The organism is Bacillus sp. FSL K6-1218, from assembly GCF_038006445.1.
Taxonomy (GTDB): domain Bacteria; phylum Bacillota; class Bacilli; order Bacillales; family Bacillaceae_G; genus Bacillus_A; species Bacillus_A thuringiensis_S.
In genome coordinates this window covers 2,920,276-3,150,961 of record NZ_JBBOVE010000001.1, presented here as the reverse complement: position 1 = coordinate 3,150,961, position 230,686 = coordinate 2,920,276, and the positions used below count along the sequence as shown (strand labels likewise).

Here is a 230,686-nt window from a genome sequence, read left to right as displayed (position 1 = left end):
GCTCGGGCTATACGGTGTTGCAATAAGTACCCTTGCGATTTTGATTCATTTAACTAACATTCGTTCTTTTGGCATTCCGTATTTAAGTCCAGTTGCACCTCAGACTCCTCGTGATTTAAAGGATATTTTTCTCCGAACACCTCGTTGGAATATGACCCACCGCCCAATAATGGTATCTGGTGAAGAGAAAGTCCGTTTTCCAGGTGGACAAAAGCCAGATGAGAAACGGGGAGGGGAAACAGAATGAGCCTGCACAAGGCACTCTGTATGATACTGGTCATTTCTTTATGCTTCTTGACGGGATGTTGGGATCGGACAGAATTAAATGATTTGGCAATAGAATTAGGATGGGGACTTGATCAAGCGAAGAATAATAAGATTGAAATTAGTGCTCAGTTTATTATTCCATCAAAAATGGGAATGGGACAGAGCGGAAGAAGTAATGCAGGAAAAGCGTTTTTTACAGAATCGGGAACGGGAAGGGATACACATGAAGCTATACAAATGATGCAAACAAAAATGTCGAGAGAAATTTTTCGAGGGCACCAGCGTGTAATATTGATTGGAGAAAAAATGGCTAAAAGTGGTCTTGCTCCAGTTTTAGATGCATATAGCCGCGATCCTGATATTCGATTACGAGCAGGTGTGTTTGTCATAAAAGGGAATACTGCAAAAGATTTTCTGAAAGCATCCATCCCTTTAGAGTCTATCCCGGCACTTGGGGCACTTAAAGAGCATATGCAAATAGAGGCAGCGGGAGATATGTCTTTATTAAATTTTCTTATTGCTGGTACGAGTGATGGAATCATCCCGATTTTGCCCGTTATTAAACTAAATGTGTCTCATAAAAAAGGTAAAACCGTGGTCAAAGGGTTTCAAATTGTAGGCGGTGCTATATTTAACAACGATTTCAAATTGGTAGGATACTTAAACATGCAGGAATGGTTAACTACTCTTTGGATAGTGAATCGTTTAAGTAAACAGACAGTTACAGCAACGGCCTCTAAAGGAAATGGTAGTGCAAGTTTATATATGACAAAGATCAATAGAAAAATCATACCTACTATACAAGGGGACACAATTAAGTGTGACATTGTTTTTTCTGGTGAAGGAACAATTCAGGAGAACAATACGAATTTAGATCTTTCACAGCCAAAAAATCTTACTCTTTTAGAACATGTATTGGAAAAACAGTCCGAAAAGAAAGCTCTCCAAACTATTAAAAAGGTTCAAAAACAATACGGAACTGATATCTTTGGATTTGGAGAAGCCATTCATCAAAAATATCCATCCGAATGGAAAGGGTTAAAAAAGAATTGGAGTAAACAATTTCGAAAAGTGGAGGTTTCTGTTCGTACAAAGCTTACTATTCGGCGAGTAGGACTGACTGGACCACCGTTGCAGTTGAAGAAAAATGAAATGAAAAAATAAGGAGGAATATAGAGTGTGAGAAAATCGATGAAAATCTCTGGCAGGCAAATCTTTTGGATGATGTTCACATTTGAAGTGGGACAATCACTCCTTCTAGTTATTCCAGCGACGATTCGTACGGTCAAACAAGATGCGTGGATCTCGATTTTGATTGCAGGAGCGATAGGGGTTGCTCTTACTTTTTTGGCAACTACACTTGGTTCGCTTTATCCGAAACAAACTCTCATTGAATTTAGTCAAACTATTCTTGGTAAATGGCTAGGAAAGCTACTGATGATTCCTTACTTCTTTGGGTGGTACATGATAATTTGGATAACCGTCCGTGAATTTGGTGAGTTCATTATTATCGCTTTGTTTCATAATACACCTTTGTGGGGCATTGTCTTTACTGCGATGTTATTGCTCATTTTTATCATTTACCAAGGAGGGGTGGAAGGTATTGGACGTTTAAGTGAAATCATAGGGCCAATTGTACTTTTAATGATAACGTTTGTAATCATTTTGAATGTTGGCAATATGAATTGGGATTATATGCGGCCTATTTATCACGATTCTGGCTGGCTTCCCATCCTTAAAGGTTCCTATACCCCTGTAGCCGCATTTTTTGGAGAGGCTGTTATGATGATGATGTTCGTTTTCTTTATGGATAAACCAGAGCAAGCGTCATCAAGAGCGATGTTGGGGGTAGGATTAGCCGTTTTCATGGTAACGATCGGAACATTAGCGGTCATTTTAACATTCGGTCCGAATTTATCTTCAAGTTTTTTGTATCCGGTTTACGATTTGAGCCGATACATATCTGTCATGGAGTTCATTCAAAATGTGGATATTTTGATAGTTATTATTTGGTTTTTTAGTATTTTTGTGAAATTGGCGTTATACATGTTCATCGCTTGTTATGGAACAGCGCAAATATTTCATTTGAAGGATTGGCGAAAAGTAGCGTTAGTTCTTGCTCCTATTTCGTTCATCATAGCTGTGTCAGTTAAAAATATCCAGACATTTACCCATTATTACTACATATTTTTCGTAATTCCAATTGCATTTCCCGTTTATGAGCTAGGGATTCCTTTACTGTTATTGGTGGTTGGCAAAATTCGAAGGAAATATGCATAAACCCAATCGTTAATATGTTTGGAGGGCAGGTATACTTTTAGTTTTTTGACTAATATAAAAAGAGAAAAATCCTACTCATAAGTGTAGGATTTTTTGTTTGTATATTACGTTACAAGAGTTTCCTTATTTTCTCCGGAATGTCCTTTTTAGAAATGTATGCAACAGAGTCTTTATAGTAAGAGTATTTTGTTGGGGATAATCAAAAAAACGTATATTGCAATATAAAAATTCGCTTTAATACTAAAGGATACCTGACAACGATTCCTATAAATTCTTCTCAATAATTGAAAATAAAATCAATCCAGATTATTATAGTGTTATTGTAATTATAAATATAATTACATTTTATTGAAGGAGGATACGTAGATGAAAAACTCAAAAGGCTCTATTGAATCAGAGATAAGTAAAGCAATTACTCACTGGGAAAAGGACTACCTAGGACGCGGATCTATATCCGTTAAGACAGATATATTACGGGATATGATTATTGTAAATTTACAAGGTATTTTAACGCCAGCTGAATATACTGTTTGCGAAACGAAAGACGGTATGCTAACGATAAAGAAAAATCGTTCGGAGCTAGTTGAATCTGGAATTGAAGATTTGAAAGATATTATTCTAGAATTAACAGGAGAAAAAGTGAAAAGCTTTCATACGGATATAAGCTCCCGTACAGGCGAACGAGTAATGATTTTTAAATTGCTTCATAATCTTGAGGAGAAATTTTAAAAATACCTTAAGGTTAGTGGAAGGATTAAGAAACCTACAAGTTTTGCACTTTATTAACAGGCTAATAATTAAAAACTTGAAATTATTTAGGTATAATAAATCTTAATTCTAATAACTCTTAAAAAACGGATAAAGAAATTGACAAACTGCTTAATATGGTTTATCTTATAATTGTTTTAAAAATTAATGGATGCTCATTTTAACAGTTTGCTATAATTAAGGCTTTAGCATTTTTTTAATATGTAATATTGACTAAATGAAAAAGTTTCTTAATTAAAAGATAGCGTATAACATAAATTGATATATTGATTGCATAATCTAGGAGATCAGAAATATACATTTCTTTTTAATAGGAGTAATACATACATTATTATCCTCTATAAAATGGGAGCTCTTCAAAAAACTTTATTGAAGTTAGTTGAAGGGAAACCGACAATCTCCATAATTCAATGATGATATAAAATCATTGAATTATGGAAGTTGTCGGTTTTTTTTATGGGAAAAAACGATGCACTAAAAAGAGTGAATGGAAATGGAAATTAAAAAACTATCTTACTTAAAAGAAATTTTTATTTTCGTTTGGAAGGGAGTATTATACATGTTAATTTCGCTAAGTTCATCAACACTGTTAACATTATTTTTTATGGCACTTAGTGCTTCTTGGCTAAGTGGATTATTGTTTTTAAATGCAAGGATACCTTTACGTTTTGTTCATATCCATATTGGTATCGCCGCTTTGCCTTCATTGGTTTCTTTACTCGCACTTGTTAATAACAATGGAGATAGAGTTGTGGGGCCTTGGCATCTAGATACTTTAGCTTGGTTAATGGCTTTCTTTGTTCTTACAATTGGTTTAATCATTCAGCGTTTTTCTGTACGTTACTTAATGGGAGATCGCTCATATCGAAAATACTTTGCACTTTTTACATTTACTACAAGTGTATCTTCGGTTGCATGGTTAAGTGACGATCTTCGCTTAATGATCATTTGTTGGGGAGCAACGCTTATAGGATTGGTTCTACTCATAGGGCTAAATAAAGGGTGGAAAGTAGTTAGTGAAGCAACAAAAATCTCTGGTTATTTATTTACATTAAGTTGGATTGCCTTGCTATCAGCTATAATCTGGCTTTTTCAAATAACAGGACAGTGGCAGTTAACATCAGTTTTAATGAATGAAAATGTAGCACAATATGGAACATTGGAAAGAACAGCAATCAATTTATTAATTATATTAGCTGTGATGATTCCAGCAGCACAATGGCCTTTTCAAAGATGGTTAATTGAATCTGCTGTTGCTCCAACTCCTGTTTCAGCTATTATGCATGCGGGTTTAGTAAATGCTGGTGGTATCATGTTAACTAGATTTTCGCCTCTTTTTCATGATGATATTGCACAAATCATTTTACTTATTTTCTCTAGTATTTCTGTCTTAATCGGAACAGGAATTAGTTTAGTCCAAGTTGATTATAAACGTCAGCTAGTAGGTTCAACTATTGCACAAATGGGATTTATGCTTATTCAATGTGCATTAGGCGCTTATTTAGCGGCTATTATTCATTTAATTTTACATGGTTTGTTTAAAGCTACACTGTTTTTACAAGCTGGTTCTTCAGTAGAACGTTTTGGGGTAGTGAAGCAGTCTAATGAAAAGATGTCCAATTTATGGATTATAGTCGGGCGTGTTTTAGGATTATTTATAGCAATTACTTTCTGGTTTATCACCTCTGGAGAGGGGTATCAACTAGTTAGTGCTTTAATCTTAGGCTGGTCACTATACTTTTCATGGAAACAGCTTGTTGTTTTTGGAGAGGGAAGAATGGGACGAATTGCTGGCTTAATTGTTTTGATTGGATTTTCTCTCATTTACTTTACTGTTCATAATTCTCTTTATAAATGGTTGCATACTGATATTTATCAAAGTGTTCAACCTTCAGTTCCAGCCGTTATCTTTGTTATATGTATTTTACTATTTAGTAGTGCTATTAGTACTTTCGTTACTCGTAATCAATCTTCTACTTTATTCGCTGTACTTTATCTTTGGTTAGTTCGAGTAGGTGAGGCGAGAAGAAAGTCAGTAGAAAGTCACCCAAGCTATCTGAAACATTATGTATCAAAGGGAGGTAATTCGTGATGAGCATACCGTCAATATTAAAGAAAGATACAAACATTGATATGCAAGAAAATAATATAAATGATTTAGTTGCATCTGCTAGCCGAGTGATTGCACCACTTTGGCCTATCTCTACGTTTGCAGCTCACCACCCTTGGATGGGACTTGAAAAGCAATCATTTGAACAAGTCGCAAATTGGTTAAAAGAAGCTCGTAATGTGGATATTTATCCTAGTGCCTCCATGATTCATTTGGCAAAAGCGAAAGGTGAGATTGAGGAATCATTTTTACAAATGAGTTTGTCTCGTTGGCTGGATTCACAATCTTTTAATATTCCGCGAGAGAAAGCAGAGCGATTTTGCCAAGTAGCTTTAAAGTTAGAAAAATTACCTTCTAGTCTATTATCATCGCCAGAATTAAATAAATTGGCAGAAGAAATGAGTTATATAAATACAGCAAGTATGAAAGCCTCTGTTATGCAGCCAATAAGTTCGCTTATAGAGAATCAAAATAGTGAAAACCTATCTGATATTCTTAATTATCATATCATTAAATGGTGTAAATTATATCTTGATGACTCCGGATCAAGTTGGACGATGCCAAATCGAGAGAAAGGTTTTTATCGTGCATGGCAACACCTTATTAAATTTGATCCAGCGCTCAGTAAAAATGAGCGTAAAGTTTTAAAAGATTGGCCACAAGATGCCCAAGTAGCTTTAGCGAGAGCATTATCTGAAATAGGAATTTCTGAATCTAACATACAAGCTTACCTTGAAGGGCACTTACTTTCTTTGCCTGGGTGGGCAGGAATGATACGATGGCGCTCACAACAATCAATTCAGGAACAGGAACTCCTAATAGAATATTTAGCAGTTCGAATTTCTATGGAGCTGGCTATTGCAAAAACTTATTTACCTTTAAAAAATCAAAAGGTTGAGAAAAAAGTTGCGATCGTCCCGCTTATAGCTTCTTGGATCTATTGGGGAGATATTTCAATAGAGGAATGGTTACAAATGCCTGCAGCTGAACAAAGCGAATTATTAGCATTTGCTTATCGTTTTGATGAAAATATTTGCAGGAAACTTTGGTTGGAAGCCTGGGAACAGACGCATGCAGAGCAATTAAGGGAGAAGATTGGTTCTAAACAGCGTGTAACTAATGATAAAAAGCATGTATTAGCTCAATTAGCATTTTGTATTGATGTACGTTCAGAACCGTTTCGTCGCCACTTAGAAAAACTAGGTCCGTTTGAAACGTTTGGAATAGCTGGTTTCTTTGGGTTACCAATTGCGACTAGTGAACTAGGTAGTAATGACAGCCATCCTTCTTTGCCAGTTATACTGAAACCGAAGCATCAAATAAAAGAGCTCACAGATGAAAATGAATTTAAATCTTATGAGCAACGTAAGAGGGTAGGCAGTTCGGTGCGTTATACATTTAAAACGATGAAACAGAACGTACTGACGAGTATGGCGCTACCTGAGTTAAGTGGTCCTTTATTTGGTCTACAAATGGTGACAAGAAGCTTTGTCCCAAGAGGAGTTGGTGGTTTAATTCGTAACCTTCGTAAAACTATGTTACAAAAACCTGATACAACATTCTCGCTTAATCATGTTTATGACACAAAAGGCGGGATACCTATCGGTTTTACGAAAGAAGAAAAAGTGAATTATGTGCTTCAAGCTTTAAAAATGGTGGGACTGACAGAAAAATTTGCTCCTTTAGTTGTAATGTGTGGACATAGTAGTCAAAGTACGAATAATCCTTATGCTGCAGCACTTGAATGTGGTGCTTGTGGCGGAGCAGCAGGAGGATTCAATGCAAGAGTTTTTGCTACTTTATGTAATCTTCCAGAAGTGAGAGAAGCGTTGTTTGCTGAAGGTATTAAAATTCCTGAGGATACCATTTTTGCAGCAGCTGAACATAAAACAACAGTGGACGAATTGGAATGGATTTACGTCCCAGAACTTTCGGAAGCTGCGCAAGAAGCATTTGATTGTATCGAGTCGATTATGCCAAATGTGAGCCAACATGCAAATAGAGAGCGTTTAACGCAATTACCAAATTTTAAAACGAAAATAAAAAATGCGAGTAAAGAGGCACATCGATTTGCAGAAGATTGGAGTGAAATACGTCCAGAATGGGGATTAGCTCGTAATGCATCTTTTATTATCGGGCAACGAGAATTAACTCAGGATTGTGACTTAGAAGGTAGGGCGTTCCTCCATAATTATGATTGGAAACAGGATGAAAGTGGCGATATATTAGCTAACATTATTGCAGGACCAGGAACAGTAGCTCAGTGGATAAATTTACAATATTACGCTTCAACTGTAGCGCCTCATTATTATGGTAGTGGAAACAAAACAACCCAAACTGTAACGGCAGGTCTCGGTGTTATGCAAGGAAATGCAAGTGACCTGTTGCCAGGCTTACCTTGGCAATCGGTTATGCAGTCAGATAGTGAGACGTATCATTCACCACTTCGTTTACTAATTGTAATTCAAGCGCCTATTGAATATATAGAGCGTTTGCTAAATAATGATTTCACATTTCGAGAAAAAGTTAAAAATGGATGGGTTAGACTTACAAGTGTTGATCCAGAGGGACGTTGGAAAAACTGGTAACAACTATGTAATGAATAATCAACTATTGTTACTAGCTTAAAAGTTTCATAAATACAATAATGAAGAAGGAGTGCTTCATATGAATTCAAAGAATAAAAAAGTTTTATTGTTAACAGACATTGAACACGGAATAGAGCCTACTATCCAACAAGTAACTAACAGTCAACAAGAAAACATGTTGACTATACACAGCTACGATTCTGTAATTGTACATCCTTATGGAGATATAATGAGATCTATTATTATTGCTATTTATCAAGAAAATGTTGAAGAAATTTTTGTTGTAGGAATAGAGGATAAAGAAACTTCTCCAGTTAATCTACAAATTCAACGTGATTTCATAAAAAATAACAGGGAACTAGACTATCTCTTTGAAAATTGCATGCCTGAATTTTCAAGTGGTAGCCTCGATGAATGGCTAAGTGGAAAAGAAAATGTTAGTGAAAATATTGAGAAGAGTATAGATATGATTTGTCATCATCCACTAGTACCGTCTGATGTTAAAGTTCATGGTTTCAAGATTGATAGAATAGGGGAAAAAGAAACGGTTGTTAAAATTCCTACTAATAAAATAGTTGAAAAAGTTAACTAATTTATTAAAGACAAATAAATTCTTATGTATAAATTGCTGTTGTATAATAAATTTTATTATGTTTTAAGAATCAGAAGAGGTAGCCATGCAAAATAAAATTATCGTTATGTTTCAAAAAGATTTTCGTTTATATGATAACCCAGCGCTATTTGAGGCTGTTCAGTCTGGTGAGGTTCTTCCAGTATATGTACAAGATGAAGCTTTTTCAATGGGGGAGGCGTCAAAGTGGTGGTTGCACCATGCTGTAATAGATGTAAAGAAGCAACTTGAGGCATTGGGCTCTACTTTAATAATTCGTAAAGGACGTACGGAGGAAGCAATACTTTCTCTCATAGAAAAATTAGATATAACGGCTGTATATTGGAATATTTGCTATGATCCGGACAGGTTAAAATCTAATCAAAAAATGAAAATGATGTTAGAAGATAAAGGTATTATTTGTAAGGAATTTAATTCGCATTTATTATTAGAATCGTGGATTATAAAAAAGAAGGATAACACTGAATATAAGGTGTTTACGCCTTTTTATAATGCATTTCAAAAGCAGGTAATACCTAAGCCTGTTAGTAAAGTGCAGAGTATAAAATGGGGAAGCTCTTTGCCAGCAAGCTTATCTGTTTCAGAATTACACTTGCTACCAACGATACCGTGGACATCTCATATTGAATCAATGTGGGAGCCTACAGAGGAAGGGGCATACAAAACATTCAAGAAATTTTTCTCTAGCAAATTAGCCTCTTATAGTGAAGGAAGGGATTTTCCAAATCAAAATGCTCATTCGATGTTGGCGCCATATCTTTCATTTGGCCAAATATCAGTGAAGTTAATGTATCATTACTTAATAAATAAAAGTACCGAAAGACAATGTAGTCTTTTTGAAAAACAAGTGAATAGCTTTATACGCCAATTAATTTGGCGAGAGTTTTCTTATTATTTGCTATATCACTATCCGTTTGCAGTATATAAACCTCTTAATAAGAACTTTGAACATTTTCCGTGGAATAAGGAAGAGGAGTTATTAAGAGTATGGCAAAAAGGTGAAACTGGTTATCCGTTTATTGATGCGGGAATGCGGGAGCTTTGGCAAACAGGTTTTATGCATAATCGGACAAGAATGGCTGTAGCCTCTTTTCTTGTAAAACATTTATTAATTCCGTGGCAGGAAGGAGCAAAATGGTTTATGGATACACTACTAGATGCGGATATTGCAAATAATACAATGGGATGGCAATGGGTTGCTGGAAGTGGAGCAGATGCATCACCGTATTTTCGTATTTTTAATCCTATCACACAAGGAGAAAAGTTTGATAAAAATGGAGAGTATATAAGAAAATGGGTACCAGAATTAAGAGATATACCGAATAAGTATATACATAAACCTTGGGAAGCACCTGAGCATATTTTACAAAAGGCCAATATTAAGCTTGGTAATGCATATCCTTTGCCAGTCGTTGATCATAAGGCAGCACGAGAGAGAGCACTGTGTGCATATAAAAGTATGAAAGAGTTCGTATAAAATAGATTAAACGATATGTATTTGAAATTTAAATATTAGAAATTTATCCATTACAAGGACATACTAATCATATAAAGTTTCTAAAACCTTCTATTGAAAAAGGAGAATGTTTATGAAAAAATCTAGTATCATAGTATTTTTACTAACATATGGTTTGTTTTATGTTTCTAGTATTTTATTTCCTATTGATCGTATTTGGTACGATGCACTAGAAAAGCCGTCTTGGACACCTACTGGTATGACAATCGGAATGATTTGGGCTGTATTATATGGACTTATTGCATTATCAGTTGCAATTATTTACAACAAATATGGATTAAAGCCAAAAACATTTTGGTTTGTATTCCTTTTAAATTATATGTGCAATCAAGCGTTCAGCTACTTTCAATTCAGTCAAAAAAATTTGTTTTTAGCAACAGTAGACTGTTTACTAGTCGCTATTATTACGTTACTTCTCATAGCGTTTTCTTCCAATTTATCTAAAGTATCGACATGGTTGCTAATTCCGTATTTTTTATGGTCTGCATTTGCTACATATTTATCTTGGACAATTTATAGTATAAATTAAAGACGTAAATGAAAACTTGAGCATAATAAAAATGCTCGAGTTTTTATGTTTATTAATGGTAATCTAAAATATAGAATATATACATCTTAGGGAGGTCATACATATGAAGAAATGGATAAAAATTGTTCTGTACTCTTTACTCGGTATTTTACTTATAGGGAGTATTACTTTTTTTACTTGGTCCCAGTTTACTTACAAACCAACGAAAGAGGCTTTGTCGTTAGTGGATGATAAAAAAGATGAAGATAATATAGTTTTTGGAGCGAAAGATGCTAAAGTAGGGGTTATTTTTTATCAAGGTGCTAAAGTAGAAGCTGAGGCTTATAGTTACTTAGGGGAAGCTCTTGCAAAAGATGGGCATTTTGTAGTAATGCCTAAGTTACCATTAAACTTAGCGATACTTGGAATTAATGCGGTAGATAGTGTAATTGAAGAGTATCCTGGGGTTCAAAAATGGTACGTTGCTGGACATTCAATGGGCGGAGCTATGATTTCTAAGTATGCCTTTCAGAATGAAGACAAGGTAGACGGGATCATTTTCTTAGGCTCTTATCCTGCAGAAGATTTCTCTACAAAATCGATTCCAATGTTATCTATTTATGGAGAAGTAGATGCTTTAGCAACTGTAGAAAAAATAGAGAACAATAAAAAGGTCATGTCAAAGAATACAACTATGCACATGATAAAAGGGGGCAATCATGCTCATTTTGGCATGTATGGTGAGCAAAAAGGTGATAATGCGAGCTTAATTACGTCAAAAGCACAACGAGATGAAACAGTTAAAGTAATTGAAGAATGGTTATTGAAACAATGATAACGAACTTAATAAATCTACCGAAAGAATTCTCCAAACGGTAGATGGGAGCGATAATAAAGAGCCAACTCGTACGAATTGGCTCTTTTATTTATTTGCTATCTCCAATTGTCCCCTTATTTTCTCCGGAATGTCCTTTTCAGAAATAACGTCGTAAGAATAGATATACTTTCCTTTTACATGAATTTTTAAGTAAGTCTTTCTTATAAAATCATTAGGGGTGTTCGTTCCTATTTTATATTCTTTCTCATTGCTTAATTCATCAACACTTTTTAGTGAGTAAATAGCCCGGCCTTTATAATGATAATCTGGAACACCATACCCCTGCGCAACGGCATATACATTTTTTTCTTCAGCAATCGGATTAAATCTGTCTAAATCTCCACGTAATATGAAAGGTAGTAAGTATATAGGGAGGCCTATTCCTAGTATGCAAATTACAAATTTCTTCATGATCGTTTCTCCTTTTGTCTATTTACATTTTTGAGTATAGAAAAAAGTTCTTATGAATATAGAGGGAAATTCTTTAAGTTTTTCTTAATAAAGTTTAACTATGTGAAAAAAACTAATTTGAGCATTAAGTTTACGAAATGAATAGCCAAATAACCTGTTTTCTTTATTTTTTGATGGTAGGTTATTAGGTTTTATATTGGTATGAGTGAATTAAGAAATAAGTGAGATTTAGGAAATAGAATGAATTTATCTTACAGTAATAAGAGAATTACCTGAATAAATGATAGTGAGAACAATTAAAGAAAGCATCTAGTGGGGTGCTTTTTTCTTTTGAAACAGAGAATCTCATGGGTCGGTTACATGTAATTTCGTGCTGTGCTTCTAGGTCATTGGAAAATCCAACAATAAAAAAAGAGGGGGAAGGCGTTTTTTATTGAAGTTTGTTAATGATAGATTTTTAACTTGAGAGGGGGATCGTAAAATAGATTATTAATCTCTTTGGTAATTTTTATTTTTCTTATAGTTGGCATATTGTATTAGAAATTTTAAATTTTGAAGGGAGAATCAATAAGTATGGGTAAGAAAAGAAGAATAAGTAATAAGTTATTACTTATCAGTGCAATTTTTACAATAGCAATTCCCTCAGTCTCATATGCGGAGGAAGTAATTTCACCTGAAAATTTTAAGAGTTCTTCAAATTTGTATAAGGCACGGAATACGGAAATTTTGAAAACAAATTTATATCCTAATACATATAATAATCCGTTTAACCACCAATTTATTTCAAAATTAAAGGAAGTAAACACAAATATAAAAAAAATAGACAATAGTGATGATGAAAATCCTATTATATCTACTACTCTTTCATTTATTCGCCATATGAATAGTGAAGATTATAAATCTGCATTTGATTTAACCTCAAGGTCATTACAGAAAATAATATCCGAAGAATGGTTGAAGAGCTATTGGGAGGGACTGCCAGTTCAATTACAAGCAGGTTCTTTTATAGAAATTGGAGAGGTTACACAAAAAGAGACAAATCCTGTTCATACAAATGTGGAGATTCAATTAGTTTTTGAAAAAATGACTGTACCTTTACTAATTAAACTAGATCCATCTGGAAAAATAGACGATTTTCAACTAAGCATGTCGTTTAGTCCTGTTGCTGAGCGTCCATCATATAGTAAGCCTGAATCATTTGTTGATAAAGAAGTAGTAGTTGGAAGTGGTGCATTTCCATTACCAGGAACATTGTCGGTTCCAAAAGGAAATGGTCCTTTTCCAGCGGTTATTCTTGTTCAAGGATCAGGAGCAACTGATCAGGATGAAACAGCGTTTGCTTTAAAACCATTTCGCGATCTAGCTGAAGGTCTTGCATCGAAGGGAATTGCTGTCCTTCGCTATAATAAACGAACGTATGAACATGGGTTGAAAACACAATTCAGTCCCTTCTATACAGTTGATAAAGAGACAACAGATGATGCTCTTCTTGTAACTCAATTTCTTAAAAATGAGCCTCTAATAAATAAGAATCAAATATATATTCTTGGTCATAGTCAAGGTGGAATGATGCTTCCGAAAATGATTGAAAAAGACCAAAATCAAAATATTGCTGGGGCAATTGTAATGGGTGGGCCAGCTCGTACGATTCAAGACGTTGTTTTAGATCAATTTGAGTATCTTTTTTCTATTGGAGCAATGAACCAGGAGCAATATAAATTCTACAAATCGCAATTTGAATTATTAAATGATCCAAATTTCTCTGGTCAGAATCCTCCAAAAGATTTTTACTTAGGATCAGCAGTATTTTGGGATTCTATTCGGAAAATTAAAGCAGCAGAAATGTCAAAAGAACAAAAGACACCACTTCTTATTATTCAAGGAGAAAGAGACTATCAAGTTCAATCAAAAATCGAAATTCCTCTTTGGAAAGAACAATTAAAAGAACGAAATAACGTTGATTATCGACTATATCCAAAGTTAAATCATTTCTTTACAGAGGGCGATGGGGAAATAAGTAAGCCGGATGAATATTATAGTCCTGCTAATATACCTGAGTATGTTATAAATGATATTGTTGCTTGGGTGCAAGGCAGATCGCAATTAAATTAGCAACCATATGTTTTAATAAAGACTTTCTTTCTGTAATCAAAATAGAAATATTTTTATTAGGTTATATGTTTTTTTAGCACTCTTTGAAAAGGAGTGCTTTTTTATTTTTCTATGATTTCTATAAAACAATGGGCTTGCCTTCCAAACAAATCGTTATTTGTAGCACTTTTATCAAAGCAAACTTCTCGTGACATCGCTGTGATATTCAAAAACATTTATAACTTATTTTATGAAATTTTTCGAAAATTTAGGTTTAACATCTTTAAAATAGGTGTATTACATATTACATAACAACTAAATAAAAAAATAAAAAATCTAAAGGAGGAAAAATACAATGCATAAGAATGAAAGAAAACCGGTGGTTCATGAATATGAAAATGAACAGGAAGTAGTTATGAAAGTAAAAGAGCTAGAATTGCAAGGGATTCACCAAGATGACATTTATGTCTTAACACATGAAAAACATCTAACAAAAAAGATTGCGGATGATACAAACACAAATACGATTGGAGTAAAAGAACAAGGATTGGGAACAAGTATTATCAACTTTTTCTCCAAAAAAGGGGACGAACTTCGAAATCAAATGGAAGAAATGGGGTTGTCGAAGGAGGAAGCTAACTTATATGAAGAAAAACTAGATCAAGGGAGGATTTTACTCCTAGTAACAGCTGAAGTACCAATGGCGAGTGATAGGCAGTCGCAAACCTATCATTCTCTCTAATAGATTGCAATAGGTAAGGTAATTATTTTAAGTTGTAGCGTTGAAGAAAATAAAAGTAGAGAAGGGTGAGAAAAATGAAACATACAATATTTAAATATGCTGTGATTGGGATTACGACCGGAGTCATGGTCTCCCTATTAAAAAAAGAAAATCGGAAAGCTATACAAACAAAAGGAAAAAGCGTAAAAGAAAAACTACAAGAAGGAAACATAAAGGAAACATTGGAGAAGGTAACTGAGACAAGTAAACAATTCTCTGCCACTGCAGCTAATGTTGCAAAACAAACATTACCACAATTGCTTACAGCCACACCAGTTGTCATTTCTACCATTAAAGACTTAACAGAAAACGAAAATAACAAAAAGAAAAAAGATGAAAAGGATTACGAAATAAATGAAAATAGTAAGAACCTAGACGGAGAAAAAACGAAAAATGAAAAGAAATATGTGAAAGAAGGGAAAGAAGAGAGTGCCTAGATTTAATTCTTAAAAGAGAAAGTGAGGAAAAAAGTATGAAATCTCTGTATGCAATTGATGTAGGAATTGGCTTTACCAAGCGGGCATATCGACAGGATATAGATTCTGAGATGACGATTAAGAGTGAAGCTTCCACACTAGCCCCTGTACCTAATCATACTGACAGTGAAGATTTAACAAAGGTAAGTTTTATAGACTTAGACTTTGCATACTACATGGGAAATGAAGCACATCAATCTGACGCTTCATTGCTACCTCCATTTGATGAAGAAATAGAAAATTATTATGAAAGCGAACGTTTTAAACAACAAATATTTGGTTGCATTGCAAAGGATTATAAAGAAAATGTCGTGTTACCTTTAGTTGTTACCGGGCTTCCAGTCACTTGTTTTGGTAGTCAGCACGAGCAATTACAACATGCACTAAAAAAAGAAACTTCCGTGCAAATTGATGGGAAATTTATTAATATTAAGGTGAAAAATGCTTTGATTCTTCAGCAACCAGTCGCTTTACATGCCTATTTCTTAAAAGAGGGAATTATTCAGGAACAAGATCGCATCTTAATTATTGATGGTGGATTTCGTACATTAGAAATGGCAGATATGAAACAGAATCTCATTTTAAATCATTATGAAACGGAACTAGGATGTAGCAAGCCTTTGAAAAATATTAAGAATATCCTGCAGAATCATGCGGGTGAAAGTAATCAATTGCATATTAACGACATGCCAAACATATTAGAAAAAGGATATGAATGTCGAGAAGAAAATCATGAGACAAGTCAGGTTCATACTTTGATTCAAAAAGAGTTGGATGCACACTTCCAAGACGTCATGCGTGTATTACAAGAACAATTTAAGTTAGAACAGTATGATACTATTATTTGGACAGGAGGAATAGTAGATCTCCACAAAAAACGAATTGAAAAAATGCAAGGTGAAATTTCTTCTTTCCGTATGGTAGACGCTTCGAAAGAGGCTGCACTTCATGGATACTACATTATTGGGAGTCAAGTATTTGACGACATCACCAATCAATCTGCATATGAATCCAAATTATAATAACGACTGAAATAGAGTTCGTTGAATAGACGTGCCAAATTATGTAGCTTCTTTTCCACATATAATAAATTCTTTATAAGAAAAGATAAAAAGTGCTTGTATAGAGGAAATGTTTAAAATTGAGAATAAAAATAACTAATATATAGGGGGTCTTCCTTGTAACAGAAGAAGACCTCCTATGCCATTTATTTTGTAATTTAGATGATCTAAAAATTTTTCCTCCAAGACATGAATACCTACATACAAATTTCATATTACGGATATTATTCGATCAAACATAAAACTATTCAGAAAGGAAGAATAATATGGAATGCATAAAAATGCCGAAATGGAATTGGTATCATGTGAAAACTAGTGAGCTTGAAAAACTTTCTTCTATAATCCCTCGTGATGTAACATCTTATTTCTCTCAATTTGTAAAGAAAATAAGTTCTCCTTGTGAAAATGGATTATATGTTTATACGTTATCACCAAGTCAAACTTGTGTATATGGTTCGTTTTTATATGATCAAGATAAAAACGATGCCAAAATTCAAAAATTTCTTCATTATTTCGTAGCTCATGGAATACTGATAACAGTCCAGGAAAAAGAGGAAGAGGATTTTCAAGAATTAATACATAATTTCCCTCTGGGTATAAAAAATTGTAATAGTTCCGCTGAAGGAGTATGTGCTATCTTATCAATATTTATATCTCACTATTTACGAAAGGTTGACTATTTTGAAAACAATTTCAGAAATGTATTATGGGATTTTTATCATCATAATAACATAGCAGTTTTAGAAAGAATTTATCATATTCGTCATGAATTATTTATGAACACACATGTGTTTCGCTTGATACAGGAAGTGTTACAAGGCTTGGAGGAAGCTTGGTTAGAAAACCTAACAAACACCCTTTGTTATAAACAAACACACGTAAAATTAGAGCGTGGATTACAACTTGTTAAAGAGTACCAAGAAGAATTAGACACGATGATTCATTTACAAGAAGTTGTTTCTTCTCATCGTGGGAATGAAATTATGAAAGCTCTTACTGTATTAACTGCTGTGAGTACGCCTTTGACAGCCTTAGGAGCATTGTGGGGGATGAATTTTAAATACATGCCTGAACTAGAATGGAAATATAGCTATTTAATCGCTCTCTTATTTATTATTTTCACAACAGGGGGGATGTATATGTATATGCGATTCAAAGGATGGACAGGTGATTTATTACGAGTAAAGAAAAAGAAATCTTTTTTTAAATCTAATTAATCCTGTTTATAAAAAATATGATAGATATATAGTTAATAATGTTTATTAATTGGGGTAGTGCCATATCCCTATCAAGTTAAAGTTTTGATGTCCCCCGCAATGATAAAAATTGTGAATATTTATATGAAAGATTAGAGCTCTCCTTCTTGTAGGAGGGCTCTAATCTTTGTTTAAAAACTATAGCATATACATGGGCAGACTCAATATGTGAACTTTGTCCGGATTCAATTTAGAATATAAAAAAGGAGAACTTGCGTTAGAATACAAGCTCTCTTTAAAAGAAATAACGTAATTGAGATACTTATATATTAACAATTTTTTTCTTCTAATTCCATATGTCTTATGTTGAGAAATAAATGATAAGGGGCTTAATAAAACTAAAATGAATTATTGACATAATATTTCGACGATAATATAATAAATCTCGAATTCAAGATAACTTGTAAAGGATTGGTAATTATGAGTGTGATTAATGATGAGAGCTTATCTTTAAAGTTATTTGTTACATTATCAAGGGCAGCACAGGCAATTACTAAGCGTATTGAAGAGGATATAAAAAGTTATGGACTTAATCCAACTGAATTTGCAGTGCTTGAGCTACTATATAGTAAAGGCGATTAGCCTATACAAAAAATTGGAGGGAAAATATTACTTGCAAGTAGTAGTATCACGTATGTAGTGGATAAGTTGGAAAAGAAGAGGTTCTTAATACGAAAACCATGTCCAAAAGACCGCCGTGTCACGTATGCGTCAATTACTTCAGATGGTATTCAGTTAATGGATAGTATTTTTCCTCAGCATAAAGAGGCGATTCGGCATATATTTGGTGGTTTGGACTATATTGAGAAAAAAATGATAATCGAAAAGTTGAAAAAATTAGGGTATTATGCACTAGAATTATAAATTTTTAGAAATATATCTCGAATTAGTAATGTCCTAATTAAATATAAGTTAAATGAATAGGAGGAAAAATTAATAAATGGTAGTAAATTTATTATAATACAAAATGAATAAAACATGTAATTTCCAGTGGTATAGTAGAAAAGATGGTTGTTATGTTAACGTATACATATCGTCCTTTAAATTATAAATCTTTCATAAAGCGGAGAGTGGGTATCAAGAATGGAATTACGTCATTTAGAGTATTTTATTCAAGTTTGTAATAATAATAGTTTTACTAAAGCTGCGGAAGTTCTAGGTATTTCACAGCCGACTTTAAGTCAACAAATCCGTGTGTTAGAAGGTGAACTTGATACACCTTTGTTTCATCGAGTTGGAAGAGGTATCAAAATGACAGAAGCGGGTAAGCTGCTATTTGATAAAGGAAAATTTATCATGCAACAATTTGATGACGTTTATAATGAAATTTTTGAATTAAAGGGTGTAAAAAGAGGTGTGATTACTATAGGAGGTTTATTAGAGGATCTCACTTATTTAACACCTAATATTATGAAGTTTCAACAACATTATCCCAACATCGTAGTAAAGATTATAGAATCCGAAGTTGCTGTAAATCAAATCGTTGACAAAAATATTGATTTCGGGATTACACGTAGTGCTCAAATTCCAGACACATTAACAAACACCCTTTTGTATAGTGAAGAGCTCGTCCTTGTCATTCCAAAAAATCATCCTTTGAATGAAAAATCATTTGTTTCTTTTCGAGAATTAGTAGGGCTGAGTAGAATAATGGTTTCATGTAGTTGTCGTGAATCTATTAAGATATATTGTGAGAGTTTAGGGTTATCTTTATCTGAAGCAAATATAGAAACAAAATCTTCTATTTCTCTATTGAGCCTTGTATACAATGGACATGGGGTTGCCATAATACCTCTTTCACTGGTTAACTTTGTTAATAATGATACTTTGAGCATAGTTCGTATTACTGATCCAACACCAAGCCAAGATATTAATCTTATTCACTTTGATGATAAATTTTTAAGTTTTGCAGCACGTATCTTTATGCAGAAGTTAAATGATTCGCAAAAAGTATCAGTGTAATAGAAATAATAATGATTCTAGTGTAACAATTGAAAAATTAAGATCTATATTAAAGTCAAAGGGCAGTGGATTTATATGTGTGGTGTAGTCGATCAAGAGGGGGATACCATTGACTTTTAATTAAGGAAAAAAGGACAGACTTTGCAAGGAGAGAAGGCTATCAAAAACAAGTTAAGTTAATCAATCAATCAATCAATTCTTCGGTCTTATCGCATAGTAACAGATTCCATGTAGGGATATACAATGCTATTTCGAATCTACATACCCTTATTGCAGAAAGAAAACCACCGGCATTATACCGGTGGTTTTGACTTAGAAAGCAAAGCAAGTACAACCGATACCCCATGTAGTTCCATCTTTTCCTATTACGGTATGAGTGTGTTGATGGAGAGGGTTACTGCAACTATGTAACTTGTTATCATGGGAATCGTGGGAAAGTATAGTGTTGGCTAGGTTAGCACCACCATAACCATAAACGCCCGTCGGTGACCAATCAGGTGATGCTGGCGGTAATTCAGGTGATAAATTTTTAAATTCATCATTTCCATAAACAACCTGTCCACCCATAATGGTGAGTAATGATTCAAGGTTTTTGATTTCTTCTTCTGGCACAGTAAAGTAGTCAGCAGACAATACAGCAATATCAGCAAACTGACCTACTGCCAGGGTTCCCTTTTTACCTTCATCATCAGAGAACCACGCACTTCCTTTTGAATATAATTCCAGGGCTACTTTTCTATCCAGTTTATTTTTTTCATCGTATATGGAAAGCCCACCAATGGTTTTTCCGGCAACCATCCAGTAAAGGGCAACCCAAGGGTTATAGCTGGAAACCCTGGTTGCATCACTACCGGCGCCAACAGGTATACCAAGGTCTAACATACGATAAATCGGAGGAGTACGCTTTGCAGCTTCCTTTCCGTATAAATCAACAAAGTATTCACCTTGAAAAGCCATGCGGTCTTGGATGGCAATACCGCCATTTAAAGCCTTAACACGTTCCATACTACGATCTGAGATTGTTTCTGCATGGTCAAACCACCATCGTAGACCATTAAAAGGAATTTCACTGTTAACTTCCTCAAATACATTTAAGAAACGTGTGATTGACTCATCATAAGTTGCATGTAAACGGAAGGGCCAACGGTTTTCCACCAATAGAGAAATTACTTTCTTTAAGTCAGCTTCCATCATCGTAGCTAGTTCAGGCCGTGGCATTTGAAATTTTTCAAAATCGGCTGCTGAGAATACTAACATCTCTCCGGCACCATTCATTTTATACTTATCAGTTCCTTGACCTGGAGAAACAATTTTTGCCCATGAAGCAAAGTCTTCATATTCATGATTTGGATTTTGCGTAAATAGATTATAAGCAATACGCAAAGTTAATTGTTCCTTCTCGGCTAAATGTTCAACAACTTTGTAATCATCAGGATAATTTTGGAATCCACCACCTGCGTCAATAGCACTTGTAATACCTAATCTATTTAATTCGCGCATAAAATGGCGAGTTGAATTAATCTGGTCGTCAAAATTAAGTGCTGGTGCTTTACCCAAACTTGAATAAAGAATAGAAGCGTTAGGATTCGCAATTAAAAGGCCCGTTGGATTACCTCGTTTATCCCGCTCAATTAAGCAGCCTGGAGGGTCTGGTGTATCTTTTGTATATCCCAGTGCATGCAGCCCAGCACGATTTACAAGTGCTCTATCGTAAAGATGTAGCACAAAGACAGGAGTGTCTTCAGAAACGGCATTAATTTCTTCCAAAGTTGGCAACCGTCTCTCTTTAAATTGAAATTCAGACCAACCTCCAACTACCCTTACCCACTGAGGAGCAGGTGTACGCCTTGCCTGTTCTTTGAGCATTTCTAGAGCAATAAAAAGTGATGGCACGCCTTCCCAACGTAATTCCATATTATAATGCAGACCACCACGAATAACGTGTATATGAGAGTCATTCAGGCCTGGAATAGCTCTCTTTCTTTTAAGGTCTATTTTCTTTGTTTTTTCCGTGGCACTATTAAGAAGCTCATCTCCACCTACTGCAGTGACTAAACCATCAGTTATGGCAATAGCAGATACCTCAGGCTGAGAAGGGTCAAGGGTAGTAATTTTTCCGTTATATAAGATCATATCCGGTAAATTCATGTTCACACCTCGTCTACTTTCTATTATTTTGTAACCATGGATGAAATAATTTACCGAAAATCGGCATGACTACCCATGATAGCAAGGACACTATACATACTGAAACAAAAAAGGCCGACATAATAGGATTTATATGTTTTATAATAGGTCCTATCACTTTAGGAACTAACATGCTAAGAGGCCATACACCCAAAAGGGTAACGATAGACATTTTCCATTTTGGCGGTGGAACTGGCGTTTTCGGAGTAACAAACCAATAAGCCAAACTACTTTCAGTTTTGTAACTCGGATTAGTAACTTGAAATTGTTCTGCCGTTTTTAACAAATCCCGGCGAATGTCTGATTCTTGCCAAGCACGTAGATGCTCATACGTATCAAAGCGAAAAATAACAGTATACTCTCTCGATTCGTTATTTGGGACTATTAGATTTACACCTAAATGCCCTGGGAATTTAGTAGCGGCAGCTTCGATTTCATGTCTCCATGTTTCAAACTGTTTTTCTTTACCTTGTTGAATTTCCCATGTAACAATCGTTGTTACTGGATCAGCAGCATCCATCGTGTTCCCTGTATAAGTCTCTTCGACAGCTACTCCTTCTTGTTTCATATTTTCCTGCTTGGAAGCGCGCCGTGCACCATAGTATATGCGTATTCTACTCCTTGACCATAAGCGCCAGTGTGCTCCTTTACAATTTCCATTACAGCATCATAAGTGTCTTTGTGTGCCCAGTCACGTTGGTATTCAAGTAAAACTTGAATTGCTGTCACTGGAATTGCACCAGCTTGTTCTACACGACGCATAGCAGCGTTATGTGCTGTCAGACTAGTACCACCTGAAGCATCATCAACTGCATACACTTCATAGCCAGCTTTAATTGCTTCAAGCACAGGGAATGCAAGGCAAACTTCAGTCCAAAGTGCTGCAAATATTAATTTCTTTCTACCTGTTGCTTTAACTGCTTCAACAAATTTTGGATCTTCCCAAGAGTTCATTGAACTGCGTTCTATAATTTCATGGTTTGGGAATATGTCAAGAATTTGTGGCCAAAAATAACCAGAAAAGCTGCGTGTCTCAACTGTAGTAAGAATAGTAGGTACGTTAAAAGTTTTTGCTGATTTAGCAAGTAGCATAACGTTATTAATCAATGTTTGTCTATCAATACTTGCAACTCCAAAAGTCATTTGAGGTTGAAAATCAATCAAAATTAATGCACTGTTCTCCGGATTTAACAATTCTAAATTACTCATAATAAAACGCTCCTTTTTTAATTGTTTAAAATAGATATTATTGAAAATAATATCTTTTCTGTTAATTTAAAATTATAATCGTAAAAATAAAATTTTTGCTATACCTTTTAAATTAAAAGAGAGTGCTGATTTAATCAGCACTAAATGTATACTATCCATTTTTTTGAAAGTGATTTAAAGCTATTTCTTTGAAATACATTTATCCCGCATTAACGGGCAGTAAGCCCCCCACCTCAAAATTCAGCGGAAGCAAAGAAGTTAGGTGGGGGATCAACTGCCTGTAAAAGCCCGATTGGTTCAACTAATAATCAGTGGGGGATGAACAAAACCCCCACTGATTAAAGTTTCACTTTATGCATTTTGTTTACTAAGATCTCGCTGAGCTCCCCTATAGCTTCCAATTATATTTTGATAGCCTGGAAGATTACTAGCAAGCAAATTGCCAAAACCTTCGACATCGTTGCGCCAATCGCGTTGTAATTCGCAAGCTACGCTAAACCAGTTCATAAGTTGCACGCCACTATGTGCCATACGAGTATTGGCAGCATCTGCAACTTGTTTACTGAAAGTTCCTGAAGCATCAGTAACAGCAAATACTTCATATCCAGCTTTTATAGCGGAAAGTGCCGGGAAAGCAACACAAACGTCCGTAACTACGCCCGCGATGATAAGTTGCTTTTTTCCAGTTTCTTCGATTGCTTTTACAAAATCATCATTATCCCATGCGTTAATTTGTCCAGGTCGAGCTATTTTTGGTGCATGAGGAAAGAGATCAACCAATTCTTGCATTAAAGGTCCGTTAGGCCCGTTTTCAAAACTTGTTGTTAAAATAACTGGTAAATCAAAAAACTTAGCAGTGTGAGCAAGAGCTAAAACATTGTTCTTGAATTCATCAACACCATAGTCACGTACTAGTCCGGACATAAGACCAGTTTGATGATCTACTAAAAGCACGACAGCATCATCTTTGTTAATACGAGAATAGAGATCAGTCATTATGTATTCCTCCTAAAAATTAAGTAATCGAAGAAAGTTTAAATAGTCGAATACTATCATAAGTTTCTTCGTTTATAACTAAGCTGACCAATAATATTGGTTATAGCAGCCTTCACAGAACATGAAGTGCTATACAAATTTATAGTATTTGAAAACTGATTCGTTAATCAATTCTAAATTATCTATAATTTCCATAGGTCGTAACTATAGTTGTTTTCACTATAAAATAGATTGGTTTTACCTATACATCCTATAGATAGAACGATATTGATAGTCACCTATTTTTGTTATTAGAATTGAATAGGAGGAATTTTCAGCAAATACTTCGTGATGAAAAAGGTAGGAGATGGGGACTTGTTCATAAACAGAAAATGAATTCATCGGAACAGTAGAGTTTCATACTTAGAGTTCACAACATAAACGTGCATGAATAGGTTATGAGATTCATCCGGATTATTGAAGACAAGGATACATATTAGAATATTTTTGGGGGGTAGAAGCATGGCTAAAATTACTGTAGGAACCGAAAATCAAGCACCAATTGAGATATATTATGAGGATCATGGCACAGGAAAACCAGTTGTACTCATTCATGGTTGGCCGTTAAGTGGTCGATCTTGGGAATACCAAGTTCCAGCTCTTGTTGAGGCTGGATACAGAGTTATAACATATGATCGTCGAGGATTTGGAAAATCATCTCAGCCGTGGGAAGGGTATGAATATGATACCTTTACTTCTGATTTACATCAACTATTAGAACATTTAGAGCTTCAAAATGTCACACTTGTTGGTTTTTCTATGGGTGGAGGCGAAGTAGCCCGGTATATTAGTACGTATGGAACAGATCGTATTGAAAAGGCTGTTTTTGCTGGGGCAGTTCCTCCATATTTATACAAATCAGAGGATCATCCTGAAGGGGCATTAGATGATGCAACAATTGAAGCATTCAAAAGTGGTGTGATAAATGACCGCCTTGCATTTCTTAATGAATTTACTAAGGGATTTTTCGCGGCTGGTAATCGAACAGATTTAGTTAGTGAGCCATTCCGTTTATATAATTGGGATATTGCAGCCAGTGCATCACCTAAAGGAACACTTGATTGTATTACCGCCTTTAGTAAGACAGATTTTAGAAAAGACTTGGAGAAGTTTAATATACCTACTCTTATTATTCATGGTGATTCAGATGCAACTGTACCATATGAATATAGTGGGAAATTAACACATGAAGCAATTCCTAATTCTAAAGTAGCATTAATAAAGGGTGGTCCACATGGGCTAAATGCAACGCATGCCAAAGAATTTAATGAAGCACTCCTATTATTTTTAAAGGACTGATTACAACTATGTAATTGTTAATTGATAAATTATAAACAAGTTAAAATAAAGCTTTATAAAAGATGCTCTTGGATAAATCCAAGAGCATCTTTTTAAATGCGGAGTAGTGTACCACTGTAATCAATTTAAAGAATCGAAATCTTCGATAACGAACTTTTTATTCATTTTTAAATGGTGATATCGAGATGTTAGGTTGATAAATTTTTATTAGCTTCGAATTGAATATTCTTCTTAACAGCTAACATGTATGGATTAGCTTTTTTTAGGTCTCTTAGGTGGATTCCTATATTACTATCAAGATAATATTTTGAATAATCCTCAAAATAAAGAAATGTTTTGTCAGAAAACAATAAAATCTTATTAATTTTTATAATTAGTTGAATTTTTATAGAAATAATTCTCTTAATATATTAAAATAACATCGTATTATGTCAGATTTTAATTAGGGGAGAGAAATTTTATGTTGAAAAAAATCATTCCAGTTGCTTTAGCTTTAAGTACAGTTACTTTTACTAGTGTATTTGCTATGCCTTCAGCCCAAGCAAGTACAGAACAAAACCGCTACATAGATGTACAAATGCTCGGTATTAACGATTTTCATGGGCAACTAGACACTGTAAAAAAAATTAACAATAAAGATGCAGGGGGAATTGAGTACTTAGGGGCGTATTTACGTGATCGTGAAAAACAAAATCCAAATACATTAAAGGTACATGCTGGCGATGTTGTTGGAGCAAGTACTCCTGTTTCAGCATTATTACAAGACGAACCTACGATTGAATTTCTAAATGATTTGAAATTCGATGTTGGAACGATAGGAAATCATGAATTTGATGAAGGTGTTGAAGAAATGAACCGCCTTATTTATGGTGGATACCATGAGAAAACAGGAAATTTTAAAGGAGCAAAATTCCCATATGTTGCTGCAAATTTCTATAATAAATCCACCGGTCGTTTATTTTTACCACCATTCACTATAAAAAAGGTACAAGGAGTTCCTGTTGGATTTATCGGAGTCGTAACAACGGATGTTCCTAACCTTGTTATGCCTACTATGCTAAAGAATGTAGAAATTACAGATGAAGTTGAAGCTATTAACAAATCCGTAAAGCAATTAAAAAAACTAGGCGTTAAATCTATCGTTGTTCTTGCACATAACGGAGGTATAACAGATGGGAACGGCGTAACAAATGGTGATATCGTCCGATTAGCAAATGAGACTGATCCAGAAGTCGATGTTATTTTTGGTGGCCATAGCCACACCTATGTAAATGGAACTGTTAATAATAAACTTGTCGTACAAGCAAATTCATATGGTATGGCTTTTGCTGATGTTGATGTAAAGATTGATCGTAAGACACAAGATATTGTTGAGAAAAAAGCAGAAATTGTTACAACTTATCATGAAGGCATAGAGCCTGATAAAAAAATAAAGAAGAAGATGGAGAAATATCAAGCAAAAATCGCACCTCTTGTTAATGAAGTTGTAGGTAAGTCTATTGCGCCACTAGATCGCAAACTCAACACGGCCGGTGAATCTACTCTTGGAAATTTAGTTGCTGATGCCCAGCGTACAACAATGCAATCCCAAATTGCACTTATGAATCCTGGTGGTATTCGTAATGACTTAGATGCTGGTGATATTACATGGGGAGAGATATATGGTATTCAACCATTCGGAAATCAATTAATAAAAGTAAATTTAACAGGTCAAGACATTCGTGATATTTTAAATCAACAATGGCAAAAAGACATAACAAGAATGCTTCAAATTTCAGGGATCCAATACACTTGGGATGCGAACAAGCCCAATGGAGAAAAAGTAACAAGTATTCGCTTAACAAATGGAGAAGAAATCATTCCTTCTAAAACTTACAGCGTCGTTGCTAACGCATTTTTAGCTTCAGGTGGAGATGGATTTGTATCTTTTAAAAACGGTAAAGATGCTGAAACAGGACCAACTGATTTTGAAGCATTAGTAGATTATATAAAAAAATCAAAAGAACCAATTCAGTCTGTTATTGATGGAAGAATTCAAAAAATAAATTAGGTTTTTATTAATCTTAAAAACAAATAGATTATCTGTGCACTATACTTTTTCGTGTGCAGGTAATCTATTTTTTTGCGTTTTCGGGCACAGATGCTACTTCAACCCTAGTGTACAAGTGATTTTGAATGTAAGGAATTTGTAAGGGATAGGTAAGGAAAAAGAGATTTTCATTGTGTAGGATAAAAATATAAGGAGGCGTGAAGGGGGGATAAGTACGGCCTATATATATAACAATCAGTAACAAGAGTGTTTTGTGAAAATAATGAGTACAATGATTGCAAATGTATTGTTGCCTTTTTATCATTGGGAGAATGGATAGCTGTGTGGTTCGTATATGACACTGCTATCAACTATCTATACAATTTTAATAGAAGAGAGGAATTTTTTATGAAAACACGCAGTAAAATTACATGTGCAAGTCTAGCACTTTTAATAGGTGGAAGTTCCCTGTTATACATAACACCAACATCAGTTGTAAAAGCAGAATCTACGCAAAATGTATCTAGTTCGTTACAAACAAGTACGCAAAGCGATCGTACTTCCGTTAAGAAAGCAATGCGAGATGAACTGCAACTTGGATACCCGGGAATACTCGCTAAAATTTCTAAGGGGGGTAAAACTTGGAGCTATAGTGCTGGGATAGCGGATTTGAGAACTAAGAAACCAATGAAAGCAGATTTTCGCTTTCGCATTGGCAGTGTGACGAAAACGTTCATTGCAACAGTTCTACTTCAATTATCTGGAGAGAATCGTTTGAATCTAGACGACTCCATTGAAAAATGGTTGCCTGGTGTCATTCAAGGAAACGGATATGATGGTAACCAGATTACGATCCGGCAAATATTGAATCATACAAGTGGTATTGCTGACTATATAAATTCAAAAGACTTTGATATTACGGATATAAAAAAATCGTATACTGCTGAAGAATTTGTAAAGATGGGGATTTCTCTTCCCCCAGACTTTGCTCCAGGGAAGGGGTGGTCTTATTCAAATACAGGATACGTAATACTAGGAATCCTTATTGAAAAAGTAACAGGAAACAGCTATGCGGAAGAGGTTGAAAATCGGATTATTGAACCGCTTGATTTGTCAAATACATTTCTACCTGGTAATTCAAGCGTGATTCCAGGCACCAAGCATGCCCGTGGCTATTTGCAACTAGACGGAGCGAGTGAGCTAAAAGACGTTACTTATATTAACCCAGGTAGCTCGGATGGAGATATGATTTCTACTGTTGACGACTTAAACAAATTCTTCTCTTACTTACTAGGTGGCAAATTACTGAAGGAACAGCAGTTAAAACAAATGCTTACTACAGTTCCTACAAATAGAGAGGGAACCGGATATGGTCTTGGAATACTTGAAATTAAGCTTCCGAACGGTATCTCGGTATGGGGACACAGGGGGGCCGTCCCAGGGTTTTCCACTTTTGCTGGTGGAACACTTGGAGGTAAACATACACTCGCTATCAATTCGAACAGTTTAAACATTAATAACCCGGAATTTTTTAAAAACATTTTACTTGCTGAATTTAGCAAGTAGGAAAAACGGATAAATTTTGTCATTTGCAATTTCCATCGGAATGGATTACCGCTTGAAATGAGTATAGAGGGATTAAGTATCTAGAAACAATCAAGCCAATCATGAAGGATGGCTAAGTAAAAGACTTTGTTTATACATTGGCCAATTTAAAAGAGCAACACATATAATGAGTGATTAGTATGTATATAGTATTGCATTTGTATTGGTATCGTCACTGCATTTTAATAAGGAAATGTAATTTTTTAGCTAAAAAAATTGAGTGCTTTTTAATTCATTAACTTTAGAAATTAAAACTTTTTATTTTGTTAGGTTGATGGACATGTGATACTATCTCAAAGCCATTAACTTAATAAATGTATTAATTACATAATAAAAAATGAACCGAACTCTATTAAATAACGTAAAAGCTAAAAGGTTTTCGCTTTGGGAACATCTCAAAATATTAAATTGATGGTAACTTTGTTGTAGCTCTTTAAACATACCTATATTAAAACCCAAATTTCTCAATTTAATGCTGAGAAATTTGGGTTTTTCTAAAGGAATCAATTTTTTAAAAAATTTTTAGAAATTTAAAGATAAAGTATTGTATACATGTAAGTATGATTAAAAATGAAAAGTTGTAAATGCTAAATTTAATTAAATACGCCTTACTCTCTTTAACATTGGCCTGAATGAATAGTTTATAGGAGATTACACTGGCTAAAGATGCGATAATTGTTCCAAGCCCTCCAATATTTACTCCTAGTAATAAAGCTTTCCAATCAGAAGTAAAGTTTGATAGAAGAATTGAAGTAGGAAAATTGCTAATCAATTGACTCAAAAATATGGAACTAAAGAAGACTGAAGTATCTCCTCTTAAATTAGCGCGAGCAAATGTCCCCAGTGCATCGGAATGGGAAATGTTTCCGATAAAAGTAAAAAAACAGACAAAGGTTATTAGAAGAAAGTAATCGATCTTAAATAGTAAGTTTCTATCTAACGTAAATGCTGCTATCAGTGTGACTATTAGCGCAATGTAATAATTAATGACACCAAAAATAGATGCAATGATAGTGATCAGTATCAAAATCCAGACAGTAGCTTTTTTTCGATTTTTCACGGTAATAACAGATAGTTCTATTTTCAAATCTGTTTTTTGAAGTTTTTGAGTAAATATAAATAACAAACTAATTCCAAGTACAGCTAAAAGCAGGATTGAACCTAAAAATGGGATGAGCTTAATTCCATAGTAAGAATATAGGTATAAATTTTGTGGGTTTCCCATAGGCATCAAGCTACTACCGATGTTTGCCGCAATTGTCTGCAGGATGATTGTATCCATCATGTTCATTTGTGTTTTTTTACTAATGACAAGTGTTATTGGTACAAAAGTGAGGAGAGCAACATCATTTGTTACAAACATGGAGCAAATAAAGCATAACAAAATTAGAATAATAGATATTGACCTGCTGTTATTGCATTTATTTAAAATCGCAACGGCAAGTTTGTCTAATATCTTTAGCTGTTCCAAGGCCTTAATGGCCACCATTAGATTAAATAAGCTAATTAACACTTCAAAGTTAATATATTCGATCTTTGGCGAATGTATTAAGCAGCTTACAATTGCTAGTATCAGTGAAATGGTAAGTACTAAATCCTTTTTTAAAAATTCGAATTTCATAAGGAGTCTTTTTTTATTTTGAACGAATACTATTTCTTTCACAATACACCACCTGTAATCTATGTTAGGAAATATACGTTTTTGGGGATAACTCGATATTGCTAGAAAAGAGGATGTCATAAGGTCCTAAATAAGAGTTTTGTAATGTTTCATCCCTTCAACAAAATCCTTTTTTTCTTAGTGTCTTTAATGTTGTAAATATGTGCAATATAGAAGAATCCAGCTAGGGGGATTAATTGAGAAAACAAATGTTTTTTGTATGATACCATAAATAAATTAAATGTTTTATTTTTTTAAATATTCTTATAATATTTCATTGATTCTTGATTTCAAATACTTTATATGAACTTCTAAAAGAGAAAAAATATGCATGTTTATATGAAGAAAATAGAGGCTTGTCAAAGGTTAGGTAGAACAGAATCCGCGACGTTTGGATACTGTATAAAATTCACAAAATCTCACTGTTTTTTAGATGAAAAATCTTAAAATATTTTTTTGTTTTTATAAAAATCTGTACTTTTTCGTAACATTCTGTACTTTTAATTATAAATTAAAGACAAGCTTCTCTTAGTTGAAGGTTGAAAGCGCTTTATAGATTTTTTGCGAAGTTTTTACCTAGCCTATTTTTGAGATTAGTAGTGAGAAAGGAGATATTTTCATGTTCTTGATAAAATTAATAAATAACCAGTTAATCACTATTGATTTTATGATTTAAATGTAAATCACCGTAAACGAAACAAACATAATAGTACAACAACATTAGTGGATAAGAATATTAGTTTTACAGAAGGGGATAGAGCAACGGGTGTATAAACGTTAAGTTCTTCAAAATTTCAGTTTTACAGTTATATGTTGTGATGTTTGCTTAACAGGTCAATCCTATTAATATAGAAAACTTTTATCCTTGTTGTATTTGAATATGAAAGAGGTATTTATACCAGGAAATATAGGTGATTTTATATAGATTATGATATATAAAATTTGGTATGGAGTGATAATATGGAAAGTTTTTTTGTAGATTTAGTCGGATCAACAAATGATTTTTTATGGTCTAAATTGTTAATTATTATGCTTGTTATTTGCGGAATTTATTTTACATTTAAATTGAATTTTGTACAGTTTCGAATGTTAAAAGAGATGGTCCGTGTATTAATGGAGGGGAAAAGTGGTTCTAAAGATCAAATCTCTCCTTTTCAAGCGTTTTGTATTGGTATGGCAGCCCGCGTTGGAACAGGGAATATCACAGGAATTGCGATTGCAATTGCATTAGGTGGTCCTGGAGCTGTATTTTGGATGTGGATTATTTCTATTATTAGCTCGGCATCTAGTTTTGTCGAAAGCACATTAGCACAGATATATAAAGTAAAAGATAAAACTGGTTTCCGCGGTGGTCCATCCTATTATATGGAAAAAGGGTTGAATAAACGTTGGATGGGAGTATTATTCTCTATTTTAATCACAATTACTTTTGGACTTGTATTCAATTCAGTACAATCAAATACAGTTACAATTGCTTTTCAAAACTCATTTGGTACAGATCGTCTAACAGTTGGGATAATCATGGCCATTGCTTTCGCTGCGATTATTTTTGGTGGTGTACAACGTATTGCAAAAATGGCTGAATACAAGGTGGTATTTTTAGCGGTATTATACATTGGAGTTGCATTATTTGTTGTAGTTACCAACATATCAAAAATGCCGGAAGTTCTTGCTCTTATTGTTCAAAACGCATTTGGTTTTAAACAAATAGCAGGCGGTTCAATTGGTGCAGCACTTATGAATGGAGTTAAACGCGGTTTATTCTCAAATGAAGCTGGTATGGGAAGTGCACCAAACGTTGCCGCAACAGCAACAACAAGTCATCCGGTGAAACAAGGACTGATTCAAGCATTTGGTGTATTAACGGATACACTGATCATTTGTACTAGCACTGCCTTTATTATTTTGCTGTCTGATGCATATAAACAACCGGGGTTAAATGGTATTGCACTTACACAAGCAGCATTAAGTGAACACATAGGTCCTTGGGCATCGGGTTGTCTTGCTATCTTTGTTTTTTTATTTGGATTTGGTGCGTTAATTGGCAACTATTATTATGGTGAAACAAATATTCGCTTCTTACATACAAGTAAAGTGTGGTTAATGATATACAGAATAAGTGTGTTGGCTATGATTGTATTTGGTTCTGTTGCAAAGATTCAAATTGTATGGGATTTAGCGGACTTATTTATGGGCTTTATGGTTATTATTAATTTAATTGCTATTACCTTACTTTCAAAAGTAGCATTTGCGGCGTTACAAGATTATATAAACCAGAAAAAAGCTGGTAAAGATCCTATTTTTTATAAAGAAAACATTAAAGGGCTTGAAAATATTGAATGTTGGGATAGTTATGAGAAAACTTCAAAAAAGAAAAGTGTGTAATAAGAAGGATATTCAGACTGCAATATGTCTGAATATTTTTCTTGGTTCTAGTGCAAATATTATTGATTATAGTAAAGAAAAAATCATTCTATATAAAGTTAATAGTACGGGGGAATATTATTAAATGATAAAGGATTCTAGCGTTCAAGTTGAGGGTCAAGAAAAAGTTTGCTTAGATCAATGGGTAGCTCATTATCGAGCGTATGCAGCTAAGGGACGAAGCGCCAGTTATATTCCCGCTCTGGGGGAAATAAATGTATCGCAGTTAGGTATTTGTATAGTAAAGCCAGATGGAACAATGATAAAATCAGGAGATTGGAAGATACCTTTCACATTACAAAGTATATCAAAAGTAATCGGTTTTATAGCCGCTTGTTTAAGTCGCGGTATTTCTTATGTATTAGAACGAGTTGACGTAGAGCCAACTGGAGATGCCTTTAATTCAATTATTCGTTTAGAGATACATAAACCAGGAAAACCTTTTAATCCTATGATCAATGCTGGAGCGATTACGATAGCTTCACTTTTGCCAGGGAGATCGGTGCAAGAAAAATTAGAATCTCTATACGTATTAATTGAAAAAATGATAGAGAAGCGTCCCGCTATTAATGAAATAGTATTTCAATCAGAATGGGAAACGGCTCATCGTAATAGAGCATTAGCATACTATTTAAAGGAGAATGGTTTTCTAGAATCAGATGTGGAGGAGACACTAGAGGTTTACCTAAAACAATGTTCGATTGAAATAAATACAGAAGATATTGCCTTAATAGGGCTTATACTAGCACATGATGGATATCATCCTATTCGCAAAGAACAAGTGCTCCCTAAAGAAGTAGCTAGGTTAACAAAAGCTTTAATGCTTACTTGTGGAATGTACAACGCTTCTGGAAAATTTGCTGCTTTCATTGGATTACCAGCTAAGAGTGGGGTATCCGGCGGAATTATGACACTTGTTCCCTCAAAATCTAGGAAGGATTTATCGTTCCAAGATGGATGTGGTATTGGTATTTACGGACCGGCCATTGATGAATATGGGAATAGTTTACCAGGAATTATGTTGTTAGAACATATTGCAAAAGAATGGGATTTAAGTATATTTTAAAAAGGAGCACAGATATTTTGGTGTTAGAGCGAGTCCAAAAGTGTTCAGACCTTATATTGTGTCTGAACATTTTTGAGTTATAAAGTATCTTTCTAAAGTAGAAGGGTGTAATGAATACTCACAATCTATAATGCTTTCGTTTATATCTTATTTATCAGTTTTTGAAAAAAATAGAGTAAGTATTGTATTAATGCAAATAGGTTTGTATACTGACTGTTAGGCGAAAGTGAGAAGTGATTATTTTGAATCTTAGTAATTTAGTAAAAAAAGACATCTATATTCTCGTTTTAATGATACTTACAGTACCCTTAGTAGGTGAAATAAAGTCATTTCCTTTAAATGAAACATTTAGAATGAGCTTTGGCGCACCAACATTTTTCTTTTTTTTGTTATTGTTTCGACGAATTCCAGCATTTTTACCGGGCTTTTTAACAGCGATAGTCGTGGTAGTATTTCGTATCTCAATGGATGTCATTATAAAGGGAAATATGGACTGGCTAGCTGCTTTTCATACTCACTATCCTAGTTTTTTCTTTTATTTTACTTACTCGTATCTCTTTCATTTAGCAAAAATCAAACGTTTTTATCATCAACCACTAATGATTGGTTTTATTGGTTGCATGATTGAAATACTGTCAGACTGTGTGGAATTAATGATTCAATATTTCGTATTAAAAACATCGATCACATCCGAGGCAATAAATGAGATCATTGTTATCGCATGTTCCCATAGTTTTATAGTTCTAAGCTTTTTCAATATGATGAAATTGTATGAAGCGCAATCAAGGGAGAGACATATAAAAAAGCAAAATGAACACATGCTCATGCTCATCTCTAATTTATATGAAGATGCTGTTCATTTAAAAAAAACATTACAAGATGCTGAGAATATAACAAAAAAATCCTATGACTTATATAAAACCTTAGACTCTTTTGAGCCCAAACAGATGGATTTTCAGTTTGGGGATTTAAGACAACAGGCATTACAAATTGCTGGTGAGGTCCATGACGTTAAAAAAGATAACCAACGTATTTTTGCGGGACTTTCAAAACTAATTTCTGATGAAAGTTTTACAGATTATATGTCTGTACATGAACTAGTAAATATCATTATACGGGCAAATACGAAATATGCACGGTTGCTAGAGAAAGACATCCAATTTGTGTATAAAATTGATGGTGTGCATCCTCATTATCATATTTACACAATCTTATCTATTATAAATAATATCGTTACAAACGCTGTAGAAGCTATCCAAGGTATGGGAACCATCACAATTGACATTAATAAAGACCACCATTTTGTTGAATTTCAAATAGGCGATAATGGTCCCGGTATTTCTTCAAAATATAAAGATTCAATTTTTGAGCCTGGGTTTACTTCTAAATATGATGATTTAGGCAATCCATCGACAGGTATCGGATTATCGTATGTTAAAGAAATGGTCGAACAACTTGAAGGTGATGTTACGCTTGAGGACAGAACCGAAGGAAAAGGATCAATTTTTATAATTAGATTAGGGATTGATCATATAATTTCGAAAGGGTGATTCTATGTATTTTTATATAGTAGATGATGAAAAAGCGGTTCGCTCAATGTTGGCTCAAATTATCGAGGATGAAGATCTTGGGGAGGTTATAGGAGAAGCTGAGGATGGTTTATCTTTAGAGCAACAAATGCTAATCCTTAAAAATATAGACATTTTATTTATCGATTTGTTAATGCCGATTCAAGATGGAATAAAAACAATCTGTCAAATAAAACCTTCGTTTAAAGGGAAAATCATCATGGTCTCTCAAGTAGAATCAAAAGAATTAATTGCTGAAGCTTATTCGCTTGGTGTTGAATACTATATTATTAAGCCAATTAACCGGATTGAAGTATTAACAGTTGTTCGGAAAGTCATTGAACGAATTCGTTTGGAAAAATCGATAAAAAACATTCAAGAATCGCTTAATATGGTACTAAAATTGGATAGTAATTCAAGTGCGCAAGAAAAATACCGTAATGAAAAACATTTAAATACTTTTAATCATTTTCAAAATTCCATTCATTTTCTTTTGTCTGAATTAGGAATAGCCAGTGAAAGTGGAAGTAAAGATTTAATGGATATGCTAGATTATTTATATAAATATGAACAAGATAACACGTTGGAACAAGGCTTTCCCTCACTAAAAGAGATTTTTATGAATTTGGCTCAAAAAAAACTTGGGGATTCAGCTGAAGATGCCGAATTAAAAAGGTTCATAGAAGCTTCCAAACAACGGATTCGGAGAGCAATTTATCAATCATTAAACCATTTAGCATCCCTTGGACTTACTGATTTTTTAAACCCGAAGTTCGAAAATTATGCTTCTAGATTTTTTGATTTTACTACCGTAAGGAGAAAGATGACAGAATTGAATAATGAACCAACATTACCTGCTCGTATTGATACGAAAAAATTTATTCAAGTTCTTTATTTTGAAGCAAAACGAATACACTTGGAGTTAAGATGATAAACTCTTGCTAAGTATTATTTTCAATTGATAGATTGATAATAGTTTTTCTTTTTATTCTCCTTTATTTCATATTAGTTTTAAAATCAGAAAATTCCGTATCGATTTGGTAGAAGTGTATGAACTTAGAACAAAAGAATATGTATTTTTTATTTTTTTAAACATTAATATTCATTAAAAAAAACGAGTATTTTCACAATAAAATATAAATACATAGTAAGTTGAATTTAAAAAAAGATGCTATCTTCTAGCATCTTTTTTTCTTTAAGAGGAAATATCATTGATCCTTATATTATTTGAAATTCAAATGCGGGCATATAAATAAGGGAAAAGGAGATAATATCTAACAAATTATAATTGGAAATGGTATTTTAGGTCAGAAATGTTTTTATACTAATTAGGTTATTGGTACTAAATAAGCATAATGTCTCGCTTTTCTGCTCTTTAATCTTATAGTTATTTTTTATTAAGTACATATCGTTTTTTAGAAATCTCAATCCTAGCAGAGTATATAAATTGGGTGATAAAAATGTGGAACATAATTACTTCTTATCTTCCAGATTGGACAGTCTTTGTACAAGCTTTTATCTTGTTTTTAATTCCGTATACTATCTCAAGATTTTTTCATTGGGTTCGTATGTCAGAGAAAGAGTGGGAAGAATGAGTTGGTGGAAGTCAAGAGACAAACAAGTGAAAAAAAATAATATTCAAAGTAAAACGAAACAAGAGCATAAACCATCTCAAAATGCAAACGTTCATTTCACAAATGATTTTGCCTCTAACTTAGAACTTATAAAGCAACAAATCGGACATAATTCTGATGTTCGCTTTCGGAAGTTTAATATTGGACGCACAGATATTCAAGCTGGGATCGTTTTTGTTGATGGTCTATCAGATAAAGAGATAATTGACAAACATATTATGAAATTACTAATGGATGATTTTTCTGATGAATATAAAAATGAATCTTCTTATGTGGAGGGGACTGTTTCAAAAGAATATATTAAAAATAAAGTTCTTACAATTAGTGAAGTAGCAGAAGTCCATTACATAAAAGATTTAATACCCAAAGTATTGATAGGTTCAACAGCTCTTTTAATTGATGGTTTAGCAGATGTGTTTATTCTTGGTACAACAAAAGCAAATAAACGAAACATTGAAGAACCAGTATCGGAGGCATTAGTCAGAGGGCCACGGGTCGGTTTTACTGAAGTATTAAGTGATAATACCTCACTTTTGCGACGACACTGTGCGGATGAGAGCTTATCATTAGTAAAGCTACCAGTAGGAGAACGTGCAAAGAAAGAGTTAGTCGTCGCATTTATTAAAGATCTTGCTAGTGCAGAATTGGTGGATGAAATAAAAAACAGAATTCAGAAAATTGACATAGACAGTGTACTCGAATCTGGTTATATAGAGCAACTTATTGAAGATAATTATCTCAGTCCTTTTCCGCAGATTCAAAATACAGAACGACCTGATCGTGTTATTAGTGCTTTGATGGAAGGTCGAGTAGCTATTTTGTTAGATGGAACACCATTTGTTTTAATTGCTCCAGTTACATTTAGTATGCTGCTGCAATCACCAGAAGATTATTATGAAAGGTGGCTTCCTGGTACGCTTCTCCGCTTATTACGCTTCATGACAGCTTTTGTTTCATTATTTGCTCCAGCACTGTATATTTCTTTTATTTCATTTCATCCAGGATTAATTCCCACTAAGCTCGCTATTTCTATTATCGGATCGCGAGAAGGAGTTCCTTTTCCCGCTTTAATAGAAGCGTTAATTATGGAAGTAGCTATCGAAGTTTTGCGAGAAGCAGGTTTACGTCTGCCTAAACCGATTGGACCTGCAATGGGAATTGTGGGCGGTTTAATAATTGGTCAGGCTGCCGTAGAAGCAGGAATTGTTAGTCCAATAATGGTTATCGTTGTTGCGGTAACAGCTATTTCTTCTTTTACTATTCCGCAATATAGTGTGGGAATTACGTTACGCATTCTTCGTTTTATAGCTATGTTTTGTGCTGCGATATTTGGTTTGTATGGAGTTATTCTCTTCTTTCTTTTACTTTGCAGTCATTTAGTGAAACTGAAAAGTTTTGGCGTTCCTTATACTAGTCCTGCTGTTCCGTATCGATTTAGTGACTGGAAAGATTTTATGGTTCGCATGCCATTAAAAATAATGAGACGTCGACCGAAAATAATGCATACTAAAAAAACTATCCGCAAAAGGTAGCTGATGACGAAAGGAAGTGGCCTTCAGTGATTACTGAACTTAAAGACCGAATAACAACTTCGCAAGCAGTTGTTATTATTGTAAATTACATACTTGGAACGGGGATCCTCACTTTGCCTAGAGCATCTGTGGAAAAAGTGAAAACACCAGATGTATGGCTAAGTGTTATATTAGGTGGGATACTGGCAATGGTTTCAGGAGTAATTATGGTCAAATTAAGTCAGCAGTTTCCAGATAAAACATTTTATCAATACAGTCAAGATATTGTAGGGAAATGGATAGGCAGGTTGCTTAGTTTTCTTATTATAGGGTATTTTCTTACAACTTCAGCATTTCAAATTCGTTCAATGGCAGAAGTAATAAGCTTTTTTTTGCTCGAAGGAACCCCCACATGGGCTATTGTTATGCCTTTTATGTGGATAGGTCTCTATTTGATTATGAGTGGTATTAATTCAATTGCACGGATGTTTGAAATAATATTTCCTATTACTGTTTTTATTTTTTTAATCATTTCCTTTATGAGCATCGGAATATTCGAGATAGATAATCTCCGTCCCGTATTAGGTTTGGGAATTAAACCGGTATTAGATGGGATAAAAACAACGTCTCTCGCATATACAGGTCCTGAAATTATGTTAATTCTTTTGGTATTTATGGAACAACGAAATAAAGCAGTAAAAGCTATTTTAGTTGGAATTTCTATTCCGTTAATCTTTTATGTAATAACTGTTGTAATGGTCATTGGTGCATTATCAATTGATGGGGTTGTAACAAGAACATGGCCGACAATTGACCTTATGCGCAGTTTTGAAATTTCTGGATTGATATTTGAACGTTTTGAATCTTTACTGCTTGTAATATGGATTATGCAAATATTTGCTACCTATACGATTAGTTATTATGCAGCTGCATTAGGATTAGCGCAACTCTTCAAAAAGAGTATTCATCCGTTTATTTTTGCTTTGATTCCAATCATTTACATCATTGCTATGACTTCGAAAAATATAAATGACTTGCTTAAATTGGGGGATATGCTCGGTAATGCTGCTTTATTTTTATTTGGTTTACTGCCACTGCTTCTTCTTATTATTACGCGATTAAAAGGAGGAGTAGTGTGAAAAATAAATTTAATTATATGCGGTTCTATTTGGCTTTGTTATGGACGCTTTTGCTTCTATTTTTAACAGGATGTTGGAGCAGTAAAGAAGTAGAAGAGTTGAGTTTAACTGCAGGTATAGCACTAGATAAAGGGAAGGATTCAACAATTGAGAAAGAGGATGAGGAAGGAGGTTATCCTAAAAGAAATCTTATAACAGCTACTTATCAAATTGTTAGTTCGCAAGCACAAAGTAAAGGAAATGGACAACAAAAACGTTATATAAATGTTTCTGAGACCGGTGATTCCATTCATCAAATTGTTCGTGAGTTTTCATTGAAAAGAGAGAGCACAATGTTCAGCCCACATTTAAAAAACATTGTTATTAGTGATAGTCTTGTACGTACATACAGTTTAGAACAATTACTTGAACAGTATCTCCGTGACAATGAAGTTCGGCTTAGCTGTATGCTCTTAATTAGCAAGGGTCTAGCGAAGGAGGTACTGGAATCAAATAAAAAAGGAGAAATCCCAGCATTTCGTTTGTCTGGAATTGCAGATAATAGAAATAGAACAACAAGGATTTTACCTCCTGTATCGCTCGCTAAATTGGAAGGAAAGATGCGGTCAGGGTCCAGTTTTCTTTTACAGAATGTAATATCGATAAAAGGGGAAACAAAATTTGCAGGAGCTGCTGTAATTAAAGGGAAGACAAAAAAGTTGATGGGGTTTTTAAATGAACAGGAATTGGAAGGAGTAGTATGGATAAACGGAAAAAGGAATGGTGGTGTGGTAAAAACTTTTGATAAAGAATCAAAGAAACTCATTATATACGAAATAAAGTCAATAAAAAGCAAAATCATACCACATGTTAACGGAAATAATATTTCCTTTGATGTAAACATTGAATCAGAAGGGCGTTTGTCTGAAAATTGGATACAATCAGGAAAAGATTTTGAAAATGAATTTTTAAAAAAGGAAGAAAAAGCTATTGAAAAAGAAGTAAAGCACTTAGTACATCATGTTACAAAAAAAATACAAAAAGAATATCAAGTCGATATTGCGGGTTTTGGCAACCAACTAAGAATTAAACACCCGAGAACATGGGAGAAAGTCAAAAAAAATTGGGATCAAACATTTAGTAAAGTACCGATTAAATATCATATAAATGTAACTATACAAGATTATGGAGCGTCAAGTTTAAAACGGTGAGATACATTAATTGAAATTATATTTGCATCAAAACAAAAAGTTATAAAAGTTTTAATTTGAAAATTTTTGTAACTTTTTGTTTTTTTATGTCCTTCTTATTATAGATTAAAGAAATGATTTTATCCCGCTATTTGCCGGGCAGTAAGACCCACACCTCAAAATTCAGCGAAAGCAAAGAAGTTATTAGAGGTATATGTAAGCTTTATATAGGAAGGAGAATTTTGAAATTCTATTGATAAACCAAGTAATTGTAATAGCCCTTATTTAGAATAATAATTTCAAAATCAATAAAATTTAGAGTAGAAGGAGCAAGAGCAAATTATTATGAATAAACAAATAGGATTCATCGGATGTGGAAACATGGGTATTGCTATGATAGGTGGGATGATAAAAAAAAATATAGTTTCTCCAGATCAAATAATTTGTTCAGATTTAAACGTCATTAATTTAAAAAATGCTAGTAATGAATATGGCATAACTATAACTACTAACAACAATGAAGTCGCTAACAGTGCTGACATTTTAATTTTATCAATCAAACCAGATTTATACTCATCGGTAATTAACCAAATAAAAGATCAAATAAAAAATGATGTAATCGTTGTAACTATTGCTGCAGGAAAAAGTATTAAGAGCACTGAGAATGAATTTGGTAGAAAGTTAAAAGTTGTTAGAGTAATGCCTAATACACCGGCACTTGTTGGAGAAGGAATGTCTGCGTTATGTTTTAATGAAATGGTTACAGAAAAAGATATAAAAGAGGTACTGAACATATTTAATATTTTCGGCCAGACGGAGGTCATAAATGAAAAACTAATGGATGTTGTTACATCTATTAGTGGTTCTTCTCCAGCATATGTGTATATGTTTATAGAAGCCATGGCAGATGCTGCTGTACTTGGCGGTATGCCGAGAAAACAAGCTTATAAATTTGCGGCTCAGGCTGTATTAGGTTCTGCAAAAATGGTATTGGAAACAGGAATACATCCAGGTGAATTGAAGGATATGGTTTGTTCTCCAGGTGGAACGACGATAGAGGCTGTAGTAACGCTAGAAGAAAAAGGTTTAAGAACAGCTATCATTTCAGCTATGAAACGTTGTACGCAAAAATCTATGGAAATGTCTAGTTTAACTAGTAAGTGAGAAGCGAATTTATATAAAATTTCAAATCTATTTAATGTAAAAGAAATATTATGAGGCTAGTTAATAACTAAGTAAATTTATATACAACACTAACGAGAAGAACAAACCTTATTTTAAAGGGGATACAGAAAATATGAGTAATTTACTAAAAAAGAAATCCGTTACACAATTGTTAGAGCATAATCAAAGCAAGACTTTAACGAAAACATTAGGAGCATTTGATTTAATTATGTTAGGGGTAGGCTCGATAGTTGGAACGGGCGTTCTTGTGTTAACTGGATTAGTAGCAGCAAGAAATGCTGGCCCAGCAGTTGTTTTTTCATTTATACTTGCAGCAATTATATGTGGATTTATAGCATTATGTTACGCGGAAATTGCTTCTACACTCCCGGCGTCTGGTAGTGTATATACATACTCATATGCAACAATTGGTGAGTTTGTTGCTCATCTAGTAGGTTGGTCATTGCTGTTAATATATATCGTGGCAACAGCGGCTGTCGCTGCTGGATGGACAGGCTATTTCCACAATTTAATAAAGGGATTTGGATTAGAGATACCTAAAGCTCTAGTAACGATTCCTTCGCATGGTGGTATTGTGAATCTACCAGCAGTAATCATTACATTGATATTAGCATGGATGTTATCCCGTGGTACGAGGGAAAGCAAACGAATCAATAATACAATGGTATTGATTAAAATTGGAATGATTTTGTTGTTTATTACGGTTGGTATATTCTATGTAAAACCAATGAACTGGATACCAATTGCACCATACGGTTTAAGTGGAGTTTTTACGGGTGGAGCAGCTATTTTATTCGCTTTTACGGGTTTTGATATATTAGCAACTTCAGCAGAAGAAGTAAAAGATCCGAAACGTAATCTTCCGATCGGTATTATTGCATCATTAATCATATGTACAATTATTTATGTTATGGTATGCCTTGTTATGACAGGAATGGTTTCCTATAAAGAATTAAATGTTCCTGAGGCGATGGCTTATGTAATGGAAGTTGTAGGACAAGGAAAAGTCGCTGGTGCAATTGCTGCAGGTGCTGTAATTGGCCTTATGGCTGTTATTTTTTCCAATATGTATGCGGCAACACGAGTATTCTTTGCAATGAGTCGTGATGGATTGTTACCGAAATCATTTGCGAGAGTTAATAAGAAAACTGGAGCACCCACTTTTATAACTGGATTGTCAGGAATAGGGAGCTCTATAATAGCTGGGTTTATTGATTTGAAAGAATTAGTTAATTTAGTTAATATCGGTAGTTTGGTGACGTTTGCGTTAGTTTGTCTATCAGTTATTATCCTACGTAAATCACACCCAAATTTAAAACGTGGATTTATGGTACCTTTTGTACCTGTATTACCATGCGTTGCAATTGTATGCTGTGTGTTTTTAATGCTAAATTTACCGTTAAGGACATGGGTGTACTTTAGTATTTGGATTACTATTGGGGTAGTAATATATTTTCTTTATTCGATAAAACACAGTAATTTAAATGAGGAAACGATCTCGAAATTACATGATAAAATTGCGAGATAATAACGATCGAAAATTTTATTAATAATCATATTGATAGTTGAGTAACATAGAAACAGTTTTTTGACATTTAGCAAGAGATAAAATAAGAGATGCTAGGGCAGCTAAGTACTTTTTTAGAAACCTTGCTTGTTTTTTACGATTTAAAACTGCTAAGGAGAGAGAAGTATGAGTGAATTGCATTTTATGAGTATAGAAGAATTGGATAATAAATTGAAAAAATCTGACAGTGGTATTTATTTCATTAAAGATTATAATGACAATATTATTTATGTAGGCAAGGCTTTTAGTATAAAAAGTAGAGTATTAGCTCATTTTAATAGTTATTCCAATATTGAGGAATATGTACATTTATTTAATAAAGTAGCGTATCTCATTGAAGATAGTTTGTTAAAACGCGCATTGTTACAAGTTACTTACATGATTAAATATAAACCAGTATTAAACAAAGAAGTACAAAAAGAATTCCCAGAGTTGTATACTCAATACATTAAGCAGACAAATAAAAAATCTATGTTGTTAGAAATTGATGAAGCTAAAGAAAAAAGGGATGAGTTAAAGAATAAATTAGTAAAATTAGTGGGTGGAAAAACTATGTTTTATGACATAATTTCTCTGTTAAACAATGGATATAACTATCATGTCCTCGCAAAAGTATTGAGCATAGAACTTCAAACTTTAATTATAATAAAAGAACACCGAAATAAATTCCCGATACCACATAATTATAAGAGGACAATAAAACATCAAGATATAATGTATGCTTTATCTGGAAAAAAGAATTTAAGTACTTCAAGGTTAAACACTTAACTTTAAAATAGTAAATTCGTTGCTTTTGTAGCTTTTATTGTTATATTGAAATGCAATGTACATTTGTGTTTCAAATTTAATTGGTGGAATAAGGGGAGGGAAAGGGTTCCTATAAAAATACTGGAATAAATTAGGTTACTCATGCGTAAATAGCATAATTAGGCACATGTTATTTATAAATATTCAAAGATACGAAAGTAATACAAATGAAATTCTTATTTCTGCTACTACAAGTACTATTGAGCAAATGAAGTATGAAATTGCTTTTGGACTAGGAGTCACACTGGGACCTGATACATCACATCATCTGCAAATGGTTCGGATCGGTGGAGAGATTACAAAACGCTTAGTTCGAATGGCTGAAAAACAGTTAACAGGTCAATACAAATTACACTAAGAAAATAATCCGTATATATACGGATTATTTTCCCTTTAATTTACAAAAAAATAAATTTCGAAATTGAAAAAACCTCTCAGATTCATTTGCAATAATCTTTTTTAGTTATGTTAATGCCATAGGTATCTGAAGGTGATAAATTCGACACGAACGATGTATGAGCCCTTAAAAGGGTTTTGGTGTTATTTGCAATTTTAATTCCATAATACTTAAGCCGATATAATAAAATGTTTTATGTCTAAATCGATATAAAACATTTTATTATTAAGTGATATTTCTTTTTTTATAGAATAAGTAAAAACTGATACTGTAGTAATTACTGTTTTGAGATCAATTTACTGTGTACCTTAATTATTGAAGTTTTTTGTTGATTAACAACTATTGTATTTGGAAATTAATAATAAGTTTATCCCGCTATTTGCCCGTAAAAGCCCGATTGGTGTGGGCTAATAATCAGTGGGGGATGAACAAAACCCCACTGATTAAAGTTTCACTTTATGTGATGCGGTAATAAAACTAGCTAGTTTGCTATTCTTAGTATTTGTAAAGTCTATATATTTTTTCCTCTTTTGTGGAAAGTAAAACTAATGTTACGACCAGTAATATAGTGTCATTTTTTGAATATTCCATTCGTTTTTTATTTTTAGTTGATGAAAAGACCTTTCTCTCAATTAAATGTTTAATTGAGTACTTGAATTTCCTCTACCTTGTATTTTTCAAAGCATAGTGCTTCAAAAATAGCCCTATCGCTTTCATCTGTTTCCAATTTCACAACTTCTTTATTATCTTTTTCTAAAATTTGGAGCAAAATAGTTTTTCAGTTTCACATTTAAATTAGCAGTATTTATTTTTTGAATTCAATTTGTATAAATGATTGAATTGGAACTTTGACTGTTATTTCTTGCGGTGGTACAGTATCTCCTGTTACTTTCGCTTTATTTTAAATCTTTTTCCAGCTTGGTCCTCGCATTGACTACCACTGTATTTTGTAGTACTTCACTGTTTTCTCAAGTTCAATAATTATATTTTGTAGAATTAAGAAAAGAACTTAGCTTATTTCCTTTACTTTACTTATCTACTCTGATATTTAGATGCTAACTACAATTAAATAATATATGATTTTTATAAAAAAGATATAGTAATATTTTGTTGTGAATTGTACTAATTTGATATTTTATAGTATTATTTGTCGTGAATTATATCTAACAGAATATATTTTATGGATCTATAAAGGAGAATGTAATGAATACTTCTATCGATATACAACACTTGTGTGATCTTGCACATAAAGCATTTAATGCCCCTGTGCATATTTTATCTGCAGACAGAAAAATTTTATATCATTCTACATCTGATAATGTTTGTAGTCCTTTTTATTCTTCAAAAGAAGAACATCTTAGTGATATTTATCAAGAAAACGATCCCTGTAACTTGCCACTTTTTCGAAGCAACAACTATCTTGAAAATTTTGTTCTAATTCATATAGAAAATCATGATGATATTAAAGGGACTATTATAATCGGTCCTACTATACATCCAAAAGATTCAGATGATATGATCATAAAATTTCAGAAAGAATTTAAATCAAATGATAACATTCAAGAAAGACTTGCCTATTATCAGTGTTTATCTGAGATTAAAAAAACTACATTAATTGATATGGGAATTTTATTACATTACATGATTTTCAATGAAAAGTTAGATGTAGATATTGTCTTGGAAAAAAATAAAGTACTAGAGGAAGTTCCTAATAAAATTGTGAAACCTGATTTATATATTTTAAAACGCCGACAAAACAAACCTAAAACGCACAATATGGCATTAGTAAATGATTTCTTTTCGACTATCAAAGAAGGAAATAAAAAAAAGTTAATACAGTATATGTATGCGGTTTCACAAGAAGATGTTGAACTTATGCTAATAGAGGATCCGCTCAGGAATCAAAAAAACCTTGGAATTATTGCGATTACCTTAGCCACTCGATATGCAATAGAAGGAAATCTGCCACCAGATATTGCTTTTGCTCATAGTATTTTATATATACAAACCCTAGAACAATTAGATAATGTAGAATCTGTAAAGCGATTGTCAGGGGACGCTTTACGTACCTTTGCAGATCGTGTGAAAGAATACAATGCAAAAAAGTATTCTTACGCGGTTACTACATGTATAAAACATATTAATAAAAATGTTTACGATGGAATATCTCTGAATGAACTTGCTAATCATTTAGAAATTACGCCTACTTATCTGTCTAAACTATTTAAAAAAGAAATGGGAATTACTTTAAGCGAATATATTCAAAGGGAACGAGTGGAAGAAGCAAAGAAATTATTAACACTCACTACTTATTCGTTATCAGATATCTGTGCTTGGCTTAACTTTAATGACCAAAGTTATTTTATAAGAGTTTTCAAAAAAATCACTAGCATGACTCCTAGGCAGTACCGTGAAAAATATACAATAATATAAGTTTGTTATCTGCTGTCTCCAATGTAAAGACTTAAACATGGGTGTAAGTATCCCAAAAGATGAAAATACTGAACTTATTACGCTAGAAAGAGTTTGTGATTTGTCTAGAAAAAGAACTTGTATTCAAATAGACGTATGAGATTAACCTGATATTATCTTGTTAGCGGAACAGTTTCAATTTTTATAACAATCATGTGCTGAATTTATAGGTATAGTTTTATTTTAGATAAACACTAGTCTGACGTCAGCTCAAACAAATAGCTCTTGAAGACTTTATAAACACATATGTGAGCAAAAGCTCAATGGAAATCTTTGTACCATATTGTTAATTTGAAAAAATACACTAACCGTTATTTTGCTAAAGGAAATAAAAAGACAGAAGGCTGCAAAGTGTTCCAAGGAAGCTTTGCAGCTTTTTTGTAATTTAAAACCTATGTTTATAACGATGATAAGTTTATAGACTAATATCTTCATACTGGATATTTGTTAATAATGATATTAGGATGTTTTGTGAAAAAATCAATAATATAACATATATTACTAAATATATCTACATTTTATGCAATTATACATAACTAAATAAAGGTAAAAAAGTATAAAAAGACCTATTATATTATTCTATAAGTATTTTTTCTAAAATAAAATTTCTTGGTTGAGCTAGAATAGTTATTTTTAACCGTATACACATTAATTTGTAATCATTACAATTACAGAAATGAAATTTACGAATAACTATATTTATATAATTTTTTCGGTTCATATTTTTATTTAACAGTAAATTATCGAGCATAATCGACAAAATTTTTCTATTTACGCATTAAAAATTTAATGTTTTAATGAACAACATAACTGGTATGACCAGACAGAAAGGAGAAGGTTACGCTAATAGGAATTATAGTGAAGTTGTAAGTAACATTATGTTGAAAATATTTTTCTGAATAGTCTTTTTGTTTACGAGAGGTCAAGAATCAAATTGGTAATAAACGTGTTCTAGGTTTCTGCATAACAAAAGTGAAGTTATTCCGCAATAAAAGTATAAGCAATGTACAGTATAATTTCACTTTTTGTTGTCTAGTAAGGAGTTTGCTGACAAAACTAAGAGGGATATTATCAAATTGAAATTAAACAATGTTATGACAAGATTAACTGTAAGCATTGGTTTATTGATCCTCACGATTCTGTAAGTTAAACCGCAACTTTAGGAAAGAATTAATAATTTACTACTCATAGGGTGCCTGATTCAAATATAGTTAATAAATTTTTGTTATTTATATTTAAAAAAATAGAGTATCGAAATGAGAGATAAATAAAATCCTGACATCCTATTAGAAGTAAAAAACAACGATATTAACGTATCTGAAAGATTTCTCCTTCTTATCCAGTTTACAAAGAGAGCGGTCGTACAAGTTATATGAATTAAGTTATAAAAACAATGGTAAAGGAGTGTACGGAATGAAAACTAAAATAATGACAGGATTTTTAATAACATCCATTGTAACTGGAGCAACTATTCCTATCAATACTCTCGCAACACCAATCGTTCAAGCAGAAACTCAACAAGAAAACATGGATATTTCTTCATCATTACGAAAATTAGGTGCGCAATCTAAATTAATCCAAACGTATATTGATCAATCTTTAATGAGTCCTAATGTACAGCTAGAGGAAGTCCCAGCTTTAAATACCAATCAATTCCTAATCAAACAAGATATGAAGGAATGGTCATCGGAACTCTATCCACAGTTAATTCTATTAAATTCAAAAAGTAAAGGATTTGTAACAAAATTTAATAGTTATTACCCGACATTAAAATCGTTTGTAGACAATAAAGAAGATAGAGAAGGGTTTTCGGATAGACTTGAAGTACTTCAAGAAATGGCTATGACGAATCAAGAAAATGCGCAACGACAAATCAATGAATTAACAGATCTTAAATTACAGCTTGATAAAAAATTAAAAGATTTTGATACTAATGTGGCAACTGCGCAAGGCATATTAGGTACAGATGGAACAGGAAAAATAGATCAATTAAAAAATGAAATATTAAATACAAAAAAAGCAATTCAAAATGATTTACAACAAATTGCATTAATACCAGGAGCTTTAAATGAGCAGGGATTTGCTATATTCAAAGAAGTTTATAGTCTTTCAAAAGAAATTATTGAACCAGCTGCTCAAGCAGGGGTGGCAGCGTATAACAAAGGAAAAGAAATTAACAACTCTATTCTAGAAGCTGAGAAAAAAGCAGTGCAAGAAGCAACAGAGCAAGGTAAAACTGCTCTAGAGATTGAATCAGCAAAAAAAGCAGCTCGTGAAGCAATTGAGAAAAGCAAACAAGGTGAAATAGCAGCCGCAGCCGCAGCAAAAACACAAGAGTATGACCTGATGAAGGTCATTGATACCGAAAAGATTAAGAAAACATTTGGCGTTTTTGCTGAAGTAAATAAATTAACAGCAGAACAGCGAGCATATTTAGATGATTTAGAGAAACAAAATCAAAAAATATATGATTTAACAACGAAATTATCAATAGCTGATTTACAAAAATCAATGCTTCTTCTTACACAAAATGATTTGCATACGTTTGCAAATCAAGTAGATGTAGAACTTGATCTACTAAAGCGCTATAAAGAAGATTTAAATCTAATAAAAAATAGCATTACAAAATTATCTACTAATGTTGATACAACTAACGAGCAGTCTCAAAAAGATACATTAAGACAATTAAAAAATGTAATAAGTTACCTTGAAGAACAAGTATATAAATTTTAATATTGCGTTTTTTGGGAATTCATAAAGATTATAAGCATTTAGCGAAAGAAGGAGAATAGTCATGAAAAAATTTCCATTCAAAGTACTAACTTTAGCTACATTAGCAACTGTTATAACTGCTACTACCGGTAACACTATTCATGCATTTGCACAAGAAACGACCGCTCAAGAACAAAAAGTAGGCAATTATGCATTAGGCCCCGAAGGACTGAAGAAAGCATTGGCTGAAACAGGGTCTCATATTCTAGTAATGGATTTATATGCAAAAACAATGATTAAGCAACCAAATGTAAATTTATCTAATATCGATTTAGGGTCAGAGGGTGGAGAGTTGCTCAAAAATATTCACCTTAATCAAGAGCTGTCACGAATCAATGCGAATTACTGGTTAGATACAGCGAAGCCACAGATTCAAAAAACTGCTCGTAATATTGTAAATTACGATGAACAATTTCAAAATTATTACGACACATTAGTAGAAACTGTACAAAAGAAAGATAAGGCAGGTCTAAAAGAGGGTATAAATGATTTAATTACTACAATCAATACAAATTCAAAAGAAGTTACAGATGTGATTAAGATGCTACAAGACTTCAAAGGGAAACTATATCAAAATTCTACAGATTTTAAAAATAATGTTGGTGGTCCAGATGGGAAAGGTGGATTAACTGCAATATTAGCAGGTCAACAGGCAACGATTCCACAACTTCAAGCTGAAATTGAGCAACTTCGTTCTACCCAGAAAAAACATTTTGATGATGTATTAGCATGGTCAATTGGTGGTGGATTGGGAGCAGCTATTTTAGTTATTGCAGCTATTGGAGGAGCGGTAGTTATTGTTGTAACTGGCGGTACAGCAACACCGGCTGTTGTTGGTGGACTCTCGGCTCTTGGCGCAGCTGGTATCGGTCTAGGAACTGCGGCTGGTGTCACAGCATCTAAGCATATGGACTCCTATAATGAAATTTCTAACAAAATCGGAGAATTAAGTATGAAAGCAGATCGTGCTAATCAAGCAGTTCTTTCGCTTACTAACGCGAAAGAAACATTGGCATATTTATACCAGACTGTAGATCAAGCGATATTGTCTCTAACAAATATTCAAAAGCAATGGAATACAATGGGCGCAAATTATACAGATTTACTGGATAATATCGATTCTATGCAAGACCACAAATTCTCTTTAATACCAGATGATTTAAAAGCCGCTAAAGAAAGTTGGAATGATATTCATAAAGATGCAGAATTCATTTCAAAAGATATTGCTTTTAAACAGGAGTAGAACTGAAATTTAAAACCTAAATTGGAGGAAAATGAAATGATAAAAAAAATCCCTTACAAATTACTCGCTGTATCGACGCTATTAACTATTACAACTGCTAATGTAGTTTCACCAGTAACAACTTTTGCAAGTGAAATTGAACAAACGAACAATGGAGATACGGCTCTTTCTGCAAATGAAGCGAGAATGAAAGAGACCTTGCAAAAGGCTGGATTATTTGCAAAATCTATGAATGCCTATTCTTATATGTTAATTAAGAATCCTGATGTGAATTTTGAGGGAATTACCATTAATGGATATGTAGATTTACCTGGTAGAATCGTACAAGATCAAAAGAATGCAAGGGCACATGCTGTTACTTGGGATACGAAAGTAAAAAAACAGCTTTTAGATACATTGAATGGTATTGTTGAATACGATACAACATTTGATAATTATTATGAAACAATGATAGAGGCGATTAATACAGGGGATGGAGAAACTTTAAAAGAAGGGATTACAGATTTACGAGGTGAAATTCAACAAAATCAAAAGTATGCACAACAACTAATAGAAGAATTAACTAAATTAAGAGACTCTATTGGACACGATGTTAGAGCATTTGGAAGTAATAAAGAGCTCTTGCAGTCAATTTTAAAAAATCAAGGTGCAGATGTTGATGCCGATCAAAAGCGTCTAGAAGAAGTATTAGGATCAGTAAACTATTATAAACAATTAGAATCTGATGGGTTTAATGTAATGAAGGGTGCTATTTTGGGTCTACCAATAATTGGCGGTATTATAGTGGGAGTAGCAAGGGATAATTTAGGTAAGTTAGAGCCTTTATTAGCAGAATTACGTCAGACCGTGGATTATAAAGTAACCTTAAATCGTGTAGTTGGAGTTGCTTACAGTAATATTAATGAAATGCACAAGGCGCTTGATGATGCTATTAACGCTCTTACTTATATGTCCACGCAGTGGCATGATTTAGATTCTCAATATTCGGGCGTTCTAGGGCATATTGAGAATGCAGCTCAAAAAGCCGATCAAAATAAATTTAAATTCTTAAAACCTAATTTAAATGCAGCGAAAGACAGTTGGAAAACATTACGAACAGATGCTGTTACATTAAAAGAAGGAATAAAGGAATTAAAAGTGGAAACTGTTACTCCACAAAAATAGGGAAATATTAATTCTGTTGTAAAGTGAACTAAAACATAGAAAGTCTATGATTACACTGTTAAACAGAAAAGTAATAATTAACAAATCCTTATATAACAGAAAGGCGGAGTCTCATTAAAGACTTCGCCTTTCAATTATATATAAGTATTATTCGAATAAAAAATAACCTTGTAGTTTAATTGCTTTTTTAAAATTTGCAACAGAATCGGTTAATTTGAAGCAGATTATATACATTTTCTTTAATACTTAATGATTTGAAGGCTGCTAAAGAAAGTTCAAACGATACTGATAAAAGATGTAGAACTCATTTTGAAAGACATCGCTTTTTAATAAGATTAGAACTTGAAACCATACCTTATATAGGAGGAATACGAAATGATGAAAAAAATCCCTAATAAACTACTCGCTGTATCAGCGTTTTTAACTATAACAACTACTTATGCAGTCATACCACTAGAAACTTTTGCAATTGAAATTGAACAAACGAACACTGAAAATATGTCTCTTTCAGCAAATGAAGAACAGATGAAAAAAGCTTTGCAAGATGCTGGTTTATTTGCAAAAGCTATGAATGAATATTCTTATTTGCTAATTAATAATCCAGATGTGAGTTTTGAAGGAATAACTATTAATGGAAATGCAGATTTACCTAGTAAAATTGTACAAGATCAAAAGAATGCAAGAGCACATGCTGTTACATGGAATACACAAGTGAAAAAACAGCTTTTTGATACATTGACAGGCATTATAGAATACGATACAAAATTTGAAAATTATTATGAAACATTAGTAGAGGCGATCAATACTGGAAATGGAGATACTTTAAAAAAAGGGATTACAGATTTACAGGGAGGAATTCAACAAAATCAAAAGTCTGCAAAAGCATTAATAGAAGAATTAATTCAATTAAAAAATGCTATTGGAGAAGATGTTAGAACATTTGGAAGTCATAAAGAGACATTGCAATCGATTTTAAAAAACCAAGGTGCTGATGTGGAGGCTGACCAAAAGCGTCTAGAGGACCTTTTAGGACAAGTAAAATATCAGAAAGACATAGAATCTAAGGGGTTAGACATGGTGAAAATCCCATTTATTCCAACCTTGATTGCTGGTGGCATAATGATAGGTGATGCAAGAGGTAAGTTAGGTTGGCTAGAACCTGAATTAGCAAAATTGCGTCAGACTGTAGATTATAAAATAACATTGAATCGTGTAGTTGGAGTTGCATTTCATAATATTAGTGATATGCATAGTATGCTTGATAGTGCTATCACTGCTCTTACTTATATGTCTACGCAATGGGAGGATTTAGATTCTCAATATTCGGGTGTACTGGGACATATTGATAAAGCTGATCAAAAAGCTGATCAAAATAAATATAAATTCTTAACCCCTAGCTTGAATGCAGCGAAAAACAGTTGGAAAACATTAAAAACAGATGTTGTCACTTTGCAAGAAGGGATAAAAATTGCAGAGAAAAAAGAACAGGATTTTTTGAATCAGCTTCGTCCATCAAACGTTTTCTACTTTTATAAAAAAATTCATAATGCATACACTTTTGAAATAAAGACTGGAACAAATGCGCCAAATGCGTCTTATAAAGTTATGAATTTAACTAAAAACACTGTTCATAATATGTGGAGTGGAGGGGCTAATACTAACATGTGGGCTGATTGGCTTTCATTCAATCCAAATGATGAATTTGCGGTAGTAGCAGTAGTGGATGGTAAAGAATATGTTGTGTATAAAGACAAAGTACAAAATATAATGAACTGAATCTGAAAGTAACGAAGTAATTGGAGCTGGACAATAAACTAGACACCAAGTTAATTGAAAAATTGCAATGGCATATATCTCCTTATATCCTAGAATATTTTGCTCAAGAAAAAGAATTTGTTCAGCGAAAAAGTAAATATTGAACCCAAGGAGTTAGTTGTATTATGTGTATGGTTTTACCGAAAGGTTTCAAGTACATTACTCATACAATTATGTAGTTATCCTGAAGCATCTACAGGTGTTCTTATCGACCTTGAAGAACTACTTAGCTTCCTAAGTGGAGTGATTTTATGCAAAATTAAGTGAACGTTTTTGTACATAGATTAGTTGACATTTATATAGGTTTTTTCCATTTTCAAAGATAGTTTTGTTTTTTATGTTATTTTTCAAAAATTACTGCTAAAATTTCTATATTCATGACTCAGCATATAATCATTGTTTGATGAAATGACTACCACGTCCCTTAGAGTTTCAGATATATTACGATAACTTAAAGAAAAAAGATAATAGTAGTCAACGGTTACTATTATCTTTTTTGAACTATTTTTCATTAAAATATCTCATCTGCTGTGCTCCTTATTTACTTATCTAGATTTTATCCTAGTTTAAAATTTATGCATCTGAACTGTTTATACAATTTGTAGGATTTTTAGCTTTTTTGTCGAATACACTTAATGCAAGGAGGGACATTACATGATTATTAAAGATTATTTCATCAACCTTTCTATTTTTTCTTTATTAGTTAGCGCAGCAATATTTATTCAAGTGTTTACAATTAATTCTAGTCGATATTTCGAAAAGCTCTATGGAGGGATTATTGCAGTTACGTTAATGTTCTTTTCTTTTCCATACATGGGATTTTCCTACGATCTTCGAGTTGTTCCTCTTATTCTATCTTTTATTTACTTTGGTCGTATTGCTGGTTGGATTACGTTAATTAGCATAATTGTAATGCGTATCTTTTACACTGGAGGGTATTGGGAACCTCCTGTGATTGCTTATTTAGGTATGGGGATTCTATTTTCTACTTTTAAAACTTATTTTAAAAAACTACATCCTTTTAAAAGTGCATCTTTATATTTTTCTGTTTTTATTGGAATAAAGTGGTTAGTTGGCGTATTATTTAATACTACATTACTTTACACAGGAGGCCTATTATATATAGCGTTAGGACTTTTAATTGGGCTATTTCTTATGGAAGCCTACCAGAGATTGTATTATTTAACACAGGACTTATCTAAAATGAATCGAGAATTAAAAAAATCGAAGCAAGAACTTGCAGATACCGTACATGAGCTTCAAGGAGGAATTTTTAAATTTAAAAAAGTGGGTAAGCACTTTATACACACTTTATGTGATGGACAGTTTTATTATCAAAACGGATTTTATTCTGAACAGGTGGTAGGAAAAAGCTTACGTACTATTGATGCTTCTATTGTTCCTCCACATTTAGTTCCACAATTGATGAAGTACTATCTTCAGGCATGGGAAGGAAAAGAAATTATATTTGAATTACCTTGGCCAAATGATAAAACTATTATTCTTATTGCGCTTAGGCCGATTAAACGAAATGGACAAGTTATTGAAGTTGTTGGTTCTACAGTTGATATAACTGAAAGGAAAAAGGTAGAATCAGAATTAAGCGCTACCAAAGAATTATTGGAATCATTTATAAAGCACAATCTAGATGCTATTACCATTTCTGATCGAGAAGGGCATATTTTACAAGCGAATAAAGCTTATGAAAAGATATTTGGGTGGTCATCACAAGAAATCATAGGTAAGAGATTACCTTGTGTACCAGATTTTTTAATGGAAGAATCGCTTAAAAATATTCAGAAAATTCTAACAGGTGAATCTGTGGTTACTAGATTAGAAACTGTTAGACAAAGGAGCGATGGGAGTCTTCTTGATGTTAGTCTGACAGTTTCTCCTATACTAGATGTAAGAGGAAATGTGATAGCTTTATCAGCAATATGTAGAGACATCTCTGAAAGAAAACAAGCAGAAAGAGAACGACATCGATTACACCAGCAATTAAGAGATAGTGAAATGAAGTACCGTGCACTAATCGAACAAGCAACTGATGCGGTATATGTAGTAGAGCTGAATGAAGAGAATGCTCCAAGTCGATTTATTGAGGTAAACCCTGTTGGGTGTAGAAGATTTGGATATAGTAGAGAAGAGTTGCTCTCATTATCATTTTCAAATATAGTACCACAAGATTCTCAAATGATCGTAAGGTTATTAGAAAAAATTAAAAAGGGACAAACTTCCTTCACTTTGCAAGATGAATATGTTTTTCCAACAGGAAAAGTAATAACAACTGAGTTTAGTGTTCGTGTTTTTAACTTAAATGGTAAAAAAGTTTTCCTAAGTATTTCTCGTGATATCACTGAACGGCTAAAAACAGAAGAATTATTACGAAAATCTGAAAAACTTGCTGTTGTAGGACAATTAGCGACTGTAATGGCTCATGAGATTAATAATCCATTAACTGCAATGAAAGGGTTCATGCAATTACTAAAATCAACGGAAAATGAGAATAATCAGGGTTATATTAATATAGTATCATCAGAGATTGAGCGTATAGAGAGCATTACAACTGAATTTATGGCGGTAGCCAAACCACAGGTGGTAAAAATGCAACCTAATAACATTAGTGTGCTAATGGATCAAGTTTTAATGCTACTACAACCTCAAGCAATGATGAATAATATAAAATTTAGAATCGATCTTAACCCTGGTATTCCATTGATTTCATGTGAAGGAAATCAATTAAAACAAGTATTTGTTAATATATTAAAAAATGCAATTGAATCTATGCCGATGGGAGGGGAAATTCTGATTCAAATAAATATACTTGATAATAATCAAGTAAGCATTCGTTTTATCGATCAAGGGTGTGGGATTCCAAAAGAACGTATACCATACCTCGGAGAACCTTTTTATAGTATTAAAGAAGAGGGGATTGGCTTAGGGTTAATGATCTGTTATAAAATCATTGAAACACATCAGGGAAAGGTATTTATTGAGAGTGAAGTGAATAAGGGGACTATAGTTGAAGTCACGCTCCCTATTTGTACACTTCAAAATTAATATATTCTTTTACTGAAATTTTTTAAGAAACCATACAAAATGTAATGCTATTAAACAAAAACTAAATAGAACTTTATATCGTTGTTTACAAGAGGAAATGACAAACGCAACAAGACATGGAGAAGCGGGAAACGATACAAGTCTTGTTACAATATCATACAAATCATGTAATACTTCCAAAACAAGATTGTCTGTATATGTCGAAGAGTTATATCCCCGATACACTTAATCAATTAACTATAGAAACTGGTGGAATGAAACGAAAATGTAAGTATCATAGGAACCTATGGTTAAATCAAGAAATCTCTACTACGGCTCTTACTCAACTGTGTAGTCAGTTTAGAAATCATAACAGGGATTTTATTAAGCATGGAGGGAATTAATCGACACTTTAACTTAGCTTCTGCAGCTGTCTACTGTTCAAAAAATAGTTTCTGTATGTTATACCAAAATTAAAGAATGTACTTTTAGAATTTATAAAAAATATAATTAGGATTAAATTAAAACCTTCCAAAAAGCCTGTTATAAAAACCTCCTTTCTTTAGAACCAAAAGAAAGGAGGTTTTTAATATTGTAATTTTTCTCGAAAATATTTCAAATTTTTACTTGTAATACATTTTTTAACTGATTTTGGTTAAGTTATTTTCAAAGGCGTTATTATTAATTCAATAAGTATATTTACATATCACCATCCCTAATTTTAAAAATAGCAATTTCCTGAAAACTATATATAGTTTCTTTCTGAAAGGAAGGGTATTATCAATTGAAACCACATGAAAGAATATCTGTTTACTCTATAGAATCTTTGCAGGATTTAATGAAATTACTAAAAAAATCTAAAGATTTTATAACGTTGGAAATTGCTTCTAATAATTCCTCTATAGTCATTTCATATTTTAGAACATTAATCGATGTAAATATATTTCATGAAGAGGTTTTGACTTATATAAAAGAGAAGAGCTTCGATTCGTTACAAGATATTCACTCTGTCTTACCTTTTGAGAATTCAAAAATAACAAATCAAATGGAAGATATTCAGGATAGTATTTTAAATGGCTATATACTTATTCAGTTCGATACAGATAAATTAAATTGTTTGTTAGTAAATGTGTCAAAGAAAGAAAAAAGGGATATTACAAAAGCCGAAATTGAATACAATATTGTGGGTCCGCAAATCGCATTTGTCGAAGATTTAGATGTAAATTTAAATTTAGTACGTAGAAAGCTTCCAACACCTTATTTACAAATGAAAGAATTGAAAGTAGGATCTCTCTCTAACACAACTGTTGCGATTGTATTTATTGAGGGAATTGTAAATGATCAAAATCTACAAGAAATTATAAAAAGGGTAAGTCAAATAAAAACAGACCATGTTTTGGATAGTACTTATTTGATGCAGTTAATTGCAGACAACCCAAATTCTATATTCCCTCAATTTTTGAATACAGAACGTCCGGACCGTGTGGCAGCTGTATTAGCAGAAGGAAAAATTGCACTTTTTGTAGATGGCTCGCCTTATGCCATCACTCTTCCAACAACATTAATTGATTTTTTTTCTACGACAGAAGATTACACCATGCCTTGGATTATAGCCTCTTTTTTTCGTCTATTAAGGCTTTTTGCTTTTATATTTTCTGTCTTAACGACGCCATTATATGTCTCGATCTTAACATATCATTACGAGCTTATACCAAAAGAACTTCTTGAAACGTTAATCATATCGAGAAGTAAAGTACCTTTTCCTCCATTAATTGAAGCACTTTTTTTAGAAATAACAATTGAATTACTGAGAGAAGCGGGGGCACGTTTACCAACTAAAGTGGGTTTAACTGTCGGTATAGTAGGTGGTATTGTGATTGGACAAGCATCGGTAGAAGCAAGTCTTACAAGTAACGTACTTATTATCATTGTTGCACTTTCAGCTCTTAGTTCATTTACAGCGCCAATATATCGTATTGGTAATACAATTCGAGTAATTCGTTTTCCTTTTATAATATCTGCACACCTATTGGGCTTATTAGGAATTGTTTTAACAAGCTCTTTACTTTTAGCACGTTTATTACGTACAGAATCATTAAGACGTCCTTATTTGTTTCCTTTTTATCCTACACGCCCTACAGATTGGAAAGACAGTATTATACGTATGCCGATCTCAGCGATGTTTCGACGTCCTATTTTTTCAAGGTCTAAACAGCGTTTTCGCTTTAATCCAGAAGAGGTAGAGAAAAATAAAATACTATCAAGAAATGATTTCGATGATTGAATTTAACAGGGAGGAGCATTATGAAACAGATCCCAATTGAGTATCAAGTCTCGCCATATATGGTATTTTTTTTAATTATTACTATACAGTTGGGAGTTGGTATGCTTGGTTTTGAAAGGATTAGTGCAAAATTAGTTGGAAATGATGCGTGGATTAGCACGCTACTTTTTGGAATATCTGTTAATGTTATGATTTGGATTATATATCAGATTTTAAATCAGGGTAATGGAGACATCATTGCAATCAATCAAAACGTACTTGGAAAATGGATTGGTGGATTGCTCAACTTCATTTTTTTATCCTATATTGTATTGTTAGGTGCAACAACACTACATACTTATATCGAAGTAGTACATGTTTGGATGTTTCCTTCAATTTCATCTTGGGTTATAGCGGGGGCTTTTTTGGGTCTATGTTATTACATTGTTACTGGAGGATTTCGTGTAGTTGCCGGAATCGGCTTCTTTGGAATCGTTATCCCAAGCATTCTAATTTTCACATTTTTTTATCCTTTGCAGTATGCAGATTTCCGGAATTTATTTCCAATTGCACAGCATTCATTCCTAGAAATTATGAAAGGAATGAAAGGAAATATGTTTAGTTTTTTTGGATTTGAAATGTTATTGTTGTACTACCCATTTATTAAAAAGGCAAGAACGTCTCAAAAATATGCGCACTATGCAAATTTAGTAACGACTATTGTCTACACATACCTTATGATTTTAACTCTTGCGTTTTTTAGTGAAAAGCAACTTGCGAACGCGATATGGGCATATTTAAGCATGATTAAAATTATACAATTTCCCTTTATAGAGCGGTTTGAATACATTATTGTTTCTGTTTGGGCTTTTTTTATATTACCCAATGTTTCCTTTACATTATGGGGAGTAAGTCGTGGTATAAAAGAGGCACTGGGAATAAAGCAAAAATATGTTTTGCCAGTTATCATCATATTCATCTTTATTTTGTCATTTTTCTTGAATAACCGTAATAAAATTAACTTATTAAATACTTGGACAGGTCAAATTGGCTTTGTATATATATATGTATACCTACCTGTACTATGGCTAATTCAAACGGCCAAAATAAAGTTAAGGAGATAAACATGAAGCGCTGGATACTTTTCCTTATATTAGGTGTCTTCTTAATAGGTTGTGCTAAAACAAAAATTGTGGATGACATTGATTTAGTTCAAGTTGCGGCATATGATACTGAAGCAGAAGGTAAGCTAAAAGGAACCTTTGCGATTTCAGCTTATAAAGGAGGCGGGGAAGGTGAAACAAAAATCTATTCAGCATCAGGCCAGACTGGTAGAGAAGTTCTTGCAAGAGCATCCGAAAAATCTTCTGGACCTCTAGAGTTGGGGCAATTGCGTGTTATTATTTTTAATGAAAAAATAATTGAAAAGGGAATGCAGGAAATTTTAGAGACTTTGAACCGAAATCCTAGTGTAGGAAATGCAATTTATTTAGCAATTACAAATGTAGAAGGGGAATCACTATTAAAGGGGAACTATTCTAAAGAAAAAGAAATTGCTTCTTATCTATCCTCTTTACTGGAGCAAAATATGAACAATGGGACGCAACCAAAAACAAACTTTTTTATGTTTTTAAATCAACTTGATGATGATGCGAGAGATTCCTATTTACCGATGATATCTAAAAAAGGGAATGTGTTGGAGTTAAATGGAATAGCACTTTTTAAAAGATGTAAAATGGTTGATAAAGTGAACCCTAAAGATTTATTTGTATTTAAATTGTTGACAGATAATTTCAAACAAGGTACATACCAATTCAAACTACCTGGTTCTTCAAACACTTATGCCACGATAGAGAATATAAAAGCTAGAACAAAATATAAGATGGAGGGGAATAGTAAGCATCCATTCGTAAATGCTTATATTCAAGTTAAAGCTGAAATTCAAGAATTTACAAAAACAAAAAATCTAGATAATCCTAAAGAAATAAAAAAATTAGAAAAAATTATGGAAAAAGAAATAGAAAAAAAAGCAACTACATTGATAAAGAGATTTATTAAAAAAGACACAGATCCTATAGGACTTAGAAAGCTTGGTAGAACTCACGTAAGAAAATGGAACAGTCAAGAATGGGAAGAATCCTATAAACATTTACGTTTTCGTGTAACAGCTGATGTAAAAGTAACCCAATCTGGTGTTACAGAATAAATCAAATAAGATATGGGAAATTTTAATAAAAAATATAGTCTCGCAGGAGATTAGGGAGAAGAGAAACTATTAACAAAGAATTTCATAAACATTAAGATGCTTTGTTAATAGTTTTTATACCTGTAGCGGTTTGTCCGGTTTGATAATATTAATCAGTTCTTCTTTATAATAAAACCATGAAGTACACCTCTTTTAAGTTAGTTAACATTGTTATGGTGTTCGCTATTTGGTTACTTAATACTTTAATTCATGTTTTTACCAATTAATTATTACCTCAAAATACAAAGTTTTTGTAAATAACTATTTTAGATGTGAGATGAAAATGGGGGATAGATACTTAGCATTTAATAAAAAAGATAAGATTACGAAATGTAATCTTATCTTTTCATTAAGAATAATGAATTGTAGCTTCAAGGTTTCAGAATGACTTTTATACAGTCATCTTCACGATTATTAAAAATTTGATAACCGTAGCTCGCTTCTTCAAGGGGGATTTTGTGTGTAATAATCTCTTTTGGATCAAATTCTTTATTTGTTATTTTTTCAAATAGTTCCGGCATAAAATGAATGACAGGTGCTTGTCCCATTTTAAGGTTAATATTTCTAACCCAAAATGCCCCGAGTGGAAATGCATTATAATTGCCACCATAAACGCCGGTCATTTGAACCGTTCCATATTTTCTTACGGCTTTCGTAGCGATTTGAATAGGGCCGAGAGTTCCGCCTTGTAATTTTAATTTTTGTTCCAGAAATTCTAAAGGCGATTTTTTTCCATCCATCCCCACGCAATCAATGACTACATCGGCACCACCATGTGTAATTTCCTTTAAATGTTCTCCCATATCTGGGAATTTTGTAAACTCAAATACCTCAACGTTGTTAATCTTTTTTGCATAATTCATCCGATAATCTAAGTAATCCACTGCAATTACACGTTTAGCGCCTTGCATCCAAGCAAATTTTTGTGTCATTAATCCAACAGGTCCACAACCAAGGACGATAACAGTATCACCTGGCTTAACGCCTGCGTTTATTACACTCCAATAGGCTGTTGGTAAAACATCTGATAAAAATAGTAGGGATTCATCTTCAAGTTCGCATGATTCCGGTATAACAAATGGAGTGAAATTTCCAAAAGGAACTTTTAAATATTCTGCTTGTCCGCCTGGATGATTACCAAATTTCTCTGTATAACCAAAGTAACCACCAGAATCGTAATGAGGGTTTGAGTTATCACATTGACTTTCCATTTCGTGTTGGCAATAGAAACAATGTCCACAAGAAACGTTGAAGGGGATAACAACACGATCGCCTTTTTTCACTTTAGTGACATCTGGCCCGACTTCTTCAACGATTCCCATTGGTTCATGGCCGATAATGTATCCTTGAGGTAAGGGCATGTTGCCTTGATATAAATGTAAATCAGAACCACAAATAGCGGTTGAAGTAATTCTTACAATAATATCATCTTTTTTCTCTAACTTTGCATCATCAACTTGTTTAACTTGTACTTGATTTGGTCCTTGATAGGTTACAGCTTTCATCTCATATCTCCTTTTGGATTATGTCTCAAAACATAATTTTATTTAATCTCTTGGTGAAATAGAAATCTTTCTTTTATTTACTGAAGGGAATTAGGAAGTATACATAGTGTTGTTATGAAAGTATGTTATATCAGTTATTCTTTCTTATATGTTTTGCCCTACTTTAAGAAAAAAATCAATTTTTATCCATAAACTAATTTCCATAAAAAGGATAATTATTATTTCATAATTTGTAACATATTAAAAACATCGGAGGTGAAATAAGATGGCAAACAATAATAGTGGAAATCGTAATGAATTATTAGTTCGAGGCGCTGAACAGGCTCTTGATCAAATGAAATATGAAATTGCACAAGAGTTTGGTGTACAACTTGGTGCAGATACAACAGCTCGTTCAAACGGATCTGTTGGTGGTGAAATTACAAAACGTTTAGTAGCAATGGCTGAACAACAACTTGGTGGTAGAGCTAATCGCTAAGTAAATTTGCATATAATATAGCAGATATGTAAATCAATTTCTTTTGTATATGTATAAAAATAAAGCCTTATAGTAAATGGATTCTCACTCAAAGATTATTGATAATCTTCTTTCATAATCTTTGAGTATTTTATTTGTAAACTACTTTCCTAAACAATAAACACGCAGTGTTGGAAAGGTGTTTTCCATGCATAGTAGAAAATCTTTTGCAGGAAAAAGCATACTTAAAAATTTGATTTCAATATTGAAATCAATATTGATTATGATATTTTCGAAAGGGAGGAATTTAAAAATGGGTATTTTAAGTGGAAATCCTCAAAATGAACCGTTACATTACGGAGAAGTATTTGATATTTGGAGTTATCTTCTAGCTGCACAAGGTGGAATCGCAAGCCATCAAGTGTTTATGAATCACACAGGTGACGAAGATTTAAAGAAGTTTTTAGAGAGCTTAATTGAAAATGATATGAATTCGGAAATAGAAGAGTTAAAAACTCTTTTAAAGGTTAATGGCGTAGCTTTACCGCCTGCTCCTCCAGAACGACCAGTTGCATCTATCGAAGACATTCCCCCAGGGGCACGTATTAATGATGCTGAAATAGCAGCAGCTGTTTCTACAGGGTTAGCAGCTGGACTTGTGACATGTAGTCAAGTGATGGGAAAATGTCTTCGAGAAGATGTAGGGATGCTATTCGGACAATTTCATATGAAAAAAGCGCAAGCAGGTGTAACTTTGCTGCGTTTAAGTAAGAAAAAAGGGTGGGTAGTTCCACCACCGTTACATGTAAGAAATTCTGATCAAGCTTAATAACCAAAAATAAAAAAGTGGCATTGGCCACTTTTTTATTTTTTAGATGTATCCTCAATTTTGGATTTATTTATTGTAGAAGAATCCATATATTCATCTGACATTTCCATAGCATATTTATCATGGTGAATATGATTGTGATTTGTTAATTCATCATCGTTACGCAGCACTAGTCTCTTCATATAAATGTGGAAGAAAACCTCTATTCCGCCAATAATTAATGTGGATAAGAATGAAGAAAGTCCAATATTACGAGTAGCATCTAAATTAGTAAATAAGGATGTTAGTAGCCAAATTTCGAAGAAGCTTAAGCCCAAATCTGCCATTGTAGCAATCATATTTCCGTATTTAGGTAAAATGAAGAGATCGCCGATTAAATAGGCAACTCCTGTTAAGAAAAGAGAAATGAGTAATACTCTAGGAATGGAAATGCCTTGAAAGATACTGAGTACGATAAGTAATACTGCAGTTATCGCTGTGTATTTAATTAATAAAGCAACAATATGTTTCATCATTTTCCTCCATTATTTAAACGTATATGGAATAAAAGATTTCATTAAAAACGGGTTATGCTATATAGCGTAACCCATTTTAATCAACCTTTAATGGTAAGAAGTACAACCTGGGTAAGAAGCGGGCTTATACTACAGATAGTATTTGAGGAATATCGATTTTTATTCACAAGGCGTAGTTCCATTCTAATAATAGAGATGTTGCCTAAGTACAGTGTTTTTTTATTAAACTTAATAATTTTTTCCGTTTTGATTTTGTTTCTTAAATATAAGAATAAAAAGTATTTTCATGCTTAATGTATCTTTTAGTCTATATATTTTCCATAATCGGGTAAAGCGATTTTATCAAATTCTTGAACGAGTGTTTTGAGGCTTGTTGATAGCAATTCACCCGACATCGGTATCCCATGTCCAGTAACAGCGGTTAGAGGCTTTAACTTCTCTAGCTTAATAACTGATTCTTTAGCGGCTTTCCAGTCTGTTGTTAAATAACGAGGGGGTCCGCTTATTTCCTGTTCCTGAGTAAATACTTTATATAGATATTCCTCTTTCACTGTAATAAAAGCATCCCCAGCGATCAAAGTTCGGTCTTTTTCTCGAAATAATGAAATATGCCCAGGTGTATGAATCCATCGAAACTCTGGCATATGGGGGACAGTTCCATCGGTAGGTAGTGCTTTTACGTTATTTCCTAAGTCAATTGGTTCGTTTGGGAACAGAGGAGACATTTTTGCTACCATACCACCTTCAACTGTAGGGTCTGGTTCTGGATAGCTTTGTTGTCCGGTCAGGAACGGTATCTCCATCTGATGTGCATAGACGGGAATATCCCAATATTTGATGAGTTCAATTATTCCCCCAACATGATCAAAATGGCCGTGAGTTAAAATAATGGCTTTTGGGCGACTATTGGTACCAAATCGATCCTCAGCGATAGAGATAATTTCATTTGCACATTTAGGCATTCCAGCATCAACTAAAACAAAATCATTGGTCTCAGGATTTCCAACAAAGCATATATTGACGATTTGAATCGTGTAACAAAATAAATCAGGCAATACTTCAATGCCATGACCACTTTCAATTGAAGTTGCTGGAATAAACTTGTAATCACTTCCATAATTCATTTCATTGTCCAATTTTTCTCCCCCTTAATATATTTTAATACGACATTATAGTTCCCTAATCTTGAAAATTCATTTTGGCGAATTTGAGAAAAGAATTAATGTGGGATTAAAAAACAATAATTTAGTCCTAGAATTAAGAGAGATTCATATCAATTTATATAAAGTGCAAACAGAAAATATTGATTTTACAATTGTAGTTTCTACTATTTTTTGAGGAGGGATTACGAGTTAATAAAAGATTTATCTAGATATTATAATGTGAGTTTATACAAAAAATACATAACAGTAGCTGATATAAATCCATTAAATAAGATGATTACTTGTACCGATGCTTTTCATAATCAAAGAATGTTTAAGTTTGGAGATATAATTGAAGTGAATTCGAGGGGATAAATAAAAAAGATTATCTCTTCCTAACTTAATTATATCATGTAAATCAAGTTCGAAATAGACTGTTTCTTCTCATTTACTACTGATACAATCAAAAACACAAGTAAAGTAAGGAGAGATGTTAAATGAGTTTTTTCGTTCTCGATTTTCAGGAAATAGAAAACACGCACCTTTCACTTGTCGGTGGAAAAGGTTTGAATTTAGGGGAGTTATCCAACATTCAAGGGATACAAGTGCCAGAAGGATTTTGTGTTACAACGATAGGGTATGAAAAGGCCATCGAGCAAAATGAAGAGCTTCAAATTTTGTTGCAGCAGCTAACAATGTTAAAAATTGAGGAACGAGATCAAATTGGTGAAATTAGTAAGAAGATTAGAGAAGTCATTATGGCGGTGGAAATTCCAGTTGATGTAGTGGAATCAGTAGCTCATTATCTCTCTCGCTTTGGCGATGAACATGCGTATGCAGTGCGTTCGAGTGCTACTGCTGAAGATTTACCGTATGCCTCGTTTGCTGGTCAACAAGATACGTATTTAAATATTATTGGAAAAGAAAGCATTTTGCAGCATATTAAAAAATGCTGGGCTTCTTTATTTACAGATAGAGCGGTTATATACCGAATGCAAAACGGTTTTGATCATAATCAAGTTTCTATATGTGTTGTCGTTCAAAAAATGGTTTTCCCTGTGGCTTCAGGGATTTTATTTACTGCCGATCCGATTACTTCGAATAGGAAGGTGTTGTCAATCGATGCCAGCTTTGGACTTGGCGAAGCGCTAGTATCTGGATTGGTTTCTGCCGATAATTATAAGATAAAAGAAGACAAAATTGTCGAAAAGGTCATCGCAACGAAAAAATTAGCCATCTATGGACGAAAAGAAGGCGGAACAGAGACAAAGAAAATTGCTCCTAATCAGCAAAAAGTTCAAACACTTACTGAACAACAAATTTTACAACTAGCACGCATCGGAAGACAAATCGAAGCTTATTTTGATTGTCCGCAAGATATTGAATGGTGCTTAGTTGATGATACATTTTATATAGTCCAAAGCAGGCCGATTACGACTTTATATCCAATTCCAGGAGTAAATGATGGGGAAAATCATGTGTATATATCGGTTGGTCACCAACAAATGATGACCGATGCGATGAAACCACTTGGGTTATCTTTTTTCTTGTTAACGACTAGTGCCCCTATGCGTAAAGCGGGAGGCAGGCTATTTGTTGATGCTACGCAACAATTAGCTTTACCTGCTAGCAGAGATTACTTAATAAACACTTTAGGAAAATCGGATCCGCTCGTAAGAGATGCATTAACGACTATAATCGAGCGAGATGATTTTATTCAATTGTTACCGGATGATGAAAAAGGAAAGAGTGCTAGTAAAAGTAAGCAACCTGCAAGTTCGCAAACAGAAATCGAAAATAATACGGCAATCGTTACGAATTTAATACAGAATAGTCAAGAATCGATCGAAGAGTTAAAACGAAACATGCAAACGAAATCAGGTGTGGATGTATTTGATTTTATTTTGCAAGACATCCAGCAATTAAAGAAAGTATTATTTAACCCGCAAAGTATAGCTGTCATTATGGCTGGTATGAATGCTTCAACATGGATGAATGAAAAGATGGAGCAATGGCTAGGTGAAAAAAATGCAGCAGATACACTTTCTCAATCCGTACAAAATAATATTACGTCTGAAATGGGTTTAGCATTAATGGATGTTGCTGATGTGATTCGCCCATATCCAGAAGTTATTGCGTATTTACAGCATGTAGAAGATGATAGCTTTTTAGATGAATTCGTTCAGTTTAAAGGCGGGGAAAAAGCTCGAGATGCCATCGCTGCTTTTCTAAATAAATACGGGATGAGATGCAGCGGAGAAATCGACATTACAAAAACGCGCTGGAGTGAAAAGCCAACAACCATTATCCCGATGATTTTAAATAATATAAGAGACTTTGAAGCTGGCGCTAGTAAGCGAAAGTTTGAAGAAGGACTGCAGGAAGCTTTGAAAAAAGAAGAAGAGCTGTTAGAGCGATTGCAGCACTTGCTGGATGGTAATCAAAAAGTAGAAGAGACGAAGAGAATGATTCGTAACATCCGTAATTGTATCGGTTATCGTGAATATCCGAAATACGGCATGATTAATCGTTATTTTATATATAAGCAGGCGTTATTGAAAGAAGCTGAGCAACTTGTGCAGAGTGGGGTCATTCATGAAGTCGATGATATATACTACCTAACTTTTGAAGAACTTCACGAAGTCGTCCGCACAAATAAACTAGATTACGAGCTTATTCATAAGCAAAAAAATGAGTACAAATTATATGAAAAACTAACGCCGCCGCGAGTTATGACGTCTGATGGAGAAATCATTACAGGTAAATATAAACGAGAAAACCTCCCAGCTGACGCGATTGTAGGTTTGCCTGTTTCTTCAGGAGTTATAGAGGGAAGAGCTCGCGTTATTTTAAACATGGAAGAAGCGAATTTAGAAGAGGGCGATATATTAGTGACTGCATTTACTGACCCTGGCTGGACACCGTTGTTTGTGTCTATAAAAGGGTTAGTAACAGAAGTCGGCGGGCTTATGACACACGGAGCAGTAATTGCACGTGAGTATGGATTACCAGCAGTCGTCGGAGTAGAGAATGCTACGAAACGAATAAAAGACGGTCAACGAATTCGGATACATGGAACAGAAGGGTATATTGAAGTGTTGTAAGTAAAAGAACATCCACTATTATAGTGGGTGTTCTTTTGTATATAGTTGACTTATTTCTTTAAGCCAGCCGCATAAAAAGGCCCATGAACTGCAATAGTTGATAAAAAGCGAGCAATCTCCTCAGGTGTTTCTTTTTGTCCATTATTTAACCATTGCTGGATGACACCTATATGTGCAGATGCCATATAAGAAGTTAAGTATTCGCTTGGAACAAGTAAATTCTCCTTATTAATGAGAGGACCATTCGTATCTTCAAATAATGTTTTCCACATAAAGTCTTTCAGTTTTGTTTGGAAAGATAAATCTCCATTTGGACTAAGCACAGCTCTCATAAAATCACTATTTTCATTTAGAAATTCAAGAATAGAAGTGATAAGTATAAATGGCATTGTTGGAGAAGGATTTGTTCCAAGATCAGCAATAACTTCCGGGAATTTCTGTTTGGCAATTTTAGAAAACTCGTACATAATGTCTTCTTGGCATTTCGTCATTAAATCAAATTTATCTTGATAGTGCGCATAGAAAGTACCGCGATTAATGTTTGCTTTCGTTGTAATATCTTTCACTGTAATGGCGTCAAAACCTTTTTCTTCAATTAGCTCCACCAATGCATTTCGTATGGCAGTTTTCGTACGAACAACACGCAAATCTAAATTGCTATCGTGCAACGCATGTCCCTCCTTAATTTTACTCAACACATTTAGAAAATGTGTCTTATAACCGACACATTCCCGATTTTTGATTATTGTATATGGTTCAACTCGAACATATAATTCAAAATATAAATAAACAACACGTTGTTGGTTATTATAAATCAAATTAAAGGAGGAGAAAAGAAAATGTTTAAAAATAAACTTTTATTTTTATCACCAGTTATTGCATTACTTGTTGTTTTTATTTTTTCATTAACGTTATTTCCAACTGTTCAAGCGCAGCCGAAAAACTTGCCAATTGCAATTGTAAATGAGGATCAAGGTGTAGAAATTCCAAATCAACCGGAAATGAATATGGGGCAAACAATTGTTGATACGGTGAAAAAATCATCGAAATCAGATGAAGAACCTGCGGTAAAGTGGGTAGAAGTGAAAAATAAGGAAGCAGTTCAAAAAGGGTTAAATAATAAAGAGTATTATGCAGCGTTAGTCATTCCGAAAGACTTTAGCACAAAACAAGCATCATTACGAACGCCACAGCCATCTTCTCCAGAGATAGAAATATTCATAAATCAAGGAATGAATACAGCAGCATCAACTATGGCTGGGCAAATGTTAAATGCGATCGTTGATAATATGAACAATACTGTTCGCGCGCAACTATTAGAAGGATATAAAGCAAAAGGAGCTACATTAACAGCAGATCAAGCGGCGAAATTAGTAACACCTATTGTAAAGAACGTGAAAAATGTGAATGAGGTTGGCAAAAATAGTGCAAACGGTAATTCACCAATGTCTTTATTTCAGCCGTTATGGATTGCAAGTTTAGCGAGCGCAGCAATTATCTTTATTGCGATAAGTAAAATGCCAGTAGGTACAAGAAAAGAAAACCTAGTATTAAAACTAAAACAAATAGTAACTGGAGCAATTGCGACACTTGTCATTGGATTTGGTCTTACATGGATTGCAGATGGGATGGTAGGGTTAAATATTTCGAACTTCACGGATACAGCTCTATTCTTATCTATTACTTCTTTTAGTTTCTTCTTAATGATATCTGCGGTACTTTCGTTAGTTGGGCTAAAAGGAATTGGTTTATTCGCTTTATTACTATTTTTCGGAGCGCCGTTATTATCGTTAGCACCTGAGATGTTGTCTCCGTTTTATCAAGACTGGGTCTACTCATGGTTACCAATGAAATTTATGATTGAAGGCCTAAGAGAAATCTTTTTCTTCGGAAAAGGGTTAAGCTGGAATACACCTGTTACTGTACTCGTTTGGATTGGTATAGTAAGTATGGTTACTATATTAGTAACTGCATTCAAACGTAGTGCAGTAAAAGGGCATAAAACAGAATTGAACGCTTAAAAAAAGCCGTTTCACTAATTAGTGAAACGGCTTTTTTGATGAAATCTATAAGCTAAAGAATGAGTATTTGCTGTTGTAGTCTAAGAATAAAGTTTGTTAATTTTTGTGGTTTTTCCTCAATGTAAACACCTAATTGTTGAAAAGTGTTATGTTTAGAATTAAGTCGGGATCTCTAAAGATCGCGTACGTTCCAGACAATCTCACCACGTTCGTCATCCCACGTACTGTGATGACGCTTAAATCCTATCTTTTCAAGTACCCGGAGGGAAGCGATATTCCAAGCGCCTACAGTCGACCAAAGTCTTTGGCGCTCAGTAGCAATCGCCGCGTCCAGTACAACAGATGCCGCCTCAGTTGCATAACCTTTACCATGAGCGCTGCGGAACAACTCGTATGCAATCTCCGGCTCTTCAAGTGTGGAACGACCGATAATTAAGCCACAGTATCCAATGAAATCGCCTTCGTCTCTCCTTCGAATAGTGAGAAGGGAAATACCATTTTCGTCTGCCTTCTTGCGCATCTCAATAAGCCGGCTACGAACGGAGTCGAGGGTCGGCATGTCCACACCACGTTCGCCAATTAATTTTCTCATCCAAACTGAATCGGATTCCTCCCACATACTCAGGTCAAGTCGTTCGGTTTTTAGCTGGAACTTCATAGTTTTAAATAAAGATGGCATAGTGGAACCTCCTAGTTATGTTACTGAACTCATAATAGCTTCGCACCGCATCATGTTGAACCTCTCGTTGATTCGCGAATTTATTTTCCAACTCCCGCGAGAGTTTATAGCAACAGTATACAATAGTATTATTTTATGCATAAGCAATTCCTTTGCAAAATAGACCCTTTTCTTAAACTTTACTTTCAATCTAAAGCCGTCCCGTTATATATACAAGCTCCTACTATTTCTAAATGCATAAAATGTTAAGCGAAGGTATGGAGGGATACGATGTATAATTCGAATTATTATGATTGGTATAGACAAAATGATAAGTTGATTAGTGATATTGAAAAAGCTATAAATGGAGAGTATAGCGCCATAAGCTGCTATGCAAAATTAGCGAATATGGCTCCAAATCAAGTAGAACAAAAACAAATTCTTGAAATTCGTAATGATGAAATAAAGCATTTTCACAACTTTGTACAAATTTATACGAACGTAACTGGCAGGCAGCCGAAACCACAAATTACTGAAAACTGCCCGAATACGTATTTACAAGGATTAGAGTTCGTTATACAAGATGAACAAAAAACAGTAGATTTTTATTTGGAAATTTCAGATGAGACATCGGATGCACATCTGAAAGAGTTGTTACGGAGAATAGCTGCGGATGAACAAAATCATGCGGTATGGTTTTTATATTACTTCGTGAAGTCGAAGTGAGCATTAATAATGAACGGCTAATGTGGTGCATATATTAAAAATTATTTTAAAACGCAGTGCAACAATAGAATAAGATATGTAAATGTAAGCAGAAGAAAACCGTTTCGCTAGTAGTGGAGCGGCTTTTTATGATGTACATAGGTATCGACAAAATATAGTAATTAAATTTGATATATAATGTATGAAACGAAAATGAATAAGTTAGGAGCAAGCATATGAAAAGAGGGATTTTTGTAGATATTCCAAATGAATATAGCAATGTATTTTGGAAATTGTTAAAGCCGATTGATATTGCTGAATTTGATTGGCGAGTGAGGAATGAGGAGTCCTACTTAATAGCACGTGGTGAATTGGATGAGGCATTATTTCCAGAAGAACCCAGTGTAGTGGAAGGATTAGCATTGAAAAAGTTAGTTAAAGACAACATATATTATCTTATTTTTGCAGATTTAAAAGCATATCCTAAAGGAGAAATAGCGATAGATATTGAAACATACGAAGAGTTTAAGGGAAGTAAATGTGAGGTAGTTGTATTAGCGGTGGATGCTCAATACATACAAATTTATGCGAAAAATCAAAAAGCGATTGAATTGATGTATGAAAACGCACAGAATCAAGGTTTTTATGTTGAATACGTTACAGACGAAAATGACGGTAGAACGCGTTTGTCAGTATGGTAGCAATTTGAAAGGGGGACGGCAATATGGAGAGAAATATAAGTAAAGAATATACAATTCGAATTGCTACTGAAGATGAAAGTGATAGTATTATCATTTTATTAAAAGAAGTAGCACAGTGGCTACAATATAAAGAAGTGGATCAGTGGCAGTATCTTTTAGGAGAGGAAGCTACGGCTGAAATACTAGAATGTATAAGAGAGAATTATACATATGTTGTTATGAAAGAAGATGAAATAGTTGGTACGGTTACAACTTCTCCTAAACAAAATGAATGGGATGAACATATTTTTGGTAAAGAGGAAGTTTCTAATTCATTATATATTCATAGATTTGCTGTGAAACGGAAGTATAAGGGGAATAGAATAGGAGAATGGATTTTATGGTGGGTAGAAGAGAATGTACAACATGACAAAGAGTATTTGAAGCTAGATTGTGTGGGACATAATCATACGTTGAATGATTTTTATAAGAAAAATGGTTTTGAATATGTTGGGAGTACAGATGGACTTAGTAAGTTTCAAAAAAAAAGGAGAATGTGAATGAATCAAATTAACGTAAGTTTAGTTGAAAAGTTAATACAGAAACAGTTTCCCGAATGGGCCCATTTAGAAGTGAAACCAGTAAAGTTTAGTGGGCATGATAATAGAACGTTTCATCTAGGGGATGAGATGAGTGTAAGATTGCCAAGTGACGCGGCATATGCACCGCAAGTAGAGAAAGAAAATAAGTGGTTACCACTATTAAGTAAGGAGCTTTCTTTACCGGTTTCTACACCAGTTGCGAAAGGAAATCCATCTGAAGATTATCCATGGCCTTGGTCTATTAATAAGTGGATAGAAGGAGATACTGTTACGAAACAAAATATTCGTGACTTAAATGAATTTGTGGCGGACTTAGGATCATTTTTAGTAGAATTACAATCTATTGATGCGAGTAACGGACCGATAGCTGGGGCACATAATTTTTACCGGGGCGGACTTATATCGGTATATGATGAAGAGGCGAGAGTTGCTATTGAAAATAATAAGGATGTCTTTGACGAGGCATTATTAAAGCATCTTTGGGATGTAGCACTTAGTTCAACATGGGACCGTAAGCCAGTTTGGGTTCATGGAGATGTAGCAGCGGGGAATTTACTCGTTAAAGATGGAAAACTTTGTGCTGTAATTGATTTTGGTATTTTAGGCGTAGGAGATCCTGCTTGTGATGCAGCGATGGCTTGGACGTTTTTTGATGAAAATAGTAGAAATGTATTTAAAGAAGTATTACGCATGGATGAAGAAACGTGGAATAGAGCGAGAGGATGGGCACTTTGGAAGGCGTTAATTACATATGACGCGAATAGGGATAGTAATGAGAAGGTGGCAGAAGAATCTTATCGTGTCATTCAAGTGATTGTGGATGATTATAAAGGGTAATAGAAAAGCCTATTTTAAAATAGGTTTTTCATATGATTAAATAGTAGAAATGGAAAGAAGGAATACAATGTGATTATACAGAATATTTAGATAATGGGAGGTGTTGAATTTTGAGTGAAATTGAATTAAAGAGTAATGTAATTAAGACAGGGCGAGAGAAGGGGATTATTCTTCGGTTTATACTTGCTAGTCTCGTTGGGGTGTTTATGTTTTTCGTTCCTGTTACGATAAACGGTGCATCGTCTATTATGATTGATCATATCGTATCGTGGATCAGGGCTTCGGTTCCAGGCGTAGTACCTTATTATGCATTATTTGTTATGGCGATTGGTGCGATTTATCCATTTTATACGAAGAAATGGAATGCATCTATCGTAGACATTTGTTTTTCTATTTTAAAAGTAGTTGGCGTTGTTTTTGGCATATTATATTGTTTAAAAGTAGGACCAGCTTGGTTCTTTGCGCCAGATGTTGGGCCGTTTTTGTATGAGAAGCTAGTCATATCAGTAAGTTTGCTCGTTCCAATTGGCTCGGCGTTTTTAGCGTTATTAGTCGGGTATGGATTGCTTGAATTTATCGGTACATTTTGTCGTCCGATTATGAGGCCATTATGGAATACGCCGGGGAGATCGGCAATCGATGCAGTTGCGTCCTTCGTTGGAAGTTATTCGCTGGCCCTCCTTATTACGAACCGCGTGTATAAAGAAGGAAAGTATACGACAAAAGAAGCAGCTATTATCGCTACAGGATTTTCTACAGTATCCGCTACATTTATGATCATCATCGCAAAAACATTAGATATTATGCATTTATGGAATGTTTATTTTTGGACTACGCTTGTTGTAACATTCATCGTGACTGCTATCACCGTAAGAATCCCACCCCTTAGTAGAAAACCAGATACATATGTAACAGAAGAAGGGTTCCCAGAGCCTGTTTATAAAGAGAAAATGCTAAAACGTGCTTGGGAAGATGCGTTAGAAGTATCAAAGTCTGCACCGAGCATTATGAAAAATATTGCAGTGAATTTAAAAGATGGATTTATTATGACGATGGGAATTTTACCATCTATTATGTCAGTAGGATTAATTGGTATCGTCTTAGCGAAGTTCACGCCAATATTTGATTGGATCAGTTATATTTTCTATCCATTTACATGGCTATTACAATTACCAGAAGCAGACTTAGCTGCTAAAGCCGCATCAGTTGGTATTGCAGAAATGTTTTTACCTTCATTATTAGTTGTAAGTGCGCCACTTGTGACAAAGTTTGTCATTGCAGTTGTTTCCGTATCATCTATACTGTTTTTCTCCGCTTCCATTCCTTGTATATTATCAACAGATATTCCGTTAAAAGTATCTGAACTTATTATTTTATATGTGCAGAGAACGATTTTAACGTTGCTTATCATTACGCCGATTGCTTATTTGTTGCTTTGAACTACAATGTAAGTTCTAAATATATGACGTTTACTAACTTGTGTAAATGAATATTTATCGTAAAATCGTAGGTAGTGCGAAATTATAAGTGCTATGCTTGAATAAAGGCATCGCATTTTTTATTTTTAGATGTACTACATGTTTACGATGCAAAAATATTTTTATATATTAATAAAACGATATTGATGGTATGTTATAGTAACAACAAAGGGGGCTTACAAATGGAAATTATTCACGAAAGAGCAAAGTTGCGGTTAATGGATAATACTGATGTCGAAACTTTGTTTTCGATTGTAGAAGGAAATCGGGATATTTGGGCGTATTTAATCTCTAAAATGGATAGTGTGCAAGATATGCAACAATACGTTCAAAAAGCGATAAAGGGTTACGGAAGAGGTAATCAAATACCTTTCATAGTCGTAGATCAACAGACGAATAAGATTGTAGGAAGTACACGTTTATATAATATTTCAGTAGAAGATAAGACAGTTGAGTTAGGGCAAACGTGGTATCATCCGAGTGTGCAACGTACGAGTATAAATACAGAGTGTAAGTATATGCTTCTCCAGTACGCTTTTGAAAAACTGCATATGCTTAGGGTACAAATTAAGACGGATGCAAGAAATGAAAAAGCACAACGAGCAATTGAAAGGTTAGGCGCAGTAAAAGAGGGTGTGCTTAGAAATGAAAGAAAATTACCGAATGGTTATGTGAGAGATGCGGTGGTGTACAGTATTATCTCGAGTGAATGGCCAGGCGTAAAAGAACAATTGTTAGAAAAATTAGAGTTATATAAAGAAAAGTTATAATTCGTGTTTTGAAAGGTATATTGTTCGTGAGGTATGAAAAATATACCTTTTTTCTTACAAAATGCTACTTTATTTTAATTCCTTTTGTTTCATCGTTCCCTTCTGAGAAAAAATTCGTTACAATGTAGTTGTATGGTAATAAACTTATGAATTTAAAAAATGTAATGAAAACCGCAAATGAAAATGAATTGATAATCCTCAATTTTAAATGAAAACCCTTTTATATATAAATAACAAGTAAAGTTCCTTCTTTTAAATAAACTCAAACAAAACGATTTGATATAAATGTTTTTTATAGAAGTATGGATGATGTACGGAGGCAATTACAAATGAAAGAAAATAAGAAGAGTAAGAAAAGACGAATCTTTCAAGTATTTTTACTAATGATTTGTTCTGCTATTTTATATGTAAGTTATGCAGCTTACGATATTTGGAGTTATCGTTTTAAAGCAAATGATGACGTGAAAACGGATGCTGGTATCGTACTAGGCGCAGCTTCATGGAACGGAAAACCATCTCCTGTATTTAAAGAAAGAATTAATCATGCGATTTCTTTATATAGGAACGGAAATATTAAAAAGATTATTTTTACAGGTGGTACAAAGTTCGAGGCAGAACTTGAGGAAGCACGTACTGCAAGAGTATATGCAATGAAACAAGGTGTAAAAGAGGAAGATATTTTAATTGAAACAAAATCCCTTTTCACTGAAGAAAATTTAAAGAATGCGAAGCAAGTTGGAATAGAGAACGGAATACACACATACACGATTGTAAGTGATCCACTTCATATGAAACGCGCAATGAGAATCGCAAAACATATTAATATTGAAGCATATGCTTCACCAACGCCGACATCAGCATATAAAACGTTAGATACAGAAATACCATTCTTCTTTAAAGAATTATTCTCGTATATTGGATATGTAACCTCTTTGCCGTTAAAGGCATTGAAGGGAGACTAATAAGAAAAGAACCTATCGTTAAATAGGAACTTTTCTTATTAGTCAAAAACATTGTATTTTTATCGGAATAGTGAAACAATAGAGAGGTAGCTTCATATAATCATAATGACAAAATGAACGGTTTATGAATCGAGCATAAAGTGAAACTTTAATCAGTGGCGGGGCCACCCCACTGATTATTAGTTGAACCAATCGGGCGTTTACGGGCAGTTGATCTTCCACCTAACTTCTTTGCTTCACCTAAATTTTTAGGTGAGAGTTTTACTGCCCGCAAATAGCGGGATAAAGGAGATTATAGTATGGCACTCTCATTTGTTGAAACAGAAGAACAGTCTTTAATTATTGAGAAAATAAATAAATTGATTCCGAAGTTCATGGAAAGGGAGCATCAACTAAGTGAATTAGGATCATTTCCGTATGAAAATATAAATAATTTGAAAGATATCGGATATACGAAATTAACGTTACCGAAGGAATTTGGTGGTAGTGCGATTTCTTTATATGACTTCGTTTTATTTCAAGAAAAAATCGCGGAAGGCTGCGGAGCTACTGCATTATCGATTGGCTGGCATCTTGGTATTTTGAAAGAGCTAGCGGAAAATCGCTCTTGGGATGATGATATGTTCAAATGGTTTTGCGAAGAAGTACGCAATGGTGCGCTCTTTAACAGGGCAGCAACAGAGCCAAAAACAGGGAGTCCGACGCGTGGTGGTAAGCCAGAAACAATAGCGATTCAACAAGGCGAGAAGTGGATTATAAATGGAAGAAAAACTTTTACAACGATGGCGCCAGTACTTGATTATTTTATTATTTCAGCGAGTATTGAAGGCCGTGAAGAAGTTGGTGAGTTTGTCATTCCAAGAAATACGCTCGGTGTATCCATTGAAGAAACGTGGGATAGCGTTGCGATGCGGGGGACTGCTAGTCACGACCTTGTCTTACAAAATGTAGAGATAGAAAGTCGTTTTTTTACAGATATAAAGGGTGGGAAAGTAAAACAAAAGGGTATTGGCTGGTTGCTACATATACCAGCATGTTATTTAGGAATTGCACAATCAGCAAGAAATTATGCAGTTCAATTTGCGGGATCATACAAGCCAAATAGTTTAAATCATTCTATTAGTTTATTGCCGAATGTTAGAAGATTAGTTGGAGAATTAGAACTTGAGCTTATGCAAGCTCGTGTCTTTTTATATCAAATTGCGAAAAAATACGATGAAGCAGAAGATAAACTATCATTGCAAGCAGAATTAGCAGCCGTGAAATATGCTGTAACAAATGCGGCGATATCTATAGTGGATAAATCGATGCGCATCGTAGGAGCAAAAAGTTTATCGGAAAAAAATCCGCTCCATCGTTACTATTTAAACGTCAGAGCAGGATTACACAACCCGCCGATGGATGATGCAACATTGTCTATGCTGGCGGATGCGGCGTTTCGGTCGTAGTTTTTAAAGCTTACATTTTATTGTTTATGGATAATATAGTTGTTTTGAAAGCACGGGTTTGATTAGTGATCAAACCCGTGCTTTTTATGTGTATGAAGCACTTGGTTGAGATGTAGGTTTTTAATATAAATGATTATCATGGTTTTGTGATTGTTTCTTGTTGAAAAATTCTTATTGTAATGCCAGTTTGGAGGCTGTATAAACATTTTTCGTATTTAATCCCAAATTAATGGTCTTTCTAAGTTTATCATTCGTAAATATTGTAAAAATTGACCAGCATGGACCGCATCATGATAGGCAATTCGTAATAGCATGTCGCCTAAATATCTTTGATAGCCAACATCGCTTCGATCAATAAGGGTTAAATCTAGCTCAGCTATGCTTATGGATTGAACATATTCTATAAAGTCAGTAAAGTACGATTGTGCCAATTCAATTTCCTTTTTTACACAAGTAATTGGCTCGTCATCATACGGGAAATGTATATCATTTATTGAGCCGTTGTTTTTTAAAATCATATGATAGTAAAAAGTTGAGCTCCATACATGACGAATCATCTCACCAAAGGACATAGCTTCATGATCAGGCTTCCAATTAAGAAAATTATCGGGAAGAGAATTCCATAATTTTTCTGAGCGCCTTCTCGTTTCTTTCAAATTTAATATACTAAGATCAATTGCATTCATAATACATTCTCCTTTACTATTAAACTTAAAATAATTGTATCAGTTTAATAGTTAGGGTATCATCGAAATATGAATGTATATCCGAATATCTCATATATAGCTAAACTAATTGCTGAACCTACAAGAGCAATTATCTTAGATTGTCTAATGAATAATCAGGCACTACCTGCTAGCGAATTGGCTTATAAGGCAAAAGTGTCACATCCAACGATTAGTTCCCATCTTTCTAAATTAGTAGAGGGGAATCTACTTACAGTTGAACAACATGGTAGACATCGTTACTATCGACTTGCTAATCAAGAAGTTGCAGAAGTGCTTGAAAAGTTAGGGACAATCGCACCAACAGTTCAAGTTCGCTCTTTAAAACAATCAGGTCAACTAAAACAAATTCGTTATGCTCGAACTTGTTATGATCATCTGGCAGGCAAACTTGGTGTAGAGATAACTGAAAAATTACTTGATAGGAAATTTATAATTTTAGAGGATGGAGAATACATTGTAACAGAACAAGGTAAGGAATGGTTTCTGAATTTTGGAATAAATATTGATAAGGCAGATATAAAAAGGAGGGTATTTGCAAAACCTTGTCTTGATTGGAGTGAACGACGCTACCATATTGCTGGTTGGTTAGGATCTGCAATTGCAAAGCTGCTTTTTGAACAGGGATGGATTACGAAAACGGATAAGAACCGAGCTGTCCATCTTACAAAGAAAGGTGTAAAGTTATTGGAAGATCAATTAGGCATTGATATGAAAACTGAGGAAAGAAAAGCTTGAAATTAGAAAAGTCCGTCAAAATGACGGGCTTTTTCATTATGGTAGGAGTGTACATGAATAATAGGATGTTACCAATAATCGTTGCCAATAAAAAATCTTTCTTTTCATTCTTCTTTTTTAAGTTTTAAAGGAGAAAGCTAGGCTTCTTATTTTTACTAATGTTATAATAAGAAAAAAGCACGAAAAGAGGTCATCTCATGCTAGAGGTTATTGCAACATGTTTAGAAGATGTAAAAAGAATTGAAAGTGCTGGCGGAAAGCGGATTGAATTAATTTCATCTTATACAGAAGGTGGTTTAACACCAAGTTATGCTTTTATAAAAAAAGCGGTAGAAGCGGTGAGTATACCAATTCATGTTATGATTCGTCCGCATGCGAAGTCTTTTACATATACGGAAGAAGAAATTGAAATGATGAAAGAAGATATTATAGTTGCGCAGAAGTTAGGAGCAGCTGGTGTAGTATTAGGCGTATTAAACGAACAAAATGAAGTGGATGAAGAGAAATTAGCGGACTTACTATCTGTTGTAGATGGAATAAATGTAACGTACCACCGTGCGATAGATGATATAGAAAATCCAGTAGAAGCGATGAGAACTTTAAAGAAGTTTCATAAAGTAACTCACGTTTTAACTTCAGGTGGACAAGGAAATATAGTAGAAAATATTCCGGTGCTTACAGAAATGCAAAAAGTAAGTGATGGTCAAATTCAGCTTGTAGCTGGAGCTGGCGTGACGAAAGAAAGTATAAAGCGATTGCTAGATGAAACTGGAATTTCGCAAGCGCATGTCGGTACAGCGGTAAGAGAAGGAAAATCATGTTTTTCTGAAATAGATTCTAATTTAGTACAAGAATTAGTTGAAATAATAAAATAAGTGCTTAAGAAAGAGGAGAAACGATGAAGGAAAATACGAAGAAAGAATTATTCTCTTGGGCTAAGACGATAGGGTTTACCCTTGTATTAATTGCTATTATTCGCGGCGTTTTATTTACACCTTCTTTAGTACAAGGTGAATCAATGATGCCCACTTTAGAAAATAATGAACGAGTTCTCGTAAATAAGATTGGGTATAGTATAAGTGGATTAGAACGCTTTGATATTATCGTCTTCCACGGCAAAGAAGGATACGATTTAGTAAAACGAGTAATTGGTTTACCAGGTGATACAGTTGAGTATAAAAATGATGTTTTATATGTAAACGGAAAAGCGATGGAAGAACCATATTTAAAAGAGTTTAAAGAAAAAGCAGTAGGCCGAGTATTAACTCCAGACTTTACGTTAGAACAAATCACAGGGAAAACGAAAGTGCCAGAAGGCCAAGTATTTGTTTTAGGGGATAATCGTGAAGTTTCTAAGGATGGTCGCATGTTTGGCTTTATTTCAGAAGATGAGATTGTCGGAAAAGGACAAGCTGTTTTCTGGCCGTTGAAACAAGTAAGAGCGTTATAAAGTGTAGTGAAGTATGGGAGAGATATTCTTCCATACTTTTTTATTTGCTTAAAATCTATTGAATGAATTGAAAGAATATTTTATAATTTTAAATTATATGTTTGTTTCGAAAAATGGAATTTAAGTTCTGAAATTCGGAACGAAAGGGAGAGAGAATGAGTATAAATAAAACGGCAGTTAAGACAATGGATATTTTAGAATTGTTTTATGAGCATGAAGAGCTCAGTTTAACAGAGATGGTTCAGCTTACAAATATGCCGAAAACATCTGTTTATCGTTTAATTGGCTCGTTGGAAGAGATGGATTTTTTACAAAAAAACGAGAAGGGGAAATATCGTTTAGGAGTCGTTTTTTTACGGTTCGGTCAACTTGTTTCACAACGATTATCAGTAAGAAATATAGCAATTCCTTATATGAAAGAACTTAGAGATAGTTTAGGACAGGCAGTTAATTTAATAATTCAAGATGGTAATGACGCAATTTATGTTGAAAAGATGGAAGGTGTTCAGCCGGTACGCGTGTATACGGCGGTTGGAAGAAGAGCGCCGCTTTATGCTGGTGCATGTCCGAGAATTTTACTATCGTATTTCTCTGAGGAAGAGAAACGGAGATACATAGAGGAAGTGGATTTAAAACAGTTTGCAGATGGAACAATCGTGGATAAGAACCAATTGTTAGAAGTGTTGCAAATGGCAAAAAAGGAAGGCTACACAATTAGTTATTCTGAGTTAGAAAATCATACAGCAGCTATAGCAGCGCCTATTTTTGCGAGCGATGGAACGGTTGTAGCAGGCATTAGTATTTCGGGATTAGCAATTGAGTACAGCGAAAGTAACATTTCATATTTTATCGCGAAGGTGAAAGAGACAGCGAATCGCATTTCGAAAGAACTCGGCTTTTTGGCATAGAAAGAGGGAGTAGGATGAAATTTTCTGCGTTAGGGGATCAAGCAATTATTGTTACATTTGGTGAAGAAATTAAGATGAATATATATGAGAAAGTACAGCGGTTATTTCAAGCACTGCAGCAACATCCGTTTGCAGGAATGATTGAGTGCGTTCCGTCGTTTACTTCATTAGCTGTTTACTACAATGTATACGAAGTATGGAAGAGAAATGAGAGAAGTGAAAGGCCATATGATTACGTTCACCAGTATATAAAGGAGCTTTGTGATTCTTATAAAGAAGAAGTAAAACAGGATGTGAAACATATTTCTATACCAGTGTGCTACGGGGGAGAATATGGACCTGATTTAGAAGAGGTTGCGCATTATAAAGGTTTACAAGTAGAAGATGTGATTCGAATACATAGTGAAACTACATATTTTGTATATATGCTAGGTTTTACACCAGGGTTCCCGTATTTAGGAGGACTATCAAAAGAATTAGAAACACCTAGAAAAGAAATACCACGGTTACAAATCTCTCCTGGTTCAGTAGGTATTGGCGGAAATCAAACAGGTATATATCCGCTTGAAACACCAGGAGGATGGAATATTATCGGCCGAACTCCTATTTCATTATTTAATCCAGAAGAAGAAATACCAACATATATTCAAAGTGGTATGTATTTACGATTTATCCCAATAACGAAGGAAGAGTACGTATCATTTGAGGGGGCTGAAGAATGGATGTAGAAGTTTTGCATGCAGGAATGTTTACAACAGTCCAAGATTTAGGGCGATCTCATTATCAACAATACGGTGTACCAGTTGGCGGGACTATGGATCAAAGTGCACTTCGGATGATCAATATGTTAGTCGGTAATGAAGAGAATGAAGCGGGACTCGAAATGACGATTATGGGACCTAAATTGTTAATAAAGAAAACGACTTTACTTGCGATTGGCGGAGCAGATATGGAACCGTTATTGAATGGAGAATGTATCCCGTTATGGCGTCCCATTTTAGCGGAAGAAGGTAGTATGCTTTGTTTTGGAAAAGTGAAAAGTGGTTGCAGAGCGTATGTGACTTTTGCGGGTGGCATCCATATTGATCGCACTATGGGAAGTAAAAGTACGTACATACGTGCTGCGATTGGCGGTATAGAAGGAAGAATGTTGAAAAAGGGTGACTACTTCCAAATTGGTGCACAACCAGCAATGGCGAATCGTTTCATTCAAGACTTACAAAAAGATGAGAGAATAAAAACGAAATGGGCAATTAGCAACAGCGTACTACCAAAGTATAAGAAACATCCTAAGCTTCGTGTCATAACTGACTTTGGATATGATCAATTTACAGAAGAAAGTAAAAAGGCATTTTTTATGAAAGAGTATAAGGTATCTAATTATGCTGATCGTATGGGCTATAGGGTTGAGGGAGAAGTTTTAAATAGGATTGAAGAAAAAGAGATTTTATCGAGTCCTGTTACATTTGGAACCATTCAAGTTCCTAATGGTGGACAGCCGATTATATTAATGGCAGATAGGCAAACGACAGGTGGCTATCCGAGAATGGGAAATATCATTTCAGTAGATTTACCTCTTCTTGCCCAGCTAAAGCCGGGGGACTATGTTTCTTTTGAGAAAATTACGCTTGAAGAAGCGGAACAATTGTCCATAGAACAAGAAGTAAATATGAATCTATTAAAGAAATTCATCGCTTTACGAAGCTGAGAGCAGGAGGGAAATATCATGACTACAATTGATTTGAATTGTGATTTAGGAGAAAGTTTTGGCGCTTATAAAATGGGGAATGATGACGAGATTCTTCCGTTCGTTTCCTCTATAAATGTTGCTTGTGGTTTTCATGCGGGTGATCCGTCCGTTATGCGGCAAACAGTTGAAAAGGCAATGCAGCATAACGTTGCGATAGGGGCACACCCTGGATTTCCAGATTTAATTGGATTTGGTAGAAGGAACATGAACGTTTCAGCAAGTGAAGTATACGATTATGTTTTATATCAAATTGGTGCATTAGACGGTTTTGTAAAAGCAGCTGGCGGGAAAATGCAGCATGTAAAGCCGCACGGTGCCTTATATAATATGGCGGCGTCTAATCCGGAAATCGCAGATGCAATCGCAAAGGCAATATATTATATGAATCCATGTCTATTATTTTACGGATTAGCAAATAGCGAGGCGTTTATACAGGCTGCGGAAAAATACAATATAACTCTCGTACAAGAGGCTTTTGCGGATCGTACATATAAGCAAGATGGTACATTAACGAGCCGTACAGAAGAAAATGCGCTTATAAAAGATGAAGACGAAGCGATAAAGCAAGTGCTTCAAATGGTGAAAGAAGGCCATGTGAATTCGGTCAATGGAGAGGAAGTAGCAGTTCAGGCGCAGACGATTTGTTTACACGGTGATGGAGAAAAAGCAGTACAATTTGCGGGAAGAATATACAGAATATTCGAACGTAATGGTATTTCTATTTGTGCACCGAAATAAAAAATAGGGGGAAGTGCTGGGATGATTAAATTAATCGGAATACTACTTGTTGCAGTGGGCTTTTTATTTAGATTAAATACACTTTTAGTAGTTATGGTTGCAGGTATTGTTACTGGTATGGTTTCAGGATTAAGCTTTTATGATGTGATTAGCATGTTCGGTAAATTTTTCATAGAAAATAGATATATGTCTATGCCAATTATATTAACTTTACCGGTAATCGGAATTTTAGAGCGTTACGGTTTAAAAGAAAGAGCAGAAGCACTTATAACGAAATCAAAAGGAGCAACAACTGGAAGAGTATTAATGTCATATTTTACGATAAGAGAATCATCAGCAGCACTTGGACTGAACATTGGTGGTCATGCGCAAACAGTAAGACCGCTCGTTGCACCGATGGCAGAAGGGGCTGCGCAAGGTAAATATGGTAAGTTACCTGAGAAGTTAAGAGAAAAGATTAAAGCAAACGCAGCAGCTGCGGAAAATACAGCTTGGTTTTTCGGAGAGGATATATTTATCGCGACTGGTGCTATTTTACTAATGAAAGGATTCTTCGATTCAGTAGGTATGCATGTCGGTGTATGGGATATGGCACTTTGGGGCATTCCAACTGCAATATCAGCACTTATTGTAAGCTGGATCAGATTTAGAAGATTTGATAAATATATAGCGAAAACGATGACATCAAAAGAAAAAGAAGAGAAGGAGGCAATATAAAATGAACATCATCACAATGGATACAATTTATTACGTATTAGGTATAATCGTTGCCTTTATCGCCGTTCGTATTGCATTTGATCGTGAACATCCAAATCGATTTGGCTCTAGCTTGTTTTGGGCGTTATTTGCAGTTACGTTTTTATTCGGAAATGTAATCCCTTCATTTTACGTTGGCTGTATCGTGCTCGCTATGGTCGTGTTAGCTTCATTAAATAAAGTAACAAAATCAGAAGAGAAAGAAGTACCAGTACAAGAACGTGTGAAACATGCGGAGAAATTAAAAAATAAAGTTTTCATGCCCGCACTATTAATTCCTATTTTTACAATTATCGGTACGTTAACGTTAGGGAAAATTAAATGGGGAAATGTTTCTCTTGTTGATCCGGATAAAGTCACATTAGTTGCATTAGCACTTGGGGCATTACTTGCATTCATTGCCGCGATGCGTATTACAAAATCGAAAATAACAACGCCTGTTCAAGAAGGAAGCAGACTATTACAAGCTGTCGGCTGGGCTGTCATTTTACCACAAATGTTAGCAGCACTTGGCGGTATTTTCGCGAAATCTGGCGTTGGACAAGTCGTTTCTGATTTAGTCGGACAAGTATTACCGACAGAGTATCCGTTCGTTGCTGTTATGGCATATTGTTTAGGTATGATGCTGTTCACAGTCGTAATGGGAAATGCATTCGCAGCGTTTGCCGTTATTACTGGCGGAATTGGCTTACCTTTAATTGTTCAAATGCACGGAGGAAACCCCGCAATTATGGCAGCACTCGGTATGTTCGCTGGGTATTGCGGAACGCTGCTTACTCCAATGGCAGCAAACTTTAATATCGTTCCAGCAATGCTTTTAGAGCTAAAAGATAAAAATGCAGTTATTAAAGCACAAGTACCAATAGCTCTTTCAATCTTTATTATCAATATGTTTATTATGTACGGCCTAGTATATCGTTTCTAATTAGGAGGGAAAAACTATGAAAACAGTATTATTAACAGGGTTTGATCCGTTTGGCGGAGAAAGCATCAATCCAGCTTGGGAAGTCGCAAAAAGTTTGCATGAAAAAACAATCGGAGAGTACAAGATTATTAGTAAACAAGTACCAACAGTATTCCAAAAATCAATCAGCGTATTAAAAGAGTATATAGAAGAACTAAACCCTGAAATGATTATATGTATTGGACAAGCCGGGGGCAGACCAGATATTACGATAGAGCGTATCGCAATTAATATCGATGATGCAAGAATTGCTGATAATGAAGGGAATCAGCCGGTAGATGTACCGGTCGTAGAAGAAGGAGCGATTGCCTATTGGTCTACGCTTCCGATGAAAGCAATCGTAAAAAGACTTCAAGAAGAAGGTATACCAGCTTCCGTTTCACAAACGGCAGGCACATTCGTTTGTAATCACTTATTCTATGGACTTATGCATGAACTAGAGAAACATGATAAGAAAATAAAAGGCGGATTCATTCACATTCCGTTTTTACCAGAACAAGCAAGTAACTATCCAGGGCAACCGAGTATGTCACTTTCTACTATTAGTAAGGGGATCGAATTGGCAATCGAAGTAACGATGACAGTTGAAGTAGATATTGTAGAGGTTGGGGGCGCAACGCATTAAGTAAAATGAATTGTACAACACCTCCTGTAAACAACTGGTATAATAAGTATAGCAATATACATAGAGGTGATTTTTGTGAAGTTTGAAGAAGTACGTTCAATTTTAGAAAAAGCGAAGAAAATTACAGTATTAACAGGCGCTGGTGCAAGTACGGAAAGTGGTATCCCAGATTTTCGTTCAGCAAATGCAAATGGATTGTATGCTGATGCGAATGTGGAGATGTACTTATCGAGAGGGTACTATAACAGAAGTCCGAAAGAATTTTGGAAGCATTATAAAGAAATCTTTCAAATTAATACGTTCCATCAATATAAACCAAATCGTGGACATCGCTTTTTAGCTGAGCTAGAAGAACAAGGGAAAGATATTACGATTTTAACGCAAAATATTGACGGTTTACATCAATTAGGTGGCAGTAAGCATGTCATTGATTTACATGGAACACTTCAAACTGCACATTGTCCGAAGTGTAAAGCGGGATATGACTTGCAGTATATGATTGACCATGAAGTGCCTCGCTGCGAGAAGTGTAATTTCATCTTAAATCCAGATGTTGTTTTATACGGAGATACATTGCCGCAATATCAAAATGCGATAACACGTTTATATGAAACAGATGTACTTATCGTTATGGGAACCTCATTAAAAGTACAACCCGTCGCTTCATTCCCGGAAATCGCAAAGAGGGAAATAGGAGCAACAACGATCTTAGTAAATGAAGAGTTAACTGGGCAAGAATATAACTTTGATTTTGTTTTTCAAAATAAAATTGGCGAATTTGTTGAAGGAGTATCTTCAATGAAATAAGTTATCGAAAAAAGTGAGGTATCTACCTCACTTTTTTATTTGAGTAATCGCTGTTTTAAGCCATATGAAAACATTTCGATAATGTAGTAACACCATCTCTATAATTTATAAAAAAGAGTTTGGTAGGTAAAATGGCAGAATAAGAAGTAATATTTTCTTTAACGAATACACAGTCGTCATAAAGTAAGTTAATATGTAGCTGTTGTGAAGGTTTTATTTGGTGTTGTTTTAGGTATAAAACTAAGTCATTATAAAGTTGTTTACTATAATTACTTACGGAATATTCAATTGAAAGCTGACCTGCTATGCTAGTCCACCATACTTTAAAACTACATATTAATTCTTTAAATGATTCCTCGTCACATAAATTAACGTCAAAAAGCTTCTCATAAAATATATGATTCTCCTCGTGAAAAATTTGTAAATCATATCTGTCGTTAGCAGTTTACTTACGAAGAGTCAGCCATAATTCTTTGAAATTTGTTTTAAAGTCAGTGGAGAAATGTAATGTTTTTGTTATGTAAGGAAAACGAAAATTTTCTTTTTTTCCTTTTTGATTGAGATAAATATTTTGAATGTAGATCATAAAGTTTAAACAATGTGGCGTATTAGTATGTATGATAAACGAATCTGTCATTTTCGTTCTCTCCTTAAGTAATGTCTTTTATGAATTTATTTCTTTAGTATACAAATAAATGTAAACGAATGGTATAAAAATCAATTTGCCTCATTTTTCTTTTAGAATAATATTCATGTTATTGTGCATTAAGGGAATGGTAATAAATAGGATAATGAATTAAAAAACTGAAAATTAAATCTTTTATTTCTTCTGTAATTAATATAAAATTCTATATATATCATATAAATAAATTTGATACATAATGATTTTGCGTAGAAATGTTAATAGAATGAAGCGAGGGAGCGAAATGAGGCAGAAAAAGGAGCAGAAAAAACAATCGAAAAAGAAAAAGACTCATATTCCATTTCGGTTAAATGTACTATTTTTTATTGTCTTTCTTTTATTTTCAGCTATTATAATTCAATTAGGTAAAGTACAAATCATTGATGGAGAAACGTATAGAAATGAAGTAAACAAAAAGGAAGATGTAACGGTAAGCACTCCCGTTCCTAGAGGGAAAATGTTTGATCGGCAAGGTCACGTTATTGTAAATAATAAACCATTGCGAACCGTTACATATACGAAAATGAGAGGAGTAGACTCGAAAGAAGTTTTACAAGTAGCAAGAGATTTAGCCAAGCTGATTGAAATGTCGCAAGAGGACATGGATAAGTTAACAGAGACAGATAAGAAAGATTTTTGGATGCAGTTAAATGAAAAGCGGGCAGCAGCGAAAGTAACGAAAGAAGATGAGAGTAAATTTAGAAGGCAAGAAATAGAAGGAAAAGAATTAGATAAAAAAGTAGAAGAACTGCGCCGGGAAAGAATTACACAAGAAGAATTAAATGAGCTTTCAAAGGAAGATATAGAAGTATTAGTAATTAAAAGCAAAATGAATGCGGGATATAAAATGACACCGCAAATCGTTAAAAAAGATGTAAGTCAAAATGAATATGCTGTCGTTAGTGAAAGATTGGCAAGTTTACCGGGGGTAGATACGACAGTAGATTGGGAACGTGAATACCCAAATGATAAAATACTTCGCTCTATACTAGGTAGCGTTTCTAATGAAAATGAAGGGTTGCCAAGAGAACAATTAGATTATTATTTAGTTCGTGAGTATAATCGAAACGATCGTATTGGTAAAAGTTACATTGAAAAACAATACGAAGATGCACTACATGGAACGAAAGAACAGTCTAAAAATATTATGGATAAAGCAGGGAAAATTGTTCGAACAGAAAAAGTGACCGAAGGAAAAAGTGGAAATAACTTAATGTTAACAGTCGATATGGATTTACAGAAAAAAGTAGAGGGAAGCCTTGAAAAGAATTTACGAGCTTTTCATGCTGCAGAGCCGATGATGGATCGTGCGTTCGTAGTAATGATGAATCCGAAAAACGGTCAAATTTTATCAATGGCAGGAAAGAAAATTGTAAATAAAGATGGCGGTATGCAAATAGAAGATTATGCATTAGGAACGATGACAAGTTCTTATGAGTTAGGATCAACTGTAAAAGGTGCTACTTTATTAGCTGGATATCAAACAGAAGCGATTAAGCCATATACACATTTCTTTGATACACCAATGTATTTTAAAGGAAGTTCTAAGCCAAAGAAATCGTGGAAAGAATTTGGGGATATTGATGATTTAAGAGCTTTACAAGTTTCATCGAACGTTTATATGTTTAATACAGCTTTAAAAATGGCAGGCATTAATTATGTCCCAAATAATCCATTAGATATTAAACAAGAAACATTTAATAAAATGCGCTACTATTTTAGACAATTTGGCCTAGGTGTGTCGACTGGTATTGATCTGCCAAATGAAGCAATCGGTCAAGTAGGTAGAACTGATAACATACCCGGATTTTTACTTGATTACGCGATTGGACAGTATGATACATACACGCCGCTTCAGCTTGCGCAATATATTTCCACAATTGCAAATGGCGGTTACCGAATGAAACCACAAATTGTACAAGAAGTTAGAGAACAACCGAATAGACCAGAGGATGTAGGAAAAGTCGTTCGGTCGATTGAACCAGTTGTATTAAATCGAGTGGATATGGACACTTCGTACATTAATCATGTAAAAGAAGGATTTAGAAGAGTTTTTCAAGAAGCTGACGGAACAGGTACCGGAACGTTTAAAGGGTTACCATATAAACCAGCCGGAAAAACAGGAACAGCTGAGACAGTATATGGTGGAGAAAGTGATATTGGAAGAGATGAGAACTACAACCGAAAAAAATGTTATAATTTAACTCTTGCCGGTTATGCACCATATGATGCTGATCCGGAAGTAGCTTTTTCAGTTGTTGTACCATGGGTGAATGATGATAAATCAGGAATTAATTCTGCGATTGGTAAAGAGATTTTGGATGCGTATTTTGAATTAAAAACAAATAGATCAAATGCAAATTCAATTCCAGTAGAACAACCGAACAAGGCACAGTAAAAATAGTATCACTGCATGGAAACATATTGTGCAGTGATATATTTTTTGAGTTAAAAAGCGCTTTATAAGGTGGGAATGGATATGAAAAAGGAGATTAAGAGAGGCTGGGGAAAGTACATACTATTTATATTTGTGATGGTAATAGGCTACCATTCTTTTACTTTATGTAAAGTGGAAGGGGAATCGATGCAGCCGACTTTATATGAAGAAGACTACGTATTTGTAAATAAAGCAGCAGTACGTCTTTCTAATTTACAACACGGAGAAATTGTCATTATAAAGGAAGAGGATGAATCGAAATATTATGTGAAACGTGTAATAGGACTTCCTGGCGATGTAATTAACATAACGAACGGAAAGGTATATGTGAACGATAAAAAACAAGAAGAACCATATACGAACAAAGATTTATTTAACAACACACAAGTGTTTTATAACTTTCAAAAGACAAAAATTCCGCCAAATAAGTTATTTGTAATGGGAGATAACCGCGAAGTAAGTAGAGATAGTCGCAATGGCTTAGGATATATTGAAGAAGATAACATAATTGGCAAGGTGGAATTTGTATATTATCCTTTTTCAAAAATGAAAATGATAGAATAAGTGGGGGAGGAGCAAAACCCCACTTATTAAAGCTTCACTTTATTTTCTTTAAAAAACCTTTTGGATTAAATGATATGAAAAATTTATGTTTAGACTCGTCGATTATGAAGTTATTGTTTTTAGTTAAAAACTCATCCACAGCTTCCATCGGGCCAGGACCCCAATTGGGAAGAAGCGGATTTCCATTAATGGAGGTATCTTCTACAATCATATAACTGCCAGTAGTGACGATAGATTTATATAGTAAGAGTTCTTTGGATACATGTTCTTTACTATGATCAGAATCTAAAATAACTAAAATCACATCATCAGGTTTGCGCATACTTACTATTGTTTGGATGGCCTGCACAGAAACAGAAGATGCTGTTAAATACGTAATCCGATTATGTGATGGCCGATTTGGCTGTGGAGTTATATCGATAGTAAGTACGTGACCTTTTCCAATTAAATCTAACATAGAAGCTAAATATAATGCACTACCACCATGAAAAGTCCCGCATTCAATAATTAAATCGGGCTTTAATTCATAAATAATTTCTTGATACAAAAAGAGATCAGAGGGAAGTTTACAGATTGGAACCCCGAACCAGTGTGTATCGTTTAACCACACAAGGCTGTTGTAATATTGGTTTAAAAATGCATTGCTTATAGTATCGATTTTAAATTCTCCTTTCTAAAAAAGATTCTCTCGTTTGACGTAAAGTGTTTACGCATGAAAGTTGTACTATATATTATGTGGTAAGGAATTGTAAGGAGAGGGTTTTTACTTGAAAATAAGATAAATAACTCATGTGTAAATGAAAGGAAATGATCATATGTACAAGTACACAATTTGCTTTATTAGAAAAAGCGATAAAATACTGCTATTAAATAGAAATAAAAAGCCGAATATGGGGATGTGGAATGGTGTCGGAGGGAAAATAGAAGAGAATGAAACGCCATACGATGGAATAATTAGAGAAACGTTTGAGGAAACGGGCATAGAACTTTCAAGTGTAACGTATAAAGGGACTGTTGTTTTTAAGGGGAAAGATGAGCCCCAGGCTAGTGAAGGAATGTATGTATTCATTGCTGATTTGCCAGATGAAATGCAGATGAATACACCATTTCGTACGGCTGAAGGATTATTAGAATGGAAAGAAATTGATTGGATATTAGATGGTGATAATAGAGGTGTAGTTAGCAATTTACCAAAATACTTACCGATAGTATTAACAGAAGAAAAAAAGTTAGAGCATATATTCACGTATGATAACCGGAATATTATTCATTACACAACTGTATGTTTGGCAGAGGATGATGCGAACAAAAGATATGAAAAACAACTTGTTTCTCAATAGAAGATAAGTGAAAAAACTATTTTTATACTCAAGCAGATAATATTTTAAAAAGAGTAAGCGGCATTTTTATGTTGATTGCTTTAGATATTTAACTGAGAAAAAGACATGTTTAAAGTACCATTTATATTTTGATTAAAATAATATTAATGATTGTAGGCGCAACCTTTACGTGGTTAGCGTCTGATTTGTTGTTAAGATAAGAATAGGTAGAAAAAATAGACTAGTAAACAAGCTGTTTTTGAATTTTAAACATAGAATAGGGGGAGTCTTATTAAAAAGAGGAGGGAATTATAGTTATGGGATGTAATAGTAATTTCAGACGTTTTCGAAATTGTAATAGGTTTTGGGATGATTTAATGTTTTGTAGATGCAGACATAGAGACTGTGATGAATGTCGTTGTAAACGTGACCGTGATTGCGATTGTGATAAATGTCGACGCAAACGTAATCATGATCGTGACTGTGATTGTGATGAACGTAAAGAGTGGTAAATTCTATAAGAAGAGTGCTTTTAAGAAAAGCACTCTTTTTTTATTTAGTATTCTATATTATTAGCTGCGAATCGCTTTAATCATAAAACGATGTTGCTTCACATCAAAATATCCTTTTTGCAAGATAATCTCATGTATACGATATAACTCCTCAAAGTACCTTTCAACAGTAAAATCAGGAATTTGCCACGGAATTGCTTTTAAATAATAGACGATAGCGCCAATATCATAAAAGTATTGGAAAGGGAATTCTTCTTTTGCTTCTAAAATAGTAAATCCATTTTCCTCTAACTCACTACATGCTGCTTCGAGAGACCAATTTGCAAATTCGTTATTTAGCGGTGCGCTAAACTGCTCATTTAGTTCCGCACAATCGAGACCACCAACTTGTTGTGTAAGGAAAATTCCATTTGGAGAAAGGATTCTGTTTACTTCAGAGGCGGCATATAATTCATGTTGATTTATGATTAAATCAAACTGACCATCTTGAAATGGTAAAGCAGTATCATCCGTTACCTCTATCACTGTAACCCCTAAAGGTTCTAATTTCTTCCGAGCAATTGGCACATTTGGAGCATAACCCTCCGTCGCATAAATATTTGACGGGAATGGTTGTAACATAGATAAAAACTCTCCGCCGCCAGTGCCCATATCTAGCATTGATTCTGCACGCTGCATAAGCTGGAAAGCAGTGCTGTCGTATGACCAAGATAAAGGCTCGCTCTTCATTCGACCCGTCTCTGAAATGAAAGAAAAATCCCAGCCGCTAAAATGTGTATTTGCACTTTCTAATAAAGTTAAAAATAATGGATCACGTTTCATAATTTTGTCCTCCTATTTTTTAATGAATGAAATGATGAGAAAAGAAAAAGGGAGGGCCTCTTATGAAAGTGGAACGGTTTTATGTTTCGTGTTCGGATAGATTCATATAAATTCGCTCCTTCGAGAATGATTATTTATATATTCGGGATAAGTAAGTGAAAGTCCTTTGATCAAGAGCTAGGGAATTTAGTAGATACGCGTATGAATTCCCTTTTCTTTTATTGGAAATCTGGAACGCTCTTTGGTGTTTTGCGGCTGTTTTACTTGATTTAACTTTTTAAGAAAAAAGTAATTGACACTTAAAATAAAATTATGATATTATTAAATATTTGATAAAAAACAACATATGTGTTAAGCTTGAAAAGGTTACCACATATGGAGGTGGATTATATGTTTCAAATTGGCGATAACATTGTTTATCCAATGCACGGAGCAGGTATAATTGAAGCCATAGAAGAAAAAGAATTCTCAGGGGAAAAACAACAGTATTATGTCATCAAAATGTCAATCAGTAATATGCAAGTCATGATTCCTACGGGTAAAATATTGAATTCGAATATACGCCCAGTTACGGATATACTTGCATTAAAACACATTATACACATTTTTCAGCATGAAGAATCATGTAAATTACTGCCGTGGAAACAAAGGCATAAAGTGAACACGGACAAAATAAAAACGGGTGAAATACAAGAAGGTGCTGAAGTTGTACGCGATTTAATGCGTATGAAGAAAGAAAAAACACTGAATACAAGTGAAAAAAAATTGTTGGATGATGCATATAAGTTTTTGGTCAGTGAACTAGAATTAATTAAAGGAATCACTGAAAATCAAATAAAAAGTTTCTGTTAAGGTTTATTATAGATAATGTATTATATCTCCCGAAAACATCCTGAATTTTTCGAGAATATGATGAGTATTAAAAGTAAATCATTTCAAAGACATTCAATTTCTTCAACTCACTTTTAGAGTAGGAACCTCTTTTGTTATTACTTCAATCTAATCCATTTTTATTTTTAAATTTATTTTACGAACATTCGAAGTTTCATTAAATAATTCGATTAAATAGTCACTTGATTTTTGCAATCCTGATTCACACTGGCACGGACAAGGAGCCGTAAGGATGAAAGAGAGGTAGGGCTTTCATTGTTTTAGGTAATATACTATCTAAGTCATTATTTCTAGAAGAAAAAACAATCAATCTCACCGCCAGCTTTAAGAGTTCCTTACATCTACTGAGACAGTGAATAGTAATTGTTTATCTTCTTTACGTAAAATTGATAAACGAACTGGTAACACCATATGGTAAACTACAAAAAATGGTTTCCAGACCAAGAAACCATTTTTTATTTTATTTACATAACAATAGTAAATTAAGCAGTAAGAAGGAGTCCGCACATGAAAAAAATGTTAACAAAAGAATTAAGTAATGAATTAAAGAAGCGAGAAGGGATTATTTCTATTACAGTTGAGCCTTATGAAAAAATCGAAGTTGGTGGAATTCGTGTAGATGGACCAGCTATTATTCTAATTAATCAAGAATAGGTAAAAATAGTTGCATGCAAGGAGAAAAGGATCAGCCTTTAAGAAAAGGGGATCCTTTTTGCTTGCTGCAGCTAATATGGGATATACATAACTTTTATCTGATGTGTTGGGGTTAAAAGGAAGGAGAGGATGGAGATTATCATGGTGGAAAGCTTAATATTGGTAGGATTTCTTTTTACGTTATATAAATTAGTTGATAAAAAAACAAACTAATTATTTAAAACGATAGATTGTTTCCTTTTTAAGGGCGAGATTTATCTGAGAGTGAAATGGATCATCTAAAGGAGGAATTAAAATGGATGCAAGGAAAGAACGCATAAAATACGAGAAGATGTCAAAGAATTATGATCGTATTTATTTAGTTTCGTTTATCCTATTAATTGTACTTGTTTGTAGTAGTGTGATTATCATAGGAGCTACAGGCGGAAAATATGGAGTATTTTTATTGTTAGCAATTTTACTTAACGCACGTATTACGAAAGAATCTCAAAAAAAGTATGAGCACTATTCTAATAAAGGGCGTATTTAAAATGATACATAACCAGAAAGGAACAACCTAGATGTATATTCAAAATATCCCTTTATCATCTCCTATTAACTAGTAAAAGTAACTTTATATAAATCATTTTTTTAGCAATGTAGAAATAGAAACCGTACCCTATTAAAATGTTATTTCCGTCCATATAATGAATTATCCTTCTAGCATATTTATAAGATTTATATCATATATTAGTAGAAAGAATGCAAGTTAGAAAGGAGTCTTATAGAATGAGTTATTTGGAGGGAAATGACTTTAGTAAACAAAATATGGTAAGTGTGCCTAATCCCTATGTATATCAGACATTACAATCAGTAATTGGTAAACATGTGGTTATTGAAACTGTAAGAGGCAATATAAGAGGTAAATTAAAGGATGTGAAACTAGATCATTTGCTCATTGAAGATACGGTGCCATATATTGTACGCATTCAACAAATTGTATGGATTATGCTAAAACAATAATCACATGTAATTTGATTTATAATAGATTAGCATTATAAATCAAATAAAAACACAGGGTTTTATCTCTGTGTTTCTTCAAATTTTCGTTTTTGGATATATGCTTGAGCATGGATAATTTCTTTCTGAAGTTCTTTTAATTCTTCCGTAGATCCAGATTCAATCCTCATGTACGTAGTAACTAGACTAATCATCATATCCATCTTCTCTACTATATTTTGAATGACCTGTTCAGATTGCTCTTTTTTAGGGTGTTGTATTGCTATTAGAGCATTTTCTATATAATTGTTCTTTCTTTGCTGGATATCATAAATAAACTGTTTTGTGTTTGAGTTCATTTGTTATTCCTCCGTTTTGGATATACTTCTATTCTATCATATTTGAATGGTGAATATTAGATTCCCCTAAATATACACCTGTCACATACATCTCCTCAAATATAGAAACTAATTCCTTAACGTACAGGGAGCTAATCAAAATATGTTAATTTTGTGTCTAAACGTACAATTTTCTTTTTTGATATGGTGAGCCCTAATTGTAGTGCCCAATCCGATGTAAATTCCTCAATAACAACAGATTTTTCCATATCTCTAATACCCTTATGTATTTTGTGCTTGAATATAATATCAGATTTAGATAAGCAAAACTATTTCAAGTGAATAGAATCCACTCTTTAAGAATACATAAAATATATACATACAAGTGTAGTCTACTCACTACATCATTAGTGAAAGTAGGATTCTATAAATTTTGGAGGAAGAGATATGCCGAAAAAGGTTCTCCTGTTTACAGATTTAGGGATTGATGATGCGTTTGCTATACTGTACACCTTTTTTCGTAAAGACATTCAACTTTTAGGAATTGTAGCCGATTATGGAAATGTATCGAGAGAAAATGTAATAAGAAATATTAACTATTTGAAGTACATTGCAGGAAGAGAAGAGATACCTGTATTCCTTGGTGCTTCTGTACCGTTGACAGGTATATTAATTCAGTATTTCCCTGAAGTACATGGAAAAGTCGGATTAGGACCTATCATTCCTCCTGAAATTTCATATCCAGTTTATTCTCTAAATGATATTTATCAAATTATACAATCAAATTTAGAAGATCTTACCATTATCAATTTAGGGAGACTTTCTTCGCTAGCTACAACTTTTGTATTGAATTTAGAAACAATGCGAAACGTAAGAGAATGCATTTGCATGGGGGGAGCTTTTTTCTATCCAGGTAACGTAACTGCCGTGGCTGAAGCTAACTTTTATGCAGACCCTTATGCAGCAAACTTAATTCTGCAGCATGCAAAGAACTTGACAATTATTCCTTTAAATGTGACTCAACATGCAATTGTTACACCTGAAATGGTCCGGAAAATAGATGCATTTCATCGGAATACACAGGATTCTGCAGGGCTCATCATCAAACCTATGCTAGATTATTATTATAATTTCTATTCCAAGTCTAATCCTGGTATAAGTGGAAGTCCTATGCATGATTTTGTAACAGTTTGGTATTTGCTAAATCAAGACGCTGTTAGTCTTTCAAGAGTACCTATTAAAGTAATCCCTGATCAAGGAGAAGGATTTGGTCAAAGCATTGCAGATTTTCGTTTTGTTACTAATCCAGGCTATAAAACGCATAATGTAGCTTTTCAGTTTGATTATGAAAAATTTAAGAAAGATATTATGGAAACGTTCCTAAAGAAGAGAGTGTAATAGACTTTATTAACTTCAGATAATACGGATTATGAGAATCAAATGTCACTTCACTTAACTGTAAATATCAAATTAACAAAACAAGTTCCCCTAAAATAAAAAAGACGTTGACTTCTCTATGTAATTAACTGTCGTTTCATGTCCAGCGATGATGAGTAGCCAAATTGTCGAAAGAAGCTCGTTCTTATTCAACTTGTTTTCTTGCTCTCTTGTTTGAATGAGATTTCAAAATCGTTCAGACCATATTTTTCAACGTATTTTGTGATAGGCATGTACATATATCCGTTTGGAAACGTGCCTACTTCTGTTGTATTTTCTGGTCCTAATGTTTTCAGTAATATATGTATTGCGGCATTAAAATCTTTTTGTAAAGCATTGTGTAATTCATCTGCAATTACTTCAATACGCTGTTTTAACTCTAAATTTTCAACTTTACATGTTACAGAATCTACAAAGATTCTTTTAGAAAAATTAGGATCGTGTTTACAAATAGAATCAGCTATTTTCTCTGCTAATTCTTCGCTAAATAAAAATTTTAACGGAACATAATTACCCATTTTTCACCTCGGTGGTCAAATAAAAACAATTTTTATTTTTTAATCGACAATCCATAAACTAACGTCTCACTAGGAGTTGTAATACTAAAACCTGTCGTCTTATAATCAAGTTTCACTGTATCACCAGTGTAATCTTTCGTGAATGAATCCATTTGTACGATAAGCTCTGCATCTTCATATACAACATCATCTGCGTTATATGTATCCAAAATTAAATCGACATCAACGAAAATACTACAAGAGTTCGTCATTGTTCCTCTAATGCGAACGATCTTTTTATCTTCGCGTTCTAATCTATGTATAGCTGCTTTTGCTTCATCAGTAATACGAATGTTCATTGTATCCCAACCTTTATTTATATTTCTTCTATTATGGCAAAAATAGGAGCAATAGGGAAGCAAAGAGGTTTGTAACAAAAAACGAGCAAACAAATTTGTTTGCTCGTTTCACTTTATTTTAATTCACATTTATCAAGTGGAATCACTTTTGTTTTTTTCGTAAATTTATAACCTAACCATAGTACTAAGAAGAGTGGTAAACCAATGTAAGAAACGAGTACACCGTTCCAATCAATTGCTTCACCCATAAATGCGCCGTAGTTTTGTCCTAAAATTACGATGATACAAAGTGTAAATGCGAAGATTGGACCGAATGGGAACCATTTTGCTCTATACGGTAAGTCTTTTAAATCTTTTCCTTGTGCGATATATGCTTTACGGAAACGGTAATGACTAATTGCAATTCCGACCCATGCGATAAAGCCAGACATTCCAGATGCGTTTAATAACCAAATGTATACAACACCGTCACCGAATAAAGAAGCAATGAAAGCAATACTACCAACAATTGACGTTACGATTAATGCGTTAACAGGTACACCGCGGCTATCTAATTTACCAAGAAACTTTGGTGCTTTTCCTTGGCGAGCTAAATCCCAAAGCATACGAGTTGATGCATACATACCAGAGTTACCAGCAGATAGTACAGCAGTTAAAATAACAGCGTTCATAACAGAAGCAGCAAAGGCAACGCCCGCTTTTTCAAAAATAAGTGTAAACGGACTTACTGTTACATCACTTGCAGCAAGGCTTTCAGTTGTATAAGGAATTAGTAAACCGATAACGAGAATCGCAAGGATATAGAATAAAAGAATACGCCAAAAGATTGAACGAATTGCTTTTGGGATATTACGTTCTGGATCAGATGTTTCACCAGCAGCTACTCCTAATAATTCAGTTCCTTGGAAGGAGAAACCAGCTGCCATAAATACACCGATAATTGCCATGATACCGCCGTTAAATGGTGCATCTGCAACTGTGAAGTTTTTAAATCCAACAGTTTCGCCGCCCATAATTCCGAAAATCATCATAAAGCCAACAATTAAAAAGATAATAATAGTAACTACTTTAATAAGTGCGAACCAATATTCAGATTCACCAAACCCTTTAACAGATAAATAGTTTAAAAGGAAAATAATAGCTAAACATAATCCACTCCAAATAAGAGAAGGAGTATCTGGGAACCAAAATTTCATAATTAATGTTACAGCTGCAAGTTCAGCAGCAATCGTAATTGCCCAGTTATACCAATAGTTCCATCCAAGTGCAAAGCCAAGTGATGGATCAACAAATTTTGTTGCATACGTACTAAAAGATCCAGTAACAGGCATGTAAGCTGCAAGTTCAGCTAAGCTTGTCATTAAAAAATAAACCATAATTCCAATTGCGGCGTATGCAATTAATGCGCCACCAGGTCCAGCTGTATGGATGACACCACCGCTGGCAAGAAATAGTCCGGTACCAATTGTACCACCGAGAGAAATCATCGTAAGGTGACGAGATTTTAATCCGCGTTTTAATTCACCTTGTCCTTGTGTAGTTTGCGTTTTAGAGGTAGATTGATTTGTTGCGCTATTCATGTTCAACACTCCTTTTCTTGTAGGTTAGGAAGGAGCGGGGGAGAAAAATACAAAAAACCGCCAAAGGAATTTGGCGGAACGTTTCACAAATAACCACCCCATCATACCCTTCCGTTAAGATAGCACCCCACGTTTACACGGTAATTTGTAAACGTGACAGTTCTGTTCCTTTCGGAGACAGCCCCAGCTCATATTTCCAGAGAAGAAATATAAACTTCGGCAACCTTTCCTTTCAAACGGAGTTGGTGACATTCTCTGTGTCTCGTCCGTTTTACTCATAAAAGTCGCAACCTCTACCTCATCGGATTGATGAGGATTTGATATATTGCTAAGATTTTTAATATATGGCAATTGTAATGACTTTCTGAATATATTGCAAGATATTTTGTTAGGAAAAGTCAAAAAATATCGGTTATTGTATAGGAAACGCTTGCAAAACTCCACCCGAACCTACTATTATGTAGCAATAAGCAAAGAAAAAATTGTTATACAAATGTTTCGCAAAAAATATTGAAAAACCCTCTAAATTAAAAGAAAATTCAGAAAAATATAATTCGACATTCATGATAAAGTCATATTATTTGTTATAATTAGAGTAACGTTTAAGTAAAAAGGGGAAATCAATATGAAATTAGAAACAGAAAGGCTCTATATAGTGCCGTGTACAGAAGAGAGTATGCAAGTCGCTAACGAGCAAGGATATAATAGCGGTCCGCATATTGTAGGGCATGTAAAGAATGTAAAACAAGATGCAGATTTATTACCATGGGGTGCGTGGTATGTTCTTCGGAAAGAAGATGATAGCGTTTTAGGTGATATTGGGTTTAAAGGGAAACCAAACGAGAAGCAAACAGTAGAAATTGGCTATGGATTTATTGAGAAATATTGGAATCAGGGCTATGCAACAGAAGCTGTAAGAGAACTAATCGATTGGGCTTTCAAAATAGGAGAGGTAGAAACAATAATTGCAGAGACACTCCTAGATAACTATAGTTCGATTCGTGTTTTAGAAAAGTTACATATGAAGAGAGTAAATGCTACAGAAACGATGATTAATTGGAAAATAGAAAAATAAAAAATACCGCTCGAAGTATATCGGGCGGTATTTTTATCGTTATGGTAGCATTTGTTTTTGATCATTCGGATATCCGGCTGTCGATGCGTTAGAACGCTTGGAATGATTGCGAACAGCAATGAAAATAGAAATAATAACGACAAGACCAACTGCCACGTAAGAAAGTGAAATAATAGTTGGATCCACTTTAAATGTAGTAAGCAATGTACGAATGTTTGTAAAGATAATAAGGCCACCAACTAATACGCCAAGTAAATGAGAAGGAACGATGCGTACTAACCATGCAGCGATTGGTGCTGCAACGATACCACCAAGCATGAGAGAAAATACCCAAACCCAGCTTACTTGTTCCCAGCCAAGTGAAATGAAAAATCCGATTGTTGCAGCAAGTGAAACAGGAAATTCACTCGTATCTACAGATCCAATAACTTTTCTAGCTTCATTTCCTCTTGCTAGAAGAACGGGTGTTGTAATCGGCCCCCAACCACCGCCACCAGTTGAATCAACGAATCCAGCGAATAAACCAAGCGGCACAAGTTGTTTTGCAGACATACGCTTATTTGAAGTGACAATTTGTTTTTGAATGATGAATCGTAATAAAATATAAACCCCTAAAGTAAATAAAAATATGGAAATGTACGGTTTGATCACATCTCCAGGCAAATTACTTAAAAAACATGCCCCAACAAATGCGCCGATTGCCCCAGGTAATGTAAGCCTGGAAACTGTATATTTATCAACATTTCCAAATTTGATGTGAGATGCGCCAGAAGCTGCAGTTGTAACGACTTCAGCTAAATGAACTGATGCGGAAGCTACAGCCGGTGCAATACCAAACATTAATAATAGTGAAGTAGACGTTACCCCATACGCCATTCCGAGTGCTCCATCGATCAATTGAGCGAAAAATCCAATAATAGCAAAGACAATTAATTTCTGCATAAATAATCCCCCTGTAATAATAAATGAAAAAGACACTTTTCCCGTATGAGAAAAGTGCCTTTGGTTTTTCCAATCAGCAATAATTAAATTTGTTTCATTATAATACATATTAATCGTATAAATCAACTGGGTTTTAAAGTTTTTGAATTGAATGAAAGAAAAATAAAATATACAATAAAAGGATGGAGAGAAAGGGGAGAAAGACATGTTACGATTTGATCATCTCGTTCACGCAGTTCATGGTACACCGGAAGAAGCGGCAAAACAAATGCAGGAACTTGGATTTCATACTGTATTAGGCGGAGAGCATACGAATTGGGGTACTTGGAATAGTTTAAGTTATTTTGATTTATCATATATAGAATTTTTAGCAGTGCAGCATGAAGAAAAAGCGAAGAAAGCAGAAAATCCATTAGTACAAGAAACGGTAGTGAAATTACAAGATGGAGAAGGAATGTTACAAATCGCCATTCGAACAGATGGAATTGAAGAACTAGCAGTTAAGTTTAATAAACACGGATTACATACGATAGGACCATTTGAGGGGAAACGAATGAGAAAAGATGGCCGCCTATTAGAGTGGAAAATGTTATTTGTAAAGCAAGAAGAGAACGGACCGAAATTACCTTTCTTTATACAGTGGAATGAAACGGACGAAGAAAGAAGAAATGATTTACGTAACATTGGGACGATCACTGAACATAAAAGCAAAGTACAACAAATTGAAACGATTCATTATGCGGTAAAAAACGTTCGAGAAACGGTACGGAAATGGAAAGAAGTAATGGGGCTAACTGCAAGCCAGGTCGTTAAGAATGAAAAATGGAATGCTGAGTGTCAAAGTGTAGTATTTGGAGATATTCATGTGCAGTTTTGTGAACCAATAGGAGAAGGGTTAGTACTAGAACGTTTGAAGAATCATGGTGAATATCCATTTGCAGTGGAATGGAATGGGGAAAATAAACGAGAGCATGAAGTGTTAGGTAGTTTTTACATATATTGATAGAGGTGAACATAATGGAAGAAATACTTAGAGAGATAGAGAGAAAACTAGAATGGCCTCGTATTACAAAGTGTACAGCTATTTCAAAAGGTTTTTCACATGAAGAGAAATATAAAATAGAATTAGAAAATAGAGTTACATATTTTGTAAAAGTATGTGATGCTGTTCATTTTGAACGTAAACAAGAAGAATATACGTATATGAAACAGTTAGAGTTATTACATATTCCTACGCCTAAGTTAATTCATTTTATAAAGCTGGAGGATTTAAATAAATGTATTCAAGTATTTGAATGGGTCCAAGGTGTAAATGGTGAAGAAGGTTTAGGGAAGCTATCGGTGGAAGAACAGTATTACGCAGGAAGAAAAGCAGGAGAAGTATTAAAGAGAATCCACTCAATTGAAAGAGAAAGTGCAAGTAATAAATGGGAAACGGTTCGATGGAATAAATACGAAAGATACGTAGAAGCGTTAGCAAACTATGAAATAGACTTCCTTGATTTAAAGCCAGTATTAAGTTTTGTAGGGGAGCATAAACAATTATTGAAAAATCGCCCAATCACATTTTTACACGATGACTTCCATCCAGCAAATAGTATGATTCATAATAAGGAATTTATCGTTATCGATTTTGGTGGATATGATTTTGGTGATCCAATACACGATTTTTATAACGTAGCGATTTTTACTACAAGAATAAGTAAGCCATTTGCGGTTGGACAAGTTCATGGTTATTGCGGAGGTGAACCATCGCTTCATTTTTGGCAACTGTATTCATTATATGCAGCGATGACATTCCCAGCTGATATCGTATGGACAAACCGAAGCACGCCACATTTAGTAAATGATATGAAGGAAAGATTGAACGGAATTTTAGAAGATCATAATCATTTTTCATCCTATATTCCAAAATGGTATCAATCACAACGTGAGGATATAATAAACTATAAGTAATGGAGGGATTCATTTGGATAAAATAGCGGTAATTTCAGATATACATGGTAATATTCCAGCGTTAGAATCTGTACTGCAAGATATTAAATTAAGAGGAATCGAGCGCATCATTTGCCTTGGAGATTTAGTCGGAAAAGGTCCTCATTCTAGCGAAGTGATTGAAATCATTCGTAAAGAATGCGAAGGAGTTGTAATGGGGAACTGGGATGATTTCATTACAAAACCGACTGAATTTGAGGCATTAAAATGGCATCAAAAACAACTATCGGAAGAACAAAATGACTATTTAAGAAGCTTACCATTTTCAATCGAGTTTCATATGAGTGGAAAACTCATTCGTATGTTTCACGCTTCACCGAGAAGTTTATATGAAAGAATTCAACCACACGCCTCAAGAGAAGAGCGTATTAGTATGTTCGAAAACAGTGAGCTCACCGAGAATATAGAAGGAGAAAGAAAACCAGATGTCGTTTGCTACGGTGATGTTCACCAAGCATTCGTTCAAAATTTCAGAGGAAAAACGTTATGTAATGCTGGTAGCGTTGGAAACCCACTTGAAATTACACAAGCTTCCTATTTAATATTCGAAGGAACTTACAATGAAAAAGAAGCCGCAAGCTTTTCCATTCAACTCGTACGTGTACCGTATGATATTGAATTAGCAATCAGACTAGCAGAAGAACTCGAAATGCCAGAAATTGAAGAATACAAACAAGAATTACGGACTGCTTTATATCGAGGGTTTAAGGGAAAGTAAGCTAATAATTATATCAACGATTTTTCAAATATATCTATCATAACTTAAAATATATCGACGATTCAACAAAGGATATCGACTTACCGACAAATAGTGACATAAACTCTTGCTCATAATAATGTTATGTAAACTAATTGTAGGAGGAAATTCCATGAACCGAAAACAACGAATCAAAGAAATTGCAGATCACATATTAAAGCTAAACTTAACACATCCAACAAGAGTTGGAGTAAGTGGTATTACAGCTTCGGGAAAAACAACATTTGCAAACGAATTAGCAGAGGAAATGAAAAAGCTCGGAGTTCCAGTAACACGCGCCACCATTGACGATTTTCATCATCCGAGAGCGATTCGCTATGCACGGGGCAAAGAATCAGCAAGAGGGTATTACGAAGATGCACACGATTATACAGCTTTCAAAGAAAGGTTATTAAAGCCTTTAGGACCAAACGGAAATTTACAATATGAAACGATTTCTCATAATTTAAAAACGGATATCTCTGTACATAATGAACCGCTAGTGGCTCCGCTAAATATGGTTCTAATAGTAGATGGAACATTTCTATTGAAAAAAGACGTAGAGCATTTATTCGATTACAAAATTTTTATAGATACCTATTTTGAGATTGCCAGAAAACGTGGTGCGAAGAGGGAAACTGAAGCTTTTGGAAGTTATGAAAAAGCAGAGAAGATGTTTTTGAACAGGTATCATGCAGCTTGTAAAATGTATATAGACGAGCGTAATCCGAAAGAGTGTGCGGATGTTGTATTTCAGAATAGTGATTTAGGAAATCCAGAAGTTATATTTCATGAATGAGCGTATTACATAATCAGAAATATATGTATAGCCTTTTGTTTATTGTTATAATTAAATTAATTTTATGAAGCAAATAAAAGGGGATAAGACAATAAAAAACGCAAAAAAGGGGATAAGAAATATAATGAATGAAGTACTAGAACTAAAAGAAGAACTACTACAAATTAAAAATAACAATTATGCTGTACCAGAAGACGTAGATGCATATCCATATGCGCAATGGATGCTAGATTATATCGGATCACCTGATGCTGAATTACGTGATGATTTAATTTATAGTACGCTTCACACATGGATTACAAATGATGTATTTAGACAAAAAGAGTTAAGAGGATTAATGTTACAAGCAATTAGTCCTGATTATTTATTTTATAAAATTGGTGAAAAGGGAACAGACTCTGTATTTAAACGTGCATTCTCCGTATTAATTCCACCACTTATTTTATCTGTTCATGAAAGAGAACCGTTGTTATCGGAAGAACAATTGTACAGTGTGGCAGAACAAGTGTTGGAATATGTATATTTAGAAGAAGATGTAAGGGGCTATGTAGAAGGGAAAGGCTGGGCGCACTCTACTGCACATGCAGCAGATGCACTCGATGCTTTAGCACGTACAATCCAAAATCGTGAGTTTTCATATGCAATACTAGCTGCCGTTCGTCAGAAGGTCCGCTTACATGACTACGTATACATTCACTTTGAGGATGAGAGATTAGTAGCACCAATTATGTCGTTACGTAACCAAAATCTTTTAACTGAAGAAGAGTGGAGCAATTGGTTACATAGTATAGCAATTGTTGAAGACATCCCGCATCCTCAATATGATATTTTAGTACAAAATATTAGAGCTTTCTTAAGAAGTTTATATTTTAGAGTTTTAGAGACAGAGGGTAGTACAGCCTTTATAGATGATATATTGGAAACTTTGAAGGATTTGCGTAGGTATTAAAAATACGTTTTTCTAAGAGAAAAGTACATAAAACCACTACCTCCCAACCATACTAATAAAATGTGTTGGAGGTGAATGTTATGAATAAAAAAGACTTTGAAAAAGTTTATAATGATTACTTACATCAAGGAGAAGAGCAAGCTCAATTTGAAGTAGACAATGAAGTCAATTCAGGAGCAGAACAAATTGTTGCCGTTCGTAAAAATGATGATGGTGATTTAATAGCGTTTAAAACAAGTAGCGGGAGAGAGTTAGATTATATGACTGCTCTTAGTGAAGCGAAATCAGGGAAGTTAGCTCATGTAGACGTATTTCATAAGTATGGTAGAGATATTATACGTAGTGAACCTGATGGGATAAAGGAAAATAACTTAGATAATTTACCTTCATTTTAAAAGGGTAAACCTCAAGAAGAGAATGTTTATTTTGATATTCTCTTCTTTTTTTTATAAAGCTTTCCCTACAAATAGAAGGTTCATTTTTAAAGTGCGATCATACTTTTAAAGAGCGCTCTAAATTTTTCTTTATCTTCTGCTGTAAATGGTTTTGGTCCCTTTGTACGTTTACCACTTTTTCGAACCATTGCACTTAAATATCGTGTTTGTAACAATTGTTCAATGTTATCATTCGTATACTTATAGCCTTTATGATGTAGTACGATACAGCCTTTTGCTAAAGCGAGTGAAGCAAGACCGTAATCTTGCGTTACGATTAAATCTTCTTTTTTTGCTAACTGTATAATTCGGTAATCCGCAGCATCTGCTCCGGAATCAACATAAATTGTTTCCACACCTTTAGGCTGCTGAGCATTAGAATAATGAGAAAAGCTAGTAACGAGGGTTACAGGGATTTCTGCATTCGTAGCTTCAAAAATAATTACATCTTTTACAGGACAAGCATCTGCATCAACGTAAATTTTCATTTTATCACTCCTATGACTAGGTTCGAGTTGATAATAATGGTAGATTTAGGTTTTGTCAAACGAGATAGCTTTATTTCATGTTATTTTTCACAAACCAAAATAGCCTCACGCAAACGAGAAATACCTTCCTCAATTTGATCAATATCCACTTTTCCATAAGATAAACGAATATAACCATCTTTCGCGCCGAAAATACTACCAGGCATAAATGCAATTTCTTGTTTTAAACTTTGCATAATAAGTTGTTTTTCGTTTATCGGTTCTTTTAACTTTCCCCATATGTATATACCGCCGGTCGGGTTTGAAAAAGAGATTTTATCGTGAAGTTGCTCATTTAAGGCACGAACGATAACGTCTCTTTTTTCTGCTAGTTGTTTTCGTAACGGTACGATATGAGACTGAAATGGTACTGTTTCGAAAAATTGTTGCATCAGCCACTGCGGGAAAATGCTCATACCTAATTCCATTTGGTGCCTTGCGTCGGATAACCTTTCTACTACAGACTGCGGGGCGACAAGCCAGCCGACTCGTAAACCTGGTGCAATCATTTTAGATAAGGAATGTACATAAATGACAGTTCCGTTTTCATCAATAGATTTTAAAGTAGGGCAAGGTTGTTTTTTTTCTAGCGTAAGTAAACTGGACGGATCATCTTCCACAATCGCAATTCGTAAGTCTGCGCAAAGTGATAACAGTTTTTTTCTACGGTTTGGATGAAGCATCGTTCCAGTAGGGTTTTGGAAGTTTGGATTTAAAAAAATCATTTTAATACGGTGTTTTCTATATAACTCTTGCACATCGTCTGGATTAATACCGTGTTCATCGACAGGTAATGGGAAAATACGAATACCTGCTGATTGGAATAACGGTAAGGAATAACAGTGTGAAGGGCTTTCGAAAGCAACTGCATCACCGGGATTTAATAAACATTGAACGATAAGGTGAAGTGCTTGCTGTGCGCCAGATGTAATCATTATGGATTGTTCAGTCGCTTCAACTTTTAAATATTCTTTCATATATTTTACGACCGCTTGTCTTAGCGGGAGATAGCCTTGCGGATGATCATAACTTAATGAATGCGTTAACGGTTGTTCTCGTAAAATTGTCTGTAGTTGATCGTGAGGATAAAGGTTACAACCGAGCTCGCCGTTTGCGAAATCAATGATATTTTCATTTTGTTGTACTTCTGCCCGAATATGGCGAAGTAACGGTAAGTTTGGTAAAAAAGTACCACCTTCTACGAAATTTCTCCAGTTCGGAGTTAATGTTGGAGAAACGCCCCACATATGTGTACTTACACGTGTCCCTTTACCAGTCGTACTTTCCACAATCCCCATAGCACGTAGTTCATTATAAGCAGTCGTTACCGTACTTCGGTTTACATTTAACTGCGTAGCTAATTTCCGTTCGGAAGGGAGGAAGCTTCCAGGAGGAAGTTCTCCGTATGTAATACGTTTCTCAATAAAGTCAACTACTTGCTGATAAATTGGGATTTTACTGTCGTTATCTAGCTTCCATTCCATACAAACGCCTCCGCATCTCTTATATACATTAAGTATAACAAATTGGCTGGGGAAAAAAACAGCCAATTGGACGGTGCTATATCCAGCCAATTTTACTATGCTAAATATGGAAGGGGAGATTCGGATGAAACGATGGCAAATGGAGTGGCTCCTAGTATCAGTAGCATTAGTATGGGGAGCGAATTATACAATTGGAAAGTATGGCGTGGCATATATGTTATCCATTCAATTTAATAGTTTACGATTTTTAGTAGCATCTCCGGTATTATTACTTATTACATTTTTAATGGAACGCTCATTACGTATTGAAAGAAAAGATTGGTTACGACTAGTAGCAGTCGGTATCGTTGGTACGGCAATGTATCAAACGATGTTTATGCTATCTGTGAAATATACTTCAGCAACGAACGCCTCATTATTAATTGCGATGTCACCTATTTTTACAGGGATATTAGCAGTATTGCACAAACAAGAACGTTTTTCGATGAAAGTACAAATTGGTTCAATCGTAGCGTTTATTGGTGCAGCATTCGTTTTATTAACAGGACATACAGGAGGAGCTACTTACGAATATGCGTGGCTCGGAAACATAATTGGATTAGTCGCAGCGATTGCGTGGGGATGGTATCCAATATTAGCGCAACCTCTTATAACAAAATATTCCGCAATGAGAGTCACATCTTGGTCAACTTTAATTGGAATTGTACCTCTCGTTGTATATTGTTTATTCAACGTAAATACATTAACGTGGCCAGTAGACATGCCAAGCTGGGGGTCTCTAGCATATTCAATCGTCTTCGCGACAATCTTCGGACTTGCAATGTGGTATGTCGGTATTAGTAAAATAGGCTCAACGAAAGTAATGGTTTATATGTATCTTGTACCATTGTTCGCAGTTATCTTCGCGGCAGTAACTATCGGAGAGCAAATCAACATGATGCAACTCGTTGGCGGACTTATAATCTTTATCGGCTTATATGTTGTAAAAAAGGGTGGAATTCAAAAGCCAGCTCTCAATTTGAAAAAAGTAAGTTAACAATAAAAAGGATCTCTTTCATATAGAAGGAGATCCTTTTGGTTTTTGTAATAAAAGCGCTTGTTCAACAGCCCATTTTTGATGATCATGAATGAGAAGCTCTACAGCAAGTAAAGGAGACATCCACCGCAAAACATGATCTTCCTCACAGTTTTCAGTTTGTGTCTGCACCATGTTCGCAATATAAAAGAACCCATCGTTTAAATAATAAGTATCTTCTTTTTCCGCATAAAAATATCGCATTGCATTACCGATATATTGATTAATTTCAATTGCCCATCCTAATTCCTCTAGTAGTTCACGATGTAAGCATGCATCTTTTGTTTCGGTACCTTCCATACCGCCACCAGGTAAAAAATAACGGTCTCCTTTTTGGATAATAGCAATCATTGAAGAAGATGAATGGAAAATAACTGCATAACAACTAGGTCTTAATACATAATGAACGGTACGCTTTTTCGAGCCAAACGTAAGTTTTGAAATCATAAAACACGACCTTTCTCTATAAAATACATAAAAGGGATATTAAGGTAAATGCAGAATGATATAAGTATAATCTTAATAGATTGGAGTGGTAACAACATGATAAATCGAAAATGTTCAAGGTGTAAAGAGATAACGGGTACAATACATGGGGGTAAAAAAATTAAGGAAGAATTTTTGTGTGAAGATTGTCTGCAAAAAGGAATTGCGAGCGGAGAAATCGAATTATCACAAGTGGAGCAAGAACAAACTTCGTATCTTTCTATAAAAATATTAAAAATAATGAGTGTGATTTATTTAATAGGATCAATTTTAATGGCTTTTTCAACCGGTCCATTTATACATAATATAGGATTTGATGAAATGTCCATTTCAGGCTCAGAATTAGGTCTAATAAGTATTGTTATGCTAGGTTCTATATTCCAGTCTGTTCTTGTATTTTGCGGGATATGGGTATTCATCCTATTAGTAGAAACAGTCATTAAAATATATGAAAAAATGAAGTGAGTGAGAGGGAGAAACATATGCGAGTAAGAAACATCCAAGAGGAAGATTATGTAAATATTCATTCTGTTTTAAATGATTGGTGGGGCGGAAGAGATATGGCTGCTATGTTGCCAAAACTGTTTTTCGTTCACTTTCAAGAAACAAGTTTTATTATTGAAGAAGAGGGCGAAACGTTAGGTTTCTTATGCGGATTTTTTTCACAAACATATAAAGATGAAGCGTATGTTCATTTTATCGGTGTAAATCCGAAGTATAGAAGAAGAGGAATTGCATCGACATTGTATTCTTATTTCTTTGATGTCGCTCGTGCAAATAACCGTAAAGTTGTAAAAGCAATTACGTCACCAATTAACAAAAAGTCGATACAGTTTCATCAAGAAATCGGTTTTCGAATTGAGGCCGGGGATGATGAGATAGAGGGTGTATCGGTACATAGAAATTATGATGGGAATGGCGGGAGTAGAGTATTATTTTTAAAAAATGTATAAAAGTAGGCTAGCTTAATGTTAGCCTTTTTGTTGTGAGGAGATAAAAATATGGAGAGTAAACAAAGTAGAAATGAATACTTACGCCGCATTTATAAAGTGCAAGATTATATAGAATTACACATAGATAATCCACTTTCAATTGAAAAGCTAGCGGATGTAGCAGGATTTTCAAAGTTTCATTTTCATCGGATTTTTAAAGGTATAGTAGACGAGCCATTATCACGGTATGTAAACCGATTAAAATTAGAAAGAGCAACAAATTTACTTACATACCGTTTGGATATGACAATTACAGATATTGCGTACCACTTCGGATTCACAGATTCAGCAGTTTTCTCCCGCACATTTAAAAGTCATTACGGAATAAGTCCATCTCAATATCGAAACGACAATAGCAAGAATTGCAAAGACGTAAGCGAAACTTCTCAATACAATGAGTGTAAGAAGGTTCGAGGAAATGTTGAAATTGTAACAGCAGACACTATAAACGTCGCTTACATAAGACATATTGGTACATATGAGGAGTTAACTATAGCTTTTCCAGAAATGATAGAGAAATTATTTCATTACGCAGCGTTGCATAACTATCATGTATTTGAGGATACGAAAGTATTAACCATTTACCACGATCATCATGAATTTACTGAGGATTATCATTTAAGAACAAGTCTATGTGTAACAATTTCAGATGAATCCACAGTAGAAACGAACGACGGTGGAATAATGGTAATACCTTCTGGAAAGTATGCAGTAGGACATTTTGAAATATTCCAAGATGAATATAAAGGAGCATGGGATTTCTTATACGGTGAATGGCTGCCAAATAGCGGATATAAACCGAGAGATTCGTATCCTTTTGAAGTATATAAAAATGATCCAAAGCAGCATCCAAAGCATAAACATATAGTTGATATATATGTACCTATCGAACCTTTTTAATTATAGGTTAAAGGGGAAGGAATAATGAAAACTGCTGAAAAGTTAGAACAGATTATACAAGAAGAATATAAAAATATGAATGGTATGTTAGTAGTGCAGAAAGGTAATATTATTTTTGAAAAATATTATAATGGCCAAGGTCCAGATGATGCATTTCATGTAGCATCTGTCACAAAAACGATTATTTCTGCGTTAATTGGGATATGTGTAGATAAAGGCTATATAAAAAGTGTTAATCAAAAAGTAATAGAGTTTTTCCCTGAATATAAACGTAAGGCATCTGAAGTAACAGTGCGACACCTCCTTTCAATGACAGCACCATATCCTTTTGTAGACTGGCAGGAACCGTTAGAAGAACTATGTACACAAGAGGATTGGGTACAGTATGCACTTAATAGAATGGGGAACGGTGGAGAAATCGGATCTTTTAAATATTCATCTGCAGGAGCGCATGTACTATCAGCAATTATTACGAGCGCAACAGGAAAAAATGCGCGTGAATTTGCGAATGAATACTTATTTCAGCCACTCGGTATGAGAGAAATTCCAAACTACAATATGAAAGTATTTGGATTTGATGACTTATTTGGAAAAGATGTAAAGGGATGGGTTCATGATCCAAACGGTATTTCAACGGGCGGCTGGGGACTTACGTTAACAGCTAGAGATATGGCGAAGTTTGGACAATTATATTTGAGTGATGGTATTTATAACGGAAAGCAAATTCTTTCGAAATCCTGGGTACAAGAATCAATAGCGATGAATTCAAATCAATATGGTTACTTATGGTGGTTACGAGAAGAAAATGGAATCTTTTCATATTGTGCAATGGGTGATGGTGGGAGTATGATTTGTTGTATTCCGAAGCAGGATTTGGTTGTAGTAATTGCTTCTGAAGTTATGCCGAATGCACGGGATAGATGGGAAGTGATTGTGAAATACATTCTTCCTTACATACAAAACAATTAAATGTCATATATAAAGGCGGTATGAGATCTCATACCGCCTTTATATATGGCATTTTACATAGAAAGGGAGATGGGAAAATAACTTAATGTCATTAAGTTAACTGAAAAATAAATATAGCGTAAAAAATTGTTAAGATTTCGATGCCTGGATTTTAACCTTTATTTTTCTATGTATAATGAAGCCGCATACTAAAAATATTTTAAAGAAAGGGGATGAAGTGTGTATGAAAAACGAATTAAAAGCTAATGTGCGTTTCTTGATGGCTTAAGGAAACAGAATAATATTTTAAGTTTTTTTGATAAGTACAGCGTTTATATGGAATTCGTCAAAAAGGATATTTATCTTTTTGACGTTTGGAGGGTATATGAATCTAATATTAAAAGAAATAGCAGTGAACAGAAAAATATTCGTTATGTTAGTTATTGGATTTACTTTAACAATTCTGCCCATACTTATAGCGATGTCGATTCGAGATGATTACGATGAAGATTTTTATGAGCGAAAACATGGTTATTTTAAATATTACTATACTGTTCAGCTTACTAGTTTTGGGGAATTGGATTTCAAAGCAATTCAAGAGTTAACAGAAACTACTTTTAAGAACTCAAGTGTTATTACAAATAATATGATAATTGGAATCCCTGGTATAGGTGAAGTAAAGATGGTTGGTCTTATAAATAAGAATTGGTCTCCTCCATTAGTAAAAGGCTCTCGCATGGAAGATGGGGAAGAAAATAGTGTAATTGTCGGAAAGAATATTTATAAAGAATCTGAAACAATAAAACTGTTTAGTAAAGAATATAGAGTTAAAGGCGTGAATGGAGCGAATGATAAACATGTGTATAATAACAATGTCTACATCGGCTTAAAGGATATGCCTGATGAGATGAAACGACGTATACAAAATGAAAATACATTTGAAATGATAGTAAGGTCTAACGAAAATCCTAAACAAGAAATGGATACATTTATTTGGTATGTTAAGCAAAATAGAACTGATACAAATGCGAAAGTGATAAATGAAAAAGAGAATTATGAGAATGAAAAAAGATCGAGTAAAGCTATGAGAGCACAACTTACTCTTCCGTATAGACTACTTTTTATTGCTGTAATGAACTGTATAATTGCGAGTTATTTTTGGATTTACACGAAGAAGAAGAGTATTTCCTTAAGGAAAACGTTGGGAGCAAGCAATTTGAATTTATTTGTATTTATATTTAGCCAATTATTCCTATGCGCAATTGCTGCAGCCGTTTGTGCTATATGTATGCAATGGATTTTAAGTACAATGAACCAAAGCATAGTAAATTTAATGGGTTTTGCCATTCGTATAGATATTTTCAAAGTTATGATGAGTGTAGTAATTGCCTTGTCTATTTCGTTCATCACCGCTGTAATACCATTTTTCAAAATACTTAAAATTGAACCTGCTAAAGCGTTAAAGGAATAAATAAGATGAGACTAAAAAGTGCTCTTATGGCCCTGAAAAATAGACTGCTCATTTCCATATTTCTCTTAATACAATTCACTTTTGGATTAGCGGCAATAACTCTTTCCATTAATATGTTTTATAATTTTCACTATCTTGAAAACAGTTCCAACTCGTTGCTAGATTTAGAAAGTACATATTTTATCACTTATGATGGGATGACTACTGATAGGTTGAAGGCAGAGCAATTTAATAAAGGACAAGTTGAAGAAATTTATAAAAAAATACAGCAAAATAAAGATGTGATTTCGTATGGTACATACGAAGAGGGCATAATCGAACTAGAATCAAGCAATCGACCGCTCCAAGAAAGTATGTTAGAAGAATTGAAAAATAAAACTTTTCGCGATAAAAACCCTACTATTCGTACAATTACAATAGATGAAGATTATTATAAGTTACTGAACATACCTATAAAAGCTGGAACAGGCTTTTCGTATCAAGACTTCCAAAAAAATAGTGAAGAGAAAACGAATGTTTTGGTAGGTCCTTACTTTAAGAAATATTTTCAAATAGGGGATACAATCAATAATCAATATACGATTATTGGATTTTTGCCGGAAAATAAATTCATTATAAATGGTAACGGAGCGAATATATACCAGAAATTAGACAAGGCTATGTTATCACCCATGCCAATTGATAGATATGAACATTATGAAATAATGTTTTCAAGATTACACTATAGTACAATTATGACTTTAAAAAAAGATGCCGATGTAATCAAACTACAAGAAATGATTCAGCTGAAGGGAAGCGACGTTACGTTATACTTAAAAAATTTAGGAGAAGAAATAAATGAAGCTGTTACTAGTAGTATGGATACGGAAAATATCGATCTTACAGTAGGAAGTCTATTTATTTTATTTATAATAGCGGGAATTGTCGTAACGACAGTTGTTTCCATCATGATGAGAAAGAGGGAATTTGGTATTAAGATGGTCCTTGGAGAAAGTAAGTTTGGGATGTTCATTCAAATTGTTTTAGAAAACATATGTATTGCGATAGTTGGTATGTTTTTATCCCTAGTCTATTTTTCATGGAGATATGCGGCTCATCTACAAAGTTCGAAGGACTTTGATACGGTGTCTGTACAAGAGATCAATTTAAATATGCCTATTTTATTACTTGTATGCCTATTCTTACTACTAATTATCATAGTTTCAAATCTCATTGTCTTCTTGTTTATTAGAAAACTCGAACCGAAAACATTAATAGGTGGGATGGAATAATGGGTTTAATTGAACTAATAGATATTAAAAAGGTGTATAGTAACAAGAATCACAATACGTTCGCCTTAAACGGTATAAACTTAACAATAAATAAGGGCGAAATTATAGCAATAATGGGGCGATCAGGCTCAGGGAAAAGTACACTATTAAATGTTATAGGGTTAATTGATATGCCAAATGAGGGTGAATATACGTTAAATGGAAAACCATTAAATGAAATTAGAGCGAATAAAGTTCATAAAACAAGAAATGAAATGATTGGATTTATTTTTCAATATTTTGCATTGTTAAAAGAACATACTGTACTGGATAATGTAGCACTACCACTCACGTATAGAAAGCTAAGGAAACGAGAAAGAGAAAATAAGGCGAAGTTCTATTTAGAAAAAGTAGGTTTAAAAGAACATATGCATAAAACACCGGACGAGTTATCAGGTGGACAACAGCAGCGCGTCGCAATTGCTAGAGCGTTAGTAGGCGAACCAGAATTAATATTGGCTGATGAACCGACTGGAAATTTAGATAGAAAAACAGGAGAAGAAATTATGAGCTTGCTATTACAACTGAATGAAGAAGGACGAACAATTATTATTGTAACGCATGATATGGAAGTAGCGAATAAGTGTAATAGAATTATTGAGTTAGTTGATGGGGAAATTGTGCAGAGTTAGTAATTCAACAAATATACAGTAAAATAATTATATCTAATTTAAGAATCCGTATTGATTAATTTTTCAAAATGGATTCTTGTTTATTTGTAGAATTAAAGTAAAATAACAAATTCCCCGTAACTTTCCAGCACAAAAAATCGTTTAACAAAAGAAAGGATTTTTAATCACGAATGGGGGAGAACCATGAAGATTTTAATACTAGGTGGTACACGATTTTTGGGAAGAGCTGTTGTAAAAGAGGCTTTGAACAGAGGGCATGAAGTTACATTATTTAACCGCGGAACAAACAAAGAAGTTTTTCCTGAAGTGGAGCAGCTTATCGGTGACAGAAGTGATGATGTATCAAGTTTAGAAAATCGAAAATGGGATGTTGTCGTGGATACGTGTGGGTTTTCTCCGCATCACATTAGAAATGTTGGAGAAGTACTGAAAGATAATATTGAACACTATATATTCATCTCTAGCCTTTCCGTATATAAAGATTGGATTCCGCATGACATAAAAGAAGACTATATATTACAACCTGAACCAATGGAAGAGCAAATAAAGGCTGTAGAGAATGGTGAAATATCTCCTTATGAGCATTATGGTGCACTGAAAGTATTATGCGAAAAAGAAGCAGATAAATATTGGCCAGGGCGTGTTTTACACGTAAGAGCAGGACTTCTTTCAGGAATGTTTGATTATACAGATCGACTAACATACTGGATTCAGCGTGTAGCAAAAGGAGGTAAAGTGTTAGTACCAGGCAGAAAAAATCGTCCAGTGCAATTCGTTGATATAAAAGATGTCGCGAGCTTTGGACTCAACATGGCAGAAAATAATAAAGCAGGTACATTCAATATAACAGGTCCAAATTATGAATTGACGATGGAAGAGCTATTAAATACGTGTAAAAAGGTTACGAATAGCGATGCTGAATTTGTTTGGGTAGACGAATCGTTTATGAGTGAACATAATGTGCAGCCTTGGACAGAAATGCCTTTGTGGATTCCAGAAACTTTCCCATTAGATGGTGAGACGAAGCCGTGGAGAGGCGGGTTTTCTATTTGTATCGAAAGTGCGGTTAATGAAGGGCTTACTTTTAGAAGAATAGAAGAGACAGTTACAGATGTGTATGAGTGGATGGAGAGTACGGAAGAATGGGAATTAAAAGCAGGTATTTCAGGCGAGAGGGAGAAGGAATTGTTAGAAAGATGGTATCAATAAATTTAGCGGAGTTCTTTGAATATGCTTGATTGCACATAAGGAGGAAAAAGGTGATGTGGAAAGACACCATTCACAGTATCTCATCAAATTTAAGCTTGAAAAACCCAGCTACGAAGGATGAATTTACTGATATACAACAATGTATACATGTGGAGTTACCGAATGATTTATATCAATTATTACAGGAAACAAACGGTATAGAAGGTGAATACGGTGACTTTATATGGTCTGCTTCAAAAATTAAAACTGAAAATATGAATATGAGAAATATAGTTGATTTTAAGGATTTATACATGCCTTTTGACTGTTTATTATTTTTTGCTGATGGGGGAAATGGTGATTTGTTTGGCTATTCCATTTTGAATGGAAAAGTACAAAGAGATGATATATATGTATGGAACCATGAAAATGATAGTAGAACGTGGGTTGCTCCTTCTTTAAAGACTTTTATGGAGTGGTGGGAGAGTGGAAAGATAATAATTTAAATATAGTATCAAAAAAGTGCCTTGTTTCTTTAGTAACAAGGCACTTTTTCACGAATAATTAATCTACCACTCAATTGGTTCTTCTCCGTACATCTCCCACAGCTTAGGAAACATCTTCTTCAAACTTTCTTCATCGTCTTCATCCCAGTCAAATTCAAAATCTACATCGTCGAATTCTTCATTAGATAAGACATGGTAAAGTGTAAAGTAAGTATCATCTTCGTCACCAGTTTTTTCTGCATATACAGTGAAACCGAAATATAAAGAAAGTTCTTCTATTTCTGGGACATCATACTCACTCAAATTTTCTAATACAGGAATTAATCGTTCTGGATCTTCAATACAAGCTTCGTATGTCTCTTTTCCTTGATATAATAACCATCCACGGAAGTAATCAAAAGTATCATCTGAACAGCCACCTAAAATAATATAGGCTGCTGCCCATAAGCGAGATGTATAAGAAGCTTTTAATATATGATGCATATGCGTATCAAAAGCTACAATTTCATGTACTGTACGTTTAGCAAGGTGAGAAGTAAGCCATTCTATTTGTTCTTCTTGGTCCTCACCTTTCGTTTTTGCATGATTAAGTAGTTCCCAAAATTCTTCTTCGGTTATCGTCTTTTCTTTTATGTAATCTTCCCCTTGAATAGGGTCTATATATCCTTTTTTACGTTTGGAAGCAACTAGTTTATTAGCTTCTTTCATACATTCTTCTTCTGTTTTAAACTCTTTTGCTTTCACACTGCCAGCTGTGCCAATTTTTCCGTAAAACACAACATAGTCCTTTTCTTTCACAACGATTTTCCAAAACTTATTTGATTTCTCAGTTTGCTGGATTAATAATGTTTCCATCCGTACCCCCATAATGTTTTCTAGTGTGCAATGTGATTGTAACATATGTATATACACTTGTAATGATGAAAAATAATAGTTTAGAAAATTCAAAAACCATTGAATGGAGTGGATAAATTTAGTAACCTTATTTGTACAGTAATTACATAATTGTTTTGTAATAATTCGATATTTATATAAGGGGGCGTTACGGATGGATCTTACGTTTAAAGTTGAGGAAACATGTTTTAATTACCGCGTTGGAGCAATTTGTAAACATGATAATAAAATACTCATTCTGCAAGGTGACGGTGAAGATTTTTGGTATGTACCCGGCGGTAGAGTAAAAATGCTAGAGAATAGTGAAGATGCATTAAAACGAGAGCTTGCGGAAGAGATAGGTGTTCCTATTAAAAGGAAAAGGTTAATATGGTCAGTAGAAAATTTCTTTACACTTTCTGAGCGAAAGTTTCATGAAATTAGTTTTTATTATGAAGTAGAGCTACATGAGTTACCTGCGAGTGGAGCGGATCAATATATTTTGGAAGAAGAGGGTAGAACGTATTTGTTTAGATGGGTGCCAGTAGAAGAACTGCATACATATAACTTACAGCCTGCATTTATAAAAGAGAAAGTAAAGGATGTATCAGTTCACACAGAACATATCGTATTACAAAAGTAAATGTATTCGGAGGGGAAAATGGTGAAGGGAACTAAAAAAGAGGTACATATAAATGACAAAGTAATTTATTACACACATATCGAAAAAGGTGCTAGTACCGTTTGCTTTATGTTTTCAGGTTCAGGATACAATTATGATAAGCCGTTATTTTATTACGCAACGATGTTAATGCTTGAACATAAAATAGATGTTGTACATATTCATTATTCTTATGATGGACAATTAATGAATAAACCAATGGAAGAAGTAACGAAAGTAATGATGGATGATATTAATCCTGTAATAAATGAAGTATTAAAAGATGAGCAATACAACGAGACTATGTTTTTAGGGAAGTCACTCGGAACAATTCCGATTACAAATGATTTAATGAAGAGAGAAGAATTCGCGCAGTCAAAAATGATACTACTTACACCTTTACTGACGTTTGATACAATTTTTGATTCTATCTTACATAGTCGACACGAAGGGTTTTTAGTTATTGGGGATAAAGATCACCAATACAATGCAGATCAAATTGATCAGTTATATAAAACGAATTTACAGATTGAAGTTGTCAAAAATGCAAATCATTCTGTAAATGTTGGGGGATATGAAACGGAAAATTCAATTGAGGCTATAGCGAAAATAATAGGAAAACTTAAAGAAGTTGTTAGGACAAACTAACCTATTAATACATGCAAAAGAGGTGCGAATTGCACCTCTTTTACTTTAATAAGCCTTCAAAACATGAAGTAAATAATCCTTACGATTCAGCGGATTATAATCAACACGTTTTCGAGTAGGGAAGGGAGCCATAAGCTTTGTGAAACCAGCTGGCTTCGTTGTAAATATGCCTTCTCCTTCTGTAAATGAATGAAGCATGCGTTTAAAATTCTCTGTTTTCGCAACAGGTAATGATCCTGTTAATTGGTAAGAATTATTATATAATATAGGCTCTGCAAAAGTTGCTGGAACGGCAGCGAGCTTATACATTGCGGTACTAATTGCCTGCTCCGGTACAGTTAATTCAAACTCATTTACTGGTTCATATACATATGTTTCAGCTTGCTTTAAAGCATCCATTAATACGATCGGTGTCAAATTTCTAAAGTCACTCGCTGTTGTAATAGGACTAGCATAACCAGTATGTGTTAACGTGACGATAATATCTGTAACTTCCCATCCATATAAACCTTGTTTTAACGTTTGAAATACAGTATCCTCAATCGCTTTATGGAATGCTAAAGGTAGTGAGCCGAGCTCAACACCTAATTTATATGTTATGCCGCAATTAAGTTCACCACGTTCAACTTTGAATCCGACTGTTGCGTAAAATGGATTCTCTTTTTCACCCATTACTTCAACAGAATTGCCTACGCCAATTGGTTTCTCGATACATACAACTCGCGTATTTGAAAAAGTAACTTGCAAATTATATTTCTCATAAAGTGTTGTTTCAATTACTTCTTTTTGTACCTCACCGAAAAGGCGAATGTATAGTTCATTATGAACATCATCTTTCCACACTTTAATAAATGGATCTTCTTCACATAGTTCCATAAGTGCAGCGTATAGATCATGAATTCGTTCTTTTGGTAATGCTTCAATAGCAGCTTCCATTTGTGGTTCGGCAAAGTGAATATCTTTTATATAATCCGTATGTTCACCAATAATATCACCAATTTTAATATCATTCAGTCCCCACACTTTACAAAATTCACCGCTAGGAACGGTAGTAGTTTGAATGGAATCTCCATTATGAAATAGGCACATTTTTTTTATCTTTTCTTTATGGGATAGAGACTTACTGCGCTGTATATTAACATATTTTCTAACGTGTAAGTTACTTGAAAAAACTCTTACATAAGCAACCTTTTCTCCAGAAGGTTCACGTTCAATTTTAAAAACAACACCGGATAGTAGTTCCTCTTGTGCCGATGTATGAGCTGGCATTAGGGCCGGAAGTTTTTCAAGTATTTCAGTTACTCCTATACCTGTCATTGCTGAACCGAAAAAGATTGGATACACATTTGCTTGCTGTATGTGCTGTTCTAGTTTTTCTCTTAATAGTGCGTCCGGTATTATTTCGTTATTTACATATGATTCAAGTAATGATTCATTAAATGGTGCTAACAGTTCCATACAATCGTCATATGATTTGTATTCAATGATCCGGGCTGCTTTCGTTCCTTCGTTTAGAACAGAATAGAAGGGGAATGCTTCATTTGAAAGAACCTCTTTTATTTGTTTCATAACTTTTTCACTGTTTGCTCCACTACGATCAATTTTATTAACGAATAAAATTGTCGGTATGTTTAGTTTCTGTAATGTTCGCATTAAAATTTTTGTTTGTGCTTGCACACCTTCAACGGCAGAGATAACTAAAATCGCACCGTCTAGAACGCGGAATGATCGCTCCACTTCAGCGATAAAATCAGCGTGTCCAGGTGTATCAATGACATTTACTTTTACATCATCAATGAAGAAAGAAACGACAGATGCTTTAATCGTAATTCCGCGTTGTCTTTCTAATTCCATTGAGTCAGTTTGTGTATTACCACTATCAACTCGGCCAATTTCTTTAATCACATTCGTTTCATAAAGAATACGCTCAGTCAAACTCGTCTTGCCAGCGTCTACGTGCGCAACAATCCCTATATTTATTGTTGTCATATATCAATATCCTCATTTCATTTTCCATTTTCATTTCCTCATTTCTATTTGTGTATTGCCGCATTATCAATCACTCTCCAGTTCTTTAAATTAGTATTATTATAGTGCAATTAACATTATTTGTAACGCTACAAAGCGCCTTAATTTGGAAAAAATAAAATAAAAACAAAATGCTTGCATTCTAAATCGATATATATTATATTAATTGACATATCAACTATTGATACATCAAATGTTTTTATTTTGATTGTAAAGGAGGATTAATTTGACAAGTTCATGCTCAAAAGAAGCGATTATTTTATATAAATTACACTTTCTAAATAAAGAAGTAAGTTCGAAATTTGAAGGGTGTACGGGTATGAGCCAGTCTCGATTAGAGCTTATACTTCAGTTATATGAAGTAGGTGAAATTAGTCAAAAAGCACTTCAACAAGAAGTGAATATTGATAATGCTGCGATAACAAGGCATTTAAAGCAGCTTGAGGCCAATGAAATGATTGTAAGACGTAAAAATCCAGATGATAACAGGATTACGTTAGTTTCTCTTACTGAAGAGGGACGAAATAAAATTCAAGCATTTCAAGAGGAAAAAGAACGTTTTGCAGCATCTGCATTTAAAGGATTAAGTGAGGAAGAACGCGATAATCTTTTAAATATGTTAAATCACATTCAAGAAAATATAAAAGAATTATAAAAAAGGGAGAATACAACTATGACTAACTCAGTAAAAACAAATGATTTTAACGAAATTTTAACAGGACGTCGTTCAATTCGTAAGTACGACCCTTCAATGAAAATTAGCAAAGAAGAAATGACAGAAATTCTTACAGAAGCAACACTTGCACCATCTTCAGTAAACATGCAACCATGGAGATTCGTAGTGATTGAAAGTGACGAAGCGAAAGCAACACTTGCGCCACTTGCGAAATTCAATCAATCTCAAGTAGAAACATCTTCAGCAATGATCGCTTTATTTGGTGACTTAAACAACTTTGATAACGCAGAAGAAATTTATGGTACAGCAGTAGAGCGCGGTTTAATGCCAGCAGAAGTAAAAGAAGATCAAATGAAAAAACTTTCAGCTTACTTCTCTATGGTTACACCAGAAGTAATGAAAGATACAGTATTAATTGACGGTGGTCTTGTAGCGATGCAATTTATGCTAGCAGCTCGTGCGCACGGTTATGACACTTGTCCAATTGGTGGATTTGAAAAAGACCAAATCGCAGAAGCATTTGGACTAGATAAAGAACGCTACGTACCAGTAATGCTAATTTCAATCGGGAAAGCTGCTGACAGTGGTTACCAATCAGTACGTCTTCCAATTGAAAAAGTTGCAGAGTGGAAGTAGTTTGAAAAAATTAGTGAAAAATGAGAGGGGAAGCACCATGATTATTATTCACGCAATATTTCAAGTAGACCCAGCAAAACAACAATCATTTTTAGAAGAAATTCAGCCACTCATTCATGGTTCAAGAGAAGAAAGTGGAAATGTATCTTATGACTTATATAAAGATACAGAAAAAGAAAGTGTTTATACGATGGTAGAAGTATGGAAAGATGAAGCAGCAGTTGCGAGCCATAATACGAGTGAACACTTCACATCTTTCGTTAGTAAAGCAGCACAATTTTTAACTGCTCCGCTTAATATAAAAGCTTATAATGGAGAATTAGTAAAATAATAAGGTAGAAAAAGATGACTTTAGCATATGGCTGAAGTCATCTTTTTTGTATAAGTAGAATCCATTTTGGACTCAGTTATGTTGATAGATAAGCGTTGCTCGCATCCTCAGTAACAGTGCTGAATTGTATGTTAAATTCGAACATTCGGTTTATTGGGATATTTTTCCGTGGTATAATTTTCTTGTAAATAAAAGGTAGAGGGGAGTAAGTAATGGGAGAATTTCAAAGTAATTTGCATACGGCAACGCAACTTGCAACGAAAATGAGAAATGCTTCAGATAGGATGCAAAGTGCTACTAGTCGCTCTATAAATAAGGCAACGCGTACGACACTATCTGTGAACTTCAAAGCACAAGAAGCAAATCAACAAAATTTACAGATCACGAAACAATTTTGTACTGCTTTTCAACAAACAATTGATAATATCCATTCCGTAGCAAATGAATTTGAGAAAATGGATACAGGACTTCAAAAGACTTTTTAATAATGTAACAACCTACGTAAAGGGGGAAAAGTAGGGAGAAAAGATGAGTCAAGGAATTGAAACGAGAATCAGTCAATGTAATCAAAAATTACGAATTATATTTGAAGAACAAAATGAAAACCGAATCGCGCTGCAAAATCAAGAACGAGCTGAGGCTAGTTTTCATGAATGGAAAAATAGAAATAATCGTTTATTTAACCGAATACTAGAAACTTGGCACGGCGACAAAGATGTGTTTCACCTTTTTACGAATATGCGGCAAGAAATCGGACAGTATGAAAGAAAACTTACATTCGAATTAGAAAATGAAAAAGAGACGTTGCTTAAAGAAAAACGGCATCTCAGCGAGAAAGAAAACGACCTTTCCTATGAACAGCAGCAACTACAAAGGGAGGCCAATACATGAGTTTAAACATGTATTTGGGAGAAGTACAAAATCAAACTCAAAGTATGAACGCTATATGTAATGCTACGATTCAAAGTATGGAACAAGCCATTCAATCTATTGATGCCTTTGCGGTAGATACAGTATTACAAGGACAAACATATAGTAGTGCAAAAGCCTACCTTGTCCAAACATTTCGGCCATTAGCGCAAGGAATCATATGCTTATGTGAAGAATTAATTCGCCAAAACGAAGCATTTCCAAGCGAAAGTTGCTTCGACAGATGTGATTGAACAAGAAATAAGAGAACAAATAAGGGGAATTAATCAATCGATTACAAGTATAGAAGCAATAGAAATACTTACACCAATGCCCGGAGTAAGTGCGATTGTAACGGTATTAGGTGCAATGAGAAAAAAACTGGAAGAAAAACTAGAGCATTTATATGAATTCAATCATTCATCCAGCAACAACTACAGCACCGCTCTCCAATTAGCCGCTAGCATCACAGCCGGACTCGCTGAAGTGCAAAGCGGGAAAGGATTTAGTCCTGTGAGTGGGACGTTTAGTACACAAGGATTGAATATGGATTGGGTGAGTTCGATTCAGGGGATTATAGAAGAAACAGCTCGAAAAAACGATCAGTCAATTAAAGATATAGAAACAAATAACATAATTGAGGAGAAATCTCCGGTTAGAAATGCTTGGGACGATGCGGCAGACGGTATAGTTAGCACGTTTGAAACAGCGAAAAAGATGTGGGAAGCTATTCAAAGAGGATCGGGGAAAGCTGTTGGTGATGAAATCGAGTCCGCAATAGCTTTAAGTAATATGGACATAGGAACTTTTATTAATGTAGCCTATGCACTTTTCCATTTGGATGAAACTGCAAAAAATATGTGGCATGCATTTTCAAATAAAATAAAACGAGATATGATAGAGGGAGATGCAGAGAGTCGTACAGAATTGACTACCTATGGATTAACACAAATAGCTACCACAATATTAGGCGATAAGGCACTAAATAAAGTAGGCCATATCGCAAAAGGAGCAAAAGTATCAAGTGGAGTAAGTACATTTGCTAATGCAGTAAAACTAGCAAAAGAATTGAAGCCTACACTTGAAATGTTACAATCATTTAAGAGAGAGGCTTCCTATGCACTCTCTAGTGTTGGTGGAACTATCGTAACCAAAATACCTCAAGGCGAATTGATAGAAGCTTATTATAAGTTTGCGAAGTCTAAAGATGGTGGTAAGGGTACGGGTGAAACACTATCTAAACAGAAATCAATACCCGACTTTGTGAAAAAGCAATGGGAAGCAGGGAATAGATTTAATAAGGAAAATCGTCCTCGATATCCTTATAATGAAGTAGAGTTAGAGGCAAAGGAAATCAATGGGAAGAAATATGTTGTGGATTCTTATATTCCGGGTGAAGAAATTGTCTCGAGGAAATTTACCCAATTGGCTGAAGTAAAAGAAAAGACGGCATTAAGTTATTTAAGTGAGTTTACTAAAAAGTATTCTTCCGGTTCAGAAATTTCTTCAGGTAAATTTAATCCTAATGCTTTAAAAGGTGGTCGACTAGATGGAGAGTTAATTTTGGAAATCCCTGTACAAACAAAGCCAGTTCCACAAAAAATTATTGAAGAGGCGAATGAGAAAGGGATTATTATTCGTGATATTAATGGGAAGGTGTATAATTAATGGAAATTTATTATTGTGATAAGTGGTCTAATATAAAAAAGAAGCCTTGGAATATTATTGATGAGAATGCAGCCAAGACACTTCATGAAAATCGTCATTCTTATACTGCTGTTCTTAGTGATGGAGAGCAGCCAAAGTATTTAGTAAATGTCACTGAGAAATGGGTATCGGTAAGTTTTTTGAATGATTTTCTTCGTAAATATTTACACTACGATTTTATTGTTAAAGAAGATAATAGACTATTCCTAAGGACAATAATGTATTGGGAATATGACGGGGATACACAGTTGAAAAGTATGATTTTGGGGTATCAAGAAAATGGTCATATTGCTATGGAGCAAAAAGATTCTAAAACTGGAGAAGTAGAAGAGCGAGAGACAAAAGATGATGTATCTAGAAATTGGGATACATTCCCTGAGTTTGGCCAATACTTATATTTGTGCAAAGAAGAGAGGTAATTCTTTTGAATATAAGAACAATAACTAGGCGAGATAGCTATTAGTGGGCTAAGAATATAAATAAATGGAATAAACATGAAACTAATGAATTCGTAAGTTTTAAAGATATTGTAAAGTTAATTGAAAATTCCCCGAAATAATCCTACTTAATAAACAGATGAACTTAAAGCACTTGTCGCCTATGGGAAACAAGTGCTTTTTATTTTAAGATTACGAGGTACGGGTAATGGCTTACCCTTACCTTCTTATGAGAAAAGAAGTCCATACCTATAGGGATTTACAGAGAAGTACATGGATTTCCAGTTAAAGTACAGTCAGGTGCTCAAGAGAAGCATATTCCTGATACACCGAACTATAAACAAGAATTAGCAAATGGAAAAAATAAGAGCATTTTCTATGGTGATAATAAAATAGCGCAAGAATTGCTTGATAAGTTTGCCGGAAAAGGAACCACTGTTACCAAAAATAAAGAAAGAGTGGACTTTGGTAAACCAATAGGTAAATACTATGACACTGTGACCGGACAATATATAGAGACTAATAGAGGAATGATACATTATGGAAAAGATGGTGCCCATATAGTACCAGCAAAACCATCAGAATAAAATTAAGAAAGAGGATGTCTATGGAAGCAGATTCTTTATTTAAAACATTAACAGAGCATGAAGGTGTAGAAATCATATTAGAGTGGAACAGTGGGTTGAGAATTATAGGCAAAACAGACACATTTTATGAGACAGACAATGGATTAGATGATGACCCCGCATACGCAGAATATTATGCAACAGCATTTCAAGTAAATCATATTTTATCTCAACCTTCTACTAACGAAGGTATTGTATATAATTGGTTGATACAAGAAAAAAGTTCATTGGTTGAAATTTCTCTCTATGATGATCCGCCAAGTGCAGTGTTTTTAACTGACGGAAAAAGAGTATGGGAAAGTGGAATATGTAAATAATAGGTGGTATATAAACTGAGACCTTGATTGGCATATATGCTTTTCAAGGTTTTTCTATGTTTTTAACACCTGTAAAGGGTGTTCATCAGTGGCACGAAATTGGTTGCAAGAATAAGAGGCAGATGAGAGTATGAGTGTACTTAGGATATCTAATAGAAATCAATGTCGATTCTTTAAAGAAACAATGAGACGAACTCAAGAGATTATAGAAGTACAAGCTGGCAAACCAAGATGAAACAATTTACTTTGCAAGAACAACAATTGAACTTACAAGAGCAGGAAGACAATATTGCTGCAGCTAGAGAGGTTGGGATAGAAGTTCAAGCAACTATTAGAAACTATAATGATCCACTTCCAGCAAATCTGATTGATAGATTTACAACTAAAAAGGGAGTACCTAAAACTTGGGGGGAAGCTCTAGACTTAAGAATTCTAAAGCAAAAGACTAGTTTTAGAAATAATAATCCAATGGGTTCATTTGAGTTAGAAAAAATGAAATAGAAAGAAGTGCTATAGCTATGGAAAAGTATTACGTTGATAAAGATATATATGTATATCCTGAATCTTACCAAAAAATCGTGGAATTGAATTTAGTTGATTTTGATGTATGGTATTTAATTGAATCTGAACAGGCTACTAGAAGGTATCATGATTTAAAGGAAAGATATCCAAAAAGAGATTTAATTCCTTTTGCTAGAAGAGATGACAACGATGATATTGCGTGTTTTGAAATTGGCAAAGGAAGTAAAGTTCAACTTATTCATGATTTTGCTTCTGAAGGTTTTGAACAAAGAAAAGAGTTTGATGATTTTTGGGAGTGGGTCGAAGTTGCTATGAAAGAAATGATTGATTACAATCGGAGTGAAGAAATTGAATAAACAAAAATTCTATACAAATTTAAGTAAAGAAGTATCTTATGCTTTACGTCATGCTCCGTGGGAATACGAATTGGAGTTAGATGAGAATGGCTGGGTGTCTGTTGAGCAACTTTTACACGCACTTCATCAATCCATTGAATGGAGCGATGTAAAGATAGAAGATTTAAAAATAATGATTGAGAAATCGGAGAAAAAAAGGCATGAGCTAAAAGAAAATAAAATTCATGCGTTGTATGGACATTCTATTCCCATGAAAATAGTAAAGGAAGAAGGCGTTCCACCTAAATTTCTTTATCATGGTACATCTCCTCGCTTTTTAAATTCTATTGAATTAAATGGGCTATCACCTATGTCTAGACAATATGTCCATCTTTCTGAAGATATTGTAACTGCTGAATTAGTGGGGAAAAGAAAAGATAAGCATCCTATTATTTTAGAAGTTAATACTGAAAAAGCTAGAGAAGAAGGCGTTAAATTTTATTTAGGAAATGAAAAAGTTTGGTTAGCAGATGAGATTCCTAGTGAGTTTATCGTAATTAATAAGAATTAATTGAATCTATTCTACTAGATTATGACGGCAGGAAAAATTTTTTCTTTAGGATATATATTTGAATGAACCATGTTATCTGTCTCAAAATAAACAAATAAATGGCGAGTTACTTATGGAAAATAATCAACAAGAGAGACTTCACATTTGAGGTCTCTTTTGTTGATTTAAATTGAAAATTATTATTTAAGCGAATTCTTTTTTGTACCTCGTATTTCACATACACATAGGCTTTATTTGCTGCTACATAGTATGTTTTTCAACGTTAAGAAACATTAGAAAAAGCAGGACAATATTATTAAATAGCCGGGTCTTTTGTAGAAATGTTTGAAGCTATTTCGCTCATAGGCGGATCTAATTTCTTAACTATCGTGGCAGAAGTAGGAACTGGTGGATTGGCATCACCAATTGTTATTCCATTAGATATAGCAGCAACAGCTACTGGGGCAAGTCTTTTTGTACATGGTGGATTTGTTTGGAATAAATCGATTCAAAATACTAAGGATACTATTCAAAAAATCCAGTCTTCTGGTGGAGGTGCGGCTAACGGTAAACATAGCAGTAACAAAAACACAACTGTAGATAATTTTGATGCAAAAACAGCTACAAATAAGCAAAAAGGTAATTATGGTGAAATAAAATCTAGTGACAATTTATTGAATAATCAAAGTTTAAAAGAAGCTGGATTTGATTTGAAACCAGTCGGCAAAAGTACACCATCAGGCATAAATGATAAAATAGTAAAAGGAATTGATGGATTATACGAAAATACAAATCAAAATTCAAATATTAAATATGTTATTGATGAAGCTAAGTTTGGTAGTTCACAATTGGGGAAAACTAAAGATGGACCACAAATGTCAGATGGTTGGTTGAAAGGTTCTGAAACTGGAAAAAGTAGAATATTGAAAGCTGTTGAAGGAGATGAAGTATTAGCAGAACAGATTACGAGAGCTTTGCAAAAAGGTAAAGTTGAAAGAGTATTATCAAAAGTCGATAGTAGTGGAAAGGTTAAAACATTTAAGATAGATGCAAAGGGTAACATCGTTGGAGAATGGCCATAATTTAGAAACTAGGAGGAATTAAATAGAATGAGAGATCAATTATGTATAGAAGAAAAATGTAAAAGAGGAATAGAATATCATAAAGAGTTTATTAAAGAAAATAGAGAGGAGATTAGAAATTTAGAAGAAGATGAAAAAAATGGTATTCAAAGATATCCTAATGACAATAAAAGTATTATATTAGAAAATTATTTATCGAATTTTATACATGAGATGAACGACATTAGGGCAATGTATTCTTTAGGAGAAGACATTAGTAAAATGGAAGTATATTTTTATAATGCGATAGATGATTTAGAGCATACAGAGACTAGCAAAGTTGGTTATATATATATGCTTTGGATAATTTCCTTAGGAATATTATTAGAAACGGATAAAAAGAATTTAGAAAGATTAAAAAAGATAGTTGATAAAAAAAATATGAACGACGCAGTAATCGATTTCCTCTTATGCGCTAGTGATATCGGATACACAAACATGACGAACAGATATTATAAAGAAAATCCATATGCAAAAACGAGAGAAATTATAGAACTTGCACAAATAGATAAAAAAGAAGCATCTAAAAGATTACAAACGTATATGGAGAAAGAATGGTTTAAAGGTCATTATGATTATGAGTGGAAAAATGCGCATAAAGAACCTGGATATGTAGGATATTGGAGCTTTGAAACGGCAGCGCTTGCGAAAATTTTGGAACTTGATGATATAAGTTTAAAAGATAATAATCATTATCCATATGATTTGGTGCATTATAAGAATACAATGAAATTTAAGCATATAAATCTAAGTGAATATCATTTTGAGGATGAGACAGAAGAAAATGAGAAAATAGTAGAAGGAATTGAAAATAATCTTGCATTGGAAAATATTATTCCTCCAAAATGGCATTCGTTGGTCAATGAATTAATACATGATTATAAGAATATGGATGATAGTAGTTTTTATGAAAAATACAAAAAAACGATAGGAATAGGTCAAGTGTGGTTCTTACCACAAGAGTATGAAGAAGAAAATGAGCAAAAAAATCTATTAGGTAGTTTAATTGTGTTTGCCCTGACGGTAAGAGATTATATATTACAATTGGACTATAAAGAAGATTTAGAGGACTACATTGATAATCTTAAAAATTTCTGGAATGGATCAGAAACAAAGTTAGTTCAATTTATTTTAGAAAATGATCAAAATTATTATGCATGGGTACCAAAAGAAGCAACCATCCCAAATATGTATGAAGTGAAGATAGGGAGTGTCGATGTAGAGGAAGTTTTATAACGAACAAATTGCAATGGGTGTCATCATATGTAATGTTAGAATACATTTTACTAGTTAATTGAAAACAATGCAGGCGTTGGAGAAAAAAGGGTGTATAGTTACTAAAAAGTAGAGGGAAAGAAGGCTGTTGAATTGAGATTGGCAGATTTTATTAAATTAGATAAAAATGAAGTAAATCACTTTGATTTTAAAAATATTTCACCATCATTTGAAGTGCAAAAAGAATTACATCCCGTAAAAAAATTATTTTGTACAAAAAAGATTATCAAGAAAGAATTTTAAACATTGTAAAAGAAAAATTTGACTGTGATAGATGTGATCTGGTTTTAGAGATATATTCTAAAATATACGAAAATAAAAACTTGAACAATTTAGATTTAGATACTATGAATTCTTTTTATCAAACGTACCGGCTTTTATTGCTATCAAGTGATAAGTCATTTTGGGAAAATGATTTTAATGCATTCTGTAATAATCGTGGTGTGAAGCCTAAAGCAATTAAATATAATGCCTTAAAGCTGTTAAGGTATGAATGGTTATTGTCTGAAAAAGTGTTTAACCATTATGAAAATATCAATAATCATCCCGATGTTATGCGTTTTGCTACAGTGACACATACAATAGGAAATATGACATTATTGCCTAAAGGATTTAACGTTGGGCGTGCTATTGCAACTAGAGATTATTGGGATTTAACATTAATGTCACTACAAAGTTTTTTAGGCCGTTCTTTCGATACTTTCGTAACAGATTATTATATGCAAGACTTTATTGATGATAAATTAGAGTTATGGGAGGGGCATTGTTTTGAATACCCATTGCCAAATTCGTTTAATAAAGAGGAGGCTCACAAACTATCGGAAATTGAAAAAAATCAAATTGTTCAAAGCCGAATTTTTGAATTTATGGGAAATGCCAATGATAAGATCGAGAAACGTTCTGAACGATTATATAAAGCGTTACTAGTTAAATGGAAGGAGAATATAAATAGAGGGACAATTAATAAAATTTAACGATAAGATTGTGATGAAGGTGATTCGGGTTGGTATATAGGTCCTATCAATGAAGAAGTATCAGGAGGATTGGAAATTATATACGCCTACGAATTATTAAAAATGAAACCTGCAAGTATTCTAGTGCTAGCTTTACCGTATAATTATTTAGTAGTATTTGAGAAGGACGAAATGAAAGCGGTTTTAAATGAATGTGATGTTGATAGTTGGAGTGAAATAGAAAAATAATGAATGTATATAAGGTGTCAAATGCCCAATATGAAAATCAAGAGAGTTAAGCACTTCATTGTCAACAGACGACGATAGGTGCTTTTTTTACGTGGAGTAAAGAAAAAATATAAGTTTGCTTGTTGCTCTGTTTCAACTTTGTATCATATGTTATAATTTGGAAAGTATATATTCTTAATTTTTAGAAAATTAAAGGTGGTAGGTTAATATATGAGTACATTAAAGAAAATTATTAACAATATTTCGAAGGTTATTATAGGAAAAGATGAATCAATTGAACTTGCAGCTATAGCTCTCATAGCAAGAGGGCATATTTTATTAGAGGATGTACCTGGGACGGGAAAAACAACATTAGCGAAAAGTTTGGCTAAAAGTGTAGACGCTAAATTTCAAAGGATTCAATTCACAGCGGATACTTTACCTGGAGATGTTATTGGTCTCGAATATTTTGATGTGAAGAAATCAGAATTTAATACGAGGTTAGGTCCTATTTTTGCAAATATAGTAGTAGTGGATGAAATTAATCGTGCTGTACCGAGAACACAATCTTCGTTATTGGAAGTGATGGAAGAACGTACTGTTACGATTGCGAAACAGACACATTCATTACCAGAACCTTTTTTAGTTATTGCAACGCAAAATCCTCTTGAATCGGCCGGAACATTTCCTTTACCTGATGCTCAGTTAGATCGATTTTTACTTACTATACGTCAAGGCTATCCTACGAGAGAAGCAGAAAAGGAGATGATGAATCGTTTTCAAACGAATGATCCGTTAGAAACGTTACATTCAATTATTTCAACTGAAGAAATTATTACAGTGCAAAAACGTGCAAGAGAAGTGTTAGTAGGAAATGATGTGCAAGATTATCTTCTTGAAATCATTGAGGCAACGCGAAAGCATGAGCTAATTGAAATTGGTGTAAGCCCGTGGGGGACGTTGGCATTTATGAGAGCGATTCAAGCACGGGCAATATTAAATGAAAGAGATTATTGTACGCCAGATGATATAAAACTACTGGCTGCATCCGTTTGTGCTCATCGTTTAACGTTAACGATTGAAGGGGAGATGAAAACGACGAAAGAACAAATCATGAAAGAAATTCTTCATACGATTAATGTGCCAGTGGAGAATGTACGATGAATCAACAACTTGTGTATACACCTTTAGCGGAGCCTTTCGTAATAGGAGTTATGTCAGTTGTAGCCGTTATTTTATGTGTATTTTCAAGTAATCTACTTATATTATCTCTCGTATTTTTATATGTAATTTTAATAGGTGCGATGCATGTGTACATACGTAAAGTGTCTCGTGTTGAATGGGAATACAGTCAAGGGAATTCAAACATTTTTATAGGTGAAGCGAATATGTGCAAAATGAAAATTTCAAACAAGTCGTTATTCCCTATTTTCAATATCGTATTTCGATTTAAATGTGAAAATAAGTTAACTTGGAATCATGATGAAATAAACAAAAATACGAATACAGGTTCAAATTATTATATGGATTTACATTTAAAAGGAAGAGAGTCAGTTTCATTTGATTTGCAAGCTGTAGCTGTAAAAAGAGGAATTGCGAAATGGGAAGAAGTAGAAATTGTCATTATTGATCCCTTTGGATTCATAACGAACCATATAACATATAAACAAGTTAATACGCCGTCTTATTTAGTTTTACCAGCTGTTCCGAAAATGCAAGTTCCTGAATTACAAGAATGGTCACGAGGATTTCGAAAAGCGATGTCATCCCCCTTATATGATGAAACGAAAATAATGGGAGTGAAGTCGTATGAAAATGAAGATTTTCGTTCTATCCACTGGAGTGCGACAGCGAAAACAGGGACGATAACCGCGAAAAAGTACGAGCGAACACAATCAGATAAATATGCGATTTATCTCAACTTGCAAAATAAAAGCGGTATTTCTTTGCGAAAAGATACAGAGGAACTCATTGAATTAACGGCAGGCATATGTAAACAATTGCTCATACAAAACTGTTCATTTGAAGTATGGATCAATAGCGTAAAAGACAATGGATTATTGCATATTAAGAACGGTCATAACCGGAAACATTTGCAAAATGTATTAAAAGTACTTGCCTCAATATCGGATCAAGATACCCCTGTATCTTCTACTTATTTTTACACAGCAGGTTTTCGTCGAAAGGAATTGGATGCAGTTCCTTTAATTCTTGGTATTTCCCCAAGGAAATACAGCAGAACGAATAAATGGGTTGTAATAAAAGAATAAGAAGGGGTTTATGTCATGGCTAATAAAGGGCGACATATGAAAGTGAAATTATGGAGTGTAAGAGCTTTAATCATACTTTTTTTTACGATTAGTGCAATAACTTTATCACAAGGTGTGGTGTATGTACAAGTGATTGTAAAAGAGCGTTTTTTTAGTGAAAAGAAACCTGAAAAAATTTATAAGGAAACGATAGACACCGAAAAGGTTGAAGATTATGGAACACCTTTGGAAGAAGAAAAAGTGGGATATAATGGTGAAAGAACAAAGACGGGTAAAAAATTTAAAGGTTTCGAAAAGAAAAGTTCATGGGGAGACATATTCTCTGTTCTTTCAAATTCATGGATTAGTGTCGTTTTTTATGTAGTTATTGCAGTGGTCATTTTATATGCTTTTTATAAATTAACGAGGAAAAAGGCAAAGAAATCAGAAATAGAACAGGATATACAATCGATAACAAAAGAAAATACGGATAGAACCGAAAAGAACAAGAAAGTGAAGCAGCAGTTTGAACAGCCGTTACCTAAAGACACGATAAGGAAAACGTTAGTTGAATGGGAAAGAACTTTACCATTTCACGAACAGCGAAGGTCCTATGAAACGATGCAACAATGGTTAAGCAGAATTTGTAGAACGCGAGATATTATTCCGATATATGAATCTGTCCGTTATGGAGAGAAGACGTATACGGAGTTAGACGTAGAGAAGGCTGTACGATGGATAGAGCGGGACGGGAAAGGATGACATTAATATAAGTAAACAAAATTAACTGTAAATTAATTTTGTTTACTTATATTTAATTATATGGTAATGTATACTTGCTTTTTTATATTGATACCAATGGAAAAAGGTTGCCTTAGTAGAATATTGCTCGTTGAATTTTTTGTGGGGTTATCTTCACTACATCAATATAGAATGAAAAAGAGATAAAACAATTACGAGTAGCATGTAAATAAAAAATTATTATTTATCCCGCTTTAATGGGCAGTAAGACCCCACCTCAAAATTCAGCGAAAGCAAAGAATTTAGGTGGGGGTCGGGCTGCCCATTAAAGTCCGATTGGTGAGGGCTAATAATCAGTGGGGGATGAAAAACCCCCACACTGATTAAAGTTTCACTTTATGTTTAAATTTTTTGTAAGGGTGTGAAAATAGAATGAAACCGGTATTGAAAAACATACTCCTTTCCTTTATTTTTTCTGCAGCAGGGATGTGTTGGTTTCTGTTTATGATAGTTAGAGAAGGCGGAGACTGGTTATTGTCTTGGGTAGGTGTATTAATGGCATTTTTATCTTTATACGCGTTAATAGATTTATATTGTAAGTATGCATGCGATAAAAAATTAAGTATATTGTTTATCAAAGCAACAGTTACTACCTTTAGTTTTGCAGTATTGGGAATCACCTTTGGTATTGTACACGAGCTATTACAGCCATGGAGTCTCAGTTTAATGGTTTGGTATTGGTTGTTAGTGTTACTTTTGTTTGTAACGACCATAATATTGTTAGTTTTTGTAGTATTTGTTAATCGTAAAAATCACCATATTCCTGAGGGATATAGAATACTTATACTGCTAAATTTATTTCTTACGTTAGCACCAGTGCTGTGGCCATTACTACTTACTATTATCGGAAATGGCATGAACGCTAGTGCAGGATGGTAAAAGTGAATGAAATAAAAAGTTGGTATAGGGTTTTAAGTATGTAAGAGAACGTGTTTTCATAAATTGAAAACACGTTCTTTTTTATTTTCATACATTACTTTTTCCCATCTGGTCGTCAAATTTTGAACGTAAGTATTTCGTAAGGAATGGATAAGAAAAAAGAGAGGTTTATCATATAGGATGAAAGTATAGCTTGAATCAATACGATATGAATAGAGGAGAGAAAGCCTTATGAAAAAAAGTTATTCCATTAAGTTAGCAAGTTTGGCAGTTTTATTAGCGGGTACTACTTTATTCACTCCAGGTTTTACTGTAAAAGCAGAGTCTACTCAAAATATTTCTAATCCGTCAGAAGCACATGATCAAAAGAATCGGAATGGCTGGAAAAGAGTCATGCAGGAAACAATCCAAATTGGAGCGCCGGGGGTATTAGCTAAGACGTATAATAACGGGAAAATTAGTAGTTATAATGCTGGCGTCGCGGATTTAAGTACAAAGAAATCGATGAAATCAGATTATCGTTTTCGGATTGGAAGTGTGACGAAGACTTTTACTGCTACGACTGTTCTTCAATTAGTAGGAGAAAATCGCGTGCAACTTGACGATTCTATTGAAAAGTGGCTACCTGGCCTCATTCAAGGAAATGGATATGATGGCAATCAAATTACGATACGTCAACTTTTGAACCATACAAGTGGTATAGCTGAATATTTAAAGTCAAAAGAAGCTGACATTATGAATTCGAAAAAAACGTATACAGCAGAAGAAATAGTGAAAATAGGACTTGCTCTACCTCCAGATTTTTCGCCAGGTAAAGGTTGGTCGTATTCAAACACAGGATACGTAATACTAGGAATGCTTATTGAAAAAATAACTGGTAATAGTTATGCGGAAGAAATTGAAAAGCGAATTATTGAACCTTTGGACTTGTCAAATACGTTTTTACCAGGTAATTCACCAGTCATACCAGGAAAGAATCATGCTCGAGGGTATATGAAAATTGATGAAACAAGTGAATTGAAAGACATGACGTATTATAATCCGAGTTTAGCTAATTCAGCGGGAGATATGATTTCAGATGCGGACGATTTAAATAAGTTCTTTTCATCTTTGCTCGGTGGTAATTTATTGAAAGAACGCGAGCTAAAAGAAATGCTTACTACAGTTCCTATAGAAGGAAAAGGTCTTGGTGATGGATATGGCCTTGGGATCTATGAGACGAAACTTCCAAATGGTGTCTCAGTTTGGGGGCACGGAGGATCAATTCCTGGGTTTATGACTTTTGTTGGTGGAGTAATTGGAGGCAAGCATACATTTGCTGTCAATGTTAACTCTTTAGGTCCGGTTGATATTCTTACACAGTTTAATAAAATGATGCAAATTGAATTTAAGAAATAATAGATGAAAAGAGTTCTACTATAGAGGTATATAAGGACTTGTATGCGATTTAATTGTTATTAAAATATAGTCTTAAAAAACCCCGAATCATGAGCGATTTACTGCCCATGATTCGAGGTTTTTACGTGCTGTTACAAGAAAAGTAATGATGTATTTAAATTTTTTTATTTTACTATAAATCTATTATATTTATTTGATATGTCTTATTTATAGTGACTTTTACATTTTTAAAATATTGGAACATACAAAGGTAAGTAGTTCTAGATTTCAGAGTTAATAATAAGTAAATTCTGATTTTTGTTGAAAAATATTCGAATGTATTTCCTTAATTTACATAATAATGTACTTTTATCGTATGAATTAATATCTTAAAGCGTATTAATGTTGACGCATTTCCGAAGGATAAAACAAAACATTTTTGGAAGATGAAAAATAGAACACATATACAAGTCCTTTTTCAAAAGAAACAATATGTATGAATTAATAACAAATAGAATTAAGTATACAAAAATAGATAATTATGATTTGCGTCTAAATGATTGACTATTATGAAATTAATGATTAATATAGGTTTTATATTTTAATTCCATTTATATTACAAATATGTATTTTATTTCAATGTTAATTGTTGCGTAAACTATAATTGAATATATTGTGAAAAAGAATAGGGAGGGGGAACAGCAATAGAAAAGGCTATCTTTTCAAATTGTGTAATGAAATCAAAGGGAGGATAAATATGTATAAACAAGTAGTAGAACTGTTAGAAGAAGCGGCTATATCGTATAAACAATATACACATGAACCAATATTAGATTATGAAACAGATAGAAAAATTAGAGAAAGGTTTAAATTAGAAGGTGTACCCAGTAAAAGTTTATTTTTAAAAGATAAATCAAATAACTATTACATATTTGTAACTGTTGAAGGAGAAAAATTAGATTCAAAACTTATGAAAGAGTTGGTTGGAAAAAGGATTTCTATTTGTTCAGCCGAGGAGTTAATAGAAAAAACTTCTTGTGTTCCAGGATGTGTATCTCCATTTGGCTATTCAAATGAAATCACACTTATTATAGATCGAAAAATTTATAACTATAATAAATTTTTGTTATCTCCCGGTATACCTGAGATAACAATTGAAATACCTACAAAAAGTATAAATGAAATTTTAAATATTGTTGAGAATGATATTTTACTATATGAGAAAAAATCATAAATATATTAGGGGGGATTTTAATAATGCCAACTACAAAAATGTATTTATACAATCAAAAGAGAATAATTGAAGAACAAAATAAAGGGATTTTAGATGAGTGGAAAACTGTATCTTTCAATAATTTTCACGATAGCATTTTAGATCAATCTAAACCATTTCCGTGTTATTTTGCAGTGGATTCTGAGAAACATGGTTGGTCTAGATATATATTTTCCGAATCGGCTTATGATGAAAATGAATTGTTCAAACTAAGAGATGGGATTTATGAATATATTAAAACATATCAACAAATTGCAAAGAGAACTACTTTAGTAATATTTTTTAAACCCGCTAATAAACAATTACTGGCTGAAGAATACAAAAAACAATTTTGGAATGTATTACAATTTTTAATGAGAAATGATCCGGAGCCATGGAATGCAGAAATTCCAATAGATCCTTATAATGCTAAATGGGAATTTTGTTTTGGTGGTGAACCTATATTTGTCGTTTGTAGGGCTCCAATATATTCTGAAAGAAAAAGTAGATATACAGGAACCGGCCTTGAAATTACGTTACAACCTCGAGGTACTCTGGATGATATTACAGGTGATACAAAACAAGGGAAACAAGTGCGGAAAGTGATTAGAAAACGTTTGTTAGCATATGATGATATTCCAATGCATCCAGATATAGGGGATTACGGAATAAAAGAAACCTTTGAATGGAAACAATATATGTTACCAGAAACAAATGAAGAAAGTGTAATGAGATGTCCTATTACGGGGTTGAAGAAAAATGATTAGCATGATATTCAGTTATATATTATTAGGGATTTCATTGTCTGCACCAGTCGGTCCGATTAATGTTGCTCAAATAAATAAAGGAATAAAAAATGGTTTTTTGAGTGCATGGTTAGTAGGAGTCGGGGCAATGTCAGCAGATGTTGTAATGATGTTTTTAATTTACTTTGGTATTTCGACTTATTTAACAACTCCAGTTGCTCAACTTTGCATTTGGATTTTTGGTTTTGTAACGATGATTTATTTGGGTTATGAAAGTATGAAAGAAGCTACTAAACAAGTTCAATATATTTCATCAGGTGAAAAAGAACATCCTTTAAAATCTTTTCTATCGGGGTTTGCTATCGCAATTTCTAATCCATTAAATATTATTTTTTGGATAGGGATATATGGATCAGTTCTAACTAGTGCTATGAATACTATTGGAAAAGAACAAGCTTTATGGTATAGTGCAGCCATTTTTGCTGGGATTATGCTTTGGGATATATTTATGGCTACATCTATTCATTTTGGTAGAAGATTTATTAATCATACAGTAATGAAATGGATTTCTATAGTAGCAGGCATTGTTTTAATTCTGTTTGGAATATATTTTGGCTACGAGGCAGTAAAAGGAACTGCTCAACTATTGTGAACTTTTTGATGACTAGAGAGAATAGTGATTTATTAGAAATTTATTTATGGCGAATCTTTTGGTTTTTGAATTTGTTAATCGATGGGTATAGGTTAATTCCTTATAGTAAAAGACTTATAGAATCATTCTATAAGTCTTTTTATTGCGGTATAGAAAAATATATAGGTACATTCTCTTCTCACAAAGAGAAATAAAATTCTTAACAAGAGCGATAAAATAAATATATAAGCAGTAAAGCAAATTTCAATCAAAGTAGCTTGTTTGCATTTCAAAAATCTAGAATATTTTTAATTGCTATGAATGACTTTCACACTTTTTGCAGGCACCCCTGCAACGACGGTGTTTGCAGGTACATCTTTTGTAACAACTGAACCTGCAGCAACAATTGAATTGTTCCCAATTGTAACACCAGGAAGTATTGTTGCGCTAGAACCAATCCATACATTTTCACCAATTATAACAGGGGAAGCGTATGTCGTATTTCTTGTTTCTAAAGTTAGCCCGTGATTAAGTGTGGCAATTGTAACATTCATACCGATCATACAATTGTCTCCTATATGAATTCCGCCTCTATCTTGAAAGGAACATCCAGTGTTAAAAAATACGTTTTTTCCAATTGTAATATTTTTACCGAAGTCTGTATGAAACGGTGGAAAACACATAAAAGATGGATCAATGTTGTTATCTGTTAATTCACTAAATATCGCTACAATCTCTTCTTTAGAATGATAAGATGTATTTAATTTCATTGTTATCTTCTGGGCTTCATAGCTACATTGAACTAGTAGATCATGTAATTCTTTATCCTCGCCTGAAATAGGCTTGCCGGCCTTACAAAAATTTATAAAATCTTTCATATTCATTGTTATACTCCCCTCTAAAACGCTAATCTTTTCAATACAATCATAAAATGATACGATTCCAATATCAAATACCTATATTAAATACATTCATATGCTTATTAGCTATATGTAAAAGGAGACTATCGTGGAAATTCGAGTTTTACGCTATTTTATTGCTGTAGCAAATGAAGAAAGTATTTCAGCAGCTGCAAAACAATTACATTTGTCACAGCCAACATTATCAAGGCAACTGAAAGATTTAGAAATGGAATTAGGAACAGATTTATTTATAAGAGGAAATAGGAAAATCTCATTAACAGAAGAGGGGAAATACTTATTTAAAAAGGCGAAGGAGATTGTTGATTTAGCAGATAAAACGGAAGCGAACTTAAAAGATTCAAAAGAAATGATAAGCGGGGAAGTTTACATTGGTGCCGGTGAAACTGAAGCGATGCATCTTATTGCGAAAACATTAAAAGTATTAATAAAAGACTATCCAAATATTCGATTTCATTTGTACAGCGGAAATGCTGATGACATTAAGAGTAAATTAGATAGTGGATTATTAGATTTTGGTGTCGTTATAGAGCCAACTGATAAACAAAAATATGAATATGCACAATTGCCAGCTAAAGACACTTGGGGTGTATTAATGTGTAAAGATAGTCCTTTATCGGATAAACAAGTTATTAGCCCAGTGGATTTAATAGATAAACCATTATTCATTTCACGACAATCTACTGTTAGTAATGAATTAACAGGATGGTTTGGAGAAAGTATAGATAATTTAAACATCGTCGCAACCTATAATTTGCTTTATAATGCAGCACTTATGGTTGAAGAAGGTATTGGATATGCATTATGTATAGATAAGATAATTAACACGTCAGGAAATAGTAAACTTTGTTTTAAACCATTACAACCTAAATTAGAAGCGAACTTAAATATTGTTTGGAAAAAGAATCAAGTTTTTTCAAATGCAGCCCATGCCTTTATAAATCAGCTCCGAAATAGTATGAACTAATCATAATTTGAAATGCAAAGTAAAAAACGTGCCATCTTATTAAGGTGACACGTTTTTTACTTTATGAAATAGTTGTTATTCTTTCGAAGGTTTAAGTAAAACAACTGCACAGAAATGTTTATGTTCAAAAGGAGAAGTAGTGAACAATAAAAACGATTGTTATTCTGAAAATTGTTATTTGTATGATTATTAAATATAATAGGGGTATGTATTGCGGGGCTTGAATAGAAAATAGTTTAGTTGATTAATTATTTTTAAATGTAACTAAAATAGCATTGGAGTTGAATACAGTGGAACAAAAGTATTTCAGGTGGAGTAACAAGCAATTAAGAGAACATGTTGAAATAATAGATGGCAAAAGAAATCCGCATATTTTATTTAAGAATGCAACTTATTTAAATTCCTATATGCGCGAGTGGATGCAAGCAAATATTTGGATCTATGATGATCGCATTATTTATGTAGGAGAAAAACTGCCAGCGCAACTACATAAATGTGAAGTCATTGATTGTGATGGAAAGTATATAGTTCCAAGTTACATAGAACCGCATGCACATCCATATCAATTATATAATCCAGAAACGTTAGCAAATTATGCGATGCAGTTTGGGACGACGACTTTTATTAATGATAATTTAACTTTATTTTTCACATTACAACGTGAAGAAGCATTTCGTTTATTAGATGAATTTGAAAAGATTCCAGCAAGTATGTATTGGTGGTGTCGTTTTGATGGACAAACTGAATTGCAAAACGGGGAATCTTTATTTAATCGTGAAGACATAATAGAGTGGCTTAAGCATAAAGCAGTTCTTCAAGGTGGCGAGCTAACAGCGTGGCCAAAGTTATTACATGGCGATGATGAAATGTTACATTGGTTGCAGGAAACGAAACGATTACATAAAAAAGTGGAAGGACATTTTCCAGGAGCATCTGAAACGACTTTAGCGAAGTTAAAACTGTTAGGTACAGATTGTGATCATGAAGCGATGACAGGGCAGGAAGCTTTCACTCGTCTTATGCAAGGTTACACGGTTTCCCTAAGAAATTCTTCAATACGCCCAGATTTAGAAGTGTTACTGAAAGAATTGTTGGAACTAGGAGTAAAGCAGTTTGATAGATTTATTCTTACTACAGACGGCTCACATCCTTCGTTTTATGAAAATGGAATGACAAACGTAATGATAGCTACCGCGATAAAACAAGGAGTGCCAATAATAGATGCTTATCATATGGCAAGTTATAATATCGCTCGTTATTACAATATGGAACATGTACATGGATCGATTGCGACAGGTAGAATAGCTAATATTAATATTTTGGAAAGTAAAGAAAATCCGGTTCCAATAAGTGTAATTGCAAAAGGAAAATGGGTGAAGCGTGACGGAATAAACAATAATGAATCAGTACGAATAGAATGGAGTCAATTCAAAGTAACTCCATTATTATTAAACTGGTCTATAGAAAAAGAGGATATGATTTTTTCTCAAAAAGTGGGTATACAATTATTAAATAACGTTATAACTAAACCATACACGACTGAAATTGATTTAAACCGTGATGAACTTTCTCTAGATCATGATGAGTGTTTTCTTATGATGATTGCTCGTGATGGTACTTGGCGAGTGAATACAGTTGTAAAGGGGTTTGCGAAAGAACTAGGTGGTCTTGCTAGCTCTTATTCTGGTACCGGTGACATCATTCTTATTGGGAAGAATAAAGAAGATATGCTTACAGCTTTTCATAGAGTGAAAGAGATTGGGGGAGGAATGGTAATAGCTGAAAAGAATGAAGTATTACACGAAATCGCATTACCATTACTCGGGATTATGTCTAATTTGAAAATGAATAAATTAATACAGGAAGAGAAACAGATGGTGAAACTACTCCAAGAGCGTGGTTACGCGTATGACGATCCGGCATTTACCATTTTGTTCTTTTCTGCGACGCACTTACCTTTTATACGGGTAACTCCTATAGGATTATATGATGTGAAAAATAGTAAGGTAATGGCTTCACCGGTGAATTTGATAAAACAATGTTAATATGAAAGGCTCTATAAAAGTCCAATTTATAGGGCCTTTCACATTGTTAGCATAAGAATATTGTGAGCCTCAAATAATATAGTATCTAAATTACTTGAGGTGAAACGTAAGTATGAAAAAAATATTGTATATATTAAGTGTATTTATATTAAGTGTATCTATTCAACAAGTTGTACATTCTCAAACGGATGCACCAGAGCTATCTTCTGATTGTCTTGAAAAAAGGAAAATTCGAGATGAAAAGTATGTGAAGAATATAATACAAGACATTAAATCCACATTTAATTTAAATATGGATGAACATAGTTTTTGGGAAGTAAGTAAAAGAGATCTAGAGGCTGCCCATTTGATGTATGGTGGAAAGGAAAATGATTCTTATTATAATTCGCTAACTAAAATTTATGATAGTGGTGGATTTAGCGAGCAACCCAGCTTATTTGTGAGGGCGCAAGAAGCATTTTTACTTTATAAAGAAAACGATAATATCAATGTAATGAAAAGCCTAAAACTAGACGTTGAAAAAGGGGAATGGCTCGTTATAAAAATGAAAAAGAAGAAAGGGAAAAAAGTGAAATTCAAGCCGTTGCAATGTGAAAAAGATTATATGAAAAAGAGAAATGAATAACAAAATACTTATTCATGCTGTTTTTATTCAACGATATTTTGCTGTTGATTTGAAATAGAAAAAGGTAAACGAACATATTAGCTTTATGGAATATGTTTGTTTACCTTTTTTTGAGAGATTTAATAATTGGGGATTATTTACTGGCTAATGAACTTATAATATTCAATGAATTTGTTCTTCTTAAACATTAGATTTTGTGTCAAATGATTTATACATTGCCGAACCACCTATGTATATTTTATTCTACAGTATTTATAAAAGAATGTTGGCTATTCATAAGAAATAGGATTGGCACGGTTTTTGCTTGTATTACATGTAAGGAAGGGAGATTGTATGTAAGGAATCTGTACTCGTAATAGTATAAAATAAGCTACTATTGCATTATTAATCATAGTTGTATTTATAGCGGAACTGTAAATACATACAAATAAGTGGGTTTTTTGATTTTAAAATTCTGAATTTTCTTTTAAGTTATTAGGGGGCAATGGGATGGTTAAATATTCGAAAATTTCTAAGTGGATTCTTGGTGTTGGATTAGTGACAATAACATGTAATGGTTTGCAAATTCAAGCAGAGACAAAAGAGAAAAATGTGAAGAACGTATTACAAATGGAGCCGGTAGGAATACAGAAATCTGTTGATGAATTGGCGCACCCTTCAAAAGTACAAGAAAATGCATCTTTTACAAAACGGTTAAAATTAGCGGATTTATCGCAGCGTCCACTAGCACCAACCGATAATATTAAACCGTTAGCTGAAGAAAAAAAGTATTCGATGGCTGAGTTAAATCAATTAAATAACAAACAATTAACTGATCTTCTTGTGACAATTAAATGGTATCAAATTCCGGAATTATTTCAGTTTAATAGTGATAGTCTTAAATTCTATCAAGATGATAGCCGAATGCAAGCAATTATTAATAAACTAGCAGAACAAGGACAAGCTTATACGAAAGATGATTCAAAAGGGATTGAAACATTAGTAGAAGCTCTACGTGCAGCATTTTATTTAGGTTTTTACCATGATGAATTAAGCAAACTAAATGAGCGTAGCTACCATGATAAATGTTTACCAGCTTTAAAAACAATTGCAAAAAATCCAAATTTCAAACTTGGTACATCAGAACAAAATAAAGTAATTGCATCATATGGAAAATTAATTGGAAATGCATCAGCAGATGTTGAAACGGTTTTATATGCAGGTGAAATTTTTAAACAATATAATGATAATCTTGCGACTTTCATTGAAGACCGAACAAAAGGAGACGCTATATATGAGTTGATGAAGGGAATTGACTTTGATATTCAGACGGATATGTACACGACTGGAAAAGAGCCAAAAGATACGATGTGGTTTCGGAATATCGATAACTTTATTAATGAAGTAAATCGTTTTGCACTACTTGGTACAGTAACAAATAAAAACGGATGGTTAATTAATAATGGAATTTATTATGCTGGCCGATTGGGCAAGCTTCATAGCACGCCGACAAAAGGACAACAAGTTGTTACAGATGCAATGCGAATTTATCCATATTTAGGAGAGCAATACTTTGTTGCGGCAGAACAAATTACTACAAATTATGGAGGAATAGATGCGAATGGAAAAACTGTAAATTTAGATCAAATTCGAGAAGAAGGTAAAAAGAAATATTTACCGAAAACGTACACGTTTGATGATGGAGCAATTGTCTTTAAAGCTGGGGATAAAGTTAGCGAAGAGAAAATTAAACGTCTATACTGGGCGGCAAAAGAGGTGCGTTCTCAATTTTATCGTACAGTTGGTAGCGATAAACCACTTGAAAGTGGACATGCTGATGATGTGTTAACGATGGTTATTTATAATAGCCCAGATGAGTATCAATTTAATCGTCAACTGTACGGATATGAAACGAATAATGGTGGGATTTATATTGAAGGGACAGGGACTTTCTTTACATATGAACGTACACCAGAGCAAAGTATTTATAGTCTGGAAGAATTGTTCCGCCATGAATTTACGCACTACTTACAGGGAAGGTACGAAGTTCAGGGATTATGGGGACAAGGAGAAATGTATCAAAATGAACGTTTAACATGGTTTGAAGAAGGAAACGCAGAGTTCTTTGCAGGTGCAACGCGATTAGATAGTGTAGTACCGCGAAAAAGTATAATTGGTGGGTTATCTAATGATCCTGCAAAACGTTATACAGCATCACAAACATTAAATGCGAAATATGGAACGTGGGATTTTTATAATTATTCGTTTGCGCTGCAATCATATATGTATAATAAGCGCCCTGAAATGTTCGATAAAGTGCATGATTTGATTCGCGCAAATGATGTTTCAAGTTACGATGCATACCGTGCTACATTAAGCAAAGATAATAAGTTAAATGAAGAATATCAATCTTATATGCAAATGCTTATTGATAATCGCGATAAGTATACAATCCCACAAGTATCAGATGAGTATTTAACTCAGCATGATCCAAAATCGCTTTCGGACATTACTTCAGATATTACGAATGAAGCGAAATTAAAAGATGTGAAAGTAACAAAGAATAAATCACAATTCTTTAATACATTTACACTACAGGGGACATATACAGGAAGTGCGGCTAAAGGAGAAGTTGAGGACTGGAAAATGATGAATGAAGCAACAAATGATATGTTGAAACGTCTTTCAGGAAAAGAGTGGACTGGATATAAAACATTGACTGCTTATTTTGTAAATTACCGTGTAAATAATGCTGGGCAATATGAATATGATGTTGTGTTTAGCGGAGTGAATACGGAAGAAGGTACGGCTGTAGAAAAAGAACCAAATAATTCATTTGAAACAGCAAACCCACTATCTTTGAATATTTTGTTAAGAGGAACCTTGAGCGATCAAGATCAGGGGGATAAATTTGTTATTGATGTAAAGGATCAAAAAGATTTACAAATTTCTGTTACGAACGAACAAAATCTTGGACTGAACTGGGTATTATATTCTGAATCAGATCTAAATAATTATGTAGCTTATGCAACAAAACGTGATGGAAACAAATTGCTTGGAAATTATAATGCAAAGCCAGGGAAATATTACTTAAGTGTATATAAGTATGGTGGTGGAACAGGGAATTATACGGTACAAGTAAAATAGTTTACTATAATTCATTTTGAAAGGAAACTTATTACATTTTTAGCGAAATAAAGTATGTAATGTTAAAAATTAAACTATATCAATATATCCCTGTTCTAATTATAGAACAGGGATATATTGGCTTTATATTTTTAAATTAAATAATCTCATTGGATTTTGACAAGAAAATAATTAATATAGATTTGAATTCTCATTCGTAAAGCATGTTTTAATCTTCTTAATGGTCTTTCATTTTTGTCTCAATGCTTGTTTTCAAATCAGTTGATACTCGATTGAAATACCCCAAAACGACCTCCCTAATATCATCAGAGATAACTTTCAAATCACTAGCTAAGTTTTTAGCAAGATGTTCTTTTTCAATCGGTTTTAACTTCGTATAAAATTCAGTAGGCTGCGTAAAGTCATCCTGTTTCGTAATAGAAGTTCTTTCAAGTTTACCTTCAACGTATCTTCCGTCACCGCTCGTTATTTGATTAGCAGGCGTCCAATTTTGCTGTTTGTTAATTGCCAATTTGCGAAATTCGGAACCAATTCTTCTTCTTTGAGAATCACTGTAAATGTTAGCACGCCCTTGCAGCATTTTATCATCTGATAGTTCTGCACCGTCTAGTAAATTAGAAGGGGAGAAGGCGACTTTTTCTACTTGCTCCATATAATTTTCAGGATTTTTATTTAATACCATTTTGCCTACTGGTATAAGAGGATACTTCTTTTCATCCCATACTTTTGTATCATCTAAAGGGTCATAAGAAAGATGTGCTTCATCTTTCGGATCCATGAGCTGGACATATAAACCGTATTCTACTGGTTTACCATTTGCAATTGCATCATATAAATCTTTCCCGCTATAATCAGGGTTTTCAGCAGCCAGTTTATTCGCTTCCTCACTAGTAATGTATTGAACACCTTCAAAGGGGTACCAATGATACTTTACATACTTTCGATGACCTTCTGCATTTCTCCATACATATGTATTAACACTATGTCCTGGGATGTGGCGAAGACTTTTGGCCGTACCAGCATCAGAATATAAATGGACAACGAAATGAATGGATTCAGGCGCTCTAGCGACAAAGCTCCAAAATCTATTAGGGTCTATTAAGTTATTTATAGGTGAAGGTAACAACGCTTGAATCGTTTCAGGGAAACGAATCGGATCACGAACGGAAAAGACAGGGATGTGATTACATAAAAGATCGAAAATGCCTTCTTCTGTATAAAACTTTGTAGAAAAACCGCGTACATTTCTAGAAGTGTCAGGTGTTCCTTTCGTACTAACGGCTAATGAAAATCGCACCATAACAGGAACTCTCGCATTAGAATTTTGTAAAAAACGTAGTTTAGTATGTTCAGACATTGGATAGATCGTTTGAAAATAACCGAACGCACCAAATCCTTTTACATGAACAGGTCTTTCTAAAATTTTTTCGTGAATAAATTCTTGTAGCGTCTCGTGAAGTACACTATCTTGCTTTAGAACAGGTCCACGTGAACCAACTGTTTGTGAGTGAAGTATAGCTTGTTCATTACGTTCTCTATTTTCATTAAAGTCATTCCCTAGTAAAGATTGCCCCTGTTTATCATAGTTTTCATCCATCTATATAGCCTCCAAATCTTTTTTGTCCATTGTTACTAAATATGATTTCATAGCCTTGATTATGTATGACAAGCACAGTCCAAAATGGTAACAGACCGCTAGATGAAAAAAATGCACATGTAGTGGACCTGTTGAAATAGAAGAAATTATGGAAAAATGAATATCGGGAAGAAAATTACTATGAAAATTTCAATCTAAAAAATGAATTTATACATGACTTTATAGAGAATGAACATAAATAAACAGGGAAAATAACTAGGAGGAATATAAAATGTCGGATTGGTTTCAATTAGATAAAGAATATATGATGTCTACGTATTGTCGTACGAAGGTTGCGATAGAAAGAGGAGAAGGTTGCAAACTATACGATGTGGATGGTAAAGAATATGTAGATTTATTTTCTGGTGTCGGAGTGAATCTATTAGGATACAATCACCCGAAAATCGTGCAAATGACAATGGAACAAGTTACGAAATCGTTGCATCTTCCATTTCATTTTTTAAATCCAGTTGCGATTGAGTATGCAAAGAAATTAGTTGACTGCTCTTTAAAAAACGGAAAGGTCTTTTTTACAAACTCTGGTACGGAAGCGACAGAAACGACATTAAAATTAATTGATAAATATAGAGCTAATACGGGAGAGGAACGTGAAGGAATCGTAGTGCTGAAGAATAGTTTCCATGGGCGTACGTTAGGAGCACTTCATTTTACGAGACAAGAAAGTGTATATCAAAATTTCCCTAAAACATCGATTCCGGTATATGAAGTAGAGCGTGAGAATATAGAGCAATTAGAAGAAACCATTATTAAAGAAAATCCAATTGCGATTATGCTAGAGCCTGTATTAGGAAGCGGGGGGATATACCCCTTATCAAGTGAATATTTAAATGGTGTTCAAAACTTATGTGATAAATATAATGTCATTCTTATCGTTGATGAAGTTCAAAGTGGTATGGGGAGAACTGGTAAACTATTTGCTTATCAAAATTTCAATATTACTCCGGATATTATTCAAATTGGTAAGGGAGCAGGAGGCGGGATACCGCTTGGCGGAATTATTGTAGGTGAAAAGTTATGTGATGTATTTGCACCAGGAGATCACGGCACAACGTTTGCTCATTCTTCAATGGGAACCGCTTTAGGGTTAACGGTATTAAACACATTGATTGACGATGGTTTAATGCAAGAAGCGTATGAAACGTCACACTATCTAAATGATAAATTGCAAGAAATTCAGAAAGAAAATTCTTATTATATTCAGGAAGTACGCCATGCTGGTATGATGTTTGGAATTAGTTTGAATGATACGAATGAAAATGTAAAGAAATTACAGATTGAGTTAATGAATAAAGGGATGTTAGTCGATGTAACACAAGGGAATATTATTCGATTACTTCCGCCGTATATTATTACGAAAGAGGAAATTGACGCATTCACTTATGAGTTTATTTCCTGTGTTCATAACATAGCTGCTACAGCAAGTATTTAAAAAAATATAAAAAATATAAAAAGCTGAAAAAGCCGCTAAAATAGCGGCTTTTTCAGCTTTTTAAAATAGTAAATTACTTAACATAGAGAGCATCTCATTGGACAAATAATTAATTATGTGAAACAATAATAACAGATAAGGAGACGTTAATTTTCCTTAAGTGCTTCGAATTAATTTTATTCAATAAGAGAAGGTGTGCTTAAAGAAGTTAAATTAAATAAGGAGCTGTTTTATTATATGCAACAAAATAATGATTTAAATTTTGAACCTCAAGACGTTAATATTGTCAATCCTAAACAAGCCAGGAAAGCAGTAATTGCTACTGGTATAGGGAACGCAATGGAGTGGTTTGACTTCGGATTATACGCGTATTTAGCGGTTATTTTAAGTCAATTATTCTTCTCAGGTGTTGATAATAGTGGATTGCAGCTTGTACTTACATTCGGTACATTTGCAGCAGCCTTTCTCGTTCGACCAATCGGAGGTGTATTCTTTGGTAGAATAGGAGATAAGTACGGCCGAAAAATCGTGTTAAGTACTACTATTATTTTAATGGCACTTTCTACATTATTCATCGCATTACTACCAACCTATGAACAAATTGGTGTATGGGCACCAATACTACTTTTAGTTGCCCGAATGATTCAAGGCTTCTCTACAGGCGGCGAATATTCAGGTGCAATGGTTTATATCGCAGAATCTTCTCCAGATAAAAAGCGTGGTATACTCGGTAGTGGTCTTGAAATTGGAACACTCTCAGGTTACATTGCTGCATCGGTAATTGTTACCATTTTGACGTTATTGTTAACAGATGAGCAAATGCTCAGCTGGGGATGGCGTATTCCGTTCTTAGTAGCTGCACCAATTGGTTTGGTCGGTTTATACTTACGCCGTCATCTAGATGAATCTCCAATCTTTGAAGAGATGGAAAAAGCACAAGAGGAATCTGAAGACAATGAACAATTTTCATTTATGGATATTATTAAATATCACAAAAAAGACTTCTTATTAAGCACAGTAATTGTCGCCTTCTTTAATATTACAAATTATATGATTCTTTCGTATATTCCTTCTTATCTAACTCAAGTACTTAAAGTCGAAGAAACAACAGGCTTATTAATTATTTCTATTACGATGGCACTTATGATTCCACTAGCACTATATTTCGGTAAGTTAAGTGATAAAATTGGTAATAAACGCGTTGTGCAAATTGGTTTACTTGGTTTAACTGTATTTGCAATTCCAGCATTTTTACTAATAGGTAACGGACATATTGCAGCTATATTTGCAGGTATTTTCGTACTAGGTTTCTTCTTAAGTGTATATGAAGGAACATTACCTTCATTATTACCATCACTCTTTTTCACCGATGTACGTTATCGAGCACTTTCGATCTCATTTAATATTTCTGTATCGATATTCGGTGGAACAACACCACTTGTATGTTCATACTTAGTTCATGCAACTGGTAACCCGCTCGCACCGGCATTTTATTTAGCAGGTGTAAGTATTATTGGATTAGTTGTATTTAGTGTACTATTTGTTACGACTTCAGGGCGTGCGCTAAAAGGTTCATATCCTACAGTAGAAACGAAAAAAGAAGCACACCTAATCGCTAAAGAAGACCCTGAAGAAACACTTTGGTGGCATGAAGAGTCATTAGAAATTGAAGCAGGGAAGAATGCTTCCATTTAAAAAGTAACGTAGAAGTATAAAAAGACTCCTATGAATAAATAACGGGTTCAGTTACGGGAGAGAAAATATAAAATAACAAACAAAAAAGGGATGTAAATCACATATGATTTAGCATCCCTTTTTATATTGTTATTAAAATGTTTAAGCACTTTTATGTACTCTTGCTATTTTATATACTAAAACCATTGCTAAATTGGTTGTCTAGAAAGACCTTTAATGATAGCTCGTGGAGATGGTAAAAGTTATATCTATTCTAATTTTAATCCAAAATACGCACAAATGACTCTAACGATAATTCGAACCCATTATAACTTTTGTATGCCATTTACCACAAACGAAGGGAAAAAGAAAACAGTAAAAACATCAGTTTAACGATTGGGTATTATTGGAAAATCGTTTGATTTAAAAGATATAATTTAATTTAGATAGTTCACTCAAATAATGGTGGACTATATTTTTTTTAAAAGGTAAATGGAAATTTATGTTAAAATAATGATAGAGATTGTGAAAAAATGTTCTTAAACTAACGGTCAGGTTACTTTAAGCAGGATTTTTCAAAGGAAATGGTGAATATCATATTTTGAAGGGGTGGTTGCAGTGAAGTAAGTGATTTTTTTTATCTTGGTTAAATACTTTGAAGAAAGGGATTTATAACTATGAACACAAAACTAATAATAGTAGAAGGTTTACCTGGGTTTGGAAAATCAACCACTGCAAAGCTAATAAATGAAATTCTAAGCCAAAATAAAATTGAAGTTGAACTATTTTTAGAGGGAAATTTGAACCATCCAGCCGACTATGATGGTGTATCTTGTTTTAATAAATTTGAATTTGATAGATTATTATCTAACAGTGGAGATTTTAAAGAAGTGCTTCTTAAAAGAGTTCTAAAAAAAGGAAACAATTATTTATTACCATACAGAAAGATAAAAAATGAGTTTGGTGATCAGTTTTCGGACGAATTATTTAACGATATTTCAAAAAACGATATATATGAATTTCCATTCGATAAAAATGTTGAACTAATTGCTGACAAATGGAATGACTTTACTGAAAGTGCTCTAGACGACAATAAGGTTTATATCTTTGAATGTTGTTTCATACAAAACTCATTAACTATTGGGATGATTAAATATGGTGAACAAAAAGAAAAAATAATAAATTATGTAATGAAAGTTGCAAAAATCATAGAGAATTTAAATCCAATGTTATTGTATGTAGAACAAGATAATCTTGAATTTTCATTTAGGAAGGCACTAAAAGAAAGAACTCCAGAATGGTCCACAGGAATCGTCGACTATTACACTAACCAAGGCTATGGGAAAGAACATAACCATTCAGGTGTAGAAGGAGCGATAAAAGTTCTTGAAGCTAGAAGGAATTTAGAATTAGAAATATTCGATATGTTAAAAATGAAAAAAGAAAAAATCAATAATACAAAATATGAAATTGACTCATATAGCTCAATGTTAAAAGATAAGTTAACAATACAAATGGTGAAATAGCTTTTTGCACTAACTGGTACTTTAGTTGAAGAAGGAAATAAAAACGCTCAGAATATTTTCTGAGCGTTTTAGTTTGCTATTTATAATGCGAAATACATACAAATTATTGTGTTATTTCTAATGGTTATTAGCATTTTTCTCTCCCTAAACTGAGCACATGAATGAAAAAATAGGAGTCTTTTGTTGTCTTATTTCTTTCTTTTCTTCAAATGTTTTTGATATGCATAAAGCTTATGAATCTCTTCCTTAAATTCATGCAGAAGTACAGTGTTTTCACCATTTGAATAACGCACAGTATTATAAGCGTCTATAATAATATCACTTTGAATATTTACATCTTCTTCATCGTTTATTCTTTCTAGCCAAGCCTCAACAGTTTCTCCCCGTTTTCTATTTAAAGGAGGGGTTAACTTACTCTCTAGCTTGAAAATTTCTTTCCGAATTTCGTTATGTGGAGGTTTATTTCGTTTAAAACGATTTTGGCTCATTCCTTCTTTATCAGTAATGATAGTAGATTCGAAGGCGGGCATATTTGGTAAACTGAATTGTTTTCGTCTTTTTATTATTTTCCAAACAACGTAAATAGCAATGGTTGTACATACTATTATGGTAATGCTATTTATGAGAGTTGGATCAAAGGCACGCTGTCCAAACTCATCCTTAATTTGAGGATCCTTTAACTTCCCTTTATTCGACCAAAAATCATCAGTTTCTTTTAATTCAGCTGCTGAAAATAACGGATTGATAGCGTATCCGAATCCTAATGCAACTGTTTCTATGATATACGAAAAAATAAGTCGAATGAAAGGAAACACTTGAACAAGTACTATACTCATTACACCAATGGTAATGATGGAAGTGAAACGTAATAACTGTTGATTCCGATTTGCCCCAGTTAACCAAAATGTAATCATAATGTGTATAACTAATAGTAACAGCTTCCACAAAGGTGGAAAGGGCGCATAAAATATGGCTGAAATACTAAACCAAACAATACCGCCTAACGATTTTTGTACCGGATATCCTGGTCCGATTACATGTACGATAAAGAAGAAAAGCGGTAACATAATTGTGCCGAATAGAGAGAATGGGAGAAGGAAAGAACAACCGATTATTTGAGTAATGAACAGTATGACAAATCCTGTTGTTTTTTTCTTCATGAATTTATGAATAAGAAATACGCCTACATAGCCTGTTGCTAAAAATATGGAAATAGCAACAAGGTCATCCCTTTCTGTTAATAATGAAAGGAGGAGAAGCAAAATAAAGTCATTAACGTGATAGAGCCAAGTTTTCAACCGATTCCACCATCCCTTCGCTATTAATGAGGAACGTTGGCTGCGAGAGAAGAGGGGGTTCATTTCTTTGTAAACCAATGTATATCATTGTAGACGATCGCTCTCTCTTTCTCGTTACATAATGAAGGAATCCTTGTTTCGGAAGTAACGTACTATCATCTGAAATACGTGCTAATTCTTCTAAAGCTTTTGCATATTGCGTTTGCCCTTCATGTAACGATAAATGTAATGCACCACCTTCTGCTAATACACTAATAAATAATTCAAACGGTATGTGATGCTTCGTTGCATATTGGCAAATGTATGTTGCGAATGAAATTAAATCTTCAACATTATCTTTCCAACCAAACCCGCGATCGGCAGCTAAAGAAAGACAAATCGTCCAACTATAATTTTTTACAGGTTCATATTGCTTCGCTTGTAATTGTTGCATTTTAGCAGATGCTTTCCAATGAATAGAGCGGAAAGACTCGCGCTCATATCGCTTTACACCGATAATAGATGTTTCATCATTGTAAAAAGAAAAATTGGTTCGATAAGATCCATTTAAAAGTTGCTGAAGTTCTTGCAAACCTGCGACTTCTTTAGGTGATGGATACACAATAATTTCAGTTTTTAACTTATCGAAAACGGGTAGGTGTACAGTTAATAAATGAAAAGGATCTTTTAATACACATTCAAACTGTTCAATTTGAAACACACCACGTTTCGTTGCGGTTAATGTTAAATCCCACTTTTGTGCCGAATGTGCAGGTTGTGAAAATGGAAAAGAGAATAACGTTTTTGATATTTGTTCAATTCCTTGATCTTTATGCTGTATAAGAGACGAATCTAAATGAAAATAACAAACACCATTAACGAGTGGTATGTTTGCACCATTTTTTAAATGAATAAAAAACTGTCCAGATTCATCAGGGAAAAGCCGAGTTGTTTGTTTTTCGTTAATTACTTGGAATTTTTTCTCTATGTAAGCGACATATTTATAAATGAAAATCGCAAATAAATAATAGGAGAAAAAGAGAAACATAATGATTCGTTGCGGCATAAAAAACGTAAATAGTATAGCGCCTGGCACAGTTAGTTGAATAATATGGAGTTGAAAAAATAAAGGTACAGTTAAAACGCGCTGTCCATTCATGCTTGCTCAATCTCCACAGGTACGTCAATTTCTTTTAAAATACTTTGCATAATATCATTTTTTGTCGTGCGTAAAGCACCTTCCATTGATAAGACAATACGGTGATTCCAAACAGAAGGAGCTAAAAATTGTATATCTTCAGGGGTGCAATATTCTCTCCCGCGTAAGAAGGCTAATGCTTGAACTGCGCGCACTAAAGAAAGTGTGGCACGTGGGCTTACACCGTTAGCGATATAATCGTGATTTCGAGTAGCTTGCGCAAGTTTAATTATGTAATGTTCTAACGGTTCTGATATGAAAATTTCTTTTACTTGTTTCTGTGATTCTAATATATCTTCTAATGAGATAACAGGTGTGACACGTTCTAATGGTATATCGTTACGAAAACGTCGCATCATTTGTAACTCATCTTTAGGAGTAGGATAACCGATTGAAATCGTCATTAAAAAGCGATCAAGCTGTGCATCTGGAAGAGGGAAAGTCCCTTGTGATTCAATTGGGTTTTGCGTTGCAATAACAAAGAACGGTTTCGGGAGAGGAGTAGACTGTTTTTCAAGCGTCACTTGTCGCTCTTCCATCGCTTCTAACAAACTAGACTGTGTTCTCGGCATTGCACGGTTAATTTCATCTGCTAACAAAATGTTTGTCATAATTGGTCCAATTCTTAACTCAAATTCACTTGTTTTTGGGTTGAAGTATTCAATACCTGTTACATCACTTGGAAGTACATCAGGGGTGAATTGAACACGAGAAAAACTACCACCAATACTTTTTGAAATAGTTTTCGCCAGTAACGTTTTCCCAGTACCAGGCACGTCTTCGAGTAGTACATGTCCATCAGCAAGCAGTGAAACAAGCAGTAGATCAATAACATTTTCCTTACCGACAAAAACAGATCCTATGTTTTCTTTCAATTTATTTATCATATGTACCATTCCTTTCATTATAAAAGAGCTAATATTTCTATATTTTAACAAATTATTCAGAAAATTGGTATCATTTTTTAATTCAAAGAAATGGATATTTAATTATTAAATTACTCTTGCATATTTTGGAATATGATTATACAATATCGATATACGATGTATCGGAAGTCGATATATCATAAGACGATGTATCGGAGGTGGTTATAATGAATGCGAAAGCGCAAAAATATATTCCGTTAACTGAGGCGACATATTACATACTGTTGTCACTAGTGAAACCAATGCACGGATATGGAATTATGCAAATGGTAGAAGAGATGACAAATGGAGAAGTAAAACTCGGTCCTGGTACATTATACGGGAATACGACGAAATTACTTAAAGAAAAATTAATTGTTGAAGTTGCCTCTACAGATAGAAAGAAGTGCTATGAGTTAACGCCGTTTGGGAGAGAAGTGTTAGAGCTCGAGTATAACAGGTTACAGAGATCTGTAAGGAATGGGAATAGTATATTAGGGGAGTGAATGGAATATGGAGACAAAGAAGGTATTCAAACCTTTCGCGATATGGAGCTTGGAAAAAGAAGAAGCTTTTTTAAGAAAAATGCATCAAAAAGGATGGGCTTTACAAAAGTATAATGTAATGTATACGTTTAAGAAAACTGAACCGAAAGATGTAATATATAAAGCGGATTTTAGACTGGATTATAAAGATTCGAAAGAAAAACAACTAGAATATATTGATATGTATGAAATGTGTGGCTGGAAACATGTAACGAGTTTTGCGAAATGGAATTATTTCTGTAAAGAAGTAGACGAGGAAAATGAGTTACCTGATATTTATTCAGACAAAGAAACGAAGATACAAAAACTTGTTGAATTGATACAGTTCGTTGCAATTATGTTTGTAACGTTAATTCCAGTGCTTTACTTATGTTTTCTTGGAGTATCAGAATCAGGATTATATAGAGGTATGGTAGGGTTTTTAGTTTGTATATATTCATATGCGTTTATTAATTTATTTAGAAAGCTTAAAAAGTTGAAAAAGGAAATATTTTAACAAAGAGTGATATTCTTAGAGAAGATTTATGGGAATCACCTTCTCTAATTTCTATATATATTTATTTTGTTCATTCTTTTTTATATAATAAAAGACCGATTTTTTAATTCATAGAACTAACAGTTACAAAGATGATACCAGTAACAATAACTAAAAAAATCATAAATGAAGAAGAAATAATTAATAATAACGAACTAGCAATTAATATCAATTTATTAGATTTTTGATTTTTATAAAGGAAATAAAGTAAAAGACCACAAACAGTAGAAAATATCCATATAGCTAAACCGTAAGAAGTCGAGATTTTCCTCCAATCGAAGATCCAAAAGTAAAAGATGACTATGTGGCAAGTTACTAGTAGAAATGTTGATGGAAGCATTATCTTTTTATTTAAAATCATTTGTTTCACCTCAATTATGTAAATATTACCAAAAGGGTGTGGGTTTTAATATATAATAAGGAAGAAATACATCTTTAATTAACTTATTAAATGGAAAAATCCCTTATAGAAAAATCTATTTCTACAAGGGATAATAATGTTTTTATTAGAAAGACTGATTTTGCGCAGGTTTAATAAATTGTTCAGGGTTTTCAACAAGTCCGCATACAGCACATTGGACACGGTATGTAGGTCCTTGATAGGCCATATGAAAAGCATTCATCGTTTCATTTGTGTATTCTTCTTCTACTTGACCAGTTTGTGGGTTTAATTTGACTGGTTTTACTTGTTGCTCAAGAATATTAAAGCGAGTACGGTTCGTTTTACAGCTTGGACATAGCATTGGTTCCATATGTATACACCTCCATTTGTATCATTTCTTAAACTCTTTAATTTTATGCAAGCAAAAAACTTTCTCAATATAAATAGGTGTTTAATGTATTTAAAATTCAGAAAAAATAAAATATAATAAAAGTACGAACTGGTTATGTCCAAACCAAATCTCCTGTTTTATGCCAATAAGCTGGGGGGCCGAGAAATCGGCCTCATTTTTTTTGCTCATTACTACAAGGAACAAGGTTTTTGTGAGACTTTTGTCGAAATTTTAGGGATAGATATAAAGGGGATGTAAAATGGATTTGAAAATGAAGTACATCATTTTATATGTAGAAAAGTTTGAGGAATGTTTAAAATTCTATAAAGATATTTTACAGTTACCTATAAAAGCAGAGCACGGTACATATATTGAATTTAATACTGGAACTACCATTTTAGCGATGAATACGCGGCAAGATGTGAAAGAATTAACAGGACTACCGCTTACAGAAGGTGAATTATAGTCTTCTCATTTCGAATTAGGATTCGTTGTTGAGAATGTACAAGAAACGATTGAGCAATTTAGAGAACAAGGAATCAAGATTTTAGTTGAACCTATTGTAAAACCGTGGGGACAAACAATTGCCTACATTGCTGATCCAGATGGAAATTATATTGAAATTTGCAGTTCATTAGAATAGAGGGTGAAAGAGAGATGGGATTTCCGAAACTAGAAACAGAACGTTTACGACTAAGAGAACTTACACTATTAGATGCAGAAACGCTGTTCCAATATTTTTCGAAAGAATCAGTTATACGTTATTTCGGAATGGATTCTTTTGAAAATATTGAGCAAGCGAAAACAACGATTCAAACGTTTAAAAATCGTTATGAAGAGGGCAGTGTATTTCGCTGGGGAATCGAGAAAAAAGGGACAGGCCAATTAATCGGAACGTGCGGATTTCATTTAATTAATAATAATCATAAACGAGCTGAAATTGGTTATGAATTAGATGATACGTATTGGGGACAAGGATATGCATCGGAAGCATTACAAGCGATTTTAGCTTACGGATTTGAAATGTTGCAACTGATAAGAATCGCAGCGGTTGTATATGTAGAAAATAAAGCTTCTCAAAAGCTGTTAATAAAAGCAGGATTTCAAGAAGAAGGATTACTTCGAAAACATATGATTCAAAATGGAGTTGCTCATGATACCATTTTATATTCTTTATTAAAAGAAGAGTGGAAGAAGTAATGAGTACAAACGAACTTATAACGATTATGAAGAAGCATAGGGAAAATAGATTCATTTTAGGTATAGATGGTTTAAGTCGTTCAGGAAAAACAACATTCGTAGCAAATTTAAAAGAAAATATGAGACAAGAAGGCATTCCGTTTCATATTTTCCATATTGATGATCATATAGTGGAGCGTAATCGACGCTATTATACAAACCATGAAGAATGGTATGAGTATTATTGTTTACAGTGGGATATTACATACTTGAGGCAGAAGTTTTTTCAGAAGTTACAACATGAGACAAAATTGACTTTGCCTTTTTATCAAGAGGAAACAGACTCATGTGAAATGAAAAAAGTACAGATTCCTATTGTAGGCGTAATTGTTATTGAAGGAGTTTTTCTGCAGAGAAAAGAATGGAGAGATTTCTTTCATTATATGGTCTATTTGGACTGTCCAAGAGAAACAAGGTTTCTACGTGAGAGTGAAAAAACGCAGAAAAACCTTTCAAAGTTTGAAAATAGGTATTGGAAAGCAGAGGATTATTACTTAGAAATGGAATCGCCGAGGGATAGGGCGGATTTAGTCATTAAATGATTTGAACATAGAAGGTGAATAGAATGAATATTTTATGGGATTTTGATGGGACGTTATTTGATACGTATCCTGCATATACAATGATGCTTTCTGAAATATTAGGTGATTCAGTAGAAAAACAAGAAATATACAAAAACTTAAAAATATCATAATCTCATGCAATTCAGTATTATAATATTTCATGCGAGCAGGAAGAAAAGATTAAAGTTTTGAAGGGAAAATTCACGCCAAAAGATATGAAACCTTTTGCAGGTGTCGAAGAGGTTTTGAAATTTGCAGATAAAAATGTGATTATGACCCATAAACATAGGGCTGGAGTTATGGACATTTTAAAATATTATGGCTGGGAAAAATACTTTGTAGATATGGTTACAATTGACGATGGCTTTCCCCGAAAGCCGAACTCTTTAGCTTACGATCATCTGCATAAAAAATACAATATTGATTTAGCTATTGGAGATAGAGAATTAGATTTATTACCTGCAAAAGAATTAGGTATTTCAACATGTATGTTTCAAGGTAATTGTGATGTAGCGGATTATTCTTTATCGCATTACTCGCAGTTTTTTAAGGTAGTGAGTGATAGAGAGTTTTCTTTATAAAAAAAGTTATTAATAAAGACTGTATCTTTCATTTTAAAGGTACAGTCTTTATTTTTTAGAGCTATTATATACCAATTGCCGTGGATTAAAGAATGATTGTCTATCTTTAGTAAAGAAATAGTCAGGTTAGTTGTTAGATAGAAATAAATTGACAGATAAAGTGATAGTGTCCATTTTATCTGCTTTTTATTATAACCAAATTATGGTTATTCATGCTAATATAAACTCATAGCTATATAGAAGGGGTGGGATTAGTATGAAAACAGAAATAGTTCCTAAAAAGAAGTACAGTATAATAAGCTATATATCTTTACTCATCGGCATTTTGTGTTTTCTATTCGTTTTTATAACGCCAACAAGGATAGCGAATGCAGGTAATATAGTTGGAGATTATATTACAATTGCCCTGACAGGTGTAGGTATCATGCTTTCAATAATCACAATGACGAAAAAAACAGAAAAGAAGGGAGTTGCTATTCTTTCATTAATACTGTCCTCATCATTTTTTATATTTTGGATTATAGCAATTATCCTATTGTTTACTGGTCAAATTAGTTTTGCACCGTAATGTGAAATAAAAAGAGTCCTTTTCGTATGATAACGGGTTCAGTTACGGGAGAGAAAATATAAAATAACACACAAATTAGGGATGTAAATCACATATGATTTAGCAACCCTTTTTTTATTGTTATTACAGTGTTTAAGCGCTTTTATATAGTTAAATAGTGTTCTAAATAACAAGATAAATGGAAAATTTATGTTAAAATAATTATAGAGATCGTGAAAAAATGTTCTTAAACTAGCTGTCAGGTTACTTTAAGAAGGTTTTTTCAAAGGAAATGGTAAATATCATATTTTGAAGGGGTGATTGTAGTGGAGTAAGTGATTTTTTTAATCTTGGTTAAATACTTTGAAGATAGGGGTTTATAACTATGAATACAAAACTAATAATAGTAGAAGGGTTACCTGGATTTGGAAAATCAACCACTGCAAAGCTAATAAATGAAATTCTAAGCCAAAATAAAATTGAAGTTGAACTATTTTTAGAGGGAAATTTGAACCACCCAGCCGACTATGATGGTGTATCTTGTTTTAATAAATTTGAGTTCGATAGATTATTATCTAACAGTGGAGGTTTTAAAGAAGTGCTCCTTAAGAAAGTTCTAAAAAAAGGAAGCAATTATTTATTACCATACAGAAAGATAAAAAATGAGTTTGGTGACCAGTTTTCGGACGAATTATTTAACATTATTTTAAAAAACGATATATATGAATTACCATTCGATAAAAATGTTGAATTAATTGCTGATAAATGGAATGACTTTGCTGAAATTGCTCTAGAAGACAATAAGGTTTATATTTTTGAATGTTGTTTCATACAAAATCCATTAACTATTGGGATGATTAAATATGGTGAACAAAAAGAAAAAATGATAAATTATGTAATGAAAGTTGCAAAAATCATAGAGAATTTAAATCCAATGTTATTGTATGTAGAACAAGATAATCTTGAATTTTCATTTAGGAAGGCGTTAAAAGAAAGAACTCCAGAATGGTCCACAGGAATTATCGACTATTACACTAACCAAGGCTATGGAAAAGAACATAACCATTCAGGTGTAGAAGGAGCGATAAAAGTTCTTGAAGCTAGAAGGAATTTAGAATTAGAAATATTCGATATGTTAAAAATGAAAAAAGAAAAAATCAATAATACAAAATATGAAATTGACTCATATAGGTCAATGTTAAAAGATAAGTTAGCCATACAAATGGTGAAATAGCTTTTTACACTAACTGGTGCTTTAGTTGAAGAGGGAAATAAAAAACGCTCAGAATATTTTCTGAGCGTTTTAGTTTGTTATTTCTAATGTTTATTAGCATTTTTCTCTTCCTAAACTGAACCCATTACTCATATGAAGGACTCTTTTTATTCGGTATCTTCAGGTTGATATTCTAAAATATCCCCCGGTTGGCATTCTAATGCCTTGCAAATGGCTTCTAAAGTTGAAAAACGGACTGCTTTTGCTTTTCCATTTTTCAAGATAGAAAGGTTAGCCATTGTAATTCCAACCTTCTCCGAAAGTTCTGTTACACTCATTTTTCTTTTTGCTAACATTACATCAATATTAATAATAATTGCCATATTATTCACCTCAGACCGTTAAATCATTTTCTGATTTTATATCTATAGCATCTTTTAATAGTCTTTGGAGAACGGCAGCAAAGACCGCGATTACCATTGAAGCAAAAATCATAATCATTCCGATAATAATAATGCCAGGGGCGTCATCTCTCTCTGCCACGAGATAGAAAAGTGGCATACCTAATACATATAATACACTAATTGCCAATGCGCTGTACTTAATATTTTTTAAAGCTTTTACAGATAACTCTGAGAATGCGTTGTTTTTATCAATATAGTTTAAAAGCTTAAATGTTTGGTACAGTGCGAAGTAATAAGGTATTGCTGTTGCGTATAAATTGATAAATACAAGATATTTAATATGTGCAATATCCGGATATAATTCTGCGGCGAAATTTCCTGTTTTAGGGACTAAAAAAATGCACATAGCAAGAACAGGGATACCGATCAGAATCACAACGGTCTTTAAAAAGAGTGTTGATCCTTGTTTCATAAAAAGCACCTCATTTATTTATTATCTTATTAATTTAACATGAAATTTATTGTTTAACAATAAATTTTTATTTCTTTTAATCGAGGATTTATTGTTAAACAAGTAATTAATGAAAAGGATGCTAAATCTTTTTTATAAGATAGATGACACATACCGGTATTTAATTAAGGAAAGAAAGAGAAAGTAACTATTGTTAGCTTTATGAGAATTGGGAACTAATAAAACATATGTAGGTTGTGGAATGAAAAAGGAAATAAGGTGTATTTAAATGAATGCAAAGTTTATGGAGGAACAATCATGTTGAATTATGGTGTGAAGATGAAAAAATTACTATTAGTGGGAGCTATAATAGTAAGCGTATTAAGTACGGAAAGTATGATGAATTATCATGCGGCCAAAGCTAAGGTGAAAAAAGTAGAACACCAGCCTAAAAATATAATTATGATGGTTATGGACGGAACGAGTTCAACGGCGACAACATTGGCTCGCTGGTATAAAGGGGCACCGCTTACGTTAGATCAAATTGTAACAGGAGGTGTTCGTACGTTTTCGGCGGAATCAGCTATTACAGACTCAGCGCCAGCAGCAACAGCATTAGCAACTGGAAATAAATCGAATTCAGGATATGTAGGCGTACTACCTTCTATTGTAAATTCACCTAACTTAAAGCCAATAAAAGAAGAGGACAAGTTACGGCCGGTCGCAAACGTATTGGAAGGTGCAAAACGTACTGGTCGTGCAACTGGAATTGTTGCTACATCTGAAATTCAGCATGCTACTCCGGCGGGATTCTCGGCTCACCATGTCAATCGCAAGCAATTTGACGTAATTGCGAAGCAGCAAGTATATCAAAATATAGATGTCGTATTAGGCGGGGGAAAAGCGGCGCTGCTACCTATGAAAAGTAATGGAATCCGAAAAGATGGTGAAAATTTAGTGAAGGTGATTCAAGACAAAGGATACGATTTTGTTGAAACGAAAGATGCGTTATTGAACTCCAAATCTAATAAAATTTGGGGCTCTTTCTCAAATCATGCTCTTGCGTTTGATATAGATCGTATAGCAACAAATCCAGAACAACCAACACTTTCTCAAATGACAGAAAAAGCAATTCAAACATTATCAAAAGACAAAGATGGTTTCTTTTTATTTGTAGAAGGTAGTAAGCCTGATTGGGCAGCCCATGCTAATGATCCAATTGGGATGATTAGTGATGTATTGGCATTTGATAAAGCGGTAGCAAAGGCGTTACAATTTGCGAAGAAAGATGGGGATACGATGCTTATAGCTTTAACTGATCATGGTAACAGTGGTATCTCTATAGGGAATAGGAATACGACAAAAGGATACAATACTACACCAGTTTCTGCATACATCGATCCATTGAAAAAGGCGGAAATGACACTTGAAGGAACTATAAATAAACTGAAATCTGATTTATCAAATGTAGAAGATGTAGCTAAACTATACGGTTTGGACAATTTAACTCATGATGAAAAAGAAAAATTAAAAGCGGCAAAAAAGAAAATGGATGTAGGACGAATCCTTACTATATTATTGGCTAATCGTGCAAATATCGGCTTTACGACAGGAGGACATACAGGTGAGGATGTATTCTTATATTCTTATGGACCTCAAAAACCAGAAGGCTTAATCCAGAATACAGACATTGCGAAGACGATGGCCAAAGCGATGGGCTTTAACTTAGAAGAAGTAACGAATAAAATATTTTTAGAGAGTGAACAAGCCTTTAAGAAAATCGGTGCAACTGTAACAGCCGACAAAACCGAAGGAGTAAACCCGTTACTCGTGGTAAAACATAATAAAGTAGAAGCACAACTATTTGGTAACAAAAATATAATTCGTATCAATGGTAAAGGGTATGAATTAGGAAGTATTATTGTAGAGAGTAATGGAAAGTGCTATGTACCAGAAGAAGCAATTCAACTATTTGTAAAGCATTCTCGTTAAAAAATTGCCAACCAGTTAAGCTAACTGGTGGCAATTTTTTGCGTTTATTCTAAATATAAGGGTTCGGATTGTTTTGGGAATTTTTCCAGATGAGACTTGTATAAACGTTAAAGGGGAATTATATTTTTTTCTTACATTAAAAAATTTCGTTTTGTAGAATAGAGAATTTATACATATAGTAAAGTCTAATGTATTATCAATTAATATTTACGAAAAATATATTAATACTTTAGAATTTCTTTAATTTTCATTATTTTTTATTTAATATTATTCGTTATATTTATAATGTGTTTATTTCAATTTATCGTATTGCAGCGCAATTTCATATAATTATAAAGCAATCCTCAAAATAAAATCTCCACTAGAGTAAATTTATTATTTTTTTTTGTCTTTTTTATCCCGCTATTTGCCGGGCAGTAAGACCCCCACCTCAAAAATCAGCGAAAGCAAAGAAGTTAGGTGGGGGTCGGGCTGCCTGTAAAAGCCCGATTGGTGAGGGCTGATTAAAGTTTCACTTTATTTACGAAAATTATTATGCAGCTAAGAAAACTGTAGTTTATTGGATTAGAGGTATATTAGAATTTAGTTGAAGAAAGAGAGAGGGAATAAAATGAATATAGTGCACTTACGTCCTAAACAGCGGTCTAAGTATCGCATTATGCTAGGGACGTGGTATTACTCTACAAAGAGATACATTCAGTGGTTAGTAGACGGAAAAACATATGCAAAAAGGCTCCAACAAGAAAAGCTACCTTGTACAGCAATTCAGCACCGAACGATATTACTTCGTAAGCTCAAAGATGTAGATATGTGGTATCAACAGAATAAGGTTGTTAATTTGAAAATTGCTGTTAAAAAACTAAATGGTATCGTCATTAGACCAGGAGAAACATTTTCTTACTGGCGTTTAATAGGTAAGCCTACGAGGAAAAAAGGGTATGTAGAAGGTATGTGGTATTACACTACGGATCGTTTAAAACAGGTATTGGAGGAGGTCTTTGTCAGCTTTCGAATTTAATATATTGGATGACTTTACATACACCACTGACAGTAACAGAACGATATCGTCATAGCTTTGATGTCTTTCCTGATTCTAGGCGAACTCAACCGTTTGGGAGTGGAGCGACTTGTTCCTATAACTATTTGGATTTACAAATTAAAAATGAAACGGACCAACCGTATCAACTTCACCTTTATATGACAGATGAATATTTAGTTGGTGAATGGAGAACAGTCTATCCGCAACTTTATCAATATGAAGTGTATGAGAAAGAACACTCAATTCAACCTGCATACTGGGGCGGTTATATACGACATAATGTGATTCAACGTAAAGTATATAATCAACAGAAACAGTTAATAGAAGATCAATATGTAACGGAGAATCACGCTATAATGATGTATGAACCACTATTAGCTTGTAATAATGAGAATAGTGAGTAATATGGTAATCCATAGATTAAATAGTATAGAAAATATTTAATTCTTATTTTTATTAAAAAAATATAAATCTCAGATTTACTGGATTTTAATTGTAACTAAGAACATATAAAAGTTCACTGTTATTTATAGGAGAGCCTGTTTGTTTTTCTATCTTTTGTATTTCTCTCTGCATAAAAAATATTTCTCAACATTTTATTTGTTGAAAAAGATTGAATATTCGTATTATAACGAATATTATGTTGTTATCGGCAAAAAACGATAATTTGCAGACACTGGGGAGGAAATGCATTGAAAAAGAAAAAGAAATTAAAACCATTAGCCGTATTAACAACAGCAGCAGTACTAAGTAGTACGTTTGCTTTTGGAGGTCACGCAGCGTATGCTGAGACACCAACATCATCTCTACCAATAGATGAGCACTTAATACCGGAGGAGCGTTTGGCAGAAGCACTAAAACAACGGGGGGTAATTGATCAATCTGCATCACAAGCTGAGACGTCAAAGGCTGTCGAAAAATATGTTGAGAAAAAGAAAGGGGAAAACCCTGGGAAAGAAATCTTAACAGGAGATAGTCTTACACAAGAAGCTTCTGATTTTATGAAAAAAGTAAAAGATGCAAAAATGAAGGAAAATGAGCAGGCACAGCAGCCTGAAGTAGGCCCAGTAGCTGGACAAGGTGCAGCATTAAATCCAGGGAAATTAAATGGAAAAGTACCTACTACATCAGCGAAGCAAGAAGAATACAATGGAGCTGTTCGAAAAGATAAAGTACTTGTTTTACTTGTAGAATTTAGCGATTTTAAGCATAACAATATTGATCAAGAGCCAGGATACATGTATTCTAAGGACTTTAATCGTGAACATTATCAAAAAATGTTATTTGGTGATGAACCATTCACTTTATTTGATGGATCGAAGATTAACACATTTAAGCAATATTATGAAGAGCAATCTGGTGGTAGCTATACAGTTGATGGGACTGTAACAGAATGGCTTACTGTTCCAGGAAAAGCATCAGATTATGGTGCTGATGCGGGTACTGGGCATGATAACAAGGGGCCTTTAGGACCAAAAGATTTTGTGAAAGAAGCATTAAAAGCAGCGGTAGCAAAAGGAATCAATTTAGCAGACTATGACCAATTTGATCAATACGATCAAGATGGTGATGGAAATAAAAATGAGCCAGATGGCATTATTGATCATTTAATGGTTGTACATGCTGGCGTTGGTCAAGAAGCTGGCGGCGGTAAATTGAAAGATGATGCGATTTGGTCACATCGTTCAAAACTAGGTTCAAAACCATATGCAATTGATGGCACGAAATCTTCTGTTTCGAACTGGGGTGGAAAGATGGCTGCATATGATTATACAATCGAGCCTGAAGACGGAGCAGTTGGTGTGTTTGCACATGAGTATGGTCATGATTTAGGTTTACCAGATGAATATGATACAAAGTACTCAGGACAAGGTGAACCTGTTGAGTCATGGTCTATTATGAGTGGTGGTAGCTGGGCTGGAAAAATTGCAGGAACAGAGCCAACGAGTTTCTCACCACAAAATAAAGAGTTTTTCCAAAAGAATATGAAGGGGAACTGGGCGAATATCCTTGAAGTAGATTATGACAAACTTAGCAAAGGCATCGGTGTTGCAACATATGTAGATCAAAGTACTACAAAATCTAAACGACCTGGAATCGTTCGTGTTAACTTGCCGGACAAAGATATAAAAAATATCGAATCGGCGTTTGGTAAGAAGTTCTATTATAGTACAAAAGGAAATGACATTCATACAACACTTGAGACACCAGTATTTGACTTAACAAATGCAAAGGATGCTAAGTTCGATTATAAGGCATTTTACGAACTTGAAGCGAAGTATGATTTCCTTGACGTATATGCGATTGCAGAAGATGGAACGAAGACACGCATTGATAGAATGGGCGAAAAAGATGTAAAAGGCGGCGCGGATACAACTGATGGTAAATGGGTTGATAAATCATACGATTTAAGCCAATTCAAAGGAAAAAAAGTAAAACTGCAATTTGAGTACTTAACAGATATTGCAGTAGCTTATAAAGGATTTGCGTTAGATAATGCAGCCTTAACTGTAGATGGAAAAGTTGTTTTCTCTGATGATGCAGAAGGTCAGCCAGCAATGACGTTAAAAGGCTTTACTGTGTCTAACGGATTTGAACAGAAAAAACATAATTACTATGTAGAGTGGAGAAATTACGCTGGTTCTGACACTGCGTTACAACATGCACGTGGCCCAGTATTTAATACAGGAATGGTTGTATGGTATGCGGATCAAAGCTTTACAGATAACTGGGTAGGCGTTCATCCAGGTGAAGGGTTCTTAGGAGTTGTAGATTCTCATCCAGAGGCAATTGTAGGGACATTAAACGGACAACCTACTGTGAAGAGCAGTACGCGTTATCAAATTGCCGATGCGGCATTCTCATTTGATCAAACGCCAGCATGGAAAGTAAATTCACCAACTCGCGGTATCTTTGATTATAAAGGATTACCAGGAGTGGCGAAATTTGATGATTCTAAGCAATACATCAACAGCATTATTCCTGATGCAGGACGTAAGTTACCAAAATTAGGACTGAAGTTTGAAGTGGTAGGCCAAGCTGAAGACAAGTCTGCAGGTGCAGTTTGGCTTCATCGATAAAATAAGGTAAAAAGAAGAGGAGCTGCCATAAGTCGGTGAAATTGACTTATGGTAGCTCTTTTCTTCTTGTGAAAAAACTCTCTGTTTTTTTATGTACTTATTGGAAAAATTCGAAGTTTCTTTGATATATAATGCTCCGTTTGTCCAATTATAGAAGCTATTTTGGACGTAAGAAATTTGTAAGTAATGAGTAAGAAAAAAGAGATTTTTATAGTATAAAATATTTATTATAGCTACTTTTAACACCTGATACTAATAGTGTGCTATAATATGAATTAGCAACAAAAAGGAAAGGAATTAGAACAATGACCTTAGAAAATACTAAAAATTTAAAAAAACAAGTTGCTCCTTTTGAAAAATCAACGATTAAAAAAAGTGTTTGGCAACTGATCAACACAATCGTGCCATTTATTATTTTATGGTACCTTGCTTATAAAAGTTTGTCAGTTTCTTATTGGTTAACATTAGTTCCAGCACTGTTAGCCGCTGGATTTATGACAAGGATTTTCATTATTTTTCATGATTGCACCCATTATTCGTTTTTTAAAAGTCGACGTGCAAATAGAATAGTTGGAACGTGTATGGGTGTTTTAACATTATTCCCATTTGATCAGTGGGGGCATGAGCATTCTATTCACCACGCTACGAGTGGTAATTTGGATAAAAGGGGTACAGGAGATATTTGGACGCTTACAGTAGATGAATATGTAGCAGCACCATTTAGACTCCGTTTAGCATATCGTTTATATCGCAATCCATTCGTTATGTTTGGGTTAGGCCCGATTTATGTTTTCCTGCTTAAAAATAGATTTAACCGAAAAGGTGCTAGAAAAAAAGAACGTATGAACACTTATTTAACGAATATTTTAATCGTTGCTATTATAGGAATGCTTTGCTGGGCAATTGGATGGCAATCGTTTCTTTTAGTACATGGTTCTATATTTTTAATAGCAGGTTCAATAGGTATTTGGTTGTTTTACGTACAGCACACATTCGAGGATTCTTATTTTGAAGAAGATAAAGAGTGGGAATATGTGAAAGCGGCAGTGGAGGGAAGTTCTTTTTATAAACTTCCAAAAATTTTGCAATTTCTAACGGGTAATATTGGATTCCATCATGTTCACCATTTAAGTCCAAGAGTACCTAACTATAAACTAGAAGAGGCACACAACAATACGCTTCCTTTAAAAAATGTACCAACGATTACGCTTGCTACAAGCTTGCGTTCACTCCGTTTCCGTCTTTGGGATGAGAAAAGTAACAATTTTGTTAGCTTTAAAGATGTCAAAAATATAATTAAAAATAATGTTTCTGTTCGGGTGAAATCTGAACTATAATTGCATCGTATATAAAACTCCCCTTAATCATTTTCGATTTAAGGGGAGTTTTTGTTTAAAGAGTAGATGCCAGATAAGAAGAAAAATTAAATGATTCAAATTATAATTGAAGCAGATTAGAAAATTGCTTGTACGTAAGTACAAATATAAGTTTACAGTAAATAAATTATGTTGACAAATGGGGTTGTCATGAATTTTCCATTATGATAACTGTTCATAAATCCGACGAAAATTAATAGCAAAAGGGGGGCTAGTACACATGCCCATCAACTTAAAAATGAAAACAAAGTGTACTTTCTGTGTACACTTGTTTTTTCATACGCTCACGAAGTTGTTTTTCTGTTAATCGATACATAATCACCCGAGTGAATAGTTTTTTATCCTTTCCAATATAAGCTTCTTTTATTTCATAGGACTGTCCTGGTTTTAAGGTATCCATGATGTGCTCTAAATCAACTTTGATGTACTGATATTGTTTTTTTATTGTTCCGTTTCGAAAGTATTCAGGAAATTCATTTTTGACATATATCCTATTGTTTAATTTGAGTCGCGATATATAGTACACACCACGTTGATCCATTTGAACAAATTATCCTTTTCCATACCGATCACACATCTTTTGTAGAGTGATAGTATCAGCATATCCCAGTTTAAGAGGTTACTTACAAAATATTTAGAATTTTTTTCGATAATCCTCCGAAATGTAATACGGACTTTAAATACTTTCATTTATAATTCTCTATTTGTCTATACTTTTCATATCGCTGTTGTATAAGCTCTTCCGAGGATAATAGTATCAATTTTTTTAGAGATGATTCGATTACAGATTCAATCATTTTTGCTTGTGATTGTATATCATTTTGTGCTCCACCTTTAATTTCAGGAATGATTTCATCAATAATTCCTAAATGTTTTAAATCTTTTGCTGAAATTTTCATATGTTCAGCAGCTTCTGGAGCATACTTAGCGTCCTTCCATAGGATAGATGCTGCTCCTTCTGGCGAAATTACCGAGTACCATGAATACTCTAACATATGGATATGGTTACCGACACTAATGCCAAGAGCTCCACCACTTGATGCCTCTCCAATTACAATACAAACAATTGGCACTTTAAGTGTAGTCATTTCAAATAGATTTCGAGCTATCGCTTCAGAAATTCCACGTTCTTCAGACCCTATCCCTGGATAGGCGCCTATTGTATCAATAAATGTAATAATAGGGCGATTAAATTTATCAGCTTGTTTCATAAGTCTTAGCGCTTTTCTATAACCTTCTGGATGTGCCATTCCAAAATTTCTTTCTATACTTTCCTTTGTATTTCTACCTCTTTGATGACCAATAACCGTAACGGGCATTCCTTTAAATTTTGCAATACCACCTATCATTGCTTTATCATCACCATATAATCGATCACCATGAAGTTCGAGAAAGTTTGTAAACAATAAAGGTATATAGTCCAATGTCGTGGGTCGGTTACGTAGCCTTGCAATTTGAACTCGTTGAAAAGGTGTAATATTAGAATAAATTTTATCTTGCATTTTATTTAAACGTTTTTCTAATTCATGAATTTCTGACGATAAATCTACATTATTTTCTTTCATAATTTTCTTTAATTCATCAAATTTCTCTTTTAATTCAATAATAGGACGTTCAAAATGCAAACTCATTTTATCCTCCAAATGTTATGACTTACCTCACTCTAATCAAAAGGCTTAGAAATAGAATCAATAAATAATTCAAAACCATCCACAACTATTTTTTGTTCTGATTCTGATAAATTATTGAGAATACTTTGATAAAATGTAATGGATTGCTCTCTTAAGCAATTAACAGTTATGTGACCTTTTTCTGTGAGGTGCAGAAAAAGTTCTCTTCTATTTTTTTCATTTACTTCACGATAAATAAGCCCCTTTTTTACTAACTTATCTACCAATCTACTTACAGTTGAAGTCTCTAATCTAAGTTTATTGGATAGTTGCCAAACAGTTAATTTTTCCACCTCTAGTTCTTCTAACGCCATCATTTGAGAAGTTGGTAAAGGTTTTTCAAATGGTCCATTGGGCAAATTTTGAGATTCAAAAACCCCAGTTATTATAATCATTTTCTTGATATCTTTTCTTAGTTTTAAAGCATCTTCTCTTTTCAAAAAGGTTACCCTCCTACAACTATTGTATCATACATCAATTGTATTATACATGAATATGATTTTTTCACAAGCTTAACGTAAGCCAATATTACAACATGGACGAGATATTTCTTCTTGTTAAAATGGTATAAGTGGATTGTTTTCTACAAATAGCAGAACATCAATTATGTATCAGGGGCCTTTATGGGGTACCGCTCATCGAAATCAAGCTAAGAAAATAAAACTACCTCAAAAACGAAATTTTGTGACAACTTGTGGCGAAATTTCGTTTTTGGGGGGGAATTCTAAATTCTTAAGTTGATGGGCATGGGGATAGTACAACATTATATCTAAAAATAAGAAAAGACTTGAACGGAAATATCATTCATTTTTCTTGGTGTTCCGTATTCCATACACTTAAATAGGATGCATATTCTAATTCATCTGGATTCTCATGTAACATAGAAATGAATTCTAATTTATTTCCATCACAATCTAGAAAGTATACACTTGCAGCGGGCATCCACCTTTGGACAATTGGCTCTTGATTTCCTTTTCCTTGACTTCCTATCACTTCTATTCCACGTTCCTCTAACCACGCTTTAGAAGTCATTAAAGACTCTAAATTTACACCAAAAGCAAAATGTCTCGGCTCAAAGTCTTCGATATTATTTACTTCCCATAGTCCAAGCATTTGTTGTTTATTTTCTCCGACCCAAAAGAAAGCCACTCTTCTTTTGGAGAGTTTTCTTGCTAACGTTAATCCTAGCTTGTTTTGATAGAAATTTATTGCTTTTTCTAAATTTCTTACATGTAAATGAGTTTCGTATATGTTCTGTATTATTATGATCATTCCTTTCTTTATTGGTAACTACCAATTAAATAGTGAATGTAATTCTAAAGTTGAAATATGTATAAGCCTAGTAATGTACATCTATATCCGATATACCTATTTACTATTATATTGAAATTGGAATGTGATAAATCCCACTGAGGTAGTAAGTGTTTAAATGAACACTCTACTACTTTTGTAGGAGAGGGGATATATCTATTAAATTCAGATGAAATCATATTTAAATAATGAAAAACGCTATTCTTTTCGTAAGAATAGCGTTTTTTTATGTTTTTAAGTTGGTGGCCATAGGGTAGAATTTGAAAAATGAGGATTTACAAAGCTAAGAAGTTTAACTCCACAAAAAAATCGATTTCCTGTGGAGTTAAAGGAATCGACTTTTTTATTTACCTTGATGTATTAACGCAGCTGTTAACTTAATAGTAAATAAGTATAATCCACTATTTCTCCCAAAGTTCGATCAATCGACCTTCAGGATCCTTAATCCAAATAAACTTTCCAAATTCACTGATTTCTTCTTTCTTCTCAAGAGGTACACCAATATTCTCAAGATGCTTTATAGTCTCGTTTAGATTATGTACTTCGAAATTTAACATCACTTGTTGTTCTTTTGGAAAATAATTGTCATTCTCTGTAAAGAAAGAAAAGATGGTCTCATTTCCTAACTGGGGTTTAATCACAGTTCCATTCCAATCTTCTATATCAAGTTTCAACACTTCACTGTACCATTTTTTTATAACATCAAGATTCTTAGTTCTCCAAAATATTCCTCCAAAACCTTTTATCATCGTATCTAACTCCTGTCTGTCTTTAAATATATATTAAATATATCAAAACAAAACAGTAATAGTAAGCAGAATCATCAACTTATGAATAGTAAAAATAGTAATTGTTAGTATTATAGTATTTACTACATTAACACTTTCTACAACATCATTAGCAGAACTTGAAATTTTGGGAAAGGTATAGAAATGCTCATTTTTCAACCCAAAGTTCACCTGAGCAATCCAGAACTTAAAGTGTTATAAATAATTCTTTCAATAGTAGGGGGAAATGAGAGAAGGAACGATAAAAGACCACACATGAAGTGAAACGCCACGTGTGGTCTTTTATGTATCGTCAAATATTACGAAGTCTCGCTAATTTTACTTTCACTATGAGTGTTAGTAGATATTCTTTTCTTAACTTTAAAGTGATAGTAGGTATAGCAAAAGATGATAAATGGTACAGTGCAATAGATTCCAAGTCGTTGTTCTGGGATAAAAATAAGACTGATTAATATAATGCCATACAATCCAAACCCAAGAATTGGTACGATTGGATAAAGTGGCGTTTTAAATTTTAAGTCTTCTAATTTTCCACCGTCTGCTAAATAATGTTTGCGGAAAAAGAATTGAGAAACACAAATTGACATCCAAACAATAATGGTAATGACTCCGGAAATTGAAATGAGCCATAAGTAAACCGTTTCAGCAGCTACTACGCTTGTCAAAAGAGAAAAAGCAGAAATAGCTATCGTCATGATTAAAGCGTTGAGAGGAATCCCACGTGATGATAATTTCTTTAAAAATGCTGGAGCCATTTCGTTTTTTGATAAAGACCAAAGCATTCGAGTAGCAGCGTATAGTCCTGAGTTTGCAACAGAAAGAACAGCAGTAAGAATAACAAAGTTCATAATATCAGCTGCATATGGAATACCGATATTATCAAAAACAGCAACGAATGGGCTCTTTGTTAATCCAGCTTCTTCCCAAGGAATTAAAGCAACAAGAACAAAGATTGCTAAGACGAAGAAAAACATTGTGCGCCATATAATATTTCTAATAGAACGAGGTAAAGTTTTTGCTGGATCTTCACTTTCACCTGCTGCGATTCCGACAAGTTCTGTACCTTGGAAGGAATAATTGACTGTAACCATTGTTAATAGAATAGCTGCAAGTCCATTTGGGAATAAACCACCATGATTTACGAAATTTGAAAGAAGCGGAGCTGGTTCGTCGCCTTTTAAATCAATAAAACCGAACATAGCGGCGCCACCAAGGATAATAAAAGCTATAATGGCAGATACTTTTATACTTGAAAACCAAAATTCTGTTTCTGCATAACTACGAGCAGATAATGCGTTAATAGTGAAGATTGTAACGCCAAATATTAAACACCAAACCCAAACAGGAATATCAGGAAACCAGCGCTGCATTGTAATACCGGCAGTTGTAAATTCAAGACCGGTTGTATTCGCCCAGCTTAACCAATACAACCATCCAATTGTAAAGCCAGTTGCAGGATTGATGAACTTAGTGGCATATTCCTGGAAAGAACCCGAAACAGGCATGGCTACAGCGAGTTCACCAAGACATAGCATAACGAAATACATTAATAATCCACCGGCCATAAAGGCAAGTACGGATCCACCAGGTCCAGCTTGACTTATAATAAAGCCAGATCCGTTAAATAACCCTGTTCCAATCACACCACCGAGTGCAATCATGAATAAGTGTCTACTTTTCATCGTACGTTTTAATTCATTGTTTGTATTGTTTACTTGCGCCATTGTTTTCCTCACTTTCTTAGTTGATAGAATAAAGTTTGATGTTTTTCCGTATTATGGAATGTATTCCGTGATGTGAAATCTTGTTATAATTTTCAGATAATTAAAAAGAAAAGTCAATATTTTTTTGTTTGCGTTTTCAATTCGTTGTTAGTGATATATTTTTATTGTTAGAAAATTGAATAAATATATTGATTTCATTTCGAATGTTTGCTAAATTGATAGTTAATTAAACGTACTAACATACTACGAGTAAAGTTGAGGCGAGTTATGGTACAGTCCATTGATCGAGCGATAAGTATTATTAAATTATTGAATTCTACAAATGAAAAAGAGTACTGGGCTATTTCTGATATAGCTGATGGAACACATCTCCCGGTTAGTACAGTACATAGATTACTTAACTCTCTAATGGAGCATGGGTTAGTTACACAAATTTCAGAGACAAAACAGTACAAAATTGGACCAATGTGGATGGAAATAGGGTTGCGTCAATTGGAGAAGGTAGACTATAGATCTGTTGCAAGAGAAGTGATGAAACGTTTGGCTGCTGAAGTGGAAGAAAGTGTCTATTTGAATATTCCAAACGGAACACATTCTATTATCATTGAAAGAATTGATAGTCCTTTAAAAATTCGAGTTATTGATAATCTAGGGGAACAAATTCCACTTTCAATTGGTGCCGCAAATAAAACGATGCTTGCCAATATGAAAACGAATGAAATGGAACATATTGTAGAGCATTTACTTTCTTCATTACCAGAACAAAAGCAAATTCTTCTTAATCAAATAAAGCAAATAAAAAATGAAGGATATGCTGTCAGTTATGGTGAAAAAACAGAAGGGACAGCTTCAGTAGCTGCACCTATTATCGGATTTAATCATAAAGTAGTAGGAGCATTAAGTGTTGGGTTAATTAGTCATCGTATTAATGATGATCGACTATCTTTTCTTATTAGCAAGGTAAAACAAGCAGCTCATGAAATATCAATAAAAATCGGCAGTACATCAGAACTATAATTTTGATAGCTGTCGTCATTTTTTATTCATATACTGGAATTCGTTTTCATAATGTGGAAAAATAGGGGGATTTATATGTCAAAGTGGCAATCAAAAGAACAATTGATTCAATTATTAAGCGGTCTTGTTGAAATTCCTAGTATTACAGGTACAGAGGCTGAAGTAATATTGCCAGACTTTGTTGTGGAACAGTTATCTGATTTACAGTACTTCAAAGAAAACCCGCATCATTTACAAAAAAATCCGACAGGGGACGGACGATTTTTTGTTACAGCACTAGTAAAGAAAAGCGATAGTACAAAAAATACTGTAATTCTAGTAAGTCACTTTGATGTTGTAGATGTACAAGATTACGGAGTGTGGAAAGAAGATGCATTTAATCCTAAAAAGTTAACATCTATGTTTTATTCTCATAAAGATGAACTTCCAGACCATGTACGTGAAGATATAGAACATGGAGATTGGCTGTTTGGTAGAGGAACAATGGACATGAAATGTGGCCTCGCATTACAAATGGCAATGATTGAACAAGCATGTGAAGGAAGATTCGATGGGAATGTTCTTTTATTGGCTGTACCAGATGAGGAAGTGAATTCGGTAGGGATGAGGGCCGCTGTTCCGAGACTGTTAGATTTAGCAAGAGAGCATAACTTAGATTATAAAACGGTCTTAAACTCAGAGCCTATGTTTTCAAGACATCCTGGTGACCAAAATAAGTATATTTACACTGGCTCTATTGGTAAAGTGTTACCTGGTTTTCTGTGCTACGGAAAAGAGACACATGTAGGTGAACCTTTTGCAGGTTTAAATGGGATTTATATGGCTTCATTAATAACGGCAGACTTAGAGTTAAACACAGACCTTTGTGATATTGTAGAAGGGGAAGCGAGTCCGCCGCCAACTAACTTACTTCAAAGGGACTTAAAAGAGGATTATTCTGTACAAATTCCGCATCGTGCAGTCACATTATTTAATTTGTTTTTATTAGAAAAATCAATGACAGATGTAGTTTCATTGTTACGTCAAAAAGTAACAAAAGTAGCAGAGAAAATAGAAGAGTCGTATGAAAAACATGCATATCGTTTTTCTAAATATAATCCATTTATACCACCTAATCTCAAAGTAAATGTATTAACTTATGAAGAGCTTATCACATATGCAATTGAGCAACATGGACGAGAAAAAATAGATCATATTCAATCTAATATTATAAAAAATAGAGGAGATAAAGATGATCGTGCGGTAACGATTGATTTAGTAGATAAATTAGCGATTTTATGTAAAGAAAAGGCACCGATGATTGTACTTTTCTTCGCTCCGCCGTACTATCCAGCTGTGAGTTCACGCAACAATCCTTTAATAAAAGAGGTAGTTGTAGAAATGGAAAAGTATGCACATTACAATCATAAAATTACATTTGAAAACCAAAATTATTTTGGGGGGATTTCAGATTTAAGCTATGTAGGCTTGCAGTATCCACTGGATTCAATGAGTTCGCTTGTAGACAATATGCCATTATGGGATAAAGGCTATTCAATTCCGCTTCAGGAATTAGAAGAGTTTGATGTTCCAGTATTAAATATGGGACCGGTAGGAAAAGATGCACATCAATGGACAGAACGTCTAGATGTAAACTACGCATTTGAAACACTATTAGATATGTTACCGAAATGCATTGAAAAATTATTAGTTTCTAATAAAATTACACAATCATAGTAGGGAATAGGTAAGGGATAAAACAGAACCTTTAAAGAAGAGTCAAATAAAATTATTTTAATATAATTAAAAAGTAGAACGGCCAAGCTCAATTTTATATGAGTTTGGCCGTTTATCATGTAGTGAATTTTTAATTAAAATTATGTGAATTCATAGCTAACGTAATCTCTTTTATAGTTTTATTTTTTAGTTTGACCAGATAGTTCAACAGACTTTTGCGTACAACGCTGCATAGCTGAAATAATCGCTGTTCGTAATCCTTTTTCCTCTAATGTTGCTACAGCTTCTATTGTCGTTCCGCCAGGAGAACAAACCATATCTTTCAATTCACCTGGATGTATTCCTGTTTCTAATACCATTTTTGCAGAGCCTAACACAGCTTGAGCAGCGAATTTATATGCTTGATTTCTTGGCATACCATCTAGTACAGCAGCATCTGCCATCGCTTCTATAATCATATATACATAAGCTGGTGAAGAACCACTTACGGATGTGACAACATCCATTAATTTTTCACTTACGATCTCTGTTTGACCAAAACTATTGAAAATGTTTAGTACATCTTCTAAATCTTTTTCTGTCACCATTTCATTAGGGCATAATGCAGACATTCCTTCTCCAACAAGAGCAGGAGTATTAGGCATTACTCTTACAACCTTTACTTTTTTATTAAAGGCATTTTCAGTACTTTCAATACTTTTTCCAGCAGCGATCGTAACGATGATAGCATCGTTTTTGATTACTTCTTTTATTTCATTAATTATTGATGCGTATAGGTCTGGTTTAATTGATAAAATTAAAATATCAGCATTTTTAGCTACTTTATTGTTGTCGGTAGTTGTAGTTAGCCCATATTTTTCACTAGCATTTTTTAAATTAGCAGTGTTTAAATCTGAACAAATAATATGATTTGAAGACACTATCTTTTTGTTTAGCATTCCGCCAATCATAGCCATCCCCATATTTCCGCATCCGATGAATCCAATTTGTTTGTCCATAATTACTCAATCTTGCTCCTTTTATAATAAATTATATCATTTTGAAATTGTTATTTTAGAATAACAATAACATCACCATGCAATATAAAGAAACATTCTAAGAGAATATATTCCTTTTTGCAACACTAAAAGATAAAAATCAATTACATTCAACATTCTGTAAATATATACACTATAACTTAAGGTTTTATATTTATGTATATGAGTTAAACTTATATCAATTTGTATTTTCATTCAGTAGGGCAATAATTTCATACAAGTCACTTGTGGCTCTATTTATTTTTTAAAATACCTCTTGACACCGAATCGAACTATATCGCATAATATAAAAAAATTAGATTGAAAATCGTTGAAGGGAATTAGTACATATGTCTTCTTGCGAAAGAGAGTGGAATTCACCGGCTGAAAGATTCCTCGTATAGAATGTATCGAACCTATCCCTGAGTCTTAAATGAAAGTTTAGGCGTTCGCCTGCGTTATAGGCACCAAGTGGATATCTATGTATATCAATTAAGGTGGTACCGCGGAACAATGACCGTTTCGTCCTTTTTATTTTATTAAGGGCGAAGCGGTCATTTTTATTTTGCTCTTAAATACTTCAATGCAGCATTGATGAGAATGGATATAGTTGCAAAGTGAATGAAGTGTAAACTATAAAAACTTTGATTTTAGACTTGGGGGATAAAAAGGTGAAAAAACAACGAATTGTTGTAAAGATTGGGAGTAGTTCCTTGGCAGATAGTCACGGAGGCATCTCTACAGAACAGCTTTCAGATCACGTTGCCGCATTGGCTCGGTTGAAAGAAGATGGGCACGAGGTTGTGTTAATTACATCTGGAGCCGTCGCTGCAGGTTTTTCAGCGCTAGGATATCCTAGCAGACCTGTAACGATTAAAGGGAAACAGGCTGCAGCAGCTGTCGGACAAAGTTTGTTAATGCAGGCGTACACGGAGGAATTCCGTAAATATCGCATCGTTACTGCGCAACTTTTGCTGACGAGAAGTGATTTTTCTAGAAAAGAACAATATAGTAATGCTTACGCTACGTTAGGAGAATTACTAAACCGTTCCGCTCTTCCAATTATTAATGAAAATGATTCCATCTCTTTAGAGGAGCTGACGTTCGGTGATAATGATATGCTGTCAGCTTTAGTAAGTGGACTTGTTTCGGCAGATACGCTCATGATCTTTACGGATGTGAACGGTTTATATGATAAAAATCCTCAGAAAAATGCGGATGCAAAAAAATATTATTTTCTTCCTGAAGTTACAGAAGAAATTTCTTCTCTTGCAGGAGATGCCGGCTCAAAACTTGGGACTGGCGGTATGAAATCAAAAATCGATGCTGCAAAGACAGCACTCTCTCTTGGTGTGAGTGTATTTATCGGAACAGGACGTGGACAGGAAAAGTTTGTAGATGTTTTGAAGGGTAAGGGTGATGGAACGTATGTCGGTAATGCTCCTCAAAAAGAAATGAAGATGAACAAGCAATGGATTGCCTTGCATTCGCTTGTTAGCGGACAAATCGAAGTAGATGCTGGGGCAGCTACTGCCATCATTCAGCATGGGAAGAGTTTACTTCCAGCTGGTGTTACGAATATATCAGGATTTTTCCAAGTGGGCGAAGTTGTAGAGGTTGTAACGCAACAAGGGCGCGTAATAGGAAAAGGACAATGCACATATAGTGCAGAGGAACTAAGAGATGTAAAAGGTATGCAAAGCCAAGATATTCAAGTAAGAGGCGAGAGACATAGTTATGAAGTCATCCATAGGAATCATTGGGTTTCACTTTAAAAAGGAGGAAATAAAAATGAATGAAGTGTCGGCAAAGGGGATAAAAGCAAAAGAGGTTGCTAGAGAACTTGTGCTTAAAACTACAGATCAAAAAAATGAAGCACTTGCTGCAATTGCTAATCAGCTGATAGTAGAAACAGCTTATATTTTAGAAGAAAACAAACGGGATATTGAAGAAGGTAAGGAGAAAGGATTTTCTCATTCACTCCTTGATCGCCTTTTGCTGAATGAACAGCGAATTGTTGATATGACAGAGGGTATTAAGCAGTTAATTGAATTCCGTGATCCTATTGGAGAATGTGTAAGTGCATGGGAACGACCAAATGGACTATCTATTCAGGAGATGCGCGTACCACTTGGTGTTGTCGGAATGATTTATGAGGCAAGACCGAATGTAACTGTTGATGCTGCTACAATTTGTTTAAAAACAGGAAACGCAGTAATACTACGTGGTAGTTCTTCTGCTATCCATTCTAACAAAGCCATCGTTAGCGTTATTCACCGGGCGCTTAAGCAAACTAGCTTGCCTTCAGAAAGTGTACAGCTCATAGAAGATACAACGAGAGATAGTGCAAAACAGTTGTTTACATTGAACGAGTACTTGGATGTTCTTATACCAAGAGGCGGTAAACAATTAATTGATACAGTAGTGAGAGAAGCGTCTGTTCCAGTACTTGAAACAGGTGCGGGAAATTGTCATATATTCATTGATGAAACAGCAGATAAACAAATGGCGTTTAATATTATTATAAACGCAAAAACACAGCGTCCATCTGTATGTAATGCAATTGAGACGATTGTACTTCATGAGAATTGGGCAGAGCAATATGGTAGCGAGTTGTTTTCTTCCTTGAAGGAAAGAGGAGTGGAGCTACGTGGTGATAATAAAGCAGTGGCGATTGATCCTTCTATCTTACTTGCGACAGAAGAAGACTGGGAAACTGAGTTTTTATCTCTCACACTAGCAGTGAAAGTGGTTTCCACTGTTGAAGAAGCGATTCATCATATAAATACGTATGGATCTATGCATTCTGAAGCAATTATTACTGAAAACGAGGAAAACGTCAGCAAGTTTTTTACTTCTGTAGATGCCGCGGCACTTTATCATAATGCATCGACTCGTTTTACGGACGGATCCGAATTTGGATTCGGAGCGGAAATTGGTATCAGTACACAAAAGTTACACGTAAGAGGACCAATGGGGCTTCCGGCATTAACTTCCACAAAATATGTAATTCGTGGAAATGGACAAATTCGAAAATAATAATAAAAGACACTCAATTGGCTTGAGTGTCTTTTATTATAAAAATTATTTACCATACAAATAGCCCAACGAGCATAGCACTTAATAAAGAAACAGCCATCCCGCTAACAAGAAGCTTCCAAACATTTTTACCGATGACTGATGATTTTTCTCCGCCAAATAATGAATTGTAAGTTCCGTAAATCATACCTACTGTACTGAAGTTTGCAAAAGAAGCTAGAAATGTTGTTGCAACCGCAACCGTATGCGGTTGTAGCGACTTTAAGTTTGATTTTAAATCCATCATTGCAACAAATTCATTCGTCGTTATTTTGATCCCCATTAATTCAGCTACATACATAGCATCACTGCCTGATAAACCGAGTAAAAATGCAAAAGGACTAAAGATAATGGAGAAGATTTTTTGAATTGTTAACCCCGTTACAAAAAATCCTAAAATCCCATTTAAACATGCTGTTAAAGCTACATAACCAATTACCATAGCTAAAATAACGATAACCATATTCATCCCGACTAACATACTGTTTGAAATAGTAGAAAAGAAATCCTTTTTTTCATGTTTTGAAGGTGTGTAAACAACGTCTTCTTCTTTCGAAACTTCCACAGGATTTAATACATTGGCTAAAATTAATGCGTTAATACAGTTTAATGGGATTGCGCTGAAAATATATGTTGCTGGAACCATTGATAAATAAGCACCAAGAATGGATCCGCTAACGCTACTCATACTCATAATTCCAAAAGTTAATAATCGATTTTCTTTTAAAACAGATAATTGATCACGAACAACCGCAAGTGCTTCGGTGTTTCCTAAAAACATCATTTGAATCGAAAAGAAACTTTCTAACTTTGGTAAACGAGAAATCTTTGAAATAACTGCACCTACTTTATCAATAATCCAAGTTAAGATTCCGAAATAAGAAAGAATATCGAAAAAAGTAATAACAAAAATGATAGGAAGTAACGCACTAAAGAAGAAATCAATGTGCTGACTTTCCATAGCTGAAGGAAATGCAAATCGAATACCTTCATTCGCACATGCTAGTAGCCAACTGAAAAATGACGCAATTTTATTAATGATAATACTGCCGAGCTTTGTGCCTAACATAAACCACGTAATAAAAAGCTCCAATAGGATGAGAATTACAATTGGTCTCCATTTTATATGTTTTTTATTAGGCGAACATAAGAAAACGATTAATATGACAACGAAAATCCCTAACATATTCAATATGAAATGCATGTCAACAACTCCTTGAGGCTTATTATTTGTATATAAAAAAGCATCTATTCTTCCAAATTTGGATTATGATTAGAAGTTATGAAGCATGTAAGTTATGTTAGGAATCAATGTATTTTAATTTGCTTTATTTTGAGCAATCGCAGTAATTATCGAACAATTAGTTGTTTTCAATTGTTTTGTTGGATATTAAACGTATGCGATTTTAAACATCGTTTATCCCGGATTAACGGGCAGTAAGACTTTTACCTCAAAATTCAGGGAAAGCAAAGAAGTGAAGTGGGGATGGGCTGCCCGCAAAATCCCGATTGGTAAGAGCTGATTAAAATTTCACTTTATAAATAAGAACGGTGAGTTGGCCATGAACCTTGAAGTTTCCGAAGCTGTATAATTTGTCCTGTATGATAAGCATCATGCAAAAGGATATTCATATATTGTTGCCAAACTGGTAGAGAAGGACTTAGTTGATCTAGTTCTGCTTCTTGAAGGGCGGTTAATGAAGATTGTAAGGCATCATGTACTTGAAGCGTTCGCTTTTCTCTTCAATAAACCTTCTCTATAGTTGAACAAGAGAGTGAAATACAACGTATAATTGAGCCATTAAAAAATCTCATTTTTAATATGATATTTAATAATCAAGGCTTTCATTGAGTCAGAATGAAAAGAGTATAAACCTTTTTCTGTTTGCTCATTGATTAAAGTTTTTTTAAAGTTGCAAAACGGTTCTGAAAATATAGAAGGTAAAATTCGATAAAAATAGAATGTGTTATATAGCAAACAAGGAGGGGATAAAAATGGAGGTCTATCACATAACGAGCAGAAAAAGGGAAACATACAACGTTCAGGTGAAATATTCGATACTTTTCGAATGTGCACTTGGCATTGCAGCGATTACTCATAAAAGGTTAATTGATACTCTTGAAAAAACTCAAAGTGAATGGGAAGAAATTAAGAAAGCATTAACAGAAGAAATGAGAGAACACTTACAGTTTGTAGAAGAACATAATACGTGGAAAGCATTACTCCAGTTATTGTATGAAGAGGATTTTCAAGATTTATCGCAGTTTAATTTTAAAATTGATTCATTTTCAGAAGAAGATTTGAAATTTATATGTTTACCGTTTTTAGGAGAGAAGTATGAAGAGAAAAGACGTTTAGCTGCAACGGGAGTTGTATGTGCAATACACGAACTAAAGGAACTAACAGATAATCATCAGTTTTTTTCTACTTATATTAGCTTTATATGTAATGTAGATGTACAAGTGCTGAAATCGCATTTAATCGCTGTTATGACAGGTTGGTATGAGAGTGTTATTAAAAGAGAGGAAGAACAAATACTTTCTATATTAAAACGAGATTATGAAGCGAAAAATGAAATGAATAAAAAGATGAAGCCGGAAGAGTTTGTCGAGTGGGCGACTGGCGGAGTGAACTATATGCCAGAGCCAAGTGTTCATCACGTACTTCTTATTCCGCAAATGACGTACAGACCGTGGAATATTGAAGCGGATATTGATGATACGAAAGTATTTCATTATCCAGTTGCGAATGAAAGCATTCATCCTGAAGATCCGTATGAACCGAATTATTTTTTAGTTCAAAAACATAAGGCTCTTGGGGATGAGGCGAGATTGCGAATTGTAAAAATGTTATTTGAAAAAGAACGTACATTACAGGAAATAACGGAAAGATTACAGCTTGGTAAATCGACTGTACACCATCATTTGAAATTGTTACGTGCAGCGAAGTTAGTTGATATGCATGACGGAAAATATGTATTAAGAAAGAAAGCAGTACAGTCTTTAGCGAAAGAATTAGATATGTTTTTGAATAGATAATTAACAACGAGAATGTACATAAAGGGAGGAATATAAAAGAAAAGTTGGTGTGTGAAATTGAAAAATATATTGAAAAATCGTTCGTTCTTTTTTATGTGGATTGGTAGTGCAATCTCTGAATTAGGAGGGGCTTTCGGAACGTTATGTAATTCAATTCTAGTATATGAGTTAACAGGATCGGAAATGGCTTTAAGTAGTATGTGGCTATTATATTTCATCCCATCACTCATACTGCAATTAATAAGTGGCCCATTTATTGATAAATGGAGCCGGAAGTGGATTATGATTTTTTCACAATGGATACGGGCGTCCGTATTCTTATTACCTTTGGTGATGCTAGTTACAGGTAGTATAGAAGTTTGGCACATTTATGTTGTGCAAATTGTAGTGGGACTTATTACACCTCTTTATACACCTGCAAGTCAAGCAATTACACCGAGCATTGTAAGTCAAGGACAACTTCAAGACGCAAATGCGTATATTGATGGAATGACTCGTCTCATGATGTTTCTTGCGCCAGTATTAGGCGGAGTAGTCATTCATTTCATTGGAACAGAACTTACATTATCTTTCGTATGTATTTGTCTATTTGTTAGTGGTGCTTTCTTACTTTATATAAAAGAAAAGAGAACTACAACAGATATACGAAAAACGTGGCTAGAACAATTTCTTCAAGGTTTTACATATTTTTTTACAAAACCAATCATCGTTTGGCTCGGTATATTTCTTACTTTCGTGCAGTTTGGAGTAGGGGTAACGATGGTCACAAATCTTCCTTATATAAAAGACGAGCTGTTAGCGGGATATGCAGAGTACGGCTATTTTATGGCAGGTTTTCCACTTGGCTACGTAATTGGCTCAGTATTAGTCGGAAAAGTAACATATAAAAGCCGGCGTATACTTATGCTTGGGGGATTGTTTATAGGGGGACTCACATACATTTCGCTAGGGTTCAATCATAGTATTATCATTGCAATACTAATTGAAGTAATAGCAGGGATTTGTATTGCATTTTTCAATGTTCATAACACAACAATATGCCAACAAATCGTCCCAAATAATATGATAGGACAAGTATTTTCAGTGCGTTTATTTTTCATACGATCCGCTATGCCATTAGGTGTGTTAGTAGGGGGAATATTGAGTGAAATGTGGGGAGTAAGAGCGCTATATGTAATTATCGGTGCAGTTATATGTGTTACATCTTTAATAGGGATGTTACTTCCATATTTCAAATTTTTAGATGAGGCGATAGAAAAGAAATCAGCATAATTCAAAAAATTAAAACTTTACAATTGAAAATAATTATCATAATCAATTATAATAGAAGAATACTAGTATTCGTATAACAAAGAGGGAGTGGAATAAATGTTTATCGAAACGAAAACATTTACAGTAAAAGAAGGTACATCAAATATAGTTGTAGAACGTTTCACTGGAGAAGGTATTATTGAAAAATTTGAAGGCTTCATCGATTTAAGTGTTCTCGTGAAAAAAGTAAGACGCGGCGACGAAGAAGTTGTCGTAATGATTCGCTGGGAATCGGAAGAAGCATGGAAAAACTGGGAAACAAGTGAAGAACACTTAGCTGGACATAGAGCGGGCCGTGGTAAACCAAAACCAGATCATATTATTAATGTGGATCATGCGGTTTATTATGTGAAATCATCGAAATCGGCTTATCAACAGTTGTAATATACAAGCAGAGGATACATGTTGTAGAAGCAAACATGTATCCTCTTTTTTATTACTGGGGGGATGGGAATGATAGGAAATCTTTCATTCATTTAAAAAACGTTCTAGGCTATAGAAAAAAATATTAGACTTATAAAGCATAGTCTTAGACGGAACGCTTGAATATTTTCCCTTACATATTTAAGTGTTATGAAAAAAATGAATCCATATACCCTCAGTTTAAAAGGAGATGAGTACATGAAGCTGAATCATTTAAATTTATGTGTTGATGATTTATCGGAAGCGAGACATTTCTTTGAAACATTTTTTGATTTTCAATTTTTGGAGCAAAAAGGGAAAGCACTTGTAGTCATGAGTGATGAGAGTGGTTTTATACTTGTACTAAGTGATCCAAAAGCATTTAAAGGGAATAAGGAAGTTACGTATCCGGAAGCTTTTCATATTGGTTTTTTAGTGGATACATCAAGTGAAGTGGATCAAGCGTATAATCGTTTAGTAGCCGGCGGCATTGAAATAGACAAGGAACCTTATTTGATGCGAGGTAGTAGTTATGGTTTTTATTTTACAGTATTTAATGGCTTATTAATTGAAGTGTCTTGTCTTGATTATAGAGAAGGTAAGAAAGTTTCAAAGCTTAATAGTAATCATCAAGAGTAATCATTTGAAGGTGTATAGAATTTAAGTATGTATCATATTAGAAGACGGATTAAGAAAGTTTCACTGTAAAGTAAAAAAGACAGACTAATAAATAGTCTGTCTTTTCACATTAATTCTTCACATCATCATAAAGTTCAAGTGCCTCTTTCACATTCAATCCATTTTTTACAATGCCATGTATTGCTTGAATCATCGCAGCTGGGTGCTCGGATTGCCATATGTTTCGGCCCATGTCTACGCCGATTGCGCCTTCTTGCAACGCATTGTACGTAATGTTTAATGCGTCTTCAATTGAATCTAGTTTGGGGCCGCCCGCGATGACTACTGGGGCAGGGCATGTGCTCGTTATTTTTTCGAACCCTTCGCAGTAATACGTTTTAATAATATCAGCACCCATTTCAACACATACGCGGGAAGCAAGTGCTAGAAAGCGAGCTTCACGTTTTTGTAATTCTTTTGCGACTGCGGTAATGCCGAGTACAGGTAGGCCGTAATCGTGAGCTTCAGAGACTACATTTGCGAGATTTGTAACAGTTTGTGTTTCATAGTCTGATCCGACAAAAACAGAAACGCCAACGCCAATTGCGTTTTGCTTCACTGCTTCTTTTACAGGTGTAACAATTGTTTCATTCGCTAAATCTTTACCGACGACAGTAGCACCGCCAGATACACGCATAACCATCGGTGTGCTGCAGTTTTCAGGAATACAGGAGCTAAGTACACCACGCGTTAAAAAGAGAGAATCCGTGTAAGGAAGTAAGTTTTTAACTGTTTCAAGTGGTTGTTCTAGTCCGTGAATTGGTCCTAAGAAATAACCGTGATCTATTGCTAACATTACCGCTCTGCCATCAGGTAAAATTGTATTTAATCGATTTTTAAATCCCCAAGTCATTCCAAATCACTCCTTCGTTAATGTTGGATTTTCCGTTTGTACAGTATCTTTATTTGGTAAATGTGGTGACTTAATAAAAACAGCTTTAAAAGGTTTGTCAGAATGGTTAATAAGATAGTGAGATTCATGAGGACGAACTTGCAGGACATCACCTTGTTTAATTGGAACTCTTTCATTATTCACATAGAAATCTATTTCACCTTCTAATGCATAAAAGACCTCTTCGCACGTCGTATGATAATGGTTTTGAAACTCCTGGCCCGGTTGAATGACAACAAGGCCAAGATCAATATTTGGACCTTGTATTAAATATTTCGGCCCGTTATCACCGAAGCGATAGGAGAAGTCATTTTCATTCGCTTTTAACATACAGTTCACTCCTTTATGTAATGTGTTACAGTGCACCAGGCGCAATCCACATATGTGAGGTGAGCCCTTTATCAGCTAAAGCGAGCTGACTGTCATATACAGTTTTCCATGTTTCATAGAACTCTTTATATAGTTCGTGATTTTCAGTAACTGGTTCGAATGTTTGCTCCCACTGTACAAACTCTTCGGCAGTTTCTTCCATAGATGAATATATGCCAGCACCAACTCCAGCAGCAATCGCAGTTCCTAAAGCAGCTGCTTCTTTCACAACAGGTACTTTTACAGGAATACCGAGTACGTCTGATAGAATTTGTGGCCATAGTTTTCCTTTAGCGGCACCGCCAGCAAAAATAACTTCAGAAGGGAATGTGCCAGTTAGATTTTTTATTAATTTTAAGTTTCCAAGTGTAATGAAGGCTGCATTTTCTTCAATAGCACGAAACAGTTCTTTTTTTCCGCATTTGTCAGCGTCTAAACTTAAATTTAAAAAAGAAGGTGCGGCATGACGCCAAGAAATGTAGTTCATAACGTTTGAAAAAGTAGGGATAATACCATATGAACCGACAGGTACGTCTTTCGCTTGTTCTTCTAATAATTCATAAGCATCTACACCGAGTTTGTCAGCAAGTTTCTTTTCCTCTTGGCAAAAAGCGTCTCGAAACCAACGCATAACGAGGCCAGGGAAAAAGGCAATCGTTTCATATTGCCAAAGGTTCGGAACGACGTGACAATTTACTCGAATTGCAGCATTTGGATCCGTTGTTGACTCTGTAATATTCACTTCCTGTTGCCAAAAGCTGCCGCCACATATTAAAGTTTGATTTGGTTTTACGACTCCAGTCCCGAGTGCTGCCATTTGAGCATCACCGCCGCCAGCGACGACAGGAATCCCTTCAAGTAAACCAGTTAGTGCTGCACACTCTTTTGAAACATTACCAATCACAGTGCCAGCTTCATTTACTTTTGGTGAAAATGGCAAATTTATACCACACTCTTTAGCGACATCGTTATCCCAATTCCTATTTTGTAAATCAAAGATTCCGGACGTACAACCGTTGGAAGGGTCGATTTGCAGTACGCCGCTTAATTTATACAAAATCCAATCATTTAACATCGTAAAGGAGTGAATATTGCTATAGACGTCTGGTTCATGTTTTTTAATCCAAAGTAGACGTGGTAAAGCACCCAATGAAAAAGTTTGCCCAGATTTTCTGTATAAATCTTTTTCAAGATGTGAGCGGATTTCTTTTAGCTCACTAACTTCAGCGGATGCACGGCCATCAACATTTGCACATGCCCATATTTCTTGCCCATGTTTATCATATAAAACAAAACCTTCTCGCATACTTGTAGCGCTAATAGCAAGAATAGAAGAGGCAGGGGTATTGCTTTTTTGAAGAACCTCTTTCGTACATTCTTGTACTAGCTTCCAATTTTCTATTACATCAAAGTTCATAGAGCCTGGATAACGAGGATCAGTTTTATGAACCCATTCCTTTTGGCTTACTGCAATTTGATTGCCATGTAAATCAAAAAGAACAGCTCGAATGCTTCCTGTACCAGCATCGAAAGCTAATAAAGTAGACATTAAGAATCACCTTCCTTTCTTAATAAGGAGAGCGCAGTTTCTTCATCAGTAATTAATGTATGAATAAAATTCCCTTTTAAAGCCCCATAAATGGCATCTATCTTTTGAGTACCTCCAGCCACACCAATGACATGCTTCATGTTGCGAAGAATCGTAAGTGGTGTGCCAATTAGACGATTATGATGCGAGAGCTCTAATAACTCACCATTCGTATTATAAAACTGTCCTAAAATATCGCCCGCCCCGTTTTGACTTCGAATATATGTCATTTCACGTAGCGTTAATTTTTCTTCTTTTACAATTGTAGCGTCTTGAGATAACCCGCCAATACCGACAACTGCTGTATGTGCAAGTGAAGCGACATGAAGCATATCTTTCACACTTGGTTCTGATAAAATACTTCGTGCCATTTCAGTAGAAGATGCTAGAAAAGGAGTAGGAATAATATGAAGTTCGCCTTGCATGTAGTGTAAATAGTTTTGTTTTCTTGGGAGATAGTGGTTTACTCCGCCTGTTAGCGTTACGAATGAAAGATTAATAGAACTTTCAAAATGAATGTTTTCTAGCATTTTACTTATCGTTTCACCCCAGCCGATGCCGAGTAAATCGCCTTGCTGGAGATGAGTCTCTAAATATTGTGCAGCGGCTTTTCCGAGAGAAGTAGCATAATTGTTTATTGGAGTAGGGATAATGAAAGCATCTTTTAAGTGGAACTTTTTCATTAAGTCACGTTCAATGCTCAAGCAATGCAAACCGGTTCCTTTTACGTGAAATGTAACGATACCTTCACTGCGTGCCTTATCTAATAACCGGACGACTTTATTTCTTGAAATATGAAGAAGTGAAGCAATCTCTTGTTGTGTTAATTGATCTTTATAATAGTACCAGGCTACTTTAGTTAATAAATTTTCTTCAAAGTTCAGCTGTGACATACTCTTCATCCCTTTCAACAATTGACCAATGCTTAAACATATGTGTCACATATTTTGTTTATTCCAGTTGAAACGATTAATAGTACATTGAAAAAAGTGTTCTAGATATGAAAAAAGGAATATACAATGCTACAAAACAAGTAGAACAAATAATCATTTTCTCAAAAAATGTTCTGGGTAAAGGCAGGTGACATCATGTGGAGAATGTGCCCTTATTACAAGTGAAGAAAATGAGTAAGGCGTTTTCGAATCAACTTGTGCTAAAGGAAGTGAACTTACAAGTAGAGCATGGTGATATATACGCTTTAGTTGGTGGAAATGGCGCCGGGAAATCGACATTAATGAAAATATTAACGGGGTTATATTCGTATGATAGTGGAGAAATGTATGTGAAAGGAAAGAGACAGCAGTTTGCAAATCCAAAAGAAGCACACCAAGAAGGGATTTATTTAATACCACAAGAACCGCTCATTTTTCCGCATATGACCATTGAAGAAAATATATGTATTGGATTAAAGGGGAATAGAAAGAAGCTTAAAGTAAAAGTTCAGCAATTAATTGACAGTTTAAGTTGGGATATTGATCTTAATGAACAGGGAGAATCGTTATCTATTGCGCAGCAACAGTTAGTAGAAATCATTAGAGGATTAATAAGAGAAGCTGAGATTCTTATTCTAGATGAGCCAACATCGACATTAACAACACACGAAATTAAGAGTCTTTTTGTGTTGATGAAAAGTTTACAAGAAAAAGGAATTGGGATGATTTATATTACGCATCGTTTTCCAGAAATCTTTGAAATTGCCAACAAAGTAGCAATACTACGTGATGGAATGGTTGTAAGCCAAGGTGATGTATGTGACTATACATATGACATGCTGATGGAGGGACTATTGCCAAAAGGATATAAACAGAAAGAGAAAATAGAAGTAGTTCAAGAGACAGTAAAGACGAAAAAAATATTAGAAGTGGTTGATATAAATGGTCACGCATTCGAAAATATATCATTCACTGTACATGCGGGTGAGGTTGTAGGTGTTGCTGGCATTATAGGATCTGGCAGAACGGAATTAGCAGAAGCGATATTTGGATTGAAAACTATAAAATCAGGGTCTATCTTATTGGGTGGAAAATCAATTGATACGTGTTCTTTGCATAAAAGGCTAGATGAAGGACTAGTTTATGTGCCAGAGGATAGGGCGAGGAATGGAATTTTCTCAATTGCTTCTGTTAAAGAAAATATTGCAGCGGCAAGTTTATATCAAAATAATCGCTTTTTTATAAATCAAGAAAAAGAAAGCGCTTTAGTTAATTCGTTTATAGAACAATTCCGAATTGTTGTACAGAATATGAATAAAGAACTGGCATCTTTATCAGGAGGTAATCAGCAGAAGGTCGTGCTTGCGAAGTATCTTGCATGTAATCCTAAAATTATTATTCTTGATGAGCCGACTCGCGGAATTGATGCGAAAGCAAGGCTTGAAGTGTATGAGACGATAAAAAAAATGAAAAGGGAAGGACTCGCAATTTTATTAATCTCTTCGGATGTTGAAGAGATTGTCCAATTAGTAAACCGTGTATATGTAATGAGAAATGGGCGATTTGTTTCTCATATGGAAAAAGAACAACTGAGTGTGAATGAAGTTACACGCCTTGCATACGGAGGTGTAACGGAATGAAACGTATGTATAAAAGGCACGAAACGTCTATCATACTGTTACTACTAATTTATATAGCCATTGTCGGTATAATAAATCCTAGTTTTATTCAATTTAACTCGTTATCTTTACTGATGAAATCAAGCGTTATTTTAGTCGTTCTAGCAATTGGCCAATCGTTCGTTTTATTTACGAAAAATATAGACGTATCAGTTGGTTCAAGCATGGGATTAAGTGCAGCAGTTTGCGGAATGATGTTAACGAATGGGTATAGTGCATTCTTGTCGATATTTGTAGCTATTATACTTGGGGCCATTATCGGTTTCGTAAATGGTATTGGAGTTGCAAAGTTTCGGATACCAGCCATTATTATGACATTAGGGATGCTAGGAATTGTTAGGGGTGCAATGTTAATCTTCACAGGCGGGAAGTGGATTGAAGATATTCCAAACGATTTTAAGCAGCTGTCATCTATCATCATTCTTGGTTTACCTATAACTGTATGGTTCGTTCTTATTATTTTACTACTACTATACTTCTTTTTAAGAAAAGTGCCATTGGGAAGATACTTTTATGCGGTAGGTGATAATGAAGATGGCGCGAGGCTTATTGGTATACCTGTTAATCAAGTGAAGATATATGCGTTTATGATTTCAGGCATAAGCGCTGCGCTCGCTGGTTGCATATTTGTTATGAATATCGGGTTCGTCCCAAATCAAACAGGTACAGGATTAGAATTACAAGTAATCGCAGCCGCTGTACTAGGAGGAATTCATTTAAAAGGAGGAACAGGATCTTTATTTGGAGCTGCATTAGGAGCGTTATTTTTAGAAACAATAAGTAGCTCACTCGTCTTTTTAAAAATACCAGCATTTTGGAATAATGCTATTTCAGGTTTTTTACTATTACTTATTATTATATTAGATAGTGTTATGAAAAAGTGGAAGGCAGAAAGGAGGATGAATCTATGAAGTATGTATATAGATGGGAAGGGGTTCTAATTGTATTACTTCTTGTAGAATTCATCCTTTTTAGTTTAATAAATAGTGATTTCTTAAATATTAGTAATCTCCTTTTTAGTACAAATGATTTTCTATTCATAGCAATCGCGGCAATTCCAATGACTTTCGTTATTGTAACAGGAGGAATTGACGTATCTGTAGGATCAATTATGGGGCTAACCTCGATTTTAATTGGTGTGTTTTGGATGAATGGAATTCATATTTTACTAGCAGTAATAATGGCACTTATAGTCAGTTGCTTAGCAGGAGCTTTAAATGGGCTCATTATAAAATTGACAGATGTAGAACCACTAGTCGTTACACTCGGAACGATGTTTTTATACGGAGGAATTGCACTCGTCATTTCAGGAGGGGCAGGTGCTTCTGGATATGAAGGGATAAGCGGTTTACCTGATACTTATGTACAACTAGCAAATGGTAGTTTTATAGGAATACCCAATTTATTATGGCTACTTATTTTATTAACAATTGTATGCACGATTTTGTTTCACCGAACGATATATGGGCGCCACGTAAAATTAACAGGCGCGAATGAAAATGCAGCAAAATACACCGGGATTAAGACGAAGAAAGTAGTAATCATTGCTTACATACTTTCTGGGTTAGGAGGTGGATTAGGAGGAGCTTTCTTAACTGCATATTTCGGTTCTGCACGTGCTGATATAGGAAGCGAAACAATATTACCAATCATTACAGCAGTCGTCTTAGGCGGTACACTTATTACAGGCGGAAAAGGAAGCATTATCGGTACTGTACTGGCGAGTATTTTCATTGGGCTCATGCAGTATGGCTTGCAAATGGCGGGTTTAACAAATGAACAATCCAATGTAGTAATAGGTATTATCCTTATTCTTTCAGTTATTATGAGACATTTCAAATTACATCAATTTTTAGCGGGGAAAAGACAGAGTTTGCATAAGGGGGAAATGTCATGAAGAGAAAACTAGGGATTGTATTGATTGTATGTATTTGTTTAATCGGTTTAATTGCGTGTTCTAGCCAAACGGCAGATAAGAAAAAGGCTGATGATGTGAAATTTGCATTTATTCCGAAATTAACAGGAGTTGGTTTCTTTACATCGGGAGGTGAAGGAGCAAAGGAGATGGGAGAGAAGCTAGGCGTACAAGTGAAATATGATGGGCCGTCTGAAGCGAGTGTATCAGGGCAAGTAAAGTATATAAATAATTTTATTAACCAAAACTATGATGCACTTATGGTTTCCTCTACATCAGTTGATGGTTTATCGCAATCACTACAACGTGCTAAGAAAAAAGGAATGACCGTCTTAACATGGGATTCTGATGTGAATCCGAAAGATCGTTCTTTTTATATAAGCCAAGGAACACCAGACCAACTTGCTAACTTATTAATAGAAATGACTTCTAAGCAAATTGGAGATAAAGGAAAAGTAGCATTCTTTTATTCTAGCCCGACAGTAACGGATCAAAACCAATGGGTAACGAAAGCGAAAGAAATTATTAAAAAGAAATATCCGAACTGGGAAATTGTAACGACGCAGTACGGTGAAAATAATGCACAAAAATCTTTATCCGTAGGGGAGAACATATTAAAAACGTATCCAGATATTAACGCAGTTATTTGTCCAGATGCAACAGCACTCCCAGCAATGGCGCAGGCAGCTGAAAACTTAAAAATGGATAAAAAAGTAGTGGTAACTGGATTTTCTACACCGAACGTTATGCGTGATTATGTAAAACGAGGAACAGTACAACAATTTGGTTTATGGGATGTAAAACAACAAGGTGCTCTCGCAACGTATGTAGCAAATGAAATTGTTGTAAAAGGGAAGAAGTTAAAAGTAGGGGATAGCTTCGAAGTAAAAGGAATTGGAAAAGTGAAAGTAGAGCCAAACTCCATTCAAGGATATGATTATGAGGCAGAAGGGAACGGAATTATCGCATTACCAGAACGAGTTGTATTTACGAAAGATAATATTGATAAGTATAATTTTTAGTAGACAAAAAAACGTCCGAATATATCGGACGTTTTTTTATTTCTGCATTAATTATGAACAGTTTCTTTTTCGTTTAATCCAAGTGTACGACCAGTAGAAGTGTGAAGATCTTGGAACAATCTTGGATTTTCAGTTAGTGAAATGCCATATGAAGGAATCATTTCTTTTATTTTTTCTTCCCATTCTACCATGCGGCTTGGGAAACATTTTTCTAATACTTCAAGCATGACGTGAACAGCAGTAGAAGCACCTGGTGATGCGCCTAGTAATGCGGCGATTGAGCCGTCAGCTGCACTTACTACTTCTGTACCAAATTGAAGTGTTCCTTTACCGCCAGCATCAGTATCTTTAATTACTTGTACACGTTGTCCAGCAACTACAATATCCCAATCTTCACTTTTCGCGTTCGGAATGAATTCGCGTAATTCTTCCATACGTTTTTCATGTGATAACATAACTTGCTGAATTAAGTATTTTGTAAGTCCCATTTCTTTTACACCAGCGGCTAACATCGTTAAGACGTTATTCGGTTTTACAGAACCGATTAAGTCAAGATTTGAGCCAGTTTTTAAGAATTTAGGTGAGAAGCCTGCGAATGGTCCAAACAGTAAAGCTTTTTTATTGTCTATATATCTCGTATCTAGATGAGGTACAGACATTGGCGGAGCGCCAACTTTAGCTTTACCGTACACTTTCGCATGATGCTGCTCTACAACTTTTTGGTTTTTACATACCATAAATAGTCCACTTACTGGGAAGCCACCGATATGCTTTGATTCAGGGATACCAGTCTTTTGGAGTAGAGGTAGGCTACCGCCACCGCCGCCAATAAAGACGAATTTAGCAGTATGATGCTCAATTTTACCACTATTCATATCGTGTACTTTTACTTCCCACAAACCATTTTTCGTGCGCTTAATATTTTCGACACTATGCTTGTAGTTTAGCTCGACATTTTTTGTTTTTAAGTAATCAAACAACATACGTGTTAATGCACCGAAGTTAACATCTGTTCCAGAGTCAATCTTCGTTGCCGCCATCGGTTCATTAGATGTGCGACCTTCCATAATGAGTGGAAGCCATTTTTTTAATGTTTCAGGAGCATCAGAAAATTCCATTCCTTGAAACAGTGGATTTTTTGAAAGCGCTTCAAAACGGTTTTTTAGAAACTCAACATTTTTTTCCCCTTGTACTAAACTCATATGAGGTAGTGGCATAATAAAATCTTGTGGATTACGAATTAATTTGCTCTTTACAAGATATGCCCAAAATTGTCTTGAAAGCTGGAATTGCTCATTCACTTTTACAGCCTTACTAATATCTATAGATCCGTCAGCTTTTTCGGAAGTATAGTTCAGTTCGCATAGCGCAGAATGCCCTGTACCTGCATTATTCCATTCGTTAGAGCTTTCTTCCCCGGCACTTGCGAGTTTTTCAAAAACTTTAATTTCCCATTCTGGTGCTAATTCTTTTAGTAATGAGCCTAACGTTGCACTCATAATTCCTGCACCAATTAAGATAACGTCTGTTTTTTGCTGCATGTTGCTCATGATAATCTCTCCATCCCCTATATTGGCAAAAAAGTGTAGGTGTTTTCTATGTCTAAGCCGTAAAAGAGAAACACCGCCTAGGCCCCACCTAGGTGTATACCTTTTTGTCTCAATTATATAACCATCTCATACTCTATTATAATAATTAATAGACTAAAATATCTAGTGTTATCTGATAATTTTAAACTATTTAACGTTTTATTCGCTAAAAATCTTATTTAACAAGCTCTTTTAAGGTGGTAAATAGAAAAAAATTACAGTTTGAAATTATCTCGAAAAAGCTTACGTATCCTTAAGTGACTAAATCGAGTACCTTTTTATGGGATTATTCTTTCTGTAATGGTAAGATTATTCTGAAAAATAAAAAGGAGGGACTCTAATGTGTACAAAAGAACAAATTTCAAACTTATTTCGAAACTTTTCAATAAAGGAATGTAAAGGGTCAAGTGATTTATATGAATATTTATCAATGGAAATTGCTGAAGATGAGGAAGTACTTACACTATCGTCCTATGCTCAGGTAGGTCAACCAGTCCCAAACTTACTATTAGGTGCAGTACATTATTTATTGCTAGCAGGGAAAGAACATCATTTAAAAACGTATTATAGTAGTTTAGTTGAAAATGCTGATACAAATTTAGATAAAGCTTTTAATCATTTTAAAGATTTCTGTAAAGAGTACCGAGAAGAAATCATTACTTTGTTACAAACGAAACTCGTTCAAACAAATGAAGTAAGACGGTGCGCATACTTATACCCAAGTTTCTGCTACATATTTAACAAAGTGAAGAAGCCGTTAGCGTTAATTGAAATTGGGACAAGTTCTGGGTTGCAACTGTTCTGGGACCAATATCGTTATTCGTACGGGACGGATGAAATGTACGGAAATATAAATTCAAATGTGCATGTAACTTCTGAAATAAGAGGGGAGAATGTACCGCATTTTCTAAAAGAAAGCCCATCTGTCGTAGAAAGAATCGGACTGGACTTACATGTGAATGATTTACATAATGAGGAAGATTATTTATGGTTACGTGCTTTAATTTGGCCAGAACATAAAGAAAGGCTTGAGATGTTTGATCAAGCTGCATCTTTAGTGAAAAATGAATCTGTCCAATTAATAGAAGGAGACGGTGTAGAGCTATTATCATCTATTATTGAACAAATAAGTGAAGAAGCTGTTATTTGTATTTTCCATACACACGTCGCAAATCAAATACCAGAACAAGTTAAACATAAATTAGAAAAACAAATACAAGAAATCGGCGCAAAACGTGATGTATTCCACCTGTATAACAATATGTGGGATCGTGACCTTCATATTGATTATTATATTAACGGAAACGAATATCGTGAAACGGTTGGAGAAACAGAAGGACACGGGAGATGGTTTAGCTGGAAGATTGGAAATGAGACGCTTATTTAGATTAATATGGGCGCCCTCACTTGTAAAAGAAGGGACCATAGGCTCAAGCATTGACTAAATGGTTAAGGAATAAATGTATTAGTAACATACAAAAAATGCTTCGGAGAAATCCTAAGCATTTTTTGAATTACATTTAAACCCCATAATGGATCATGTACTTCTGTTCTGCTGCAGCTTGTACAATTTTTGAAGCTAACTCATTCAGCTCATCAGATTTTCTGAGGAACTTTGAAGATGTAACTGTTTCATAGAAAATTGCTAAAGATTCAGGAGGGATAATTGTAATACCACAATAAGCTAAACCGTATTCCTGATTTTTGACTGTATGAAAGTAAGTTTTCATAATTGATAAATTTTGATTTAAACTACTGATAATATCATCATTAACAGAAATACAATGATATTTCTCTGGTGTATAATCATTGTAACTTTTTTGAGAATTAAATTCGTCAATTATTCCAAAATCATGGACACATGCCATCATTATTATCCTTTCAAATTTAATAAAATGATTTCTATTAAAGTAAAATGTCTATTCGTTTAAGTGTAATAGAAATAGTTATGTAGTTCATAAAATATTTTCGGTTTTTCTTCGTGAAAACAGTTTATTTATCGATAAACTCATCAGGAGTCCAAGTGACGATTTTATTCCCAGGTGCAGCGACTACAAGCCATTGCTCACATAGGACACCAGCTTGCCAACATTCATAATAATCATGAAAACCATTTACAAAAATAATTTGTCCGCTCTCTAAATTAATAATTAAATGAGGGATTTCTAAGCCAAGTTGTATATCGGTAACTTTTTGTCTTCTTATCTTAAATATTCTTTCATATTCTTCTTTCACAGAATAAACTTCAAATTCATCTTCATTTAATGGGTAGCTTTTTTGAGGTTTATTAAATAAACACCATTTGGATTCGATATTGATATATAATTGTCCGTCATAATCAACTGAGTCGTGAAAGTTTGTGAAATGAATCTTTATAGCGCCTGGAGAAATACCAAATTGTAATCCATCAACTTGTGATCCGATAAAGAGATTTTTCAACACTTTTTCAGCGTAAATTTTATCCTCTGTATTCATTCTTGAATTCCTCCTTTTCATAAAAATATACCTTATATTTTTATTGTAATAAATAAATTTTCATGTAAAATGAACCTTTTGTGAAAAACGAGCGAATATAGTGTGAAAGATCATGAGAGGGGAACGGAGCTTTTGATGAAGTACAATTAAAGGAATGGCTATATAAAATGGGGTCTGGGGACCAAGAAGCCTTTCAAATTATTTATGAATATACATGTAAAGATATTTATAGAACAGTAGTATTTTTAGTAGGAAGTCAAAACCAAGATGTAGACGATATAGTTAATGAAGTGTACATCAATATGTGGAAGTCCATAACAAACTATGATATAAATCGTTCATTTCGTTTTTGGTTACATGGACTAGTTGTCAAGGAAGTACAGGATTGGCGTCGTAAATCGTGGCGACGATTTCGAATCTTTGAAAAGAAGAAAATGTATGAACAAGATCGGCCTTACATAATGGATGAAGCTATTTTACATAAAGAAACACGAAGTGAATTAGTAGAAGTTGTACAAAAAGGTTTTACAATTTATCAATTAGAAATTGTTGAAGGAGAATATAAAGATTACTTTATTGATAGACCATTTGATAAACCATCTGAAAGAGGGCCTAATTTTACTGGAGATATAAAGAAATATAAATTAAATGGCTATGACGTTACATTCGGTGAGTATAAAGAATCGAATGTAAGGGCAATGAAAATAGTTGTGCCAGCAAGGGAAGGGAGAAATGCATATCAAGTGTATATAAATGATAGTATGCTGTCTAAAAAAGAGCTTGAGAACGTTTTACTTTCGATGATTGAATAGTTATTCGGTATAAGTAATTGATAATTATATTATGTAAACTTCTTTTTACAAAACATCCATTTTAAAAAATGGATGTTTTGCATTTAGATAGATTAGGTGGAGTGTATATTTTAAAAAAGCGGAATACTTTGCGGAAAGTTAAAAACATTTTTCGGATCATATTTCGCTTTTACTTTCATTAATCGGTCAAAGTTACAACTGAAGTATGCATCTAGCCAATTTTTAATGGATAGGTCAGGCGTATTAACGTAGACACCTTTTGTAAATGGAAGCATTGCCAAGCGGAAGTCTTCAACCCACCGAATACTTCCACCAGCACCTTCTGGTTGCTCCCAAGTAGCGAATATTGACATGTTTGATAGTGCCTTTTCGGTAAAAGTAAGCAGTTGCCCCATTTGGCACCTCAGCAACAGCACCGCCTAATCCGTGGGAAAATATGGAGGTGGTAAAAAAGGGTAAGTTAAATCGTAATTTCTATTTGATTGCCTTCTGGATCACCTATTACACTTTCATAATAGCCATCTCCAGTAAAACGTGGTCCATTTAATAAAGGATAACCAGCATCTTTTATCACCTTTGTCAGTTCATTCACTCGTTCTTCACTACCGACAGAAAAAGCCATATGAGCATAGCCAGTTATGTTTAAATTAGGCTTATTTGCAACCCCTTTTTTACGCATAAGTTCAAGCCTTGCTCCAGATTCGAACGTAATAAAATAAGATTCAAATTGTTTCATTTCATTATGGTATAACGAGTTTGCTTTACCATTAAAGTATTTTATATAAAAATCACGCATACATTCTAAGTCATTTACCCAAATTGCAATATGTTCAATTTTCATAGGTTTCACCAATCCTATCTGTATCAATTAGGCTTCCACTGTATTAAATTTGCATTTGCATTGCAACAATTTTGCTTTGCTATTAAAGCTAGTTGTTAATTTTTGATTATGTACGTACATACAATATGTAATTAAGTGAATGACCATCATAGTAATTACAGAAAAGGGTGAATACAGCATATGAATCAATTTGAGCAAATGATGTACGTTGGTGTCATCATGTCTATTGTACTATCCGTAATGATTTTAGGGTCCTTATATTATAATCCTCGACTTTCATTAACTGATTATCCGAAAGATATTCAAAAAGTAGTTTTTCCAAAATCGATTCATGAAAAAAAGCAAACCATTTATTTTAATATTTTATATAATACTATTCTTTTCGGTACTCCTTTCATTTCTACATATATACTACATAAGCATGAAAAATTAATGTATATGGATGCCTATTTACACACTTTTGGTATTTTAATGATTTTCAATTTAGTAGATTTACTTATAATTGATTGGCTAATTTTTTGCTGGATTACTCCAAGGTTTGTTGTGATTCCTAGTACGGAAGGTATGAAAGGATATAAAGATTATAAGTTTCATTTAAGAGGGGCTATAGTCGCTACTCAAATTTTAGCAATCGTAAGTTTATTTTTGGCGGGAATTGCTACAACTATTTAGTGTGAAGAAGGGCATGGAGCTTTTATAAAAGATAAGGAGATTTATAATATATAGAATTAGAAATGAGAATTTGATAGTATTGGAGTAAGGAGTTTTAATAACAGTATATTAAACAATATTAATATACTGTTGCAAATGTTTTGATATTATGTAAGATTATACAATTTTACGAAGGCATTTGGTAAAATTCAAAAAAATTTAATGGAGGCTAATATGAAAAAAGTAATTGGCGCAGCAACAGCAACTGTTTTTGGATTGGGGGCGTTTACCACAACTGCTACCGCAGAAACAATTGTAACAGCAGATGTACTTAACGTACGTGAAAAACCGACTACAGAATCAAAAGTGGTCGAAAAAGTAAAGAATGGGCAAGAGTTAAAAGTCATAAATACCGAAGATGGCTGGTCAAAAATTGAATTGAACGGTAAAGAAGTGTTTGTAAGTTCGGAGTTTACAAAAGATGTGTATCATGTAACGGCGAATTTGTTAAATGTACGTACTGAAGCAAACACGGATTCAGAAATTCTTGGCAGACTAAAAAAAGATGATGTAATTGAATCAACGCATCAAGTAAAAGACGGATGGCTGCAATTTGAGTATAAAGGAAAAACTGCTTATGCAAACGTTTCTTTCCTATCAAGTACAGCACCAACTGAAAAGAAAACTGAAGAGAAAACGAAGCAAGTAGCGAAAGTACAAAAATCAGTTAAAGAAAAGAAAGAAGTAAAGACGCAGAAAGTAGCAAAAGCGAAAGAAACAACGAAAGCACAAGAAATAGTAAAGCCTAAAGAAGAGTTAAAAGTCAAAGAAGAAGTAAAAGTTAAAAAAGAAGAGAAAGCACAAGAAATAGTAAAGCCTAAAGAAGAGTTAAAAGTCAAAGAAGAAGTAAAAGTTAAAGAAGAACCGAAAGTGCAAGAAATAGTAAAGCCTAAAGAAGAAGCAAAAGTCAAAGAAGAAGTAAAAGCGCAAGAAACAGTAAAGCCTAAAGAAGAGGTAAAAGTCAAAGAAGAACCGAAAGCGCAAGAAATAGTAAAGCCTAAAGAAGAGGCAAAAGTCAAAGAAGAACCGAAAGCGCAAGAAATAGTAAAAGCTAAAGAAGAAGAAAAAGCAAGAGAAATAGCAAAAGCTAAAGAAGAAGAGAAGGCAAGAGAAATAGCAAAAGCTAAAGAAGAAGAGAAGGCAAGAGAAATAGCAAAAGCTAAAGAAGAAGAGAAGGCAAGAGAAATAGCAAAAGCTAAAGAAGAAGAGAAGGCAAGAGAAATAGCAAAAGCTAAAGAAGAAGAGAAGGCAAGAGAAATAGCAAAAGCTAAAGAAGAAGAAAAAGCAAGAGAAATAGCAAAAGCTAAAGAAGAAGAGAGAGCGAAAGAAGCATCTAAAAACAACATACAGTCTGCTAAACGTGAATTAACGGTAGTAGCGACAGCGTATACTGCTGATCCAAGTGAAAATGGTACATATGGTGGACGCGTTTTAACTGCGATGGGGCATGATTTAACGGCAAATCCGAATATGAGAATTATCGCAGTTGACCCGAAAGTAATCCCATTAGGATCTAAAGTATGGGTAGAAGGTTATGGAGAAGCTATCGCTGGTGATACTGGAAGTGCAATTAAAGGTAATCGTATTGATGTTTTAATGGGTTCAAAAAGTAAAGCTATGAATTGGGGAAGACAAACTGTTAAAGTGAAAATTTTATAGTAACAATAATTATCCAAATAGAAGTCAGTTCTCTTTATTGAGGCTGGCTTTTATTTTTTTAGTAGAAGGATAATAGGATTTTTAAATGGCTTATTACTAAACCTGTAACAAAACATAAAAAATGTATGATGTTTAGAAAATAAAACTATTAAGAATGAGGTAAGGAAGTAGAACAGAAGTTTATTGAGAAGTAGAGAAGAGTAGTATGTTGAAAACGAAGGATTAACGTATAATGAAATGTATAAATTGGATCAAATCGTTTACTAAACACTGTCACTCATAATAGTGTAATTAAGTTCAAAGGATAGGTGTATTTCATGAAAGAAGTAAGAGAATATATTGAAATAAAGAAACAAGGTGTATTGGAGCTGCAAATAAAAGAAACTGAAGAAAAGTTAGGTGCTGCTTTCCCAAATCAATATAGGGATCTTATTAAATTAGTTAATAATGCTGAAATAGGGGAATGGGTACTATATCCGATTAAAGATAATAGAAATGTAACGAAAACTTGGGATGATATAGTTAGACAAAATGTTGACATGAGAGATGAGTATATTTCAGAAAACCTTATCATAATTGGTGACGATGGTTCAGGGGATAAATTGTGCTTTAAAATAAATAATGGAAAAATGGATGATCAAATATATATTTGGTATCACGCGGATGACGAAATGGAAGAAATATGTCCGAGTTTAAAAGAATTTATTATGGAAACTATTCAGGAAGACGATGCTTTTTAGTCTTAATTATTATCATTTTGTGAATCACTCTTATAAAAGGCGAGGATAGAATATGACAACAGAATTATATGGTGCACATTGCAAAGAAAGGAAAGGGTATAGAGTAATTGAAGGAAGAGGTTCATATAATCATTACTTTGGCGGTCAAGATTGTAATTTGCCAGTATGTAAGTTATGCGGTGAAAAGATGCATCAAATTCTCTGTTTTGATTTAAAAGATGGGAGACTTGCTGAACTTAAAAGTAATGAACTAAATATTTTACCATTCGTTTCATGTTTAAACTGCGCGATGGTATGGGAACCGCAATATTTTCAGTTAAGTGATGGAGGGAAAACAGTTCAAATCATACAGCAGCAAAATACAGAAGAATGGATAATGGAAGAGGAATATAAGTTACCAGTTTCATTACCAAAAACAACGGTAAAGCTTATAAATATGAAAAATGAAGATATACCTATAGATGAAGATAGTTACTGGGAAGCTTTTGACTTGTTCGGTTCTGAATATGTATGTAGATTATTAGGGGTACCGTTATATGATGATCTTCCAAAGGATTTGGCGTGTCCAACTTGTGCGAAAGAGATGAAATATGTTGCTACAATTACTCAAGATATTGAGGAACGTGGACTTATTTCAGTAGTTGATTTCCAGTTTGGGGAAATGAATATATACTATTATTTATGTATAGATTGTTTAATTATAAAAACTGAAATACAAAATACATAACAAGCCTAACATAATATGTTAGGCTTGTTTTTTGATCGCAACATCATTAAGAATTGCATCAAATATATCTTTTTGCGTAAAGTTATCTGTAAAAATAGTTTCTCTGGCAACCTTAATAGTATCGTGCGGATTATACCATTTTTGTAGGGAATCTTCACCAAATTCGTGTCGTTTGTCCCTTGTGTTATGTCGTCTAATAGTTTCCTCTAATGATAAATCAAAGTAATATGCAAATGCATTTTCATCAAAATAACGAATTAATTCTTTTAACATCTCACCATACCTATGACTGTTCAATATACCTTCTAAAATAACAAATTCACATTTTCCTTTTCCGTACTTCGTAATTTCAAATAGTAAATCATGTGATAAATTACCCATTGTGTCGTGTACTCTAAGCATATCTCTACGTACAACATCCTGTGATACTAAAAGTGTCCCTTGTCCGAAATGTTCTTGTAGTTGCTTTGCGATTGTTGTTTTACCACTTGCAGAGTTTCCTCTAAGAATGATTAAAGTGGATGTAAGTATAGGATTAGACATAATGCATTCCCCCAACAGTATTGATTATATAGAAAATTTTAACAAATAACGTGGAGAAAGTGTATAATCAATATGATGGATATTTAAGGAGGGGGTTAGATGGGAGATACATTAAAAAATGCACAACCAATATGGAAGCGGACATGGTTTCGCTATCTAGGGGCATTTTTCATTGTTCAGTTACTGTTTATTTTGTGTGAAATAACTGGGTGGGTACCAAACTTTAGGCCAGGCGGAGAGTTTTTTAATAGAATATTAAATTCTCAATTTTTCACTGAATGGTTCACACTCTATACAATCCCGCAATTTAACGTATTTACAGCATTTTTTGCGATTACATTACTACCATATGCATTAGTAGGTGCAATGAAAGATGTAACAGCAAGAAAAAATATAAAGGAATAATAGAGGTATAATATGCTTTTTCAAAAAGAAGGTTTATTGATTAGATACGTAATGGAAGATGATGCATCTATCATTTCTAAATGGTTAACGGACCCAGCAGTCCTGCGGTATTACGAAGGACGAGATAATCCGCAATCTGTAGAAAAGGTGCTTGATCATTTTATACATAGTCCAAACAGTAATGAAAAAAGATGTTTAATAGAATTTGATACCATTCCGATTGGTTACATACAAATGTATCCAGTGGATTCAGAGTGGAAAGCGTTATATGGCTATAAAGAATCACAAAATGTATGGGGTATGGACCAATTTATCGGTGAACCAGCCTATTGGGGAAAGGGAATTGGAACAAAACTCGTTCAGGCAGCAATTACATATATTATGGGTGAAATGGGAGCAGAAGCAATTGCAATGGATCCGAAAGTAAATAATGAACGGGCAATAAAGTGTTATGAAAAAAGTGGATTTAAAAAAGTAAAGATTTTAAAGGAACATGAGTTGCATGAGGGGAAATTAGAAGATTGTTGGATGATGGAATATAAACAATAATAATGGCTTATACAAACAAAGGGGGATGTGCGAAATGAAAAAAGCATTAATTGTAATTGATGTGCAAGCGGGGATGTATACAGCTGGAATGCCAGTACATAATGGGGAAAAGTTTTTACAAACATTACAAGAGCTTATTGGGGAATGTCGTTCAAATGATATTCCGGTTATTTATGTCCAACATAACGGACCTAAAGATCATCCGTTAGAAAAAGGTACAGATGGTTGGCGAATCCATGCGGCCATCGCTCCGCAAGAAGGGGACAATATCGTTGAAAAGACGACGCCAGATTCATTCCATAAGACAAACTTAAGCGAAGTGTTACAAGAAAAAGGAATTGAACACGTTATTCTTTCAGGAATGCAAACAGAGTATTGTGTAGATACGACAACACGCAGAGCATGTAGTGAAGGATATAAAGTAACGTTAGTGAGTGATGCGCATAGTACATTTGATACAGAAGTGTTACGTGCTGAAGATATTATGAAACATCATAACGCAGTATTGGGAGCGTTTGCGGATGTTGTTGCATTAAAAGACTTGAAAGTGGCTGCCTCTAAATAAGAGGCAGTTTTTTATTGGGAAAAATAGCGTCAAATATTGTCGGTAAGTCGATATTTTGAAATAATCGTTTTTATAATTTCACGTACCATAATGAAAATACACAAAAGAGGAGCACCACATAATTAAAAAGGGCGCTCCCGCATTAAAACGTTACTTCTTCTTATCTTTATCCAATATATTTTGTTCTTCAGCAAACTCCGTACCATATGCAAAGCGGCGATTAATACGAATGTTATCATTGTTGTGCCTTGTATGAGAGTTAGAGAAGCGATGAACGATTACTTCAGATAAAGTGAAGACGATGGCAGAAAGGATACTGCCCCATGCAATTTGCATATAGTTGTCTAATAAAATATTACCAAAAATCCAAACGCTTAAATACGTTAATAAGAAATCTGTCATAATGGCACCAGTATTGCCAATTCGATTTAAAATAATTTTATCAACGAACATGTAGGATACAATTGTAACAAAGAGACTGAATGAAATGATTTGGACGAACGTTGCAGGGAAAAATAAAGCAAGCCCAATACTAAATGCGATAATGCACGATATAAACTTGATAAGCACTACTGTGAAATCATTCAAAATTTACACCTCCGATTTATACATAGTTTTTCAATAAATTCTGGAGTTCATACATTGTAACGGATTTATTTACATAAAACTTTTTCATGTTTGAAATTTAGTCTAAATATTATAAAAACAGTGAAAAAATGTTATAGTAAAATGAGAGTGTATGACATTTTTAGGTAAGGGGGAATCCAGAATGTGGATTACTTCAGAAGTAGAAATTCCAGATGAATTAATCGATCACCTTGAGCAAGGGAAGTTAGTGTTATTTGTTGGAGCGGGAGTTTCTATGAAAGGGAAATCAAACTTACCGAATTTTGATGATTTAGTTGATGAAATTGCAAAAACGTTATATGTCGAAAAACGTGAAATAACAGAACCTCATGATTATTATCTTGGTAAAATTGCGAAAACAAAAGATGTACATCAAGTCGCAAGAGATCTTGTTCATATAGAGAAATCAAAACCGAATCCATTGCATTATGCAATTCCAAGGTTATTTCCTTTAGATACAGATGTCCGCATTGTAACAACAAATTTTGATCAACATTTTACAACTGCAATTAAAGAAATAAATAGAGATACCAATGTTTATTACGCTCCAGCTTTACCGACTGGGAGGGCTTTTAAAGGTCTTGCTTATATACATGGTAATGTAGAACAGGAGAAAGAGGCTTTAATTTTAACAGACGGTGATTTTGGAAGGGCTTACTTAACGGAAGGATGGGCGAGAAGGTTTTTAGTCGATCTATTCTCAAATTACACTGTTTTATTCGTTGGATATAGCCATAATGACCCAGTAATGAAATATTTAGCAACTGGTTTACCACCAAGTACAAGACGGTATGCTTTTGTTGCGCAAGGAGAAAATACGTACCACTGGGAACATTTAGGGATAAGACCAATTGTGTATCCGAATAAAGCAAATAATCATCAATCCCTCGTAAAAGCGGTAAAACGATGGGCAGAATTAATGGGTGATAATTATATTACGAAAAGAATGCGTATTCGGGATATTGTAACGGTTCCACCGTCAGTAGAACAGGAACAATTATCATACATAAAGCAATCAATTAAAAAAATTGAAACAGTTCGTTACTTTGTGGAATTTGCTCATGATTATGAATGGGTCGAATGGTTGGAAGCAGAAGGTAAATTACAAAATTTGTTTATGCTTACGCCAAATTATAATGAGGTAGATGAATTACTTGCAGAATGGTTAGTAGAACAATTTCTTTTTAGTCATCAGAAAGAATTATTTCAATTAATTTATAAAAACTATTCTAAAATATCACTGTTATTATGGAGAACGATTTGTAACTACTTAAACGAAACGAAAAGTAAGATGGACCCATTGTTGTTTGCAAGGTGGACACTCCTTCTATTAGAAACAGCTGAAAAAGATAGTAGCTCTATAGAAAAGATTTCTAACTTACTACAAAAATGTTCTTTTCCAGAGCATAAGGAAATTTCCTTATTGTTACTAACTTTTATTTTAGACGGAAAATTAAAGTTGAAACGAGTAAGGAAATGGGGAAATGATACGCAAGAATCAATAGAACTCGAGGAATCGAGTCGCTTACCAGTGTCTATATTTTCTCATGTGGAGCAAATTTGGAACGAAAAGATGAAGCCATATATCGCCTACTACGCTGTTCCAATTATGATGATTGGATTAGAAAAATTGAGAATGTTGTCGTTAAGACAAACGGCATTGAAAAAAAGAAATAAGGAAGATGTAGAAAAAGAGTTTTATCAAAATGATCTTGCATTTTTAATACAAATTGTAAAAGAGTGTCTAGCTTATTTATGCGAAAACAATGAGAAAAAAGCGGATTATTATATTACAGAAATGATAGAAGCAAATAGTGTGCTTCAAAAGCGAATTGCAATTGATGCGATGAATAAAAATATTTTTGTTCGTGTAGATGACAAAATGAAATGGTTGTTACATGAAGGACTTCTTTTAAATTTCACTTATAAACACGAAGTTTTTCAACTTTTAAAAAGGCATTATGCACATTGTTTAGAAAAAACTAAAGAAGAAGTCACTCGAACTGTAATAAAGCATCTTACAGAAGAGAGGGTATTTGATGCATGTCTCGTATTAGACTTATTATTCAAGTGTGATTCAAATAGTCCATCTACGGCAAATGGGTATGAGTTAATGAAGCAAAAACATCCTCATTTTCATTCTGAACGATACAGTGTACAAAAGAAAGAAGATACAGAACAAAGCATTACTTGTAATGTCACTGCTGACGGATTATTGCAGCTGAAAGATATTGAAATTATGAAGCAAGTTCGGCAATTTTCTCAAGATGGTGTTTTTGAACAACGCCATTTTTTAGAGATGTTATCAAAAGCATGTAAATTAAATACAGAGTGGAGTATTTCATTCGCATACCAATTAGTAGGAGTGCAAGAAATAAGTAATGAAGTATGGTTTGTTTGTATTAGAGAATGGCGAAATAACCGAGGATTGACAAATAATCAAATCCAAAAAATTATTCCGCTATTGCAGCAATTTGTTAGAAATACGGATTTTCATTGGTTAATTAGTAGTTTTCTATATGAAATTAGTAATCGACTAGAAGAGTTAGAGGAGAATAGTATACGTGTTGTAAAACGTTTTGCTTTTTCAGTATTTCCTCAAGTTATGAAAAGTAATACAGATTTTAAGCTCGGAAAACAAGATTTTTACAATGAGTCAATTCAGCATCCTGTTGGAAAAATGACAGCTGTATTATTAAAATTGTTATCATATGATCATTTATACGATCGTAATGTATATGAATATTTATTTTTATTTGAAGAACAAGTAAGAGTTCATTCAGAACGAACAAACTTTATGGTTGCTCGTTTAATAGCGGATATTACATTTCTATATCATATTGAAAAGCAATGGTGCCGAAAATATTTGTTACCATACTTAGATTTGAAAAAACCAAATGAGATTACGGAATATGCATGGGCTGGCTTATGTTACACGCAAATAAATTTACCTTTATTTACAGAAATGAAACGATTTATTAAGTATGCGGTAGAACATTTGGAAGTATTACATCCACATACGAGGGAAGCTTTCTTGAAGTGGCTTAGCTTTGTATTTATTAAATGTGTACTATATTGGGAGCAAAAAACAGATTGGTTATACCCTTTACTCATATTAGAAAATGAAGAAAATAAAATTAAATTTATGCAGTTTTTATGCTATTACGTCAAAACATTAAGCGTAAAAGAACAACAAAAATTTTGGACAGCTTGGTTCAGTGTATTTTTGCGAGAACGACCAAAAATGGGTGAGATAACTGTGAGAGAATATGTAATGCTTTTACGTATTATTTTATACATGGATGAAATATTAGAAAAAGGATTATGTATTATGTCTCGTGCATTTTCAAGTGTACATGGTAAATGTACAGGTGAGGAAATGAAGCAGTTATTGATTGAAATGCTTCATAAGAAAGAAAGTATGAAAGCGCATAAAAAAATGTTTGCAAATGTGTTTTTTATTTTACTACAAACATGTCAAGAAGCCGTTTTATTTGAAAAAGAAATCATACAAATAAAAGAATTATTAGTTCAGTATGAAGTAGAGGAATACGTTTTGCATTTACTGGAAAATGAAATAATTCGCATAGGAATTGTAATGGGTGATTTACAAGAAGAATTATAGGACGAAAGTGGAATTTTAAAAAATATATAAAAAGTTGTTGACAGTGTTTTGAAAAGCGTTCTATAATACGAATCATACTTATTCAATTTCAAAAACATTTGAATAAACAAAGTGCAATGAAGAGATCACAGTAGTGGTTAGTCTTACTGTAACAGAGAGCTGGTGGTTGGTGTGAACCAGTACAGGGATAATCATGAATTACAGTCTTGGAGCATCTTTTTCGTAATAAAGATAGTTTGTCTTTATGAGGAAAAAGCGGTCAATTGATCGTTAACAGTGAAGAGAGGTAGACGGAAAGTTAGTCTGCAACTAGGGTGGTACCGCGATAAATATCGTCCCTACTGATTTATTCAGTAGGGACTTTTTGTATTTTAGTGGTCCAACTTGAAAATAAAATAGTCATGCATTGAAAGGAAAAGCAGTAGTTGTTGTTTCCCTGTAACAGAGAGCTGGTGGTTGGTGCGAACCAGTACAAAAACAAGAGCGAATTACAGTCCTGGAGCATCTTTTTCGTAGTAAAGATAGTATTGTCTTTATGAAGGGAAAGACGGTCAGATGATCGTTAACAATGAAGAGAGGTAGACGAAAGAAGTCTACAACTAGGGTGGTACCGCGATAAATATCGTCCCTACTGATTGGATCAGTAGGGCTTTTTTGTACAAAAAAGTGGCTTTTTAACTAGTAGTTCATGTCTTTGTACGAATTATTAGTTTAAAATAAGAAAAGGTATCGATCCCACTATAAATTTGTATAATTAACCAGTTCAGAAAATAGAGAATCTTTTATTCTCTTACTATACTTTTAAAACATTAGAGGAGGATTTCCAAATGGCAAATCATGAATTAGATCAATTACGTAAACAGGTAGATGAAATTAACTTACAACTATTACACCTTTTAAACAAACGTGGTGAAATCGTTCAAAAAATTGGAGAGCAAAAGCAAGTACAAGGTACGAAACGCTTTGATCCAGTACGTGAGCGTGAAGTACTTGATATGATCGCAGAGCATAACGAAGGACCATTCGAAACATCAACAGTTCAACATATTTTCAAAACGATTTTCAAAGCAAGCTTAGAGTTACAAGAAGATGATAACCGTAAAGCGTTACTAGTATCACGTAAAAAGAAACAAGAAAATACAATCGTTGATGTAAAAGGTGAATTGATTGGAAACGGAACACAAACGTTCATCATGGGACCTTGTGCAGTAGAAAGCTTAGAGCAAGTTCGTCAAGTAGGGCAAGCGATGAAAGACCAAGGCTTAAAATTAATGCGCGGTGGTGCTTTTAAACCAAGAACATCTCCATACGATTTCCAAGGTTTAGGAGTAGAAGGGCTACAAATTTTACGCCAAGTAGCAGACGAGTTCGACTTAGCAATTATTAGTGAAATTTTAAATCCGAACGATGTTGAAATGGCATTAGACTACGTTGATGTCATTCAAGTTGGCGCACGTAACATGCAAAACTTCGATTTATTACGAGCTGTAGGTAAAGTTAACAAACCAGTATTATTAAAACGTGGATTAGCAGCAACAATTGATGAGTTCATTAACGCAGCGGAATACATCATTGCGCAAGGTAACGATCAAATTATTCTTTGTGAGCGCGGTATCCGCACATACGAAAGAGCAACACGTAACACATTAGACATTTCTGCAGTACCAATTTTAAAGAAAGAAACACATTTACCAGTTATCGTTGATGTAACACATTCAACTGGACGCAGAGATTTATTATTACCAACAGCGAAAGCGGCACTTGCAATTGGCGCAGATGCAGTAATGGCTGAAGTTCATCCAGATCCAGCAGTTGCATTGTCAGATTCTGCACAACAAATGGACATTCCAGAATTCCATAGATTCATGGATGAGTTAAAAGGTTTCAAAAATAAATTATCTTAATTCCATATCATATATGCGTTGAAGAGGAAACAGTAGTGCTTATCTCACTGTTAAAGAGAGCTGATGGCTGGTGTGAATCAGTACAAAGGTAAGCATGAATTACAGCCTTGGAGCATCTTTCCCGACAACTTATGGAGGGGAAGACGGTCAAACGATCGTTAAAGAAGAAGAGAGGTAGACGACAGTTGTCTACAACTAGGGTGGTACCGCGATAAACATCGTCCCTACTGAGCGCTCAGTAGGGACTTTTTTGTACAAAAAAATAGTAAAGGGGCAAGAGAAATGAGATACATTACAGCTGGAGAATCACATGGACCGCAGTTAACAGTTATTTTAGAAGGTGTACCAGCAGGTTTGACACTTACGGCGGAACATATTAATAAAGAATTATTAAGAAGGCAAAAAGGTCATGGGCGCGGAAGACGCATGCAAATTGAAACAGATACAGTTGAAATTGTAAGTGGTGTTCGTCACGGGATGACACTTGGATCACCGATTACGTTAATCGTAAAAAATGATGATTTCAAACATTGGACGAAAGTAATGGGTGCTGAGCCAATTTCGGAAAAAGAAAGTAAAGACATGAAACGTACAATTACAAAACCACGTCCAGGACATGCGGATTTAAATGGAGCAATTAAATATGGTCATCGTGATATAAGAAACGTATTAGAGCGCTCATCTGCAAGAGAAACGACAGTTCGTGTAGCTGCTGGTGCAGTTGCAAAACAAATTTTAAGCGAATTAGGTGTGAAAATTGCAGGACATGTTCTTGAAATTGGTGGTGTAAAAGCAAAACATATTTCAAACTTACCGATTGAAGAAATTCAAACGATAACTGAAAACTCACCGGTTCGATGTTTAGACAAAGAAGTAGAGCAAGAAATGATGGATGCGATTGACAATGCAAAAAGTAGCGGAGATTCAATCGGTGGTATTGTGGAAGTTATTGCAGAAGGTATGCCAATTGGCGTTGGTAGTTACGTTCATTACGATCGTAAATTAGATGCCAAACTTGCTGGTGCAATTATGAGTATAAATGCATTTAAAGGTGCTGAAATTGGCGTAGGTTTTGAAGCGGCAAGACAACCAGGAAGTAAAGTGCATGATGAAATTCTGTGGGATGAAGAAAAAGGATACACGAGAAAAACAAATAATGCTGGCGGTTTAGAAGGCGGTATGACAACAGGTATGCCAATTGTCGTAAGAGGCGTTATGAAGCCAATTCCTACATTATACAAACCGTTAGCAAGCGTTGATATTGATACGAAGGAAGCATTCCAAGCGAGTATTGAAAGATCTGATAGTTGCGCAGTACCAGCAGCGGGTGTAGTAGCTGAATCTGTTGTAGCATGGGAACTTGCAGATGCACTAGTCGAACAATTCGGAAAAGATCGTATGGAATTATTAAAACAAAACATTATGCAACACAATAACTACGCAAAAGAATTTTAATAAAAAGGTGGGTTTAACGTGCAAGTAAAGGATCAACTATCATCATTACAACCATATAAACCAGGTAAATCACCAGAACAAATGAAAGAAGTGTACGGAGATCATTCGTTTGTGAAATTAGCATCGAATGAAAATCCATTCGGTTGTTCACCGAGAGTTTTAGAAGAGTTGCAAAAGTCTTGGTTGGAACATGCTTTATATCCTGACGGAGGTGCTACAACGCTCCGTCAAACAATTGCAGATAAGTTACATGTCCAAATGGAACAAATACTTTGCGGTAGTGGTTTAGACGAAGTCATTCAAATAATAAGCCGTGCAGTACTTAAAGCAGGAGATAACATCGTAACGGCTGGTGCAACATTCCCGCAGTACCGTCATCATGCAATTATTGAAGGTTGTGAAGTGAAAGAAATCCCTTTAAATAATGGTGTATACGATTTAGACGAAATTTCGTCAGCAATAAATAATAATACGAAGATCGTATGGATTTGTAATCCGAACAACCCGACAGGCACATATGTGAATGATCGAAATTTGACTCAATTTATTGAAGGTATTAGTGAAAATACGTTAATTGTCATTGATGAAGCGTACTATGAATACGTAACAGCAAAAGATTTCCCGGAGACATTACCGCTTTTAGAAAAACATAAAAACATTCTTGTACTTAGAACATTTTCTAAAGCATACGGATTAGCTTCTTTCCGCGTTGGATATGCGATCGGACAGGAAGAGCTAATTGAGAAATTAAATGTCGTACGTTTACCATTTAACGTATCTTCATTAGCGCAAAAAGCAGCTACGATTGCTTTTGATGATGACGAGTTTATTAAAGAAATAGTTCGCGTGAATACAGAAGGATTACAGCAATACGAGAGTTTCTGTAAGGAAAACGGTATACCATTTTATTCGTCACAAACTAATTTCATCTTCTTACCGGTAGATAATGCTGGAGAGATTTATGAAGCTTGCGCACATGCAGGGTTTATTATTCGTCCATTCCCAAATGGTGTCCGTATTACAGTTGGAACAAGGGAGCAAAATGAAGGAGTGATTTCAGTGTTAAAACAACACTTTGAAAATAAAAAAAGAAAGTCTCGAGATGAGGCAAATGCGTAAAAAGGTAGTATTAATTGGAACAGGTTTAATAGGAGGCTCTCTTGCCTTAGCGATTAAGAAAGAGCACGATGTAACGATAACAGGTTACGATATATTTCAAGAACAAATAGAGCGTGCAAAAGAATTACACGTAGTAGATGAAATAGCAGTTGATTTACAACATGCATGTGAAGAGGCACATTTAATTGTTTTTGCTTCTCCAGTTGAAGAAACGAAGAAGCTATTACACAAACTTGCGTCATTCCGTTTACGAGAAGATGTTATAGTGACTGATGTTGGTAGTACAAAAGGTTCTATTATGAACGAAGCGGAAGCTTTATTTTCAAAGGAAGTTTCTTTCATTGGTGGACATCCGATGGCAGGTTCTCATAAAACGGGAGTTGAAAGTGCAAAAGCACATTTATTTGAAAATGCATTTTATATTTTAACGCCGATGAATCATGTGCCAAATGAACATGTGGAAGAACTAAAGCGTTGGTTACAAGGAACAGGATCTCATTTTCTCGTTCTAAATACAGAGGAACATGATTATGTAACAGGGATCGTTAGTCATTTTCCGCATCTTATCGCAGCTGGATTAGTAAAGCAAGTGGAGAAACATGCAGGAGATAATCCGCTCATTCATCAACTAGCTGCGGGAGGGTTTAAAGACATTACACGTATCGCATCTAGTAGCCCAAAAATGTGGAGTGATATTGTTAAGCAAAATCGCGAGCATTTAATGGTATTATTAAAAGAGTGGATCTCTGAAATGGAAGATTTATATGATACAGTTTCTACTGGAGATGCAGGCGAGATTCAAACCTATTTTGCAGACGCGAAAGAATACCGTGACTCTTTACCAGTACGAAAGAGAGGGGCAATTCCTGCCTATCACGACTTATACGTCGATGTTTTAGATAAAGTAGGGGCATTGGCTCATATTACGAGTATTTTAGCGCGCGAGGAAATTAGTATTACGAACTTGCAAATATTAGAAGCGCGTGAAGGACTGCTTGGGGTATTACGTATTAGCTTCCAAAGGGAAGAAGATCGTATGAAAGCAAAGCTAGCGCTTGGAGAAGAAGAATACCAAAGTTATGAAACAATTTAAATGAGAAGGTGAAAAACGTGAAAGAAAGAACAATACAACCTGTTAATAACGGATTGAATGGCGATATTACAATCCCAGGTGATAAATCCATTTCACACCGTGCTGTTATGTTCGGTTCGATTGCAGAAGGGAAAACAACAATTAAAGGTTTCTTGCCCGGTGCAGACTGTTTAAGTACTATTTCATGTTTTAAAGAAATGGGAGTAGAAATTACGCAAAGCGGTGATGAAGTTACTGTAGTTGGTAAAGGATTAGAAGGTTTACAAGAACCGAAAGCTGTATTAGATGTTGGTAATTCTGGTACAACAATTCGATTAATGTCAGGTATATTAGCTAACACACCATTTTTCTCTTGCGTACAAGGTGATGAATCTATCGCAAAGAGACCGATGAAGCGTGTAACAAACCCATTAAAACAAATGGGTGCAAACATTGACGGCAGAGAAGAAGGAACATTTACACCGCTAACGATACGTGGCGGAGATTTAAAAGCAATTGAATATATTTCTCCTGTTGCAAGTGCACAAGTAAAGTCAGCTATTTTACTTGCAGGGCTTCGCGCAGAAGGTGTAACAGCTGTTACAGAACCACATATTTCCCGCGATCATACGGAAAGAATGCTTGAAGCATTTGGTGTTAAAGTAACTCGAGAAGGAAAGACAGTGAAGCTGTCAGGTGGACAAAAATTAACAGCAACAGACATTCAAGTGCCAGGTGACGTATCATCAGCAGCATTTTTCTTAGTAGCAGGTGCAATCATCCCAAATAGTAAACTAGTATTACAAAATGTAGGAATGAATCCAACTCGTACAGGTATTATTGATGTTATAGAGAAAATGGGTGCTACGTTCACTGTAGATCTAATTAACGAAGGGGCATCAGAACCAGCTGCAAATATTACAATTGAAACATCTTCATTAAAAGGAATCGAAATCGGCGGAGATATTATCCCAAGATTAATTGATGAAATTCCAATAATCGCATTAGCGGCAACACAAGCAGAAGGAATTACAGTTATTAAAGATGCACACGAATTAAAAGTAAAAGAAACAAATCGTATTGATACAGTCGTTGCGGAGTTAACGAAACTAGGAGCTCGCATAGAAGCAACTGATGACGGCATGATCATTTACGGAAAATCAGCTTTAAAAGGCAATACAGTAAATAGTTACGGTGATCACCGCATCGGAATGATGCTTGCGATTGCTGGCTGCCTGGCAGAAGGAAAAACAATTATTGAAGATGCAGAAGCAGTAGGTGTATCATATCCTTCATTCTTTGATGAACTTCAAAAGTTAGCTAAATAATAAGGATGGAAAGCAGATACGTGATGTATCTGCTTTTTTTGTTAAAACGTCTTTGTAATTTCACTTACCGAACTACAATAGTAAGAATTGTGATACAATTCAAACAGGGAATGGAGGAGAATTATATGAATGTCATACAATTAAAAGAAGATAAGTTCAGAGAAGCATTACGTTTATCAGAATACGCTTTTCAATATAAAGTAGATGAGGAACGATTACAGCAGCAACTTACAAAGATGAAGGAAAGTCATGAAATATACGGCATTATGGAAGGGGAAGACTTAGCAGCAAAACTACATCTCATTCCGTTTCATATTTACATAGGTAAAGAAAAATTTAAAATGGGTGGCGTTGCAGGAGTAGCGACGTATCCAGAGTACAGAAGAAGTGGGCATGTAAAAGAGCTACTTCAACATTCACTTCAAACGATGAAAAAAGATGGCTATACAGTCTCTATGTTACATCCATTTGCGGTTTCATTTTACCGTAAATACGGCTGGGAACTTTGTGCGAATCTACTCATATGTCATATGACTAAGAGCGATTTAGTGATGAAAAAACAAGTAAATGGAACTGTGAAACGTTTCAATAAAGAAAATCATCCAGAAGAGGTCGAAAAGCTCTATGAAGTATTTGCAGAACGTTTTTCAGGTATGTTAGTTCGAGAGAAGAACTGGTGGTTACAAGCGGTTTATGATGATTTAACATTAGCGATTTACTATGATGAAAATAAAAAGGCAGCAGGTTACATGTTATACAAAATAGAAAACTATAAAATGACAGTAGAAGAATTTGTACCACTGCATAATGAAGCACGAAATGGTCTGTGGAACTTTATTTGCCAGCATGATTCTATGATTAAAGAACTTGAAATGACAGTAAGTGAAAACGAACCGTTGTTATATTCATTACAAGAGCCACGCGTGAAGACAGAAATAAAACCATATTTTATGGGAAGAATTGTAGATGTAGAGCATTTCTTAAAACAATATGAGTTGAATTGGAACAATGTACAGCAAGAAGTGATTCTACACATTACAGACGCATTTGCTCCGTGGAATAACGTAGCAGTAAGACTTGCGAATCATGAAATAACAATTATAAAAGAAGAAACAAAAGACAAAGGGATTAAGCTGGATATAAACGCACTATCTACTATAATGTTTGGCTATAAACGTCCGTTACAACTTAATGAACTAGAATTAATTAGTGGAAGCGAAGAGGAAATACGAGCGTTTGAGACGATAGTTCCAGTACGTAAAGCATTTATTTATGATTTCTTTTAAGTTTTAAATAGGAAATAGGGCTGCCCAAAATAAAATTTGGGGACAGCCTTCTCTTGTATTGTCAGTTTTTGTCGGTAAGTCGATATATTCTAAAAACCGCTGATATAAATTTTTCACAAACAAGGGATTAAAACCGCAACGATATTTGTCACGCACTTGACTTTTACTTCATGTAATTTATAATTAAAAACGGAATGAATTTTCATTCCTAAAAATAGAGGTGGAAAAAATGGCTAAAAACAAACAAGAAGATATTTTTGATGCTGCGATGCAACTTTTCGCAGAGCGTGGTTACGATGGTACGACAATTCCAATGATCGCTGAAAAGGCAAAAGTCGGTGCGGGTACTATTTATCGCTACTTTGAAAATAAAGAGGCGCTTGTTAACTCATTATTTTCAAAAAGTATGTTAGAGCTTTCTGAAATGATAAAAACGGATTTTCCTGTTGAAGCAAATATTCGTGAACAGTTTAGTCATACGTACAACCGTTTATTTGAATTTGCGAGAAACAATGTGGATGCTTTTTTATTTACAAATTCTCACTGTGATAGTTATTTTCTTGACGAACAGAGTAAGAAAATATTTGACGATTTTATAGGCTTCTTTATGAATATTATTGAAGATGGAATCGCAAAAGGTTTTCTTCGTCCATTGCCTCCAGTTGCTTTAATTATTATTGTATATCAACCGCTAGAAAAATTAACGAAAGTAATTGCAACAGGGCAATTAGAATACTCAAAAGAATTAGTAAAAGAATTGGAAGAAAGCTCTTGGAACGCTATTAGAATCATTTGATTCTATAGCTTATAAGTATAGGAATGAATATTCATTCCTAAGTAGATTTAAAAATGGGAGTAGGAGACAGTGTTTGTATGACTAAAGGAATGAACATTCATTCTGAAAAGAGTAGTTTAATAGAGTTTATAAAAAAATAATAGAACAATAGGAATGAACGTTCATTCCGGGAGAGTTTCGAAATAATAGGAATGAATATTCATTCCTAAACTAACGTAAAACTTTTTAAACGGAGATGATTAAAATGAATAGGCTAAAAAATTGGAGAAGTTTCTCTTTTCTATTATGGATAGTTATTACTATTACAATGGTCGTAACGATGCCTAATATGGATAAATTAGTGAAGGAAAAAGGGAAAATTACAATCCCTAATACAGAACAAAGCAGTATTGCTGACAAGATGATTAAAGAGATGGATAAAGAAGGGGTTGAAAAGTATGAAATTATAGCCGTTTTTAATAGTGGCAATAAGGCAGCTTTAACAGATGAACAAAAGAAGGAAATAACAAAAACGATCAACGCCCTGCAAAATGAAAAAGAGCAATTAGGAATTAAGGAAGTTGTTTCACATTTAGATAATAAAGACTTGGAGAAACAATTAGTTTCTAAAGATAATACAACTATTTTAACGCAAATATCGATAGATAAAAAACATGGTGAAATATCAAGGATTTCAAATAATCTTCATGAAAAGGTGCAAACGAAAGGGGTAAAAACGTATTTAACAGGAAGTGACTTAATAGCGGGTGATTTTCTTAAATCCTCTCAAGAGGGAGTGAAAAAGACAGAAGTTATTTCAATCATTTTCATTCTTGTAGTATTAATCCTCGTATTCCGTTCACCAGTTGTTCCGATTGTTTCTCTTCTTACAGTCGGTGTGTCGTATTTAGTCTCAATGGGGATTATTGCTCAGCTTGTAGATCAATTTAATTTCCCATTTTCAAACTTTACACAAGTGTTCGTAGTCGTCGTCCTCTTTGGAGTAGGAACAGATTATAACATTTTATTATATACGAGGTTTAAAGAAGAATTAAGTAAACAAGAAAATACATTTTTGGCCACGAAAGAAACATTTAAATCGGCAGGTAAAACCGTATTATATAGCGGTATAGCGGTGCTAATTGGTTTTGCATCACTTGCGTTAGCGAGTTTTAAATTATATCAATCTACTTCAGCGGTAGCAATTGGTGTTTTAGTATTACTACTCGTATTAACGACTTTAAATCCATTTTTTATGGTGCTTTTAGGAAAAGGAATGTTTTATCCAGTTAAAACATTTAAAGGTCATGAGGATAGTCGCTTATGGGGATTCTTTGCGAAAAACTCAGTAGCAAGGCCATTTGTCGCTTTAATCATCGTATTTGTAATATCGATCCCTTTCATATTAAAATACTCTAATACACTTAATTACAATGATTTATTTGAAGTAGATAATAAGTATGAATCAAAGATGGGTATTAACGTAATAGAAGATCATTTTCCGCCTGGTTTCTCTTCACCGAGTACATTAGTCATTCAATATGATAAAAAGCTGGATGAAGGAACTTCTCTACAAATTTTAGACGAATTAACTGATAAAATTTCGAAAGTTAAAGGTGTATCAGAAGTATATGCACCGACACGTCCAACTGGTGAGAAGATAAAAGAATTATATTTAAATAAGCAAGCGGGAGAATTGAATACAGGATTAGGAGATGCCGATGGTGGCATAAAGGAAATTAATGATGGATTAACGGATGCGAAAAATAAAATGGGAAGTAATGATTCAAATAGTCTTGCGAATGTTCAAAAATTAATTGATGGAACGAACGAGGCGAAAAACGGGGTATCAGCATTAGGAACAGCTTTACATCAATTATCAAATGGCATAAACGACGGTGCACAAGGAGCGCAGCAAATTGAGAGTGGCTTAGCTTCAGTAAACGAAAATATAAATGTTCTATCTAATGCAACATCGCAGCTGCATGCTGGTTATGCACAGTTAGAAAAAGGTTTAAGCTCTTACGATCAATACTTCGGAAGTATTTCTCAAGCAATTGATGGTGCGAAAAAGGGATATGAACAAATTGAAATGTTAATGACCAATTTCGTTCAAACGAAACCAGAATTAGCGAATGATTCAAATATACAACAAACGATAGGGATTGCTAAAGAAGCTCAAAAACAATTAAATGTACTTTCAAAAGAATTAAATCAATTAGCAACGCAGCATAAAGCAGCGATGAGTTCATTTAAAGAAGCGAATCAATCGTTACTGAAAGTGGATAACGGCTTAAAAGAAATGAACAATGGAATTAATAAGTTACAAAAGGGAGCGACGGATCTTAAAAATGGATTAAATGAAGGTTCTGCAGGTTCAAAACAAATTGCGAATAAATCAGCTGAGTTACAATCTGGATTAACGAAAATAAACGATGGGCAAGGGCAACTTTTAACGGGCCTTAAAGACCTGCAAGAAAAGATGGGACAATTACAATCGGGTTTATCTAAAAGTACAGAAGGGCTTGGAAAAGTAAGCAATGGCCTGCATGACGCGCAGAAATATTTAGGGGAGCTCAATGAATCGAAAAGCTCTGAGAAGTTTTATATTCCAAAAGAAGTGTTAGAGGGAGAAGATTTCCAAAAAGCATTGAACATGTACATGTCACAAGACAGAAAGATTGCTAAAATGACCATCATTTTAGATGTAAATCCGTATTCAAAAGAAGCAATGCCGATTATTCAAGAAATCAATAAAACAATCGAGGGCACTGTAAAGGGAACGGAATTAAATGATGCGAAAACAGCAATTGGCGGAACGACAGCTAGAAACGTTGATTTAAAAGAAGTAACAGGGCAAGATTTCTTACGTACAGCTACGATTATGTTAATTGGAATTGCGATTGTATTACTTGTAATTACACGTTCATTATTAAATACAATATTTATTATTGGTTCATTACTATTAGCGTACTTTGCATCGCTTGGTATAAGCGAACAAATTAGTGCACATGTATTACATGTAGAGTCATTAAGCTGGAATGTTCCATTCTTTAGCTTCATTATGATTGTCGCTTTAGGAGTGGATTATAGTATTTTCGTAATGATGCGCTATAACGAGATAGAAGGGGATTCGGTAACGAAAATTGTAACTGCATCTCGTCATATAGGAGGAGTTGTATTATCAGCGGTGCTAATTTTAGTAGGGACATTTGCAGCATTAATCCCTTCAGGTGTATTAACACTTATACAAGTTGCATCAGTTGTTGGCGTTGCACTATTACTATTAGCTTTAATCGTGATGCCGATATTGTTACCTGCTTTAATGGGGTTAACGAGTAAATTGAAGAGTTATAAAGAAAAAATAATAAATACGAAATAAGTGAAGACTGTAGGGGATGATTTCTCTACAGTTTTTCTATATATAAAATTTCGAATGAAAAATGAATCCAATGTATTACAGAATGAGAAGTGAATGGTTATATGAGAAAGAGGTCGATGATATACATACAATAGCTAGGGGAATGGATAAAAACTATCCGATTTCATTATAGAAAAGTAATCAACCGTTGCTATTCATCCAGCTTCTACTATATAATAGCTATAGTCTACAATAATTGAGTCGTAATATGCGATTTTTTAAGACAATCGGTGAGAAAACGCTGAAATAAGCGGTATTAGTAGGAGGACACAAATGATTACAGTAAGTAACGTTAGTTTGCGTTTCGCGGATCGCAAATTATTTGAAGATGTTAACATAAAATTCACGCCAGGTAACTGCTACGGTTTAATCGGAGCAAACGGTGCTGGTAAATCAACATTTCTAAAGATTTTATCTGGAGAAATTGAACCATCAACAGGTGACATACATATTACGCCAGGTGAGCGTCTAGCAGTATTAAAACAGAACCACTTCGAATATGAAGAGTTCCCAGTATTAGAAACAGTAATTATGGGTCACACGCAACTTTATAAAGTAATGCAAGAGAAAAATGCTATTTACATGAAAGAAGACTTTAGTGATGAAGATGGAATGCGTGCTGCAGAACTTGAAGGTGAGTTCGCTGAGCTTAACGGTTGGGAAGCTGAGTCAGAAGCTGCAATCCTTCTAAAAGGTCTTGGTATTGGTGAAGATCTTCATGACAAAAAATTATCAGAATTGACTGGTGCAGAGAAAGTAAAAGTATTACTTGCTCAAGCATTATTCGGTAAACCTGATATTCTATTACTAGATGAGCCTACCAACCACTTGGACTTAAAAGCGATTCAATGGTTAGAAAACTTCTTAATGAACTTTGAAAATACAGTAATCGTTGTATCCCATGACCGTCACTTCTTAAATAAAGTATGTACGCACATGGCTGATCTTGATTTCGGTAAAATTCAACTTTATGTTGGTAACTATGACTTCTGGTATGAGTCAAGCCAATTAGCTTTAAAATTAACACAAGATGCTAATAAGAAAAAAGAAGAGAAAGTAAAAGAGTTACAAAACTT

Annotated in this window: 210 protein-coding genes, 16 pseudogenes, 1 riboswitch and 4 other annotated features (2 of these 231 running past the window's edge); of the genes and pseudogenes, 169 read left to right on the top strand and 57 right to left on the bottom strand. The window is 34.1% G+C overall.

The window, feature by feature from the left end; genetic code table 11:
- The 10 genes from MHI26_RS16030 to MHI26_RS15985 all read left to right on the top strand — a co-directional run.
- A protein-coding gene (locus MHI26_RS16030; protein WP_003307387.1) for a spore germination protein crosses the window boundary here: on the top strand, positions 1-247 show its 3' portion. Its footprint begins 1,346 nt before the window's first position; only the last 247 of its 1,593 coding nucleotides appear in the window; its start codon lies beyond the left edge, outside the window; the stop codon is at positions 245-247.
- Positions 244-1,431, top strand: coding sequence for a Ger(x)C family spore germination protein (locus MHI26_RS16025; protein WP_061665916.1), 1,188 nt, complete (start codon positions 244-246; stop codon positions 1,429-1,431). The genes MHI26_RS16030 and MHI26_RS16025 overlap by 4 nt, the downstream gene beginning before the upstream one ends.
- A 27-nt stretch (positions 1,432-1,458) precedes the next feature.
- Positions 1,459-2,547, top strand: coding sequence for a GerAB/ArcD/ProY family transporter (locus MHI26_RS16020; RefSeq protein WP_003307391.1), 1,089 nt, complete (start codon positions 1,459-1,461; stop codon positions 2,545-2,547).
- Between the two features lie 366 nt (positions 2,548-2,913).
- Positions 2,914-3,276: a DUF2294 domain-containing protein gene (locus MHI26_RS16015; RefSeq protein WP_000798160.1), complete on the top strand. Its 363-nt coding sequence runs from the start codon at positions 2,914-2,916 to the stop codon at positions 3,274-3,276.
- A gap of 598 nt (positions 3,277-3,874) precedes the next feature.
- Positions 3,875-5,407, top strand: coding sequence for an NADH dehydrogenase subunit 5 (locus MHI26_RS16010; RefSeq protein WP_061665944.1), 1,533 nt, complete (start codon positions 3,875-3,877; stop codon positions 5,405-5,407).
- Positions 5,407-8,013: a DUF2309 domain-containing protein gene (locus tag MHI26_RS16005; protein ID WP_061665917.1), complete on the top strand. Its 2,607-nt coding sequence runs from the start codon at positions 5,407-5,409 to the stop codon at positions 8,011-8,013. Before MHI26_RS16010 ends, MHI26_RS16005 begins: the two co-directional genes overlap by 1 nt.
- A gap of 79 nt (positions 8,014-8,092) precedes the next feature.
- Positions 8,093-8,605 carry a carbonic anhydrase gene (locus tag MHI26_RS16000; protein ID WP_061665918.1) on the top strand — a complete coding sequence of 171 codons (513 nt, stop codon included), beginning with the start codon at positions 8,093-8,095 and terminating at the stop codon, positions 8,603-8,605.
- A gap of 85 nt (positions 8,606-8,690) precedes the next feature.
- A complete protein-coding gene (locus MHI26_RS15995; protein ID WP_061665919.1) occupies positions 8,691-10,121 on the top strand; it encodes a cryptochrome/photolyase family protein in 1,431 nt (476 codons plus the stop codon).
- Positions 10,122-10,233: 112 nt separating this feature from the next.
- Positions 10,234-10,689: a TspO/MBR family protein gene (locus MHI26_RS15990; protein ID WP_061665920.1), complete on the top strand. Its 456-nt coding sequence runs from the start codon at positions 10,234-10,236 to the stop codon at positions 10,687-10,689.
- Between the two features lie 103 nt (positions 10,690-10,792).
- Positions 10,793-11,503 carry an alpha/beta hydrolase gene (locus MHI26_RS15985; RefSeq protein ID WP_000758848.1) on the top strand — a complete coding sequence of 237 codons (711 nt, stop codon included), beginning with the start codon at positions 10,793-10,795 and terminating at the stop codon, positions 11,501-11,503.
- Between the two features lie 87 nt (positions 11,504-11,590).
- On the opposite strand, the gene MHI26_RS15980 is transcribed toward MHI26_RS15985, so the two are convergent.
- Entirely contained in the window at positions 11,591-11,956 is a 366-nt protein-coding gene (locus MHI26_RS15980) for a YxeA family protein (RefSeq protein WP_061665921.1), read from the bottom strand.
- 573 nt (positions 11,957-12,529) lie between these two features.
- Between MHI26_RS15980 and MHI26_RS15975 the strand changes: the two genes are divergently transcribed.
- Positions 12,530-14,068, top strand: a complete 1,539-nt coding sequence (locus MHI26_RS15975; RefSeq protein ID WP_061665922.1) for an alpha/beta hydrolase — start codon at positions 12,530-12,532, stop codon at positions 14,066-14,068.
- A 116-nt stretch (positions 14,069-14,184) separates the two neighbouring features.
- Here MHI26_RS15975 and MHI26_RS31600 read toward each other — a convergent pair.
- Positions 14,185-14,283, bottom strand: a pseudogene (locus MHI26_RS31600) (acyl dehydratase); the annotation flags it as partial.
- 119 nt (positions 14,284-14,402) lie between these two features.
- Between MHI26_RS31600 and MHI26_RS15970 the strand changes: the two are divergent.
- From MHI26_RS15970 to MHI26_RS15945, 6 genes and pseudogenes are all read left to right on the top strand, one after another.
- On the top strand, positions 14,403-14,789 hold the full coding sequence (locus tag MHI26_RS15970; RefSeq protein WP_000549427.1) for a general stress protein: 387 nt from the start codon (positions 14,403-14,405) through the stop codon (positions 14,787-14,789).
- 74 nt (positions 14,790-14,863) lie between these two features.
- The gene (locus tag MHI26_RS15965) at positions 14,864-15,265 is read left to right on the top strand and encodes a hypothetical protein (RefSeq protein ID WP_061665923.1); all 402 of its coding nucleotides are present in this window, start codon (positions 14,864-14,866) and stop codon (positions 15,263-15,265) included.
- Positions 15,266-15,300: 35 nt separating this feature from the next.
- Complete coding sequence (locus tag MHI26_RS15960) at positions 15,301-16,326, top strand: ParM/StbA family protein (RefSeq protein WP_000839435.1); 1,026 nt, start codon at positions 15,301-15,303, stop codon at positions 16,324-16,326.
- A gap of 305 nt (positions 16,327-16,631) precedes the next feature.
- Positions 16,632-17,582 (top strand): magnesium transporter CorA family protein, encoded by a 951-nt coding sequence (locus MHI26_RS15955; RefSeq protein WP_061665924.1) that lies wholly within the window; start codon positions 16,632-16,634, stop codon positions 17,580-17,582.
- 459 nt (positions 17,583-18,041) lie between these two features.
- A pseudogene (locus MHI26_RS15950) lies at positions 18,042-18,485 on the top strand (MarR family winged helix-turn-helix transcriptional regulator).
- Positions 18,486-18,704: 219 nt separating this feature from the next.
- Positions 18,705-19,583, top strand: a complete 879-nt coding sequence (locus MHI26_RS15945; RefSeq protein WP_061665925.1) for a LysR family transcriptional regulator — start codon at positions 18,705-18,707, stop codon at positions 19,581-19,583.
- Positions 19,584-19,895: 312 nt separating this feature from the next.
- Here MHI26_RS15945 and MHI26_RS15940 read toward each other — a convergent pair whose 3' ends face one another.
- From MHI26_RS15940 to ycaC, 4 genes are all read right to left on the bottom strand, one after another.
- Positions 19,896-21,731, bottom strand: a complete 1,836-nt coding sequence (locus MHI26_RS15940; RefSeq protein WP_001052849.1) for an amidohydrolase — start codon at positions 21,729-21,731, stop codon at positions 19,896-19,898.
- A 13-nt stretch (positions 21,732-21,744) separates the two neighbouring features.
- Complete coding sequence (locus MHI26_RS15935; protein WP_000806849.1) at positions 21,745-22,338, bottom strand: antibiotic biosynthesis monooxygenase; 594 nt, start codon at positions 22,336-22,338, stop codon at positions 21,745-21,747.
- A complete protein-coding gene (locus MHI26_RS15930; RefSeq protein ID WP_000067162.1) occupies positions 22,335-22,979 on the bottom strand; it encodes a hydrolase in 645 nt (214 codons plus the stop codon). The genes MHI26_RS15935 and MHI26_RS15930 overlap by 4 nt, the downstream gene beginning before the upstream one ends.
- Before the next feature lie 351 nt (positions 22,980-23,330).
- Positions 23,331-23,975 carry an isochorismate family cysteine hydrolase YcaC gene (gene ycaC / locus MHI26_RS15925; protein WP_000131214.1) on the bottom strand — a complete coding sequence of 215 codons (645 nt, stop codon included), beginning with the start codon at positions 23,973-23,975 and terminating at the stop codon, positions 23,331-23,333.
- Between the two features lie 501 nt (positions 23,976-24,476).
- On the opposite strand from ycaC, the gene MHI26_RS15920 reads away from it, so the two are divergent.
- The 3 genes from MHI26_RS15920 to MHI26_RS15910 all read left to right on the top strand — a co-directional run bounded on the left by MHI26_RS15920 (position 24,477) and on the right by MHI26_RS15910 (position 28,908).
- Complete coding sequence (locus MHI26_RS15920; RefSeq protein WP_001074312.1) at positions 24,477-25,313, top strand: bromoperoxidase; 837 nt, start codon at positions 24,477-24,479, stop codon at positions 25,311-25,313.
- A gap of 460 nt (positions 25,314-25,773) precedes the next feature.
- The gene (locus MHI26_RS15915; protein WP_000913787.1) at positions 25,774-27,363 is read left to right on the top strand and encodes a bifunctional metallophosphatase/5'-nucleotidase; all 1,590 of its coding nucleotides are present in this window, start codon (positions 25,774-25,776) and stop codon (positions 27,361-27,363) included.
- A gap of 387 nt (positions 27,364-27,750) precedes the next feature.
- Positions 27,751-28,908 carry a serine hydrolase domain-containing protein gene (locus tag MHI26_RS15910; protein WP_061665926.1) on the top strand — a complete coding sequence of 386 codons (1,158 nt, stop codon included), beginning with the start codon at positions 27,751-27,753 and terminating at the stop codon, positions 28,906-28,908.
- A gap of 550 nt (positions 28,909-29,458) precedes the next feature.
- Here MHI26_RS15910 and MHI26_RS15905 read toward each other — a convergent pair.
- Positions 29,459-30,610, bottom strand: a complete 1,152-nt coding sequence (locus tag MHI26_RS15905; RefSeq protein WP_061665927.1) for an anion transporter — start codon at positions 30,608-30,610, stop codon at positions 29,459-29,461.
- Positions 30,611-31,567: 957 nt separating this feature from the next.
- Here MHI26_RS15905 and MHI26_RS15900 point away from each other — a divergent pair.
- From MHI26_RS15900 to MHI26_RS15845, 12 genes are all read left to right on the top strand, one after another.
- A complete protein-coding gene (locus MHI26_RS15900) occupies positions 31,568-32,992 on the top strand; it encodes an alanine/glycine:cation symporter family protein (RefSeq protein ID WP_061665928.1) in 1,425 nt (474 codons plus the stop codon).
- Positions 32,993-33,116: 124 nt separating this feature from the next.
- Positions 33,117-34,097, top strand: coding sequence for a glutaminase GlsA (glsA, locus tag MHI26_RS15895; RefSeq protein WP_061665929.1), 981 nt, complete (start codon positions 33,117-33,119; stop codon positions 34,095-34,097).
- Positions 34,098-34,330: 233 nt separating this feature from the next.
- Positions 34,331-35,647 carry a sensor histidine kinase gene (locus tag MHI26_RS15890; RefSeq protein WP_061665930.1) on the top strand — a complete coding sequence of 439 codons (1,317 nt, stop codon included), beginning with the start codon at positions 34,331-34,333 and terminating at the stop codon, positions 35,645-35,647.
- A gap of 4 nt (positions 35,648-35,651) precedes the next feature.
- Positions 35,652-36,596 carry a response regulator gene (locus MHI26_RS15885; RefSeq protein WP_061665931.1) on the top strand — a complete coding sequence of 315 codons (945 nt, stop codon included), beginning with the start codon at positions 35,652-35,654 and terminating at the stop codon, positions 36,594-36,596.
- A 529-nt stretch (positions 36,597-37,125) separates the two neighbouring features.
- Positions 37,126-37,260 (top strand): hypothetical protein, encoded by a 135-nt coding sequence (locus tag MHI26_RS15880; protein ID WP_000267091.1) that lies wholly within the window; start codon positions 37,126-37,128, stop codon positions 37,258-37,260.
- Positions 37,257-38,831 carry a spore germination protein gene (locus MHI26_RS15875; protein ID WP_061665932.1) on the top strand — a complete coding sequence of 525 codons (1,575 nt, stop codon included), beginning with the start codon at positions 37,257-37,259 and terminating at the stop codon, positions 38,829-38,831. Before MHI26_RS15880 ends, MHI26_RS15875 begins: the two co-directional genes overlap by 4 nt.
- Before the next feature lie 26 nt (positions 38,832-38,857).
- Entirely contained in the window at positions 38,858-39,949 is a 1,092-nt protein-coding gene (locus MHI26_RS15870) for a spore germination protein (protein WP_061665933.1), read from the top strand.
- Positions 39,946-41,139, top strand: a complete 1,194-nt coding sequence (locus MHI26_RS15865) for a Ger(x)C family spore germination protein (protein WP_061665934.1) — start codon at positions 39,946-39,948, stop codon at positions 41,137-41,139. Before MHI26_RS15870 ends, MHI26_RS15865 begins: the two co-directional genes overlap by 4 nt.
- 324 nt (positions 41,140-41,463) lie before the next feature.
- Positions 41,464-42,282 carry a pyrroline-5-carboxylate reductase gene (gene proC / locus MHI26_RS15860; RefSeq protein WP_001041290.1) on the top strand — a complete coding sequence of 273 codons (819 nt, stop codon included), beginning with the start codon at positions 41,464-41,466 and terminating at the stop codon, positions 42,280-42,282.
- Between the two features lie 133 nt (positions 42,283-42,415).
- Entirely contained in the window at positions 42,416-43,831 is a 1,416-nt protein-coding gene (locus tag MHI26_RS15855; RefSeq protein WP_061665935.1) for an amino acid permease, read from the top strand.
- A 165-nt stretch (positions 43,832-43,996) separates the two neighbouring features.
- Positions 43,997-44,638, top strand: coding sequence for a nucleotide excision repair endonuclease (locus MHI26_RS15850; RefSeq protein WP_061665936.1), 642 nt, complete (start codon positions 43,997-43,999; stop codon positions 44,636-44,638).
- 166 nt (positions 44,639-44,804) lie between these two features.
- Entirely contained in the window at positions 44,805-45,035 is a 231-nt protein-coding gene (locus tag MHI26_RS15845; protein WP_000897405.1) for an alpha/beta-type small acid-soluble spore protein, read from the top strand.
- Between the two features lie 679 nt (positions 45,036-45,714).
- Here MHI26_RS15845 and MHI26_RS15840 read toward each other — a convergent pair.
- The gene (locus MHI26_RS15840) at positions 45,715-45,843 is read right to left on the bottom strand and encodes a peptidase (RefSeq protein WP_340808740.1); all 129 of its coding nucleotides are present in this window, start codon (positions 45,841-45,843) and stop codon (positions 45,715-45,717) included.
- Positions 45,844-46,277: 434 nt separating this feature from the next.
- On the opposite strand from MHI26_RS15840, the gene MHI26_RS15835 reads away from it, so the two are divergent.
- The 9 genes from MHI26_RS15835 to MHI26_RS15785 all read left to right on the top strand — a co-directional run bounded on the left by MHI26_RS15835 (position 46,278) and on the right by MHI26_RS15785 (position 62,048).
- Positions 46,278-47,507 carry a helix-turn-helix domain-containing protein gene (locus tag MHI26_RS15835; RefSeq protein WP_061665937.1) on the top strand — a complete coding sequence of 410 codons (1,230 nt, stop codon included), beginning with the start codon at positions 46,278-46,280 and terminating at the stop codon, positions 47,505-47,507.
- A gap of 1,452 nt (positions 47,508-48,959) precedes the next feature.
- Entirely contained in the window at positions 48,960-50,279 is a 1,320-nt protein-coding gene (hblC, locus tag MHI26_RS15830) for a hemolytic enterotoxin HBL lytic component L2 (RefSeq protein WP_061665938.1), read from the top strand.
- Positions 50,280-50,340: 61 nt separating this feature from the next.
- Complete coding sequence (gene hblD, locus MHI26_RS15825; protein WP_000714435.1) at positions 50,341-51,561, top strand: hemolytic enterotoxin HBL lytic component L1; 1,221 nt, start codon at positions 50,341-50,343, stop codon at positions 51,559-51,561.
- Between the two features lie 36 nt (positions 51,562-51,597).
- Positions 51,598-52,725, top strand: coding sequence for a hemolysin BL binding component B (gene hblA / locus MHI26_RS15820; RefSeq protein ID WP_000591969.1), 1,128 nt, complete (start codon positions 51,598-51,600; stop codon positions 52,723-52,725).
- Positions 52,726-53,100: 375 nt separating this feature from the next.
- Entirely contained in the window at positions 53,101-54,501 is a 1,401-nt protein-coding gene (gene hblB, locus MHI26_RS15815) for a hemolysin BL regulatory component HblB (RefSeq protein ID WP_000976163.1), read from the top strand.
- Between the two features lie 693 nt (positions 54,502-55,194).
- Positions 55,195-57,600: a PAS domain S-box protein gene (locus MHI26_RS15805; protein WP_000584304.1), complete on the top strand. Its 2,406-nt coding sequence runs from the start codon at positions 55,195-55,197 to the stop codon at positions 57,598-57,600.
- Between the two features lie 763 nt (positions 57,601-58,363).
- A complete protein-coding gene (locus MHI26_RS15795; protein WP_000802306.1) occupies positions 58,364-59,863 on the top strand; it encodes a spore germination protein in 1,500 nt (499 codons plus the stop codon).
- Between the two features lie 20 nt (positions 59,864-59,883).
- Positions 59,884-60,966 carry a GerAB/ArcD/ProY family transporter gene (locus tag MHI26_RS15790; protein WP_000809695.1) on the top strand — a complete coding sequence of 361 codons (1,083 nt, stop codon included), beginning with the start codon at positions 59,884-59,886 and terminating at the stop codon, positions 60,964-60,966.
- A gap of 2 nt (positions 60,967-60,968) precedes the next feature.
- Positions 60,969-62,048 (top strand): Ger(x)C family spore germination protein, encoded by a 1,080-nt coding sequence (locus tag MHI26_RS15785; RefSeq protein WP_061665939.1) that lies wholly within the window; start codon positions 60,969-60,971, stop codon positions 62,046-62,048.
- 410 nt (positions 62,049-62,458) lie between these two features.
- On the opposite strand, the gene MHI26_RS15780 is transcribed toward MHI26_RS15785, so the two are convergent.
- Entirely contained in the window at positions 62,459-63,592 is a 1,134-nt protein-coding gene (locus tag MHI26_RS15780) for a zinc-dependent alcohol dehydrogenase (RefSeq protein WP_000649092.1), read from the bottom strand.
- Between the two features lie 265 nt (positions 63,593-63,857).
- Between MHI26_RS15780 and sasP the strand changes: the two genes are divergently transcribed.
- A complete protein-coding gene (gene sasP, locus MHI26_RS15775) occupies positions 63,858-64,070 on the top strand; it encodes a small acid-soluble spore protein, SasP family (protein ID WP_000002833.1) in 213 nt (70 codons plus the stop codon).
- A gap of 292 nt (positions 64,071-64,362) precedes the next feature.
- Entirely contained in the window at positions 64,363-64,878 is a 516-nt protein-coding gene (locus MHI26_RS15770) for a DUF3231 family protein (protein ID WP_000512140.1), read from the top strand.
- 35 nt (positions 64,879-64,913) lie between these two features.
- On the opposite strand, the gene MHI26_RS15765 is transcribed toward MHI26_RS15770, so the two are convergent.
- Together MHI26_RS15765 and MHI26_RS15760 are read right to left on the bottom strand one after the other, a co-directional pair.
- Positions 64,914-65,390, bottom strand: a complete 477-nt coding sequence (locus MHI26_RS15765; protein ID WP_061665940.1) for a YndM family protein — start codon at positions 65,388-65,390, stop codon at positions 64,914-64,916.
- Between the two features lie 305 nt (positions 65,391-65,695).
- A complete protein-coding gene (locus tag MHI26_RS15760) occupies positions 65,696-66,529 on the bottom strand; it encodes an MBL fold metallo-hydrolase (RefSeq protein ID WP_061665941.1) in 834 nt (277 codons plus the stop codon).
- A 503-nt stretch (positions 66,530-67,032) separates the two neighbouring features.
- Between MHI26_RS15760 and ppsA the strand changes: the two genes are divergently transcribed.
- A complete protein-coding gene (gene ppsA, locus MHI26_RS15755) occupies positions 67,033-69,639 on the top strand; it encodes a phosphoenolpyruvate synthase (protein ID WP_061665942.1) in 2,607 nt (868 codons plus the stop codon).
- A 50-nt stretch (positions 69,640-69,689) separates the two neighbouring features.
- Here the strand turns inward: ppsA and MHI26_RS15750 are convergent, their stop codons facing one another.
- A complete protein-coding gene (locus MHI26_RS15750) occupies positions 69,690-70,307 on the bottom strand; it encodes a TetR/AcrR family transcriptional regulator (RefSeq protein ID WP_061665943.1) in 618 nt (205 codons plus the stop codon).
- Positions 70,308-70,439: 132 nt separating this feature from the next.
- Here MHI26_RS15750 and MHI26_RS15745 point away from each other — a divergent pair, with 132 nt between their 5' ends.
- Entirely contained in the window at positions 70,440-71,660 is a 1,221-nt protein-coding gene (locus tag MHI26_RS15745; protein WP_140338003.1) for a YhgE/Pip domain-containing protein, read from the top strand.
- A 172-nt stretch (positions 71,661-71,832) separates the two neighbouring features.
- On the opposite strand, the gene MHI26_RS15740 is transcribed toward MHI26_RS15745, so the two are convergent.
- The gene (locus MHI26_RS15740) at positions 71,833-72,339 is read right to left on the bottom strand and encodes a GNAT family N-acetyltransferase (RefSeq protein WP_001139534.1); all 507 of its coding nucleotides are present in this window, start codon (positions 72,337-72,339) and stop codon (positions 71,833-71,835) included.
- A gap of 270 nt (positions 72,340-72,609) precedes the next feature.
- Here MHI26_RS15740 and MHI26_RS15735 point away from each other — a divergent pair, with 270 nt between their 5' ends.
- The 8 genes from MHI26_RS15735 to MHI26_RS15700 all read left to right on the top strand — a co-directional run bounded on the left by MHI26_RS15735 (position 72,610) and on the right by MHI26_RS15700 (position 79,800).
- Positions 72,610-73,044, top strand: a complete 435-nt coding sequence (locus MHI26_RS15735) for a ferritin-like domain-containing protein (protein ID WP_000282833.1) — start codon at positions 72,610-72,612, stop codon at positions 73,042-73,044.
- Positions 73,045-73,259: 215 nt separating this feature from the next.
- On the top strand, positions 73,260-73,724 hold the full coding sequence (locus MHI26_RS15730; protein ID WP_000820155.1) for a DUF2691 family protein: 465 nt from the start codon (positions 73,260-73,262) through the stop codon (positions 73,722-73,724).
- Positions 73,725-73,747: 23 nt separating this feature from the next.
- Entirely contained in the window at positions 73,748-74,263 is a 516-nt protein-coding gene (locus MHI26_RS15725; RefSeq protein ID WP_000440753.1) for a GNAT family N-acetyltransferase, read from the top strand.
- On the top strand, positions 74,264-75,142 hold the full coding sequence (locus MHI26_RS15720; protein WP_001071854.1) for an aminoglycoside phosphotransferase family protein: 879 nt from the start codon (positions 74,264-74,266) through the stop codon (positions 75,140-75,142). It begins immediately after the preceding gene.
- A gap of 110 nt (positions 75,143-75,252) precedes the next feature.
- Positions 75,253-76,581, top strand: coding sequence for a YjiH family protein (locus MHI26_RS15715; RefSeq protein ID WP_001289421.1), 1,329 nt, complete (start codon positions 75,253-75,255; stop codon positions 76,579-76,581).
- 221 nt (positions 76,582-76,802) lie between these two features.
- The gene (locus MHI26_RS15710) at positions 76,803-77,390 is read left to right on the top strand and encodes a GNAT family N-acetyltransferase (RefSeq protein ID WP_000402582.1); all 588 of its coding nucleotides are present in this window, start codon (positions 76,803-76,805) and stop codon (positions 77,388-77,390) included.
- 329 nt (positions 77,391-77,719) lie between these two features.
- Positions 77,720-78,352: a YdcF family protein gene (locus MHI26_RS15705; protein ID WP_000662217.1), complete on the top strand. Its 633-nt coding sequence runs from the start codon at positions 77,720-77,722 to the stop codon at positions 78,350-78,352.
- 299 nt (positions 78,353-78,651) lie between these two features.
- On the top strand, positions 78,652-79,800 hold the full coding sequence (locus tag MHI26_RS15700) for an acyl-CoA dehydrogenase family protein (protein WP_061667778.1): 1,149 nt from the start codon (positions 78,652-78,654) through the stop codon (positions 79,798-79,800).
- A 215-nt stretch (positions 79,801-80,015) separates the two neighbouring features.
- Here MHI26_RS15700 and MHI26_RS15695 read toward each other — a convergent pair whose 3' ends face one another.
- Entirely contained in the window at positions 80,016-80,486 is a 471-nt protein-coding gene (locus MHI26_RS15695) for a DinB family protein (RefSeq protein WP_061667777.1), read from the bottom strand.
- A gap of 69 nt (positions 80,487-80,555) precedes the next feature.
- Here MHI26_RS15695 and MHI26_RS15690 point away from each other — a divergent pair, with 69 nt between their 5' ends.
- From MHI26_RS15690 to MHI26_RS15640, 11 genes are all read left to right on the top strand, one after another.
- Positions 80,556-81,263 carry an ArsR/SmtB family transcription factor gene (locus MHI26_RS15690; RefSeq protein WP_061667776.1) on the top strand — a complete coding sequence of 236 codons (708 nt, stop codon included), beginning with the start codon at positions 80,556-80,558 and terminating at the stop codon, positions 81,261-81,263.
- 197 nt (positions 81,264-81,460) lie between these two features.
- Entirely contained in the window at positions 81,461-82,138 is a 678-nt protein-coding gene (locus MHI26_RS15685; protein ID WP_000895106.1) for a copper homeostasis protein CutC, read from the top strand.
- A 23-nt stretch (positions 82,139-82,161) separates the two neighbouring features.
- Positions 82,162-82,713: a signal peptidase I gene (gene lepB / locus MHI26_RS15680; protein ID WP_000662495.1), complete on the top strand. Its 552-nt coding sequence runs from the start codon at positions 82,162-82,164 to the stop codon at positions 82,711-82,713.
- Between the two features lie 155 nt (positions 82,714-82,868).
- Positions 82,869-83,621, top strand: coding sequence for an IclR family transcriptional regulator (locus tag MHI26_RS15675; protein ID WP_000026352.1), 753 nt, complete (start codon positions 82,869-82,871; stop codon positions 83,619-83,621).
- 14 nt (positions 83,622-83,635) lie between these two features.
- Positions 83,636-84,349 (top strand): 5-oxoprolinase subunit PxpB, encoded by a 714-nt coding sequence (gene pxpB, locus MHI26_RS15670; RefSeq protein ID WP_061667775.1) that lies wholly within the window; start codon positions 83,636-83,638, stop codon positions 84,347-84,349.
- Positions 84,340-85,329 (top strand): 5-oxoprolinase subunit C family protein, encoded by a 990-nt coding sequence (locus MHI26_RS15665; RefSeq protein ID WP_061667774.1) that lies wholly within the window; start codon positions 84,340-84,342, stop codon positions 85,327-85,329. Before pxpB ends, MHI26_RS15665 begins: the two co-directional genes overlap by 10 nt.
- 18 nt (positions 85,330-85,347) lie before the next feature.
- Positions 85,348-86,109 carry a 5-oxoprolinase subunit PxpA gene (pxpA, locus tag MHI26_RS15660; RefSeq protein WP_061667773.1) on the top strand — a complete coding sequence of 254 codons (762 nt, stop codon included), beginning with the start codon at positions 85,348-85,350 and terminating at the stop codon, positions 86,107-86,109.
- Positions 86,110-86,130: 21 nt separating this feature from the next.
- The gene (locus MHI26_RS15655; RefSeq protein ID WP_000593388.1) at positions 86,131-86,826 is read left to right on the top strand and encodes a DUF969 domain-containing protein; all 696 of its coding nucleotides are present in this window, start codon (positions 86,131-86,133) and stop codon (positions 86,824-86,826) included.
- A gap of 1 nt (position 86,827) precedes the next feature.
- Positions 86,828-87,790 (top strand): DUF979 domain-containing protein, encoded by a 963-nt coding sequence (locus tag MHI26_RS15650; RefSeq protein ID WP_001021664.1) that lies wholly within the window; start codon positions 86,828-86,830, stop codon positions 87,788-87,790.
- A gap of 16 nt (positions 87,791-87,806) precedes the next feature.
- On the top strand, positions 87,807-88,454 hold the full coding sequence (gene pcp / locus MHI26_RS15645; RefSeq protein ID WP_000859743.1) for a pyroglutamyl-peptidase I: 648 nt from the start codon (positions 87,807-87,809) through the stop codon (positions 88,452-88,454).
- A gap of 66 nt (positions 88,455-88,520) precedes the next feature.
- Complete coding sequence (locus MHI26_RS15640; RefSeq protein ID WP_061667772.1) at positions 88,521-89,261, top strand: NAD-dependent protein deacylase; 741 nt, start codon at positions 88,521-88,523, stop codon at positions 89,259-89,261.
- 55 nt (positions 89,262-89,316) lie between these two features.
- Here MHI26_RS15640 and MHI26_RS15635 read toward each other — a convergent pair.
- A pseudogene (locus MHI26_RS15635) lies at positions 89,317-89,898 on the bottom strand (hypothetical protein).
- A 289-nt stretch (positions 89,899-90,187) separates the two neighbouring features.
- Between MHI26_RS15635 and MHI26_RS15630 the strand changes: the two are divergent.
- A complete protein-coding gene (locus MHI26_RS15630; RefSeq protein ID WP_001249195.1) occupies positions 90,188-92,341 on the top strand; it encodes a peptidoglycan D,D-transpeptidase FtsI family protein in 2,154 nt (717 codons plus the stop codon).
- An 81-nt stretch (positions 92,342-92,422) separates the two neighbouring features.
- Entirely contained in the window at positions 92,423-92,944 is a 522-nt protein-coding gene (gene lepB, locus MHI26_RS15625) for a signal peptidase I (protein ID WP_000711483.1), read from the top strand.
- A gap of 34 nt (positions 92,945-92,978) precedes the next feature.
- Here lepB (MHI26_RS15625) and MHI26_RS15620 read toward each other — a convergent pair whose 3' ends face one another.
- Entirely contained in the window at positions 92,979-93,602 is a 624-nt protein-coding gene (locus MHI26_RS15620) for a cephalosporin hydroxylase family protein (RefSeq protein ID WP_276308202.1), read from the bottom strand.
- Between the two features lie 157 nt (positions 93,603-93,759).
- Between MHI26_RS15620 and MHI26_RS15615 the strand changes: the two genes are divergently transcribed.
- Both MHI26_RS15615 and MHI26_RS15610 read left to right on the top strand, forming a co-directional pair.
- Positions 93,760-94,284: an NUDIX hydrolase gene (locus MHI26_RS15615; RefSeq protein ID WP_000280194.1), complete on the top strand. Its 525-nt coding sequence runs from the start codon at positions 93,760-93,762 to the stop codon at positions 94,282-94,284.
- Between the two features lie 296 nt (positions 94,285-94,580).
- Complete coding sequence (locus tag MHI26_RS15610; protein ID WP_086407378.1) at positions 94,581-94,775, top strand: hypothetical protein; 195 nt, start codon at positions 94,581-94,583, stop codon at positions 94,773-94,775.
- Positions 94,776-94,835: 60 nt separating this feature from the next.
- Here MHI26_RS15610 and MHI26_RS15605 read toward each other — a convergent pair whose 3' ends face one another.
- On the bottom strand, positions 94,836-95,597 hold the full coding sequence (locus MHI26_RS15605) for a class I SAM-dependent methyltransferase (RefSeq protein WP_061667770.1): 762 nt from the start codon (positions 95,595-95,597) through the stop codon (positions 94,836-94,838).
- Positions 95,598-95,987: 390 nt separating this feature from the next.
- Between MHI26_RS15605 and MHI26_RS15600 the strand changes: the two genes are divergently transcribed.
- The 4 genes from MHI26_RS15600 to MHI26_RS15585 all read left to right on the top strand — a co-directional run bounded on the left by MHI26_RS15600 (position 95,988) and on the right by MHI26_RS15585 (position 98,144).
- Positions 95,988-96,449, top strand: coding sequence for a CarD family transcriptional regulator (locus MHI26_RS15600; RefSeq protein WP_000486293.1), 462 nt, complete (start codon positions 95,988-95,990; stop codon positions 96,447-96,449).
- A 546-nt stretch (positions 96,450-96,995) separates the two neighbouring features.
- Entirely contained in the window at positions 96,996-97,142 is a 147-nt protein-coding gene (locus MHI26_RS15595) for a BC1881 family protein (protein ID WP_000738546.1), read from the top strand.
- Positions 97,143-97,437: 295 nt separating this feature from the next.
- The gene (locus MHI26_RS15590) at positions 97,438-97,671 is read left to right on the top strand and encodes a hypothetical protein (RefSeq protein ID WP_000340032.1); all 234 of its coding nucleotides are present in this window, start codon (positions 97,438-97,440) and stop codon (positions 97,669-97,671) included.
- Between the two features lie 239 nt (positions 97,672-97,910).
- Entirely contained in the window at positions 97,911-98,144 is a 234-nt protein-coding gene (locus MHI26_RS15585; protein WP_000120815.1) for a YuzF family protein, read from the top strand.
- A 59-nt stretch (positions 98,145-98,203) separates the two neighbouring features.
- Here the strand turns inward: MHI26_RS15585 and MHI26_RS15580 are convergent, their stop codons facing one another.
- On the bottom strand, positions 98,204-98,479 hold the full coding sequence (locus MHI26_RS15580; RefSeq protein WP_001087712.1) for a hypothetical protein: 276 nt from the start codon (positions 98,477-98,479) through the stop codon (positions 98,204-98,206).
- 426 nt (positions 98,480-98,905) lie between these two features.
- On the opposite strand from MHI26_RS15580, the gene MHI26_RS15575 reads away from it, so the two are divergent.
- The gene (locus MHI26_RS15575) at positions 98,906-99,856 is read left to right on the top strand and encodes a nucleoside hydrolase (RefSeq protein WP_001125075.1); all 951 of its coding nucleotides are present in this window, start codon (positions 98,906-98,908) and stop codon (positions 99,854-99,856) included.
- A gap of 117 nt (positions 99,857-99,973) precedes the next feature.
- Here MHI26_RS15575 and MHI26_RS15570 read toward each other — a convergent pair.
- The 4 genes and pseudogenes from MHI26_RS15570 to MHI26_RS15555 form a co-directional block, all read right to left on the bottom strand.
- Positions 99,974-100,078: pseudogene (locus tag MHI26_RS15570) on the bottom strand (cytochrome); the annotation flags it as partial.
- Positions 100,072-100,413: pseudogene (locus MHI26_RS15565) on the bottom strand (hypothetical protein); the annotation flags it as partial. The pseudogenes MHI26_RS15565 and MHI26_RS15570, both read right to left, overlap by 7 nt.
- 32 nt (positions 100,414-100,445) lie before the next feature.
- Positions 100,446-100,751, bottom strand: coding sequence for an iron-sulfur cluster biosynthesis family protein (locus MHI26_RS15560; protein ID WP_001026191.1), 306 nt, complete (start codon positions 100,749-100,751; stop codon positions 100,446-100,448).
- Positions 100,752-100,864: 113 nt separating this feature from the next.
- A complete protein-coding gene (locus MHI26_RS15555; RefSeq protein WP_001083394.1) occupies positions 100,865-102,331 on the bottom strand; it encodes an amino acid permease in 1,467 nt (488 codons plus the stop codon).
- Positions 102,332-102,443: 112 nt separating this feature from the next.
- A riboswitch (Lysine riboswitch) is annotated at positions 102,444-102,635 on the bottom strand.
- 321 nt (positions 102,636-102,956) lie between these two features.
- Here MHI26_RS15555 and MHI26_RS15550 point away from each other — a divergent pair.
- On the top strand, positions 102,957-103,406 hold the full coding sequence (locus MHI26_RS15550; RefSeq protein WP_061666940.1) for a GNAT family N-acetyltransferase: 450 nt from the start codon (positions 102,957-102,959) through the stop codon (positions 103,404-103,406).
- 39 nt (positions 103,407-103,445) lie between these two features.
- Here the strand turns inward: MHI26_RS15550 and MHI26_RS15545 are convergent, their stop codons facing one another.
- A complete protein-coding gene (locus tag MHI26_RS15545) occupies positions 103,446-104,456 on the bottom strand; it encodes a sulfite exporter TauE/SafE family protein (protein ID WP_003307297.1) in 1,011 nt (336 codons plus the stop codon).
- A gap of 97 nt (positions 104,457-104,553) precedes the next feature.
- Between MHI26_RS15545 and MHI26_RS15540 the strand changes: the two genes are divergently transcribed.
- The 6 genes from MHI26_RS15540 (at position 104,554) to MHI26_RS15515 (ending at position 109,222) form a co-directional block, all read left to right on the top strand.
- A complete protein-coding gene (locus MHI26_RS15540; RefSeq protein ID WP_061666941.1) occupies positions 104,554-105,351 on the top strand; it encodes a VOC family protein in 798 nt (265 codons plus the stop codon).
- 14 nt (positions 105,352-105,365) lie between these two features.
- Positions 105,366-106,304 carry an aminoglycoside phosphotransferase family protein gene (locus MHI26_RS15535; RefSeq protein WP_061666942.1) on the top strand — a complete coding sequence of 313 codons (939 nt, stop codon included), beginning with the start codon at positions 105,366-105,368 and terminating at the stop codon, positions 106,302-106,304.
- Positions 106,305-106,317: 13 nt separating this feature from the next.
- Positions 106,318-107,061 carry a metallophosphoesterase family protein gene (locus MHI26_RS15530; RefSeq protein WP_000357639.1) on the top strand — a complete coding sequence of 248 codons (744 nt, stop codon included), beginning with the start codon at positions 106,318-106,320 and terminating at the stop codon, positions 107,059-107,061.
- A gap of 151 nt (positions 107,062-107,212) precedes the next feature.
- Complete coding sequence (locus MHI26_RS15525) at positions 107,213-107,878, top strand: uridine kinase (protein WP_001080546.1); 666 nt, start codon at positions 107,213-107,215, stop codon at positions 107,876-107,878.
- A 124-nt stretch (positions 107,879-108,002) separates the two neighbouring features.
- A complete protein-coding gene (locus tag MHI26_RS15520) occupies positions 108,003-108,827 on the top strand; it encodes a DUF2785 domain-containing protein (protein WP_001006673.1) in 825 nt (274 codons plus the stop codon).
- An 80-nt stretch (positions 108,828-108,907) separates the two neighbouring features.
- On the top strand, positions 108,908-109,222 hold the full coding sequence (locus MHI26_RS15515) for a DUF3892 domain-containing protein (RefSeq protein WP_001034297.1): 315 nt from the start codon (positions 108,908-108,910) through the stop codon (positions 109,220-109,222).
- An 86-nt stretch (positions 109,223-109,308) separates the two neighbouring features.
- Here MHI26_RS15515 and MHI26_RS15510 read toward each other — a convergent pair whose 3' ends face one another.
- The gene (locus MHI26_RS15510; RefSeq protein ID WP_061666943.1) at positions 109,309-109,749 is read right to left on the bottom strand and encodes a YaiI/YqxD family protein; all 441 of its coding nucleotides are present in this window, start codon (positions 109,747-109,749) and stop codon (positions 109,309-109,311) included.
- Positions 109,750-109,829: 80 nt separating this feature from the next.
- Positions 109,830-111,272, bottom strand: a complete 1,443-nt coding sequence (gene pdxR, locus MHI26_RS15505) for a MocR-like pyridoxine biosynthesis transcription factor PdxR (RefSeq protein WP_000454896.1) — start codon at positions 111,270-111,272, stop codon at positions 109,830-109,832.
- A gap of 124 nt (positions 111,273-111,396) precedes the next feature.
- On the opposite strand from pdxR, the gene MHI26_RS15500 reads away from it, so the two are divergent.
- Positions 111,397-112,308: a DMT family transporter gene (locus tag MHI26_RS15500; protein ID WP_061666944.1), complete on the top strand. Its 912-nt coding sequence runs from the start codon at positions 111,397-111,399 to the stop codon at positions 112,306-112,308.
- A gap of 18 nt (positions 112,309-112,326) precedes the next feature.
- Here the strand turns inward: MHI26_RS15500 and MHI26_RS15495 are convergent, their stop codons facing one another.
- Positions 112,327-112,794: an NUDIX hydrolase gene (locus MHI26_RS15495; RefSeq protein WP_061666945.1), complete on the bottom strand. Its 468-nt coding sequence runs from the start codon at positions 112,792-112,794 to the stop codon at positions 112,327-112,329.
- A gap of 96 nt (positions 112,795-112,890) precedes the next feature.
- Between MHI26_RS15495 and MHI26_RS15490 the strand changes: the two genes are divergently transcribed.
- The 9 genes from MHI26_RS15490 to MHI26_RS15450 all read left to right on the top strand — a co-directional run bounded on the left by MHI26_RS15490 (position 112,891) and on the right by MHI26_RS15450 (position 120,780).
- Positions 112,891-113,298, top strand: a complete 408-nt coding sequence (locus MHI26_RS15490) for a DUF3980 domain-containing protein (protein WP_061666972.1) — start codon at positions 112,891-112,893, stop codon at positions 113,296-113,298.
- Between the two features lie 17 nt (positions 113,299-113,315).
- Positions 113,316-113,786 (top strand): GNAT family N-acetyltransferase, encoded by a 471-nt coding sequence (locus MHI26_RS15485; RefSeq protein WP_061666946.1) that lies wholly within the window; start codon positions 113,316-113,318, stop codon positions 113,784-113,786.
- Positions 113,787-113,834: 48 nt separating this feature from the next.
- Positions 113,835-114,725, top strand: coding sequence for an AraC family transcriptional regulator (locus tag MHI26_RS15480; protein WP_061666947.1), 891 nt, complete (start codon positions 113,835-113,837; stop codon positions 114,723-114,725).
- 24 nt (positions 114,726-114,749) lie between these two features.
- The gene (locus MHI26_RS15475) at positions 114,750-115,694 is read left to right on the top strand and encodes a serine hydrolase domain-containing protein (protein ID WP_061666948.1); all 945 of its coding nucleotides are present in this window, start codon (positions 114,750-114,752) and stop codon (positions 115,692-115,694) included.
- A gap of 364 nt (positions 115,695-116,058) precedes the next feature.
- Positions 116,059-117,144, top strand: coding sequence for an FtsX-like permease family protein (locus MHI26_RS15470; RefSeq protein WP_001048981.1), 1,086 nt, complete (start codon positions 116,059-116,061; stop codon positions 117,142-117,144).
- Positions 117,145-117,149: 5 nt separating this feature from the next.
- Positions 117,150-118,415: an ABC transporter permease gene (locus MHI26_RS15465; RefSeq protein ID WP_061666949.1), complete on the top strand. Its 1,266-nt coding sequence runs from the start codon at positions 117,150-117,152 to the stop codon at positions 118,413-118,415.
- Complete coding sequence (locus MHI26_RS15460) at positions 118,415-119,086, top strand: ABC transporter ATP-binding protein (protein ID WP_000522857.1); 672 nt, start codon at positions 118,415-118,417, stop codon at positions 119,084-119,086. The genes MHI26_RS15465 and MHI26_RS15460 overlap by 1 nt, the downstream gene beginning before the upstream one ends.
- A gap of 183 nt (positions 119,087-119,269) precedes the next feature.
- Complete coding sequence (locus MHI26_RS15455) at positions 119,270-120,295, top strand: SDR family oxidoreductase (protein ID WP_000697755.1); 1,026 nt, start codon at positions 119,270-119,272, stop codon at positions 120,293-120,295.
- 53 nt (positions 120,296-120,348) lie between these two features.
- Positions 120,349-120,780, top strand: coding sequence for an SMI1/KNR4 family protein (locus MHI26_RS15450; protein ID WP_000265337.1), 432 nt, complete (start codon positions 120,349-120,351; stop codon positions 120,778-120,780).
- A gap of 63 nt (positions 120,781-120,843) precedes the next feature.
- On the opposite strand, the gene MHI26_RS15445 is transcribed toward MHI26_RS15450, so the two are convergent.
- A complete protein-coding gene (locus MHI26_RS15445) occupies positions 120,844-121,635 on the bottom strand; it encodes a DUF4240 domain-containing protein (protein WP_061666950.1) in 792 nt (263 codons plus the stop codon).
- A gap of 193 nt (positions 121,636-121,828) precedes the next feature.
- Here MHI26_RS15445 and MHI26_RS15440 point away from each other — a divergent pair, with 193 nt between their 5' ends.
- Both MHI26_RS15440 and MHI26_RS15435 read left to right on the top strand, forming a co-directional pair.
- A complete protein-coding gene (locus MHI26_RS15440; protein WP_000366230.1) occupies positions 121,829-122,296 on the top strand; it encodes an NUDIX hydrolase in 468 nt (155 codons plus the stop codon).
- A complete protein-coding gene (locus MHI26_RS15435; RefSeq protein ID WP_003307308.1) occupies positions 122,297-122,962 on the top strand; it encodes a hypothetical protein in 666 nt (221 codons plus the stop codon).
- Positions 122,963-123,007: 45 nt separating this feature from the next.
- Here MHI26_RS15435 and MHI26_RS15430 read toward each other — a convergent pair whose 3' ends face one another.
- Positions 123,008-124,951 carry an elongation factor G gene (locus MHI26_RS15430; RefSeq protein WP_061666951.1) on the bottom strand — a complete coding sequence of 648 codons (1,944 nt, stop codon included), beginning with the start codon at positions 124,949-124,951 and terminating at the stop codon, positions 123,008-123,010.
- Between the two features lie 265 nt (positions 124,952-125,216).
- Here MHI26_RS15430 and MHI26_RS15425 point away from each other — a divergent pair, with 265 nt between their 5' ends.
- From MHI26_RS15425 to MHI26_RS15305, 25 genes and pseudogenes are all read left to right on the top strand, one after another.
- Entirely contained in the window at positions 125,217-125,645 is a 429-nt protein-coding gene (locus MHI26_RS15425) for a MarR family winged helix-turn-helix transcriptional regulator (RefSeq protein WP_000204172.1), read from the top strand.
- Positions 125,646-125,663: 18 nt separating this feature from the next.
- On the top strand, positions 125,664-126,302 hold the full coding sequence (locus MHI26_RS15420) for a nitroreductase family protein (protein ID WP_061666952.1): 639 nt from the start codon (positions 125,664-125,666) through the stop codon (positions 126,300-126,302).
- 37 nt (positions 126,303-126,339) lie between these two features.
- Complete coding sequence (locus MHI26_RS15415) at positions 126,340-126,633, top strand: putative quinol monooxygenase (protein WP_000583816.1); 294 nt, start codon at positions 126,340-126,342, stop codon at positions 126,631-126,633.
- 212 nt (positions 126,634-126,845) lie between these two features.
- The gene (locus tag MHI26_RS15410; protein ID WP_061666953.1) at positions 126,846-127,118 is read left to right on the top strand and encodes a TIGR04197 family type VII secretion effector; all 273 of its coding nucleotides are present in this window, start codon (positions 126,846-126,848) and stop codon (positions 127,116-127,118) included.
- Positions 127,119-127,161: 43 nt separating this feature from the next.
- Positions 127,162-127,524, top strand: coding sequence for a DUF3958 family protein (locus tag MHI26_RS15405; protein ID WP_061666954.1), 363 nt, complete (start codon positions 127,162-127,164; stop codon positions 127,522-127,524).
- Positions 127,521-128,782, top strand: a pseudogene (locus MHI26_RS15400) (cytoplasmic protein); the annotation flags it as partial. The gene MHI26_RS15405 and the pseudogene MHI26_RS15400, both read left to right, overlap by 4 nt.
- Before the next feature lie 427 nt (positions 128,783-129,209).
- The gene (locus tag MHI26_RS15395; protein ID WP_061666955.1) at positions 129,210-129,668 is read left to right on the top strand and encodes a hypothetical protein; all 459 of its coding nucleotides are present in this window, start codon (positions 129,210-129,212) and stop codon (positions 129,666-129,668) included.
- 263 nt (positions 129,669-129,931) lie between these two features.
- Positions 129,932-130,273 (top strand): polymorphic toxin type 50 domain-containing protein, encoded by a 342-nt coding sequence (locus MHI26_RS15390; RefSeq protein ID WP_340809200.1) that lies wholly within the window; start codon positions 129,932-129,934, stop codon positions 130,271-130,273.
- Positions 130,274-130,293: 20 nt separating this feature from the next.
- Positions 130,294-130,629 carry a hypothetical protein gene (locus MHI26_RS15385; RefSeq protein ID WP_061666957.1) on the top strand — a complete coding sequence of 112 codons (336 nt, stop codon included), beginning with the start codon at positions 130,294-130,296 and terminating at the stop codon, positions 130,627-130,629.
- A 231-nt stretch (positions 130,630-130,860) separates the two neighbouring features.
- Positions 130,861-131,130, top strand: coding sequence for a hypothetical protein (locus tag MHI26_RS15380; protein ID WP_046959811.1), 270 nt, complete (start codon positions 130,861-130,863; stop codon positions 131,128-131,130).
- A gap of 17 nt (positions 131,131-131,147) precedes the next feature.
- Entirely contained in the window at positions 131,148-131,507 is a 360-nt protein-coding gene (locus MHI26_RS15375; protein WP_061666958.1) for a hypothetical protein, read from the top strand.
- The gene (locus MHI26_RS15370) at positions 131,500-132,057 is read left to right on the top strand and encodes an RNA 2'-phosphotransferase (RefSeq protein WP_061666959.1); all 558 of its coding nucleotides are present in this window, start codon (positions 131,500-131,502) and stop codon (positions 132,055-132,057) included. Before MHI26_RS15375 ends, MHI26_RS15370 begins: the two co-directional genes overlap by 8 nt.
- 299 nt (positions 132,058-132,356) lie before the next feature.
- Positions 132,357-133,118 (top strand): annotated as a pseudogene (locus MHI26_RS15365) (hypothetical protein); the annotation flags it as partial.
- A gap of 27 nt (positions 133,119-133,145) precedes the next feature.
- On the top strand, positions 133,146-134,393 hold the full coding sequence (locus MHI26_RS15360) for a PoNi-like cognate immunity protein (protein ID WP_061666960.1): 1,248 nt from the start codon (positions 133,146-133,148) through the stop codon (positions 134,391-134,393).
- Between the two features lie 138 nt (positions 134,394-134,531).
- A complete protein-coding gene (locus MHI26_RS15355; RefSeq protein WP_254905558.1) occupies positions 134,532-134,675 on the top strand; it encodes a hypothetical protein in 144 nt (47 codons plus the stop codon).
- The gene (locus tag MHI26_RS15350) at positions 134,642-135,406 is read left to right on the top strand and encodes a hypothetical protein (RefSeq protein ID WP_223285841.1); all 765 of its coding nucleotides are present in this window, start codon (positions 134,642-134,644) and stop codon (positions 135,404-135,406) included. Before MHI26_RS15355 ends, MHI26_RS15350 begins: the two co-directional genes overlap by 34 nt.
- 9 nt (positions 135,407-135,415) lie before the next feature.
- Positions 135,416-135,634 (top strand): annotated as a pseudogene (locus MHI26_RS15345) (immunity protein Imm33 domain-containing protein); the annotation flags it as partial.
- A gap of 210 nt (positions 135,635-135,844) precedes the next feature.
- Positions 135,845-136,777 (top strand): AAA family ATPase, encoded by a 933-nt coding sequence (locus MHI26_RS15340; RefSeq protein ID WP_061666961.1) that lies wholly within the window; start codon positions 135,845-135,847, stop codon positions 136,775-136,777.
- On the top strand, positions 136,774-137,883 hold the full coding sequence (locus tag MHI26_RS15335) for a DUF58 domain-containing protein (protein WP_061666962.1): 1,110 nt from the start codon (positions 136,774-136,776) through the stop codon (positions 137,881-137,883). The genes MHI26_RS15340 and MHI26_RS15335 overlap by 4 nt, the downstream gene beginning before the upstream one ends.
- Before the next feature lie 15 nt (positions 137,884-137,898).
- Positions 137,899-138,624, top strand: coding sequence for a hypothetical protein (locus MHI26_RS15330; protein ID WP_061666963.1), 726 nt, complete (start codon positions 137,899-137,901; stop codon positions 138,622-138,624).
- A gap of 411 nt (positions 138,625-139,035) precedes the next feature.
- On the top strand, positions 139,036-139,542 hold the full coding sequence (locus tag MHI26_RS15325; protein WP_061666964.1) for a DUF3902 family protein: 507 nt from the start codon (positions 139,036-139,038) through the stop codon (positions 139,540-139,542).
- Positions 139,543-139,773: 231 nt separating this feature from the next.
- Positions 139,774-140,940, top strand: coding sequence for a serine hydrolase domain-containing protein (locus MHI26_RS15320; protein ID WP_000750389.1), 1,167 nt, complete (start codon positions 139,774-139,776; stop codon positions 140,938-140,940).
- Between the two features lie 736 nt (positions 140,941-141,676).
- Positions 141,677-142,153: a YbaK/EbsC family protein gene (locus MHI26_RS15315; protein ID WP_000278060.1), complete on the top strand. Its 477-nt coding sequence runs from the start codon at positions 141,677-141,679 to the stop codon at positions 142,151-142,153.
- Between the two features lie 23 nt (positions 142,154-142,176).
- Entirely contained in the window at positions 142,177-142,938 is a 762-nt protein-coding gene (locus MHI26_RS15310; protein WP_061666965.1) for a YqcI/YcgG family protein, read from the top strand.
- A complete protein-coding gene (locus tag MHI26_RS15305) occupies positions 142,931-143,569 on the top strand; it encodes a LysE family translocator (RefSeq protein ID WP_000624898.1) in 639 nt (212 codons plus the stop codon). The genes MHI26_RS15310 and MHI26_RS15305 overlap by 8 nt, the downstream gene beginning before the upstream one ends.
- Before the next feature lie 287 nt (positions 143,570-143,856).
- Here MHI26_RS15305 and MHI26_RS15300 read toward each other — a convergent pair whose 3' ends face one another.
- Positions 143,857-144,432 carry a sugar O-acetyltransferase gene (locus tag MHI26_RS15300; RefSeq protein ID WP_001056074.1) on the bottom strand — a complete coding sequence of 192 codons (576 nt, stop codon included), beginning with the start codon at positions 144,430-144,432 and terminating at the stop codon, positions 143,857-143,859.
- 124 nt (positions 144,433-144,556) lie between these two features.
- Here MHI26_RS15300 and MHI26_RS15295 point away from each other — a divergent pair, with 124 nt between their 5' ends.
- From MHI26_RS15295 to colA, 4 genes are all read left to right on the top strand, one after another.
- Positions 144,557-145,435, top strand: a complete 879-nt coding sequence (locus tag MHI26_RS15295; RefSeq protein ID WP_061666966.1) for a LysR family transcriptional regulator — start codon at positions 144,557-144,559, stop codon at positions 145,433-145,435.
- 290 nt (positions 145,436-145,725) lie between these two features.
- Positions 145,726-147,480 carry an adenine deaminase C-terminal domain-containing protein gene (locus MHI26_RS15290; RefSeq protein WP_061666967.1) on the top strand — a complete coding sequence of 585 codons (1,755 nt, stop codon included), beginning with the start codon at positions 145,726-145,728 and terminating at the stop codon, positions 147,478-147,480.
- 112 nt (positions 147,481-147,592) lie between these two features.
- The gene (locus MHI26_RS15285; RefSeq protein ID WP_061666968.1) at positions 147,593-148,105 is read left to right on the top strand and encodes a hypothetical protein; all 513 of its coding nucleotides are present in this window, start codon (positions 147,593-147,595) and stop codon (positions 148,103-148,105) included.
- Positions 148,106-148,594: 489 nt separating this feature from the next.
- A complete protein-coding gene (gene colA / locus MHI26_RS15280; protein ID WP_061666969.1) occupies positions 148,595-151,231 on the top strand; it encodes a collagenase ColA in 2,637 nt (878 codons plus the stop codon).
- 217 nt (positions 151,232-151,448) lie between these two features.
- Here the strand turns inward: colA and MHI26_RS15275 are convergent, their stop codons facing one another.
- Positions 151,449-152,828, bottom strand: coding sequence for a catalase (locus MHI26_RS15275; protein WP_061666970.1), 1,380 nt, complete (start codon positions 152,826-152,828; stop codon positions 151,449-151,451).
- A gap of 271 nt (positions 152,829-153,099) precedes the next feature.
- On the opposite strand from MHI26_RS15275, the gene MHI26_RS15270 reads away from it, so the two are divergent.
- The 4 genes and pseudogenes from MHI26_RS15270 (at position 153,100) to MHI26_RS15260 (ending at position 157,517) form a co-directional block, all read left to right on the top strand.
- Complete coding sequence (locus MHI26_RS15270) at positions 153,100-154,317, top strand: aspartate aminotransferase family protein (protein WP_097960322.1); 1,218 nt, start codon at positions 153,100-153,102, stop codon at positions 154,315-154,317.
- Positions 154,318-154,554: 237 nt separating this feature from the next.
- Entirely contained in the window at positions 154,555-156,012 is a 1,458-nt protein-coding gene (locus MHI26_RS15265) for an MFS transporter (protein ID WP_001186930.1), read from the top strand.
- Positions 156,013-156,204: 192 nt separating this feature from the next.
- Positions 156,205-156,384 (top strand): annotated as a pseudogene (locus MHI26_RS31595) (hypothetical protein); the annotation flags it as partial.
- Positions 156,385-156,668: 284 nt separating this feature from the next.
- Positions 156,669-157,517 (top strand): hypothetical protein, encoded by an 849-nt coding sequence (locus MHI26_RS15260; protein ID WP_340808737.1) that lies wholly within the window; start codon positions 156,669-156,671, stop codon positions 157,515-157,517.
- Between the two features lie 188 nt (positions 157,518-157,705).
- Here MHI26_RS15260 and MHI26_RS15255 read toward each other — a convergent pair whose 3' ends face one another.
- From MHI26_RS15255 to MHI26_RS15245, 3 genes are read right to left on the bottom strand one after another with little or no spacing between them, the layout of a single operon-like run.
- Positions 157,706-158,815 (bottom strand): DUF4018 domain-containing protein, encoded by a 1,110-nt coding sequence (locus MHI26_RS15255; RefSeq protein ID WP_061667991.1) that lies wholly within the window; start codon positions 158,813-158,815, stop codon positions 157,706-157,708.
- Positions 158,790-159,953: a DUF58 domain-containing protein gene (locus MHI26_RS15250; RefSeq protein ID WP_001014348.1), complete on the bottom strand. Its 1,164-nt coding sequence runs from the start codon at positions 159,951-159,953 to the stop codon at positions 158,790-158,792. The genes MHI26_RS15255 and MHI26_RS15250 overlap by 26 nt, the downstream gene beginning before the upstream one ends.
- Complete coding sequence (locus tag MHI26_RS15245) at positions 159,950-160,879, bottom strand: AAA family ATPase (protein ID WP_000608782.1); 930 nt, start codon at positions 160,877-160,879, stop codon at positions 159,950-159,952. Before MHI26_RS15245 ends, MHI26_RS15250 begins: the two co-directional genes overlap by 4 nt.
- A gap of 206 nt (positions 160,880-161,085) precedes the next feature.
- Between MHI26_RS15245 and MHI26_RS15240 the strand changes: the two genes are divergently transcribed.
- Together MHI26_RS15240 and MHI26_RS15235 are read left to right on the top strand one after the other, a co-directional pair.
- Positions 161,086-161,403 (top strand): PadR family transcriptional regulator, encoded by a 318-nt coding sequence (locus MHI26_RS15240; RefSeq protein WP_000991891.1) that lies wholly within the window; start codon positions 161,086-161,088, stop codon positions 161,401-161,403.
- A 79-nt stretch (positions 161,404-161,482) separates the two neighbouring features.
- On the top strand, positions 161,483-161,938 hold the full coding sequence (locus MHI26_RS15235; protein ID WP_308201928.1) for a DUF2812 domain-containing protein: 456 nt from the start codon (positions 161,483-161,485) through the stop codon (positions 161,936-161,938).
- Between the two features lie 103 nt (positions 161,939-162,041).
- Here MHI26_RS15235 and MHI26_RS15230 read toward each other — a convergent pair whose 3' ends face one another.
- Both MHI26_RS15230 and MHI26_RS15225 read right to left on the bottom strand, forming a co-directional pair.
- Positions 162,042-162,338 carry a hypothetical protein gene (locus MHI26_RS15230; protein ID WP_080546835.1) on the bottom strand — a complete coding sequence of 99 codons (297 nt, stop codon included), beginning with the start codon at positions 162,336-162,338 and terminating at the stop codon, positions 162,042-162,044.
- Positions 162,339-162,483: 145 nt separating this feature from the next.
- Positions 162,484-162,729, bottom strand: coding sequence for a hypothetical protein (locus tag MHI26_RS15225; protein ID WP_000433609.1), 246 nt, complete (start codon positions 162,727-162,729; stop codon positions 162,484-162,486).
- Between the two features lie 135 nt (positions 162,730-162,864).
- Between MHI26_RS15225 and MHI26_RS15220 the strand changes: the two genes are divergently transcribed.
- The 7 genes and pseudogenes from MHI26_RS15220 (at position 162,865) to MHI26_RS15190 (ending at position 166,914) form a co-directional block, all read left to right on the top strand.
- Complete coding sequence (locus MHI26_RS15220; RefSeq protein WP_340994169.1) at positions 162,865-163,008, top strand: hypothetical protein; 144 nt, start codon at positions 162,865-162,867, stop codon at positions 163,006-163,008.
- 1 nt (position 163,009) lies between these two features.
- Positions 163,010-163,393: pseudogene (locus MHI26_RS15215) on the top strand (VOC family protein).
- 14 nt (positions 163,394-163,407) lie between these two features.
- Positions 163,408-163,950 (top strand): GNAT family N-acetyltransferase, encoded by a 543-nt coding sequence (locus MHI26_RS15210; protein WP_000506677.1) that lies wholly within the window; start codon positions 163,408-163,410, stop codon positions 163,948-163,950.
- Entirely contained in the window at positions 163,950-164,531 is a 582-nt protein-coding gene (locus MHI26_RS15205; protein ID WP_000106118.1) for a kinase, read from the top strand. Before MHI26_RS15210 ends, MHI26_RS15205 begins: the two co-directional genes overlap by 1 nt.
- Before the next feature lie 23 nt (positions 164,532-164,554).
- Positions 164,555-165,133, top strand: a pseudogene (locus MHI26_RS15200) (HAD-IA family hydrolase).
- A 256-nt stretch (positions 165,134-165,389) separates the two neighbouring features.
- The gene (locus tag MHI26_RS15195; protein ID WP_029442651.1) at positions 165,390-165,701 is read left to right on the top strand and encodes a hypothetical protein; all 312 of its coding nucleotides are present in this window, start codon (positions 165,390-165,392) and stop codon (positions 165,699-165,701) included.
- Positions 165,702-166,065: 364 nt separating this feature from the next.
- Positions 166,066-166,914 (top strand): hypothetical protein, encoded by an 849-nt coding sequence (locus MHI26_RS15190; protein WP_043936943.1) that lies wholly within the window; start codon positions 166,066-166,068, stop codon positions 166,912-166,914.
- Positions 166,915-167,060: 146 nt separating this feature from the next.
- On the opposite strand, the gene MHI26_RS15185 is transcribed toward MHI26_RS15190, so the two are convergent.
- Together MHI26_RS15185 and MHI26_RS15180 are read right to left on the bottom strand one after the other, a co-directional pair.
- On the bottom strand, positions 167,061-167,276 hold the full coding sequence (locus MHI26_RS15185) for a helix-turn-helix domain-containing protein (protein WP_000974619.1): 216 nt from the start codon (positions 167,274-167,276) through the stop codon (positions 167,061-167,063).
- 10 nt (positions 167,277-167,286) lie between these two features.
- Positions 167,287-167,769, bottom strand: coding sequence for a DUF2975 domain-containing protein (locus MHI26_RS15180; protein WP_061665896.1), 483 nt, complete (start codon positions 167,767-167,769; stop codon positions 167,287-167,289).
- A 297-nt stretch (positions 167,770-168,066) separates the two neighbouring features.
- Here MHI26_RS15180 and MHI26_RS15175 point away from each other — a divergent pair, with 297 nt between their 5' ends.
- From MHI26_RS15175 to MHI26_RS15160, 4 genes and pseudogenes are all read left to right on the top strand, one after another.
- Entirely contained in the window at positions 168,067-169,740 is a 1,674-nt protein-coding gene (locus MHI26_RS15175; protein WP_061665897.1) for an alkaline phosphatase, read from the top strand.
- A gap of 610 nt (positions 169,741-170,350) precedes the next feature.
- Positions 170,351-171,183: pseudogene (locus MHI26_RS15170) on the top strand (VanW family protein).
- A gap of 288 nt (positions 171,184-171,471) precedes the next feature.
- Positions 171,472-173,859, top strand: coding sequence for an immune inhibitor A domain-containing protein (locus MHI26_RS15165; RefSeq protein ID WP_000727446.1), 2,388 nt, complete (start codon positions 171,472-171,474; stop codon positions 173,857-173,859).
- Positions 173,860-174,164: 305 nt separating this feature from the next.
- The gene (locus MHI26_RS15160) at positions 174,165-175,196 is read left to right on the top strand and encodes a fatty acid desaturase (RefSeq protein ID WP_000171497.1); all 1,032 of its coding nucleotides are present in this window, start codon (positions 174,165-174,167) and stop codon (positions 175,194-175,196) included.
- Between the two features lie 292 nt (positions 175,197-175,488).
- Here MHI26_RS15160 and MHI26_RS15155 read toward each other — a convergent pair.
- From MHI26_RS15155 to MHI26_RS15130, 6 genes and pseudogenes are all read right to left on the bottom strand, one after another.
- Positions 175,489-175,779, bottom strand: a pseudogene (locus MHI26_RS15155) (IS4 family transposase); the annotation flags it as partial.
- A 142-nt stretch (positions 175,780-175,921) separates the two neighbouring features.
- Positions 175,922-176,866 (bottom strand): acetyl-CoA carboxylase carboxyltransferase subunit alpha, encoded by a 945-nt coding sequence (locus MHI26_RS15150; protein ID WP_000052088.1) that lies wholly within the window; start codon positions 176,864-176,866, stop codon positions 175,922-175,924.
- A gap of 32 nt (positions 176,867-176,898) precedes the next feature.
- Positions 176,899-177,345 (bottom strand): MarR family winged helix-turn-helix transcriptional regulator, encoded by a 447-nt coding sequence (locus tag MHI26_RS15145; protein ID WP_000817653.1) that lies wholly within the window; start codon positions 177,343-177,345, stop codon positions 176,899-176,901.
- A gap of 364 nt (positions 177,346-177,709) precedes the next feature.
- Positions 177,710-178,168, bottom strand: coding sequence for a VOC family protein (locus tag MHI26_RS15140; RefSeq protein ID WP_029442645.1), 459 nt, complete (start codon positions 178,166-178,168; stop codon positions 177,710-177,712).
- Between the two features lie 449 nt (positions 178,169-178,617).
- Positions 178,618-178,965 carry a VOC family protein gene (locus MHI26_RS15135; RefSeq protein ID WP_016081144.1) on the bottom strand — a complete coding sequence of 116 codons (348 nt, stop codon included), beginning with the start codon at positions 178,963-178,965 and terminating at the stop codon, positions 178,618-178,620.
- A 338-nt stretch (positions 178,966-179,303) separates the two neighbouring features.
- Positions 179,304-180,728, bottom strand: coding sequence for an amino acid permease (locus tag MHI26_RS15130; protein WP_000079965.1), 1,425 nt, complete (start codon positions 180,726-180,728; stop codon positions 179,304-179,306).
- A gap of 267 nt (positions 180,729-180,995) precedes the next feature.
- On the opposite strand from MHI26_RS15130, the gene MHI26_RS15125 reads away from it, so the two are divergent.
- Together MHI26_RS15125 and MHI26_RS15120 are read left to right on the top strand one after the other, a co-directional pair.
- Positions 180,996-181,745 carry an IclR family transcriptional regulator gene (locus MHI26_RS15125; RefSeq protein ID WP_000250750.1) on the top strand — a complete coding sequence of 250 codons (750 nt, stop codon included), beginning with the start codon at positions 180,996-180,998 and terminating at the stop codon, positions 181,743-181,745.
- Between the two features lie 51 nt (positions 181,746-181,796).
- On the top strand, positions 181,797-183,461 hold the full coding sequence (locus tag MHI26_RS15120) for a M20/M25/M40 family metallo-hydrolase (protein ID WP_141526914.1): 1,665 nt from the start codon (positions 181,797-181,799) through the stop codon (positions 183,459-183,461).
- Between the two features lie 179 nt (positions 183,462-183,640).
- Here MHI26_RS15120 and proC (MHI26_RS15115) read toward each other — a convergent pair whose 3' ends face one another.
- A complete protein-coding gene (gene proC, locus MHI26_RS15115; protein ID WP_061666763.1) occupies positions 183,641-184,459 on the bottom strand; it encodes a pyrroline-5-carboxylate reductase in 819 nt (272 codons plus the stop codon).
- Positions 184,460-184,799: 340 nt separating this feature from the next.
- Positions 184,800-185,010: a binding site (T-box leader), on the top strand.
- Positions 185,011-185,148: 138 nt separating this feature from the next.
- Between proC (MHI26_RS15115) and proB the strand changes: the two genes are divergently transcribed.
- Positions 185,149-186,252: a glutamate 5-kinase gene (gene proB, locus MHI26_RS15110; RefSeq protein ID WP_000744737.1), complete on the top strand. Its 1,104-nt coding sequence runs from the start codon at positions 185,149-185,151 to the stop codon at positions 186,250-186,252.
- Between the two features lie 16 nt (positions 186,253-186,268).
- Entirely contained in the window at positions 186,269-187,516 is a 1,248-nt protein-coding gene (locus tag MHI26_RS15105; RefSeq protein ID WP_001006802.1) for a glutamate-5-semialdehyde dehydrogenase, read from the top strand.
- Positions 187,517-187,565: 49 nt separating this feature from the next.
- On the opposite strand, the gene MHI26_RS15100 is transcribed toward MHI26_RS15105, so the two are convergent.
- Both MHI26_RS15100 and MHI26_RS15095 read right to left on the bottom strand, forming a co-directional pair.
- A complete protein-coding gene (locus tag MHI26_RS15100; RefSeq protein ID WP_000545484.1) occupies positions 187,566-188,759 on the bottom strand; it encodes a NupC/NupG family nucleoside CNT transporter in 1,194 nt (397 codons plus the stop codon).
- A gap of 332 nt (positions 188,760-189,091) precedes the next feature.
- Positions 189,092-189,292 (bottom strand): annotated as a pseudogene (locus MHI26_RS15095) (DinB family protein); the annotation flags it as partial.
- A gap of 258 nt (positions 189,293-189,550) precedes the next feature.
- On the opposite strand from MHI26_RS15095, the gene MHI26_RS15090 reads away from it, so the two are divergent.
- From MHI26_RS15090 to MHI26_RS15075, 4 genes are all read left to right on the top strand, one after another.
- Entirely contained in the window at positions 189,551-190,594 is a 1,044-nt protein-coding gene (locus tag MHI26_RS15090) for an ArsR/SmtB family transcription factor (RefSeq protein WP_061666764.1), read from the top strand.
- A 51-nt stretch (positions 190,595-190,645) separates the two neighbouring features.
- A complete protein-coding gene (locus MHI26_RS15085) occupies positions 190,646-191,866 on the top strand; it encodes an MFS transporter (protein ID WP_080450943.1) in 1,221 nt (406 codons plus the stop codon).
- A gap of 96 nt (positions 191,867-191,962) precedes the next feature.
- Positions 191,963-192,289 carry a heme-degrading monooxygenase HmoA gene (gene hmoA, locus MHI26_RS15080; RefSeq protein ID WP_000469497.1) on the top strand — a complete coding sequence of 109 codons (327 nt, stop codon included), beginning with the start codon at positions 191,963-191,965 and terminating at the stop codon, positions 192,287-192,289.
- 237 nt (positions 192,290-192,526) lie between these two features.
- Complete coding sequence (locus tag MHI26_RS15075; RefSeq protein WP_000773086.1) at positions 192,527-192,946, top strand: VOC family protein; 420 nt, start codon at positions 192,527-192,529, stop codon at positions 192,944-192,946.
- A gap of 109 nt (positions 192,947-193,055) precedes the next feature.
- Here MHI26_RS15075 and lsrF read toward each other — a convergent pair whose 3' ends face one another.
- Genes lsrF through MHI26_RS15055 form a run of 4 tightly spaced genes read right to left on the bottom strand, consistent with a single transcriptional unit; the run spans position 193,056 to position 196,745 of the window.
- On the bottom strand, positions 193,056-193,838 hold the full coding sequence (gene lsrF, locus MHI26_RS15070) for a 3-hydroxy-5-phosphonooxypentane-2,4-dione thiolase (protein ID WP_000219782.1): 783 nt from the start codon (positions 193,836-193,838) through the stop codon (positions 193,056-193,058).
- Between the two features lie 6 nt (positions 193,839-193,844).
- Complete coding sequence (locus tag MHI26_RS15065) at positions 193,845-194,207, bottom strand: cupin domain-containing protein (protein ID WP_000909986.1); 363 nt, start codon at positions 194,205-194,207, stop codon at positions 193,845-193,847.
- 25 nt (positions 194,208-194,232) lie between these two features.
- Complete coding sequence (lsrK, locus tag MHI26_RS15060; RefSeq protein WP_061666765.1) at positions 194,233-195,795, bottom strand: autoinducer-2 kinase; 1,563 nt, start codon at positions 195,793-195,795, stop codon at positions 194,233-194,235.
- Complete coding sequence (locus tag MHI26_RS15055) at positions 195,795-196,745, bottom strand: sugar-binding transcriptional regulator (protein WP_134995477.1); 951 nt, start codon at positions 196,743-196,745, stop codon at positions 195,795-195,797. The genes lsrK and MHI26_RS15055 overlap by 1 nt, the downstream gene beginning before the upstream one ends.
- A 179-nt stretch (positions 196,746-196,924) precedes the next feature.
- Here MHI26_RS15055 and MHI26_RS15050 point away from each other — a divergent pair, with 179 nt between their 5' ends.
- Genes MHI26_RS15050 through lsrB form a run of 4 tightly spaced genes read left to right on the top strand, consistent with a single transcriptional unit; the run spans position 196,925 to position 201,382 of the window.
- Positions 196,925-198,406, top strand: a complete 1,482-nt coding sequence (locus MHI26_RS15050) for a sugar ABC transporter ATP-binding protein (protein WP_000432629.1) — start codon at positions 196,925-196,927, stop codon at positions 198,404-198,406.
- Positions 198,403-199,356 (top strand): ABC transporter permease subunit, encoded by a 954-nt coding sequence (locus MHI26_RS15045; RefSeq protein WP_000827685.1) that lies wholly within the window; start codon positions 198,403-198,405, stop codon positions 199,354-199,356. Before MHI26_RS15050 ends, MHI26_RS15045 begins: the two co-directional genes overlap by 4 nt.
- Positions 199,353-200,342, top strand: coding sequence for an ABC transporter permease (locus MHI26_RS15040; RefSeq protein WP_061666767.1), 990 nt, complete (start codon positions 199,353-199,355; stop codon positions 200,340-200,342). Before MHI26_RS15045 ends, MHI26_RS15040 begins: the two co-directional genes overlap by 4 nt.
- On the top strand, positions 200,339-201,382 hold the full coding sequence (lsrB, locus tag MHI26_RS15035) for an autoinducer 2 ABC transporter substrate-binding protein LsrB (RefSeq protein WP_061666768.1): 1,044 nt from the start codon (positions 200,339-200,341) through the stop codon (positions 201,380-201,382). Before MHI26_RS15040 ends, lsrB begins: the two co-directional genes overlap by 4 nt.
- Before the next feature lie 47 nt (positions 201,383-201,429).
- Here lsrB and MHI26_RS15030 read toward each other — a convergent pair whose 3' ends face one another.
- Positions 201,430-202,932 (bottom strand): malate:quinone oxidoreductase, encoded by a 1,503-nt coding sequence (locus MHI26_RS15030; RefSeq protein ID WP_000069138.1) that lies wholly within the window; start codon positions 202,930-202,932, stop codon positions 201,430-201,432.
- 379 nt (positions 202,933-203,311) lie between these two features.
- Here MHI26_RS15030 and MHI26_RS15025 point away from each other — a divergent pair, with 379 nt between their 5' ends.
- Positions 203,312-204,358, top strand: coding sequence for a DUF2332 domain-containing protein (locus MHI26_RS15025; RefSeq protein WP_061666769.1), 1,047 nt, complete (start codon positions 203,312-203,314; stop codon positions 204,356-204,358).
- Between the two features lie 133 nt (positions 204,359-204,491).
- Here the strand turns inward: MHI26_RS15025 and MHI26_RS15020 are convergent, their stop codons facing one another.
- Both MHI26_RS15020 and MHI26_RS15015 read right to left on the bottom strand, forming a co-directional pair.
- On the bottom strand, positions 204,492-204,842 hold the full coding sequence (locus MHI26_RS15020; protein ID WP_002094063.1) for a hypothetical protein: 351 nt from the start codon (positions 204,840-204,842) through the stop codon (positions 204,492-204,494).
- A gap of 121 nt (positions 204,843-204,963) precedes the next feature.
- Positions 204,964-205,446: a hypothetical protein gene (locus tag MHI26_RS15015; protein ID WP_061666770.1), complete on the bottom strand. Its 483-nt coding sequence runs from the start codon at positions 205,444-205,446 to the stop codon at positions 204,964-204,966.
- Positions 205,447-205,613: 167 nt separating this feature from the next.
- Between MHI26_RS15015 and MHI26_RS15010 the strand changes: the two are divergent.
- Positions 205,614-206,027: pseudogene (locus tag MHI26_RS15010) on the top strand (sigma factor); the annotation flags it as partial.
- A 341-nt stretch (positions 206,028-206,368) separates the two neighbouring features.
- On the opposite strand, the pseudogene MHI26_RS15000 reads toward MHI26_RS15010, so the two are convergent.
- Positions 206,369-206,714 (bottom strand): annotated as a pseudogene (locus MHI26_RS15000) (BBE domain-containing protein); the annotation flags it as partial.
- Positions 206,715-206,718: 4 nt separating this feature from the next.
- The gene (locus MHI26_RS14995) at positions 206,719-207,099 is read right to left on the bottom strand and encodes a VOC family protein (protein ID WP_000687532.1); all 381 of its coding nucleotides are present in this window, start codon (positions 207,097-207,099) and stop codon (positions 206,719-206,721) included.
- Positions 207,100-207,279: 180 nt separating this feature from the next.
- On the opposite strand from MHI26_RS14995, the gene MHI26_RS14990 reads away from it, so the two are divergent.
- From MHI26_RS14990 to MHI26_RS14975, 4 genes are all read left to right on the top strand, one after another.
- Complete coding sequence (locus MHI26_RS14990; RefSeq protein ID WP_001071234.1) at positions 207,280-207,771, top strand: hypothetical protein; 492 nt, start codon at positions 207,280-207,282, stop codon at positions 207,769-207,771.
- A 213-nt stretch (positions 207,772-207,984) separates the two neighbouring features.
- The gene (gene entB / locus MHI26_RS14985; RefSeq protein ID WP_340808736.1) at positions 207,985-209,469 is read left to right on the top strand and encodes a cell wall-binding protein EntB; all 1,485 of its coding nucleotides are present in this window, start codon (positions 207,985-207,987) and stop codon (positions 209,467-209,469) included.
- A gap of 317 nt (positions 209,470-209,786) precedes the next feature.
- A complete protein-coding gene (locus MHI26_RS14980) occupies positions 209,787-210,209 on the top strand; it encodes an SMI1/KNR4 family protein (protein WP_061666495.1) in 423 nt (140 codons plus the stop codon).
- Positions 210,210-210,261: 52 nt separating this feature from the next.
- Positions 210,262-210,936 (top strand): hypothetical protein, encoded by a 675-nt coding sequence (locus tag MHI26_RS14975; protein ID WP_061666496.1) that lies wholly within the window; start codon positions 210,262-210,264, stop codon positions 210,934-210,936.
- Positions 210,937-210,954: 18 nt separating this feature from the next.
- Here MHI26_RS14975 and MHI26_RS14970 read toward each other — a convergent pair whose 3' ends face one another.
- On the bottom strand, positions 210,955-211,479 hold the full coding sequence (locus MHI26_RS14970) for a kinase (protein WP_061666498.1): 525 nt from the start codon (positions 211,477-211,479) through the stop codon (positions 210,955-210,957).
- 99 nt (positions 211,480-211,578) lie between these two features.
- Here MHI26_RS14970 and MHI26_RS14965 point away from each other — a divergent pair, with 99 nt between their 5' ends.
- The 3 genes from MHI26_RS14965 to MHI26_RS14955 are packed head-to-tail and all read left to right on the top strand — an operon-like array spanning position 211,579 to position 212,998.
- On the top strand, positions 211,579-211,884 hold the full coding sequence (locus MHI26_RS14965; RefSeq protein WP_061666500.1) for a YfzA family protein: 306 nt from the start codon (positions 211,579-211,581) through the stop codon (positions 211,882-211,884).
- 12 nt (positions 211,885-211,896) lie between these two features.
- A complete protein-coding gene (locus MHI26_RS14960; protein ID WP_000898772.1) occupies positions 211,897-212,433 on the top strand; it encodes a GNAT family N-acetyltransferase in 537 nt (178 codons plus the stop codon).
- A gap of 34 nt (positions 212,434-212,467) precedes the next feature.
- Positions 212,468-212,998, top strand: a complete 531-nt coding sequence (locus MHI26_RS14955; RefSeq protein WP_000709529.1) for a cysteine hydrolase family protein — start codon at positions 212,468-212,470, stop codon at positions 212,996-212,998.
- Positions 212,999-213,148: 150 nt separating this feature from the next.
- Here MHI26_RS14955 and MHI26_RS14950 read toward each other — a convergent pair whose 3' ends face one another.
- The gene (locus MHI26_RS14950) at positions 213,149-213,586 is read right to left on the bottom strand and encodes a YndM family protein (protein ID WP_061666502.1); all 438 of its coding nucleotides are present in this window, start codon (positions 213,584-213,586) and stop codon (positions 213,149-213,151) included.
- Positions 213,587-213,767: 181 nt separating this feature from the next.
- Here MHI26_RS14950 and MHI26_RS14945 point away from each other — a divergent pair, with 181 nt between their 5' ends.
- The 10 genes from MHI26_RS14945 to MHI26_RS14900 form a co-directional block, all read left to right on the top strand.
- Positions 213,768-217,250: a DUF4020 domain-containing protein gene (locus MHI26_RS14945; protein ID WP_061666504.1), complete on the top strand. Its 3,483-nt coding sequence runs from the start codon at positions 213,768-213,770 to the stop codon at positions 217,248-217,250.
- Between the two features lie 107 nt (positions 217,251-217,357).
- Positions 217,358-217,593, top strand: a binding site (T-box leader).
- A 54-nt stretch (positions 217,594-217,647) separates the two neighbouring features.
- Positions 217,648-217,883 (top strand) — a binding site (T-box leader).
- A 194-nt stretch (positions 217,884-218,077) separates the two neighbouring features.
- Entirely contained in the window at positions 218,078-219,154 is a 1,077-nt protein-coding gene (locus MHI26_RS14940) for a bifunctional 3-deoxy-7-phosphoheptulonate synthase/chorismate mutase (protein WP_001273575.1), read from the top strand.
- A 9-nt stretch (positions 219,155-219,163) separates the two neighbouring features.
- Positions 219,164-219,383: a binding site (T-box leader), on the top strand.
- 53 nt (positions 219,384-219,436) lie between these two features.
- Positions 219,437-220,609 (top strand): chorismate synthase, encoded by a 1,173-nt coding sequence (gene aroC, locus MHI26_RS14935; protein WP_001269431.1) that lies wholly within the window; start codon positions 219,437-219,439, stop codon positions 220,607-220,609.
- Positions 220,610-220,627: 18 nt separating this feature from the next.
- On the top strand, positions 220,628-221,728 hold the full coding sequence (gene hisC / locus MHI26_RS14930; protein ID WP_001197262.1) for a histidinol-phosphate transaminase: 1,101 nt from the start codon (positions 220,628-220,630) through the stop codon (positions 221,726-221,728).
- Positions 221,721-222,821 (top strand): prephenate dehydrogenase, encoded by a 1,101-nt coding sequence (gene tyrA / locus MHI26_RS14925; protein WP_061666506.1) that lies wholly within the window; start codon positions 221,721-221,723, stop codon positions 222,819-222,821. Before hisC ends, tyrA begins: the two co-directional genes overlap by 8 nt.
- 17 nt (positions 222,822-222,838) lie before the next feature.
- A complete protein-coding gene (aroA, locus tag MHI26_RS14920; protein WP_000664603.1) occupies positions 222,839-224,128 on the top strand; it encodes a 3-phosphoshikimate 1-carboxyvinyltransferase in 1,290 nt (429 codons plus the stop codon).
- A 125-nt stretch (positions 224,129-224,253) separates the two neighbouring features.
- On the top strand, positions 224,254-225,414 hold the full coding sequence (locus tag MHI26_RS14915; RefSeq protein WP_061666508.1) for a GNAT family N-acetyltransferase: 1,161 nt from the start codon (positions 224,254-224,256) through the stop codon (positions 225,412-225,414).
- 229 nt (positions 225,415-225,643) lie between these two features.
- Positions 225,644-226,210 carry a TetR/AcrR family transcriptional regulator gene (locus MHI26_RS14910; RefSeq protein ID WP_061666510.1) on the top strand — a complete coding sequence of 189 codons (567 nt, stop codon included), beginning with the start codon at positions 225,644-225,646 and terminating at the stop codon, positions 226,208-226,210.
- A gap of 244 nt (positions 226,211-226,454) precedes the next feature.
- The gene (locus tag MHI26_RS14905; RefSeq protein ID WP_061666512.1) at positions 226,455-229,571 is read left to right on the top strand and encodes an MMPL family transporter; all 3,117 of its coding nucleotides are present in this window, start codon (positions 226,455-226,457) and stop codon (positions 229,569-229,571) included.
- 312 nt (positions 229,572-229,883) lie between these two features.
- A protein-coding gene (locus tag MHI26_RS14900; protein ID WP_000633860.1) for an ABC-F family ATP-binding cassette domain-containing protein crosses the window boundary here: on the top strand, positions 229,884-230,686 show its 5' end (the start). It continues 823 nt past the right edge of the window; the window shows 803 of its 1,626 coding nt (coding positions 1-803); it begins with the start codon at positions 229,884-229,886; the stop codon falls past the right edge of the window.

Bases quoted from the DNA above. Each gene is read 5' to 3' on its own strand.
- MHI26_RS15970 (WP_000549427.1), top strand. From the start codon at position 14,403: ATGCATAAGAATGAAAGAAAACCGGTGGTTCATGAATATGAAAATGAA.
- MHI26_RS15935 (WP_000806849.1), bottom strand. From the start codon at position 22,338: ATGAAACAAGAAGGAGTAGCTGTCGAAGAGACTTATACAGGGAACACG.
- MHI26_RS15225 (WP_000433609.1), bottom strand. From the start codon at position 162,729: ATGGAACCAATGCTATGTCCAAGCTGTAAAACGAACCGTACTCGCTTT.
- hmoA (WP_000469497.1), top strand. From the start codon at position 191,963: ATGTTTATCGAAACGAAAACATTTACAGTAAAAGAAGGTACATCAAAT.
- MHI26_RS15515 (WP_001034297.1), top strand. From the start codon at position 108,908: ATGAATAAAAAAGACTTTGAAAAAGTTTATAATGATTACTTACATCAA.
- lsrB (WP_061666768.1), top strand. From the start codon at position 200,339: ATGAAGAGAAAACTAGGGATTGTATTGATTGTATGTATTTGTTTAATC.
- MHI26_RS15575 (WP_001125075.1), top strand. From the start codon at position 98,906: ATGCCGAAAAAGGTTCTCCTGTTTACAGATTTAGGGATTGATGATGCG.
- MHI26_RS15475 (WP_061666948.1), top strand. From the start codon at position 114,750: ATGAAAACTGCTGAAAAGTTAGAACAGATTATACAAGAAGAATATAAA.
- hblB (WP_000976163.1), top strand. From the start codon at position 53,101: ATGATGAAAAAAATCCCTAATAAACTACTCGCTGTATCAGCGTTTTTA.
- MHI26_RS15120 (WP_141526914.1), top strand. From the start codon at position 181,797: ATGTGGAAAAATAGGGGGATTTATATGTCAAAGTGGCAATCAAAAGAA.
- MHI26_RS15550 (WP_061666940.1), top strand. From the start codon at position 102,957: ATGAAATTAGAAACAGAAAGGCTCTATATAGTGCCGTGTACAGAAGAG.
- glsA (WP_061665929.1), top strand. From the start codon at position 33,117: ATGATAAAGGATTCTAGCGTTCAAGTTGAGGGTCAAGAAAAAGTTTGC.
- MHI26_RS15435 (WP_003307308.1), top strand. From the start codon at position 122,297: ATGTATTCGGAGGGGAAAATGGTGAAGGGAACTAAAAAAGAGGTACAT.
- MHI26_RS15560 (WP_001026191.1), bottom strand. From the start codon at position 100,751: ATGAACATTCGTATTACTGATGAAGCAAAAGCAGCTATACATAGATTA.
- MHI26_RS15445 (WP_061666950.1), bottom strand. From the start codon at position 121,635: ATGGAAACATTATTAATCCAGCAAACTGAGAAATCAAATAAGTTTTGG.
- proC (WP_001041290.1), top strand. From the start codon at position 41,464: ATGAATAAACAAATAGGATTCATCGGATGTGGAAACATGGGTATTGCT.
- MHI26_RS15725 (WP_000440753.1), top strand. From the start codon at position 73,748: ATGGAGAGAAATATAAGTAAAGAATATACAATTCGAATTGCTACTGAA.
- MHI26_RS15735 (WP_000282833.1), top strand. From the start codon at position 72,610: ATGTATAATTCGAATTATTATGATTGGTATAGACAAAATGATAAGTTG.
- MHI26_RS14915 (WP_061666508.1), top strand. From the start codon at position 224,254: ATGAATGTCATACAATTAAAAGAAGATAAGTTCAGAGAAGCATTACGT.
- MHI26_RS15520 (WP_001006673.1), top strand. From the start codon at position 108,003: ATGAATGAAGTACTAGAACTAAAAGAAGAACTACTACAAATTAAAAAT.
- MHI26_RS15975 (WP_061665922.1), top strand. From the start codon at position 12,530: ATGGGTAAGAAAAGAAGAATAAGTAATAAGTTATTACTTATCAGTGCA.
- MHI26_RS15985 (WP_000758848.1), top strand. From the start codon at position 10,793: ATGAAGAAATGGATAAAAATTGTTCTGTACTCTTTACTCGGTATTTTA.
- aroC (WP_001269431.1), top strand. From the start codon at position 219,437: ATGAGATACATTACAGCTGGAGAATCACATGGACCGCAGTTAACAGTT.
- MHI26_RS15720 (WP_001071854.1), top strand. From the start codon at position 74,264: ATGAATCAAATTAACGTAAGTTTAGTTGAAAAGTTAATACAGAAACAG.
- MHI26_RS15105 (WP_001006802.1), top strand. From the start codon at position 186,269: ATGAATGAAGTGTCGGCAAAGGGGATAAAAGCAAAAGAGGTTGCTAGA.
- MHI26_RS15875 (WP_061665932.1), top strand. From the start codon at position 37,257: ATGAGTTGGTGGAAGTCAAGAGACAAACAAGTGAAAAAAAATAATATT.
- MHI26_RS14975 (WP_061666496.1), top strand. From the start codon at position 210,262: ATGACAACAGAATTATATGGTGCACATTGCAAAGAAAGGAAAGGGTAT.
- MHI26_RS14970 (WP_061666498.1), bottom strand. From the start codon at position 211,479: ATGTCTAATCCTATACTTACATCCACTTTAATCATTCTTAGAGGAAAC.
- MHI26_RS15540 (WP_061666941.1), top strand. From the start codon at position 104,554: ATGTTACGATTTGATCATCTCGTTCACGCAGTTCATGGTACACCGGAA.
- MHI26_RS15885 (WP_061665931.1), top strand. From the start codon at position 35,652: ATGTATTTTTATATAGTAGATGATGAAAAAGCGGTTCGCTCAATGTTG.
- MHI26_RS15325 (WP_061666964.1), top strand. From the start codon at position 139,036: ATGAAACCGGTATTGAAAAACATACTCCTTTCCTTTATTTTTTCTGCA.
- MHI26_RS15880 (WP_000267091.1), top strand. From the start codon at position 37,126: ATGTGGAACATAATTACTTCTTATCTTCCAGATTGGACAGTCTTTGTA.
- MHI26_RS15850 (WP_061665936.1), top strand. From the start codon at position 43,997: ATGAGTGAATTGCATTTTATGAGTATAGAAGAATTGGATAATAAATTG.
- MHI26_RS15130 (WP_000079965.1), bottom strand. From the start codon at position 180,728: ATGGCGCAAGTAAACAATACAAACAATGAATTAAAACGTACGATGAAA.
- MHI26_RS14905 (WP_061666512.1), top strand. From the start codon at position 226,455: ATGAATAGGCTAAAAAATTGGAGAAGTTTCTCTTTTCTATTATGGATA.
- MHI26_RS15510 (WP_061666943.1), bottom strand. From the start codon at position 109,749: ATGAAAATTTACGTTGATGCAGATGCTTGTCCTGTAAAAGATGTAATT.
- MHI26_RS15260 (WP_340808737.1), top strand. From the start codon at position 156,669: ATGAACACAAAACTAATAATAGTAGAAGGTTTACCTGGGTTTGGAAAA.
- MHI26_RS15480 (WP_061666947.1), top strand. From the start codon at position 113,835: ATGGAGAGTAAACAAAGTAGAAATGAATACTTACGCCGCATTTATAAA.
- MHI26_RS15675 (WP_000026352.1), top strand. From the start codon at position 82,869: ATGAGTATAAATAAAACGGCAGTTAAGACAATGGATATTTTAGAATTG.
- MHI26_RS15380 (WP_046959811.1), top strand. From the start codon at position 130,861: ATGAAACAATTTACTTTGCAAGAACAACAATTGAACTTACAAGAGCAG.
- MHI26_RS15665 (WP_061667774.1), top strand. From the start codon at position 84,340: ATGGATGTAGAAGTTTTGCATGCAGGAATGTTTACAACAGTCCAAGAT.
- MHI26_RS15100 (WP_000545484.1), bottom strand. From the start codon at position 188,759: ATGCATTTCATATTGAATATGTTAGGGATTTTCGTTGTCATATTAATC.
- MHI26_RS15455 (WP_000697755.1), top strand. From the start codon at position 119,270: ATGAAGATTTTAATACTAGGTGGTACACGATTTTTGGGAAGAGCTGTT.
- MHI26_RS15900 (WP_061665928.1), top strand. From the start codon at position 31,568: ATGGAAAGTTTTTTTGTAGATTTAGTCGGATCAACAAATGATTTTTTA.
- pxpA (WP_061667773.1), top strand. From the start codon at position 85,348: ATGACTACAATTGATTTGAATTGTGATTTAGGAGAAAGTTTTGGCGCT.
- MHI26_RS15090 (WP_061666764.1), top strand. From the start codon at position 189,551: ATGGAGGTCTATCACATAACGAGCAGAAAAAGGGAAACATACAACGTT.
- MHI26_RS16020 (WP_003307391.1), top strand. From the start codon at position 1,459: ATGAAAATCTCTGGCAGGCAAATCTTTTGGATGATGTTCACATTTGAA.
- pcp (WP_000859743.1), top strand. From the start codon at position 87,807: ATGAAAACAGTATTATTAACAGGGTTTGATCCGTTTGGCGGAGAAAGC.
- MHI26_RS15235 (WP_308201928.1), top strand. From the start codon at position 161,483: ATGCATCAAAAAGGATGGGCTTTACAAAAGTATAATGTAATGTATACG.
- MHI26_RS15910 (WP_061665926.1), top strand. From the start codon at position 27,751: ATGAAAACACGCAGTAAAATTACATGTGCAAGTCTAGCACTTTTAATA.
- MHI26_RS15730 (WP_000820155.1), top strand. From the start codon at position 73,260: ATGAAAAGAGGGATTTTTGTAGATATTCCAAATGAATATAGCAATGTA.
- MHI26_RS15960 (WP_000839435.1), top strand. From the start codon at position 15,301: ATGAAATCTCTGTATGCAATTGATGTAGGAATTGGCTTTACCAAGCGG.
- MHI26_RS15555 (WP_001083394.1), bottom strand. From the start codon at position 102,331: ATGAATAGCGCAACAAATCAATCTACCTCTAAAACGCAAACTACACAA.
- MHI26_RS15150 (WP_000052088.1), bottom strand. From the start codon at position 176,866: ATGAGTTTGCATTTTGAACGTCCTATTATTGAATTAAAAGAGAAATTT.
- MHI26_RS15175 (WP_061665897.1), top strand. From the start codon at position 168,067: ATGTTGAATTATGGTGTGAAGATGAAAAAATTACTATTAGTGGGAGCT.
- MHI26_RS15300 (WP_001056074.1), bottom strand. From the start codon at position 144,432: ATGAATATGAAAGATTTTATAAATTTTTGTAAGGCCGGCAAGCCTATT.
- MHI26_RS15275 (WP_061666970.1), bottom strand. From the start codon at position 152,828: ATGGATGAAAACTATGATAAACAGGGGCAATCTTTACTAGGGAATGAC.
- MHI26_RS15360 (WP_061666960.1), top strand. From the start codon at position 133,146: ATGAGAGATCAATTATGTATAGAAGAAAAATGTAAAAGAGGAATAGAA.
- MHI26_RS15980 (WP_061665921.1), bottom strand. From the start codon at position 11,956: ATGAAGAAATTTGTAATTTGCATACTAGGAATAGGCCTCCCTATATAC.
- MHI26_RS15710 (WP_000402582.1), top strand. From the start codon at position 76,803: ATGGAAATTATTCACGAAAGAGCAAAGTTGCGGTTAATGGATAATACT.
- MHI26_RS14980 (WP_061666495.1), top strand. From the start codon at position 209,787: ATGAAAGAAGTAAGAGAATATATTGAAATAAAGAAACAAGGTGTATTG.
- MHI26_RS15495 (WP_061666945.1), bottom strand. From the start codon at position 112,794: ATGATTTCAAAACTTACGTTTGGCTCGAAAAAGCGTACCGTTCATTAT.
- MHI26_RS15135 (WP_016081144.1), bottom strand. From the start codon at position 178,965: ATGATAAAAGGTTTTGGAGGAATATTTTGGAGAACTAAGAATCTTGAT.
- MHI26_RS15420 (WP_061666952.1), top strand. From the start codon at position 125,664: ATGACTAACTCAGTAAAAACAAATGATTTTAACGAAATTTTAACAGGA.
- hblA (WP_000591969.1), top strand. From the start codon at position 51,598: ATGATAAAAAAAATCCCTTACAAATTACTCGCTGTATCGACGCTATTA.
- MHI26_RS14995 (WP_000687532.1), bottom strand. From the start codon at position 207,099: ATGAAAATTGAACATATTGCAATTTGGGTAAATGACTTAGAATGTATG.
- lepB (WP_000711483.1), top strand. From the start codon at position 92,423: ATGAAAAAGGAGATTAAGAGAGGCTGGGGAAAGTACATACTATTTATA.
- MHI26_RS15585 (WP_000120815.1), top strand. From the start codon at position 97,911: ATGAGTTATTTGGAGGGAAATGACTTTAGTAAACAAAATATGGTAAGT.
- MHI26_RS15700 (WP_061667778.1), top strand. From the start codon at position 78,652: ATGGCACTCTCATTTGTTGAAACAGAAGAACAGTCTTTAATTATTGAG.
- MHI26_RS15205 (WP_000106118.1), top strand. From the start codon at position 163,950: ATGAGTACAAACGAACTTATAACGATTATGAAGAAGCATAGGGAAAAT.
- lepB (WP_000662495.1), top strand. From the start codon at position 82,162: ATGAAGGAAAATACGAAGAAAGAATTATTCTCTTGGGCTAAGACGATA.
- MHI26_RS15855 (WP_061665935.1), top strand. From the start codon at position 42,416: ATGAGTAATTTACTAAAAAAGAAATCCGTTACACAATTGTTAGAGCAT.
- MHI26_RS15430 (WP_061666951.1), bottom strand. From the start codon at position 124,951: ATGACAACAATAAATATAGGGATTGTTGCGCACGTAGACGCTGGCAAG.
- MHI26_RS15915 (WP_000913787.1), top strand. From the start codon at position 25,774: ATGTTGAAAAAAATCATTCCAGTTGCTTTAGCTTTAAGTACAGTTACT.
- MHI26_RS15220 (WP_340994169.1), top strand. From the start codon at position 162,865: ATGTCCAAACCAAATCTCCTGTTTTATGCCAATAAGCTGGGGGGCCGA.
- lsrK (WP_061666765.1), bottom strand. From the start codon at position 195,795: ATGTCTACTTTATTAGCTTTCGATGCTGGTACAGGAAGCATTCGAGCT.
- MHI26_RS15375 (WP_061666958.1), top strand. From the start codon at position 131,148: ATGGAAAAGTATTACGTTGATAAAGATATATATGTATATCCTGAATCT.
- MHI26_RS15930 (WP_000067162.1), bottom strand. From the start codon at position 22,979: ATGAGTAATTTAGAATTGTTAAATCCGGAGAACAGTGCATTAATTTTG.
- MHI26_RS15705 (WP_000662217.1), top strand. From the start codon at position 77,720: ATGAAAGAAAATAAGAAGAGTAAGAAAAGACGAATCTTTCAAGTATTT.
- MHI26_RS15240 (WP_000991891.1), top strand. From the start codon at position 161,086: ATGAATGCGAAAGCGCAAAAATATATTCCGTTAACTGAGGCGACATAT.
- lsrF (WP_000219782.1), bottom strand. From the start codon at position 193,838: ATGACTTGGGGATTTAAAAATCGATTAAATACAATTTTACCTGATGGC.
- MHI26_RS15465 (WP_061666949.1), top strand. From the start codon at position 117,150: ATGAGACTAAAAAGTGCTCTTATGGCCCTGAAAAATAGACTGCTCATT.
- MHI26_RS15330 (WP_061666963.1), top strand. From the start codon at position 137,899: ATGGCTAATAAAGGGCGACATATGAAAGTGAAATTATGGAGTGTAAGA.
- MHI26_RS15195 (WP_029442651.1), top strand. From the start codon at position 165,390: ATGAAAACAGAAATAGTTCCTAAAAAGAAGTACAGTATAATAAGCTAT.
- MHI26_RS14960 (WP_000898772.1), top strand. From the start codon at position 211,897: ATGCTTTTTCAAAAAGAAGGTTTATTGATTAGATACGTAATGGAAGAT.
- MHI26_RS15650 (WP_001021664.1), top strand. From the start codon at position 86,828: ATGAACATCATCACAATGGATACAATTTATTACGTATTAGGTATAATC.
- MHI26_RS15785 (WP_061665939.1), top strand. From the start codon at position 60,969: ATGAAGCGCTGGATACTTTTCCTTATATTAGGTGTCTTCTTAATAGGT.
- MHI26_RS15535 (WP_061666942.1), top strand. From the start codon at position 105,366: ATGGAAGAAATACTTAGAGAGATAGAGAGAAAACTAGAATGGCCTCGT.
- MHI26_RS15685 (WP_000895106.1), top strand. From the start codon at position 81,461: ATGCTAGAGGTTATTGCAACATGTTTAGAAGATGTAAAAAGAATTGAA.
- MHI26_RS15385 (WP_061666957.1), top strand. From the start codon at position 130,294: ATGGAAGCAGATTCTTTATTTAAAACATTAACAGAGCATGAAGGTGTA.
- MHI26_RS15250 (WP_001014348.1), bottom strand. From the start codon at position 159,953: ATGAATGGACAGCGCGTTTTAACTGTACCTTTATTTTTTCAACTCCAT.
- MHI26_RS15125 (WP_000250750.1), top strand. From the start codon at position 180,996: ATGGTACAGTCCATTGATCGAGCGATAAGTATTATTAAATTATTGAAT.
- MHI26_RS16005 (WP_061665917.1), top strand. From the start codon at position 5,407: ATGAGCATACCGTCAATATTAAAGAAAGATACAAACATTGATATGCAA.
- MHI26_RS15210 (WP_000506677.1), top strand. From the start codon at position 163,408: ATGGGATTTCCGAAACTAGAAACAGAACGTTTACGACTAAGAGAACTT.
- MHI26_RS15415 (WP_000583816.1), top strand. From the start codon at position 126,340: ATGATTATTATTCACGCAATATTTCAAGTAGACCCAGCAAAACAACAA.
- MHI26_RS15500 (WP_061666944.1), top strand. From the start codon at position 111,397: ATGAAACGATGGCAAATGGAGTGGCTCCTAGTATCAGTAGCATTAGTA.
- MHI26_RS15805 (WP_000584304.1), top strand. From the start codon at position 55,195: ATGATTATTAAAGATTATTTCATCAACCTTTCTATTTTTTCTTTATTA.
- hblC (WP_061665938.1), top strand. From the start codon at position 48,960: ATGAAAACTAAAATAATGACAGGATTTTTAATAACATCCATTGTAACT.
- ycaC (WP_000131214.1), bottom strand. From the start codon at position 23,975: ATGACTGATCTCTATTCTCGTATTAACAAAGATGATGCTGTCGTGCTT.
- MHI26_RS15045 (WP_000827685.1), top strand. From the start codon at position 198,403: ATGAAACGTATGTATAAAAGGCACGAAACGTCTATCATACTGTTACTA.
- MHI26_RS15230 (WP_080546835.1), bottom strand. From the start codon at position 162,338: ATGATTTTAAATAAAAAGATAATGCTTCCATCAACATTTCTACTAGTA.
- MHI26_RS15065 (WP_000909986.1), bottom strand. From the start codon at position 194,207: ATGTTAAAAGCGAATGAAAATGACTTCTCCTATCGCTTCGGTGATAAC.
- MHI26_RS15160 (WP_000171497.1), top strand. From the start codon at position 174,165: ATGACCTTAGAAAATACTAAAAATTTAAAAAAACAAGTTGCTCCTTTT.
- MHI26_RS15270 (WP_097960322.1), top strand. From the start codon at position 153,100: ATGTCGGATTGGTTTCAATTAGATAAAGAATATATGATGTCTACGTAT.
- MHI26_RS15185 (WP_000974619.1), bottom strand. From the start codon at position 167,276: ATGGCAATTATTATTAATATTGATGTAATGTTAGCAAAAAGAAAAATG.
- hblD (WP_000714435.1), top strand. From the start codon at position 50,341: ATGAAAAAATTTCCATTCAAAGTACTAACTTTAGCTACATTAGCAACT.
- MHI26_RS15335 (WP_061666962.1), top strand. From the start codon at position 136,774: ATGAATCAACAACTTGTGTATACACCTTTAGCGGAGCCTTTCGTAATA.
- MHI26_RS15525 (WP_001080546.1), top strand. From the start codon at position 107,213: ATGAACCGAAAACAACGAATCAAAGAAATTGCAGATCACATATTAAAG.
- MHI26_RS15630 (WP_001249195.1), top strand. From the start codon at position 90,188: ATGAGGCAGAAAAAGGAGCAGAAAAAACAATCGAAAAAGAAAAAGACT.
- ppsA (WP_061665942.1), top strand. From the start codon at position 67,033: ATGAGTTTTTTCGTTCTCGATTTTCAGGAAATAGAAAACACGCACCTT.
- MHI26_RS15285 (WP_061666968.1), top strand. From the start codon at position 147,593: ATGAAAAAAATATTGTATATATTAAGTGTATTTATATTAAGTGTATCT.
- MHI26_RS14940 (WP_001273575.1), top strand. From the start codon at position 218,078: ATGGCAAATCATGAATTAGATCAATTACGTAAACAGGTAGATGAAATT.
- MHI26_RS15315 (WP_000278060.1), top strand. From the start codon at position 141,677: ATGTATAAACAAGTAGTAGAACTGTTAGAAGAAGCGGCTATATCGTAT.
- MHI26_RS14910 (WP_061666510.1), top strand. From the start codon at position 225,644: ATGGCTAAAAACAAACAAGAAGATATTTTTGATGCTGCGATGCAACTT.
- pdxR (WP_000454896.1), bottom strand. From the start codon at position 111,272: ATGGAATGGAAGCTAGATAACGACAGTAAAATCCCAATTTATCAGCAA.
- MHI26_RS15990 (WP_061665920.1), top strand. From the start codon at position 10,234: ATGAAAAAATCTAGTATCATAGTATTTTTACTAACATATGGTTTGTTT.
- MHI26_RS15545 (WP_003307297.1), bottom strand. From the start codon at position 104,456: ATGTATTATAATGAAACAAATTTAATTATTGCTGATTGGAAAAACCAA.
- MHI26_RS16000 (WP_061665918.1), top strand. From the start codon at position 8,093: ATGAATTCAAAGAATAAAAAAGTTTTATTGTTAACAGACATTGAACAC.
- MHI26_RS15405 (WP_061666954.1), top strand. From the start codon at position 127,162: ATGAGTCAAGGAATTGAAACGAGAATCAGTCAATGTAATCAAAAATTA.
- MHI26_RS15450 (WP_000265337.1), top strand. From the start codon at position 120,349: ATGTGGAAAGACACCATTCACAGTATCTCATCAAATTTAAGCTTGAAA.
- MHI26_RS15320 (WP_000750389.1), top strand. From the start codon at position 139,774: ATGAAAAAAAGTTATTCCATTAAGTTAGCAAGTTTGGCAGTTTTATTA.
- MHI26_RS15780 (WP_000649092.1), bottom strand. From the start codon at position 63,592: ATGAAAGCTGTAACCTATCAAGGACCAAATCAAGTACAAGTTAAACAA.
- proC (WP_061666763.1), bottom strand. From the start codon at position 184,459: ATGGACAAACAAATTGGATTCATCGGATGCGGAAATATGGGGATGGCT.
- MHI26_RS15790 (WP_000809695.1), top strand. From the start codon at position 59,884: ATGAAACAGATCCCAATTGAGTATCAAGTCTCGCCATATATGGTATTT.
- MHI26_RS14965 (WP_061666500.1), top strand. From the start codon at position 211,579: ATGGGAGATACATTAAAAAATGCACAACCAATATGGAAGCGGACATGG.
- MHI26_RS15410 (WP_061666953.1), top strand. From the start codon at position 126,846: ATGGGAGAATTTCAAAGTAATTTGCATACGGCAACGCAACTTGCAACG.
- MHI26_RS15765 (WP_061665940.1), bottom strand. From the start codon at position 65,390: ATGAAACATATTGTTGCTTTATTAATTAAATACACAGCGATAACTGCA.
- MHI26_RS15615 (WP_000280194.1), top strand. From the start codon at position 93,760: ATGTACAAGTACACAATTTGCTTTATTAGAAAAAGCGATAAAATACTG.
- MHI26_RS15955 (WP_061665924.1), top strand. From the start codon at position 16,632: ATGGAATGCATAAAAATGCCGAAATGGAATTGGTATCATGTGAAAACT.
- MHI26_RS15655 (WP_000593388.1), top strand. From the start codon at position 86,131: ATGATTAAATTAATCGGAATACTACTTGTTGCAGTGGGCTTTTTATTT.
- MHI26_RS15310 (WP_061666965.1), top strand. From the start codon at position 142,177: ATGCCAACTACAAAAATGTATTTATACAATCAAAAGAGAATAATTGAA.
- MHI26_RS15020 (WP_002094063.1), bottom strand. From the start codon at position 204,842: ATGATGGCATGTGTCCATGATTTTGGAATAATTGACGAATTTAATTCT.
- MHI26_RS14945 (WP_061666504.1), top strand. From the start codon at position 213,768: ATGTGGATTACTTCAGAAGTAGAAATTCCAGATGAATTAATCGATCAC.
- MHI26_RS15265 (WP_001186930.1), top strand. From the start codon at position 154,555: ATGCAACAAAATAATGATTTAAATTTTGAACCTCAAGACGTTAATATT.
- MHI26_RS15485 (WP_061666946.1), top strand. From the start codon at position 113,316: ATGCGAGTAAGAAACATCCAAGAGGAAGATTATGTAAATATTCATTCT.
- MHI26_RS15075 (WP_000773086.1), top strand. From the start codon at position 192,527: ATGAAGCTGAATCATTTAAATTTATGTGTTGATGATTTATCGGAAGCG.
- MHI26_RS15845 (WP_000897405.1), top strand. From the start codon at position 44,805: ATGTTATTTATAAATATTCAAAGATACGAAAGTAATACAAATGAAATT.
- MHI26_RS15025 (WP_061666769.1), top strand. From the start codon at position 203,312: ATGTGTACAAAAGAACAAATTTCAAACTTATTTCGAAACTTTTCAATA.
- MHI26_RS15740 (WP_001139534.1), bottom strand. From the start codon at position 72,339: ATGCCATCTTTATTTAAAACTATGAAGTTCCAGCTAAAAACCGAACGA.
- MHI26_RS15610 (WP_086407378.1), top strand. From the start codon at position 94,581: ATGGGATGTAATAGTAATTTCAGACGTTTTCGAAATTGTAATAGGTTT.
- tyrA (WP_061666506.1), top strand. From the start codon at position 221,721: ATGCGTAAAAAGGTAGTATTAATTGGAACAGGTTTAATAGGAGGCTCT.
- MHI26_RS15490 (WP_061666972.1), top strand. From the start codon at position 112,891: ATGATAAATCGAAAATGTTCAAGGTGTAAAGAGATAACGGGTACAATA.
- MHI26_RS16010 (WP_061665944.1), top strand. From the start codon at position 3,875: ATGTTAATTTCGCTAAGTTCATCAACACTGTTAACATTATTTTTTATG.
- MHI26_RS14990 (WP_001071234.1), top strand. From the start codon at position 207,280: ATGAATCAATTTGAGCAAATGATGTACGTTGGTGTCATCATGTCTATT.
- MHI26_RS15595 (WP_000738546.1), top strand. From the start codon at position 96,996: ATGAAAAAAATGTTAACAAAAGAATTAAGTAATGAATTAAAGAAGCGA.
- MHI26_RS15040 (WP_061666767.1), top strand. From the start codon at position 199,353: ATGAAGTATGTATATAGATGGGAAGGGGTTCTAATTGTATTACTTCTT.
- MHI26_RS15580 (WP_001087712.1), bottom strand. From the start codon at position 98,479: ATGAACTCAAACACAAAACAGTTTATTTATGATATCCAGCAAAGAAAG.
- MHI26_RS15440 (WP_000366230.1), top strand. From the start codon at position 121,829: ATGGATCTTACGTTTAAAGTTGAGGAAACATGTTTTAATTACCGCGTT.
- MHI26_RS15340 (WP_061666961.1), top strand. From the start codon at position 135,845: ATGAGTACATTAAAGAAAATTATTAACAATATTTCGAAGGTTATTATA.
- MHI26_RS15920 (WP_001074312.1), top strand. From the start codon at position 24,477: ATGGCTAAAATTACTGTAGGAACCGAAAATCAAGCACCAATTGAGATA.
- MHI26_RS14955 (WP_000709529.1), top strand. From the start codon at position 212,468: ATGAAAAAAGCATTAATTGTAATTGATGTGCAAGCGGGGATGTATACA.
- MHI26_RS15770 (WP_000512140.1), top strand. From the start codon at position 64,363: ATGGGTATTTTAAGTGGAAATCCTCAAAATGAACCGTTACATTACGGA.
- MHI26_RS15945 (WP_061665925.1), top strand. From the start codon at position 18,705: ATGGAATTACGTCATTTAGAGTATTTTATTCAAGTTTGTAATAATAAT.
- MHI26_RS15030 (WP_000069138.1), bottom strand. From the start codon at position 202,932: ATGAGCAACATGCAGCAAAAAACAGACGTTATCTTAATTGGTGCAGGA.
- MHI26_RS15605 (WP_061667770.1), bottom strand. From the start codon at position 95,597: ATGAAACGTGATCCATTATTTTTAACTTTATTAGAAAGTGCAAATACA.
- MHI26_RS15305 (WP_000624898.1), top strand. From the start codon at position 142,931: ATGATTAGCATGATATTCAGTTATATATTATTAGGGATTTCATTGTCT.
- MHI26_RS15690 (WP_061667776.1), top strand. From the start codon at position 80,556: ATGAATGTATATCCGAATATCTCATATATAGCTAAACTAATTGCTGAA.
- entB (WP_340808736.1), top strand. From the start codon at position 207,985: ATGAAAAAAGTAATTGGCGCAGCAACAGCAACTGTTTTTGGATTGGGG.
- MHI26_RS15590 (WP_000340032.1), top strand. From the start codon at position 97,438: ATGGATGCAAGGAAAGAACGCATAAAATACGAGAAGATGTCAAAGAAT.
- MHI26_RS15940 (WP_001052849.1), bottom strand. From the start codon at position 21,731: ATGAATTTACCGGATATGATCTTATATAACGGAAAAATTACTACCCTT.
- MHI26_RS15395 (WP_061666955.1), top strand. From the start codon at position 129,210: ATGGAAATTTATTATTGTGATAAGTGGTCTAATATAAAAAAGAAGCCT.
- MHI26_RS15015 (WP_061666770.1), bottom strand. From the start codon at position 205,446: ATGAATACAGAGGATAAAATTTACGCTGAAAAAGTGTTGAAAAATCTC.
- MHI26_RS15995 (WP_061665919.1), top strand. From the start codon at position 8,691: ATGCAAAATAAAATTATCGTTATGTTTCAAAAAGATTTTCGTTTATAT.
- MHI26_RS15470 (WP_001048981.1), top strand. From the start codon at position 116,059: ATGAATCTAATATTAAAAGAAATAGCAGTGAACAGAAAAATATTCGTT.
- sasP (WP_000002833.1), top strand. From the start codon at position 63,858: ATGGCAAACAATAATAGTGGAAATCGTAATGAATTATTAGTTCGAGGC.
- MHI26_RS16025 (WP_061665916.1), top strand. From the start codon at position 244: ATGAGCCTGCACAAGGCACTCTGTATGATACTGGTCATTTCTTTATGC.
- MHI26_RS15695 (WP_061667777.1), bottom strand. From the start codon at position 80,486: ATGAATGCAATTGATCTTAGTATATTAAATTTGAAAGAAACGAGAAGG.
- MHI26_RS15460 (WP_000522857.1), top strand. From the start codon at position 118,415: ATGGGTTTAATTGAACTAATAGATATTAAAAAGGTGTATAGTAACAAG.
- MHI26_RS15835 (WP_061665937.1), top strand. From the start codon at position 46,278: ATGAATACTTCTATCGATATACAACACTTGTGTGATCTTGCACATAAA.
- MHI26_RS15245 (WP_000608782.1), bottom strand. From the start codon at position 160,879: ATGATAAATAAATTGAAAGAAAACATAGGATCTGTTTTTGTCGGTAAG.
- colA (WP_061666969.1), top strand. From the start codon at position 148,595: ATGGTTAAATATTCGAAAATTTCTAAGTGGATTCTTGGTGTTGGATTA.
- MHI26_RS15965 (WP_061665923.1), top strand. From the start codon at position 14,864: ATGAAACATACAATATTTAAATATGCTGTGATTGGGATTACGACCGGA.
- MHI26_RS15600 (WP_000486293.1), top strand. From the start codon at position 95,988: ATGTTTCAAATTGGCGATAACATTGTTTATCCAATGCACGGAGCAGGT.
- pxpB (WP_061667775.1), top strand. From the start codon at position 83,636: ATGAAATTTTCTGCGTTAGGGGATCAAGCAATTATTGTTACATTTGGT.
- MHI26_RS15190 (WP_043936943.1), top strand. From the start codon at position 166,066: ATGAATACAAAACTAATAATAGTAGAAGGGTTACCTGGATTTGGAAAA.
- MHI26_RS16015 (WP_000798160.1), top strand. From the start codon at position 2,914: ATGAAAAACTCAAAAGGCTCTATTGAATCAGAGATAAGTAAAGCAATT.
- MHI26_RS15180 (WP_061665896.1), bottom strand. From the start codon at position 167,769: ATGAAACAAGGATCAACACTCTTTTTAAAGACCGTTGTGATTCTGATC.